This is a genomic window from Paenibacillus sp. ACRRY, assembly GCF_022346995.1.
Taxonomy (GTDB): Bacteria; Bacillota; Bacilli; order Paenibacillales; family Paenibacillaceae; genus Paenibacillus.
In genome coordinates, this window is sequence record NZ_JAKRNM010000001.1 from 692,058 (window position 1) to 922,743 (window position 230,686).

A 230,686-nucleotide genomic window follows, 5' to 3' on the forward strand; every position below is an offset into this window, starting at 1 on the left:
GGCATTCGTCCATGTTGGCAGACTCTCTCCAGCTGCCATAGGTTTGAAAATGAATCCAGATCATTTCCGTTTCCGCCTTACAGGCTGCGCTGCCGTAATGGTGTCCATCCGGCTTAAGGATCAGTGCTTCTCCTTGGTTCAGAAGCCATTCTGTCCCGTTCTCGTTAATGGCAAGCGAACCGCGTGTAACGACAATTAGATCAAAGACACCGATGTCACTGCGGCTAATGTGATATTCACCGGCTTCGTAACAGGCACGTCCGCAATCAATAAAATAGGGAATGGGCGGGGTGATGAAATGAAGGATGGGCGAGTCCAATCCGGCACCTCCGAACAGGTTGAAATATTTAAAATTCATGTTGGCATCGAGCATTTATTTTTTATGATACAGCAAGTAACATAGAAAATAAAGCGCTTACGAAGTTCAGTTTTTTACTCTGAACGGATTCAGGTTTACATCCTAATCTTCACTCTCGTGCTGGTTGTGATGATGATTCCAATGGAAATTATTATCCTGCCCCTGTATGTCTACACGAAGTAAGCTCCACGAAAGTGGAGTAACGGTTATAAGATTCGATTATCTTAACAATCGACTTAGATATTCTACTTTAGACGAAAGAATGAACGTCATTTTCGATGGATCGGTCAAAGGTATTTCGTAGAAGAAACTATACTTACCGGTTTAAGAGAAGTAAACCCCTAATGGATATGATCACATATATACAGGAGGTTATAATGACAATGATTTCGAAGAAGTGGAAGCCGCTTATGATCGCGCTGCTCCTGGCATTTTCAAGTCTGCCGCTGCAGGTTAGCGCTTTGCCTGGGGCCGCGAAGGCTGCTGTAAAGACCGGTATCTCCAATGCCAGCCTGTCGGCCAAAGTCGGCGACTTAGGTCAGATTGAGGAGCTCTATATCAACAACAATCCTACCAATAAACAGGGGAAACCAATCAATTTTGTCCTGCCTAACACTACATCGCCGCAGAATGGTACCCAGCACCAATGGATGGGGGAAATGATCTTCTCTTACCGTACGGGTGCGAACGGACAGTTCCCTGATAACAGGGACGGTTTTGTAGAAGTTGATACCAATAAAACATTGGCTGCCGGGGGATCTACACAAGTTTCGACCATTAATCCGGATAACCCCTATATGAACAAGACCGCATCAGCAGACGGCAAGAAGGTAGAAGTCAACTTTATTGGACAGAACCTAAATTCTACAGACCAGCGGGTAATGAAGGGCTTCGATGTGAAATCCGTTTTTGATATGGAGACCGATGACGGTTCAATGCTTTGGGAAATTACGGTGAAGAACAAAAGTAATCAGTATATCGAATTCGGGGATATCGGCTTACCGATGCCTTGGAACAACAAATACCAGACCTTATCCGATACCTATGATGACCGTGTGACGGTGCATAATTTTGCAGGTGCTGACAGTGGATATTCTTATGCCATCCGTACCAGTGGTGAGGGAAACTTTATGCTCTTCACTCCGGTGCCGGAAAGCGGCGCTCGAATCGAGTATGTGGATTATTGGATGCATGAAGCAGGAGAGCGACGTGCTGCAGACACCTTTAAAAACTGGACAGGAGATAGTGGCGGCTGGTATCCGGGGCTGAACGTGCTCTATATTCACTCCAAAGAAATCCAGAAAACGGGACGCGGTTACTTCACTGATGCTTCCAGCCTCGTACTGGGACCGGATGAGTCCAAGACGTATAAGTTCAAATTCTCAGCAGTCCGTGGAGGAGACAACACGCCGCAGGAAAGTGCCCAAAGCCCAAATAACAGTTCGACCTCGATGGAAGACCGTGAAGCCAATCTTCGGTCCATCCTATATAAATCTGGCATGATTGATGCCGTAGCGGTGCCGGGCTTCCAGACTGCAATCAATATGCCTGTCAAGCTAGACCTGCACTATGACGACAGTATCGTTGATGTACAATCCATCGATATTCAAAATGTGGCAGAGAATGATCCGTTTGATGAAGCGCATATTCCGGATATCAAGCCTGGGAAGAGCAGAAAGGAAATGGTTGACAATTCGCGGGCCGGACGTGGACTGCCTGACGGGAACCCTGGCTACAATGAGTCGGTTGAGTTTGTGGAGACCAAGATCGTAAATGGTGAACAGCATCACATCTATTCGCTTCAGTTTGATTCGATCGGCAATAACAGCGTGCGTATCGAATATAAGCTGAAGGACGGCAACGAATGGGTGGATAAATTCACTCAATTTGAATTCAATGTTCTAGCCGAGCTGGATGCAATCTCGGATGCCCATTCCGAATTCATGGTCCAGCAAACACAGGATAAGAATCCGGAAAGTCCGACTTATGGTAACTATTTCGACTGGTATCTTACAAGCGGCATCGATCTCAATACAAGCCATTGGGGAGATGACTGGAGCCATGATAACATCAACTTCATGACGATGAAGAACTATCTGGCTCCAAGTCCAGATGAAATTCGCTCTATCGAGACATACCTGATTGATTTCATGTGGGAACGATACATGAAGAATACTCAGGATAGCTACATCGTTGCGAACTGGCTGAAAGATTCTGGAGCGTACACCGACAAAGATAAGCCTTATACACGTACGTTCTCCGAAATCATGGAAGCTACCGGATTTTTCAACATGTACCGGATTCAGAAGGCTTATCCTAATCTGATCGAGTACCGGCAATCGCCTCAATTTTATCTGGAGAAAGCTTATAACATCTACTATAAACGCGTTTCCACCGGGGCCATCGGATTCTATGGCGAGCAGCAAATTCCGGATATGATTGAAGCACTGAAGGAAGAGGGGATGCAGACCGAGTCAGCCAATCTGCAGAAGAAGTTCGCCCTCGATAAGGGACGGAATATGACTAGAGCCACTTATCCTTACGGCTCTGAATTTGAATATGACAATACTGGCGAAGAAGGGGCTTATGCAGCAGCGAAGGCTCTGCGCACCTACTATCCAGCAGACGCACTCACAGGTGCAGCTGAGAAAAGTATGGAAATGGCCGATTGGAAAACACGTGCCATGCGCGGTATTCAGCCTACCTGGTTCCATTATTCCGTGCCCGTTTTCCGCGGCGGTGAAGGCTGGTGGAATTTCCAATATACTGCGTCTCTAGCAGGATACATTATGAATGACTGGTTAAGGTATGAGAATGATGGCAGATCGGTGGAGCAGAAGGCCATTGCACAGCAGCGAAATTATGCCGCGAAGATTTCGAACTTTAATGCCGTCAATATGGGACAGATTTCGGCTAATTCAGTTGGCAGTACCTCTTGGAGATATTCGATGTATAAAGGAGGCACAGGTACGAAGGACGTATACGATGGCGGCTCACGCGTCATGAGTAACGGCTGGAATGATTTTTCAGGCGAATCGGAAGAAGGCCTCTATGGTTCCCTTCTCAGCATCAGCTCTGATATTGTTACAGATCCGATATTTGGGCTGTTCGGTTATGGAGCGCTGGTGAGTGACGAAGGAGACAGCTACAACATTACGCCGAAAGATGGTTTCGGCAAACGGATCAATCTGATCGATGAGAAAATCTATTTGGAGCTGGAAAGCGATAAAGTAGAAAGCGCGCAAATTCAAAAAGATGGTAAGGGTTATACTCTTCAGCTCCTGAATCCATCATGGAAAGAGCATACTTCACGGATTTTGTTCGATGGAGCAGGGATGGAGAATGGATACTATACCATGAAGCTGAATGGTGCAGCTGCCGGACAGTTCTATGTTCAGAACAATGAAGGCGTTGCCATGTTTCAGATGGGTAGCGTGCAGCGTGCTGAATTGATCATTGAAAAGGCAGCCGGCGGCGAAAATGAATCTCCGCAAATTACTGTAGAGCAGGCGACACAACATCCACAGGCATTGATTCCATTTATGCTGAATGGGATTGTAACCGATGATGGCGCGCCTGAAGGGACCCTGTCACACCAATGGGAAGTGGTCAGCGCCCCGGAAGGCGGCAAGCTAACCTTTACTCATCCGAAAGCAAGCATTACACAGGCTACGGGTACCAAAGCAGGCTCATATACGGTTAAGCTTAGTGCAAGTGATGGACAACTGACTGGCTCCAGCCAAGTCATCTTCGAGCTGGCTTCACCGCCGGATAAACAGCCTCCAGCAATTGGCCAAGTGACTGCGGTTCAGGATGTTACCAATAACAGTATTGTTGTATTGTCCGGAGAGGCCATTCCTGACCCTGTGCATAGCGAGGCAGAAGAACCCCAGTTGAAGTACACTTGGGCCGTCAAGCAAAAGCCTGAAGGTTCAGCGGACATTTCCTTTGTGGATGGTGACAAAGCAGCAGCCTATGCGCGTATAAGCACGGCAGGCACCTATATGTTTACCTTTAGTGCGGCAGATGGAGATAAGAAGTCCAGCAAGGATGTAACGATAGAAATCAAGGAAGATACCGTTGACGTTTACCGGGCACTCAGCGTTGTCACTAAGAAGGATATTGAACCAGAACTTCCTAGACAAATCTATATTTTGTCAGAGGAAGGGTATCTAGAGCAGGAAATCACTTGGGATGCTATTGATCCCAGCAGCTATGCTAGTGTAGGCCAATTTGAAGCCAGAGGAACGGTCAATGGTATTGCTTTGGAGGTATGGGCTGCCGTACATGTCGTGAATACTGAGCTGCAAAATGCGGCACTGACAGCCAAGGCTTCCGCTAGCTTCTCTGGTGGCGACGGTTATCCGGAAGCGATGAATAACGGCATTGAACCTAAAAGCTCGGCAGATTTTTCACCGAACCGAGGTGCCCCCAACAGTGCATGGCATAACTGGGGTAGAGAAGGAGATCCTGCATGGGTGACGTATGAATGGGATCAGCCATTCCTGGCCTCATCCATGGATGTGTATGTATTTCAAGACAACGGCGGGAACTTCCGTCCGAAGGATATGCAGCTTATGCTTCGCGGCGAAGACGGGAAATGGTATACCCCGCGGGACATAAAGGGATTGGGCAATGAACTTAATAAATATAATACAACTACTTTTGAGCCAGCCTATATTACAGGTGTTCGTATGGACATGAAGCCTTCCGTTAATGGGAGCGGTATTCTGGAATGGAAGGTATACGGTTATACTGGAGCGGTAGATAAGACAGAACTGATCAAGGTCTATAACTATGTAAATACATTAATTGCTTCGAATCTTGCAGATCCAGGGCTTGCGCCAATCGAAGCGGCGAAGACAGAAGCGTCTGCTGTGATCAAGAATACGAATGCCACAGACGAAGAAGTTACCCTGGCGCTTGAGAAGCTACTGACGGATTTGCGTCTGCTCAGTCCGAGAGACGGCAATATGGCGTTCCTAGCAAATGCTTCTTCCAGCTATACCTCTCCTTGGGAGAGTCTGGCTGCAGTAAACGACGGTAAGAAGGATGGCAACAACATTTCGCATTGGGGTACCTGGGGGCATGAAGGCGCAGAGGAGTGGGTGCAATATGAATGGCCGCAGGGTGCATCTATCCGAAGTTCGAATCTGGTGCTGTGGTCAGATGCCGGCGGAATCAAGCCGCCTACCCAAATCGTTTATTCTTACATCCCGGCGGATAGCGCAACTGATGAATGGATAACAGCGGGAACGGTTACGGAGGGAATCAACGTGGTTGAACATACTCCAGCGGAATCCTCCAATCCGTACACGTTTGACTCGGTGCTGAATGTAAAGGCACTGCGGGTTACCCTAACCAAACAATCGCGGGCAGGCGATAACGGTGTAGGCCTATGGGAATGGGAAGTTCACCAGGCCATATCCAGTCCTGATCGTGAGGCTCCAGTTACACCGGCCGGTGTGGCACCGTCCATTCCTGATGGAGATGACGGCAAACTGATTGGTGTGACAACAGAAATGGAGTATAAGAAGGAAGGCGAAGATGAATATATTGCAATTGCAGGAATTGAGGTCACAGGTCTCACCGCCGGTAAGTATTATGTCCGGTATATGAAGACCGGTTCGCTGAGCGCCAGCCTAGATAAAGAAGTCGTTATTCCGGAAGGGCAGACACAGGAGCAGGCTGCACCAGATGCAAGTGGGTGGGTGATCTCACACGCCAATTCGGATACCGACATTAAAGGCATAATTGAGGGCTTGAATGATAGGATGGAATACCGGAAGCTGGGCGAAGAGGACTACACGCCTGTTATAGGTTCCAGTATCAACGATCTGGAGCCTGGCAGCTATCAGATCCGGTATGCAGCCACAGACAGCCTAAAGGCAAGTCCGCCGGTAACCGTGGACATTCGCAATGAAGCCAAGGCAGACAGAGAGGCACCAACAGCGGAAGGACTCGTCATTACACCGCCTACAGCGGCAGGCGGGAATGATGGCAGAATTGAAAATGTGACTGTCGATATGGAGTACCGCAAGGCGGAACAAGGTGGTTACATGCCGGTTAATGGAACCAGCATTGAAGACCTCGAGGCAGGCAGCTACGAGCTCCGGTACGCCGGAACGGATTTGAGCAATCCAAGTCCTGCTATCCTGATCGTTGTGCCTGACGGAGCCAAGCAGGAGCAAAGTCCGCCGTCCAGTGCAGAGGTCAAGGCTGTAAATGTTACTGCGGCTGGGGCCAAGGATGGTAAGATCACTGGTGTAAGTCCTGTAATGGAATATCGGCAAGTAGGAGTGGACGCTGGCAGCTGGAATGCGATCACAGGCACAGAGGTTACAGGTCTTGGCAACGGAATCTACGAAGTAAGATATAAAGAAACGGCAACTCATTATGCGAGCCAATCCCTTACTGTCGTTATCAGCAATCCAGTCATCAATCCGAAGCCTACGGAAACACCGCCGTCAACGGATGCACCTGTGTCAGTGACCACACCTTCACCGGCTCCTGAAAACATCAAAGTCGAAGGGAATTGGATTAAGATTGTGGCACCAAAGACGGATACCAAAACCGGTAAAGCTAAAGGAGCACCCATCCGGCAGGAAGACCTTAATAAGGCTCTGGAGCATGCAAAGACGAATAGCAGTAATGTTAAAACGCTCATGGTGGACATACCGAAAGCAGAGGGAGCCAATTCCTATGCGGTTGAGCTTCCAGCGGCTGCCCTAACCGCAGAGCATGCCAACATCAAGATCGAGATTAATACGGAATTTGGAGCCGTTGCAGTACCTTCTAATTTGCTGAAGTATGTATCAGGGGCCAAATATGTGGAACTGTCACTGAGCCGGCTAGATACGGTAAAGCTTCATTCAGATGTAAAATCTGTGATAGCCAGCAGACCTGTTATTGCATTCGCTGTTCAATTAGATGGAGAAGAAATGGCAACCTTGAATGCACCGGCAGAAATCAGACTGCCTTATGTACCTGATGTTGAAGAATTGGCCAATTCCAAATACCTTACAGTTTCGTACGTGGCTGCAAATAGTACATTTGTTCAGCTACTGAATGGCAAATATGACAGTGCACTACAAGCCATGGTTTTTCCAGCGGCAAACACAGGTCAGTATGCAGTTGTTTATACGAAGAAGTTCTTCAATGATGTCATCAAGGATTCATGGTACGCACCAGCGGTTGAAACAATGGCGTCCAAAGGATTCATCGACGGGACATCAGCAACAAGCTTTAGTCCCGGGCAAAAGGTCACAAGAGGTGAGTATCTAGCTTGGTTGGTAAGGACACTGGATCTCAAAGCAGAGTTCAACACCACCTTCAGTGATATGAAGCAAACAGACCTCTATTACGAGGAAATCGGAATCGCCAAAGCACTCGGGATCGCTCTGGGCACGAACGGCAGCTTCTATCCGGAAACGGAAATTGCTAGACAAGATTTGGCTGTGCTGACCATGCGGGCTTTGCGGGCAGTGGGCAAAACTGAGCAGACCCCTTCAACTGAGGATCTCAAGAGATTCACAGATGCGGCAAAGGTAGCAAAGTACGCAGTTGATGATATGTCTTCAATGGTTAAAATGGGTTTCATAAACGGGCGAAGCCATGTCATCTTGAGTCCTGGCGGAACGACAACCAGAGCAGAAGCTGCTCAGGTTCTGTATAAAATTTTCTTGCAGCTGTAATTAAAGAAACCGACCTTGGTCCTGTTATATGCAGGAACAAGGTCGGTTTCCTTTTAAGGGAATGCTTCAGCATGATGCCTTGCAAATGTTTAATATGAACGTTTTTAACTATGTGAACCTGATGATAATGTGAGCACATTAATGAAAGACCTTGTATGTTCTAAACATGATGGGAACATCATCAATAAAGGAATGCTGGAAATCTTTCGCTATAGCACTACTTTTAGCTTTCTGACAAGGCCATTGATAATAGAACAGCTTCTTTGGATAATTTTTCGTATTTATTGATCTATCTGAGTTGTAAGATTATGAAAACTCTTAATTCGCTTCTAGTTTCTCGAGGTTTCGCTTGTCAAATCCCTTTACAATCAACCATACAGACAAACTCAATTCATATATGCCAACTGGAAGAGCAATCATTCCTTTTACTGCAGAAAGAGGTTCTATCATACCGAACATTTCTAATAGACCTGCTATAAATACAAGTACAGCAGTAGTTATACCAAACAGTGCTAACGTTCTTGGAACTAAACCTGTTCTAAAAAGCAAATAGCTATAGAGTGCAGTATTGATACCCAGCATAAAATTGGGCCCTAACATCGACGTCCAGCGATGAAAAGCTTGCAGCATGTAACCGATCTCGTTAAGATTTTCTACACTTGTTAAGCTGTTTGCTTCATAATGTACACTAAGCTGTACTAAACCTAAAATACTTACCACACCTACGGCAATAAGCACAGCTTCCATGAAACGAAAGCATAGATATCCTAATGCGAGCGGTTCATTCCAACGACGAAGATAAGGGAACAACATGACCGATGTACCAACTGCAGTTAAAACGAGCATGAGATCGTTAAATACCCCAAGCAAGATCTGTGTTTTAAAACCATTTGCTACGGACAAATACCATTGTTCAGATAATACCGGCTCATATGAGATCACAGCGATGACTGAAGTGACTGCAGCTACAATATAAAAAATGCCGATTAAAATCCCATTCCTTCTGTCTTGCGTCATTACCCTACCTCCTTAAGTTACTTACTGTTTAGATTTATATTGCAGCGTTACTCCGAAAAATGGATTGGAGGTTATTATGGACCATTACGCAGTCATAGAGAGTGCTCTACTCCATATTGAAAACAATTTAGATCAGCCCTTATCATTAGAGTCTGTAGCTGATACAGTCAACATGTCGAAATATTACTTTCACAGACTATTCTCTGCGATAACAGGTTCTTCCTTAAACAATTACATCTTATCCAGAAGATTGAATGCTTCACTACAATTCATTGAATCCGATCAACTATCACTTACAGATATTTCTTACCTGCTGAACTTTGGAGCCCAATCATCATTTACTCGTGCTTTTAAACGCCAATACGGAATAGCCCCGAGCGCTCTAAGAGTACAAAACATGAGCATTCCTCAAATACCCATGCCATCAGTGGTCAGAAGACCCGTTAAAAACATCAATGGTGATATTGTCACTGACTTCACCCTAACAGACTTTGATACCATAAGGGTAACCGGCATAGCTTTTGAAGTTGATCTGGCTGATGATGATTACAAGGCAAAGATTCGCTCTCACGCTGACAAACTGTTGCACAGCATTGATAAAACAATAAGTGGTCCATGTTATGTCATCTATTCCAATTGCCAACCTAATTCAACCCGCTTTAAAGTTCTGTTTGGAATTCCGTATGACATTCAGATCAATAAACCTTTTTATTTTACTATTGACGTACCACAGCTCTTCTGTGCCAAATTCAAGTATTTTGGTGATCTCCTTGAAATAGGAGATGTCCTTAAAACTGATTACGCCAGATTTTTAAAAATTTCTAGGCAGGAAACGGAGGATTCACATATCGAGCTCATTCAAACTTTTGATGATATTCATAATTTTCAATCTGCCTTCCACATATATGCACCTATCAAAAAACTGCCGATTGATTCAGCATATTAGCCACGCCCTCCGTTCTGTTGCAATTATTATGAATGATCTCAAAATAACACGAGGGCTAAAAATACACTTTTCAAATCTTGCTGTAATCATGGGGCAGCCAGAAACGGTGGACGGAAAAATTAATTAGAGTAGAGGGCTTCACAATATAGATTGGGAAATACCGAATTGGGAAGTTTGAAGCCATGGGCGACTTGCCGTTAAGACAACGCGGAGAACCGTAGCACAAATAGAGGCAAGTTTCTTGGAAGAAACTTGGAGGAGTGTGTATTTACAGAATGCGGAACCGTAAGAGTGGGTTATTCTTTAATATAGGGCGTAATCCCTCTTGAATATAGGTTCTCTACTAACTTGAAAAATTCTTCTGACGATAAATCCTTTTGACGCTGGAGCCAAAGACGAAATAAAGAAAGGGAAGTTGTCAGGTAAAACTCAATTAAGTATGGCGTTAAGGCATGGTTTTGTGGAACGTTTAGTTCCAATTGGTTCAAAGTGATTTCTTTTTTTAAACGTTTTAAAAAACGTGCACTTCCATAATCACCCAAAAGGGCATTAAGAACCAGGAGATGTTCTCTATTGTCCAGACAAAAGAGCGTATCTTGAAACGTATGCGTCGATAGCTCTTTATTCGCCAACTCTTTTCTGATTTCGTTTAACAACTCATTTTCAACATAATCTAGCAATTCATAAATGTCAGTAAAGTATTGATAGAAGGTGCTGCGGTTATATCCTGATTTATTCGCAATTTCCTGAACTGAAATTTTCTCAATTGGTTTTTGGCTGTATAACTCACAAAAAACTTCAACAAATGTTTGTCTTGTTTTCTCCGTTATTTGGGGTTGCTTTTTCATGTTTTCCTCCTACTAGCGAATGAGAATATCATCCAACAAATCATAAAAAACTGATGGTTGATCAATGAATAATGAAAATTTATAATCACATCATACAACATGTTGTCGGATAATCAAAAAGAAATGTTAAGAAGTAGGAGTGTTTTTAATGTCAACAAAACAAGATCGAATTTTAATTTTTGGTGCAGGTGTCATCGGGTGCATGTACGCAATTAAGCTTATGGAAGCGGGTTTTGACGTTACCCTGTTTGCACGTTCTAATAAATATAAATCATTAAGAGAAAATGGCCTGCAGTATGAGGACAAAGGTACAGTTAGATCGATACAAGTGAATGTCATTGATACGCTCGAAAATGATGATATATACGATTTCATTTTCGTTACCGTTCGTTATGATCGGTCCGAATCAGCATTGTTAGCGCTAAAAGATAATCAAAGCAAAAATGTAGTTACGATGAGTAGTAATTCAATGGGATTTTCTTCGTGGCTGGATATCGTGGGGGATAGACTTTTACCAGCTTTTCCTGGCTTCGGCGGACAGATTAAGGATGGAGTATTGCATGCTCGATTTCTACCAAAGATTATAGCGGCAACAGCATTTGGAGAAATTAATGGTGCAGTGACAGAACGCATAGAAAACCTCGCAAAAATATTTAAAATAGCAAAGCTTCCTTACGTTATTAAAAAGGATATGCAGTCGTATCTAATCACACATTCCGTATCTGACATTGCCATGTTGAGCGTTTTACAATCCGAGAATAAGATAATGGACAAAAAAACAGCCAGAACCAGAAGGACGGCACGCAAAATAACGGTCACTTTAAAAGCGTATCTTAGGGCAATACAAAAAGCTGGCGTTTCAATAGATCCACCAATACTCAAAATGGTGCTTCATTTTCCAAACTTAATTTTGGATCTTTTCTTTATGACATGGCTACGAACGAATATGGTTAGGGATATGATGTTGCCGGATTATGCGAATAATGCTAACAATGAGATTGTTCTGCTGAGTAACGATTTAATGAAATTTTTAAATCAAAATGATATCAAATCGGAAATTATTAATTAAACTGACAGGAAATGATAATTCAAAAGTCGAACAAGAGCAGCTAATCAATGATCGGCTGCTTTTGTTCGACTATTGTGCTGGTAGTTAAGTTGAAATTTGCGGTTCATCTACAGGCTGTCGTCCACTTACCACAAGCATAATTACAGCAACAATGATAAGTATCAAGCAGAAGATAAATGAGTATCGGTAACCCACAATGCTGGCTACTCCACCACCAACAAGACTACCAATCAGCCTGCCGATTGTGGATGAATTCGAATAGAGTGTGGAAGCATATCCTGGCATATTAGGCAGCAGGTCCTGAATGTAGCTAATTCCAATCGCAGAAATGACGGCGACAAAAACAGCGAGCAAAACTTGTGCTGCAAGCATTTGCCACATCGCGTTCGAAATAAGGATAACGAAATAATAAGCTCCTCCGAAAATAGCCCCGCAAAACACCAAGATTCGGTTACTATACTTTGCACTAAGTAGACCGAGTACAATCATAAAAGGAATTTCCAGCGCAGCACATATACTGCTGACTAAACCGACATGGCTTGTCGTTCCCCCAAGATTGTTTGTAATAAAAAGAGCCGTGTTGATGCTGCTCATCCAATGAGCCGTATACATGAGTATCAGAATTAGAAAAGGAATTAAGATATCTCGGTTTTGAGCCAGCCGGAAACTTTTTATATTCCCTTCAGCATTACTGCTCTTCATTTCAGTGCTTGATTTGAGAAACAGGAAAACAAGCAGAGCAACGAGCAGGAAAGCTCCGATTGTACCCAAAAAAATCCCCTTAAATCCAATAGCAGCGAGTAATAGAGTGCCGATTAAAGGACCTGTAATAAAGCCGAGAGAGAAAGCAGAACGCAAGGTAGAATTAGCAAACGCACGCTCAGTAAAATGACTCTTTATCACTGCTTCTCTAGAAATAGCGAACAACTGGGGCATTCCTGGTGCACCAAGGGCAGTAAACACAGTCATGTAAATGAACAAAATCGGAAAATCTTGAATGAATAAGTATCCACTAAAGGCCAGGACATTAGAGAGAGTAGAGAAAAGATATACGCTCTTCCGATTTAAGCCGAGGTCAGAACGTCTCCCGATTAGCGTACTGATCCATATTCCTGCAATTAATGTAACGGCTAGATAAAGACCAAACATTCCAATAGATACGCCAAGCTGTTCCGTGAAATAAATAGATAAAAAGGGGGTGCTGAGCGAAATGCCCATTCCCTGTAATGCCATACACATAAAGAGTAATGCATACGAAGGAATAGAAAATAAGCTGATGAATCGATTGATCATAATGTAAAATTACTCCTCAGAATTTGTTGTTGTGTAATCACCATACATGACCTTGCTCTATCTCGTCTAATTGTACTTTACTGGTCAAAGCTTTACATTCACTTTGGGAAGCTAATAAACGCTCTATTCATGGCTGAATAGAATCAATCGTACATTTTTATTATGTACTAAATGACAACACAAACCATATAACATTCGTGCCAAATGCTTGCCTAAACCTACCATAGACTCGTGTGAGTGTACAGTAAAGTAAAGGCAGTTTCCCGGAAAAAGGAGGTTCCCTTTCCACTATCAACAGGTTGTTTTTAAGAAAATACATAGTCATTTTTAAGACAGTACATGTGGAGCATGATCCAAGGCCTCATTCTGCTGTAAACTAAGCTTGAAGCCACCAAAAATCCCTTTACAAGATAGGCGGATGAGCGTTAAAGTTAACGCAATTAAAGACAGGCGATAGATTTAAAAAAGATGAGATGAGCACCAAAGGAAGGGATGCCCATGATAAAAAAGTTGAGGTTTCAAAACAAATTGATGTTGAGTTACCTTCTTGCCTGCATCATTCCACTATTAATTGTAAGCGTATTCATTTTTAAACAATCAGCCAAAGGGCTGGAAGAATCCTCACAGGAATTTGCCTCCTTGTATACATCCCAGATCAAGTCCTCTTTGAATGAATTTATCAAGGAATATGACAAGATTACGAAGTCAGTATTAGTGGAAAACGAATTGATCTACAGACTCGGAGAAGGGTCAAGCATACCCATGAACGAGGAGGTTAATCAACGGGTCGCCGTACAGCAGCTACTCATGAGGGTGTCACTGCTCAAATCCGAAATTGGTACCGTAATGCTGATCAGTCGCGACAACAGCGTGTACCAATACACGACTACAACCAGCAGAGTTGATGAGAGCAGACTGCTGTCCCAAAATTGGTACAATCAGCTTCGCACTTCGGATCAAACCTTTTTTATTAGCGGTCTGCATGATCGTTCCTATTACGAGGATAAGGGTGCTGGAGCCGTTGTGACCGTGGGAAGAGTACTGTTTAATTCAAAAGGAGCATATGCCGGCATGCTTCTCATCGATCTCGATCCCTTTACGCTGCTTCAGCTTGAGCATGAGTTTCTGCAGGCTCGTGATAAATATGGCATTAGCGTGATTATAAGCAATGATCGTAGAGAGATTGTTTATCATTCCGAAGCTGCAAGTGGCCGAATTACTTGGGAGCAGGTGCTCCATTCCGGATTCGAGCTTACGGGAGACAGCGCAAATGAAGAGCGGATTATTCTATCGGAACACACGGCCCAAGGGGAATTATTTATCAAAACCGAGATTCCCCGCTCCAAATTGCTGCAGAAAATCAATCAGATGAAAGGCCTGACCTTGATCGTGATCACGACAAGTTGCCTGATTATTTTCCTGATCTCGCTGTGGCTCAGTTATACAATTACAAGACCCATCAAGGCACTTCGAAGAAGCATGAAGCAGGCTGAGGTAGGTCAATATCTTCCCATAGAGAAAGAACAGACCAGTGATGAAATTGGAAGTCTGGTATACAGCTATAACAAAATGATTATTACGATCAGAACGTTAATAGAAGAGGTATATGTGGCAGAAATCAAGCAGCGGCAGGCCAAGTTCCTCGCTCTTCAACATCAGATTAACCCCCATATGCTATACAATACCTTGGAATCCATTCGGATGAAGGCATTGGTAAAAGATGACGAGGATACGGCAGGGATGATTAAAATTCTGGCTCGAATGTTCCGGTTAACGCTTGGGAAAGAAGGAAGGCATCATTCGATTAAGCATGAGCTGGAGTACACAGCGAACTATCTGCAGCTTCAAAACATCCGGTTCGATGATATGTTCACATTGTCCGTCAATATGCCGGATGAGATGCTAGATTGCAGCATCATACCGTTGGTATTTCAGCCTATTGTGGAAAATAGCATCCATCATGGTTTTGCAGGCTACAGCCAGACCTTAATTATTAAAATCGAGGGGAGCTGGACGGAAAACGGAGAGATTCTGATCCGAATTTCGGACAATGGAACCGGAATGCCGCCGGAGAAATGGACGGAACTGAATTCATTGTTGGAACAGGCGGCTTCAAACCGATACAGTCTGGAAAACCAAGATGACCTTGGAGAGAACGGCCTGGGCCTGACCAATATTGCAGAACGAATTAAGCTCCATTATGGAGATTCATATTACATTAAGGTGCTATCTGGTATCGAGAATGGCACGACCATCGAAATTCGGATTCCCGGCATAGGCAAGATTAAGCATATAAGTTTCGATGCGAAAAAGGAAGGTGAGAGAAATGAAATTGATTTTGGTAGATGACGAAAAAGGGATATTGGAAGGACTCAAAAAGATGATAGATCGCTATATTCCGGAATGTGAAGTGGTCGGAACAGCTTACAATGGGCGTGAAGGCTTCGAGCTGATTCAAAAATGGCAGCCGGACATCGTTATTACCGATATTCGAATGCCGCAGGTTGGTGGACTGGAAATGATTCAAATGCTCAAAGAGGTCGACATTCAGAGCAAATTCATTTTGCTAAGCGGATATGCGGACTTTGAATATGCCCGGAAAGGCATGCAGCTTGGTGTGAATTTTTACATCAATAAGCCGGTTGAAGAACAGGAATTGCGTGACTGTGTGTGTCAGGTCATGGATACAATTCGCATAGAGCGAAGCAAAGTCCAGGAAATGGATGCATTAAAACTGGCATCATATCAACGCATCCAGGAAGATGGCTTGCGAGATATTCTGGATATGGGTAACGACCATACCGAAATTGCAGAGGAGCTGCAAAGGATCGGATGCATGCCTAAGCAGGGTACACAATTTACGTGTATCCTGATTGAAATCCGCAGTAAGGCAGATCGTCTAAAGGAGCTCGGTTTTGATCCTGTATTTAGGCAGATTGATCTGGTATTCAGACAGTACAGTAATGTGTATCGTTTTCGCTATTCAGGTGCACAAATTGCGGTGATTGTGATGCACGATGAAGCTTTGGAGAGCAGAGATATGGTTAACACGACACAGCGCCTTCATGAGGTTCTGTTCAGACAACTGAACGTCTCCAGCGTGATTGGCATCGGCAGCGTTCAGAATCGGCCTGGTGGTGTTAGCCAATCCTTTGAGGAGGCGCGAAATGCCCTCAGCTATCAAGTCATCAAGGGAGCAGAGCCCATCATTTCGTTTACCCAGATCATGAATCTGACAGGGAAAAGCGAGCTGGTTACAGAGGAGATGATCGCAGACCTGGAGGCTGCCATTGATAACATGGATGAAAGGGAAAGCGTGGATATGATCCATCGGATCTTCAGAAAAATAGAAGCTGACTCAGGTTTCAGTCCGGCAGATCTCCAGCTGCAATGCTTAAACATCCTTTTGCTGAGCATTCGGAAAGTATCTTTTCAGCAGCTTCAGCAGAACAGGTTATTAAGTCGTCAGCTGTTATCTTTGGAAGGTATTTCGCGGTTTAAGACGCTAGCGTCTCTGGAACAATGGATGGTGGAAGTCATTGGTGGAATCATTGGATTTTTGCTGGAACAACGTACTCCCAAGAAAAAGGACATGATTTCAGAGATCAAGGAATATGTCACAGACCATTATGATGAACCTATCAGCCTGGCCGAATTAGCTGCTCGCTTTTATATGAACCCATATTACCTAAGCCAATATTTCAAACAAAAGACAGGTGAAACATATTTGAATTTTTTGACCCACATACGGATCAGCAAAGCGAAGGAATTGCTTGAACAGACAGATATGAAAGTGTATGAAATCTGCCATAAGGTAGGTTATTCGGATGCGCAGCATTTTGCACGCATGTTCGAAAAATGGACTGGATTCAAACCAAGGGAATATCGGAAAAGTCTTGCAAAACAATAAAAATCAAGGGACGCCACTTCATAACGAAGTGGCATTCTTTTTCTTAAAAATCACTTGTTTTAACTTAAAAATGCCTAATTGAGTGAGGATTATTCTGGCTGTATAGTTACCTTGTAAGCGGATTCATTAGAGAATACTGGGGGGGATAAGTTGAAGGTTTTTGCGTTTCAACGAATGAAAGTGTATTGGCCACTATACGTGATGGCTATTCCGGGTATCGTTTTTCTCATTGTGTTTAAATTTGTCCCGCTGGGCGGTGCAATCATTGCGTTCAAGGATTACTCGGTATTTCAAGGGTTCGGTGACAGTCCGTGGGTAGGACTCAAACATTTTAAAACTTTAATCGAACATCCCGATTTTGCAAGGGTATTTGGAAATACGCTAATGCTCGGATTTTTGAAACTTGTGTTGGTTTTTCCGGTGCCTGTATTACTGGCTCTGATGATTAACGAGATTCGTAAATCGGCATTAAAAAAAGGAATCCAAACGGCACTGTATATCCCTCATTTTTTATCATGGGTTATCGTGGGCGGAATATTGTTCGATTTCTTTTCATTAAGCGGATTGTTCAATATCGTTATCGGATGGTTTGGTCTGGATCCTGTGCTGGCCATGCAGGAAAGTGACTATTTCAGACCCATCTATGCAATCTCGTCCATCTGGAGAGACGCCGGGTGGGGAACTGTGGTGTATATGGCAGCCATTAGCGCGATTGACCCGCAACTCTACGAATCAGCAATGATCGATGGGGCATCCAAACTAAGTCAAATTCGCCATATTACGTTCCCGCTGCTCTTACCAACCGTGCTTGTGCTTTTCCTGCTCGAAATCGGTAACTTCCTGGATCTCGGATTTGATCAGGTATTTAATATGCTCACCCCAATGACGTACAGTGTGGGAGATATTTTGGATACGTACGTGTTCCGGACCGGTATTCAGCAAGGGCAGTATAGTTTTGCGACAGCGGTCGGGTTATTTCAATCGGTCATTGGCTTTATCCTGGTGTTTGTATTTAATAAATTGTCCAAAAAAGTGTCGGATGGGGGGCTTTGGTAAAAATGGTTGAAGCGAGAGGAGAGCGAGCATTTGTTACCGGGGTTACCATTTTTCTCATCCTGTTTTCCATTGCGGCCATTATTCCGTTACTGTCCGTAATTTCCACTTCATTTAGTTCCAAAAGCGTCGTGGATATGAACCTGGTGACGCTATGGCCAAAGGAATTTACGCTAGATTCATGGAAATACATCATTGATCGTCCCGATCTGTGGAGGTCCTTCTTTCTGACAGTAGGTACGACCGTGATTGGAACGGTACTAGCTCTACTGATGACGGCCTTGTTCGCGTATCCACTGTCGAAGTCAGAGTTTCGATGGGGCGCCGTGATTATGGTATGCGTGGTGATTGCAATGATCTTCAAAGCACCGATCGTACCGTATTTCCTGACGGTCCGCAGTATTGGACTCTATGATAATCCACTGGTCCTGATCTTGCCGCATATTCTGAATCCATTTAATTTGATCATCATGAGAACCTTCTTCAAACAATTTCCGAAAGAGCTGGAGGAAGCAGCCTTTCTTGAAGGCTGTGGCTATTTCCGAATGCTGTTCCATTTCGTTCTTCCTTTGTCCAAAGCTGTAATGGCAACACTTGCCTTATTTTATGGTGTGGTACTGTGGAATCAGTTTCAGCATCCGTTATTTTTTCTGCAGGATACCAACTGGTTTCCGCTGCAGATCAAGATCAGGCAGTTTATCACCGACGATAGCGTGATGATGGCAGGCGCTGCTTCAACGGTGGACCTGAATTACAATGAACGGACATTGAGGGCAGCAACTGTCATTTTTGCGATCATTCCGATCATCATTGTGTATCCCTTCCTGCAAAAGTATTTTGTCAAAGGAGCCATGCTGGGCTCTGTGAAGGGCTGATCTCGTTTTATTAATGAACAGAAGAATCTACAAGAATAACAATGATTGAAAGGGGATTAGCTATGATTCTGAAAAAGATGGGTTTAATGATGGCTGCAGGCGTTCTGGCGATAACCACGATTACCGCCTGTAGTTCAAGCTCCACGGGTGATTCTTCCGCTTCTAGCCAGACTTCGGCCAATGAGGATGGAACAGTCGATATCGAAGTATGGGGAACGAACATCGGTTATAAACCGATTACCAAGGGCAGCCAGTTGTATGAGTTTTATAAGGAAAAGCTTGGTGTGGGTGTGATTCATCCGTATGTGGAATGGAACGGAGGCACCAACTATCTGAACCAGCTGAACCTGAAAATCGCTGCCAATGAAATGCCTGACTTGTTCATACCTCAGCAGGGCATTGAAGACAGCTTGGCTAAAAATGGTGCCATTGCCGACCTGACCGACCTGCTGCCCAAATATGCGCCAAATGTATGGGAAGCCATCCCGCAGGAGATGTGGGATGTAGTTAAGGCAAATGATCCAACAGGTCAGGGAAGAATTTACTACATTCCAGGGGTTGTGGAATACGGAAGATACGCGAGCATGATCCGGCAGGATTGGCTCGATCAACTGGGTCTGACGATGCCGAAGACTCAGGATGAATATGTTAAGGTACTCGAAGCATTTCGGGATAATGACCCTAACGGCAACGGCCAGAAGGATGAGCTTCCTACCGGGGGCAGGGAGCAGGCCCGGTGGATGGACCACTTGTTTGCCATGTACGGGGTAGCGATGTTCGAAGGCTATCCGGAATGGGATATATACGACGGAGAGCTGACTTATTCTGCAGTGACTCCGAATATGAGGGCAGCTCTGGAATTCGCGGCCAAGCTGTATAAGGAAGGGCTAATCGACAAGGAGTCCCTTCTGAACACGAAGGATAAGTGGGATGGAAAAATTCAATCTGACAAGGTAGGAAACTATTTTCACTGGGTCGAGCATGGCAATATGATTTTGGAGAACCTGGAGAAGAACACTGGCGTGAAGGCTAACTTTACCGTGCTTCCTGTACCGAAAGTCGAAGGATATCAAGGTTTCTACACAATGAAGAGATTCGCACCTCCGCAGTGGGTCATCAAGAACAACAAGGATGAGAACAAGCTGATGGCCACCCTGAAGCTGCTGAACAATATATATGACAAAAAGAACTGGAAGGATCTGTTCCTGGGCGTAGAAGGCATGCACTATGAGATGAAGGACGGCAAAGCCGTAAAGCTTCCCGATGACAAGAGCAGTCAGGAAAATCAACTTTTGAATCCATATTCGACTTTGGCGACACTTGATTTTACGATAGACCTCTTTAACAGTACGTCATCAGAAGATAGTCAATGGGCGATCGACCAGGTGACCCGTAATATGCAGGAAGCCCAGAAATACGCGAAAGTCATTGCCGGTGACGGTATGCCAGCCAGCGTGTACGACAGCTTCCCTGATATTAATAATCGAACGCTATATGTGGAATACGCCACGAAAATCATTCTGGGACAGTACCCGATTAGCAAGTTTGATGAGTTTGTAGATAAATGGAATACATCAGGCGGGGAAGAAGTGACCAAACGCGCAAGAGAGTGGTACGCCAAGGTCCAGAAATAATGAGTTAACGAAGATATTCGCCCGCATTCTGTTGAAGGCGGGCGAATTTTAATATGGATCTGACATGCAGTGTACGAATCTACGGATTGAAATAGAAGCCGGACCAGGAGGGAATCATGACAAATCGGTTAATGGAAGTGCTCAAGGGTGAGGAACATAATTATATCCTACCATTTCTGTGGCAGCATGGAGAAGAGGAGCAGGTAATCCGGGAAGAGATGGCCCGTGTGGATGAGGCAGGCATCGGTGCTGTGTGTGTTGAAGCTCGGCCGCATCCTGATTTTCTGGGACCAAAATGGTGGACAGACATGGACATTATTATGGATGAAGCCCGTAAACGCGGGATGAAGGTATGGCTGCTGGATGACGATCATTTTCCAACGGGGCATGCGGCAGGCCAAATACAGGAAGCTCCGGAAGAGCTTCACCGCTTGTTTCTAGGTGAGCGTTATATAGATACCCTGGGCCCAGCAATAGGTGCCTCTTTTTTGCTGGATACATTGCTGATGACTGGGCTTCGGCCTACGATATCGGATCGTCAACATGCAAAAGGGAAAAATCAACTGGTTTCCGCTGTTGCAGTCCGCCGGGATCCGTCCAATGGAACATTACTAAGCGACTGCGTCGACATCACTGAACATGTGCGGGACGGTATTCTGTATTGGGACATTCCCGAAGGATACTGGCGCGTATTTATAATTTCTGCCAATAAGGAGGGCGGCAGCAAGGCGCAGGAAGATTACCTGAACCCACTGGATAGAGCTTCGGTACGGATTCTGATCGATACAGTTTATGAGAAGGTTTATCAACGATATCAGGCAGATTTCGGTAAGACCTTTGCGGGTTTCTTTTCGGACGAACCTGGATTTTATAATGACCCCACCACCTTCGACTTCAATTCGAGACCTGGCAAACGAGGGGTGTCGCTTCCCTGGAGCCTTGAAATGCCGACTTTGATGGAGCAGGCCCTCGGTGAGGACTATCGTAAGGATCTTTATCTTCTCTGGGAGAATGGGGGAGAACGATCAAATACTGTGCGATACACTTATATGAATATCGTTAGCAAGCTCTACGCAGACAACTTCTGTAGCCAAATCGGGGATTGGTGCCGAGCTCGCGGAGTTGAGTATATCGGACATGTACTCGAAGACAACAATGTTCATGCTAGGCTTGGACCCGGTGCGGGACACTTCTTCCGCTCGCTCTGGGGACAGGACATGTCGGGTCTTGATGTGGTGTTATGGCAGATTGTACCCGGCTTCGACCAATTGAGTTTCCGTACCACTTCAGGAGAGACGGACAGTCTGTTCTTCCACTATGGCCTGGCGAAGCTGGCCGTATCGCTCGGACACATTGATCCGAAAAAACAAGGCCGGACCATGTGCGAATTGTACGGGGCCTACGGCTGGACGGAAGGCTTGAAGCTGATGAAGTGGCTTACCGACCATATGCTGGTGCGCGGAGTTAACTACTTCGTCCCGCATGCTTTTACACAGAAACCCTTCCTGGATCCGGATTGCCCACCGCATATGTATGCAGGCGGTAAAAATCCGCAGTATCGATACTACAAACATCTAAATCAATATATGAACCGAATTAGTCACTTAATTTCTGGTGGAAGGCACGTGGCAACTGCAGGTGTTGTTTATCACGCTGAAGCCGAGTGGTCAGGGGAAGCCATGTATTTTCAGGAGCCCGTCAGGGAGTTGATGCAGCATCAGATTGACTGCGATATTCTTCCGATCGATGTTCTTCTGGACGGAGCGAGTGTGAGGGATGGCAGACTGCATGTGCATCTGGAAGATTATGCATGCCTGATTCTGCCTAATGCGGATGCGCTTCCTGCGGCGCTTCTGCGGCGTTTAGTTCAGTTTACTGAACAGGGGCTGGCCATATATTTTATTGACGGACTGCCCACACGTTCCAGCGAAGGCATTGAAGTTGCTGGTGAGATCTCCTGTCTTGCGAGTCATAGGAACGTTAAGAAGGTAGCGCTGAACAAGGTGTCTCAGGATCTGATTAGCAATGGATATTTCGATATTCAGTTGTGTTCGCATGAACCTTATCTGCGGCATTATCACTATGTTCATCCTGATTTGGATGTATTTATGTTCTTCAATGAGAGTCCGCATGACACGATACGTACAGAGGTTGTTTTACCTGTAAAAGGCGAGATCTATGCCTATGATGCTTTTCGGAATCGCTTGAGCCACTTGACTACGTCAGACACTCATCCGAGGTCGGTGCCGCTGACGCTGTATCCTTATGAATCCATCGTTCTGCTTTATGGAGATCACTTGGGTAGTCATGTGATAGGTTCAGTAGATATAGAGTTCAACCAAACCATGGATCTACAAGCCAAGTGGACAGTGTCAACGGCGGACGCTGAACAGTATCCTCATTTTGTGGAGTGGGGCCAATTAAGGACGTTAACCAATATGAGTTCGCCCGATTATCTGCCACATTTTTCCGGAACGTTTCGTTATGAAACACAATTTGAATGGAAGGAATTCGTTAACCAAGCAATTATAGATCTGGGCGAGGTGTACGAAACGGCAGAAGTGTGGTTAAACGGTGAGCATATTGGCGTTCGGATCTGTCCACCTTATCGATTCGAAATCAATGGGGAGTTAAAGAAAGGGGAGAATAAACTAGTTATTGAAGTTACAAATACGTTGGTAAAAGATCAGCGAGATTTCTTGTCATCTTTTGCCCAACAGGAACCAAGTGGACTTATTGGACCCATTCAATTGAATAAGTCTGGAGTTTGCTAGAGATGGTCGAACGGCTGTTGCTTGGGGCTACGTATCCGTTATGAGAAAATAAATAAAGATGCAAACAGAAGAGCTGCTCTAATGATTCAGAGCAGCTTTTCATTGTGTTTTTGATGCAGCTTTCCAGAGGTGCAGTCTGCTCATCACGTTCTTCGCGGAACTCAACATTACAGCAGATTTATTGATGTCAGAATGCTTCTGATCTGTATTAGGCGGACTAATCTGTCTTATTTACTCCCCATATATCGATCAAGGTACTCATTCAACTTTTCTATATATTTTAAATATAGCTTATTGTCATTTTGCAGACCGTGCCCCGAATGAGAAAACTCGAAATAATCATGGGGAACATTATTTTCTTCCAATGCATTGATCAGATATTTAACTGTTCCGAACGGGGCGACCTTGTCGTATTTACCATAGGCAGCTAGCGTTGGTACAGTATTTTTATCAATCCACATAAACGGTGAAATATCTCTGACTGCTTCATCATAGCTTGCTTTTCCTATCATATCTGTTGTAATCGCGTTACCAGACATAACGCTGAATAAGCTTGCTGCTGCCTCTGGATTCTGATCCAAACCGTAGGTAACCCAGTCCTCTGGATAAAAGCTCGGTGGACCTACCATCTCAAACACCATTTTTACAGGAAGAGGAGAGGTGTCCGCATCACGGTAAGCATACAATAGCGCCAGAGTTCCACCTGCCGAGCCACCGGATATCGCCATTCTATCGAGATTGTAGCCTAACTTTTCCGCTTCCGCTTTTACAACGGGAATACTTTTTTTGATCTCCTGTGACATAGTGTATACACTGGCTTCGGGGTTATTTTCATTACGAAGCGTATAATTAATACCAGCGGCGACAAAACCTTTTGAAGTAAGCCATTCCAGCATATTGGCATCATCGCTTTTGTCACCAGTCGAAAAACCTCCTGCATGGAGATAGACGACAAGACCATAATTTTTCTTTGTATTGTCTGCTGGGACATAGAGATCAAATTTATTTTGCTTCTTATCGTCATAGGCGATATCAGAATATACATGCCCAACGGTGTCATTCCAATGAACCTGCATCTCTCCAGACAGTGGATTGTATGTCATTTTGATGATTGCTGAAGCCGCGAACACAAGAATAAAAACACCTACATAAATAAATCCCCACAATATTTTTTTCCTGCCTTTTCTTTCATTTTTCATAAGAAGTTACCTCCAAACAATGTACCGCCGAGCAAAAAGTTCATAAATGCCCGCACCGCAAGACGGCCCAAAACGGCAGCTACGATGATAACTAAAATCAGAATAACTATACGCTTTTGTGAAAGTGTCATCTCTTAATCTCCTTATCCATTTCTTAGGGGTGTTATCCCTTGAGTTGTTTTACATAATGTTCGGGCCTTTTCCGTCAGAGGGATTTGGTTATCAATTTCTCCTTTATCTACTGAATACATCCGTTGTATGAACTCCATAAAATAGACGTATCATTTTTTGTGTAACAAATGTATCATTGGTTAAAATCAGAATCAATGAATCAACAGAAAATGATACAGAAAGGAAAAAATGTAACGTGGAAGATAAAAGATTGAAAAACACACATGTGAAGCTTCAAATTACAAAATCACTTCTTGATTTGTTGAAATTGAAAGAACTCAAGGCGATTACAATCAGTGATCTTACCTCAACAGCACAAGTAAGTCGCGTTTCGTTTTACAGAAATTATGATGAAAAAGAAGATGTGCTGAAAGAATATCTTTATCAATTAATAGACAGTTGGTATAAGGAATATCAAGATAGTGGTGGTACATCGGAAGATGAACTTTTGGGGAGTTTGTTCGGACACTTTAGTAAAAATAGAGATTTTTATCTGCTTCTTAGCCAAAGGAAATTGTTCTATCTGCTGAAAGAAATACTCAAAGAACTATTCGGGCCAAAACCAGAATATCCAAACTTTGGTGCTTATGTAGCAGCTTATTTTTCATATGGATTGTTCGGATGGATTGAAGAATGGTTTGCTAGAGGTATGCAGGAAACTTCAGAAGAAATGACTTTACTTTTAAAAAATCGTGAGTTAAATAAGAATTAATTTCCTGTAGTTGCAGGAATTTGAATATGCATACCATAAGTGAATAATCCCATTTTCTCAATCTAGATGCTGAGAAAATGGGATTAATTCTAGGTTGAAGGAAGAATCACTTCAAAAGTTGTACCTGTGTCACCTGAGCTTGCAACCCGAATCGTCCCACCATGCAATATAACAATCTTTTGCGCTATACTTAAACCCAATCCATTGCCAGGGGAGGCGTGAGAAGGATCTCCTTGATAGAATTTATCAAATATGTGCTTTTGCTCATAGGCATCAATCCCTGGACCGTTGTTGTGAATAGATATACTAACATGTTGAATCTGCGAATTCATATCGATTGTGATCTCGGAATACGAAGGCGAATACTTAATGGCATTGTCCAGAAGATTGATCCAAACTTGACTAAGCATATCTTCATTTGCAGTAACCATAAATTCAGAAGAATCAAACTGAAAGGTTATATTTTTCACAGACCATTTCGGCTCCAACAATACAATAACCGTTCGGATGTGCTCGGTTAAGTTGAAAGTTGTTTTCTCAGTGATGATGGCTTGGCTTTCGATCTTGGATAACTGAAGCACATTTGTAGCAAGTTCTGCCAAACGTTCCGATTCATTGATGATGATATCCAAATACTCATTGCGTTCCTCATCGGATAAGTTTTTTCTTTTCAGAACTTTCGCGTACCCTCGTAAGGAAACGATCGGTGTTTTAAATTCATGCGAAAAATTATTAATAAAATCGGACCGCAGCATTTCAAGACTACCGAGTTCTTCAGCCATGTGATTAAAACTTCTGTTCAACTTTCTTAACTCTTTAGGCCCCTTAAGGTGAATACGGACGGAAAAATTCCCTTTGGCCAGCTCTTCTGAAGCATGTATAACTTTTCGAATGGGAGAGAGCGGGATTCGGCTAAATATCAACGATGCAAGGATACTGACCAGAATACTCACGGTTCCAAAATATGTAACAAGAACTAAGCCGCCTCCTGAATTAGGGTCTTCGGCTGGAGGGGAAGTGTAGAGTCCGATATACACAAAAAACACGACAATGACCAACGAAAGAAAAATGGATATGAGCAAAATAAACAACACAATGAACGTAAACATAAAAGTTAGCCCAAATCCACGTAACGATCTCTCTCTGAGAAAGTTTATTATCCTTCTACTCACTATGTTTTACCGCCTTGTAGCCAATACCTCGGATGGATATGATTTCAAATTCCGGATAATCTCCAAATCGCTTTCTTAGACGGTTGATGTGAACATTTAACGTAATATCACTTGTTTCAGAGTCCATACCCCAAATTTCATCCATTAACTGAATACGGGTAAATATCTTATCTGGGTACGACAGCAATTTGTACAATAAATAAAATTCCTTCTGCGGCAATGTCTGCACTTCATTCTCTCTTGACACCGATAATTCATCGTATTGCAGCATGATTTTTCCTATTTGAAGCTTCCGTTCATTTTGGATCTTGGCTCGCCGAAGCAAAGCCTTAATCCGAAGCAGCATTTCGTCTTCGTCTACAGGTTTGATCATATAATCGTCTGTTCCTGCCATAAAGCCTTTACGTTTGTCTGCCGGCAAATGTTTTGCACTAACCATCAGAATAGGAATATCATTTTTGCTCTCTCGGATCGTTTGAGTCAGCTCGAATCCATCCATTTGAGGCATCATGATATCAAGAACCATTAAATCAATATGCTGTTTGTCTAATAATTCTAATGCCACGGTGCCGTTCTCCGCCAAAAACACCTCGTATCCTGCAGACCCAATGATCGTTTTCATTAATTTGGCCGTATTTTTATCGTCTTCTACAACGAGAATTTGAAACATTCCCATCAATCCTTTCCGTAACTATGTAATAACTGAACTGGCATTCTATCATAATCTCCTGTTTGATGTGAACCACGAGTAAGACGCTTTTGTTTATTTTCAGTTTATATACTCATGGTAATGTAAGTCCAGCGGCGTGCAATTATCAAACTCAGGATGTGCCGGATCTATATTAGAATGATCAATTGCTTGTAAAATTAGGTTTACAAAATCATGTGCATGTTATTCTGGCCATGATTTCATGAAATAACCGTTAAATGATGGGGAGAATGGAAAGGTTAATGAGGTGAAGGTTTATGAAAATAATCAAAAGAATAGCGCTGACTGTAGTGGTTATCGTAATTGTTGTTATTGTTGGGATTTTAGCGATTTTTTCGTATCGTAATCAAAATTATTATAAGTTAGTAAAGACTGATAAACCTAGCGAAGCACAGTATACAGCACTCGGGCCATACAAGGTTTCTTATCAGGAATTTGACTCAGAAAATGAAGCCTTTAAAAAAAATGAGATTTGGTACCCATCCGAAATGAAAGAAAGTTCGTCTGAACTTCCCCTCGTTATCATGGCCAACGGTACGGGGATCACAGCTTCAAAATACAAAGCAGTTTTTAAACATCTGGCTTCATGGGGGTTCATTGTGGTTGGTAATGAGGACGAAAATTCGCGAACAGGAGCATCATCATCTGCGAGCCTTAACTTCATGCTAAGTTTGAACGAGGATAGCACTAGTGATTTTTATGGAAAGATTGATGTAGATAACATCGGAATTGGGGGACATTCACAAGGCGGCGTAGGAGCAATAAATGCGGTAACCAAGCAGGACAACGGCAGCTATTACAAAGCCATGTATACAGCTAGCACCACTTCAAGCTTTTGGGGACAGGAAAACCAATTGGGAACGGATTGGAGCTACGACGTATCAAAGATCAATATTCCCTATTTTATGGTTGCTGGTACAGGATCTTTTGATGCGGGAACTGCCGAAGACATCACGGCAACCGAAGGACAAGGTATTACTCCACTTTGGTCACTTTATAAAAATTATACGGATATTCCCGATACAGTAACCAAAGTTATGGCAAGGCGGGTCAACACGGACCACGGTGATATGCTCACCCATGCTGACGGATATATGACAGCCTGGTTTATGTATTGGCTGAAAGGTGATCCACAGGCAGGAAACGTATTCTATGGTAACGATGCAGAGTTACTTGCAAATGAGAACTGGCAAGATGTTATGAGAAGTCAATGATTCATGCTGACATACTGCTATAACCATGCGATCATTCTGATCAAGGACTGGATTCCAGTCCTTTTTTAGTGAAAAAATCTGAATTCGTAGAAATAAATCTGGTTTGCTCAAACTCCCTGTATATGGGTCTAGAAAGGTGTGGGTGGATCATTGTATGAGGAACACCCAAAACGGGGAATGAACGACTACTTGCTATAAATAATTTCTTCGGCAGGTTCACATGTATGAAGATCGTCCCTATGTATACGTTTTAGTTGAGTTTTACATGGAAAGTTCCTTATGCCAATAGGGATCTTTCTTTTTTTTCCTTTCGTTTATTTTCAGTTTATTTGAATCCGCTATAGTACTTTAAGAGCCAAGGGCAATGTATTGAATTGAATCAAATCTGGAGGAACATAGAATGAAGCTTAGATTAATGAATATTAAAAAAACGTACACGAGCGGTGAACATGTAATAGCCGTAAAAGGAGTAAGTGTGGGTTTCCGTCAAAATGAGCTGGTTTCCATACTCGGGCCCTCGGGATGTGGCAAAACTTCGCTTTTAAATATTATTGGCGGGTTGGACCAATACGAAAGCGGAGATCTATTGATTAATGGAATTCCCACAGCTAAGTATAAGGAACGGGATTGGGATGCTTATCGTAATCATTCCATAGGTTTTGTATTTCAGAGTTATAACTTAATCGGGCACCAAACGATATTGCAGAATGTCGAAATCGCAATGACACTATCTGGGGTTAAGTCGGCTGATAGGAAAAGAAGAGCCAAACAAGCGCTACGCGAGGTAGGACTCTCACAACATATGAAGAAAAAGCCAAATCAGTTGTCCGGAGGACAGATGCAGCGGGTTGCCATTGCAAGAGCACTGGTTAATAACCCGGATATTATCCTTGCGGATGAACCAACAGGTGCTCTAGATAGTCATGCCAGTGAGCAGATCATGGATATTCTAAAAGCCGTTTCCGAAACAAGACTAGTGATCATGGTCACCCATAACACCGAGCAAGCAGAAATCTATTCAGATCGCATTATCCGCATGTTAGACGGTCAGATCGTATCTGACAGTGATCCTTTACATGAAGATGATGTGTCAATGGAAGAAACAACTTCTAATACGGACAAAATAAAAATGAAGAAAACATCCATGTCCCTGCAAAGCGCAATGATGCTATCGTTTCGAAATCTGTTGACCAAAAGAGGCAGAACACTTACGACCGCTTTTGCAGGCAGTATCGGTATTATAGGCGTAGCGCTGGTTCTGGCACTTTCCAATGGTTTATCAACTTATCTGGATTCCATGCAATCGAGTACCTTAAGTGGATTACCAATCAACATCACTGCTGGCACAGTCGAAGGAACAGGAGGAAGCTCTAATCCTACAACTAACCTGACAGAATATCCAATTCAAGATTTGATATATCCTATTCCTTCCGATGCGGAGAGTCAGAAACACGTGAACAACATCACAGATTCATTTCTTAACGATATCCGCGATCTCAATACAGAGCTTCCTAACTCCGTTTCCAATGTAACGTTTAAATACGGATTACACCTGAACCTTTTGGCAAATGGACAAGACAGCGTAGTTGATTTCAACAAAGCAGGAGACTTGAGCGGGACGTCGTATTGGCAGCAACTTCCGGAAAACCAAGACCTCGTCCTATCGCAGTATGATCTAATCGGGGAAGGAAGCCGATTACCTACTCAGATGAATGAAGTGGTCTTAGTTGTTGACAAGTTTAACCGGTTGGATAATGGATTTTTCGAGAAAATGGGCATCACGGATGTGAAATCGAATTATTCAATGACTGATTTTATTGGAAAAACCGTCCTGAAGGTTATCCCAAACAATCTATTTTACACAAGGAAAAGTAATAACGTATTTGTAGCTGCCACACCAGATGAATACAGCAAATTATACAATCATTCAACGGCAATCAGTCTCCGAATAACAGGGGTTTTGCGTGCAAAAGAAGGGGCTGAGGGTGGGCTTTTAACTGAAGGGATAGCTCATACTTACGAATTAACCAAAACGCTCCTTATGGATTCTCAACAAAGCACGATTGCAAAGGTTCAGGCAAAATCGAATATTGATGTACTCAGCGGCACTCCTTTTGTAGATGAGGAGGCCCGAGACCGAGCAGAGATTTTACTAGGGGTATCTACAAAGCCAATTGGTATCGACATATTCCCTAAAGATTTTGAGGGTAAAGAACGGATCAAAGGTTATCTGGATCACTATAATGATAATAAATCAAACACAGATAAGATCATATACTCGGATTTTGCAGAGGGCATTACCTCTATTACGAAAAAACTATTAGATGGAATTACTTATGTATTAACGGGTTTTGCCGGGATCTCTTTATTTGTTTCGACAGTTATGATTGGAATTATAACGTATGTTTCTGTCATAGAGCGTACCAAAGAGATTGGACTCCTCCGCAGTGTAGGAGCTCGCAAGCGAGATATCTCAAGAGTTTTTAACGCAGAAACGATTATTATCGGTTTAGCTGCAGGTGTGTTGGGAGTTGGAATCACCTATGCGATCACGTATCCCGTTAATTTACTTATTCAGCAATACGCTGAGATTTCCAATATCGCAATTCTTAATCCCATACATGCGGTAGCTCTTATTTTGGGAAGTACGCTTCTGACCCTTATAGCCGGTGTATTTCCATCTCGAATGGCTGCAGCTAAAGATCCGGTTGAAGCATTGCGTAATGAATAGATTGAATCTGCTCCAATATGTGGGGAGGAGTGAATAATGAAATTTATAAAAATGGGTCTGTTCTTCCTCGGACTGTTGTTTCTCAGTTTTATCATTGTGAAGTGCATTCAAGTGGGGATACTCGTTCAGTATAAAAGTGTTTTTAATGCTAGAAGCTGACCCAAACATAAGGGGAGTTCATATGAGAAAAATGATTAAAATAATTGGTATTTGTATATTGGTCATCGTTCTTTTGATCGTGGGACTGAGAATTAAAAATATGTTATTCCCTTCTAAAGTGGATAGCAGTGAACTAGATATGGATAAGATTTTTGCCCAACAAGCACAGTCTCAAGAAGAACTTCCTCCTCTTAAAAATATTGAGCAGAGAGTTATTGATATAAAATACATCAGCAAGGACAATATTGTGGACACCCGCCAAATGAGGCTCTATATTCCGGAGGGGGAGCAGCCGATGCCGGTCATCTATATTCCTCACTATGAAATGACCGAGGATGCTGTGGAATTGCGCAAATATCTGGCTGAAGGATGGATGGTTGCTTCACCGACAAACTTTGATAATAAGTACAACGGGCAGCTGACGGATGATGATCTAGTTTTCAATAACGCCGCCCTATATACACTTCGTCATATGGAAGAAGTCGATCATCAAAGAATCGCCCTGGTTGGGGGCAGCGCAGGTGGATATACGACACTCATGCTTAATGCTTTGCAGATGGGGATTACTGCTTCGGTCGCAAATTCACCGATTGCTAATGTATACTTTAATTTTTACCAGTATTTTCTGGAGGGCAACAACATAAACGACAATATGGGCTGGGTTATGCTTAAAGGATTCTTTAAAATGATAACTGCCGCAGATAACGGTGAAAAAGAAATGTTGAAAGCGATGATGGATTTGCCGATTCCGTTTTTAGGTATGGTATCCGGTATGTTTGAGCCGATATTGGATAACTTTCCGGATAAAGAAGATGTCGAAAGATGGGAAGCATTCTCCCCGGTTGCACTGGCAAATCATTTTAGTAGTCCTATTGTCATTAATCATGTTACATCAGATATTTTGGTTCCAGTCGATCAAATTTCAAGACGATTCACCTATGAGGAAAACGGAAGTTCTATGCCGGAGGGATTTTCAACAAGACTGGACAGCAGCAATCCGGGAGTTCTCGGACATTCGTTGGAAGAAGAACTGCCCGCAGATCTTACTAGAACAGAGCACATTATGATTACTGATCCGGATAAAGACAGTATACTTCCGTATGACAGTAAGAAACCGTTTAATCTGAACATTTATGACGATGGAGCAACAGAGTCATACGGGAGTCACAGAGCGACTCCGGAACAGGTGTCATTGATGATATTCCGTATCTTACAGATATGTTCTCCCTCAGCTTGGCGGAAACTGAAATGTTGCTACCCCAAAAGCTGCTTCTCCTTTTGGATCGTTATCAGGGGAATAGTATCTCATTGCCTGTTCATGAAGGAATTGATGATATGGCTTATGGCTCCCTTGTCATTTATCAAGAGGAAGTCGTAGAGGAATTGTCACAATGGGCAAATAATCATTCGCTGAATGAACTGAACCATTTTATCCAGGAATTGATCGCAGATATGGATGACGAAGTGGTACAGAATCGATACATAGACACATGGGAGGAGATAAAGGTAGAATTATAAGGAACGTTAATGAATAAATGCAGCATCTTGTTAATAATTCAACAAGGTACTGCGTTTTTTATTTTATTTGCTAAGTAATAGCCCAAGAATATATTTTTTCTGTTTTTACATATGAAACTTCTTGATCTTTTAGTGAGATGAAAAATATTGGACCACAACTTCTTATCAGGTATAAGCGTAATTACCATTACACACCAGTAGAAGAGGGGATAGAAACCAAATGATTAAGGTTTTTATCATTTGGTCAGCTCACCAGGAGTGGCATAGATGGAGCAGGATACCCTTGAAGTAAGTTTTCAAGACGAGCAATTGGAGCAAGCCATAAAGCAGCTTCTAAAAAGGATGAAAATGCTCCCATTATGCAGAAAAGATATGAAATCAGTAACCTTGGTTGATAGGGGAGAGATCCTCTGCGCTAAACGTAGCACCGTTTATTGAATCGAGCCGAGCTTATGTATCCATTCGATTTGTTTCGGAACGTTTGGGTTTGAAGGTGGAATGAAACCAGAGCAAAAAAAGAGGTAACCATCAGCAAAGATAACATGACGATCCGTATGAAAGTGAACTCGAAGACAGCGAAAGTGAACGGGAAAGCAGTTCACCTTTACTTTTGAAGAAGAATAGTTCATTGGTGCCCGTACGCATTGTGTCCGAGTTGCTGGGTTCCCCCGCAGAATATTTCGCGAATCCCTAAACCGTAATAATCTTTAAACAAAAATAGAATCACTACTTACGGACAAATTCCTCCTGTAAATATTGCCGGAGGTTTTTGAATTATGATTGGTTAAATGCGAAAAAGATTGGTTTGACTGTTAATCTAATAGGGTTAAAGTATAAAAGCGAACATAAGGGGAGGCATACATGAAAAAAACAATACTCGTACTAACACTCTCATTAGTGTGTACTCTACTAATCGGTAATCCTCGGACTAGCTTCGCAGATCGTATTTCGAATCCAATCGACAATGGGAAAATCGAAAATGGGCGAATGCTGATTCCTATACGTGCTGTCTCAGAACACTTCCATTCAGAAGTGATCTGGAACCAAGATAAAGCAAGCATTACCATTACTCGCGGAGAGCGAGAACTCTTGCTGCGTGTTAATTCTCGCACTGCCTTTATTAACAACAATGCGATCAGTCTTGATATGCCTGTACGAATTGATAATAACGGGACAACGTATGTGCCAGCACGTCTTTTTGCTGAAGCCTTTGGTGGAACAGCGCTGTGGTCCCAACAAGAGCGAAAAACAACCATTACGATCGGTCTCGAACAGGTCTATATCCATACAGAACCATTAAAGCCATGGAGGATGAGTCAGGAGAGAATAAACGTTCTGAATAAGAAGATAAATGAAGCTACTGATCTCTCCAGTTATTCGCAAATTCGTGAGTATTTCAAGCCTTATTTTACGGAAAAGTTTATTAACAAGATTATTCGTAGCAAAGGAATTCAAAATAACGCCATCCTAACAAACACAGCCAGTATTAGCTATGACAGTACCACATCAGGACGAATGCACCAATCGGCTTACTTTGATACGAACTCTATCCAAATGGAGCTTATTAATCGGTATGTATTCTATACTTTCGTTGATAACCAATGGAAGGTTGATGATGTGAATGTGGGTAGGCAAATCATCGATCCATAATATGGACGGTAGCAAGGCTTTTAATTGGAGCCGTTAAACTGAATCCTTAGAGAGTATTCAAAAAGCAACCGATCTGTGTAGAACGGTTGCTTTTGTTTTGTGAAAAGAATTATTCAATGTTGACAATGTGAATCAGATCAAACAAAATATATGCTGTAGCATGTATCTTGTTTGGAGGGGTGTGAATATATGATTATGATGTGTGGCTGTTGATGAGACTAGGCATCACTCATAAAACATGCTATAGCATGTTTTCATTTTCGCTAGTTATTTCAGAAGAAAGAAGGATGTTACTATGTTTATCTTAGTTACAGCTATCCAAGTAATATTATGTGTTATTTTCCTTTTTACTGGTTCTAAAATCATTTCAGGTCAAATGGCGGATGAATTCAAACGTTTTGGGCTTCCATCATTCTTTAATATCTTGACAGGTTTGTTCGAACTTGTCGGGGCCGTGGGAATGGTTATTGGTATCTGGATTCCGGTTATAGCTCTTTGGGCAGGGTTGCTCTTGGGAGGCACCATGCTGGCAGCAGCATTTACACTAGTTGTTCTGGCAAAAGATCCATTTCAAAAAGCAATTCCAGCCATTGTATTATTTGTACTTAGTTTGAGTGTGTCTATCATCCACTTATTCTAATCGTATTCACTATGCGATGATCTCACCAGATGCATCCTCTATGATTAAGACTTTCTGGGGGCTAGGATATAAATTGGAGATGAAATCCGGAATCAGTTAACGCTATAGTTCCTATTGGCTACAGCTTCTCCTTAGTGCTTTCTTGTGATTTGTAAGACCATCGTAGATCACCTATAATGGTCATAAGAATAGGAAGAATGAGGGTAATTCCATGGACTTATATAACGTTACCGGTTTTTTAATTCATCGCACAGATGTTAAATTAACTAATTATTTCACTAAACAATTAAAGCCTTATCATGTGACTCCTGAGCAATGGAGCATTATTTGTTACTTAGATTCTGACAGAGCGTTGACGCAGAAAGAATTAGCGGAGGCCATAGATCGTGATCAGACGACGGTAGTTAGAATGATACATTCTTTAGAGCGTAAAGGAATGGTTCACCGAGTACTAAATGATCAAGACAAACGCTCTCATTATTTATATCTATCTGAGAAGGGCGCTGACGTGAAACAGCAATTATTAGTAACGGTAAAAAACGCTCATGACTATGTCACTCGAGGACTAGATACTGAGGAGTTATCGCAGTTAAAGTCTCTTTTGAATAAACTCTATTCCAATGTCCAAGAGGAATAGTGGAGAAAGGTAGCTAGAATAAATATCTTCAAATACATGCTATAGCATGTATTATTTACGCTAATGTGCTGCTGCATGAACAGTCAGTTGTCGATGAAATGTGTAGATCAGGAACAGAAGCGATAAAGTAGCATCTAATTTTAGCGAAACCAAGCAGAAGCGCACTTAATTAAGGAGTTTTCTGCTTGGTTGTTAATTAACTTGAGGTGTAACTGGTATGTTTTCCTCCTGAATTAATATGATCCTCGCCCCAACTTACTATGGATTCTATTAAAGGTACTAATTTCTCTCCTGAGGCTGTTAATGAATATTCGACTCGGGGTGGGACTTCATTGTATTGTTCTCGATGCACAATCCCATAATCAATCAGATCTTTCAAACAATTGGTTAACATGGTTCCCGTAATGCCATGAAGCTTTCTCTTCAATTCATTGTAGCGAATGGTTTTATCTTCACTAAGAATGGCTAGTATTGGCAAGTTCCATTTACCACCAATCACTTGAAACGCATAAGTAGCTGGACACAATTCATCCATTTTAAAGTTGTATTTCACCTTAAAACCTCCAATAGTTACTTATTGATACTAGGTAAGAAAAATAATAGTACTTGTTCAAAATAATGTAGGTATTATAATCATACTACACGAAGATATTCAATGGTATCACTTTGAAAAAATATTACTGAAATCGTGTGTTCACGGGATTTAAACACGAAAAGGTGGGATAAACATGAATGAAAAAAACATGATGTGTGATCTGGAAACGGGAGTATGTGGAGAGACAGGCGATGATGCCGTGCAAGAATTTATTCTAAATCCAATTGAAAAGAAGGTAACGATTTACTACGCAACAGATCCAATCTGTTCCCATTGCTGGGCACTTGAACCCGTATTGAATCGTTTTGTGGAAGAGTACGGTCACTATTTCGATCTAAACATTGTGATGGGAGGACTACTTGCTAGCTGGCAGGGTTTCTTGGATGGCGGTAATGGAATCCAAAAACCTTCTGATGTGGCGCAGCATTGGAAAGAAGTAGGTGAACACTCCCGGATGCCGATAGATGGATCATTGTGGCATACCAACCCTATTCTTTCTTCGTATCCTCCTTCCCGAGTATATAAAGTAATTCAAAGCAAAGAGGGTGGGAAAGAACATGAATTTCTAAGAAGTGCTCGTGAATCGGTGTTTGCTTTCAATCGAAATGTTGCTGAAGAAGAAATATTGGTCGATATCGTTAACCAGTTGGGTATGGATGGTAAGCAAATTGTGGAAGAGGCCAGTTTAGAATCAGCCCAGGATCTATTGGAAGAGGATTTTCAAATGGTAGCTCGTCTTGGAGTCAGAGGTTTCCCTTCCATTGTTATGGTCAATGAAGAGAATAAAGGCGTAAAAATTGTGGGAGCGCGATCTCTGGAAACCTACGTGCAAGCTCTACAGCAAATGGTCAGTGAAGATCTCCAGCCTAAAGAGCTACCTACATTAGAAAAAGCACTTCATGCAGGAGAATTACGTTTCTCCAAAGAAATTGAAATCATGTATAACATTGAAAGAGACGCTGTGCAGTCGTTTGTTGAATCTCACTTACCTGATAACTCGTATCGTGTTCATCAGATTTTAAACGAGATGTACGTTCAGCGAATATAAGAGTGAAGCTAAAACCATGGCATAAAACTGACGAGACAAAATGGGGCAAACATTCGGTTGCCGTCAATGCGTTAGAATAAAGTTAAGAAAAAATGAATGTAAGCCAATGGTTGTATGTATGAGTTGAGAAAATACGCTAAAGTCTCATAAAAAGGCACCCGCCTAAAGGCAGGTGCCATCTCTATAGTGATCAAGTATATATTACCTGCAAGGGATCTCATTTTGCGAGTTCTTGTTCCTCCAGCAGTCGTTTCAGTTTTTGGCGCTGCCGTTTTTCCTTCTGACGGCGTTCTCTGTCCTCAGCCTGCAAGGCTTTAAGTAGGGAAACACACATACCGATAAGGACAACAGCAAACGGCAGCGCGGCCACAATGGAGGCTGTCTGGAGGCCGTTTAAACCACCGCTAATCAATAATACTACCGCGATGGCGGACTGCAAGATTCCCCAGGTTAATTTTACTCTTGTACTCGGATCCAACTTGCCATCTGAAGTCAGCATGCCCAGCACAAAGGTAGCCGAATCCGCCGACGTAATAAAGAAGATCATGATCAGAAGAGTAGCAACGAATGCTGTAATCGTGCCTAGAGGCAGCTGCTCCAGCATAAGGAATAGAGCGGTTGTTGTGTCTTCTTTGACGGCCTCCGCCAGATGGGTGGCATTGAACAATTCCAACTGAAGTCCGGTTCCTCCAAAGACGGAGAACCAGATAAATCCGAAGAGGCTTGGAATAACCATGACGTAAATTACAAATTCCTTAATGGTTCTTCCTTTGGATACCCTTGCGATAAACGTGCCAACAAAAGGTGCCCACGAGATCCACCATGCCCAGTAAAATAGCGTCCAGGTTCCAATCCAGGTTTCTCTGGAGAACGGCGTCAGTCTCAAACTCATGTTAATAATATTCTGCAGGTAACTGCCCAAGGTGGTCGTGAATGTATCAAATATAAAAGAAGTCGGCCCAGTCACCAAAACAAACAACATTAATAGCACAGCTATAACGAGGTTGGTGTTGCTCAAAATCTTAATACCTTTATCCAGACCGGAGGTTGCCGAGATTAAAAACAAAACAGTTACAATGGCGATGATGACAACTTGGGACAGTGTTGAGTTGGGAATACCGAATAAGTAATTCAACCCCCCACCGATCTGAAGTGCACCCAAACCAAGCGAAGTCGCAACACCGAAGATGGTGGAAATGACGGCCAGAATATCAATGACCTTGCCAAGCCAGCCTGCAGCAAGCCGTTCACCGATCAAAGGAATAAAGGTGGAACTGATTAGCCCCTTGTAGCCTTTCCGAAACTGGAAATAAGCGAGCGCTAAGCCGATGACGGTATAGATGGCCCAGGGATGCAGCCCCCAGTGGAAAAAGGAATAACGCATTGAAAGTCTTGCGGCTTGCGTTGTTTCGGGTACCGCTCCTTCCGGTGCAGATAAATAGTGGGACAGCGGTTCAGCAACTCCCCAGAAAACCAGCCCAATACCCATACCAGCGCTAAACAGCATGGACAGCCAGGAAACCGTAGAATATTCCGGTTCATCATCGTCATCCCCCAGCCTGATACTGCCAAATCGGCTGAATGCCAGATAAAAAGCGAAGATCAGGAAGAACAGTGTCGCCAGCAAATAAAACCAGCCAAAATTCTGAATAGAGAAGTTGTAGGCTACGTTAGCTGCATTAGCCAGCTGATCTGGGGCGACAGCTCCCCATATTGCGAATAGTGCTACGATGATAATTGTGATTGTAAATACCATGAAGAGACCTCCGTTATGTAAGCTTCATCCAACTTTTCCGTAGTATTTACTAGTCCAGCATGTAATATTTCGGAAAGCCAGCTGTTGATAAAATAAAACAAACCGCCTTGTGTTGAAACACCCGACGGTTTGTATAGATTCTGCCAAAATAATATGTTATCTATAATTGCCTGTTAAACCTGAGATGATGGATCGAGAATTTCGGTTTTTAGTTATAGAGATTCTGAAGGAAGAAATGAAAGGGAGAGAAAGATGAGAAGACTCGAGTCCGGTATACCAATAGACAACGAATTATTTTTAGATATTGTCAGGTATGAACACGTAACACTAAGCGGAACGACCATAAAAAACTCGAATATTGGTTCACCCATATTTTGGAGCTGTACTCTGCATCATCTTGTATTTGACAACTGTGATCTTACAAATGCGAGATTTTTTGCCGGTAGTACGATTGAGCATTGTACATTTATTCGTTCTGACTTGCGCTCTATTGGCATTGCCAGAGGCGAAGCTGTTTTCACCAATTGCGAATTTTCTTCCTGCGATATGAGAGGCATGACCTTGGAGAATGCTACGTTTATCGACTGTATTTTTGTTAAATGTAGATTCAATGACCGGATTTTGCAAGCGGCGAATATCGTCAATTGTTCCTTTACCGGCAAGCTAGTGGATATTACATTTGAGGGAAATGGGAAACAAAAGCTAATCGCCAATTTTGAAAACTGCATCCTTGAAGGTGTTCGTTTTGTAAACTGTGACCTGACACAATGTATACCGCCAAAATCCAAAAACCATCTGTATGTTGAACAGGTATCCGCACGTGTGAAAAATGCGATGACGAAGATAGACGATGACCCTAATTTATCTGACGATGATCGAAAAGTACTTGTACGCAGTTTGCGCAAGCTTGAGCATATGGAACAATATATTTTCAACACGGTACATATGAAGAAAATGTATGGTGATGTTTTTGTTGAACGATTTTTAAGTAGTCTGGAGCTTAACAAAGCTTAAAAAACAGTTATGTGGGCCTCATTATAAGGAGTATATGACATAACGGTCCCCTCCAGGAGGTTTTTTATCTCACCAGGAGTACATGAAGGGCAGCTTCAGTACACCAAAGCTGACCTTCTCACATATTTTCATTAAATGTATTTTTTTACTTTGTATTTGTGATTTATTGATGTGTTTCATCTCGACAAGTTATACGTTATCAAATTGTTGTATTTATCAGCATGTTTTTGTTCGTCAAGTATAATTCCCCAGAGAGTATCCTTGTATATTCCATACGGAAGTCCAAACCAAATCCTTCTGTACTTTCCAACAGCTGCTAATTCACCTTCGAAAGCCCTTTGTAGTCCACTTATATAAGAGTTTATTGGAACATATTGTTCGCCACTCTCACCTGATACGTCTTGGCCCGTGAGATCTTTATACATTTGTCGAAACATCATGTTGTGTCCTCGTTCATCATTTCGTATTCCTGTAATAATTGTAGCTTGAGTTGAATTTGGAGCGAGAATGATAAGCTCATCGTAAAATAACTCATCATTTTTTTCACCTTGAACTGCTTCCCTGATTAAGTTAATGGCCTCTACCGTTGGGGTGGACCAAATAGGTGCGAAAGTGGACCTATAGTAATAAGGATATGTGTTATACATGTTAATCCCTCCGTAATTAATAATGGTCACTATATGTTCAAAAGCCCATTTAGGTTCAATTTATAAATTTTTTGATCCAGTCACTGTGTTTAGTTCAAAAAGGTGTTTTTATCCACTTTATACCTTGTATAACGTGAACTTGGAATGGAGACGGTATGAAGAAAAAGGTGGATAAGAAATGTATCGTTTGTTTATATCGTTAATCTGTCTATGTATGTTGGTTTCACCAGCGCATGCTTCCCCATCCTCTGAAGATGCAAGTTCTCTTATAAATGAACTCCGTAAAGGAGGGTATATTCTTTATGTTCGTCATGGGGAGGCGAATGTAGGAGAGGATCAACCTGGATTTAATCCGATGGATTGTTCCACCCAAAGGAACTTAAGTGTCAGAGGTAGAGATCAAGCAAATAAATATGGTGAAGCCATTCGAAAACTCAATATACCCATTACTCTTCCGGTAGAATCAGGTCCACTATGTAGAACTGTTCAAACTGCCGAAGCGGCATTCGGTACACAAAATGTAACTATTAAAGAATTTTGGTTGAATATATATGAGCTTAGCAAGAACATAGGTGCTGAAGATTCACAAAAAATACTTCAGGAATTTACCAATGATGTTGAACATGTACCACCTAATCATTCAAATAGAGTTATAATAGCTCACTCTTTTCCATCCGGTATTGGGCTAGGTAACATCCCATATATGGGGACGGTAGTAGTAAAACCGCTGGGAAATAACAGAGGATATGAGGTTATTGGAAGATTGGCCCTTGAGGATTTATTAATGCAAGCCAATATGTAGTTATCGGTAATTTTCTTTTCTTAGTGAATGGATGGTGACCTTGTGGGAAGGGAGAGCTTGGATATAGAAGTCTGGTGCCTTGCTTGTATACCGTATGAAATAGTGGTAATTATAACATTTAAAGAAAGACATATTACACAACGTTTAGCAAGAAAGGAACATCAACGTGCCAGAATGGTTAGAGGTTGTATTTCGAACGTTATCTGCCGTTACAATTCTGTTTATAATCACAAAAATTTTAGGCAAGCGTCAAATTTCTCAATTATCCTTGTTTGAGTATATAACAGGGATTACTTTAGGGAACCTGGTGGGGTATATATCATTAGACACAGATACCACTTGGTACTTAGGTTTCATCGCATTGTTTGTATGGGTAGTCGTGTCTACGGGAGCGGAATATTTAACGATGAAAAGTAAAAGGATCCGGGACATCGTGGATGGGAGATCAACGATTCTCATCGAAAATGGGACTGTAAATGAAAAAGCATTAGAGAAAGAGCGATTGACGATCGATGAATTTCTGGAGCAGCTTCGTAAGAAAGATGTGTTTCGCGTTGCCGATGTTGAGTTTGCAGTCATGGAACAGAGCGGAGATATCAGCGTCATGCTCAAAAAGGAGTATCAACCACTCACCGCAGATAGTTTAGGTTACCATATCTCATCCGAAGAAGAACCGAGAACAATCATTATGGACGGTCATATCTTATCAGATGTGTTAAAAACAGCAGAACTGAAAGAAGAATGGGTACGAAAGGAGCTCCGCAAACTTAATTTGACATTGGACCAAGTGTATATTGGTCAGATCGATAGTAAGGGAGAACTCTCCGTACAGACGGGTACAGAATCTTTCCCCAAACCTGCCAATTCAAGTCCGAAGGATCAAATTACGGAGTTAGTGAAACGACTACAGGATGATCTAATGATGCGTAAAGAGCTCGCTTCCAATGATAAGGATAGGCTTAAATATCAAGAAGCGTTAGATCAATTCAGAACGGTAATGCATGCATATCAGAATAAACAAACCTAGATGTTGTAATATAGTTTGACTTCACATCAAAATGCAAAAGCCCAAGCTTCGGCTTGGGTTTTGTTATCTGTTTTTGGAGGAAACTTGAGGTTTTGATGATGGTTTCGCGTTTAACTTCACCATTTCACTAATACTGATCGGCACTATGTTACCAGACCATTGAGGAACCATTGTTCTAATTACCTTTGCAGTCTTAAGTCCTGCATTTCCAACATGCCCGATGGTCACACATGTATCTTGTAACTCTAATCTCTTCTCAATGAGTTTCATTTGTTTGGTAATATGTTCGGTCGTATGGTTATCATCCAGAAAAATTTCATTCTCAATAAAAGGTATTTCTTTTACTGCAACAAAAAGAGGCCTCGCTCCTTACATACATCGAGAACGATGGACAAGATTTGCCGATTGGTGAACTTATTCAGAGATGAACGAGTACAATTAGGCTCCAAAAAAAAGGACCGTAAGTATTCATCTCCCATCGATGAATGATTCGGTCCTTTTATATTTATCCTGTACCTTCATACCTTTACAGCATCTTTATAAAAATATCCATTGAACGACGGTTACGGACTCCGCCTCTCTTTGTTAACGTCTTCGGAAGGCTCCGCCGCGTGCCAGAGCGAAGAAGATGAGCAGGGCAATAATCGAGCCAACAATAGCTGGAATAATATGAAATCCGCCAATCACTGGCCCTCTTGGTCCCAACAATTCTGTTCCTAACCAGGAACCGATAAAACCCGCAATAATGTTCCCAAGAACACCGCCCGGTACGTCTCGCCCAATCAAGTTGCCGCTTAACCAGCCAATAAGTCCACCAACAATAAGTACCCAGAGCAGATCCATGGATTGACACTCCTTTCTTCGGGTTTATTACAAGTTATGTTGGGGTCAGTGGAATATACCTCATCTTCCAGTTGGTGGAGGAATCTAAAGTGACTGTGCTAAGATGAGAATAAATGTTGATTCAAGCTGGACAAGGCTAGAGGGGGTGCACATTGAAGAAAATACTTGTTATTGACGATGAAGTCGCGATTAGAGATTTAATTGAGCTCGTACTGAGAAGAGAAAACTACGTCGTTCAAACGGCTGAAAACGGTAAGATAGCCCTGCAGCTTCTGGATGCTTTTGGGCCGGACCTGGTGGTGCTTGACTTGATGCTGCCTGACTGCTCCGGATATGATCTGTGCAAGGAAATCACCGGGAAACGTGCCGTTCCCGTGATCATGCTCTCTGCCAAAAATGAGGTAATCGACAAGGTGCTCGGACTAGAGCTAGGGGCGGAAGATTACATGACCAAACCCTTTGACAATCGTGAATTGCTCGCTCGAATCAAGGTGATTCTGAGAAGAAACGAGAGCAAGGAGGATTCAAGTGAAGGAACAGAAGTGAAATCTACACGCATCATTCATGAAGAGCTGACATTTGACCTGGAAAGCCGAAGGGTGCTGAAAAACGGTGTACCCGTTTCTTTAACGGCCAAAGAGTTTAAAATTCTGGAAACGTTACTCAGAAGGCCAGACAAAATCTTTACCCGGGATGAGCTGCTGCAGATCGGATGGGGATATGACTTTATGGGAGACAGTCGAAGTGTGGATATGACCATCATGCGATTACGGAAGAAGCTTGAGGATAACGCGGACGAACCGAAGTATGTCAGGACGATCTATGGATTTGGCTATCAACTTGGAGGTGGCGAGGGCTGAAGTATGCAACCCGGTTACTGCTGAATTATTTATTCTTTTCCGTGCTGTCCTTTGGCATCATCATTTTCGCGGTGAATAAAGCCATCGATTACTACAGCTTCATTACCATTGAAAAACAGATGATGGAGAAGGCGGATCTGTCCGAGTTGTCCTTCCGTGAGGTGTTGGCACAGCATAGATCATCGACAGGAGAGCCGCAGACAAAAGAAATCGTCAGACTTGCGCTGGAGAAGCTGAAAGCTTCAGGCAAGGAAGTGCGTATCTATGACAGCTCCAAGCAGCTACTAGGCTTGGCTGTGGATGGCATCATCATTAATGATGGCAAGCCTCTTATTTTCGAGAAGAATATTGAGAAAGCCCTGAGTGGCAGCTATGCCTACACCGTAACGGAAAACCATCTGCTTTATTTTGCCACGCCCATTCAGAATCAATTTTACGAAAATGCTTATGTGTATGAGTTCGTGGAGGACATTTCATACTTTTATGCAATCATGGATCAAATTCGTTACGTGCTGTTAGCGGGTGCAGGCGGATTTATTGTACTCATTACATTATCCAGTCTGTGGATTGCCCGCAACACAACCAAGCCAATTAAGCTTCTGCTTGGAGCAGTGCAAAGTTTCTCTAAACAAGAGTTTCGGAGAGTTCATCTTAACCGGAAGGATGAGCTGGGCATGCTGGCAGAAGGGCTGGATTCCATGGGGCGGCAGCTTCATGATTACATTGAGTACCAGAAACAATTTGTCTCTAACGTATCTCACGAGTTAAAAACACCCTTGGCAGCAATTCGCGGTTTCTCTCAATACCTGGTTGAAGGGGAGAGCGAGAACAAGGAACTGCAAAAAATCTATGCTCATCTGCTGCAGGAATCGGATCGGCTGACGCGCTTGATTAATGAACTCTTGCTGCTATCCCGATTCGACAAGGCTGGTTCTAACGAACTGGAAGCCCGGAAGACGGAAATGAACGAACTGATTCAGCAAGTCGCAACGAATATGAGTGCCAAGGCCAAAGATAAAGGTATCGAGATTATAGTCAGGGAGACGGAAGCGGAACCGCCGGATAAGCATCTGATGAGAGTCCACGCCAACGTAAATCCAATGCTGATGTCCCATGCAATAGCCAACCTTGTAGACAATGCCATCAAATATTCGGACAGTCCATCGCTAATCGAATTGAAGCTTACACATACGCCAAGCGAGGTAGTTATACGGATACGTGATCAAGGTATCGGCATCGCGGGCGATGAGCTGGAGAGAGTGCAGGAACGCTTTTACCGGGCGAAAAATGCAAGCACAGCGAACGGTTCAGGTCTTGGACTCTCGATTTGCAAAGAGATCGTAGAGCGATTTAATGGATATATCGATATGGAAAGTCAGATCGGGGAAGGAACGGCCGTTACGGTTGTGTTACCCCGTGCGTAAATAGTTAACGTTACAAGACTGATACAATTCTGTTATGAGACTAACAAATGCTTTTTTTATAATCACTTCATAAGAAGAAATCACACATTTATGGAGGGATCATGATGAAATTAAAAAACAAGTCTACAGCTGTTATCCTGCTTAGTATTATACTAACGATGGCACTGGCGGGCTGTCAGTCCAATGGTGCCCAGTCACCAGAAGCGGCGCAGAACGAGCAGGCCAAAGGCGAAGAAGCTTCCAATTCTACTACACCTACGTCAGAAAATTCCGAAGAACAGAGTAGTGAAGCGATTAAGGAAGGTTCGATGGAGAAGGAAGGAAATGTGGTGCTGAAGGAGCTTGCTTTTGTCTATAATGAGCACACCATTGCGATTTCCGATACAGCGAATGAAGATCAGATGGAACAGATGCTGGGTAAACCGGATAACCTGAAATCCCATACGTACACTGCCGACGATGGAACAAACATGGATACGTTAATCGGTTTTACAGAAAAGGTTTATACGTATCCTGGCCTGGAAATTAAAACAATCAGTATACCGGAGGGGAAACAAGACTCCATCTTTCATATCGAAATTACGGATCCTAAGTACGCAACAGTACGAAACATTAAAGCAGGAGACAGCCTGGATACACTCAAAAACGCCTACCCTGAGGGAAAACTGCTTGGTGATGGAGCCCCTGATGAGGAGGATGACTTCCGTTACGAGCCATCCAATTATGTGGATGTGATGTCGTTTCATATCAAGGATGTCAAGGTGGAGAGCATTCAGATCTACAGCCTTCTGGATTAATGTATAGTGATCGATGTTGGCAATCCTTTCATACGATTCACCTCTAATACCTGCCCTGGAGAGGGGCAGGTATTTTCTCGTTTAGTCTCGTAGGCATGTTAAAGCAACCATACTCACACAAAATACGTCTAAACAGTTAGGTTGGAAATTTCCGATTTTCCGAGGGGGTGATCCAAATTTGGAATAGAATGACTAAGACCTTGCTACCTTTTATATTCCTGCTCGCCACATGTTTTATGGCCGCGCCTTTAACTGTCAAAGCATGCTCTTGCGCTGAACCCCCAGGTATAGACGATCAATTAAATCGAAAAACAGCCATTTTTACGGGCAAATTATTGAGTTTGACAAAAGCAGTTGAAACAACAAGTTGGTCTTCCGCAGATCTTGTAAAAGCACAATTCGAAGTGACGATGGTTTGGAAGGGAGAACTGAATTCTCGAACAACTGTTTACACCGCATTGAGTTCTGAAAGTTGTGGATATGAAGGGTTTGAAGTGAATGAAGAATTTATCGTTTTTGCTTATGGAAAACTAGATCGACTTGAAACTGGTCTTTGTGAGGGAACTAAAAATCTCGAATCCGCACAAGAAGAACTTAAAGATTTGGGAACGGGGTATGTACCTTTGAAAACTAGCACTCAAGATAATCATCTAGAAATACATTCTGCTAACAATGAACTAAATAATCAATTCACAATCGATTTAGTTCTTGTACTTATTCTAACCTTGTTCATCTTGCTGGTGATATTTGTAAAACAGCAACGCAGATGACGTGGTTTATTCGGTTGTCATTTATTATTACAGTTGCGTGCAATATATAAATTCATTAAACTAGTTCGCTTAATAAAATCAAGAAATCATCAGGGACACATTTACAATAAGTACTTACTTTGAATAATCACTATTATATTTACACATAATTACTTGGATTTGCGAGGAAGAAGCAAATGTTCTTTGCATAATTTTATACTAGTTGTTAAAAAATAAGTAAGGACAAAAATAATGAACACGCAGGGGCTAGTTATAAATAATTGCGAATACCAGGTAAAAAACTATTAGCTTAAAGGAGTGTAAATAAACATTGAAAGCAGTTGTGATTAATCAATATGGGAGTAAAGAAGAGTTAGTTGAGCAGGAAGTGAATAAACCAAGGGCAGAAGCTAATCAAGTGGTTGTAAAACTAGAGGCAACATCGATTAATCCGATCGATTGGAAATTAAGAGAAGGTTACTTAAAACAAATGTTTGATTGGGAATTCCCTATTATCTTAGGCTGGGATGCTGCTGGAGTCATAACTGAAATTGGTTCAAACGTTTCGAAGTGGAAAGTTGGGGACCGAGTATTCAGTCGTCCTGAAACAACTCGTTTCGGTACATATGCTGAATATACAGCAGTTGATGAGCATCTACTGGCAAAACTGCCTGATTCCATCTCATATGAGGAGGCTGCGGCTGTACCTTTAGCTGGTTTAACGGCGTGGCAGGCATTGTTTACTCATGGGCATCTAAAAGAAGGTGAAACTGTACTTATTCATGCTGGTGCTGGTGGTGTAGGTATGTACGCCATTCAATTAGCTAAGTATGCTGGCGCTCATGTGGTTACAACAGCAAGTGAAAAAAACCATGAACTACTCCATTCATTAGGTGCTGATCAAGTCATTGATTACAAAAAAGAAAAATTCGAAGAGATTCTAAAAGATATAGATTTAGTATTTGACACGATGGGTGGAGAAGTAGCTGAGAATAGCTATAAGGTGCTTAAGCCTAATACCGGAAGACTGATTACCATTGTTGGTGAACCCAATCATGATACAGCTAAGTCTCACAATGTATCAGCAAAGGGGATTTGGCTACAGCCAGATGGTCATCAATTACAGAAAATTGCAGATTTGATGGAAGAGAAAAAGATTAAGTCGATTGTGGGGGCAACATTCCCGTTCAGTAGACAGGGGATTTATGATGCGCATGCTTTGAGTGAAACTCACCATGCTGTAGGTAAAATTGTAATTACATTTTAGTAAGAAGACTGGGAAAAACAATAAAAATTAAAATAGGCAGCTGTCATTTGGGCTTAAATTTTTGTAGACTTCCTCTTAGTGAGCGGAGTCTTTTTGCTGTATCCTATAGGCTTATATGTAAAATAAAACCAGAGTCTATACTTACATTGGAATCCAAATTTATTCACATTGAAGTGGATTTCTTACTTTTCATAATAGGCTGTGCCAGTTTCCCATAGGACGTTTTCGATACTATGCTTCAGTGGCTTTCCAAGCTGAAAGGCCAATCTCTTGGCTGTGATGTTCTGGAGATAAGCAGAAAAAGTCTAGGTGGTTGCTCCAAGAGCAACAAAAGACCCCTGAACATCGTTAAATGGATTGAACTAGTTGGTAAACAGTGTTACTCTGAAAGCCTGTGTTCAATAATATAATAAATATTAGTCACCATTTTGGTTAGAAAGAAAGGTAACACTATGATAAAAGTTGAAAACTTATCCTTCTCATTTCCGCAAAAAGAACTATATAACAACATTTCATTTACGTTAGAAGAGGCACAACATTGCGCTTTTATAGGAACAAGTGGCAGTGGGAAAAGTACACTGGTCGATATACTGATCGATCCGGAAAGATATTTGTTCGAGGGTAAGTTAGAGATAGATCCGGATTGCAGAATTGGATATGTCAGTCAGTTCTCGCAAGTCGACAAAACGAAAGAAATAACCGTATTCGAATATATCGGAGAAGAATTCATCAAGCTACAAGATGAGATCACAGCCCTGTATGCGGAGATGGCCACCACGTCTGATATGGATTCTCTGCTGGAGAAGGTTCAATCGGCTTTGGATGCATTCGAATCGATGGATGGGGATAATTTCGAAAACACCATTAATAAGCAGCTAAACCTGGCGAACCTCATGAAGCTCAAAGATCTTAGTATATCCGACGTAAGTGGTGGGGAATTCAAACTGATCCAAGTGATGAAGGAAATGCTTAATCGCCCAGACTTAATGATTATGGATGAACCCGATGTATTTTTGGACTTTGAAAACCTGAATTCGCTTAAAAAATTGATTAATTCCTACAAGGGAATGCTGCTGGTTGTTACGCACAACCGATATCTATTGAATCATTGTTTCAACAAAATTATCCACCTTGAAAATACGGAAATCCAAGAGTTTGACGGGCGATATATCGAGTACAACTTCTCGCTGCTTCAGACTAAGATCGAGCTGCAAGAAATCGCAGTTGCTGAAGCTGAAGAGATTGAGAGATACGATCACATCATCGACAATCTCAGAGAGATCGCCACATATAATTCGGAAGCCTCCAGAGGCAGAGCGTTAAAAGCCAGAGTCAAGTTTCAAGAGAGATTGGAAGCACGTCGAATAAAAGAGCCATTTGTCGATATTAAGCAGCCGAATATCCGTTTTGATATCGATAAGGAAATTGAAGACACCGTTGTGGTTAAAGTCAATAATTATAGCGTTTCCTTTGACGAGTTGCTTTTGGAAAATGTGAACTTCGAGATCAATTCGACAGATAAAGTAGCCCTGATCGGTCCAAATGGTACCGGGAAAACGACTTTGCTCCGTGAAATCTATAAAAACAATCAGGATTCCATTGAAATAAATGATGATGTTAATGTGGCTTATTTATCTCAGCTTCAAGGTGAAATGCTAAAAGATTCGAATACCATACTACATGATTTCATAGATGCCGGGTTTAATACGTATGATGAGATTAGATCGCATCTTACAAGTTATGGCTTTGAAGGAGAAATCCTTGATCAAAAGATTGAATCATTATCTGGTGGAGAAAAAAACATGCTCCAACTGGCTAAAGTTTCTGCCAGTCAAGCGGGCGTGTTGCTTCTTGATGAACCGACAAGCCATCTAGACACTTACTCACAAATTGCACTGGAGAAAGCCATCGAGGACTATAAAGGTGCGATTCTCATGATTTCTCATGATTTTTATTCTGTTGTAAATGGTATGGATTATGTTTTAATCATTGACGATAAAACGATTAGCAAAATGAGTATGCAAGAATTTAGACAGATGATTTATGCTAGTCATTTTAATAAAGATTATTTAGAAACTGAACAACAGAAAAAATCAATTGAAATGAAAATAGAATTGGCTTTAAAAGATACTAATTTTGAACTTGCCAAAGTATTGGTTGATGAGTTAGAAGAGTTAATTAAGTTGCTTTAGGATTGCAACTTTCTGATTGAATTGTTATAAGGGAATAAAGTAAGTTACAGCGGTTACGGTTGAACTAAATCATTCTGCGTTCTACGGTGATACATGATGAAGGTGAATAAATATGTGGCTGAAAGACACTGATGAAGAACATCAGTGTCTCTTTACCTTTCAGTCGTGTTGACGATACCTCATCAAATCCTGACTACGTTTAAGGACATCCATAATTTAAGAGTGGCTTTTGAGCGGTAGAGCCAAGCCAGTTGCCTAAACAAGCTGGAAAACCTCATGAAGAAGCTGACGTGGTCAGCATTATCAAGGTGAATGCGGATGAAAAAATATTTCTTCTAAGAAACTGCATGGAAAAGGACTTTGTTATATACATAAGATCAAAATATAATGGACGTGGGTGATTGGTCTGACAATTGCTGCAATGATCATGGAGCCAAAGGGTAAAGAGAGTTTTTATGTCCCAGTATCGACGGAAGCATTCTTCAAAAGATGCTGGGAGCCTGGAATTAAAGCTTTGGAATTAGAATTGATTTCTCTCTTTCCTGATCCTGGCGTTGATTTAGATAAAAAGCATCTTCCGAAGTTATTGAATGAACTTCATTTATTAAAGGACTGGGCTGAGACTGGACGGCATTTAAACGAAAATGATTCTGAACATCTAATCAATCGAATTAGCATTCTTCAAGAGAAAATGCATGAAGCATTTCTCGATGAGAATGTCATAATTTTTATAGGATAAACGAAATCATGAAAATAGGGGGAGATAGAACGGTTACCGCCACTTCAGCTCGTAGTTCTCTAGAAGTTGTAACTTTCTATGGTCCCATGTCACATTAGAAGCCGCTATCTCGTTCTATATGCAAACTATAGAAGGAGTAGATGCTATGAGAACATTGACTTGCGTCGTCATTGGTGCCGGGTATGCGGGAATTCATGCCGTTAAGGAAATCAGAAAATTGTTCAAGGGTCAAGTAAGTATGTATCCGCTGCGACTTGTCTTAATTGACAAAAACTCTTTCCATTTGCGGAAAGTACTCATGTTTAGACCTGCCGTTACGAATGAAGACATACGAATCCCATTGACTACGTTGTTTCCAAACGGAGTTGAAATGGTTGAGGCAACCGTCTCAAACATCATAGCGGAAGAGAAGAAGCTGCTGTATGTGGATTCTTTAGGTGCCGAGAACGAGTTGAACTACGATTTGCTCGTGGTGACCGCGGGCAGTGTAATCCGGTGTCCGGAACCTGAACAGGGTGGCACTGCACTCACCTCATTAGAAAATGCGCAAGAGATTCGAAGTTTGTGGCTTACTAATCTAAAGCAAGCCGCTTCTGAAAATAAACCAAGAGAACGTGAGCGATTAATGCATGTCGCGATTGCAGGAGCTGGTATTAGTGGTATAGAGACTGCTGCTGAGTTTGCATATTACGCTCGCAAGGATGCAAAACAACTGGGACTTGACCCCCAAGCCGTAAAAATTACTCTGTACAATGCACATCAACGTCTATTTCTAGACGGTCCTGCTAAAGTAGGAATGAAACTGGATCAATTACTTCAAGACATCGGAATTAATACCATGCATGATAAACGTGTCATTAAGGAAAAAGACGGCGTTGTATGGTTTTCAAATGGCGAAAAGCAGCCTATAGGCTTGTGCATCTGGACGCTTGGGCTGCTGCCTAATCCGATGTTATCTGCCATGGGATTGCCTGTTACCACCCAAGGGTATGTGCACGTTGATGTCAGTTACAGGGTAGCTGATATGACGGGTGTATATAGTATCGGTGACTGTGCCAGAATCGTGGACCCCATTAACGGGCATGTCGATGGCAAGACGTGCAAGGAAGCGATTCCTCAAGCGGCTCGGCTTGCCAGAATTATGCTAGCAGATCTTGAAGGACGCCAAGCGCCAGTTCATGAAAGCTATATGAAATCCTTCAGCATCGGGCTAGGTCCTGACAAAGGGTTAACCTGGGTGAACAAATGGGGTCTCGATTTCGTCGTCACAGGTAAATTAAGCTGGAAAATAAAAATGTATACTTGGGATACAGCTAGTATGTTAACGAATTGAATAAGAATGGGGACGGAGAAGAGGTGGTGACGTTGGAGGAGCTATACAGACAATATAAAAAGTTGTTGCTCACACTGGCTTACCAGATGACAGGAACATGGTCCGATGCGGAAGACGCTGTACAGGACGTTTTTATGAAAGTTTGCAATGGTAACCCGGCTGGTTTGACCGAAGAACCAAAGGCGTATTTGTGTAAAATGGTCGTCAATCGCTGCCGTGACCTCTATAAATCAGCTCGTCGGCGGAGGGAACGCTACGTCGGAGAGTGGCTCCCCGAACCCGTTCCGACTTCAGAAGACGATCCGCTCAATTTCCTAGTCCGTGATGAGCTGCTATCCTATGCAGTCTTGGTACTGCTAGAGAAGCTTTCTCCAGTAGAAAGGGCAGTGTTCGTATTACGCGAGGCACTTGGTATCGAGTATGTCGGTATTGCCAAGATCATTGGTAAAAGCGAAGTGAACTGCAGGAAGATTTTCAGTCGGGCAAAGGAAAAGATGGGTATCAGTGGGGAACAGCGGAATGTAACCGAGACGGATAGAGAGGCGTGGGTTCGCAAGTTCGTTTCCGCGCTAGAGCAAAACAACACAGAGCAGGTTATTTGTATGCTAGCCGACGATGTTGTGCTTATCTCCGATGGGGGAGGAAAGGTCCTGGCCGCTATTCGACCAATCACATACCGCGATGCCGTTGCCAAATTCCTTTTTGGTACATTCCATAAATCATCCCAACATGAGGGCGGTATTCAGTTAGAGATGAGCGAGATCAACGGTCAAATCGGACTCGTTATCCGTTTGAATGAGCAAGTTGATACGGTAGCGCTAATTCATGGCGAAGGATACTCAATTCACCACATTTATCTTATCCGAAATCCAGAAAAACTTAGATTTTTTAACTTATCTGGGGTTTATGAAAAGTAGCCAGGCACAAAATAAGCAAGAGCAATGATTCAAATTAACGACTAGGATGGAGCTGTCGGCGGATCGGCAGCTTCATTGCATTAACGTGAATTGGAAGAGAAAGCTTCTCAAATAAAAAAACAAACTTAGCGTCCATTTTGATATGGCCGAGAGGATAAAACATATTCCATTTTCGATTAGATAATTATCTTAGTGTGAGTAGTGGGACTCTTATGAGCGACTAACAGGCAAAGGATGAAGAGACCACTCTGAGGATAGCCACGAGCAATCACTTTCCTCTTTGAGTTCTACTTATCTCAATGCGGCTTTGTGTTTAATAAACTGTTATGCTCAGTAGGTATGGGGCTGTAACGCTAATATTAGTCTAATAAAAGAGATTATTAGTCATGGTATAATCAAAGCTAGAGCGTAAAAAAATGTGGAAGTAAAATCCAAAATAACGATTGCTAAATCAGTGAATGTAAGGTAAGATTCAACTATCAAATTTTATCTAAACGTTTAAACAGCTAATGAACGATGGTTCGTATGCTTAGACAGGAGTGACCTATGAGAAAAACCAGCATAAAGGACATCGCACTTAGGGCTAATGTTTCTATCGCTACTGTCTCCTATGTACTTAACGGCACACGCAATGTCCGTCCCGAAACGCGCAGAAGGGTCCAGGAGGCCATCGGAGCATTGAATTACAAACCAAACGAGATTGCTAAAAGCCTCAAACGAAACCGTACCAACACCATTGGTGTTATTACGGAGGATGTGACTGTATTTAACGCTCCGGATATTATCGATGGTATTAACGACTTCGGAGACCGTCACGACCTTCATATTCTGCTGGTTAACCTTAGGCTCGACAAACGAATCGGCCGTAATTTTCAAGACGTCGAGGCTTACCGCAAGTATGCATCCAGTGCTGTATCTGAACTGCTTGGTAAACAGGTAGATGGTATCATCTACATTGGAGTACACACTCGCGACTTGACAGGACTGATCAATGTTGAAGGTAAACCGATTATCTACACCTACGGTTATACCCAAGAAGATATTTCAATTCAGTATAATGATGAACAGGCATCTTATGAAGCGATGTCGTACTTGGTACGAATGGGACACAGTCGCATCGCCATAATTAGCGGCTTAATGGATTCAATCCCTTCAAGGCGCCGATTAAACGGTTATTACAAAGCAGTTACCGATTTTGAATTGCCGTTTGACCCTTCCATGATAAAGATGGGGGATTGGGAAAGAGATTCTGGCTACAGGTACGCTAACGAGTTACTCGATATGGACAATCCGCCGACTGCGATCCTGTCCATGAACGATGTTATGGGCGTTGGGATTCTTCAGGCCGTGAAGGAAAAGGGACTTAGCGTTCCTGATGATATTTCTGTAATTGGTTTTGACGATAGGGAATTTAGCGATTACCTAAGTCCACGTCTGACAACAATGGGATTACCGCTTCATGAGATGGGATATTTAGCGATTGAAACCCTTTACCGCCTGATTAATGGAGAAGATGTTCAAAACCTAACCATGCCGGAATGCTGCTTGATCGAGCGCGATTCTGTTCGGAAACTGGATGCTTAAAAGCTAATAGAAGCATCCAGTTTCCATACATAAAACAAACGCAGGTAGGCTTCGCAATACCATAGAGGAATTTAAGTTTCTCTTTTCAAAACAATTTAAACGTTTAACTTAATTTTGATCGATGAAAGGGTGATCTGGATGACCATTCTTAGTAATGAGAAATATAGAATCGAGTTTGGTGAACGTGGTACTGTTCAGTCATTGGTGATGAAAGATGATCCGCATGAGATGAATTGGGTAGTGGATCCTCATTATTTACGAGAGGTTGGGTTTCAAGATGGTGAGGATAAGCTCTTTGGAGAATGGAGTTTGCAGTTGAATGATAGGTTTGTTCAAAGCTCGATGTTGGAGCCAGCTATTACGAAACATAGCACACAACATGTTACCGTTGAGTTCAAAGATCTACAGGTCAAGATCTCATTTTCATATTTACTCGAAGGCGATCAACTCCGCTGGGGTATCGAACTAACCAATGAATCGGATGAGAGGGTTAAAATTCAGGGATTGCATGTCTGGTTTTCTCTCGCCTACATTATGTTTCGAACGCAAGATGTGTACCGTAACATGCAAGAATCTTGTGCCGTATTTTCACACATCGGGGGGGACTTTGCCAAATTTGCTGCTGTACGACGAAGTAACGAAGGTCCTCATCTGGGAATTTACACGCTTAGAGGAACAACATCAACCTTGGGTTCTCTTTGCCGGTATTGTAACCGATTTCTAGAGCAGGTTTCTCCTTCTTTGGACGGCTTGTTATACCATAGGATCTCTTTGGTGGAGGATGGGACCTCATTGAAAGAATTGGTACCTACCGATTGGATTTATGATGACGCTTACAAATCTCTATCGTTAAAGCCTGGGCAATCTGAAAATTGGGAGTACGGATTTTTGTCATTCCAGAACCTGGCTGACTTCTACCACCAAGGCAAGTCTCTCGGACATCCTCACTGGAGCTTTACACCCGTTGTGCCTGTAGGAGGACAATTCACAGCCTCAGTCCGTTTGCCTAGGGAACATGAAATTAAGACGTTAATGCTATACAGTGCACCTGGAAACATGAATGACATCGTTAAGCAGGATATCACAACACTACTGATTCCTTCAGGGAAGTCTATTTCACGGGACGTTGACTCTCATCAAACTAGCAATCCCATCGTTGAACAGGAGTTCATAGTAACCTTACCCGCTGACGTACCGGGAGAACGTAAACTGGAGTTGATACTCAAGGACGGACGTCGTGACATGCTGGTTTGGAATGTCCTTGAACCCGTGCATATCTTGCTTGAAAAGCGAGCAGAATGGCTGGCAGTAAATAGCTATGAAGGCAGGGAGGCAGCGGAGAGGCCTCATGCGTTCCGTCCGTTATCTAACCAAGGTGAGTCACTGGGAAAATTGGCATTTCTATTGCTGAAAAATCGGATGTCTTCACCTGTTCCCGAGCAGATTACGAAGGCGGAAGCAGCTGCGGTGCTAGATATGAAGGTGCATTGGTTCATAGATGGTGATTTGTCCAGGCCGCGACCTTTGTATGGTAACTTTTATCGTATCTACGATTTCGATTATATTGCGCACGTTTTTTATCTATTATCACAAATGGATGAAGAGCTGCTTCATCTACATTCTCCTTCCGAGTATTTGAAATGGGCCGCCGAAGTGATGTGTTTGCGACTTGATCCAGATTGTCATTCAGGTCAGCGAGAAAAGGATGAATCGCGTCTAAATGGTGTGTTTATTCTGTACATACGTGAACTACTACAAGCGTTGAAAGACAAAGAATATGCTGAATTACACAACCGACTACGACAGCTATGGGATCGCTTTGGGCGGGAAATGGAAATTGGTGTTCGGCACTACGGCGGAGCCGTTACAGAACACTTTTATGATAATGCAGGATTTGGTCCAACGTGCACAGCCTTATGTTTTCTTGGGCATGTTGACGAGGCTTCACAATATGGTCAGCTTATTTTGGCGAATATCGGATTCAGCAACGACTATAGGCTGCAGAATCCGGATCGATGGTGGGAAGCACTGTCCCCAATGATTCATTCCTTATGGGGCGGATTAGCAGCATCATCGGCACTTGTTGCATATGAACATCTCGGTGATCCGGAATATCTGGAAGCAGCTTATCGCTCTACCATGGCAATCTTTCATTGTTATGACTGGAATGTAAGATCTACCCCGCGAAGGCTGGAGCAAGGTGAAGCCGCATCGACGTATAGTGTATCTGCACCCAACTTGAACATGCCGGCGTTATCGCGTAATCGTTTTGGACAATCGGTATTCGTGGGAGCAGACGATCCACTGTTTGCCGCCTTGTTCTCCGATGTATCGGGGGATGACTGGGATATGGGTGAAGAATTAGTAGCTTATTTGCTGGGGTTTGGAACGACGACGTACCTCTATCGGGATGCAGAAGGCACTTTAAAATGTGTCAACGGATTCGTCACAGAAGAGCATGATGGTTGGACCGTGAAAAGTTATGCGGCGTATCCGTCTAGGTACGTATTCCGTGAAGAAGACTTAGAGTTCAGAGCTCCACAAGGAACTTTGCAAAAGAGCATTCGCCTGGAACATGGAAAGTTTTCCGCTTGTCTATGACCCGTCTACAAACTTGGCAGTACCATTCGTTCTAAAACAGAAAATATATAGGCTTTGGCCAAAAAACAGCAATCGTATAATTATCCGGATATGAAAAAAGACCAAGTTTTTAAGTTAAACGATTAAATTCGTTGACTTGAAATAAATAGCATTGAAAAAGGGAGGAAACAAACATGAGGTTCGGTAAGCGCAAGTTGATTCTGTCTCTCGCATTAACCTTGGCTTTCTCCACGCTAGCAGGTTGTTCCGGCAATTCGGACACTTCCGGCAATGCCAAAAATGCAGCAGCGGGCGACGGGGATACGTCCGCTGGGGGCATCACCCTTGAGTTGTTGTATTGGGGAGATGACGTACAGAAGCAACTGGTGGAATCCGCTGCAGAAAAATATACGGCGGACACCGGGGTGAAAATTAATGCACAGGTGTTGCCGGCAGACGGCACATTCGACACCTTCATCCAGACGAGGCTACAATCCGGAGAACTGCCAGACATCAGTTACATGGGGGAAGCTGACATTCAAAAGTATAATGAGATGGGCATCTTAGAGGACATTTCCGACCTGCTTGCGGATGGAAGCATTCCGGAGAAACTTCCTGCAATCACTATCCAAACACCTGAACAGAAAGTGATTGGTGTAGGCTTGTCCAACCAAATGGAACTGTTGTTCTATAGCAAATCGAAATTTGATGAGGCAGGCGTTTCATATCCACCTACCAAGGTTGAAGAAGCCTGGGATTGGGATACCTTTGTTGCCAATGCTAAGAAGCTAACCAAGGATTCGAGTGGTAAGACAGCCGCCGATGCTGGATTTGACGCTGCACTGACGGAGAACTATGGTCTAGGTTTTACAGCAGGACGTGAATTTCATCATTTCTGGGCAGCGAACGCTAATGGAGGAGGCATTGTATCCCCGGATGGAAAAGAGTTTCAATGGGATTTGCCACAAACGACAGAAGGTATTCAAAAACTGGCTGATCTTGTGAACAAAGACAAAGTTGCTTCTGCCTTTAGCTACACTTGGAGTACTGGAATAGGCTCTGCTGTGGATGCGTTAAGTGGGGGTTACGCTATGGCTGTGAGCGGATCCTGGGATTTAGCTAATATCAAAGGCAATGAGGATATTGGCGTAGGTGTGCTCCCGAAAATGGAGAAAGCAGTGACCATGAATGCTGGAGCTCCACTCGTAGTGTACAACACTTCCAAACATATCGAGGAAGCCAAAAAATTCTACGCTTATATGGTTAACCCAGAAAATAGCCTAGATCTGCTGAAAAGCGGAGCATGGCTGCCGAATCAGGCGGACTGGTATACAGATCCAGCTTTAATTGATCAATGGACTGCTGATCTGCCCGCTAGCGCAAAGGAAACCATCCTTAGCTATGCTACGACCGAGGGTGCCATTGTCCAATGGCCAGCGTATTATGTTCCTGCTTATTTAAAAATGAACACAGAATACGAAAAGTCGATTGACCAGGCATTATCCGGCCAGAAAAGTGTCAAAGAAATTTATGATGCCATTATGCCGGCAATCAAGTCGCTGTGGGAAAGCGGCAAGGTTTCCTAATCATAGGAAGGAAGTTTGAATTCGAAAAGAGAGGCTATGCTCATGAATCCAGAACGCAAAATCGGTTCGAAAACCGTTTCTGCCAGAAAAATTGCAAAAGGTGCCACCAAAGAGGCCATTGCCGGATATCTATTTGCTGCCCCAGCCATTATCGGATTTTTGGTGCTGACGATGTACCCCATGCTCGCCAGTTTATATTACAGTTTTCATAAAATTACGATTATGAGCGGCAGTCAGGTCATGGAATGGATTGGGCTAGATAACTTCAGATATATTTTCAGCAATCCGAGCTCTGAATTTAAAAAATCGATTACGGTTACGCTGGTTTATTCCTTTGTAAACGTTGCGCTCGTTATCGTGTTCTGCCTGATCGTTGCTTTGCTGCTGAACCGTAAGTTTATCGGGAGAAATTTGCTAAGAGCTATCTTCTTTCTGCCATCCGTCATACCGATGCTAGCGACAACGATAGTATGGCAGATGCTATTACAAAACCAGGCCAAAGGCGGGCTCGTCAACTGGGTTCTACTACAAATGGGCATTGCGCCATGGGATTTTCTCAACGACCCACTTCGGATTTTCTACACTTTATTTATTATGAGCTTGTGGACATGCGGCGGGACGATTGTTGTATTTATCGCTACGTTGCAGGACGTCCCAGGAGAATTGCTGGAGGCCGTAGAGATGGACGGCGGCAACGCCTGGCACAAGTTTTTGAAAGTTACTTATCCAACGATTAAACCCGTACTCTTCTTTCAGCTCATCATGTGTATGATGACGTCAATCCAGATTTACACCCAAAGTGTGGTGTTATCGAGAAACGGCGCACCTGACCGAATGACATACTTTATCAACGTTATGATCTACGACCATTCTTTTGTACAAGTGGGGATGCGAGGTTTAGCATCGGCGGAAGCTTGGATCGTATTTCTGATCACTTTGGTGATTACGGGCGTGTTGTTTTACTTTCAAGGCGCGCTCAAACGTGATGATGCTATGGGTAAACGAAAGTGGGTGAGATGATGGAAACGGTATCTGCACCGATGAAATATACGAGCATCAAGCAGTCCAAAAACCGAAGAAGAGCGATTCATTTCGGCTTGATTGTGTTATCTCTCCTGCTTGCCTTAATTTTTGCTTTTCCATTGTACTGGCTGTTACGCGGGGCAATGGTGAGTCATTCGGAAATATTGGCCAGACCACCTGTATTTTTTCCGAAGGAGCTGGGATTTGAGAATTTCAGACTAGGACTGGAACGGATTCAGTTCTGGCGGCAGCTATGGAATTCGGTCTCCATCGTTGTTCCGTATGTCATTGGCACCGTTATCACGACCAGCTTTGCAGCATACGCGTTTGCCAAATTACGTTTTCCCATGCGCGGCGCCTGGTTTGTTCTTGTTATCAGCAGTATGATGCTACCTAGTGCAGTTACATTGCTTCCACAATTTTCGTTATATACATCGCTTGGGCTTGCAGGCAAACCTGCTCTTATTATTCCAGCCTTTTTTTGCGCAGGCGGCAATGCATATTTCGTTTTTCTGCTCAGACAATTTTTTATGACAATCCCTGCTGAACTGAGTGAAGCGGCTAAAATTGACGGCGCAGGTTATTTCCGCATCTATTACCGGATCATGCTGCCTCTCATTCGCCCTGCCATGATCGTTGTTGCCCTATTCAGTTTCATCAATTGTTGGAATGAATTTTTCTATACCATGATTTATCTGAAGACCGAGGCCGATTATACCTTGCCTATGGGCTTGTACATGGTGAACGGAATGCGTATTCCAAACTATGAGCAGGTCATGGCGCTTGCACTCATCGTAACACTTCCCTGCCTGGTGTTTTTCCTGATCGGCAACAAATATTTCGTAGAAGGCATTACGTTGACGGGAATTAAAGGTTAATAAGGAGGAGACGAAGCAATGGCGACAAAGAAGAGGAAATGGGCAACAAAAATGTGGGTGGCCGCTTTGGCCACCGTCGTAACCTTGAATACAGGCATCATACCTGCATCGGCGAACTATACGACAGACTTTGTTCATGAAGGCGTAGGTACCGATTATGGTGATGCAACGTGGAAGAACAATCAGATCGTAAGCGAGCCCGTGGATTTCAGTCAGGAAACTGTCGGTCAAATGATGAAAGCGATCGAAGACTTTGATTTTGACCAATTCGCTGCAGATCATGCCGACTTACCATGGCTCGATAAGTTGCTGGTTAACGAAGGTGTCATCCCAGACGATAACAATGATGATGGCAGTGCCAACACTCTCTTCAGCCGGGGAAGCGCACTGTATATGAAAACGCAGAATAACCGGCAACTCGGTTTTGTCGGGACCGTACATTATGCGGATACCCTGAACAAGGATACGATGTACAACATTACACTTTCTACGGGTGCCGTTGTGGAAGACAAGGCTGCTCGTAAAAACTACCCTAGCCATGCTGACCAGACATACAAAAGCGGCGGGCTCGACATCAGCCAGCGCAAATTTATTACCTCCTCTAACAGTGCAGTTACGCTACTGAAGTTAAGCAATAACGGTAATGCGCCAATTACGTTAACCATGACTGTCAAATCTCCATTTGTAACCGAAGCTGAGGGAGATGAATTGATCGGCAAACGGGTGGCTGCTCCAATTATGGTTGGACGTGCTGGAGAGAAATATGTGGAAGCGATGTCCCATGTTGACGTTCATCTCAGCGGGGATGGCATGACGCCTGTTGGCAATGATTTGGTGAAAGAGATTACAGTCCCTGCAGGCACATCGATGGATGAGAAAGTGGTCATGGGGTGGTTGGCGGAAGAAATCCCAGCATCGAAAACACAGTATGCTGAATTTAAAGCAAGCAATAATGAAAAGGCTTTCAATGATCAGGTGAAGGAATATAACGAATGGTGGGCACAAAATATCCCCTACATCGATATTCCAGACGAAAATGTGAAGAAGGTTCTGTATTACCGTTGGTGGTCCAATCGCTTCAACTTGCTGGAAGCCAACATTCCCGGAAACGACTGGCAATTCCCGATGAACATGGAAGGGGTGCTGGGTTATAACAACGGCATCACAGTTAGTGTTCCCTGGGTAATGCAAGATTTGAAGTGGCTGCGAGACCCATCTTATGCTTACGGGACTTGGCTTGCCCAAGGCGAGTATTCTGAAAACGCCAATTACAAAAACAATCCGGGACGACCAAATATCTGGACATGGGACATGATGCAAAATACCTCGCAAGTCGGCTGGGAAGCGTACAAGATTTATGGTGGCGGAGAAAAGGTGTTGAAAAAATTCGCTGATTTCTCGGCGAGCGATGTGACGGGCACACTGAATCATTTCCGGGGAACCAATCCTGATTTGGTTTATTACAATCACGGACCAATTACAGGCAATGATGGTGACACGGTGTCCATGCACTGGAAAGGAAACGGAAACTATGCGCGTTTGGATGGTTCATCTACAGCATATGCAAACGCAGTAGCCACCCAGCAAATGTACGAACAACTTGGGGATGACGCAAACGCGAAGCGCATGGAAGAGGTGGCACAGCGAATTCGGACCGCGATTCTGAACAACATGTGGTACGACGAAGCGGATTTTGACGGTGACGGCGAAGTTGATACGAACGGCGAAGGCAGCTTTTTGCACAAAAAAGTCATCAACCAACAAGATGTATTCAATCCATGGCGTGACAACAATATGTTTGTGTTTAATTTCGGTGTAGTGCCGAAAGAAGGGGAGGCAGGATACGAATCCAAGTACTTGACCCAGTTATCGGATTACGGTGATCCGAACTATTACCCGATTTTCCCATTCTTTACGGCAGATCAGCACAGTATCATGAAACGTGTGGAAGCATTCCAGAATGGAGAGACAAGCGCGTTCGGAACGGACCAGTTCGCTTGGTGCAACTTTGGGAATTACATCAATACGATTCGTGCTTCCTTACGTCATTATCCAGTGGAGAATATCAACACCGACACTTACAAAACATTGTTTGACTGGGGCGCTTGGTTACATACGGTTGAACCAGGCAATACCGATCACCTGGATTCCAATGAGTTTTTCTGGCTGGAAGATTATTTCTTTGGTACGCCTTGGACACCACAAAATCCGCCAAACCCAAGTGGGAAGATGGTTCGTGCCTGGATTCACCACGATACGCTGGGCATGATGAATTATTCCGTCATGGAGGATATGGCAGGCCTTCAGCCAAGAGCGGACGATAAAATCGAGTTATGGCCACTTGATATCCAATATGACCATTTCGCCGTGGACAATGTGCGCTACCATGATGCCAATCTGTCCATTGTGTGGCAAGACCCGGCAAAGTATAGCGATACCGATCCATATTACAAGGATATCCCTGTAGGATACTCATTGTTCATCAATGGCGAACGTGTCATGACTACGGATGAAATGTCGCATATCATTTTTGATACAGCTACGGGTAAGGTAGAAAAACCGGACGGAGACGTACCAGGAGCGGTCGGAGACAACACAAACACAAACGTTATTTATGAAATTGGTCGTGCAGTTCATTTGGCTTCTGCAGACGATACTTCACTTGTAGGCAATGAAAAAGCTGTTGACATGTTCAATAAAGCAGGAGTTGATGTGGAGCATAACGGCGTAAACCTGGCAAAGGCAGCTGGTACTACGGTTGAATCCAGCTATATCCATAGCAATTCCAACGTGAACAGACTGGCAGACGGGTCTACGATTGCGTCCATTACCCATACCTCAAATACTGCGTTGTTCGGCGGATCGCCAAATCCATCTGATTCCGTTACGTTTCATTTTGATGGAGCCCAAACGGTGGATAACGTAAAAGTGTACTTCTATAATGACCGACGGCCCAACGGCTATGCAGCTCCGCAAACGTTTGGTGTGGAATACTTGGATGCGGACGGCACCACATGGAAGCCTGTAGAAGGGCAATTCCGTTATCCAAACTATGTGGCCGCTAATTACAATAATGTTGAATTCAGTGCTGTGAACACATCTGCGATCCGAGTCCATTTTACGCATGCATCGGGCTATTCAACAGGAATTAAGGAAATTCAAATCTACAATAACGACCTGAACGTTACACCTTCGGAGAATCTTGCACCCAAAGTGCAACTAGACCTGCCGGTGAACGTGGAGCAAGGAGCTCCATTGAAGTTGGCACCAGTAATTACAGATGATGGTCTGCCAAACGGACGTTTGACTTATGCATGGAATCTAATATCAGGCGATACTGGTGCAGTGCAGGCAGAGACACTGGATCAGGCGACATTGAATGTGACATTTGGCGCGGTAGGCGAATACGTCTACGAGTTGAGTGTTAGTGACGGGGAAGCAGTCACGAAGGTAGAAGTACCCATCACGGTATTTGTAGCGACGGCCGAATTGTCTAATGTCATTGCTAAGTTTGCAGACCGGGTATCGCCACAGGGCAAACTTGTCCGCAATGCAGATGACTTTACACTGGAGTCTTGGCAAGCGTTGCAAGAAGCATTAACTGAAGCCAAGGAACTTCTTGCAAGAGATGATTACTCGCTGGATGAAGTGCAGTCCATGACGAATCGAGTGCGCCTTGCTGAAGAGAGTCTTCGTTACCGCAATGCTGCTCTGTTAGCTACGCCGAGTGCATCTTATACATCAGCATGGGAATCTTTGAACTCGGTGAATGACGGGTATATTCCTTTAGTCCCTGGCAGCATCGGCAATCCGGACATCGAAACGCAATATGGAAACTGGGGATCGTCTAACCAGAGTCATTGGGTGGAGTATGCCTGGAAAACGCCTGTGACCCTGTCCGGCAGTTCAATGTACTTTTATGATGATGGAGGGGGCGTACAGGTTCCAGCCGATTACGACTTTGAATATTGGGATCAGGAGACGGGCGAGTATGTGGCGGTAAGCGGACTTAGTGAGAAGAAAATGGAAAAGGGAAAATTCAACCAAGTCACCTTTAATGAGGTCACGACCCACAAATTACGTTTAACGATGAAAAACCAAAGCAGTTCGGTATACACCGGTTTAAAAGAATGGCGTGCTATTTCGGCCAAACCGGAAGGGGAAGAACCACCTCAAACGGACCATGGTGCGATAACAGCCATTGAGCCATTATCGGTTAATACGACCATCAACATCATGCCGGAGTTGCCTTCACAAGTCACCGTGACCTATGAAGACAAAACGAAAGGGCTGGTTAACGTCGAATGGGATGAGATCCCCGAAAATAAGCTATCCATTGCAACTGATTTTGTTGTGCTTGGCAGTGTGGAAGGAACCGACCTAAGAGCAAGCCTTCGTATTTATGTCAAATATGATAAATCCCGCCTGAAAGCGGCAATTGATGCAGCATCAGATTCTTCCGTGAACGAAGAGAACTATGTTGGCACACCAGAACAATGGCAAACGTTACAAACAGCTTTGCAGTTAGCTAGTGACGTGTACAATAATGATGCTTCGACTGAAGGAGATATCGATTCAGCGTACAAAGCGTTGCTGGAAGCTTTTGAAGCCCTAGAGCCTGTAGAAGAACACAATGTAACGATTATAGGAATCAACATTCCGGGCGGTTCTGTGGATCAGTTAGCCAAGGAAATTGTTATTCCTGAAACGACAACGCTTGAGGAACTTAAAACGGGCTTAAACGTTCCCGCAAGTGTGACATTTGCGGTTTACGAATCTGATGGATTGACGTCGGCCATTGATTTGAAGACAGGATACAAAGTGACGTTAACAGGTTCTGATCAAATCACAACGAAGACGTACACTGTCCTGAAGGTTACAGAAAATCCGCCAGTGAATACAGCTGCGCTTCAAACAAAGCTGAATGAAGCACGGGCGTTGAAGCAAGAACGCTACACGGCGGCTAGCTGGCAGATCTTAGCGGAAAAGATCTCCACTGCCGAACAATTGTTGACGAGCGGATCCGCTTCACAGGCTGACATTGATGCTGCGGTTATTGCACTGGATTCTGCTATTGCGGGATTAAAACTGTTGCCGACACCTACACCGACTCCAAGCCCATCGCCATCGGCTCCAACACCAGTTCCATCACCAGCTCCTGCACCTACGAATCCAAAAGAGCTTACGCCAGTTACCGTGAGCCAAGGCAGAATCGAAGTAAAAGCAGCTGCCACCGGCAAAGATAGTAAGGTCAAAGTTCAACTTACAGAGAATGATATTAAAGCAGCGCTGGAGGATATGAAGGACGGGAAGTTAACCATTGTCATCCAAAAAGATTTGGAAATACAACAAGTCGAAGCCTTGCTTCCGTGGAAGACGCTTAGTACGACGAAGTCTTTAACCAGTGTGAAAATTGAAATGGGATCAACCGTGTTGACGATACCTCATCAATTCCTAACTACGATTAGGGACGTCACTAATCTGGGTGTGGTCTTTGAAGCCGTCGAACCAAGCCAGTTGCCAAAACAAGCTGGAAAACTTCTTGAAGCAGACTTGGTTAGCAACATCACAGTGAATGCAGATGGGAAAAGTTTTTCTTCGAAAGAACTACATGGAAAAGGTCTTAGACTAGCCATGCTTTATCAGTTGAAGGAAGGGATAAAAGGGCATCAAGTGGTTGCATTTACACTGAACGATGCCGGTATAGCCCAAGCTGTAGTCGGTGGTAAGTATGATGCATCCACTAAAATGTTTGAGTTTAACATGCAGCAAAGCGGCATGTTCGGAGTACTTGGCGTAAACGTTTCCTTCAAGGACTTGATCAATGTGAACTGGGCTGTGGAAGGCATTGAAGCCCTTGCAGCAAGAGGAGCTGTTGAGGGAACGGGATCTGGAGATTTCAATCCGGCATCTCAAGTAACCCGCGCAGAGTTCCTCAAAACGCTGATGAACTCATTCGATTTGTTGGATGAAACAACAACAACTGCATTTAGCGATATTAAAGAAGGCGCATGGTATAGCACTTCAATCGCAAGTGCTCATAAGCTGGGCATTGTTAGAGGGAAAGCAGATGGTAGCTTTGGTCCCAATGAGCCAATTACCCGCGATGAAATGGCCGTAATGATTTATCGGCTTGCAGGCAATTTGAATGTTACGTTGCCAACTGAAGGGGAAGATGATTCTGTGAAATTTGTTGATTTAGAGAATCTTTCATCGGAATCCTCGGCAGCAATAGAGGCTGTTCGTAAGGGTGGTTTAATTACAGGTATGCCGGATGGCCGCTTTGACCCGAATGGTCAGACTACACGTGCGCAAGCGGTGACAGTCATTTACCGACTGCTGACAAACCTAGAAAAGTAGAATCAGGACAACTTCAAAATCTACATGTTACAAATATAATGGTTGCCCACATATTTTTGAGGGGCAACCATTATTTATTCTATTCATTAGAGGAAAAAGGGACTTTTCGATATTGGAAACAAGAAGTGTTTTCTATCAATCTTTATTAAGCCGATCCCAGCTCGTGGTCGGCGTGTGTGTTAACTAAATCTTCATTACGGCGCTTATAGCGTTTGTCTTATTGTATGAGGCCATGGAGCCTGCCAGATCACTCCGTGCTGTGGTGTATGTTGATTCCATGAACGAATTAAAGGAAGAATTAAAAAAACAAAATACCCTTATACTAAGGGATCAGCATGGCCCTATTGGTCCAAGCATTTTTGTTCAACATCCTGATGGTAGTTTTATTGAATATGTAGAGCCGCGCAAGTGACTGTTTAACTGGTGAAAATTAAAATAAAGCTACTCCACTTGAGGAGCAAGCACTTTATGGTCCATGAAATAAGAAGTTAGAGTAAAGGCTCATCACGTAAAGCTTAATCAATCAATAGCTCTATTGGGTGGTTTTTGTGTTATTCACCGAGATGTCAGAAAGAATTGATCCTTTCTTGAACGTTTAGGGGCAAAGGCGTGACCACAATTGAAATGCTAAATGACAAAGATATAATAATTTTAAATATCAGATTCTGCCATGTTTCAAGCATATTCAAACAACAGGTTAGGAAGACTGAGGGAGCGGGTATCATTCTTGCCGCTTACTTTGTGAAATTTTTCTCTTTCTAGGTGTGAAGTAGATGAGTGATGAACACAAGGTAACGAATCTGTCTGTTGAATTTGGCTGAATCTGCTATTAGATGTAAACACGGAGAAGTCACCTTAGGCATGTGTATTATCTTGCTATTGATTGACGATTTTTGAAGGGAGGCAGTAATCAGATGGACATTGATACAGTGCTGTGGAGCAGGCTGGTGACAGGAATGACTTTGGGATTTCACGTTATTTTCGCGACGCTAGGCGTCGGTGTCCCACTAATGATTGCGATAGCCGAGTTCATCGGCATCCGCAAGAAAGATCCCCACTACATACTGATGGCCAAAAGGTGGTCTCGAGGGTTTGTCATTTCCGTAGCCGTTGGGGTTGTGACAGGCACGGCGATTTCACTGCAGCTGGCCTTAGTGTGGCCGAATTTTATGAAGCTGGCAGGGAATGTTATTGCGCTTCCACTATTTATGGAAGTGTTCGCGTTCTTTTTTGAAGCGATTTTCTTGGGCATTTATCTGTACACGTGGGACCGATTCAAAAATCCTTACAAGCATTGGTTGCTAACGATTCCCATTGTGGCAGGGGCAGGCATGTCTGCGGTATTTATTACGACGGTAAACGGATTTATGAATCAGCCTGAGGGATTCACGATGGAAGGAGGAGTATTCACCGCCGTTAACCCGGTGCAAGCGATGCTCAATACGGCAACGTTCTCCAAGGTGTTCCATGTATTAAGCTCAGCCTATTTAACAGGAGCTGCGCTGTTAGCAGGAATTGCAGCTTTTACAATCCTTCGTAAGGGTGTATCTGGATACCACAAAAAAGCACTGAATCTTATGATGGCTGTTGTTATGGTGTTTGGATTGCTCAATACATTAGCCGGAGATGTATCTGCCAAATTTTTGGCTGAGCACCAGCCGGAAAAACTGGCCGCAGCGGAATGGCATTTTGAGACCGAAAGCGGCGCGGATTTGATTCTGTTGGGTTGGCTTAATGCCGAGCATGAAATTATAGGCGCACTTCACCTGCCTAAACTTCTCAGTTTTCTGGCGTATGGTGATTTCAATGCGGAAGTAACCGGTCTAAATAAATTTCCTCTGGACGAACAACCACCACTTTTGGTGCATTATTTGTTTGACTTGATGGCAGGCATCGGATTCGCTTTGCTCGGCATTTCATTGTTGTATTTCCTGTTTGTATTTTGGAATAAGAGAAATGAGTTCAACAAGTGGTTACTTCGAGTGATTGCTCTAAGCGCGCCGCTTGCTTTTCTAGGCGTTGAATTAGGTTGGTTTTACGCCGAGCTTGGACGTCAGCCATGGATCCTAAGAGGGTATATGCGCGTGGAAGAGGCCGCTACGACCTCGCCAAGTGTGAGAATTCTATTTTTCCTTTTCCTTCTCCTGTACATCGTACTGGGCACCGTTTGCGTTTTCGTGCTTCGGCGCTTGTTCAGGAATAATCCCGTGGAAACCGAGATGGAGAAATGGAAACAGCATGCGGGCGATAAAACCACAGTAAACGGGGGACGCTCATAATGAATTACGAGTTGGTTGGAATATCGGTACTCTGGTTGTTTCTGTACGGATATTTAATTGTGGCCTCCATTGATTTCGGAGCAGGCTTCTTTGCCTTTTATGCCCGATTGACGAAGCAAGATCATCTGATTAATCGCCTGATTTCGCGTTATTTATCACCCGTATGGGAGATCACCAACGTATTTTTTGTTTTCTTTTACATTGGCATCATCGGATTCTTTCCAGATACGGCGTACTACTATGGTTCGGCACTGATTGTCCCAGGAAGCATTGCGGTCATTTTGCTTGCCATTCGTGGTTCGTTCTATGCTTTTGAAAATTATGGATCTAAAAATAACATCGTATATCTGTTTTTGTACGGAGCATCGGGTTTGCTTATTCCGGCGTCGTTGTCAGTAGCCTTGACACTGTCTGAGGGTGGCTTTATCTTGCAGCAGGGTGAGTCGGTTTCTCTGGATTACTGGGCGCTATTGACCAATCCGTTATCATGGAGCATTGTCGGTCTGGCGATTGTGTCCGTGCTGTTCATAAGTGGAGCATTTCTGGCCTTTTACGCTTCCCGGGCAGAGGATCAAGGCGCATTAAAACTGATGCGAACCTATGCACTATTCTGGAGCACGCCGACTATTATCATTGCACTTACTGCATTTATCTATTTGGGTCAACACAATGAGCGACATTTTCAAAATATGATGGATTTATGGTGGCTGCTTGCTCTCTCTGTTGCTTTCTTTATGATTGCAATGTGGCTGTTATATAGCGGGCGCCGCTATGGCTTAGCATTCATATGCATTATGCTGCAATTTTTATGCGCCTTTTTCGCTTACGGGATTGGGCAGTATCCTTATATCCTTGACCCGTATATTACGATACAGAGCAGCGTCACTTCACCATCGATGGGTTTCGCACTAGTTGTTGTGTTTATCGGCGGCATGTGTTTGTTGATTCCTTCTCTATTTCTGGTGTTCAGACTTTTCCTGTTTGACGCGGACTATGTGAAAGGAAAAAAGTAAGCTGATCAATGATTACTGTACGTGAGGTAAGATTCCTTGTAGGAGTCTTACCTAGAGGAGGGGAGTTATGTGAAAAAAGAAACAAGCTTGATCGCGCAGCAAATGTCTAGGCAACGAAAACGTCTCGTTTACCTCGTAGTTATTTCGCTTGCGCTGGGCGTAGCTATTATAAGTCAGGCCACATTGCTGGCCGAAACTGTCCAAATGATATTCGTGGAGAAAGTCTCCATTTCATCGGTTGCCGGGTTGCTCGGTGTATTGTTAGTCGTTATGGCTATACGCACACTATTATCTTATGGTAACGGCAGAATCGGATTAGTTATGGCTGCCACTGCCAAGACGAACATGAGAGCAGACGTGTTGAAGCAATTGACCCAGAATTCTATGCCTTTAGCCCTTCGCGGACAAACCGGGGAAAAGGTGAGCCTTGCGCTGGATGCTGTCGATGAGGCTGACAGTTATTTCAGTCAATACATGCCTCGTATGGTGGAAGTCGCAATGATTTCGATTCTGATTTTGATCGTTACGTTTTTCCAACATGCTAACTCTGGCTTTATCCTGTTGTTTACTGCTCCATTTATCCCCCTATTCATGATCCTGGTGGGGCTCAAAACGAAAAATAAATCCGAAGAAAAATATGCGCAACTGGCCGAGTTTTCGGGAACGTTTCTGGATTCGCTTCAAGGGCTGGTTACATTGAAAATATTTGGACGGGCTCGGCGTCAGCAGCAGGTCATTGAACGCAGCAGCCTAGGATATCGGGATGCAACCATGGGTATTTTGAGGGTTGCGTTTACGAATACGTTCATGCTGGAATCGATCGTCATGTTAAGTATTGGTATTGTTGCTCTAGAACTGGCTATTCAGTTGCTTGTTTTCAAAACGATGTCGTTCCACACAGCTTTTCTCGTATTACTGCTTGTCCCGGAGTTTTATAGTCTGTTGAAGAATATGGGAACGGCTTTTCACAGCGGGAGAACAAGTATGGGAGCGGTACGCAGGATTGAAAAGATGCTTGCGGAAACCTCAGCTAGTGAAATTACGCTGCATACAAATCCAGAAGGAAAATACTCTAGCGATGCTGACGAGCTGTTGGTACATCCAGAAGAACACTATGGCTCTCCTGCCGAACCAATTTCAATGCCACTCTCCATAGAACTTAATAATGTCCGGTTTCAGTATGGATCGAGTTCATTCGAACTTCAAGCTGAACGAATTTCGGTTGGACCAGGAGAACACATTGCCATTGTTGGAAAAAGCGGATCTGGTAAAACGACCTTGTTGAATCTCATTGCTGGTTTGTTAAAACCGACGTCGGGGCAAATCATGGTGAATGGAAAACCTCTCTCACAGCATGATGAGTCCGTATGGTTTGAACATGTTAGCTACATTACGCAGCATCCGTATATTTTTTCAGGCACCTTCGCCGAAAATATCGCGATTGCTGCTGGTCGTGACGTCACCAGGGCTGAAATCGAACAGGCCGCTGAGGAAGCAGGACTTGCGACGGTTGCCGCGCTATTGGAACATGGATTTGATACCTTCGTAGGTGAAGGGGGCCGCGGGCTGTCCGGTGGGGAAAAGCAACGTCTTGCCTTGGCACGAGCCTTTTTAAAGCGACCGGCCATTATATTGTTTGACGAGCCTACGGTGGGACTTGATTTGCACACTGAACGCGTATTACAACGTTCTATTGCGATCTTAGCCAAGACGGCAACAATGATTACGGTGGCTCACCGTTTATATACGATCCGACAGGCCGACAAGATTTTGTTTATGGATGATGGAGAGGTAGTAGCTTCAGGAAGCCATGACGAGCTATTGGAATGCTTGCCTCTGTATGCCGAAATGGTCAACGTTCAACGAAAGGAGGGGTCAGCATGAGCGAGTTAGCTATTTTGTCAAAAGCAATGATGGGAGAGCGGAAGGATATCATCTTCTCGATTTTGGGTGGATTTATTGCCGGTATAGCCGGTGTGGCCCTCTTTTCCGCGAGTGGATATATGATTTCGCAAACGGTATTTGCCCCACCGCTATATACCTTAATTGTGCTCACATCACTGGTCAAATTGCTTGGATTCCTTCGAGCGGCTAGTCGTTACGGAGAACGCTTGTACTCTCACCGAGCGACGTTTTCTATGCTTAGCCGTTTACGCACCTCTTTTTTTGCCAAGCTGGTTCCGTTAACGCCTGGGATATTAAACAAAAATAGAAGCGGGGATCTGCTTGCGCGTATCGTTGGGGATGTGGAAAGCTTACAACATTATTTTTTGCGTGTCGCTTATCCGCCTATCATCGTTGTCATGGTCTTTTTGGCCACTATACTGTTTACTGCTTCCTTTTCGTTTTGGATCGCGTGCTTGTTTGTTCTCGGGATGTTGGGAACCGCCTTGGTTGTACCAGGTATTGTACTGCTTGGACAACGGAAAATGCATGGGCGTGTTCGCGAGCAGCGAGCGCTGCTGTCCACGGAAGTAACAGAGGTGTTATATGGTTTCCGGGATTTAAAAGTTTATGGGCAATTGGCCAAGCGGGAGCAGCAGCTTCAGCAGACTTCCGCTGTGTTGGCGAGCGAACAGCAACGAGCAGCCGGACATTTGTTGCGCGGACAATCCCTACATGCATTTGTTACGTTTCTTATTTCCTGGGGTGTGCTGGTCCTTGGAGCCTATTTGATTATGGACGGGGCTCTTGCTGGGGTATTTCTGGCTATGCTGGTGATGGCCTCGTTAACCGTCTTTGAAGAAGCAGCGGCGATGGCCACACTACCTGCGTATAAGCAAGATAGTGAGCATGCAGCTAAACGATTGGCGGAAACAGTACCGCCTTCTGCTGTGCAGTCATTGCGCTCAAGCTCTACATTGTCTAATGATTATCCTGTTTCCGTGGAGCTATCTGATGTGACGTTTCAATTTGAAGGGGAATGGAGGCCAGCACTCAAGGACATCTCCCTGAACATTCCACCGGGTTCCAAAACAGCGATTGTTGGACCAAGCGGTTCTGGTAAATCGACTCTGCTCGAATTACTGCTCAAACTGCGTGCACCAACGGCTGGCGATGTGCGGTTAAACGGTGTTTCGGTCAAAGACCTGGATGAGGAGAGCGTTTGGGAAACGGCAAATGTAGTGTTGCAGCAAAGCCATTTTTTCCGGGGAACGGTCCGGGATAATCTGTTGGTCGATGGAGAAGAACATGCTGACGATACGTTATTAGACATTCTCACTAGAGTGCAGTTACCGATGATGACGTTAACGGATAAAGTGTTTGAAAAAGGAGAGAACTTATCGGACGGCGAGAAGCAGCGTTTGGCTATGGCGCGGGCCATGCTGCGCAAAGGGCGGTTATGGTTATTGGACGAACCGACGTCTTCGCTGGACTACGTGACAGAACAACGCGTCATGAAGCATCTGTACGAACAAGCGGATGGAGGTACACTTCTACTGATTTGTCATCGGCTTATCGGTTTGGAAGGAATGGACCGGATTGTGGTCATTGAGCAAGGTAGTATTGTGGAAATGGGTTCATATACGGAGTTGATGAAGAAGAAAGGATATTTTTATGAAATGAAGCAAATTGAGCTGCAAATGATTGGAGAAGCTGCAGGGTAACAAATCTGAATGGAGGTGGTGAGACATGGTCTTTAGGCATAAAAGAATTTTGCTGGTAGATGACGAAACACGAATCCGAATGCTGCTGAAAAAATATTTGGAAAATGAGGGCTTCATTGTAGAAGAGGCCGACAGTGGCGGACAAGCCATTCGAAATTGCTACTTGACCGATGGGGAATACGATCTCATGGTGCTGGATTGGTTATTGCCCGATATGAGTGGTATTGAGATCTGCAAATACGTGAAACACAATCACCTGGGTATTCCAATTATGATGCTATCTGGGCGCTCGGAAGAAAAGGACCGAATCGAAGGTTTTAAGGCAGGGGCTGATGATTACGTGGTCAAACCCTTCAGTCCGAGGGAAGTCGTATTACGTATCCGAAGTATTATGGCTCGCACCCAAGGGACGTATATTTTCGATTTCAATTCGTCCTCAAGCAACGAAATTCTGATTGCCGAGATTGTGATTCAGCCTTTAGCCAGGCGTGTTCTTGTACAACGCAACGAAGTCCACCTGACGCCAAAAGAATACGATCTGCTCTATTTTCTAGTTACGCATCAGGAAAAGGCTTTTTCACGTGAGGAATTGCTAAGGGAAGTATGGAAGTCAACCCATCACAAGATTTACGATCATCGAACGGTGGATACCCATATCAAACGATTAAGGGAGAAGCTGTCCTTCTTTGATTATCCGAAGGGCAGTGAATTCATTCAGACCTTATGGGGATACGGCTACATGTTTCGTACATTATAAGGTGGAAGCGGCTAGGCTGGCTTGAAAAAACTAAAACCTGTCTGAATTCAACAGGTAGTCAATAGATGTCCCCACAATGATTCAATACGTCATTGTGGGGATTTTCGTTCAAGAATACTGAAGGCGAGTTTATCGGTTTAAGAATGAGGCTCATGAATTGTTTACATTTAAGCAATATGGTCTCCTTGTCGAGGGACAAAAACTAGTACCGATTGCCGAGAAATCATGTTCCTATTTCGATTAGAATGGTGAAGTTATAAAAAAGAACCGAACTTAATCCGATTTTTAGTCGAATTTAAGGTCGGTTTGTTCGTTTAGCGAAGGGACACTACTAATAATGTAATAAGATAACTCAGTATTTCAAGGCGAGACATTCGTTTTAACAAATTCTTTGCTTATCCTAACTGTCAATTATGCTCTTGATATTTTTAATTGTTGCAAAGTGCATTGCTTCATGGTAAATCAGAAAACCCAGAAATTCTTCTACTTTTGTAAAGATAAGTCCTGTAGAAGACTTGTAATGAGGATTGATTTCTTCTTTCAATTTGTTTGAAAGTACCGATTCAACCCTCTCAATTTGTTCAGTTAACAAATCGATTATTTGAGACAACGTTGGGGGCTCTATATTCCAGTCAGACGGTTTAGTTCCTGGATCAAACAACTTGCTAAAATTAGCAGGATATGTGGTTTCTTCCCCAGTAAGTTGGAATGCGAACTTCTCATGAATAACATACATGTGACCTAGATTCCATTTTATATTGTTTTTCAAACCTGGCGGAATGATTTCCGAGGCAGAATCATTTATATTCCTCACATATTCAACTGCCTGACGGCGAACAAAACCCAATTGATCTGCGACAACATTGCTCATGATATTGACCTCCCATAAAGTTGCTAATGAAATCGTAAGGAAAAATCACTTGTTTTTTTGAGTGAAGAAATTCCGCTAGTTTTACTAAAAATACTTTTGTGTCAGTGACCAGTGTTGCTTTTAGAAACATAAGTTGAGACTCGTTGAGACAGATTTGCCAACGTACGTTCAAAAAAGGATTCATCATGAAGTGCTCTACTCAGAATTAATCCCCCTTGAATACTTGCGATGGTTTCCTCTGAAATTTGGTCGGCTGTCTCTTTAGAGATACCTGTTTGAACTAATGCCGCGCTTAAGGCTTCAATCCATCGTATAAAATACTGCCGAATAACTGCAGCGAATCGATCTCTTGTTTCGTCCAATGCGAATGCACCAATAAGGCATATACGCTGACCCGATTGAAAATAAGAATCGACCTCTTGCCACATACGATCAATGGCTGCCCGCGGTTCATTCTGTTCGAGCGGTTCAAAAATGTTCTTGATAAACCATTGATCAATATGAGCAAGAATTTCAGCAGCCATCTCATCTTTTCCACCCGGAAAGAAATAATATAAGCTTCCTTTAGATAGACGCGTCCGGGCAGTAATTTTACTTAAAGATGCCCCCTCATAACCTAATTCACGAAATACCTCGGTAATGAGAGGGATGACATCAGATTTTTCAAAAACAGTGCGAGTCATAGGTTTAACTCACTTAGGCTTGGGTGTTCAGCGGGGCGCGTACCGAGAGGCCAATGAAATTTTCGTTCCTCTTCCTTAATCGGCATGTCATTAATCGAAGCAAATCTGCGCTTCATCAAGCCGTCGTCAGCGAATTCCCAATTCTCGTTTCCATACGATCTGAACCAATTGCCACTATCATCATGCCATTCATATGCGAATCGAACGGCAATACGGTTATCCGTAAATGACCAAAGCTCCTTGATCAGGCGGTAGTCCAGTTCTTTGGCCCATTTTCTAGTTAGTAAAGAGACAATTTCTTGGCGGCCTGTTATAAATTCGCTCCGATTTCTCCAGTAACAATCCTCAGTATACACAAGTGAGACGCGCTGAGGGTCGCGGCTATTCCAGCTGTCTTCGGCCACACGCGTTTTTTGGATTGCTGTCTCACGAGTGAATGGGGGAGTTAAATTATTCATTACATTTTCCTCGCTTTCTATACCGTTTGCATCAGTATAAACCGATCGGTTTATAAATGCAAGTTAATATACCGAATCCTGTGTAATTGGGAACTCAGAATGCTGAGTGATCCAACTATTCCAGTTTTTTATATGTTACAAGCTCCACTACTTTTACCTTTTAATGTCCACTAAGGGAAAGCTTATGACAACAAAGGGCAGCAATCACTGAATAAAGCTATTGCCGTTGGATTTCCCCCTTAAAAATTTTCTGTATGCTAGGGGACTGAGCTTCATTTTTTTCTTGAATGATTCGATAAAATAACTTTGACTACTGAATCCTACTGATTCAGCGATCTCAGAGATGGCAAGATCTGTACATTCTAAAAGTTCAACAGCTTTTGAAACCCGAAATTCCATCAGATAATCGGATATGTTTATGTGCATCATTTTCTTGAAATAGCGACAGCATTCTCCTCGGCTCACATTACAATGTGTGGCCATATCCGTTAAGGAAAACTTCGAAGTGTAGTTCTTATGCAGGTATTCGATCATTTCCAGAATTCGAGCATTATGATATTTACGACTGCCTTCTTCTTCCTTGGACAATAGATTGTTCCATAGAATAATCCATACATCTTGAACGATCCGCTGTACATTTAATTGGAAAGCAGGGTTATTCTCAGACTCATGGTCATAGACCCACTTCATTTGCTCAAATATGGGGTGTGTCCATTTATCTTGCATGTTGAACTTATAAAAGGTTCCTTTCTTACTTAAGGCTGGCAAATAAAAGGCATGCTCAAAGAAACTACCCTTAAACCCAGTCAATAAGGCAGGTTCAAATATAAACGTGAAATATTTGACGACTTTAGCACCTTTGTTTGGCTTTAATGTGTGTAGTCGCTCAGGCAAGATTAAGAATCCATCCCCAACTTCCATCGTTTCTTCATGTTCAAGAACTTTCACATGAATACTCCCCTCTAAAACAATAGAAATTTCCACTGCCGTTTGTTTATGCCAGTTAACGAATCCACCCACATAATCACTTAAATCATCTCGGGAAAGTAAGAAGGGGAACGTTGGATTGAGTTTAATTGTGCTGTTTAGATCCTGATCAACAGGAATAATTAAATTTTTGATGAGGTTCACCACATTCCGTTAACATTCTGTTAATAAAGTGATATTTTCAATCAATAATTATATATAAAGCGCTAACAAGTATCAATAAAATTGAATTTACGTGAGGGTTTAAGAATTTTCAGAGGGAGGATTATTTATTAGGCAAGAAAATTGAAAGGGAGTTTCGCATGGATCGAAGTCAGACAGAAAAATTAACAAAGGACCCCATATCAAAGCTATTGCTAAGCTTTTGCTCTCAAACCACTCTGTCGGTTATGCTGTATAGCTTCCAATCGCTAATCAATACCTATTTCGTTGCAGTAGGCGTTGGTGCATATGCGGCAGGCGCGGTTGCACTATCTACGCCCATCATGTTAATTATCGGTTCTTTTGCAAGCACGGTTGGGGCAGGTGGTGCTTCCATCATATCCCGAGCTTTAGGCAAGAATGATCCAGAAAAAGCAGCCTCAACGGTTGGTAATACTTTGTTATTCTTCTGGATGATCTCGTCCATATTCTCGGTCCTGGGCTTGCTGTTGCTGAATCCGTTGTTAGAGCTTCTAGCGGTAGATGATGTCTTGATGCCTTATGCTAAAGGATATACACAAATCATACTGATTGGAGCTATAACAGCAACCGGTTTTTCCTCACTTATTCGGGCAGAAGGAAACATTCGATTTTCGATCATTCAATGGACGGTTTCTGCAATTGTGAACCTGATTCTAGACCCTTTGTTTATCTTCTACTTTGATATGGGAGTCGAAGGGGCTGCGATAGCTACTGTAATTTCTCAAATGGTTTCCATGGGTTTATGTATGTATTACTATTTCTTATCCAAAAGGCATGTATTTTCGATACAACGACGTCATTTTCAAGTGAAGCCACGACTCATGGGAGAGATTCTTAGTATTGGTTCTCCCGCATTACTATCTCAAATATGTAACAGTATTTTTTTAATTGCATTTAATCACAGACTTGGAGCTTTTGGTGGTCCAGAGGCAATCAGTGCTTTTGGTATCGTTAGCCGGTTGAGATCTTTTTTGTATATGCCTATTAGCGGAATTGTACAGGGCTTGCAACCGATCATTGGTTTTAATTATGCGGCTGGATTACACAAAAGGATGAGAGAAGCAACACATTTGTCCCTATTAGCTGGAGTGCTATATGGTCTGTTTATTATGCTTGTTTGTCTCCTTATACCCAAAGAATTGATTCGTATTTTTATTCATGAAGAACCCATTGTTTCAATCGGTATAACAGCTTTACAATTCATCGCTCTATCGTTTCCTTTCATGGGAGCTCTGACCATTACGGCTGCCTATTTTCAATCTACAGGAAAAGCTTTGTTTGCATTTGTTGTTCCAGTGATGAGTATCGTACTGATTGCGCTACCTACATTATATATTTTGTCTTGGTTATTCGAACTACAGGGCTTATGGTTTACCTACTTGGTTTCGGACGGAATTACGTTCTTCATGGCAATCATCTTGTTGCAGCTAATCCTGAAACGTCAGAATGGAAACACAAAGGAGAGAATATAGCATGATTAGTAACACGAAAAGTATTTTGTCACGGGAAAGGATCGAGATGCTTGTTCGAGAAAATTTTGGGAAGGAAGTTGTGGTTGAACATATTACGGAATTGACAGAAGGTTGGTTTAACGCCATATATGTCGTATCTTTTACCGGGCAAGGTGTACACGGGTTTAAAGAATTGGTTCTGAAGACAGGTGTGCAATCGTCAAAATATGTGCTTACTTATGAGCGAGATATCATGCGTGCAGAGGTGCTTGTTTATCGCCTTTTAGAAGATACAATTGTTCCCATTCCCAAAATTATTACACAAGATTTTAGCAAATCGTTAGTCGATTTTGATTATTGTTTCATGGAGAAGCTTCAGGGAAGCAACTGGATGAAATTAGAAGAACAGATCACGCCGGAAAATAAGGAGAAATTAATTGCTGAACTTGCGAGGTATACGGCTGCGATTCACAACGTTAAAGGTGATTTTTTTGGATATATAAAGGACGATAAGAAGTTTCAATTCCCGGATTGGAGCTCAGCCTTCCAGGGGATGATGATTTCATTGATTCAGGATGGGCGCGAGCAAGGGCTAGACCTTCCATACGACGCCATTATGAGTGCATTTGAACCGCTATGGGAAATTCTGAATGAGATTACGGTGCCTTCTCTTGTGAACTTCGACATGTGGAGTAAAAATATTATGCTGGCTGAAAAAGATGGGGAATACCATATTGATGCTATGATCGACCATGAGCGTGCATTTTTTGGTGACCCCTATGCCGAATTTATCTCTAGTGCAACCATCTGTGGCGATGTATTAAAAAGCCAAACCTTCATGGAGAACTACAGTTTAATATCCGGAAAACCATTTACGTTTACACGCAATGATAGGATTAGATTGTATATGTACAACCTATATTTGACCTTACTTATGGGGGTAGAAGTTTACCGTTATCGCGAGGAAGATAAGAAGCAGCGTATAGAATACTGCAATTGGAAAATTCCTAATGACCTGTTAGAATTAAAAGAATTTCTCGGGAGCTAAAATAAACTTCGCTCAAAAAAAGTGAATACAAAATCCGCAAGGTTGAGAAAAAGCACAGTGGGTGGAGTACTGTACTGCATCAATATCCGATAACAAACTTTATAAAAGTGATATCCAACAATTCGAACGATAGCTAAATAAAAGCAAGGAAGCAGCCGATGAACACCATCGGCTATTTTTGTTAAGCAAACGGGCTAACCTCTCGGGTAAAGCTGGGCGTACAACTTCAGCTTATATGAATAACCTTTGGAACAAATTCCCAAAAAGTAACTTTCTCCTTTACATAGAAATAAATGAATTACGCTTAGAAAAGAAAATGATGTAACAAGAAAACGTTCAAGTTTCGAAAGGCATATTGAATTAGTTAAACCACAGCGAACCTATTTCCAATCAATGAAAGATTTTACTCCTAACGTAGTAACATTTGTTGAAGCACATTCTGTTCAACACGACTAATCAACTGGATGAGGTTATAGTGTTAAACTAACGGGAAACGTTAGTTCAATAAAAATCTCTCCAGTCTTATTTCTACCCACGCTCCCGAGTTCTATGCTTTAATGAAACGAGCAGTAAAAACAAGAAATGTTGAAAGTGGGATTTGATGAAGCGACTAACGATTGGCCTGTTCGCCCATGTGGATGCAGGTAAAACAACATTTGCGGAACAGCTGCTGTACCATACGAACAGTATCCGGTCACGAGGGCGGGTGGATCATCAGGATGCGTTTCTGGATAGCCACGACATCGAGCGGGCAAGGGGCATTACCGTGTTCGCAGATCAGGCGGTAATAGAGTACAAAGGAGACAGCTACTATTTAATAGACACGCCAGGACATATCGATTTCTCCCCGGAGATGGAGCGAGCGATTCAGGTCATTGATTATGCCATTCTGATTGTAAGCGCAGTTGAAGGTGTCCAGGGCCATACGGAGACAGTCTGGCAGCTGCTGCGCAAGCATCGGGTGCCAACGTTTTTCTTCATCAACAAGACGGATCGGATCGGAGCGGATGCAGGCAGAACGGAGGCGGATATCCGTCAGCAGTTGACAGGTGAAGTATGTTGCATTACACAGGGTATCACTGACGGCATAATCGACGAGCCGCTGCGTGAGACTATGGCAGAGCGGGACGAAGCTTTGCTGGAAGCATTTCTGGAGGGGAAAGATGATTCTGGCTTCTGGTTGGAGGCCATGCAGAGGATGATAGCGGCGGGCCTTCTCTTTCCCTGTGCTTACGGCTCTGCGCTTCAGGACACAGGCATCATTGAATTTCTGAATCAGCTACATCTGCTGACGACAAGCACATATGACGACGATGCTTTGTTCCAGGGGCGGGTTTATAAAATTCGGCATGATGCAGGCGGAGTGAGACTCACGTTCATTAAGGCACTAGGTGGTCGGTTGAAGGTGAGAGAACAGCTTAGTTATGAAAGCGGCGGGATTCAATATGACGAAAAAATTACGCGGCTCTTCCTATTTAACGGCCTTAAATCGCAGCCCGTGGAACAAGTTGAAGCTGGCGATTTGTTTGCAGTTGCCGGATTGTCCGCCGCCGAAACCGGACAAGGCCTTGGGGCGATCACAGACAAGTTAGCCTACGATTCGGAACCGACATTACAATCGAGGGTATTATTCGACAATTCGATACATGTACAGAAGGTGCTGGGTGCTTTCCGCACACTGGAGGCAGAGGAGCCGTCTCTGAACGTCGTTTGGGATGAGAAATTACAGGAGATTTCTATCCGAGTCATGGGATTGATTCAACTGGAAGTGCTGGAGCAGCTTGTAAGAGAGCGGTTTGACTTTACTATCGCTTTTGGACAACCGGAAATCTTGTATAAGGAAACCATTAAATCGGCTGTGAAAGGGTATGGCCACTTCGAACCGCTCAGACATTATGCGGAAGTGCATCTGAAGATTGAACCGGGAGAAAGAGGCACTGGCATCACGTTCGATAGCAGATGTCATGCTGATGATCTGAATGTCAGTTATCAGAATCTGATTCGGAATCACCTCTACGAACGGGAGCATAACGGACTGCTGACCGGCATGCCTGTCACCGACGTGAACATCACGCTACTGAAAGGCCGTGCGCATAAAGAACATACCCATGGCGGCGATTTTCGTGAGGCTACCTTTCGAGCACTAAGGCAGGGTCTGGAGAAAGCGGACAACGTGCTGCTGGAGCCCTTTTACGATTTCAAAATCAAAGTCGCTATCGATGAAATGGGCAGGGTGCTATCCGATATTCAGCGTGCTTCAGGTATTTTTAATCCGCCGGAGACAGTCGGAACTCAAGCGGTGATTACGGGCAGGGTGCCCGTGTCTACTTTCATGAACTACAGTGCCGAATTTGCATCCTTTACGCATGGACGAGGCAGCATCCGCTGCGTGTTCAGCGGCTACGACCGCTGCCACAATACGGAGGAAGTCATAGAGCGGATGGGCTACCGCAAAGGGGCAGACCCACTATATACATCTACCTCCATCTTTTGCGCCAAGGGGGCGGGTTACTCGGTGCCTTGGGATGAGGCGGAAGCCAAGATGCACCTTGAATTGGAAGCTTGAATGATCTATTAGGAATAGGCCATTGCCCATGAAGTACAAGCAGGAATTCTATGTGGTTATCCAGGAGGCAGATTCCGTCCTAACGCACCAATTTCGCGAGCTGCGATGGGAGTCATGGTCGCAAGGGCACTGGATGTCCTACCGAGCAGTATGAATCCGACTAGTTTTTCTGATGAAAAGCTCATTTCTGTTTGGGCAAGGGATATTAGGTAAACAATTAGATCTATATAAAGTAAGCCAAAAGCGAGTGTACGTTATTTACGTGCAGCTCGCTTTTTACTTTGTAATTTCTCAAGAAGACAGGTAAATGTACAGTCAAGTGGTTATTCAGCTACCTACCCCGACTTAACTACCGTTAGAAGTCGGAGCTTCTTGGGAAGAACCCATACTTGACCCGGATGGTAAACATTCAAGCTCTCGTGAATGTAAGTGAATTAGATAATCACAAAAATAATAACCAGACCTATTGTTTGTTGACTATAGTCTTGCGTATTTGCTCTAGGAATCATTCATTGATTTACATAGAATAACAATTAATTGAGGGCAGTTCAGCCTTTAGGGACAGATTTAATCGCAATCATTGAAAGCGTTACCAAATGGAGAGGAGACTAAAGAAGATTGCTCTTCAGTCATTACTACAAGAAGAAGGGAAGAAGATATGAAAGCAAAAGTCACCCGAAAAAGAATACGAACCCGCTGGCGCAAGCATGATACCGAGCTCACGCTGCTCGCACTTCCGACCACGATCTGGTACATTCTGTTCAGTTTCTTGCCGATGTTCGGTGTCATTATCGCTTTTAAAGACTTCAAGATTCACGGAAACTTTCTCAGCAATGTGATAAACAGCGAATGGATTGGCTTTAAAAACTTTGAATTCCTGTTTAGTTCGAACGACGTATGGATCGTAATTCGAAACACAATCGGTTACAACATTATCTTTATTGTTCTGGGTATTGTCGTTCCCGTGTCACTTGCACTGATGGTCGGGCAGCTTCACAGCCGCAAGGCAGCTAAGGTTTATCAGACGATGATGTTTCTGCCGTATTTCCTTTCTTGGGTTGTCGTTTCCGCAGTACTTTGGGCATTTCTCAGCTATGACAAGGGGATTGCCAATCAAGTTCTGACCCATTTTAATCAAGATCCCAAAAATTGGTACATGGAACCTTCATATTGGCCTTATCTCCTTGTATTTATGAATATGTGGAAAGGTCTTGGATACGGTATGGTTGTCTATTTGGCAACAATCACCAGTATGGATTCGACCTATTACGAAGCGGCCGTCATTGATGGAGCTAGCAAGTGGCAGCAAACATGGTATATTACACTTCCCTTAATGAAATTCGTTATTGTGCTGATGTTTATCTTGTCGGTCGGAGGTATCTTCTCCACAGATTTCGGCTTGTTCTTTCAGGTGCCGCGAGATTCCAATTCTCTTTACAATGTGACCACGACGGTAGATGTGCTCGTATACAAACAGCTCAAAACCGCTACGGTTGGTATGGCGTCCGCTTCTGCCTTCATGCAATCTGTACTGGGCTGCGGAATGATCCTATTTGCAAACTGGATTGTTCGTAAAGTAGATCCAGAAAGCGCGCTGATTTAGAGAGGAGACGGGAAAATGTCAACACCAACTAGCTACGATTCCGGTCTTGATAAGTTCAACCGAGTCGGCAAAGGAACCAACATTTTTTTTCATCTGATCTTTATTATTCTGGCTTTGTTATGCGTAGTACCCATTGTCGTGGTGTTGTCCATTTCACTGTCTAGCGAGGCTTCCATTCGAGAGACTGGCTACCAACTCCTGCCATCAGCATTTTCGGCTGAATCATATAACTATATCGTCAAGCAGGGCTCCATGATTATACGTGCGCTCGGTGTCTCCGTATTCGTTACGTTAGTAGGCACGCTGATCGGTGTTCTGCTCACCACAACGATGGGCTATGCGTTGTCTCGCCCACAATTTAAGCTAAAAGGACTGCTGACGTGGATCGTATTCATCCCAATGGTTTTTAATGGGGGCCTGGTCTCTAGCTATTACATCAATTCAACGATGCTGGGATTAAGTAACACCATCTGGGCGCTGATTCTGCCTTTAGCCGTTTCCTCTTTCAATGTAATCATTTGTAAAACGTTTTTTAAAACGACCATTCCCGACGGGCTGATTGAATCGGCAGAGATCGACGGAGCAGGGCAATTCCGCATCTTCTTCACGATTGTGCTTCCAATCTCACTTCCTGTTCTAGCGACGATTGGCCTATTCCTGTGCTTCTCGTACTGGAATGATTGGTTTCAATCGATGCTGTACATTGACGACCAAGCCTTATATTCACTGCAGGCACTGCTGAACAGCCTGATGAGTAACGTTGACGCGCTGGCTAAGAACGCTTCAACAATGGGCATAAGCTATGCTGAACTTGTAGCCACCATGCCCAAAGAATCAGCCCGTATGGCTGTTGCGATCATTATCGTACTGCCTGTCGCACTGGCCTACCCCTTCTTCCAGAAATACTTTATTTCCGGTCTGACGGTGGGTGCAGTCAAGGGTTAACCCGAAATAAATCTGGATTTCCAGGTTTATCATATTTCCACGGGATCAGAGCGTGATAACTTAAGGGAGGGAATACAGAATGAGAGCACGGTTTAAAACATGGTTAAAGGCACCGCTTTTGATCGGAGCTATATCGATGGCAATTATCGGTTTGGCAGGCTGTTCCGGTACAGACAACAATAATGCGGCAAACAACACGTCGGCGGAAAACCAGGAAACGAATGCTACCGGTGAGGTGCCTACGCTGGTATGGTGGACGATCGGTGGACAAGTGCCAGCTAATTTCGACCAAGCAATCGAAAAGATAAACGAGTATACGGCCGAAAAAATTGGTGTGAAAATTGATCTCCGTGTTGCCAGCTGGGGCGATTGGGACACCAAAATCAATACAATTGTAAACTCCGGCGAAGCTTTCGACATCATGTTTACGAATAACGGAAAATACAGCCAGCAGGTCAACATGGGCGCATTTACGGATATTACTGACCTTGTGCCAAATACGGTGCCAGACCTGAACAGCTATATCCCAGAAATGGTATGGGACGGGACGAGGATCGGGGGCAAGATTTACGCTGTTCCAACATATAAGGATTCTTCTTTAACCCAGTACTGGGTGTTTGACGATGCACTCGTTCAAAAGTATAACATCGACCTAGCGGGCATCAAGACACTGCAGGATCTGGATAAGCCATTCCGAGACATCAAGGCTGGCGAAGGCAAGGGATTCTACCCGCTCTCCCTGACTCAGGGCGAAGGGATTAGCGGCTTCTTTAATGACTATGACGATATGACCTTGGGCTTTCAGCCGATCGGTGTGAAGGCCGAAGATGAGTCCCGTACAGTCGTTTCCGTTCTGGAACAATCGGATATCCAGGAGAAGCTGAAGCTCATGCATCAATGGTACAATGACGGCATCATTAATCCTGACGCGCCGACCAAAATCGAAGCTGACCCTTATCGCCCGTTCTTCAGCGCTCAAGCATTCCCTGGTGCGGAAGTGAACTGGCAAATTTCCGCAGGCATTGAGAAATACGACATGGTTCAAATTTTGGGTCCAATCTATACAACCAGCACGATCCAAGGATCCATGAACGCAATCTCCGCCAATTCGAAGTATAAGGAAGAAGCGCTTAAATATCTGGAACTGGTCAACACCGATTCTAAGCTTCGTAATATGCTTGCCTATGGTGAAGAGGGTGTTGATTTTGATTATGTAAACGACAATACGGTTGAACGGAAAACGGATTCGTGGCCGCTAGCCGCCTATACCCAAGGCACATTCTTCAACATGGCAGTTACGAAGGGAGCACCTGAAGATCAGTGGGATCAGGTCCGCAAGCTGAACGAGGCGGCGACGTCATCTTCGATACTTGGTTTTGCACTAGATATTAGTGAACTCGGTACTGAAGTAGCCAATGTAAAGGCTGTATGGAATAAATACAGTTATGAGCTGATTACTGGCGCATCGGATCCAGAGAAGCGAATACCGCAAATCATAGAAGAGTTGAAGAAAGCCGGCATGGATAAGATCATGGAAGCCGCACAAGAACAGATCAACACATATTTCAAATCGTAATCTTTGAGAAACAATAACCCGAGCGGATTCGTTGTGGCCGTTCGGGTTTTCAGATTTATAGAGACTTTGCATTCATTTCGAGCGCTTATAAGTGATTGATTTGTTCTACAAATAGCTATATGGTAAAACTATAAGTCTCAATATAATCCAACGGTTAAGGAGAGCGTTATGTTTTCCTTTTTACAAATTAAAATCTACCGTCGTAAATTTATTGCTTATACGATTTTTACGTTATTCATGGGTCTGATTTTGAGCATATTGACTTCGCTTGTTTTGCTGCAGCAGTGGTTAGAGAATGCTCAAAATCAAGCCGCAGATGCCTTCTCCAGAGTTGAAAGTATGCTTCAAAATGATTCTGATCGGATCGAAGCCTATTTGCAGCGAGTATACTCTAATAATGGTCTAGTGACAGATGTTCGCTTTTTTCTCGCTAATAGCGCGGAAGGCTATCTGACGGCAAGACTTCAGAATAGCCGTTACGATCAACCTCTTGCTTCGTTTCCAGAAGACGTGAAAGCTTTTCTTGGCAATGGTCAGGAAGATATCCTCCAGGTGAGCCTACATACCGAGGAAAGAGGTAATGTGTTGCGTTTCGCTAGTAACGGAGCCACGAGCTTCTTATTTAATCTGCCTAACACGGATGACATATTTCGAGAGACAATTCAAAGAGGGTTTGTCATCCGAAAACAGCTGCTGGACGAAAAGCAAATTTCACGCCAGCTCGGTGAATTCCGGTTTCTGGTCAGCAGTGATGTATTATTTAAAGATGTGCAAAACTATCGGTGGATTGAGACAGGAGTCGTCAGTACAGCTGGGGATGTCTACCTCTTGAACACCGGAGACGGCGCCAAACAGGAATTATTCAGAAGGGTGGCATCGAACGAACGTAGCAAAGGGTTTATGCAGTTAGGTAAGCTGGACCGCGTGTTTTATGTGACCCATTCATCGAATGCTTACGACTACCAAATGGTCAGCATTGTAGACATGTCCGTCCTTATTCAGCAAAAATCCGGCATGCTGCTTATCGTGTTCTTCATTTTCTTGGCGGCTATGGTCAGTTTTCTCCTGCTAATCGGCTACAATCTCCGTGAGGACGCAGGTTTTCTACAACGGATTATCTATTCCATCCAACGTGTAAAATCAGCCAATTTCACGCCAGTTAGTCCGACACGCTATCGGAAGAACGAGTACGGAATGATCGCTAGGGAACTCGACGATATGACACTTCAGCTTAACCAACATATACGGACGGAATATTTACTGAAACTGAAACAGCAGGAGACTGAAATGAAAGCGCTTCAAAATCAAATTAATCCTCACTTTTTGTATAACACACTTGAAATTATTAGATCTTTCGCGCTGGCAGGCCGCGCGGTCGATACAGCGGAAGCAGTGGCTACACTAGGCTCTTTATACCGTGAAATCGTGAAAAACGAAGATATCATTCTGCTGGGAAGCGAGCTGGATTTGCTGGGGAAATACCTAAAGATCATGGAATTTAAATATCCTGACAGGTTTTATTATCAAATCAATGTGGATCAGGCATTACTGTCTCTGCCTACCGTTAAGTTCTGGATGCAGCCGCTCGCGGAGAACTTTTTCGTTCACGGATTCCATTCAGACGAAGAGTTTAATTTGCTTGTTGTGAACGGCTCGGAATATGCCGACTCATATGTATTGGATATCGTAGACAACGGGAACTCGATCTCGGAAGATCGATTGGCCGATATACGCCGCAATCTGTCTATTGTGGGGGATTTTGCAGAGGAAAGCATTGGCTTGCGCAACGTGTATACACGGCTTCGTTTTTTCTATGGAGAGAGCTTTACCATGCAAATTGAAAATAACGTGGAAGCTGGTGTCAAAATCACCTTAACTATTGTGAAGGAGGCATAATGTATGTACAAGCTTCTGATCGTTGACGACGAGCCTTTAATCCTGGAAGGAATCAAGCGAACGCTGGACTGGGAAATGCATGGATTTAGTCAGATCGAGACCAGCGAAACCTATGATGATGCACTAACGAAGGCCATGGAGTTCTGGCCGGACTTGGCGATTTTTGACGTTTGCATCGGCAAGGAGCGCGGTTATAACGCCATTCACAAGCTTAATAAATTGCGGCTACCGACGACCTATATCATGATGAGTGGTTATGGCGAGTTCGAATACGCCCTGGAGGCAATTCATTGCGGGGTTAAGGATTATCTGCTCAAGCCCGTTGAGCGTGCAAAGCTTCAAGCTCTGGTTGAAAGGGTCATCGTCGAAGATTTGAATGGTACGCTGGAGAGAAGCAATTTGGACCAACGTGATATAGATCCCATATTGCAAGTACGCTATGACAGCTTGTCTAAGCTGACCAACCGCATTCTGTTAATGGTTAGAGCTGAATACGACCAAAATCTCAATCTCAAGTTGTTGGCGAATCGGTTTCGCATGAACGGCACTTATCTTGGACAGCTGTTTCTGAAGGAAACGAAGATGAAATTTTCGGAGTATCTTATGGCTTACCGGATGTTATGTGCACGAGATCGTATTCAAGCAACGAACGAGAAAATTTCGACAATTGCTCTGTCCGTCGGCTATGCCAATCTGAACTACTTTTATACGCATTTCCAAGCTTACTTCAGCAAATCGCCTTCTGATCTGCGGAGGAAGGAGTAGTGCAAAATGATACAACAATGTATCCGGAACACGTTTGTAAAGGTTGTCCTGATTACAACGTTGTTGGCGCTGCCTTTGTCTGGCTGTATCTCAAGTTTGGACACGAGTGAGAAGGCTGACGATATCGAAACGGTGAATCTGATTTACTATACGCTCGGCAATTCTGATCCGGATCTGAAGATGGTTAACGATAAAATCAACGAGGTGTTGGCTAGGAAAATTGGAGTCACCATTACATATATAAAGATTGGATGGCAGGAGTACAACGACCGGATCAATACGTTAATTTCAACGGGGACCCCTTTTGACATCGCCTTTACCACAGATTACTCAAGCTACGTTCAACGGGGGGCTTGGTTAAGACTAGACAGCTATTTATCCAGTATTGGCAAGGATATGTACGATACGATCGACCCTATATTATGGCAGGGTGTACGCATGGAAGACGGCGGCATCTACGGCGTGCCAACGAATAAGGAGCTCGCGGTTCGTATGCAGTGGATGTATCCAGAAGCGCTTGTCCAAAAGTATAGCATTGACATTACGAAGTATAACACCCTGGAGTCTCTGGAACCCCTTCTTCAAATGATCAAGGACAAAGAACCTTCCTATCAGACGATGGAGCTGGACAAAGACTCTCAAAACTTCTTCGCTATGTACGGTTACGAATATGTGCTGGACAAACCACTGCCTCTCATGGTGCGTTCCCTGGATCCAAACGCGCCGGTTATCAATATATTTGAGACTAAGGAAGCTAGAGAGGTGCTGGATACGATCCGAAGCTTTTACGTGAAGGGTTATATCAACGAGGACGCTGCCTTACGGGAGAGCCAAAATCTCAAACGTGAACAAAAAGTTTTCTGGAAATCTGCAGGAGGAGGTCCGCTTTCGGAAAACAGTTGGAGTAAGGATCGCGGCTACAAGGTCGTCTCTCATCCCGTGACGCCTGCTCTGATTACGACAGAATCTGTTCGGGGCGGGATTATGGCGGTAAACGCAAAGTCAGCGCATCCGCTTGAGAGCGTTAAATTTTTAAATCTACTCAACACAGACCCCGAGATCCGTAATTTGTTTAATTACGGTATCGAAGGTGTGCATTATACGCTGGATGAAAAGGGACAAGTGCTGCTAAAAACGTCTGAAGAAAGTGACGATCCGGTTGCGCCAGTCGGATATGAAGGTGTGCAGTATACGCAGGGAAACTGGTTCATTCTAAAAACGATTGGTGGAGAATATCCGGATCCATTGGATAAGTGGGATCAGTACCGTGCGGCCAATGCGGAATACGTCAAATCGAAGTTGCTCGGATTCACGCCGGATTTATCCGGAGTGTCTATTCAGGTCAATCTCATAAAAATGGTTTGGGAAAAGTACTATTCGAGCCTGATGACAGGCAGTGTGGATGTGGATATGGTGCTGCCCAAGTTCAACGAGGAGCTCAAGCAGGCGGGTTTGGACGATGTGCGGGTTGAAATACAAAGGCAGCTCAATGTCTGGCGTGTTGAGCACCCATGATAAGAATCAAATAAGCACGAATGATTTATCACTGCAAATAAGAAAGTATTACCGGAGCACAGTATTTAAAAGAAAAAGCAAGGAAGGGGAACATAAAAACAAACAAATCGAGCTAAGTGAACGAACATCGAGTTACTAGTCGAGGGACAAGAACATGATCCCATTGAAGTCGCTATTATAGCGGCTTTTTTGATTTAAGGAACCAAGTCTTGTCCCAAGCTGAGGCCAAGAACATTGTGTCATTTCGGATTAGTTAATTATCTAAATAGTACTATGATGGAATCATGTGGCGATATAAGTAGAATGAATTGAAACTTCGCTTGAGCGAGTTTTTTTGTATCATGAACTAGCTTTTCTGTGCAGACAATTATGAAAAATGTCGTCGGTAAAATCCAATTAATATGCCCAGTTCATCTATCGTCTGGCTGCAACGTTTGTCGTGTCAAGGGAAGATGAGTTGTACGGGAATGACGGCGTTCTTAGGAGAATAAATATTTTCCATTTGTTCACGTAACAGCTTTACGGCCGTTCGTGCCATTTCCTGTTCATCCTGCTGCACATAAGCTACGCCTGAAAGATGTGGATTATCGAAAGATAGCAAAACGATATTTGAGTGATCGTTCAGACGACTGATCGCGGCCGATGTAAGACGTGCGGTTTCTTCAGTGAGCGAGAAGGCTGCCGAAATTCCACTGTGGTCCTGCAAGAAGTCGCTAACATAGTCCAATGCTTGCTCGCCGCGTAGAATGTCGAGAGGGATGTGACACCACAAGCTCTTGTCAATCGAGATGCCTTGATCTGTGTACGCCTGCTCGAAGCCGAGCGTGCGATCCTCGACGGCTGTATTGGCATTTTCAGGTGAGATGAGCGCAATCTGCTGATGACTCTTGGATAGCAAATGGGAGACAGCCTTGTAAGCACCGCCGTAATTGTCGGAAGTAATGGTGTACGTCTCAATGTTGCGCAGATAGCGGTCGATGAACACACACGGGAATTTGTCGAGCGACAGACGCAGTAATGATTCGTTGTACTTCTCATCTTCTGTCGGAAAAACGATCAGCCCCTTCACACCGAGCTCTGTTAGTGTACGAATGACGTTTGACTCAATAGAGGAGGACTCGCGCGTGATGCTTAGGATCATGCTGAGACCGGCTTCATGCAGGAATTGTTCCGTGTAGTCAACGAGCTTCTGAATGACACGGGTCCTCATCGTCGGAATGATGAAGCCGATGAGCGGCATGGAGGACGCGCTGCATGGGGATGGCGGAGACTTGATGCTGGAAACAAGAAGACTAGAAGAGACGAATGAGCCTTTGCCTTGAACGCGTATAATTAAGCCTTCGTCAGCTAGCAGGGTTAGGGCGTTCCTGACGGTTATTTTACTTACTCTGAATTCGTCCATTAGTTCTTGCTCAGAAGGAATGCGGTCCGTTGGCCGAAGCTGCCCTGATTTAATTTTTTGAAGAATATCTTCTCGAATTTGTTTGTAGAGCGCCAGCTTTTTCAAAAAGTTGCATCTCCCCATAAACTTTATGATTTTATAATCAATTGGTTATATAAAGCATATTTCATCTATATTATAATACGGCATGTAAAGCGCTTACAATATGGTATTTGAGAAATTGTTGCGAAGGGGTCTTTTCTTTGAACGGTTAGAATTTATGTTAAGGATGGTGGTGGTGCCTAGGTAAATTGAACCCGCTTAAATTAATAGAACTAACTAGTCAGCCGACTTTTCAAATGCATAACCAAAAAAGAGAGGATGACGAACAAATGAAAAAACGCAGTACTATAATCTCCATCGTTACAGTCCTTATTATGTCACTTGTTTTTACAGCCTGTGGTGCACCTTCTGATTCAAAAACGGAAACACAGCAATTAGGCGCTAATGCCGGTGAGAATGCAACAGAATTGTCATTTTGGACCTTCGTAGATTTGCACGGTAAGCATTTGGATAAAATGCTGGGGTTATGGAACCAAGAGAACCCAGACAAACAGATTAAGTTGAATGTAACGGTCATGCCTTACGATGATATGCACAACAAGCTCTTATTGGCAGTTACAAGCGGAAAAGGTGCTCCTGATATCACGGATATCGAGCTGGGTCAATTCCCTAAATTCCTGGAAGGTGACAACGTTCCACTGGAATCTTTGAATGATGTATTTGCACCATACAAAGACGTTGTTGTTCCTTCACGTGTCGAGATTTACTCCAAAGCCGACCAGGTTTATGGCTTTGATTATCACGTAGGTGCCACGCTTGCTTTCTACAACACTGAAATTCTCGAACAAGCAGGTGTTGACTACAAAACAATCAAAACGTGGGAAGATTACAAACAAGCAGGGATCAAGGTTTATGAAAAGACTGGCAAGTACTTAGGTACTGCTGATACATCAGCTACGTGGCAAGCATCGCTTCTGCTAGCTCAGCAAAATGCTGATTTTACAGATGAAAATGGTAATCCAAAAGTGAACTCGCCTGAAATGATTAAAGCGTATGAAATGTTAGTCGATCTGCAGAAGAACAATGTTATTCATACGATCCCTGGCGGTCAACCCGACACAGAAGAAGCAAAAGGCGAATACAACAAAGGCAACTACGCAAGCGCATTAATGCCTGAATGGTACATGTCCCGCTTTGTAAACGAAATGAAGGACCTTAAAGGGAAGTATGCAATTGCTCCATTGCCTGTATTTGAAGAAGGTAATCCTCGTTCTGTTGGCTTAGGGGGTACTGGCACAGTTGTTACTAAGAATGGTAAAGACGTTCAGTTGGCCAAAGAATTTGTAGCCTTTGCCAAGCTTTCGAAAGAAGCTACGACTGAAATCTGGAATACACTTGGATTTGACCCAATCAACATGGAAGTATGGCAAGATGATGCAGTAACGAAAAACCCTGATAATGAATACGTCCAATACTTTAAAACAAATGCATTTGATACTTTGAATGAAATCAAGGACGAAATTAGAGCGATCAAGTCCGTTAAAGCTTCACCGACCATCGGCAATATCTTCAATACGGTTACCTTGAATGCTATCTTTGAGGATGGCCAAGACGTGAAGGAAGCGCTGGATGAAGCACAAGAAGCAATTGAACAGGAATTGAAATAAATATAATCAGTAAATGATTTGATTAAACCTGTCGGCAGGTATAGTGGTCGGCAGGTTTAACCATAGTCAAGGGAGATTGAGAATATGATAAAGAAATTTGTATACTCTCAAAAGGTTGCACCTTATGTTTTTGTATTGCCATTTATACTCATATTTTTGTTATTCTGGTTCTATCCGCTTGTAAATTCTTTCATAATGAGCTTTCAAGATAAGATGTTGGGACAGGATCCTAAATGGGTTGGTGAAGCGAACTATTCGAAATTACTTACAGATAAAGTGTTTTTGACGGCTATTAAAAATAGCGTTGTGTACATGATAGGAACCTTAGTGCTGTTAATTCCCTTTCCCATGTTATTCGCCGTTATGATCAACAGTAAGTTAATGCTGGGAAGAGAGTTTTTTAAATCTTCGTTCTTTCTCCCTGCATTGACATCTGTGGCAGTTGCGGGTACCATTTTCCGCCTTACATTTGGTGAAATGGAAGGTTCATTAATGAACAGTTTCCTAGGTCTATTTGGTGTAGAGCCTATTAAGTTCCTGAAAGACGGAGAATGGAGTATGGCAGCACTGTTAATCCTCGCATGTTGGAGATGGACAGGTGTTAATATGCTGTATTATCTATCCGGTTTGAAAAGCATTGACAATGAATATTATGAGGCTGCTTCAATTGATGGGGCATCTGCTTGGCAGAAGTTCAGAACGATCACAATGCCATTATTGAAGCCGACCACGGTATATGTTACGACAATTAGTGTTTATGCAGGTTTAGCCATGTTTACCGAGAGCCTGATGATGTTTAACGGTAACAATTCACCCAAAAATATTGGCTTAACCATTGTTGGATTTCTGTATAGACAAGGGATTGAGAAGAATAAGCTGGGTTACGCAGCTGCAGTTGGTATCATTCTGTTAATCATTGCTATGGTTATCAATTTAACGCAGTTGAAATTAAGTGGAATGTTCAAAAAGGAGGAGGATTAAAGTGGGCAAAAGTCAGACAAGGAATAATTTTATTTCCAGAATAGTAATTATTTGTTTGTTCATAATTCTATTCGTTATAATTATGATTCCATTCTATGCAGTGGCCCTATCTTCCTTTAAACCAGGTGAATCATTAATTAGATATGGTCTTAACCTAAATTTGGATTTTAGTATCATGAGTTTTGACAATTTCATCTATCTGTTTACTGGAGAACATGATTATTTTGTATGGTTTTGGAACAGTATGACTTTAACCATCGTTCAAGTGGTTTTAACACTTTTTGTAAGCGCATTTGTTGGATATGGTTTCGCAGCATATGATTTTAAAGGGAAGAATTTCCTCTTTATATGTGTTTTGCTTATTATGATGGTGCCTTTCGAAATACTGCTGGTTCCTTTATACAGCTTAGTTAATGATTTGGGAATGGTGAATAGCTATTCGGCAATCATTCTGCCCGGTATAGCCAATGCCGCGACAATATTTTTCTTCAGGCAATATCTACGAAGCATACCCAAAGAGATTATTCAATCTGGACGGGTTGATGGCGCAAACGAGTATGCGATTTATTTCAGACTCATTATGCCGATTATGAAGCCATCCTTTGCAGCAATGGCCATTCTGAATGGTATGAATAGCTGGAATAATCTATTATGGCCATTCATGGTGCTCGGAGATCAGAGTAAATATACACTTCCAATCGGTTTGAAAACGTTATTAACTCCTTATGGTAATAACTATGATCTATTGATCGTGGGCTCCTTCTTCTCCATCATTCCAATTTTCATACTGTTTATTGCTTTCCAGAAATATTTCATAGACGGTATGACTGCAGGTGCTGTTAAAGGGTAGTAAATATTATGATGAAGCAGGTGATAAGATGGAAATCCAACAAAGAGCATCCCACGACATTCAACCATTAATTGAGCAGAGAGCAGATCCGTTTATTTACCGACATTCGGACGGTTATTATTACTTCGTAGCATCCGTTCCGGAGTATGATCGGATTGAAATCCGTAGAGCCCAGAACCTTGAGGGGCTTGTTACATCAAGTCCTGTAGTGATCTGGAGAAAGCGTGAGACGGGTATCCTTAGTGCCAATATTTGGGCGCCTGAACTGCATTTTTTTGATGACAAATGGTATGTATATTTCGCTGCCGCACACACGACGGATACGAATGAAGGCTTGTTTGACCATCGGATGTACGTGCTAGAGAATGAAAATGCTAATCCACTCGAAGGCAGTTGGACGGAAAGAGGACAGGTTCGTACCTCGTGGGAAAGCTTCGCCCTCGATGCCACTACCTTTGAGCATAATGGCAGCCGTTATTACGTATGGGCACAAAAGGATCCGAATATCGAAGGTAACTCCAATCTATATATATCTAAAATGGCCAATCCGTGGACGCTGACTGGGCCGCAAACGATGATTTCGATGCCGGAATATGACTGGGAGATCATTGGTTATAAAGTGAACGAAGGCGCGGCATTTCTTCGCAAGGGGAATCGGGTATTCCTCTCTTATTCGGCTAGCGCCACAGATTTCAATTATTGCATGGGCCTGCTTGAAGCCGATGCGGATGCGGATTTGCTCGATGCCGCCTCATGGAGCAAGTCGCAAGCAGCGGTTCTCTCGACAGATGAGAGTATCTCTATGTATGGTCCCGGTCATAATTCCTTCACGGTGTCAGAGACGGGCGAAAAGACGCTCTTTGTGTTTCACGCAAGAACGTACAAAAACATTATAGGAGATCCGCTGTACGATCCGAATCGCCATACATTTGTGACGGAGCTTTTGTGGACGGCTGACGGCAGACCGGATTTCCGCGGCTCTGTTGCAGCACTTGCACGTTCTGTACAGTGAATGAGTGTGCCAACAAGGTTGATTGATGTTTTGATTTCGTTTATCCAACTTGCAAAAGAGAGACAGTAAGAACATCGAGGGCACCCAGTAGGGTGCCTTCGATTTCGCTCTACAGATAATGCGTCGAACCGTTCAACAAGTACTAGTAAGTTGCCTTAAAACTTGCAGCTCATTTAAAAGTACCAGTATTTAATAAATTCGGGGGAGCGGAAGTACTAGAATATCTTGAAATTTCGGTCCGGTTATCGGGCCTGACGAAATATTAGTAAGTATGAAAGCAGTCGGACCGAATTTTGCAGATATTTATAGAAGGAAAAGAAACTAGCATCTTACTGCGAATTCCCCGTTTTAAGTTATGAAGGAGCAGGAATCGTTGAAAAAACGGTAGCAATTGTCCAATGAAAATAAAGTATATTCTTAGTGCTTAAGTTAAAGATAAGTCCACTGATTAAGCAGTACATGCTACACGCGTAGGTTCTTTAATACGTGATTGGAAATAAAAATATAATAAGGACGTAACTCGCGAAGGCCCGGGAGCGTTCTTTTATTGAAATAACGGGCAGTGCTTAGACTTTTATAAATTAAAAGAGGTATTAATGGTGTTATATGTAATTATGGATTATTTGAAAAGATAATGGGGGAATCAAAATATGGAGCGTAAAATTCAACTAATGGAAACCTACATAAATATCGAATTTGAAAACTCACCCTTTTTAAAATTAGATAAAGGGTTGCAAATTCCATACTCCTCAATCAAGGGAATAACAACAGGTAGACCGATACCAAATGCTTTTAAACTATATGGTGCTTTATTAGGAGAAATGAGAAATGGTTTATTCAGATCAAATGGTGGCTATCAACTGCACTTTTTTGAAAATGAGCTTGAAACTCTTCATTTAGATTTGAATAGCTTTAAAGTTGGTATGTTCAAAATATCAAAGCTGATCATTGGTGTTGAAAATCCTGAAGAAATAAGTATAAATATTTCCGAAAGAGTGAAGTGATAATTTGTTGATGAACGGTACTATTTCTTGTCAATTACTCAATGAATTGAACTTAGAAAATGGAATGAAACAATTGAATTCCCTGAAATTTGTCCCTATGCATACGCTTATTTTTTTGGAGAACATCTCTTTTAAAGGAGGAGCATTTCTCTGATCAGATCGACAATTATCAAATGAAAATCCGCAGAGGTATTGTTATGGGGGGGCTTCCCTGGATCCTTGAAAAACTAGGTTTTCCTGATGGATCTACTACAAGTCAGATCTTTGTAAGAGCCAGTGAATTAAACTTGGAGTTGTGCAGCACGAAGTAAAGCTCTATACAACGAACCATAATGGATAGAAAATTTTATATTAACTGTGTAATAGCTTAAATAAAGTGGCATATAAATGTTTTATTGAATTTAAGACGGCTATCAAGGAATTGTACTTAAAGTAGTAAAACATTTTAGCAATTACAGGATTGAGGGAGAGTGGGTTAATGGATAGCAAACGTTTTGAAATTATTTATACTCAAGGATCCCTAGAATTCTTTAAGATTATTCGTGATAATCAGACGGGGGTTCTATATATGTTGAATCTTTCTGCTGCTGGAAGTGGATTAACCGTTTTGGTTGATCAAGAAGGGAAACCTTTAATCGATGAGAATTTTAAAAAATAGTTTATTCCAGTAGCGGAAACATGGTTAGAGAAGTCATGAACGGACGTTTTTAAATACGGGAAACGTTAGTTTAATAAGATAGATGAACAAATTCCGTGCCAAGAATATCCCCAAAATGCTAGTTGGGATTGTTCAAGGTAGGCTTTCACTTCGACAAGCGTCATTTTAAATTGGAGTTATTATGGTGTGGATACGAATTTTATTAAAAATCAGTTTCAAACAAAAAAATGTCTCTTATAGATTCATTACAAAAGCCTGATTTCTCTGTGCCTATTAAAGAGAATCAGACTTTTGTATGTAAGACTGTAAGTTCACGTGAACGGGATTAAACCGATTCTCCTTCGGAAGACAGCGCAATGGATTTCGTTTCATGAACTGTTCCATATGGATGATGAGGCGGGGCATATATTACATATAATTTAAGAGGTATATGGCCAGTATTTGTAACATTGTGCCATGTTCCAGCGGGTATCATAATGGCATAGTCTTTATAGGCCGTCACTTGAAAATCTAATCTGTCTTTTCGATCTCCCATTTGAACAAGTCCCTGACCTTCTTCAATACGTATGAATTGATCGGTTGCCGGATGTATCTCCAAACCGATATCTTCGCCAACATGAATACTCATCAGAGTCACTTGAAAATACTTACCCGTCCATAGAGCAGTTCGATACGTTTGATTATGTTTTGCTGCCTGGTCAATATTTATTACAAGAGGCCGTTGCCCATAATCCGTTAACTCTAAAGGGGAAAGGTGACTAACGTTCTGATTTCCCTTGCTCAATGGGGGGGTCACCCCATAATGGCCGTCGTTATCCCAGGTGTTGGGCATGGGATTATTCCCATGATGATCGTGACGAGATAATTTATGGAACATATTAATTCTCCTCGCAGTTGTAGTGTTTACTTATATTCTATGCAGATGCCTATATAATGGACTGCAACATTTTCGATAATGGGCGAGTGCCTACTCTTTTTGATAAATACACATCGATTGTTATGTTTAGTACTCACTTATAAACATGGAAGTTCATATTCGAGCTCCCTGATCGCTGCGGCCCTGTTGGCAACCAATTGTTTATACAGTTTAAAGGTGCAGAGTATGTGCCACTATCGTACTTGTCATCGTTTTTCTTTACTGCTTCGAAGATTGCGTTACCATGCACACTCTTTTTCAAGTATAAGATTAGAAATCAAATAGGAGAGGGAAGGCATTACGCTAACGGGAAACGATAGCTCAATAATACCAAGAAAGCAGTTGATCCCTGTGAGCGGCTGCTTTTGTGCAACTAAAGTCAGGATAGTTATATTAAAATATCCATTTGTAGATGGAGAGCGGTCAATGAACGTGATCAGGGATGAGCAAATTAACTAACGGGTAATTATGACTAACTTCCAGGGAATGTAAACATCTAAATAACGTAAGGAATGAGGAGGCAGACAATTCATGGCAGGAACGAATGTATGGGATGCGGATTGGGAGGTTAACGAAGAGCAGGCGCGGACGCTGATTGGCAGACAATTCCCTCAGCTGTCATCGAGGCAAGTAAAGCGATTGGGCTGGGGCTGGGACAATACGGTTTTTCTCATCGGGGACGAGTACGTGTTCCGGTTTCCAAGAAGAACGATTGCAGTTGGTTCGATTCGTATGGAAAGCAAGTTACTGCCGAAGCTGGAGGCATATATGACCATCCCCTATCCGAAACCGTTGTTTTATGGCGAAGCAAGTGATGAATACCCGGCACCATTTCTTGGCTATGCCTACGTGCGAGGAGATTTCCCAATCGGTTTGACGGAAGAATGCCGGGCTTTATCGGCAGAGACGTTGGCGAAATTTTTGCGAGGACCGTGTTGAGGCGGTGAATGCACTGCTACATGGTGATCTTCATTTCAAAAATATGCTTGTGAATGAGAACGGGATCGTTTCCGGCATCATTGATTGGGGCGATCTGAACGTAGGCCATCCAGCTTGCGATTTGAGCGTTGCTTATAGCTTTTTACCACCTTACGCTCGCGGCGTGTTTTTCGAAACGTACGGAGGAGCGGACGAGGAAACGAAGCTGCTAGCGCGGCTGATCGCGGTATACATCCCCATACTGATCTTAATGCAAGCGGTCGATGACAGGAATGAAACGATTGCGGTAGAGGCGAAATCCAACATCATGCGGGCGCTGTCGGATTAGGCTCATTATAACTAAGAACGCAGCTGATCCATGAAATCGGCTGCTTTTGTTAAGCTAATGGTCAGGTTAGTTGAGTGTTTTACTAAATAAAAAATGGCCACTACATTCGTATACTAGATTCTTTGTATAACTTAGAAAATTAATTTTTTCACATTGAAATACTACGCTAAACCAGATACCAGCACAGATAACAGAAGCGAATAATACGGCAATTGAATTATTTCTTAGCTTTGCATAAATTCTTTAACTAACGCGAATAATTTCTCTGAGTTAGTAAAGGAGGATCAGTATGGTTGCCGGAGAAAATTCTCAAGAGACTCAGACGGTAGATATCACATTTTCTACCAATTTAGATGCCAACATTGCTTTTATTCGTAAGGAATTGGGGTATAGCAGTGATCTGATTGTTAGAGAATTGAAAACAAATGAGCAGGCTGACTTGTATGCTTGTCTGATATACATTGATGGATTAACAGATATCCAGGATATCCATGAGAATATTTTGAAGATACTGAACTCTGAGAGTTTCTCTAAACAACGAAATTCCAACGCTGACATATTCTCTTTAGTGAAGAATTTGGTTGGCACACAAGAGATTACTCATATCAATGAAGTCTTTTCTTCCATATTTAACGGCAACACCCTCATTCTGTTGGATGGGCATAATTCCGCCATTGTATCCGATACACCAGGAGGGGATCAACGAAGCATATCTCCACCTGAAGAACAGGTGGTTCTACGGGGACCACGGGATTCTTTTACCGAAAGCTTAAATACGAATACAGCCCTGATTAGAAGGAAAATAAAAAGCAAAGACTTATGGATCAAGACTAAAACAATAGGCTCCGTTTCTCAAACGAGCACATCAATTGTTTACATAAAAGGACTGGCTGATGATCAAGTCATTCAAGAATTGGAATCAAAATTGGACAATATACAGATTAAAGGCGTGTTGGATAGCGGAATCATAGAACAATTTATTGAGGAAAATCCATTCTCTCCCTTTCCCACTATTTATAACACGGAGAGACCCGATATTATTGCAGCAGGTTTAATGGAAGGGAGAGTAGCGATAATCGTTGAGGGTTCTCCTTTTGTGTTGTTGGTTCCCGCGGTTTTTATACAATTTATTCAAGCGCCAGAGGACTATTATCAACGTACCGATTATGGCCTATTGCGGTTATTACGGATTTTCTCTTTTTTCATAGCATTAATTGGTCCATCTTTGTTTATTGCGTTGACCACTTTTCATCAAGAGATCATTCCCACTGAACTTTTCATTAGTATTACCGCAGGAAGACAAGGCGTTCCGTTTCCCACACTCATTGAAGCGATTATCATGGAAGGTACATTTGAAATTTTGCGAGAAGCTGGTCTTCGAATGCCCAAAGCCGTAGGACAGGCCGTTTCCATCGTCGGTGCGCTTGTGATAGGTCAAGCTGCCGTAGAAGCAGGGATTATCTCACCTAGCATGGTCATTGTTGTTTCGATCACCGCGATCTCCTCTTTTGTTTTACCAGCTTACAATATGGGCATATCTGTTCGGATTTTACGTTTCCCACTCATGTTGATGAGTGCTTCGTTTGGTTTATTTGGCATTTTTATAGGTATGGCTTTACTGATCATTCACCTCTGCAGTTTATATTCCTTTGGTACACCCTATTTATCACCATTGTCCCCCTTTAAGCTTGCTGATCAACGAGACACGCTCATCCGAGTTCCACTATATGGATTGCTGCTGCGCGGGGTATACAAAAAAAGAGACGAATAGGTGATGGAAATGGGAAGAAAACTCGGAATTTTGTTGATGTTAACGGCTATGGTAACCCTTATGACGGGATGCTGGGATAAGATGGAAATTAAACAACTCGTTATTGCTGTGGGTTTAGGCATTGATAAGGTTGGTAATGATTATTTAGTGTCTGTACAAGTGGTAAACCCGAATGAACTAGGGGTCAATAGCAAGGGAAGTGGAGAGGCTCCGGTGACCGTGTACAAAGGGACGGGTAAAACCGTTTTTGAAGCCATCAGGAAATTAACCAATACTACCCCGAGAAAACTGTATTTTTCACATTTACGTATTTTTGTCGTTGGGGAAGAAACTGCGCGAAGGGAAGGACTCGGCAAAATCATTGAATTTGTCTCTCGAGATCACGAATTAAGAGCCGATTTTGATATCATTGTTGCCAAAGATCTGAAGGCAACAACGGTGATAGAAAGTCTATCGGTGATTGACAAAATACCAGCACAAAACTTGTTTTCTACGCTGGAATTATCAAGTAAACAGTGGGCATCCACAAGTACAGTCAAAATTGATGATTTGATTGATGAATTAATGACCGAAGGAAGTTCTCTTGTTGTGACTGGTGTGAGATTAAAAGGGGATAAGCCCGAACTTAACAAAAAAGGAATTTTTGAAACGACGAGCCCTCCTGCCCGATTAGAGTATGATGGTCTGGCTGTTTTTAATAAAGATAAATTAATTGACTGGTTAGATAAGGATGAGAGTAAAGGATACAATTATGTGCAAAACAAAGTAAAAGGGACTGTGGGGACTATCCGTTGCCCAAACCAAAGCGGCAGACTCTCTATCGAGGTACTGGACTCCAAAAGTGATATCCATATCAGAAAAGAGAATGAAAAGCAGCATCTTGGAATTCGAATACGTGCTGAAGGAAATATAGATGAAGTTCAATGCGAGATTGATCTTATGAAACCCGGAGAAATATCCGAGCTTGAACAATTTATCGAAGAGGAGATTAAATCCTTCATTCAAAAAGCATTAAACAAAGAATATGCGATAAAAGCGGATTTGTTAGGGCTCGGCAAACGTATTCATCAGTTGAAGCCAAGCCTGTGGAAGGAATTAAAGCAAGACTGGTCCAATCATCTGCAGGAAATACCGGTTGAAATTAATGTGGATTTTAAACTACGTGAAACAGGAAAAACCAAAAATTCCTTTTTAGATAAGATGAAGGAGTGATATGGTTGATGATCAGTGTTAACGTCACGGGAATGCTCGTGCTCGTTGCCTTTTTTATTTGGGCTGGTACATATGTTCTGAGAACATCACCCAGAGAACTATTTATTTACAATGCGATTATTGTTATTGCAGGAATTATTGGTGTATTAAAACTACTCCGATGGGGCCCACCGACTCCTCTTATTTTGGTGAGTTGGATATTTCATCCGATAAGTCAGTTCGTTTCCAATTTGCAGAACATGTGAGGATTATTACGATGAAAAATGACGCAAAAGCAGACTATATTCAATTTACGATTCTAACAACTTTGTTTACAGTGGGTACTTCAATCCTCATAACCCCGAGTAGTTTGGCACAAGCTCTAAATCAGGATGCATGGTTGGTTCCCTTTTTTTCAATTATACCGGCAGTGATTTTCTTGGGTGTTTACAAGTGGCTTTTTAATCATCAACCTAACAAAACCATCGTCGAAAAAATGCAGGAGATCCTGGGTTCATGGTTTGGGACATGTCTATCTATATTATTTATCATTACAGCGTTTTTGGCGGCTGCCATGGTACTTTATGATGTAAGCAGGTTTATCAAGACTGTTTTTATGCCGGAAACTTCGGTTATATTTATTAATTCACTATTTACTCTATTGCTGGTTTACGGATTAATGTCGGGATTTAACACTCTGGTCAGAATGGTACAGATTATGTTTCCGTTTTGTGTGCTGCTGTTTGTCATGATGGTTATTGCTTTGATCCCGGAAATCAAAATTCAAAATATTCAACCCATCTTTGAGGCTCCTTTATATAAATATACGTATTCGACCCTTTCACTCGCTAGTATTGTGTATTTCCCCCTGATTTTCTTTCTCATGCTTCAACCCAAAGAGTTGCAACATCCCAAAAATAGTTTTAAATCGTTTATTGTGGGTGTTTTCATTGGCTCATTGATCAATGCATCCATTATTTTATTAAATATTTTGGTTGTAGGATCAAACGTTACATCCATTCAGGAATATCCCGCGTACCACTTAGCTCAAAAAATAGAAATTGGGGGTTTTATAACCCGGGTGGAAGTTGTGATTGCTTTAATTTGGTTGTTAACCTCTTTTGTTAAATTACTCGTATATTTCCATTCCGCCTTCCTCGGCTTCACGCAAATCTTGAACATAAAACACAAAAAATCCTTTGTTATCCCCATGGCTTTTTTGTTAATTGTGATCTCTGTAGACATTTTTCCTAACTCTATTTACGAGAACAAGTTTAATGCAACGGTTTGGATAGGCTGGATTACAACATTTGCTATCGGTCTGCCTGTTTTGCTGATTGTCATTGGCGTATTGAAAAAGCGGATTAAGGGTAAATAAGCGAATAAAAAACAAAGGAAAGCACTCATGCTATCACCAATAAAGGAACGAGGTGAGACATATGGACGTTTTTGAACATGTATACAGTCCGTTGGGAAAAATGGCTGTCCACAATTGTGGCTGCCATCCCGATCTAGTTTTTGATTGTAGCACTGACCATGAAAAGGGATTACTTTTATGATTATTTTTCAAAGTTATATACAACACAGTCAATTTCGTGTGATAATAAGCAACAATATTACGTTATATTAAATAACATTATGTTAATTAAATTCATTAAAAGAGGTGAACTTTTAATGTTGGACAAAGATAATTATAAAGAAAAAAAAGTTATTACCATTGGAACGGTTTGTGATTTGACTGGATTGTCCGCCAGAAAAATTCGATATTACGAGCAGCGAGGACTGATATTTCCCGAAAGATCAAGTACAGGAAATCGGAAGTATTCGTTTAAGGACATTGAGACGCTGATGGAGATCGCCAATCATCTAGAGGATGGATTCAGAACGTTTGAAATCAAGCAAGATCAAAAAAATAAAAATAATGTTAGATTATATAACAGACATAAGGACAACAAGAACGATTTTTTTTAAGATAACTGTAGTATCAGTTGTAATGACATCACTACATGATGACAAGCGAAGATACTGAGAAAGCAAGAAAGAGAGTACATCATTCATATGCAAGGGGGCTTTAAGATGAAAAACGTGGATTTACTTCTTACCAATGCAAATATCCTCACGTTGGACGGTGCTAATCGAGTTGCAAAGTCGGTCGCTGTAACCAAAGGAAGAATTAGCGGTATTTGGAGCCAGCCAGAACCGCCTTCAAATGCGGTAAACATGTCAGCGCAAACCAAAGTCTTGAATTTAAGGGGTGCAACGGTTATTCCGGGATTTATCGAGACGCATAATCACATTCTGGCATGTGCCTACTTAAAAGGAAACGTAGATTGCAGCAGTCCCTTGAATACCACAATTCAGGATATTTTAAATGCAATCGAAGAGAAAGCAGCTACTATGACTGCTGGAGAGTGGATACAGGGCCACAGTTACGATGATACTTCGCTGGCTGACAAACGGCACCCCACCCGTGAGGATCTGGATCAGGCCGCTCCGAATCATCCCGTTTACATTACACATATTAGCGGTCATATCGCCGTAGCCAATTCCAAGGCAATTGAGCTAGCGGGCATTGATGATGATCAGTATACAGACAATCCTCATTTTGGCAAAGATCTTGCTGGAAGATTAAACGGGGTTTTGTATGAAGCTCCAGCGATGAATGCTTTCCAAACGGTACTTCCGGTGATGGATAAGTCCACTTTTCTCGAACGACTGGGCGAAGCCGCTCGAGATTATGTCGCGCAGGGTATTACAATGACCACGGATGCAGGGGTCTGGGATCAAGAAAGTTTAACCATTATACTCGAAGCTGCGAAAACTGGCATTATGCCTATGCGATCACAGCTCATGATTATGCACTCTTTGTTAACAGAGCAGGGCCTGTTTGCAAATTACTCTGCAAGTGAGGTGGAACAGGAAATTGACAAACGTTCCAATGGAAGAGCTCGTCTGGACAGTGCTAAATTGTTTCAGGACGGTTCAATTCAGGGATTAACTGGTGCTTTACGGGATCCGTATTACTGCAACAAGGAAGAGAATGGCCAATTATTTTACGAGCAGGCTGCTCTTAACGAGATCATTTCCAGCTTGCACCAACGAGGATTTCGAGTTGCTATTCACGGTAATGGTGACCGAGCAATAGGCTCGATCCTTGAAGGTTTCGAATATGCATTACAAGCGATGCCACGATTGGACCACCGCCACCGGATTGAGCATGTACAAACGGCGGCACTAGAAGATCTGGACAAAATGGCGGAGTTGAAAGTAGCAGGCTCATTTTTCATCAATCATGTCTATTATTGGGGCCAACGCCATGAGCAGATTTTTCTGGGTCCTGAACGGGCGAAAAGAATAAGTCCATTGAAAGATGCGGTAGATCGTAACCTACTGTTCACCCTTCATTCGGATTGTCCTGTAACGCCAATCTCTCCTCTTTTTCTAATCTGGGCTGCAGTGAACCGTCAAACCAGAGAAGGCGACATATTGGGACCTGATCAAAAAATCGATGTGATGACGGCGTTGAGAGCAATGACAATCGACGGAGCCATATTGAATTTTCAGGAACAGAATTGCGGAAGTATTGAGGTTGGGAAGTATGCCGATTTTGCAGTATTGGATAAGGATCTGACCACCGTGAACCCGTTGGATATCAAAGACATAGAAGTTTTGTATACCATTATAGACGGGGTAGTTGAATATGAAAACAAGAATGTAAAGGTTTAGAAGTGACAGTACAAGTGAAACGTCTATAATAGAAGGAGGAACATGTAGTGAGCAGAGCTGGAGCGTTGAAACATACCAAAATGATCATTTTTCTTCTGTTTATTGGAAATTTGTTTTCTGCATTTGATCGGTTTGTCATCAACTTCGGGGTTGTGCAAATTTCGAATGAATTCCAGCTGAGTGCTTCAGCGAGTGGTTTGATGTTAAGTGTCTTTTTCTTGGGATATGCGCTCATGCAAATTCCTGGTGGTTGGCTTTCGGACCGATTTGGAGAAAAAGTTATTCTGTTCATTTCCATCATCGGTTTTTCGTTATTTACGGGTTTAACAGCTATAGCCTGGTCCTTTGCTTCACTCTTAGTTATCCGTTTTCTTTTTGGCATGGCAGAAGGCAGTTTCTTCCCGGCAGGTTCCAAATTGATTTCCACCAGTATTGATGAAAATAAACGTTCTCGTGCCATGTCTGTTTTCCTTTCCGCACTAACCGTAGCCGGTGTAATTGCACCGATTCTCACAACTACGATGCTTGTGCAATTTGGCTGGCGGACCATGTTTTTAATTATCGGGATATGTGGTCTGTGCATTGCCTTATTATATTGGATTTTCTTAAAACCAAGCGTCTTGAAACAGCAAGTCACGAACAATGGCGATTACCCAAAACATGGTGCACCCCAGGCCAAAGGCAATATCAAGATTTTATTAAGAACACCAATGATTTGGAGCCTGATGATCGCGTCTTTCGGCTACGGCTTTATCAGCTGGGGCACATCCTCCTGGATGCCAACGTATCTGGTGAATGAACGCGGCTTAAGTCTATCTTCACTCGGCATTCTGCAAATGATTCCGGCCGTTTCAGGTATCCTCTTCTTCCTGATTGCCGGAGCAGTTATGGATAAAGTGAAAAGTGGACAGGAGAAGTGGTTTGGTGCCTTTAGCGGTGTTGCACTTGCCGTAACCGTATATTTAATGTTTCACGCTGCATCGATCACAGGAGTCATCATATATCAATCGATTATGCCTGTATTCTCTGCCTTCCTGTCGGTCATCATCTATAGCCTTCCCATTAAGCGATTACCCGAAGAGACAAGTGGATCTGCTGTTGGATTGGTTAATATCGGCGCACAGATCGCGGGATTTGCAGCACCTGTAGGAATGGGACTGATTATTGATCTGTTTAAGGGATCATATGATGGTGCCGTCTGGTTATTAAGTGCATTTGGTATCCTTATTTTCCTGGCTTTCCTGGGTCTGCAATCCAGTAGGAAACGCTTGATCATTCCAGAGCTGGCGAAAGGAGTAAGTGAATATTGATCAATAATAAAAGTAAACTCCCTTATTATACGCAATTGAAGGAATGGATTTTGCAGCAGATCGACAATGAAATTCTGTTAAAAGGGGAGAAAATTCCTTCCGAAATGGATTTGGCTCAGCAGCATGGCATTAGTCGGCCCACCGTGCGGCAAGCCATTGGAGAACTTGTTCAGGAAGGTTATCTGATCAAGAAGAGAGGTTTGGGCACGTTCGTTTCTTCACCAATTATTACTGGAAATGCAAATGTATTTACGACATTTGCCGAGGGGATGCGTGCAAGCGGTCTGACGGATCAGGCCAAGCTGATTCATGGTCAAATAATTCAAGCATCTGACAAACTTGCGGAGGAGCTCGCAATCGCTCCAGGCAGCAATGTGTTCAAAATTGTGCGTCTTAGACTGGCCAATGATGAACCACTGGCTATTCGAACTTCGTTTATCCCTTGTCATCTGTATCCGGAATTGCTGGAGGAGGATTTGGAGGGAGTTCCTTTATATGATTTATTACAGCGTAAAGGGCATGTAGCCATGGGCTCGTCTCAATCCTTTCAGGCTGTTGGAGCATTAGCTGAAGAGGCTGAGCTTTTGCAAGTGGATACAGGAACGCCAATGATTTTGTGGAATGGTGTAGCGCATAATGAGAGAAATATGCCGATTGAGAAGTATAAAGCCTTGTATTTAGGTTCAAGGTTCCGCTTTACCATTGAGCAAGTAGGTAAAAACCAGGCTGGAACGATGCATGAGGAATTAATGCCCATCGGACCAATCCATTTTTAGTGAAAAAAGTGAGGAGCGCAGATGCTCTTCACTTTTTTTGTACACCTAAAAAAAACATGTTAGAAAATCTGACGTAATTAAACTAAAACAATTCAGTATATCTTATGATGAGTTTATCAAGCAGTTGTAAATACATCCTTACAAGTGGGAGAGATGACATGACAAGTACATTCATACAACAGGAAAAACTGGTTTCCATTAATCCATCCACCAAGCAAGTGTTAGCCGAATTTCCAATGATGAGCAAGGTCGACATTGAGGAATCCATTTCAGCAGCTACAGCAGCTCAAAAAAGTTGGTGTAAAGTACCTGCACCCGTACGAGGGGAGCTGTTGCTAAAAATAGCTCAGTTGCTTGAGGACCGGGCAGAAGATTGGGGACTGCTCGTCACCACAGAAGTGGGAAAATGTCTGCGGGATGGCATCGCTGAGATTCATCGCAGCGTTTCGTTTCTTCGTTTCTTCGCGGGAGAAGGCTACCGCATGACCGGGGAAACCATCCCTTCCAGACAAGCCGGTGTGTTCGCTTATACGAAACAACAGTCTCTGGGGACCGTTGGTGTCATCACACCATGGAATGTACCGCTGGCGATTCCGATCTGGAAAATGGCTCCGGCATTGGTTGCGGGCAATAGCATTGTGTGGAAGCCTGCACCGCAGTCGCTGATGATTTCCCAAAAATTCATGTCTTTGCTGGAAGAAGCAGGATTGCCGGAAAATGTAGTCACCATGCTAATTGCTGATGGTCCTCTCGTTAGTGAAACCTTTGCATCCCATGAACAGATCAAGGCGGTGACGTTTACGGGCTCGACGAAGACAGGGCAAACGATTCATCAGGTATTAGCGCCGAGAGGCATTCGTTTTCAGGCAGAGATGGGAGGCAAAAATCCATTTATCATTATGCCGGATGCGGATATCGAACAGGCTTGTCAGGATATTGTATCTGGTGGTTTATTGGACGCAGGACAGCGCTGCACAGCGACCAGTCGTATTTTTGTTCATGACTCCATTTATGAAACGTTCCGTGATCACATGCTTTCAACGTTGAATCAGGTCACCCTGGGTCTGCCGACAGAAGAAGCATCGATCATTGGCCCTGTAGTGGATCAACGGCAATATGATACGATTCGGTCGTATGTTGAGAAAGCAATATCAGAAGGCGCAGCTCTCATATACGGTGAGGATGAGCCGGAAGATCAATGGGCGCAAGGCGGCTTTTTCATCAAACCCAAGCTTTTTGATCATGTGACACAGGAGATGACGATCGCAAATGAAGAAATCTTTGGACCTGTATTGGCGCTGATCCAATTCTCCGATTTTGATGAATGCCTGAAGCAGTCCAATGCCATTGAATATGGATTATCATCGACGATCTATACGAAAGATATTGCCACAGCCATGAAGTATGCAGATGAGATTGAATCTGGGCTGGTGCATATTAATATGCCTTCAACGTATAGCGAACCACATATGCCATTCGGTGGGATCAAAGCAACAGGTATTGGCGGATTCCGTGAACAGGGAAGCCATGCCATCAAGTTCTTTACGGAATGGAAAACCGTCTATGTACGTACTTGATTTGAAGGAACGTATAAGGAGATGAGGAGAAATGGGCGTAGGTTTAGCGGGAATTCTCATTCTCTTCGCGGTACTTAGCGGTCTTGCCAAAGTAGGCTTTGGTTTTGGAGCTGGCATGATATTAAATCCAATACTTACGTTATTCGTTTCTTCTGCCACCGCGACAACACTGTTAGCTCCGATTTTGTGGTTTAGCAATTTTACAGGTGCAAGAGTGCACCGCGCATCAATTCAGTGGGGGCTAATTGCCAGAATGCTGCCGATGGCTCTAACAGGTACTCTCTTCGGAAGTATCATCCTGGCCTACGTAGATGACCATATTCTGAAACCAGCCATTGGTATTAGTGCAATCATGATGGGCGTCATGCTCATTGCAAGCCGTAAAAGGAAAGATCGTGCAAAAAATCGGGAAGCTACTGCTGATCTGGCAGATAATTCTCCTCTCCAAGAAAAAAGCACAAAAAAAACTGTACTTTATCAGCTGGGCGCACTCGCATCCGGATTTGTCGGCGCAGCCGCAAACTCGGGCGGACTGCCCCTGATCGTATTATTTCTGCATGATTCATCCTTCTCGAAGAAACAGTTTACGGCAAACATTGCGATGCTGCTGGCTGTTATGGATTCCATCAAAATTGTATCTTATTTGGTTCTTGGAACACTGTCCATTCAAAATCTGCTGCTGGTGCTGCTGTTTATTCCGTTTATTTATGCAGGGGGTTTTGCAGGCAAGTGGCTGAATGAAAAAATATCGGAGACATCATTTTTGATCGTCGTGCATTCCATCATTTTTATTACAGGCATTCTGTTATTGTATTAATACCAATCGAATCGGGAGTGTGTGAGACATGATTATAGGCGTACCCAAAGAAATCAAAAACAATGAAAACCGGGTAGCAATTACCCCGGCAGGCGTTTTGTCGTTTGTGAATGCGGGACATGAGGTACAGATTGAAGATGGTGCGGGGTTGGGCAGCGGCATTAGCAATGACGCATATATTCAGGCTGGTGCGACAATTGTTTCTACAGCCCAGGAAGCCTGGTCAGCGGAGATGGTTATGAAGGTGAAAGAGCCTCAACAGGAGGAATTCATTTATTTTCGTGAAAACTTGATATTATTTACGTACTTGCATCTTGCGGCTGAACCGGAATTGACTCATAAACTTATGGAAAAAAAAGTAACAGCTATCGCTTATGAAACCATTCAGCTTGGCAATGGCTCTTTGCCACTATTGACACCGATGAGTGAAGTGGCCGGCAGAATGTCTGTTCAAGTGGGCGTGCATTCCCTTGAGAAATTCCAAGGTGGAAAGGGTGTACTCATTAGTGGTGTTCCTGGAGTGAAACCAGCCAATGTGGTCATTATTGGCGGCGGCGTGGTTGGAACAAACGCAGCAAAAATGGCGGTTGGACTGGGCGCTAACGTGACGATTCTCGACGTCAATCCGGAGCGGCTCAGACAGCTCGACGATCTGTTCGAAGGGCGTGTGCAAACCGTTATATCGGATCGGTTCCACATTGCTGAGGAAGTAAAGAAAGCGGATCTGCTGATCGGTGCAGTACTGATTCCGGGTGCCAGAGCACCGCAACTTGTCACTGAAAGCATGATCAAGGAGATGGAGCCCGGCTCTGTAGTGGTCGATGTTGCCATTGATCAGGGAGGGTCCATTGAAACGGTTGACCATACAACCACCCACGATCAGCCTACTTACGTGAAGCATGGTGTAATTCATTATTCTGTGGCCAACATGCCTGGAGCTGTCGCAAGAACTGCGACCTATGCTTTGACGAATGCAACAAGTCAATACGGGCTGTTTATTGCGAATCAGGGATTTGAACAAGCCGTGTTGAACAATCCGGCGGTAGCCAAAGGGGTTAATACGTTTAAGGGCGAGGTTACATTCCATGCTGTAGCACAAGCCATGAATTTGTCATTTACGCCTCTTGAGACGATGATCACGAAAGAAGTCATAGCAGTATCTTAATTCATTCCGGGGGAGGAAATGACTTGAAAACAAAAGAAGAGACACGTACATTGATTGAGAAAGATCAGCAGCATTTATGGCATGCACTCTATAAAGACATAGAGGGAGCCAATCCTGTCATTGCGGCATCCGGCGAAGGCTCCTGGTTCACGGATATAGACGGCAATCGCTATTTCGATGGAGTCTCGGGATTATGGTGCTTAAATCTTGGGCATGGACGCAAGGAAATCGCCGATGCCGCAGCAGCGCAAATGATGAAATTGTCCTATTCGCCCTTAACCATAAGTCACGAGCCTGCCATCGAGCTTGCGGCAAAAATCAGTGAATTGTTGGGTGGGGGAGATTATAAAACCTTTTTCTCCAACAGTGGATCAGAGGCGAATGAGACCGCGTTCAAAATTGCACGTCAATACCATGCGCAAAACGGCAATCCCGGGAAATATAAATTCATCTCCAGATATCGGGCTTACCATGGCAATACGTTAGGGGCATTAAGTGCAACCGCTCAAGCCAATCGTCGGCATCGGTACGACCCTCCTGCGCCAGGATTCCTGCATGTACAGCCTCCGTATCGTTACCGGTCGCCATTCGGGGATACACCGGAGGCGGATATCATCGCTGCAAATATGCTGGAGGAAATGATCGTCTGGGAGGGAGCAGATAGCGTCGCAGGTGTCATCATGGAACCTTTCATTTCTGGTGGCGGGGTTATTATTCCATCTGACGGTTATTTGCAACGTGTCGCCGAGATTTGTGAGAAATACGATGTACTGCTCATTATGGATGAAGTGGTTTCGGGTTATGGTCGCACGGGCAAAATGTTCGGCTTTATGCATTACGAGGGCGTTCAGCCAGACATCATCACGATGGCAAAAGGGCTGACAAGCGGGTATTTGCCGCTTGGAGCAACGGCGGTGAAAGCGGAAATCTACGAGTGCTTCAAAGGCTCCGGGCATAACAATCAGTTCCGGCACGTCTCCACCTATGGTGGACACCCGGCTTCCTGTGCGGTAGCACTCAAAAACATAGAGATCATAGAACGGGAGAATATTGTTGCCAAAGTCGAATATCAGAGCCATGAAATATTAAGCGAATTGCATACACTTGTTGCTCACGCCCGAGTAGGCGATGTTCGTGGAGTAGGTTTCCTGTACGGTATTGAACTCGTTGAAGATAAAGAAACGAAAGTCCCTGCATCCGATGCCTTTGTTGGCTCAATTATTGCAGCTTGCAAGCAAAAAGGGGTTATCATCGGAAGAAACGGAGACACCATCCCGGGCTTCAGCAATGTCCTGATTATTGCTCCGCCACTCTCCTCAACAGAGGAGGACCTCACGTTTTTGGTGGAAACGGTGAAGGAAGCGTTCGGGATGTAACAGCACGAACCCCTTATAATGTTAAGGCAGCCCAATCCTTTGAACTGCACCTCCGATTGTTAAGTTGTCCAACAATTGGGGAGCAGTTCATATGTATGATTGGCTGCTTTTGTTCAACTAACGGGCAGGATAGTTGAATTGATAGGGTATAATTTCACTAGAAACTCTAGGTCTTACAAGCCAGGTGAGTCAGACGGATAGCAGCTTGTGTGGGTTTGAAGGTAATTCATTTCATTAATAGAATGTGTTACGTAACGGTGATCGTTCCATAATACATGTACATACCGCAATTGAATTGATATTTTCCAGGTTTCAAATCATTTAAAGTCACGAAGTTATCTCCCTTTTCGAGATACACATCTAATCCTAAATCGGTAGATTCAATGCTCCGTATACAAGTATAACCTGAGTGTTTTATGAAATTTATTTTTGTTGGAACACCTGCTTTTATCACTATATTTTCATGACTGAAGCCTTTAGATGTTACATCAATTGAAACAATTTGATATCCTGTATTTTCTTGAACGATACTTTGATCACTTGATTGTAAGTTTTGTGGTTGAATTGCAGTGGTTTGGTTATCGTATAACTGAAAAAACAGTAGTATCCCGATCGAAAGGGTTCCAAAACCAACCATAAGTATACCTGAAATAAATGGTAAACCAATTCCATTTTTCTTGGTTTCATGAGTTTGGTCCGTTTCTTGATTGGCCAATTGGAGAACAACGCTCAAAATAAAAATAAAAAGGATATCAATAAACAACACCATGATATAAGAAAAACTCACCATGGCCCCAAGCATTGCACCCATCAATCCACCCATGATTCCTGCAAGCATTCCATCCAAAGCAGCCATTAAACTTACAGGTTTTCCGATAAAGTATCCCACTCCCAAACCAAACAAAATGGCAATTATTGAAGGGACTTCTAAACTATATTGAAACACTATGCCAAATTGAAAACCGAGGGCAAGACTAGATATCATACCAACGGTCATAGCAATCATCATTCCAGCCATACCTGCAAGTTTCTCTTTTCGTTTGAAGGTAACGAAACCAATGTATCCAGTGAATAATACAATCATAATTATACTTATTATTGTTAAGATCACTTTTTTAACCCCCCTTAATATCTGGTGACTGAGTTCGGCCTATCTATTCAATGTAAAAAATCAATCTGAAAATATATAAAAATTTATATAGTTATGTACTACATATTGTAGTGTAATTATTGTAATTACAATAGATCAAATTTTAATAATTCAGTAATTGTTCATACATTTATGGCGAAATTGGTCTGAAAGCGAAACTCAAGTATTTGATGTGCAATGAGGATTATTCGAAGAATGTAAAGTAGCACTTATAATCCGGCCCAATAATGACCCGGTTACAAACTTAGGGCGAGGCTTTTGTTTATTTTAGTTGGCTCACAATATATTCTGCATCTGCGCCAACACCTCCAATCAGAGCCGAGCCTCTGGATGACTGCCACGGCATTCCTAGAAAAAACAACCCTTGAACATCACTTACGCCTCTTTGATGCTGGACACCGCCTTTTTCATTGAATAGCGTTTTTTCTTTGATCTAGGTGTAGTCTGTACGAAAACCGGTAGCCCATATCACATTATCAATCTGCAATTTGCTGCCATCTTCGAACTGCACATGTCGATCCTTCACTTGAACTGCCCGTGGCACAAGTTTAATTTTTTTATTGCGGATCATCTTTTTTAGGTCTTTACCAAAAATAGGGTCCGATTTCTTTTGAATAAACTTGCCCAATTTGCTTTCGGCACTGACATTCATGATCCCCAATTTTCTGAACCAAGAAAAAATGCTCGTTCCCATGACTTGCAAAGGCATGAAGTGTAATGGACGACCAACAGATAAAAAAATGTCCCGCTCCTTGGCCAATTCCACCGCAATTTGTGCTCCTGAGTTTCCGGCACCAACAACGATAACAGTTCCTTTGTTCAATTGTTTGGGATGAGCGTACGCCGAAGTATGAACCTGAAGTACGCTTTTATACAGTTGATCAGTAGCTAAAGGTATGTAAGGTGATTGAAACGGGCCTGTGGCTACAATGACATTAGTTGCTTTTAACATTCCCTTGGTTGTATACACATCGAAACTTTGCTCGGCTGATTCAAGTGAAACCACTTCGGTAGATAGCTGAATTGGTAACGTAAAGGTAGTAGCATAGTAAGTCGAAATTTCATCCTTAGTTGCGTATCCGTTCGGATCGCCTTCTAGCGGCAAGCCTGGTAGTGAACTGTAGGATCTTGGTGTAAACAACGTTAAACTATCATAGCGTTGTCTCCATGATTCTCCTATCCGATTAGATTTGTCAATTAATAAAAATCGAAGTTTTCGATTCTTCAAAAAATATGCTGCGGCAAGACCAGCCTGTCCCGCACCAATAACAATGACATCGTAAGGTTTCATTATAATCCTCTCCCTATAACCGAGTTATCTAAAATGCATGTTCGAATTCGGTGAAGACGTATATTCGCAAACAAGAATGAGGTTAATGCTGGATTTCAGCATTGACCTTTACATTAGTGAATGCTAATATGACTAACATATTAATAAATACTAATATATATTGCAATACTTTTCCGTATACGAATTCGAGTAAAGAATCGGAGTGATTGATATGTCTGAAGGTAAACATCAGGATTTCTGCTGTTCTGAAACAGGTGGATGCACTTTATCAGAAAAGGAATTGGGGACAGCGCAGAAGGATCAGCAAGATAGTTGTGTTTCAAGCCCTTCCTGTAACGATTCCGTCGAAACTAGTGTGAAGCCAAGTACACAGTTTAAGCAACAAATTCAGTTCACGATGACTTCAAAACCAGTGAAAAAAGATGATTGCTGCACGGACACGGACGAACCAAACTGCTGCAGCGCAGGGGAAGAAAATAGTAAAGCAGACTCTTGTTGTCCCAGCACTACATCATCCGTTCCCATTACATCCGTGTCCAATCCGAAAGCCAATCCAGGTCAGACGTTCCAATATTGGGTGCAGGGTATGGACTGTTCTTCTTGTGCGGAAACGATTCAAAAAAGCATCGCCCGCATGGAAGGTACAGAAGAGGTACAAGTGAATTTCAGCACGGCCAAGATGAGTGTTACTATCTCTGATCCAACCATTGGAGATCAGATTGAATCCCAAGTCAAAAAATTGGGGTATACCATTGAACCCATCGCTTCGAGGCAAACCGGTCAGACCTACGTCATTGATGGCATGGATTGTGGGGCTTGTGCAATAACCTTGGAAAAACATATGCTTAAGTTTCCCGAAGTCCGGGAAGTTAACGTTAACTTCTCCACGGGGAAGATGCGGATCGATCATGATTTAACGAATGATCAAGTGAAAGAAGAGGTATCCAAAGCGGGCTTCAAAGCTTTGTTGTCTAGCAGTAAACACAATTCATCTGAAGCGGTGGAAGAGAACCTAAAGAAGCCCATACCTGCAACATTATACTCCGGTATATTTTTGTTAATGGGATTTGTAGGATCGTATAGCCATGTATCCGAATGGATTATTACATTGCTTTATGCTGCGGCTATCATTATTGGGGGCTATAAACCTGCCCGAAGTGCCTATTATGCCGTACGCAGCGCTTCACTGGATATGAACGTTCTGATGACCGTGGCCGCTTTAGGCGCCGCACTGATTGGCGAATGGTTTGAAGGTACCACGGTTGTTTTCTTATTCTCATTAGGAAACACCCTTCAAAATAGAGCGATTGAAAAAACAAGAAAATCCATTCGAGGCCTCATGAATCTGGCTCCTCCCGAAGCATGGATCAAGCAAGGGCAACAGCTGGTACGCACGTCCGTGGAAGACATTCAGATTGGGGATGTCATCGTCATCAAACCTGGTGAAAAGATACCGTTGGATGGCGAAGTAACACGTGGTCACTCAGCAGTCAATCAGTCTCCCATTACCGGCGAATCTGTACCGGTTGATAAGGAACCAGGTCATGTTGTGTATGCAGGTACGGTAAATGAGAGTGGTTCTCTTGATGTCAAGGTCACCAAACTGGTGGAAGATACGACGATTGCGAGAATCATTCACTTAGTAGAGGAAGCCCAAGAGAAGAAAGCACCTTCTCAAGCCTTCGTCGACCGTTTTGCTAAAATTTATACCCCCATCATGTTTGCTATCGCACTGCTCATGATGTTGATTCCTCCTCTGTTTGGATGGGGCACATGGGGGGATTGGTTCTACCGTGGGCTGGAGCTGTTGGTCGTCGCCTGTCCTTGTGCGCTTGTCATCTCTACTCCGGTCGCCATCGTGTCCGCAATCGGGAATGCAGCCAAAAATGGTGTGTTGATCAAGGGAGGAACATTCCTGGAGGTTGCTGGTTCGATCAAGGCCATTGCCTTTGACAAAACGGGAACATTGACTGAGGGCAAACCTAAAGTATCTGCGGTATATACGCAACACGGGGTTTCGGAAGAAGATTTACTCCGCATTGCTTTAACGATTGAAGAGCACTCACAACATCCTATCGCATCTGCCATCGTGGAGCACGCCAAACAGCAGGAATTATCCGCACTTCAAGGTGAACGATATGGTGCACTCGTGGGTAAAGGGGCACATGCAACCATTCAAGGCATCGAATATTTCGCAGGTAATCCGAAGCTATTCCAAGACATGAGTGTATCCATGGAGCATCTGGAAGACCAGGCTTCCCAGCTTCAACAAGAAGGAAACACCTTGATTTTGGTGGGCACGACATCGGAACTTCTTGGCATGATTGCCGTGTCTGATTCCATTCGACACACCACAGTCACCACGATGCAAGCACTGAAACAGTCGGGCATTGAGCAAGTCGTCATGCTTACGGGAGACAACGAGGGTACGGCATGTAAAATTGCTAAAGAAGCGGGTCTTGATCGTTATTTTGCTGATTTGCTTCCCGAAGATAAGGTATCCGCAGTAGAACAACTTCAACAAGAAGGCAAACTCGTCGCTATGGTAGGAGACGGGATTAATGATGCTCCCGCACTGGCTACAGCCAATTTAGGCATCGCCATGGGCGGAGCGGGCACGGATACGGCCATGGAAACGGCAGATATTGTCCTGATGGCTGATAATCTGGATAAACTCCCTCATACGATGAAACTTAGTCGCAAAGCCCTTCGAATCATTAAGCAGAACATTTGGTTTTCATTGTTGGTTAAAGTTGTGGCTTTATCATTCATCTTCCCTGGCTGGTTAACCTTATGGGCTGCCGTAATGAGTGACACAGGTGCGGCGTTGCTGGTCATTTTGAACAGCATGAGATTGTTGCGCATGAAAGGTTAAGAAGGTTAAGGTCATTGAGATGAGACAAGGGGTTAATTGAATCTTCTATGTCAAAATGCTAAATTAAAGTTAGCATCATAAGCGTAAGGCTTGGGGGGATATAGTTTGAATACGACCGGTTGCGAAGTAAAAGCCAAATTTATGAGAGGATTCAGTGACAAAACGAGGTTACTGATCTTGGACTCCATACATCAGGAAGAAAAAACAGTTTCACAAATTGTAGAAGAACTCGGAGGAAACCAATCCAACATTTCGCAGCATCTCGCTTGTTTAAAAGGCTGCGGCATTATTGTAAGTAGACAGGAAGGGAAGTACATTTACTATTCCTTGAGGAATGAACAGATCAGGGGTCTTCTGCAAGTCATAGATGATGTATATGCCCAAGTAGAGAATGAAGTAGCCTCTTGTGAAAAAAATGAAGCCTTGAATTTGTAAACTGACCGACTTGTATCTATTAGCACATATAACTGTAAAAAGCCGATTCCTGTAGGAGTCAGCTTTTCATTTAATGAATCTGAAAAATAAATGTCGCGGGGCAAGAACATTGTTCCATTCAAAGTCGCTATGATAGCGGCTTTTTCTGTTTTAAGGAACCAAGTTCTTGTCCCAAGCTGAGGACAAGAACTTGGTGTCATTTCGGATTAGGATTGTATCATGATGGAGATGCTTCCAGTTGATTAAAAAGAGAAGAACAGAAGACCATATACAAATGTCGAGGGACAAGAACATATTCCCATTGAAGTCGCTATTTTAGCGGCTTTATTATTTTATCGGTACAAGTTCTTGTCCCAAGCCAAGGACAAGAACTTGTACCGATTACCGTATTGGACAAGAACATGTTCCTATTACCGATTAGGCGTGTATCTAATCGTCATCTTGTCCTTCAATTCATTAAACTAACGGGCAGGTTAGTTTTAGAGGAGTATGATAGAATCTAATTAAAAGGAAGGTGGAAATTTGATAGTTCCAGAGTTAAAGTTCACACATGTAATGTCAGAAGAATGGGTTGATCTTGAGGAATTTTACGTTTGTATAGATGCCTTTATAGGTGAAGTCGGAAGTAAAGGATCTGAGGTATTTAGATTCTATATTGTCAGCCCTAAGTGGTTATTGAAAGCACTAGAAAATTCAGATGAAATTGAACTAGGACGAGGATACTTAATAACAAGTGATTATAGTATTTCAAAAGTAGAGTATCGTATAAAAACAATTATAGGAAATTGTCAAAAAACTTCTTGGGATGATGTAATTCATGCCATTTCTCGCTATGCAATATGGGAATCTGAACAATGAAATTACAGGAAAACGAAAGTCATATTGAAGCCAAGGGAGAAAAAAAGATGAAACTTAGAGGGTCTCTTACGGAGCATGCGTATCGAGGAGAACTTAAAAGCTCAAAATACTATTTATTCAATGACCCTTCTATGCGCAGATTTCTAGATATTATTAGAACAACTTTTCCTACAATGAATACAGCTCATATTTTATTTTGGACACCAGACCAGAGTGAGGATATAATAAGCTTTCTTATTGATACTGACACAGTGATTAAGATAGAATTGGATCGTTATGATGAAGCAATTGAGCCAATAGTTGACGTTTATCCAATTAAGTCTTACTTGAAGGGACTCAGTAAAATTTATCAAATCAAAATTGCAGTGGCCATTGATTTAGCAAAGAACGATAAAAATACATACTGAGTTTTCAACTAACGGGAAACTATAGTGTAAGAACCAAAAAAGCAGTTGACTAATGTTATCGGTACTTAATATTCAATGGAAATTTTTAAGTTTGTCTGTATTGTACTTTATATAATAGCGCTAAACATGAATTTGACGCACTTTAATTTTTAATCGATTTTAATGTATGAATCCGACTCATTATACACGAATTTTTCTTGTGAAAATAACCTGTTATTTCAATTAATTCAATTAAATAGATGTGCTGATTTTTTGGAAGTTGATCACCGAAAATTCTTATCTAAATTAGTGTTTATACGAGACCGGAGTGAGCGAAATGCGTAACCGATATGAACTCGAGGATTTGTATAGCGAACAAATTCGGGCTTTTCGAATTTATCTAAAACAATCCGGATATACGGCATCAACTCAGAAAGAGTATATGAGAGAAAGTATGATCTTTTTAGACTCGTTAAATGGATCGTTACCCCAAGATGCAGGGAAATTGCACATCATGGAGTTTCTAAGTGACAAGCAGGGTTCTGTTGGTGATAAAACACGTAATCGATCTCTTTCTGCCATTCGAACATTCTATATGGCTCTGATTGATTTTGAACTTGCATCAAAAAATCCGGCTGCTGAAGTGAAAAAGTCTAAAACTGAAAAAAATAAGAAACCCATCTACCTGGAGGAAGAGGATCTATCCGAGAGCCTTAAATATATTGAGGGACGCTATAAGAACAGGAATATTGCGATATTTTTACTTATGGCCTATTGTGGACTGCGAGTAGGGGAAGTTCACAGGTTGAATCTAAAGGATTTGAAAAAAACTAGAGGAACGATTGAAGTGTTTGGGAAAGGTCGAAAGTGGAATGAGATACCTGTACCAGACGTATTACTGAACTATCTACTGGAGGTAGAAAAGGAGAGGATTTCTCCTTACAGACTTCAGGAAGAAGCATTCTTTGTATCTCAAAAAGGACGCAGACTATCCATTAGGCAGATACAGAAAATCGTCAATCTCACATTTGAAGCATTCAAGAAAGGCAATCCGAATGTTAGTGATATGAAACTTTCATGCCATAAATTAAGGCACTCTTTTGCCACCATGTTACTGAAAAATGATGTAGATATACGCGTTGTGAAGGAACTTATGGGGCATTCTTCGATTGAAACAACTATGATTTATACGCACGTTAATGATGAACAGAAGAAAAGAGCTATGGCAACCGTAAATGTTCCCTTGAACGCAATTGGCGAAACAACCCTTATGCTGGCTAGGCATAAATAGGTTGATGTCTGAATGAAATTTGCTTTGAACGCTTTGATTTTTGGTATAATGGAAGTGTATATAGAATGGAGTTGCTGTTATGGAATTGCTTGATCCGAGAGTGGATTTTGTCTTCAAACGTATCTTTGGCAGTGAAAATAATAAAGACGTATTACTCGCATTTCTGAATCGAGTCCTTACTGAAGCAGGAGATCCACCACTTACAGAGATCATCCTCATGAATCCTTACACGGACAAAGATGACCCGCTCGATAAGCAATCCATCTTTGATGTTTATGCTAAAACTTCAGAGGGAAAACTGATTGATATTGAAATGCAGCTATTTAATAAGTACGATATTGAGAAAAGAACGTTATTTTATTGGAGTAAACGCTATTCCAGTCAACTTCATGAGGGAGAGAAGTATCAGGAGTTGAAAAAATGCGTCACCATTAATATCCTGAACTATGCCTTTTTAGCCAATGATGATTACCATAGTATTTTTCATCTTCGAGAAGACCGAACAGGTTTAACCCTAATTGACGATATCGAGATACATTTTCTGGAATTACCTAAGTTAGATGACGTTATTCCGTCACAAGGTGGTCTTGAGAACTGGTTGTTGTTTCTGAAAGGTGTGGATACTACACATTGGGAGGTGCTGAAGATGAATGAACCAGGATTAGAGAAGGCCATGGATACCTTGCAATTTTTGAGCCAGGATTCCGAAGCCCGTCGCTTGTATGAAGCGCGTCAGAAATATTTGCATGATGAAGCATCAATGCTCGAAGGAGCTCGAAAAGCGGGTATCACTGAAGTGGCAAAAAATATGTTGGATTTGAATTTAGATATATCCACGATCGCCAAGGCAACTGGATTAACTGAACAGGAAATTATGCAATTGAAAAAGTAACTTTCTTTGTTTAAGTCGCTAAATTAGCGGCTTTTTTGTTTTGAAGAACCTGAGTTTGTAAGCAAGTAAATGGGAATCTATAAGTGAGTGTTAAATATACCCTTCCTCTTAAACTGAAGGGGAGAATAGTTGAATCTACAAAGGGCTTAATAACCTTTTTATTATTTATATTTTTTGTTGAAATCAACAAAAACCAACTCATTGCATTAGCTAAACCTCCCCCTTTTCAAATGTAGAATTGGACAAGCTGAAACTTGCTGCAGAGTTCAAACTCCCATTACTTATAGAAGGTGTAAGGGAGAGAGCGAAATTGACAAACCTTTTCTGAAGAATACTTCTTGTTTCAACATCCAAGAAAAAACATCACCAGTAAATAATTATCATTCATTAGCTAAACTTGAATGATAATATTATCTAATTGTTTGTCTTGTATAAATAGGATGTTATGAATCATACGGGGAACAATGTTGCTAGTGTGCGGATTTTCAGTTACAAAATCAGCTGTTCCATCATACTTCTATCCGGTCGCTTACATAAATTTGTGATCCATTTCTTGATCAGATCAAGCATGGTCATCTTGACCGTGTGTGAGTAACACGTGGGTAACTTAAGCAATAGAGTTTCATCCCTAATTAAGGAAGACGGGAGATTCTTTAAACTGATGGAGAAAATCGAAGTGCTTTATAATCCCAAAAGTAATCAACCTTCAAATCATTATGATTGGATGGTTATAGCTATTTTATTTAGATGAGTTAAAAATTTCTACGTTAGCAGTTTGTTATAATCTATTCAAAAGTTGATTTCACATTGCTATATTTAGGAGTGGGATATAAATATTTCTTTTTGGAAGCGCAAACAATAAAAAGGGAGTGTATTATTTTGTTAATGAAATACATCAAACCCGCCATGGAATGGACTGAAGCATTACCTGTTGGTAACGGAAGGCTTGGAGGTATGGTATTTGGTGGTATTGAGCAAGAACACATACAACTGAATGAAGATACCCTGTGGTCAGGATACCCAAAAGATTCTAATAATGATAAGGCTTTCGAAGTATTATTGAAAGTAAGAGAGCAAATCTCCCGTAATGAGTATCAAGAAGCATCAGAATTGTCTAAACAGATGCTGGGGCCTTATAACCAATCATATCTTCCATTAGGCGATTTGTACCTTCAGTTTGAGCATGGAGATGTGGCTAAAGATTATTCTAGAACATTGAATCTGCAAACGGGTGTCTGCACTACCTCGTATACTATAGGTGGTATACTTTATTCTCGTGAAGTGTTTGCATCTTACCCGGACCAAGCCATCATAATCCGATTGGCGGCAGGTAAAAAGAGTATGATTACATTTTCTGCAAACTTACGGAGCAAGTTACGTCATACCGTCACGGCAGTACAGGATTCCATTATTCTTACAGGACTTGCTCCGGAACATGTAGACCCTAGCTATTATGATCGAGTAGAACCAGTGTTGTATGGTGATCTTGAGAATAGTTTGGCTATGCGATTTGCTGCTTTGCTGCGAGTATTTAATGAAGGAGGATCCGCTAGAGTTGAAAACGGAACTTTGAAAGTCTCTGATGCTAATTCTGTTACTTTGGTATTTAATGCTTTAACAAGTTTTAAAGGATTTAATCAAATGCCAGGTACTGATGTGCTAGAAGTTTCAAAGCGGGTAAGTAAATTGTTGTCACCACTTTCGGAAATGCCTTTTGAAAAATTAAGGGAACGACACATCATGGATCATCAAGCATTATTTAATCGAGTAAATTTAACACTTGGTGAAAAAAACAAAGAATCGCAAATACCAATTGACGAGAGATTGAAGAAAAATGGTGCTGAAGATCTCGGTATGCTTGAACTTTTGTTTCATTATGGGCGATATTTGCTCATTGCTAGTTCCAGACCTGGTTCGCAGCCGGCAAACCTTCAAGGCATTTGGAATAACGACGTACGGCCACCGTGGAGTAGCAATTGGACTCTGAATATCAATGCACAAATGAACTACTGGCTAGCAGAAGCAGGGAATCTTTCTGATTGTCATGAGCCTTTATTTGAGTTTATAGGAAACTTGGCTCATAATGGTGCTAAAACAGCTCAGGTGCACTATGGTGCAAAAGGATGGACTGCACATCACAATGCTGATCTCTGGTGTCAGACTGCACCTGTAGGAGATTATGGACATGGAAATCCAGTGTGGGCGCTATGGCCCATGGGAGGAGTGTGGCTCTGCCGGCATCTCTGGGAGCACTATGAATTTGGATTAGACTATGAATTCTTAAGAGAGAATGCGTTTCCAATTATGAAAGAAGCTGCATTGTTTCTTTTAGATTGGTTGGTTGCAGATGATACAGGACAATTGGTGACTTCTCCTTCCACGTCTCCAGAGCATCGTTTCCGTCTTGAGGACGGTACGTTGTGCGATGTTAGTAGCGCTTCAACAATGGATCGAATGTTAATTCAGGATTTGTTTATTAATTGCTTGAAAGCAATGGAGATACTTAATATTCAAGATAACTTACGTGTAGAAATACAGCAAACTCTAGACAATTTATGGGCGCTTTCTATCGGTGCCGAGGGGAGATTACAAGAATGGAGCGTTGATTTCAAAGATGAGGATGTAAATCATCGACATGTGTCCCATCTTTATGGGATCTATCCTGGCGAATGGCTAATGGAGGATACAATGAAGACTTTCTTTGAAGCTGCTAGACGTTCTCTTGATATTCGGGGAGATGAGGGGACAGGTTGGAGTCTGGCTTGGAAAATAAATTTGTGGGCACGTTTTGGAGATGGTAATAAGATTTACTCCCTATTCCGTAATTTGTTCCATTCGGTTAGTGGGCAGGATTTAAACTATCATCGTGGAGGACTTTACCCCAATTTAATGGATGCGCATCCTCCTTTTCAGATTGACGGGAATTTCGGTTATACCGCAGGTGTCCTTGAAATGCTGTTGCAATCTCATCATCATGTTCTGAGGTTGCTCCCTGCTTTACCGGATATATGGAAAGATGGTGAAGTTAAAGGCTTACGTGCCCGAGGAGGGTTTACTGTGGATATTAAATGGAAGAAAGGTCGACTAGTAAAAGCGATTATACAAGCGGATACTGACGGCAATTGCATTGTTTATACCGGTGGTGGTGTCACTGTAACTGAAGTGAAAACTGGAATAACTATAGCTTCAGGTGTTGGACAAGTCGGTTTTAAGACAACAGCTGAGACGGCATATTACATCCATGAGAATTAAATCGGTTAACGCAAAAATATTTATCCGCTACTCTGCACTAATTACCATTCTAATCGCTGTCTTTTTAATTGCATTCAGTCTATATATGGAAAGCGTTTTGCGTAAGCAGTCGGTGCAGTCCATGAATCAAATCTCGGCTAACATCCTTGACACTGTCAACTTGGAATTGAAGAATTTGTACAGTACTGCACTGAAAATTGTCGCTTCTGAACCTGTAAGGGCCCCCTTTTTTCAAGATACAAGTGATCCAACAATTCTTTACAATGTGAGAAATAAATTAGCGAGTGCTGTATTGAGTATAAATGGACCCATTCCTAATTTTTATAAATTGTATATGTATCGAAATGACGGATTCATTTTCCAATACGGTAAAGAATTTGACGCGGTTAATGGAGATGCAAAGACACTCCTTCAACAAGATTGGGCAATTCAAACCTTAATGCAGAATGGTAAAAGGAGCATCTCTCCTCCACGTGAAGACAAGGATGAGCCAGATCAAAGTATTATCTCAGTCAATATGGCTTTTGCCGAAGTTTTCGGTGGAAAAGCAAGTAATATCATTACAGTGGAACAGAAATACGAGGTGTTTGCAAGAATCATTGAAAAAGCAGTAATGTCTAACGATCTGGAAAAGACACAGCATAAAAAGGTGTATGTAATTGATCAGAATGGACAACTGGTCTATCCCTACTCAAAGGATAAGGAAATTAATTCAGCGATGCTGGATAAAATTAATTTTTTTCATGAAGCTATAACTCAGAATCTGTCTGCTAATATACTTGAGAGCAGCGAGATTCAGCATCAACTAAACTATGACCGAACCCTTGCCGTATACTCCAGATCAAGTTTCTCTGGTTGGACAGTGCTACTCGAAGAGCCTGAAAGTTCGCTGATGGAGCCAATTGTTACTTTTAACATGAATATAATCTTATTAGGCATTTCTGCACTTGCTGTTGCGTTGGCAATGAGTTTTTTTGTATCACGAAGTCTTACTCGGCCATTGAAGCATATCAGCAAATCGATAAAAATGTTGGACTTTGACACTTTAGGTCTACCAAAAAAGTCAATTCCAATTAGCAGCATAGATGAGTTGGAGGAATTGAACCGTACATTTATTGAAATGCGTAGTAGATTAAAAGAATCCCTAGAGGAGGCGGTTTCTGCTAGGTCTCATGAAGTTGAGTCCCGGTTGCTCGCGCTTCAAGCACAAATGAATCCTCACTTTCTGTATAATTCCTTATCTGTAATCAGCATTTTGTGTGAAGAAGGTAAGAACATTGAAGCACAGATGTTTTGTAAGGGTCTGTCTAGGATGCTCCGATATGTATCTTCTAATAACTTTAGTTCTGTGGGTCTCGTCGAAGAACTACAGTATACTCGAGACTATGTACAACTGATGGGAGAACGCTACGGAGAAATGCTGAGGTGTGAGGTGAATGTTCCCCCTGAAATGGAATCTATAAAAATTCCGAAACTAGTTATACAGCCACTTGTCGAGAATGCGATAAAACATGGTGCAAGTGGTCAACCGCCTTGGGTGATCCGCATCACAGGGAAGATTTTGTCGGGAGGGTGGATGGTTACCATCTCAGACAACGGGACGGGTTTTGATCCCGGTAAGCTAGAACTGCTGAAAGAGAAATTCAGATCGTTTGATAGTGGAACGAGAATTCCAGAAATCAGCGTGGACGGTATGGGGATGCTTAACATATATATCAGACTGAGGATGTTTTATGAGACAAACATGATTTTTGACATTTCTGAAAGCGGTGAAGGTGGGGCCGCAGTCACTATCGGAGGATTTACGCAGCAGAAGGAAGGTAAATGATGAGCCAAAGGAAAAAAATCACTGTCATTGTAGCCGAAGATGAGCCGATTATTAAAAATCATATTATAACCAAAATTGAGCAAGCAGCACCTGATTTTAAAGTAATCGCAAGTTCATTTAATGGTAAGGATGCTCTTGATGCGATATTAAGACTAAATCCGGATGTTGTCTTTACCGATATTCGGATGCCTGTAATGGATGGTATGGAGCTTATCACGAATATCCGCGCTGTTATGCCTGAAATACCTATTGTCGTGCTCAGTGGTTATAATGAATTCGAATATGCAAGACAAGCAATTCGTTTGAACGTATTGGATTATTTACTTAAACCACTGGATACAGAAATGCTCCTTAGTACATTAAATCAGATCCGAAGCAAGGTCTTGTCTGCAAACACGAATCAGTTGCGGCAGGTAATTTCTTCTATGCTTCATGGAGAGAGTGACAATACGTTGTTTCCTAATGATTTAGGACATGTTGTTTTCCAAATGTTCTTGATAAATGCTGGGAATTTATGTGACCATATCACTTCGTTAAAACATTCTGCGTCGTTTAACTCACTCTGGCTCCGAATCAATTGGCAAGAGCTCATAAACCGAACAACTACTCCGATTTTGGATTGGTGGCTTATCGACGAGAAAATGCTGAATCAAAAGTTCCTTATTATTGCTTATCCTATAGGAAACAAAGAAGATATTCTTGCTACAGGAGAAACTCTTTGGCGTATACTGATTAATGTACTAGCTCCTTATACAGTATCAATATGTATGCATGCAGAAATGATTGCGAAAGATCAACTTTGGAAGGCGTCACAGGATTTAAGAATGCTGATGGAACAGGGGGTTTGCATTGGTCAGTCTCAATTTATGCTCTTTCCGGATGATCAAAGACAAACACCATCCGTAATTCCATCGCTTTCAGTACAGCAGATTAGGTCAGTGTTGGATAATCCGCGAGCGCTTCATAATCTTATTACAGAGCACCTTGTTGCTATCCAGAATGCAGCAATCCCACAAAGACAAGCAGAAGTGATGTTTGCAGAGACTATGAAAATGATTCAAAGAAATCAAGTTGTAATGTCGGCAACAAATTTTTCAAATATTGAATATGAAATAGCTGAAATGGTATGCACATCTTTAACTTTTGAAGAGGTTTGTGAGCGGCTTTGGAAAGTGATTGAAAGGAACTGCTATAAGGAATCAGGCGTTGGTAAAACTTCGCAGCTGGTTGAATCCATAAAAAATTATTTCAAAAACCATTATTCGGAGGATATTTCTCTGGAGGAAATAGCGCAGCAAATGAACTTTTCATCTGCTTATTTGACCAAAATATTCAAGAAGTATACCAGTGAGAGTCCTGTAAAGTATCTGACTAATTATCGAATGTCTGAAGCTAAACGGTTATTGATCGAGCACCCCGATCTCGATATACGAATTGTTGCCGAGATGACGGGATACTTCGATCAGCATTATTTCAGCAAGGTATTTAAAGGAGTAGTCGGTCAGACACCTTCAGAATTTCGCTTTAGCAAAACGGACTAATATAGAGAAGACTATTCAAGGAGCCGGGAAGAAACTAGCCTTTCACGGCTCCAGCAGTCATTCCGGAAATAATATATTTCTGTCCGAAAAGATAAACGATTAGAGTAGGAACCATAATGACCAGTGCGCTGGCAAAGAGAAGCTGGTCTTGTCCGTAAAAGGTTCCGGTAAATTGAAACAATAGGAGTACAACCCCCCATTTATCGGTTTGAGTTACAAAGTATAATGGGAACATGAAGTCATTCCAGCAGTTAACAAAGTTGATCACTAGTGCGGTTACCGTCACCGATTTTATGAGTGGGAATATCACTACAAAGAAACGATATAATGGACCTGCGCCATCAATGGTAGCTGCTTCATCTAAATCGACCGGAAGGTTTCGGATGAAGCCGTTGTACAGAAAAATCGTAAATGGCATGAAGTAAGCCGCATAAAGTAAGATCAACCCATGATAAGTATTAATGAAATGTAGTGCTTTCATGAACTGGAAGGTGGTCACCATATTCATCGGGGCAATCAAACCGATTAGGAATAAATTGAAAATTATAGCGTTAATGCGCGATTTTCTTCTTACAATAATGTACGAGGCCATAGCAGATAATACTGAACAGATAATAATTGAGCCGAAGCTGAAGATGAGACTATTCATAAAGGCTGGACCTATGTCGCCTGTCCGGAATACTTCAAGGTAATTTTCCCAGTGAAAAACCGAAGGTAGGCCGATCGACATTGCACTAACCTCCATGCCGTCTTTCAGCGAATTTACGAGTATAAAATAGAGTGGCAAGAATATGACGAGTGTTAGTGCCCACATCATAATTTCGATTAAAAATTTTGGTGCGTAGCGTTTGCTCATGATACATCCACCTCAAATTTTTTGAATATTGCGTTCACTATGAAGTACACTGCAGTTACGAACACAAACAGAAGCAGCCCCAGTGCGGTGGAATATCCGTAATTACCTTTGCCAAATTCATTTAGTATTGTTAGATTCAATACTTCCGATTTTCTGGCTGGACCACCATTCGAAATTACATAAATCAGATCAAATACTTTAAGACCTGCAATCATACCCAAAATCGTATTGATAACAATTGACTGGTACAAATAAGGTAACGTAATATTAAATAATTTATGATAGGATCCAGCACCGTCCATTTCGGCAGCCTCATGAATTTCTTTGGGAATGGTTTGAAGTGCAGCAAGGAAGATCGCCATAGCAAAACCGGAGGCGCGCCAGACTTCAACCGAAGAAATTGACCATATCGCTAGTTGTGGATCGGACAACCATGAATTAGTCAAGAATTCAAGTCCGATCGATTTAAGAACTTTATTCAGCAGGCCATCTGGATTGAAGATTTCCGAGAAGGTAATGCCTAGTAACACTGTTGATAGAGTGATAGGCATATAGAATATGGCACGAAGCACATTTTTCGTGCGTAGGCCTTCATTTAGTAAAAGTGCCAGGAAGAGCCCGAATACAATCTTTAGCACTGTAGTAAATACGGCAAAGATGATTGTGTTTATAAAAACTCCGCCATTGCCGGAAGATCCACTAAAAATCTCGCGGAAATTATCGAGACCGATAAATTTAATCGCATTCCCGTAAGCATTCCAATTAGTGAATGCGTAAAAAAAACTTGTTAGGTTTGGTGCCAAAAATAAGGCCAAATATAATACGAATGCAGGGATCAACAGATATTGTGGGTACATTTTGCGTATGATTTTCTGATTATTCAGTTTGTTCATGCTCTCCACCCTCACTTGCTTCGGTATTTAGCCGACATGAAGGAACACTCGTGATAATATGAATGCCCCCACATGCGACTGATCTATTTAGAAACTCTTACTCTGCCGCCGAAAATAACTTCAATCGATCGTTGTCTATGGCTTTTAGAACATCCGTGCTGGTTTTTGAATCAAGCAATAATTCTATAACATAGTTACCGACAACGGTGTTATCCCAAAACTTAATACCGGTTTCCATAATGGTGTTTACCGATCCGTTTGAGTTTGCACGTAACGATTTTTCAATTTCACCCTGCTTCTGAGGCAGATCGGTGAAGGATGGATTTAAGCCCGTAAAATCATAGAATTTTTTGAGAACATCAACTCTAGAGATATAGTTTAAGTATTCCTTGGCTGCGTCTATATTTTTACTGTTCTTGTTAACTACACGAATAAGGCTTCCATCATATACAGCCAGTGCCTGATTATCTACGAATGGTGCAGGCATCATACCGTACTTCGAAAAATCGTACGTTTCACCTTTGGCTTTGGATTGCACATCTTCGTTGGCGGGTACCATTGTCATGGCATATTTGCCACTTTCCATCGCAACCATATGCTTGTCATAGGTATTGGAAAGTGCGTCTTTGCCAAAGTACCCCTTATTGTAGGCTTCTTTGTATTGATTTAGAAATATATCAAACGTAGTCACACCTTCAAAGGTTGCTTTGTTATCGTTAAGATTTTGAAAGAGGCCAGAAGAAGCATTTTCACCTGCTGGGCCCATTAATGCGAACCAAACGCCAGAATGCCAGCTATCTTTGAGTGGCTCATACACTGGAGTGATACCATTTTGGAGTAACTTGTCGCAAAGAGCGGTGAACTCGGCGTAAGTTTTTGGAACTTGCAAATTGTATTGTTCAAAGATTTTCTTGTTGTACATTAGGCCCCAACCGGCATTTTCACCTTCTGGTCCCCAGCCGATAACTTGTTCATTATAGGTAGAATTTTTCTTTGCAGCATCGGTCATCCGTCCTACCCATTCCTCACCACTCAAATCCACAAAATTATCCTGAGGTTGGAATTGAGCTGCATTGGCTTGAGCCCAGATAATGGATAGATCAGGGCCTTCGCCAGAGGCCAACTTTGCCTTTAGTACACTGGCATACTGATCTGTAGGGATAATTTGTACATCAACTTTAATTCCGGTCTCTTTGGTGAAATCCTCAATAATCTCTTTGTCTACAGGTTTCAACCAGTCGGCCGCAGCCGAAAGACTAATGGTAACATTATTCTTGTCGGTAGTTCCTAAGTTTTCGCTACTTACTTCATCCGTGCCTTTACTTGCACAACCAGTAACAATTCCAGTAAACAGCATGAGGGCTGCCAAGGTGGACGCTGCTTTCTTTTTTCTCATCATATATTCTCCCCTCAAATTGGCTATATTGTTGCAACTGCCGACTACCTTTCTTCATAACTGATGAATCTTCCGGAATAATTTTGATTAAGCGCTTACATAGATGATAACTATCATACGGTTAATGGTAAATGTAAAAACAGGTTTCCGCCTTGTGTAAATATTTAACCTCGTCTAGGGACCTGACTGTTTTATTAATCAAACGCTTACTAAAGTTTCGAACTATGCTGTCTGTATTTGTTCGGCGTAACTCCTGTTAAGGACTTAAACATACGATAAAAGTGGGTAGGACTGTCATAACCGCAGAGCTCTGCAATTTCAGTGATTTTCTTATCAGAACCAATAAGTAACCCTTTGGCAAGAATTATTCTTTTGACATTGACATATTGAGTAAAATTCATCGTTGTCATTCGTCGAAAGACTCTTGAAAAATGTGGTGCTGTTACATTCGCTTTAGCGGCTAGCTGGGATAGCGATGCTACACGCCCTGGATGCTTGTCGATGTCATGCACTATATCCTTCATCCAATATGGACCAACTTTTAATTCAAGTACAGCACTTCGCCCACGGATGGATTGAATGTAACGATTGATTTGCAAAAAAAACTGACAACATATGAGCTTGATTGCTTCTTGGTAACCGATTTTTTTTTCGATTAGTTCGTGCTGAATTTGTTTCAAGGCATTTTCTGTAAGTGCAATCAAATATTCTGGCAACTCAATCCGATAATTTCTTTTCTTTATCGCGTAATCAAAACAAAGAAGACTTTTGTATGAATCGTCGATGGGATCCATTGAGAGTAGATTCGGTGCAAAGAAAAGAGCAGAAGAAACAATTGGATCTTCAATGTGTGGCATCGAGTGATGAATGGTATTTCCGGGGATGATAAAGAGATCACCCTGTTTTTTTTCATACCAATTATTATCAATAAAAAAAGTGCCTTTTCCTTGATGGATATAAACAAGCTCATATCGGTCATGTAGGTGATCAGGCAGCTCATTGCTTTGATGCTTCGTCAACTTATAAGTAAGTTCAAACGGAAAGAGAGGGTCTCCAAAAAAGGGCTTTCTAATCGGTTTCAAGAACATCATCCCCTATGAAATATAATATAAATGCATTTGAAAGATATCAAAATTTGTTATAAATAAGCAAGTTTAAGTAATTATTTATCCAATTTGATTGATATACAATGATCCTAGAAAAGAATATTTATTTAGGAAAATGAACGGGGTGTGTGGCATAATGCGAATTGACGCTCATCATCATTACTGGAAAATTGACCGTGGTGACTATGAATGGATTACGCCCGATTTGTCAGTACTTTATCGTAATTTCTTACCACCGGATTTTGAACCTTTATTATCAAAACATAATCTGGATGGAAGTATCATTGTACAAGCTGCTCCGACTATTGAAGAGACAGAGTTCATCCTTAAGATTGCTGAACATTCTCCTTCAGTACTCGGGGTGATTGGCTGGGTGAATTTGTTTGATCCAGATCATAGAAAACACTTTGAGCGTTTTCGACTTAACCCAAAGTTCAAAGGTATTCGAGTAATGATTCAAGATATGTACAATACAACAGATGTTCTTAATCCAGTTTTTTTGGATGCGCTTAGTAGTTATGCAGCAGAAGATATACCAGTCGATTTATTACTGGTTTCGAATCAATTGGAAACTGTATTGAAATTACTTCAACAAGTTTCTGGTTTGCGTGGTGTTATTGATCATATTGCCAAACCACAGATCAAAGATGGTAAATTAGAGCCTTGGAAGCAGTATATGAGTGAAATCTCCAAGTTTCCTGGTATTTATTGCAAACTGTCTGGAATGGTTACCGAAGCAAATCATAACAAGTGGGTCAAAGAAGATTTTGTTCCATATATCCAAACTGTGGTTGAGTTATTCGGACCTAAACGTGTGATTTTTGGAAGTGACTGGCCGGTATGTCTACTTGCAGCAGAATATTCAGAAGTTATGGATATTTTAGTAAATTCCCTACCGCAGTGTTGGGGCGCGAACGAATTCAACCAGTTATTTGGTGCTAATGCAGAGGAGTTTTACAAGTTATAGAGATAATGAAAAGCGCAATTTATATGCTTTCAGTTCAGACCTGCCAGCCTCGCTAGTAAACAAAGGTGATTGAAGAGTGAATTAAGATCTATGAAATTTCTGTGGTGAAAAAGTAATGATCAAAAGTAAAATCTCGAGGTTACTCAAAGTTCGGTAAATCCAATTACGGGATTGGATGATACCTATTTTAAGTTTTGGAGCTTCATCTTTGGGATCTGTATTCCTGATATACCGATAGACCATACACTTCTTCAAGAAGTTTTAGATATTCTGAGCTCAGTACACAACTAAACAAGAACACGGCCCCAGTGAAGTCGCTATTTTAGCGGCTTTTTTATTTATGGCTTTAGCGAGTTGAGTGTGTGAAACGCTCGAAACAAAAACACTCGCTATGCAGGTGGAGGGATTAAGGGTTTGACCACCATGACCATTCCAATACAATCGAGGTGTTCAGGCTCAACCAGCTTAGCTTACACAAAGTGGATGTGTAAATACAACATTGTGTTCACTCCGAAGCATAGAGGGAAAGAAATTTATAATCAAGTGAGAAGAAATTTAATCGAAATCTTCAAACGTTTGTGTAAGTACAAAGGAGTAGAAATTATAGGCTATGGACGGGTGGTCATAATTTTATCGGAACAAGTTCTTGTCCCGAGCCAAGGAGAAGAACTTGTTCCGATTGCCTGAATTGACAAGAAAAAGTGGGTAAAAGAATGCTCTCAATAGTAATGATTGCAGTCTAATGATTAGTTCATAAGCCACTATACTATCATCTGTAGGTTGAAAGTTTCTAAAGAAAAAATACATAGATGCATTGAAAAGTGTTTAAAAAGCGGCTTTTTTCTTTTATGAATCCCAGTTCTCGCAGTAAAGGCAAGTATATATTCTAATTGTTGTTGAGGAATTACCAAATGAACAAGGTAACTACCGGAATCGACAAATCCTATTGTATTAATTCGCTTAAACTATTAAATTAAGAACATATTTTGTTGTGTTAATCAATCTACCGTGACATGACACAATCACTATCACATATGTATTATTATTAAAAACATGACAGGAGCAAATATGATGATATCAAAAATTGAGATTGAAAAAATGTTAAATGCCGCTCTTGAAACAGGCGGTGATTTCGCTGAAATTTTCGTTGAGGATAAGACAAATGCCAGTTTGAGTATGTTAGGTGGGGTACTGGAGAAAGCTGTCTCAGGGCGTGATTTTGGAATTGGAATCCGAATATTAAAAGGAGATTTCTGTGTCTATGCCTATACGAATGATTTTGCAGAAGAGAATCTAATCAAGGTAGCCCGTTCGGCTGCTAAAGGGATTCAAGGAAAGAAACAGGATATTACTTTGAACTTGATAAAAAATGAAACCTTTGATGCTCACCATATAGAAATACCAACCTACAGCATTGGCAAAAAAGAAAAAATTGACTGGCTGAGAAGGGCACATTTCGCGGCTAAGGATTATGATCCAGTCATTGGCCAGACCCAAATGTCCTATAGCGAGACGATTCAAAATGTATTGATTGCCAATACGGAAGGCATCCATGTGGAAGATCGCAGAACTCGGAACATACTTAACTTCATGGCGATTGCAACTGCTGGAACAAGTATGGAGACCGGATATGTGAATCCGGGTTATGTAGGTGGACTAGAGCATATTCGAAATCTCGATATTGAGTCCTGTGCGAGAGAAGCTGCCAGAAGTGCAAAAACCATTTTAAACGCCGAATATGCTCCGTCCGGAAAATTTCCGGTCATCATTGACAATGCTTTTGGTGGGGTATTGTTCCACGAAGCTTGTGGACACGGACTTGAGGCGACATGTGTCGCAGATAATGCTTCCGTATTCTCAGGAAAGCTGGGAGAGTATGTTGCTTCACCTCTCGTTAGTGCCTATGATGACGGAACGATAGCCAATGCTTGGGGATCTGAAAATATTGATGATGAAGGTATGCCGAGTCAAAGGAATCTCCTCATCGAGAATGGCATACTTAAAGGTTATCTTATTGATAAAATCGGCAGTCGCAAAATGAACATGGCCCCTACCGGATCAGCAAGACGTGAATCTTACCGTTATAGTCCGACATCGAGAATGACGAATACCTTCATTGCCTCCGGCAATTCGACACCTGAAGAGATTATTTCCAACACTGAATACGGAATATTCGCCAAGTATATGGGAGGCGGGTCTGTAAACACAGCAACCGGCGAGTACAATTTTAATGTAAGTGAAGGGTACATGGTGAAAAACGGGAAACTCGCTGAGCCAATCAAGGGTGCAACGCTGATCGGAGACGGGATGAGCACGCTGAAGAATATTGATATGGTAGGTAGTAATCTAGATTATGGCGTTGGCATGTGTGGGGCAAGAAGTGGGACGATCCCCGTAACTGTAGGCCAACCAACGATTAGAGTTTCAGAACTAACTGTAGGTGGAAGATAGGAGGAGATTGGACAATGAATATATATGAATTTCAAAAAGGATTATTTGAACAAGGAAAGCAATATGGATTCAGTGATATGGAAATATTCTTTTCATCGAGCAAATCCACTTCCTTAAGTGTACAGAACGGCACGGTGAAAGACTATAACATCACGGAATCAGCGGGTCTTTCCTTCAGGGGAATCTATAAGGAGAAGATGGGTTATTCATATAGCGAAAAAATAAGCGTTGAATCTATTGATTTTCTGCTCAAAGAAGCCTTGGAGAACGCGGAAGTCATTGAAATCGATGATGAAGAGGAACTATTTGAGAGCAGTGAGCGCTATGAAGCCATTAATAATTATTCTGAGGATATAGCTCTATTGCCTGTAGAGAAGCTAATCGAGTCAGCATTCGCAATGGAGAGAACGGTATTACAAGCGGACTCTCGAATTAAACAAGTGCTCGATTGTACCGCTTCTAAAAATTTATATGAGGTAGCCATTATGAATACAAAAGGGCTGAATTGTTATTCACAAGGTTCTACGGCAAGTGCAGCGGTATATGTAATGGCGAGCGAGGGGGAGCAGACCTCAACAGGCTTTTACTACGATTTTACGCTGACAGACTTCTCCGAAATTGATGTTCATCATATTGCAGATACTGCAGCAGCTGAAGCTGTATCAAAATTAGGTGCGGAATCCTTGCCATCCGGAAGTTACCCTGTGATATTCCGTTATGACACGGCGACGAATCTGTTAGGGTCTTTGGTATCCAGCCTCTCAGGTGAAAATGTAGAAAAAGGACTGTCCAAACTGCGGGATCAGTTAAATAAAAAAGTCCTCGGCTCAAACATTAATATCATTGAGGATCCCCTTATGATTGGAGCACCTGGTGCAGCGGCCTTTGATGCAGAGGGTTACCCAACCCAAACAACATCTTTGGTTGAGGCTGGAAAAGTGTTAAGTTTCATGCATAATCGTAAATCGGCTAAAAAAGCAGGAGTCAGCTCTACCGGCAATGCTTCAAAGTACAGTTATCGCTCCACTGTGGCAGTTGGTCCTCATAATGTATATCTCAAACCGGGTGAGAGAGGTGTAGATGAAATCATCAAAGACACAGAAAAAGGTATCTTCATCATTGAACTTCAAGGTACACACTCAGGCATAAACAGTGTATCAGGTGACTTCTCATTATATGCTTCAGGCTTCCTGATAGAGGACGGCATACTTATCAAGCCAGTGAATCAAATCACGGTATCCGGAAATATTTTCGATGCTTTGAACAATGTGGATGAGATTGGGAACGATCTGGTGATTCGAGGCAGTGTTACAGCACCATCCGTGAAGGTGAGAAGCTTAGCTATAGCGGGACAATAATCAACAACGGTTTTGTGGTTGTACTAGGGGGGATTATGATGAGAAATCAAGCAAGTGTTCAACCCAATGCGCGGATGTTAATGAATACGGATGAAGATCGGAAAGTAAAGGTATGGAAGCCATTTTTTAAGCTCATTGCTACTGTAAGGCTTCCATATTGGTGGATTGCTCTGTGTTTAGTTGCAACACTCTCTCAAGGCAGTATCGCACTGCTCTACCCTCAGTATGTTCAGAAGATCTTAGCAGGTGATATCAGCCAAGGAACCATGTGGATTACGATTGCTTTATTATTTGGCATAGGCTTAACGGTGAGCTTGGTGCAGTTTGTTGCGAGTATAACAAGTGCCAAGATTTCTTTGAAATTTAGAAAATTGATTTGGGAACATCTAATCCATCTGCCTGTTCCTTATTATGACGCCAATAAGCCAAGAGAAATGATCAGCCGTACAACAGATGATACCACAAAACTAAGCGATCTTTTTGCAAGAGATTTGGGAAATGCCATTTCTTCAATATATCTCTTAATTGGAACTTTTGTCATTCTGTTTAGCTATGACTGGCGTTTGGCCTTCGTCGAAGCATTAATAATCCCACTCATCATAGTGCTGGGGATTATTAATGGTCGGCTTAGTTTTAAATGGACAAACAGAGTTCAAGCCAGTCTGGCTCAATTAACCGAGTTTTTGTCAGAACTTCTATTAAATATTCCGCTTATTAAAACATTCACAAAGGAGAACAGAGAAGACAAGCGGGGAAAAGAGTTAATTGACAAGCTGTATATTACGCGACTCATGTATGAGGTCATCACTAAAACACTACTATTGATGAATGAACTGATCAGTGTTCTACAAACCATCATTGTCATTGTGTTAGGCATCTATCTCGTCTCTAAAGATATCATCACATTACCCATATGGATTGCATTTTATCTGTATGCACAAGGACTAACCAGTACTGTAACTGTTGTCATGAGTGCCTGGACCAATCTAAAAACTTGCCAGGGAGCAGCAAGGCGAATTACAGAAATCTCTATGGAACCCACTGAGCCATACGATGCTGTCTCACAAGCCAAAGAAATAAATGGTGATCTGTTGTTTGAGAATGTAACTTTTAAATATGCCGAAAATAACATACTGACCAATGTGAGCTTTATAATTCCTCATGGGAAGGTTACAGCTATTATTGGGCCAAGTGGAGCCGGAAAATCTACCATTTTCAATCTGGTTGAGCGTTTTTATAAGCCCGATACGGGCGAGATAAAGATGGGTGATCACTCTATTGACGACTATAACCTTCAGGAGTGGAGGAAGTCGATTGGCTGCGTTTCTCAGGAAACCAAATTATTCTCGGGTACAATCCGGGACAATATCACGTATGGCATAGATCGGGAAATAAAAGAAGATGAGATCATTTGTGCTGCTCGAGCTGCTTCTGCTTGGGATTTCATTACGGCCTTCGACAATGGATTAGACACTGAAGTGGGTGAGGTTGGGTCAAAATTGTCCGGTGGGCAGAGACAGAGAATTGCAATTGCTCGCGTTATATTAAAAGATCCCGAATACGTATTACTTGATGAAGCGACATCAAACCTTGATGCTGAAGCAGGATACTTGGTCAATCAAGCTTTGAAGAAACTGTGCGTCGGCAGAACTACGATAATTATTGCGCATCAGTTAGCAACTATTGAAGCAGCGGATCAGATCATTATATTATCTGATGAGCAAGTGAGTGGTACTGGTAATCATGAGAGCTTATTGGAAAGTAACGCATTGTATAAGCGGATGATCGATATTCAACAAGGCATATAGAAACACAGAGGGGGTGACTACATGAATAACTCTGTTGTAAGGGAGCAGGGGTGGGGAAAATTCATCAAATTATTATTAAAATCCAAATTGCCTTGGAAATGGTATGTTGTGCAAGTGGTGGCTGGAATTATTATGTCGACGGCCATTGTAAAACTGCCACAATTAGCCGGACAAGTCATGCAGGGTCAAATATTTGATAAGCAGCTGGTTACTCAATTTATTGTTTTAACAGTTGTCACTACTTTGCTAAAAGCAGCTGTGAACATATATACCAGCTGGGTTAACTTGAACACGGATCGTAACCTTGAGAAGTCTATTTGGACAAAATTAATCAGAATGCCGATGAATTTCATAAATAGTCTAAATCCTTCTTCACTAACAAGTCGTGTAACAAGTGATGCTATAAGTGTTAGTCAGGCACTTAGTCAGTTCTTTGCTCTCTTTTATGTGACATATACTTTGATTTTAACTTTAATCACGGTCTATGACATGAATACGAAAATTTTTATTGCCATGTTTGCTCTTATTCCGTGGGTGTTACTTGTAACCATACTGCCTGGAAGGTTTATGTTTCGTGCTCAAAACAAAATACAATCCAGATATTCGGAATTCACCAATTTTGTCACGGAGCGATTAGCCAACTTGCGCCTGATCAAATCTGCAAGTTCTGAAAAACATGAGATACAGAAAGGCTTTGCAACAGCAGAAGACCAGTATAAGTCAGAACTGTATATGGCCAAAGTTAACTTGATTGTGCAACCCTTTATATTCTCAACACAAGGCGTTTGTATGGCCATCATACTTATTTATGGTGGTGTTCTTATTAATCAGAACGAACTGGACATAGGGCAGCTGATTACTTTGTTAATGTACTCGCAAATTATCCCAGGAATGGTCTCACAATATATATTATGCTACCAAGAGATCAAAAGAGCACAAGGAGCTACAAATAAGATTAGTGAGATTATGGAGTCTGACAGTGAGAACGTTGAAGGGAAAATATCGTTTGCGCTGCCGGACGATGATATTGTCTTCAATAAAGTGTCGTTCAGTTATGGCAGAGAGAATGTGTTATCCGACTTGAGTTTTGTCATTCCTAAGGGAAAAGTAACGGCCATTGTCGGACCCAGTGGTTCGGGTAAATCGACTATCCTGAATATACTGGAACGTTTCTATGAACCAAAATTCGGGAAAATTTCGTTTGGCAATATACCCTTGAAGGATATTCATCTGGATGAGTGGAGAAGTGCAATTGGCTATGTTCCACAGAACAGCCCGCTTCTTTCGGGGTCCATTTGGGACAACATTGTGTACGGACTTGATCGTGAAGTGAAAGAAGAAGAAGTGATTCGCGCAGCTGAACAGGCGAATATCTATGAGTACATTAAGAAGTTACCAGCAGGATTTCACACGAAAATCGGAGATTTGGGCTCCAAATTGTCTGGTGGACAGAAACAGCGTATTGCTATAGCGAGAACGATTATTACCAATCCTGATTACTTGCTACTGGATGAAGCCACCTGCAGTCTTGATCCGCAAAATGAACATGAGGTTCAGAAGGCTTTGAATAATCTAATGCAAGGAAGAACAACGGTAGTTGTAGCTCACAATATCAGAACGATCGCCAATGCGGATAATATTATCGTACTCGATCAAGGTAAAGTTAATGCGACAGGAAAACATGATCAACTCTACACCGAAAATTCGTTGTATCGTAAATACTTTGACTTACAGTTCCATTAAAAGCTTCATTCTTTTCACTTATCATTCTAACTAAGGTAAAGGAGTTTAAGGATTTGAATGTGGAGAACAGTGCTACTACTTGTATACACGGAGTTCATAAAGCCCCTAAAAAGATTGGTCCCATTGCCAGCAAGATCATTCCGGCTGTAGGATATTCATTCCCAGATTTGGATAGTGCTGTTGACACGGTTTCCGGAAAAATGAATGGGAATTTCTATGGCAGATATGGGAATCCAACAACCCAGATTTTGCAAAGCAAAATCGCAAGTTTGGAACATGGAGAAGCGTCACTTGGCGTAAGCAGTGGCATGGCAGCTATATCGAGCGCTTTATTGATTTTTCTTCAAAAGGATGATCATGTAATATGTACGAAGGATGTTTATGGAGGCAGTTATAAGTTCCTTACGAATATAGCACCTCGTTATGGCATCACGACAGATTTTGTTGATTGTACAGATATTTCTGCAGTTGAAAGATCGATCAGGCGGAACACAAAAGTGTTATATATCGAGACGCCATCCAATCCTTGCCTTACCATTCTGGATATTCGAATGTTATCCGAGCTTGCCCATTCATACGGTATAAAAGTGATTGTCGATAACACGTTTATGACGCCAATTTTGCAATGTCCATTAGACCTGGGTGCCGACATTGTTGTTCATAGTGCAACCAAATATTTAAATGGTCATGGGGATGTCATTGCTGGGTTTATCGTCGGAGATGCTGAATCCATTAATATGATGAATAAAAAAATGGTTGGTGATCTGGGACAGGTACAAAATGCGTGGGATTCATTCCTGATTGATCGAGGATTAAAAACGTTGGGTGTACGTATGAGGCAGCATTGTCAAAGCTCCCTGAAACTTGCTGAATTTCTGGAGCAGCATCCATGCATTGAAAGAGTGTATTACCCAGGACTCACTACTCATCCACAACACTTGCTCGCCAAGAAACAAATGAAAGATATGGGTGGCATTGTATCGTTTGAGGTAAAAGGAGGATATGAGGAGGCAAGAAGGTTTATCAACGCCCTGGAAATGGCAATGATTTCGTTTAGTTTGGGTGATCCCGAAACGCTCGTTCAGCATCCTGCAACGATGACCCATGCCAGTGTTCCACTAGAAGAAAAGTTAAAGTGCAATATAACGGACAGTCTGGTTCGAATGTCTATAGGATTAGAAGATACCGAAGATATAATATTGGATGTAGAACAGGCGCTTTCTAAAGTATGAGTGGTTCCTTCCTTATTAATATGCCCCGTGATGCAGATGCTGGATTTGCATCATGGGGCAGCAGCAACATTTTTAACAGTTTGTCCCTCCTGTGATCAGCCAAATCCAAAAAAAAGATGGGTTCCGTCAAACCCAAGTTAGTAATGAGTGGTTTCACTTTCTTTAATTTTCGTCTTCTTTTTTGCGACAAGTGTACACATAGACAGGAGGGAAGTTGAAGGGCACAAACTTAATATTCTCAATAACCAATTGATCAGCCAACTTTTTCTTCATAAGAAGTGTGTGTTGATATAACACTAACAAACCCCCAGGTTTTAGTGCCGCAGTGATTTGAGAAAGGATGTTCAATCTCATTTCCCTTGAAAAATTAAAAAACGGTAATCCGCAAATAATACAATCTAGCTGATGAATATGCTCTTGATGCATCTTTTTCAATAAATAGGATGCATTGGAATGGAACATGAAATCAGGATATTTCTTTTTCAGATTATTCCTCATTCCTTTGTCTCTTTCAAACAAAAACACGATTGCTGAGCTTGGTAATTTTGCTTTCATGAGATGAGTGATAGCACCTGTACCTGAACCAAGCTCGGCAATGGTTTTAACTTCAGTCCATCGTACAGACTGGATGATTTTGCTTGCCAGAAATTTTGAACTGGGTAGGATACTTCCTACTCGTTTTGGATTCTTGAGAAATGCTTGCAGAAAAAGGAGACTGTCAAATTTTTTCAATGATTTATCCTCCATCGTGTGTTCATTAAGATGTTCCAAACGATTTTTGAAAGATGAAGGCAGGAGATAAGGTGATTATCACTGGACGTTGGAAGGCAAGCTTAACTGAAACGTAAATACGTTATGAACATGTTGAAGTGTTAACGTGCCTTGATGTAACTCCGCAATATTTCTCGCAATCGAAAGACCTAGACCAGACCCCGATTGAATGCCTTCACTACTCCTTGAATAATCCACCTTATAGAAGCGATCGAACAGTTTGTCTTTTTGTTCTAATGTGAGCGGCGCTCCTTTATTTTCAACTTCAATAGTAATGTGTTCATGACATATGTTCATTCGAATGTGAATCGTACCAGGCTTAAAGGAATATTTAAGGGCATTCATAAGAAGATTATCGATGGCGCGAGCAATCTTATCGCTATCCACAATGGCCATAATGGGTGTACCGCCAATCTCTTTCTCAATATGAACACCATTCTCCTGAGCTAAAGGTTCAAATTCAAACAACAACTGGTACAAAAGTTGATTTAGATCAATTTTTCTCAGTTCCAATTGGGTGTCTACTGAGGTTAGACGCGTGTATTCAAATAAATCATCGAGCAACATCTTTAAATGCGTTGCTTTGTTATAGGTATTCTGAATGAACCTGTCATACTCTGCTTTGTCTTGAAAGGAATCTGATCTAAGAAGTTCAATATAGCCAATTATACTAGTAAGTGGTGTACGCAGGTCATGTGAGATGCCCGTGATCATATCCATCTTGGATTTCTCCAGCTCGCGCTCCTTGATCATCTGCAGCTGCAACTGTTCAGTCATGTGATTAATGTTGGAAGCAACTCGCCCCAGTTCATCTCGCCGAACTACAGGCACTCTGTAGTCCAGATTACCTTCAGATATAAATTGAAGCCCCTGCTCAAGCTGAATGATATCTTTTACCATTCGACGTGTTAATAACAGAAAGGTTATGATGAAAGTTAATATAAAAATTGGAGTAATGACATACGGAAGTGAATTACGGAACCATGCCTGCTCCCAAGCTTTGAAAACATCTATAGAGAGGAAAATGAGCATATTATTAAAGCACGCTGCAGCAATCGCACTTAAAATAACTCGGCTCAAAATGTTGATCTGTATTTTTTTCTTTCGTTTTCGATGAAAGAGATTAGATCGCTTAGTCAATTTTATAGCCCACTCCCCACACCGTTTTAATATACTGAGGTTCTCTTGGGTTCATTTCAAGCTTCTCTCTCAGATTACGAATATGAACCATTACCGTATTATCCGAGTATCCATAAGGTTCTTTCCATACGGTTTCGTAAATCCTCTCTGAGCTAAATACTTGTCCGGGATGGCTGGCAAGCAACACTAGAATGGAAAATTCCAGTGGAGTTAGTGGAATGTCATTCTCTTTTAGCTTCACGGAATGTTTACTTTTATCAATGACAAGGTCCTTAATCAGGATAAGGGAATTGAATTCTGCTTTGCCAATCAGTGTTTGACGCCGTAACTGAGCCTTAACGCGAGCCAATAATTCTAACGGGTTAAACGGTTTGACCATGTAATCGTCAGCTCCAGTAGTTAGGCCCGTAATTTTATCAATGTCCTCTTCCTTTGCTGATAGCATAATAATGGGAGTGGTTGATATTTCTCTTATTTTGAAGCAGGCTTTGATTCCGTCCATAATAGGCATCATGACATCTAGTATAACGAGCTGGACCGATGTTGTTTTGATAATATTTAATGCTTCTTCACCATTGGTTGCTTCAATGACATGGTATCCTTCGTTACGTAAATAGACATGAATGACATCACGGATATCGGGCTCATCATCCACAACGAGAATGGTACTCATAATTCAACACTCCTTTTAATACCTGTTTTAAATAAATTTTGAATCCTTATAAAGAGGATAACATCAGTGTAAACTATAGCCGAGAATGTTTAAATTCTTTCCTTTTTACGACAGACATAAACGAATGCAGGTGGAATATTTAGAGGAGTAAAGTCTATTTTTTCAATATCGAAGTGTTCGGTAAGTGATTTTTTCATCTGCAGTGAGTATTGAAATGCAATGAATAATCCTCCAGGCTTAAGTGCTTTATAGATCTGATCTACTAAGGTATTTCTCAATTCAGGTTCAAAATTAAAAAAAGGTAAACCACTAAATATAACATCTAATTGCTCAATGTTTTCTTGCTTCATTGAATCCACCAAGTGAGCAGCATTCGGAAAGCAAGTGGACTCTGGATACGTTCTCTGCAGATTATTTCTCATTGTCTCATCCATCTCAAATAACAACACTTTGGTTGAATCCTGTGCCTGGTTATAAATATAACGTGTGATAGCTCCAGTACCTGATCCCAGTTCAGCCACAGCTTTAGCCTCTAACCAAGGGGCGTGATTAACCATGATGTTGGCTAGAAAACGGGAACTGGGTATAATACTTCCTACATTCTTGGGGCTGTGAAGAAAGCTTTTCATAAATAAGATATAATCATTTGAGTTCAATTTATAGTCCTCCATAAGGTTTATTTAGGGCGAATTACTAAAATTTAATGTGATGGATCATGGTTAAGAAGGGATATCCAAAATAGGTGCCGATAGTAAAATAAGTTATGGTCCATAACAGAGCACTGGAATATGAGATAAGTGCAAACTTTCTAAAAGGTAAGCCGTTTAATCCCATTACTAATGGGAGAACATATCGTACCAGTGGGATAAATAGGCCAATACTCATTGCCCAATTGCCAGGTTTGTTCAAAATCTGTTCGGCTTTGATAAAATGTTTATTATGTTGCAATCGTAGCTTGATTTTTGGTCCGAAAAATTTCCCGGCAGAATATGCAATAGTAATAGCTGTTAAAAGCCCAGACAAAATACAGAAGTACGTTATCCAAGCACTGATTACTCCTGTGTGGCTTAATATAGCTCCGCTGATAATTGTGATTTCATTTGGAATTGGAATGCCGAAAGGACCAAGGGAGAAGGCAAAATAAAAAATAAAATATCCGTACTGATGAAGTAGTTCCAAAATGGTGTTACTGATCATCGATGTAGCTCCTCTTTTGTTGATACTGAAAGCATAATAAAAAAAACTGAGGAATTAATGAGGATTATTCTGAAGGAAATCTAAAGATTTGATCAGCAATAGCTTATGGGTCAGCATTGAATCAAAAAAAATCTTACCAACTTGTATATTGGCAAGATTTTAAGGGTTTATTCATCAATAGTGAATAAGCGGAAGTGTGATAATAATAATGTTATTATCTGAGCTTAAGGATAGTGCCCCCCGATGCAACTCGATAATATTCCTAGCTATATGAATCCCTAAGGCAGCTTTAAGATTGGTCCCACGCTGATTACTTTCTACCCCAATAAGAAGGTGATTATGATCTCTTCGAATACTAAGGCGAATAAGTCCTGGTTTAACTGCATGTTGCATAAGGTGCATTAAAATATTATGAAAAGCCAATTCTATTTTTTCTCTATCAATGCGTCCGATAATAGAAGTGAAGGGTAACTGCTTCTCAACCAAAAAACCTTGTTCAAGAGCAACCGGTATAAATTGAGATAAGCAATGATTAATAACCTGAACTATATCTGTGTCTTCAAAAACCAATTGAATATCATGGGAAGATAAGCGGGCGTATTGGAATAAATCATTAATTAACTTTCGTAACTGGACTGCTGCAGTATACGTTTCATGAATGATTTGTACATGATACTCGTCAGTTTGATATAAGTGTCTTTTTAGCATGTCAACGTTACGAACAATAGTATTTAGAGGCGTGTGCAACTCATTGATTATCTGTTCAATCCATTCCTTTTTGGCAATGTCACTTTCACGTTCATTAGCGATCTGATCTTGGATATGTTCTACCATGGAATTGATGTGAAGCGAAAATATCTCTAATTCAATGAAATTCATCGGTGGTATACGGTGGTTCAAGTCTCCATCTGAAATCGTGTCTATCGCGCTTTCTAGAGTTACAATCTCTCTAATAATAGGATGAGTCAAAATGAAAAAGAAAAGTACAAAAAAAGCAATAGATACAACAGGAACAAAATTTAAAAGTTGCAACCCATATGTCTGCAGGTTGGCTAAATGAGGTGATGCAGATATCATAAACGTCAACACAAAAGTCATGAAGCTTGCAATTAAAAAACTAAAACCAAAGCTTAGTACAATATTCGATCGAATACTATGCTTCTTTAACAACCAGGGTAAGCGATCTATCAATGTTCATATCACTCCTATCTGTTTAATTCTTTTTCCAAAGTCGAAGTGACACGTGAATACAGATTAATCAGGCTGACGAGACACCAAACGAATAAGATCAATGGTCAGTATGGGAAGTGCAATACCTGCCGGATACGCTAAATATCGTGCATGCCATTCGGGAGAGAATTTCTCTTTATATCGACGTAAACCTTCAAATCCATACCAGTATCCCCCATATCGAAATACCAGGCGTGCTAGTTTTTCTTGACGATGAGCATTCTGGTTTTCACCTACACTGGAGAGTGGGGACATCCCTAAATTAAAATAGGAATAGCCTTGTTCTTTTGCCCATTCAATCAGTCGTACAAATAATACATCCATCGTACCGTTCGGCGTATCATTTAAATGGCGCATCAGGTCAATAGAGATAACCTGATGTTGGCTATAGGATGGAGCTAGTGTCGCAAAGGCCAGTATATGGCCCTCAGCATCACGGAGTATGGTTAAGGGTGAGCGCTGAATATAAGCTTCATTGAACCAACCTAATGAGTAGGTTTTTTCCTTACGGCTGCCGAGCCACTCATCTGAAATCTGACACAACTCAGATAATAATTCTGAAGTATAGGGAGGGGAAAGTACTTCAAAAGTCTGCCCTTCACGTTCTGATTTGTTTAGGGCTGTTCGTAAATTTTGATTACATTTCCCCCTTAAAGTAAAGGTGTCTAGAGGTACCAAAGCTTCTTCGCCCAACTTAAAAAATTTGTATCCATTCTCATGATATATCGATAGATATTCAGGTGTGGCCTGATAAAATACAACCGTCAATGCATAGTGATGTGCGTAGTTCTGAAATTCTTGAATCGCAGCACCAACAAAATCCTTATTTCCCACCGGATCACCAAGTACGATTAGTTTCTGACCGACTCGTGAGTAGGGAATCAAAATCTGGTCATTTTGCGCCCAGTAAAAATTTTTGTCTCCTAGGTATAAAAGATGCGTGAGCAGATTACCGTCTTCTGCAGCGACAAATTGAGTTAGTTTCTCAAAATCTTCTTGACCAGGACGATTTCCTGGGTAGCGAGATGGACGTAATGTTAAAACGAATGCTATAACAAGCAAAGCTCCCATTAAGACACTAAGTGCTGTCAGTGCATAATTATGGGGACGTACAACCCATTGCTGCACACTTGTGGGCAGATGTTGTACGATAGCTGGATGCATATTAGAACCAACAATGTAATATGATAACGACAGGATTAGAGCCAGGAATACTCCAACGCAGATGCTTCTTCCTGAAACACGGACACTCTCTCGGTTAAAACGTGTAGGGGATATCCATAGAATGAATGCTACGGTTAATAAAATGAGAGCCTCTTCGTAGTCAAACCCTTTAGTGAACGTAAAGACAGCCCCTGCTAATAACAATACACCTGTCCATAGGTAAGCACGGCGAATTCGCAAGGATATTCCACGTGATATCGCAATAAGCATGATACCAATAATAACGGACAAATGTTCTGATAAGCGCATAATTGGTAATGATAACAGATGCTCCATGAAGCGTAATCGATCAATGAGACCCGGTGAGGCTGCAGAGATGAGCAGTAAGACACCACTAGCGAATACTAATTTGCCAAGCAACCATGCCCCTAAATCACTAAGTAATCCAAATCTGGATGGCCAACTCCAAAATCTGATCCATGTATTACGTGTAATATTCACACAGGTCAATATGATTTTGCGCCATTGTTTACGACTTGGACATAACTCAAGCCCAGCCAATACAAGACCAATAAACCAAGGAATTACAAAGTAAAACATCCGAAACAAAAACAAAATTGTTAGTGCTCGCGAGGATTCAACACCTAATGTTTGTAATCCAAGTAATGCGATTAGATCAAAGGCACCAATTCCCCCCGGAGCCATACTAATAATTCCCGCTATAGCTGCTACCACATATACACCGAAAACCGGAGCGAATGGTAGATGATATAAATCATAAAAGACGAACAGCCAAAACAATGTTCCTGCACACGCCCATTCTAAAACAGATGAACCCAGCGAAGCGATAACCACTTTCCAGGGTAATTTACCATTGCCTCCTTTATTAAACCATTTAGCGAATAGGGAGGAGCGTTGCATAAGCAAGAAGAGCGGTAAGTATAAAGCAACTCCCCACACACCGTAACGGAGCCATGAATGTTTCTCAAACACAGGTTCCACTGGCAAGATACCAATAAGTGCAAGACAACCAAGTAAGGATAGACCAACTAATAAGATCGGCGATAGAAAAAGTACAGCAGCACCCATCGTTTTCATTGGAATACCACTTTTCTTATAGAGAAATGTACGTAAACCAACACCGGTGAGACCCGCGAATCCAACCATATTGTTAAAAGTATTGGCAATCCATGCGTACCGAAATGTGGCTAGCCAGTGAATATCTAGCTTGAATTGTTTACGAATTAAAAAATCATACGTGCTCATGACTGATACAGCTACAAAAGAAGCAAAGATCAATTGAAACAATACATGTAGAGGCTTCATATGTAGTTCATAAAAAATGTTTGCTAGATTAATACTTTGGACCTCATGCCTCCCATATATAAAGATCAGGACTAGGATAGCTAAAGGGATCAGTGCTCGAATTGTTTTGGAACGAAAGCATGCACTTAGGAACTGGAACAATTTTAGGTTTTGAAGCAAGTCTTTCATTGTGTCGTCGACTCCACCTTTAAGCAAATTCAATCGGGAATATTTATAAAAATATTATTTGAGTATGTTGCCGATTGAACAAATCATAATAAAAAATACTAAGGAATTCATGGGTATAATTCTAAAGAAAATCTGAAGAAATTCCTCCAAAGTCCTTTTTTTAACGTATCAAATAGAATTGTTAGAAAACAATAAGGTCTATTCTAAAATTTTATGAAGTGGATGTTCAAGCGATCAACTCCTAAACGAATTGATCAACGTATCCGTATTAGAGATAAACTCCGAAAAACGTGATAGGTTTCCTGTCATGGGATTCTGAATATGGAGTGGAGTTTGACTCGAAAAGGAACAGAATAAGCAATGCAGCTACCGGAATTGACCGGCATCCTAGACTTGCCAAACCTTGAATGATAGCATTTACAACATGAAGCATATTTTTACTTTGGGAGGCGTTGGCAAATGGCTATCACTGAATATAATCCGGAAACGTATGATGAAATGATTAAGGAAGGTTTCACCATTGTTGATTTCTACGGAGAACGATGCGGTCCATGTGATTACTTGTCCAATGTATTGGATGAGTTGGTGTATGAACTACCATTTCTCGATATTATTAAAGTAAATACAACCGTTGAACATGAGATCGCCGAGAAACATAATATTCGTGGGGTCCCTGTGATTTATTTTTATAAGGATGGCGAATTGGTCAAAGATCATGTGGGTAGCATGGGTTTGGCTCAAATTAAAGAGCTGATCAGCGAGATTATGTATTAAAAAGTCAATACGCCGTTGAAATTTAGGTCAACCCCTAATTCCAATGGCTTATTTTTTATAATTCAATATGAAACAAAGAGTCTCCATTTAACAACATTGACAGATTGGATAGAAATGCAAAATTGAGAAGTTAGCATTATGAGAAAACATCACATAAATTGCAATTCAATTCATAATAATGAAGGAGAATGATTAAATGCTAAAGTCTACGTTAATTAAGCTAGCAAATTATAAAGATATGGAAATTACCGATGATATGCGTGGAGAACCGTTGAACGAGAATGAAATAGAGGGTTTTCTTGATAAACTTGCCAAAAGGAATGTTGTAACTACAGATGTTGAGAAGATCGAGAGTGGCGATTTTGCAGTACTGAATCTCAAAGCAGATCAGGAAAGATTCAATAGAAAAAATCTAAAATTAACGGTAGGGTTAGGGATGTTTAATTCCGAACTTGAAACTCAAGTGATTGGGATGAGCAGAGGTGAGGTTAAAACTCTTAATGTTCATGGGCATGATGTTTTGGTTGATGTACAAAGTGTACAGAGAAGGAGCCTTGCTGAAGTATCCAACGAAATTATTCTATCGCTAAATATAAAAGGCGTAACAACAGTCAGTGAATATAAGGCACACTTAATAAATAAGGATTTGAAAGAAAAAAGAACAAGTGCTATATGTCAGAACATCGTGGACTTTGTGATCAATAACAGTGAATTTGCGATTTCTGAGGAAGACATTTCGTACCTTTATCAACTACAATTGAATGCTTACGATCTTTTTTCCCGACGGGAAAACGTACCCTTGGAGGAACTGGTCAGCCAATATTATGGAAAATCCGTAGATGAGTTCAAGGAATCCTTAATGAATGGAACCCCGAATTCGATAAAATATATCCTTTTGTTCTTAGAATATAATAAAGAAGATCAGAACCTACAAAGCATTCAAGCACAATATGAAGAGCAAATAAAAGAGGACTCAGCGATGCATGGTATATCCATTGAGGAAGCGAAAAAATCACACCCTTATGATTTCTTTATAGTTAGCAGGTATAAAGGAATGGTGCTTGTTAAATGGTTTAATTATGCTGAAGAAAGAGTAAGAGAAGCGGAATTGGCTTAACAAAGTTTTACTGTCAAAGAAGTAACAGGTGCAAATAAATTAGAAGCGAAGGGATTGAAGATCATTTAAATCTCTTCGCTTTGTTGACCTGATTATGACGGACAGTAGCATGAAAATCCCTCTTATGAAAGTGACTTAACTCCGTAATTCTCTATAAATGTGATTATCTATCGTGTAATTTAATTGCATTGAAATGTGTTGTTTTATTCAAGAAAAAAATGAATCGCCCCCCCTTTTTTTATCCAATATAATTTTATTTATTGAATTGTGGTACAAAGACATGCTAAATTGAGCTTAATTTTATTTAATAATCTGTACTGTCTCCAGTGTATATTAAATCATACAATTTCTAACAAAAGGTATTTTATACCGAGTGCTCTTAATCAATACTGTAATTGACTCAATAGTCAAATTGAATGATGGAGCAGGCAAATGTTGATTATTACAGTGTATGGGGGAGGGCATTTCTTGATGAATCAACAATTGGACGTGTTGTTAGTGGATGACGAGCGAATAAGTCTGGATATTCTTCAGGCCTCTCTAAAAGTCTTTAACTATGTTAACGTGGTTGGTGAAGTTACCAATGGTAATGATGTAATCAAGTTTCTGCAACAATACGAAATTGATGTCATATTCCTTGATATTATGATGCAAGATATCAATGGATTTGAACTGGCCGAGCACATACAGTCAATATACCCGAATATGTTGTTAATATTTCTAACTGGTAATGTTGATTTTGCGTTAGGGGGATATGAGTATAGACCTGTCGATTTTCTAATAAAACCTGTGCCATTATTACGACTCGAACGGGCATTATCCAAGGTAAGGGAATTGAAATATAGTTCCAAAGAGCGAAAAGCGTCTCAGATTGGCATTCATGTCGAAGGTGGGATGGAAATTATTAATGTTCCTGATATCACATATATAGAAAAAAGCGGACGTAAAGTATATATCTGTTGTGAAGGAGGGAAAAAAATTCATTCAAGCGACTCTTTACAGAAATTGGAGTCTGTATTTTCTGAATACAATTTTTTTCGATCACATCAATCTTTTTTAGTTCCGTTAGAGCGAATCGAGAGCATTCATATCGATGAATTCAAGAGGTCCTATAGACTTAGGCTGAAAAACGTAAAAGAGATTCTTCCCCTAAGTAGGGACAAGCATAGTGAATTGAAAAAATGCCTCTCACGAAAAGGAATGAAGTTCCATTGAAAAATGAACATTTTTATATTTTCCAATTTTGTTCAATCTTTGGTCCACTCATATTAGGACTCTCCTTGATTGGGCAAAACCCAAAAAAGGTATGGAGAGAGGTATGTTTTGCAGTAGTGATCATGGCTATTATTGCCTGGGGATTGAGCAGTGTTGTCAGTTACACCCATTATCTTTTCGTTATCCTTTTACTGTGGGTTCCCTTATTAAAGAAAGTACTGAAAATATCATATGCATTCACTGTGATTGCGGTTCTGCTCACTTTCGTGTTATTCATGTTTCAGATCATGATTAGTCAAACTCTACCTCATTATAACAGTATAAATTCAACCGAGTATAAACTATACGTAAATCTGATATTAGCATTACTATCTTCTGTGCTTTCATTCATTGTACATTCGACCCAACTTACGATCTTCCCACAAAATATTGAAATGTATGCTATTGCTGAAAAAAGTCAAAAAAAGAATTTTAAATATTATTTAGTTCTTATGATGATTGTGTTAAGCATTTTATTGGTTTGGATTGGATTTCTCATTGAAAATTCAAGTATATATACTCTTTCGCACCAAGTTTATTTCGCGTCATTTACCTTTATCTTATTTATCATTTTTGTTTCTTTCATGAGACGATTGTCCATTGATGCAATGGAACGTATTGAAGCCATTCTGGATAAGCAATATCAAACAGAATTGCTCGGTTTTATGCATATTATCCGCTCGCAGCGTCATGATTTCAATTTTCACCTCCAAGCTATTTATGGCATGTTAGAGAACAAAAACTATTCGGATTGCAGTGATTATGTAAAGACGATGGTAGAGGATGCCAGTACGATGAATGATGTATTGCCTCTGAGTCATCCAGCTGTAAGTGCATTACTGAATACGTTTAGTGAAATGGCCTCGCTAAAGGGTATTAAACTGGAGTTTATGATCTATTATAATCTGGAACAAATGCCATGCACGGTGTATGAAACCAATAAGGTTATTGGAAACTTGATTCAAAATGCCATAGATGAAGTGGAGCAGCACCCCGATCGTCCATCTTGGATCAAGGTAATGATCTTAAAGCGTAGTAATAACAATGTAATTAAAGTATCCAATAGCATTCAAAATAATATGGACAGTTATAAAAACATGTTCAACCCCGGGTATTCTACGAAAGAATCGCATGAAGGAATCGGACTGACTACCGTGCAGAGAATCGTATCTAAATATAACGGAACTATATATCCTGAATTTGAAGGAGACATCATCCACTTTATTGTGAAAATACCTTTCAAGTATTAATAAATTAGAAACGATCAATGATTGTAGTCATGAGTTAAATCCATATGAATTTATTTTAAAGGAGAGGCTGCTGTTTAGTATAGCGGCTTTTTGTATTTTAGTTACATCAAGGAAGGACAAACTTTACTCGGATATGCAGGGCTCGATAGAATTGTCTAAGTTTAAGTTAATATTATTCATTCATCTATGGATAAGTCCAAAGTAGAATGAAAAATGATAACGTGAGAGACACACAGTTAGTTGAACGATGGCTTGTTGAAACCAAATATTGCAGAATAGAGGGTATAGATCATGAAACAAAAAAAAATCTGGTTCAATCGTCCTGCTGACAAATGGGAAGAAGCGTTTCCTATAGGGAATGGGACGCTTGGCGGCATGGTTTTTGGTAAGAACCACATCGAGAGGGTACAACTAAACGAAGACAGTCTGTGGTACGGTGGTCCAATGGAACGAGACAACCCTCATGCTCTTGAACATTTGGATGAGATTAGAGACCTTGTTTTCAAAGGAGAAATAAGACGGGCAGAAGAGCTCGCATCTATTGCTTTGGTCGGAGTGCCTGATGGACAGCGACACTATGAGCCTTTAGGTGATTTTTACATACAAATGGATCATGTAGAGAAAGAGTTGAGGGATTACCATAGGCATCTCGATCTTAGTCAAGGGACTGTACATGTTGGGTATGTTGCGGATCAAGTTATGTATCAGCGTGAATATTTTTCGAGTTTTCCGGACCAGGTGCTTGTGGTTCATCTGAACTCTAGTATACCTGGAAAACTATCATTCTCAACCTTGTTTGGGAGGGGGACGGTTCTCGAACCCACACCATGGTCTGATATCCTCAAACATCCCGTCGGTTTCCAAGCCTATCTGGATCGAATCGAAAGCCGGGGTTCAGATACTGTGATTATCCGCGGAAGAAGTGGTGGAGAGGGAGGCATACGATTCTGTTGCGCAATTCGAATCGTATCAGAGGAAGGACAGCTTCATTATGCAAGTGGACAACTTTCTTTGAAACACGGCACTTCAGCTACCATTTTGATTTCGGCTTGCTCAGATTTTCGAGTTCCAGTGGAACAAATGGAAGACGAATGTATCCGAAGAGTCGATTTGGCCTCAGCCAAGACGTATCATGATCTTTTGACCAATCATGTGAGCGACTATGATTCTCTGATGAATCGGGTAGAACTTAATTTGCAAGGGGAGGAAAATGATAGCCTGTATTCTGCACTCCCCACCGATCAAAGGCTGGAACGGCTGAAATCCGGGAAAGCTGATCCCGAGCTTATTAGCTTGTACTTTCAATTCGGTCGTTATCTACTTATTTCAAGTAGTCGGGTGGGTTCATTACCAGCTAATCTTCAAGGTATCTGGAATAAAGACATGCTTCCAATTTGGGACAGCAAGTATACGATCAACATTAATACCCAGATGAACTACTGGCCAGCCGAAAGTTGTAACCTTGCTGAATGTCACGTTCCGTTATTTGAATTTATAGAACGGCTACGAGTTCGAGGTCGGGAGACTGCGCAAATGATGTATGGGTGCAGAGGGTTCGTCGCTCATCATAATTCAGATATTTGGGCAGATTCTGCCCCGCAGGATGTATGTATTACTTCGACTTTTTGGACGATGGGAGGAGCATGGCTTTCATTACATTTGTGGGACCACTATGAGTACACCAGGGATATTGATTTTCTTAAAAAGGCATACAGTACAATGAAAGAGGCAGCCTTGTTTCTCTTGGACTATTTGGTGGAAGACCCCTCTGGAAACTGGGTAGTATGCCCTTCGTCCTCACCTGAAAATCGTTATACACTGCCTAATGGAGAATCCGGAGCTTTATGTTACGGTGCTTCAATGGATAGTCAGATTATCAGGGAGCTTTTTATGCGATGTATTGAAAGTACGCATATATTGCAAGAGGATCAGGAGTTTGAGGAAGAGCTACGCCACGCTTTGACGAGAATCCCAGTGCTAAAGATTGGGAAACATGGTCAGATTCAGGAGTGGAGTATCGACTATAATGAGCTGGAGCCTGGGCATAGGCATATATCCCATTTATTTGCACTCCATCCTGGAACACAAATTACGTTGGAAGCAACCCCAGATTTGGCTAAAGCAGCCCGAGTCACATTGGATAGAAGGTTGCAATATGGAGGAGGACACACTGGGTGGAGTAGGGCATGGATCTTAAACATGTGGGCCAGGTTGGAGGAACCGGAGCTTGCTTACAACAATATTATTGAACTTCTGCGTTCCTCTACACTACCGAATCTTTTTTGTGATCATCCTCCATTTCAAATTGATGGAAACCTAGGGGGAACGGCGGGGATCGCTGAAATGCTTCTCCACAGCCATGGTGGAGAAATTCGCTTGCTTCCTGCATTGCCAGCAGCTTGGTCTAAAGGGGTTGTTCGTGGCCTTAGAGCACGTGGGGGATTCGAAGTAGATATGGAGTGGAGACAAGGGCAACTTCAGCATGCAGGCATTCGGTCTGTGGAGATAGCAAAAGTCACGGTATCCTATCAGGACCAAAAAGTAGGTTTATCTTTTCCGGAACCCGAATCGTATATCTCATTAATGGAAAATGGACACCTTAAGTAAAGGCATGGCTCAACACAATATTATGCTTCTGTTCTACTGTAGTAGAATGTTAATATCTAATGTTTGTGTAGGTTTTATAGTTGTCTAAGTACACTAAATTTTATGTGTTAGCTTTTGTTTGGATGACATTAGGAGTCCTTCGTCCAATGGATATGCACCAAAAGAGATTTACTTTTTTACATATTTTCCAGGATCGATATTGCTATTAATCATCAGCTTTGTCGAGTACAAAAACTCCAAAGATTATTAGCGCCTAAGTGGCGTTATTTTCTTGCCAAAAATTTGAGATGGTAGATATGAACACCAAAACCGTTCAGATAGATCGAGTTGAACCGGTTGAGCCCTTTATTCTGGAGCATCGACAATTCAACTCTGGGATAGTCATTAACCCATCTTCATTGAAGATCGTAGGTAGCAAAAAGATTCATACGGAAACAAAAATGCGGCAGATCAGACGTAAACGTCTTGATCTGCCGCATTGGTATGCAAGCTTAACAATTTAGTTTGAGTTCAGGGGAACTTATTGGCTTACAACCTGTTTCAATTCTTCTTCATTGGCTTGTTTGACACGTTTAATAAAGAAGGAAAGGATCAATCCAAGAACAGCAATTCCGATGATAACAACATAAGCATCATTGATACCTTGGATCATGGATTCTGTAGACAACTGTTGTTGACTAAAGCCATTGGCTACACCTGTAGATAACATATCCTGTGCATGTGCTGTTGCACGGGAGGTCATGACACTTATGAGTAATGAAGTACCTACAGCGCCAGCAACTTGTCTGACCGTATTAGAGATTGCTGTGCCGTGTGCATTGAGTCTGGCTGGTAGTTGGTTGAGACCCGCAGTTTGAATCGGCATCATGAGCAATGCGATACCAATTCGACGGCCGGTTGACATTAATACCAAGTAACCATAACTCGTCGAATCCGTTAAGTCGATGAAACCAACTGACGTCACGATGGTGATCATCATCCCGATAACAGCTAACCACTTTGCACCAAACCGGTCAAACAATTTTCCACTTATAGGCATTAGTAAGCCCATGACAAGGGCACCCGGAAGGAGTAATAATCCGGAATCCAGTGCAGTGTAACCACGTGCGTTCTGGAGGTACAAAGGAAGTAACATCATGTCAGCATACATGATCATCGTAATCGCGATATTAATGATCGTAGTCAGGGAAAACATGCTGTACTTGAAAGCTCGCAAATCAAGTAGGGGAGTATCTGAAACGAGTTGGCGCCATGTGAATAAGGCAAGAGCAACGATTCCTGCAGCAATGAAGATAAGTAATTCTGCACTTGACCATCCCAGACTTCCAGCTCTGCTGAAGCCATACAGTAATGCTCCGAATCCGATGGTGGATAGTACGACACTGATGGTGTCGAACTTCGTGTTGACCCGTTCGGATACATTCTTTAGGTATACAAACGCAAAGGCAATGACAATGAGAGTTAATGGAATCATGCCGTAGAACATCGTTTGCCAAGAGTAGTTCTCCAGAATATAACCGGCGAGGGCAGGTCCAATTGCTGGTGCAAAAATGATGGCTAAGCCCATCATCCCCATCGCGCCTCCTCGTTTATCAGGAGTAAATAAAGTCAAAATAACGTGCATCAAGAGTGGCATGATTATACCGCCGCCCGCCGCCTGAATCATGCGACCTGTCAGCAATGTACCGAAATGAGTTGCAACAGCGGATACGATTGTGCCAATCAGGAAAATGAACATCGATGCTTGAAATAACTGTTTGGTTGAAAAACGTTGCATGAAGTAGGCCGTGATAGGAATAAGCACCCCATTGACTAGCAGGTAACCTGTCGTTAGCCATTGTGCTGTTGCGGCTGAAATTTTGAAATCACCCATCAACTCCGGTGTAGCGACACTCATGATGGTTTGATTCAAGGTCGCAAGAAAGGCTCCCAAAATCATGATAATCAGGATAGGGCCTTTCTTTACGGATGATAGCCTATTTTGTACTTTAGCTTGACTCAATTCTTTTCATCCTTTCAATCCACCCGTGACTAATGCTACGCCGTGTTGTATAATTTACAAGTGTATATTAAAATTATATATGGATTTGGACAGATTGCAATTGACACATTGAGTGTTGTTGTTGTTTATTGTACAAAAGTGATTAATCTGTTGTGTAAGTCGAAAATAAGCAACTATTTTTTTGAAAATTGTAATGTTAAAATTTGAAGGAGAGATGGGTGTGAAGGACGAGAAAAAATCAGCGTTAGACCCAAGAATTGTGCGAACGCGTCAGTTAATTCGAGGTGCATTTATTGAATTGATACAGGAAATGGATATTGAAAAGTTGTCAGTGAATAAAATCGCTCAACGAGCGATGATCAATCGGGTAACCTTCTACCTGCACTATCGGGATATTTCTGAAATGATGGAGAAGATGGCTGAGGAGATGATTGAGCATATTGAACGGATTGTGAATGAATATGCTCCTGAATATGAGAATAAGAGAATCGAAGAAGCTTGGCCTGTACTGGTGAAACTGCTTGAGCATTTTGCAGATAACGCTGAGTTTTATAAGGTGGTACTGGCCACGAAGCACACACCGATATTCACAGAACGACTGTTCAAATTGCTCAGTAGACTGGTCCAAGGTAAAATTAATCGGGCAGAGGCGGAAGTTGAAATAAAAGAATCTGCTAATCACAAAGAGATTGCAATATGGTTTGGTTCTTCCGCCCTGATTGGAACCATTATTACATGGCTACGCCATGATATGCCTTATTCACCCCATTTCCTTGCTAAGCGTCTTATTCTTCTAATGACCTAGTGAATCATAAACTTACAATCCACAGACGGCAAACGTTGTCAGATGTGAAGAAAATTCAGCCCTCGTCTCTTATACCTAATGGAATGAAATATAGCGCAGATCCTATCTATGTGGGATATTGAAAGGTAGAAGATGAATTACTCGGATGTCAAACGAATGTCAAACTTTTGTAAAAACAATTTGGAAAGATGTTCCTCGCTTGACTCGGGCATGACAGCATTTTATATTGGGACATGTGTACGCACTATAAAGCTAAAGGCGGACTTGTATGTGAATATAGAAGAGCGCAAAAATTTAGTCAGGGTATGTAAGATGTATTATTACGAATCGTGGACTCAAGAGAAGATTGCGGAGAAACTGGGCGTATCCAGGCCGGTCATCTCCAAAATGCTGCAGCGGGCTAAGGACGAAGGCATCATTGAAATTGTGATTCATGATGACGATCGTGAAATTTCCAATCTGGAAAAAGAGATCGAGCAAGCTTTTCATCTGAAGCAAGTTCTGGTTGTTCCGACCAAAGATTTAAACAAGGAATTGGTGTCAAGTGCGGTTGGAAGAGCAGCTGCCCAGTTTGTGCAGCGTTTGATTAAAAACGGGGATCGCGTAGGCGTTTCCTGGGGTAACACGTTGTATCAGATGGTTAGAGAATTTCCGTTAGAGAAAAAGGAAAACGTCAAAATCATTCCGCTCGTCGGCGGAACGGGGAATTATCGCAATGAAATGCACTCCAATCAGATCGCATATGAGCTATCAAAGAAAATGGGAGTCTCATGCGAGAGTTTATATGCCCCTGCTGTTGTAGAGACTGAAGAACTGCGTGAACAGATTGTGGGCATGGCTAACATTGCAGCGGTTCTGCGAGAGGCAGAACAAATTGATCTAGCACTGGTCGGCATCGGCAATCCGTTTTCGATGTCCACCATGGAACGTTCAGGATACCTCAATGAGCAAGCGTTATCTGAACTTAAAGCGATGAATGCGGTTGCAGACATTAACTCCGTGTTTATCGCACGAGACGGATCCATCGCCAAACATTCGATTAACCGCAAAGTCATTGGACTTGGACTTGAGCAGTTGAAAAAGGCAAAGACGGTTGTCGGGATGGCCTTTGGTCTGCACAAAATTGAGTGCATACTTGCTTCCTTGCACGGCAGGTACATTAATATGCTTATAACTGATGAGTCGACGGCCAGACGCATCCTGGACGGTCAACTTGTTCCAAATAGCTAATAGGATAATGATAAAAGAAGCAGAAAGTAGAATATTTATTCCGAGTAGTCTAAACAATTTCAAAGCAAGCAAAATAGGTAGCGGAACCATATATCGCTACCTATTTTGCTTTTTAGAGAAGGACAGGAATTATAGAATAGCAGCATTTCGAAGTGCTATAGCTCAAAAAACCTCCTATCCCGCCTGCAGGCGGGATAGGAGGTTTTGGCATATTAACGGAGTAAAACCTACTCTACTCCTTCTCGCAAACATGCGGCTTGATTGAAAATCACTCGAATGGACTCGTGGATAGGTGGTTTAATCCATTGACGCGGTTAAGGATTATTCGGGACTAAAAGTTAATAAATAATCCCGTTTCTTATCGTACGGTATCGGAAATAACTCGTGAGTTAGATCCGGAGGAAAAGGAATTCAGCCTAATATGATCTATTAGTCATCTAAATATTTTCAGTAGTACTTAACTAGTTGCGACTCCAAAAAAAAAGCTGTGGTTGTGAAATCAAGTGAATATAGACAAATCATTTACATTCAGCTAAGCCAAGAATTCTATGTTAACGTATCGAAAAAAAGGAGAGCTGGATAAACAGCTCTCCTTTTTCGATGCTTACTTCTTTCGGGTAGGCATCTTTATTACAAAGAATAGTATCGACAAGAAGAATAGAGCTTGCGAGACGTTGACAAATATTCTGATACCTTCGCCCGATTCTTTTAAGCCGAATAAAATATCAATTATGGATACTAAACCTGTAATTATTAGTATGATCAATGGAAGTATGTACACGTTTAGTCCCCCTTAAATATTGGTGTTTTACAGTAGGAAGAATACAATAGCTCTAGCAGCTGGATCGCTTAACCATGCCGGAATACCAACCGATTGTAATGCGTTAGAGAGGCCATCCTCTGCAGTTCCTGTGAAGTCTACCATAATATCCAATGCCTGCATGAGTACCTGGTAACTAAGATATGTTTTAAGAGTAGTTTTTGCACCAGCTGTCAATGGTAATTTGTCTACGTATACTTTAATCTGTTCATTCCAAGCACGTGACCCAACGTTTTTGAGTTTTTTGATCAATTCTTGTGCTACTTCTTTTGCTAGTTTTGTCTTCCAACCTTGTGTAGTAACATCGCCTGCAGTTGAAGTAATACCAAGCTCAGCGCCAACCGTTCTAAAGAGAGTATCGTAATCTACTTGTCTAAGTTCAAGTTCAATTCTTTTGTCTAGATTGATTTGGCCAGACGGTAATTCGATTTGTGTTCCCGAATTAGTAGAATTTCCATTCGCAACCTGAGCGCTAGCAAAAGCGGGAAGAGTAAATGAGGACAACAAGAGTGCAGATAATGATGCGATTCCCAGTTGCTTAACCTTTTTCATAGATTCATACCTCTTTTCATGGAATTTGGTTGTTACAGGAATATTATAGCATTAGAAATCTATGATTGCAAAATTTAGGTATATTACTATATAAATTTACAAAGAATTTACATAAAGGAACTATTCGCTATGAAATCAGTGACTGATTAATAATCTATTTTTGAATGAAGAATGGCACTTCGTTGGACTTTTAGGTGATATATTTGTATTCTGGAAATCGAGCGAGAATGAAACGCACGGCTGCACAATGCAGCATTAGATCTGGGCGTTCCTCTTCTCGCCTTTTCTGTTTCATTAAAGCAACGACGAGGTGTTGTGCTGTATGAAGGTAATCTCTACCTGTTGTCAAAATAAGAATTATCACAACATGGGAGAGATGCCGGAATGCAATACGAACGAGACACACTGACAATTGAAGAGGTTTTAAATACTGCGCCCGAAGTTTGGGAAGCTGTAATGGATGCATCCCACTATGATATAAAGCCGGGAGACTCGTTCTTTATTAAGGAGAACCCAAACAAAGCTTTCTTTATTGAAGGATTGGAAAAGGGTAGAGGTGTAACATATTCAGGAGGTAAGCTTATTGGAGATGACGATATTATCCCCTTATTTTCTACCGGTGCAATGATTAACATTATGGGAATTCATAACCAATTTGAAGTACGTAGTGCTGGAGTCAACTGGATAGCTTTGTTTGATGGAGAACAGGTGTACAAATCCGATGAGGAAGAACTCCTTGTTTCATTCTTATGGAAGGTACTGAAGGATCTATCTATCCAGAAAAAACTTATCTAAATATCGGATGACTTAACATGAATTAATGAGAATTTCAGAGGAAACGGTGTGTTGGTTAGTGCTGATCGAACCTCACCCGTTTTCCTGTGTTTGACCCGGATTTGGTAGCTTCAGTAAAATGGTCTTGTTCTTCCTCTAAAGTTACAAAGTACGAATGCTTTTAAAGCAAAGAGCGCAGCGTTTTTGCGGCGACCGTTTCGGGCGCATGCTTTTAGGACGTAGCACCAACATCATACATAACACATTTAAAGTCGTTCCTTCTTGGATCGGCTTTTTTTATTGGAGGAATAGCAGTGGTTAGTAGAAGACGGAAGAAGAAACTGATCCGACCGAGAGAGCAGCCGGAGAAGTGTAAAGGTTGTGTATGGGGCAGATGGGATGGAGTGAAGCAGTTCTGTAGTAGACCAAAATGTACAAAGGAGTTAAATAAGATAAGTTTCGATGATTGATAATGGGTCTTTATAACCATATTCTATTTATTTCTAGTCACTTATGACTGTTTATGATTTTAAAGGAAAATTATGTTTGATATTTTGGGAATATCATGTAACATTAATTTATACCTTCTATTTCCATAAGTGGTTAAAAAATTACATATATGTTGGAGGGAATAATTCGTGAAATATGTTAAAATTCTATCATCAATCGCATTAGCTAGTATGTTGGTAGCATCACCTGCTACAATCTTTGCTGCCGAAGGAACTAATTCTTCTAACATTGTAACTGCTCCAAGTCAAGAAGCAAATTCCATACAGCCGGTTTATAGTATGGCAGTATATCTATAAATGGTTGAGGAAGTAGAACAAGGTCTTATCACTACGGACGAACAAGCGTGGGAGAGAATGGCGGAATTAAATGCATCACTTGATTATGACATAGTTACACCTATGGCGGGATATAATAATGGAATTTTGAATAATGTGGCGGAAATGGCTGCTGCTGTAGCAGCAGTTGACCCAATTGACGCAGCAAAAGCTAAAATTAACGCAAATACGGCTATTCAATACACGGCAAGTTCTGGATACACGGGAATAGAAGATGGCAAAGCGGATGCCTATAGACACGCATTCTGGAATATTCTGATGACTAGAGATATTGGAGCATCGCAAGCCAAAGAAGTTGCTGATATTCATGAAAAGTATAATTTCTCCCATCAGCTTGCGGCTACAATGGACGATTATAATAATGCTGTGGGTAGAGGTTCATATCCTAGCAGCGGCAGTACTACAGACACCGCGCTCTCCAATATTATTAAAAGTAAAATGACTGCTGGCACTCTCGTATACATTAAAAATGGAGAATTGTCTTTTACTAATAAATAATTATGAAGAAAAAATTGATAATAACATTAGTGTTAGTTGTCACTTACTTCTTTATTGGTTGGGTAGCTGATAATATGGCTGATGTTACGGTAATGAGCACTTCAGGTCTCGCTTATATTACTGACCACCATCTCTTTTATGATGAATACACATTTTATAATGAGACCGGAATCTTAGATAATAGCAAAATCAACTTGAGATTAGAAAAATTGTTTTTGTTGGGTACAGCTATTGTCTTTATCGGATTGGAGATATTCAAAAAGTCTAAAATTAAGTAAATTAAAGCATCCTTCGGGGTGCTTTTTCTTTTGCTCTCATATGACAGAATGTGACCTGTCTAACTGGAGTGTCCGAATACAGGAATCATTCCATAGACGAGCGGAGATCAGCATCTGAGTGAGCGTATGAAAGCATCTGATGGTCACTATATCTCGGAACCAACTCAACTCAAATATCACTCTTGACCCCCGATTCTATACTGCCTGATACTGGAAGGAGTCAAAGCATATTTTGGGTAGGAGTGAAGGCATGAAGAGAAGTTTGGCTATTTTCTGGGTTGCTGTTGTGGGAGTAATATTTTTTTGGGTTGGGACGTTGGTTTTCATACCAAAGTGGTACAACAAGCCTGCATTTGGTCCAGGTACCTTTGGGGATATGTTTGGTGTTTTCTGGGACCGAAATGGTGGACAGACATGGACATTATTATGGATGAAGCCCGTAAGCGCGGGATGAAGGTATGGCTGCTGGATGACGATCATTTTCCTACGGGGCATGCGGCAGGCAAAATACAGGAAGCTCCGGAAGAGCTTCACCGCTTGTTTCTAGGTGAGCGATATATTGATAACAGTTGTAGCGATATGTCGGGGGACAAGAACATATTCCCATTGAAAGTCGCTATTTAGCGGCTTTTTTATTTTATCGGTACAAGTTCTTGTCCCAAGCCAAGGACAAGAACTTGTACCGATTGCCGAAACGGACAAGAACATGGGCCGATTACCGATTAGATAAATAACTAACTAACTGAAGTTTACATCGCTTTTATTAAGCTAACGGGAAACGTTAGTTTAATAAAAGCGCCAACCATAGTGTGAACACCTCCAATTGGTAAATGGTGTCCAACATTTGGGGTGTCAATGCTCTAAACTCGAAATATAAAATTAAATTGAATTTAATTGAAGGGGGTCAATTTAGTGGAGACTCTGCCCAAGAATTTAGTTGAAAAAAATGTGATGCTGCGTCCATAAAAAACCTCACCTCAGAGAACGGAACATTCAGAATCTACCACTCCTAACATTTACAAAAAAGAGAATATATTCTTATATAATAGATACTTGCTTGTTAATTACAAATTTCAAAGGAGATCGCTGTGTTCCTGCTTGTTTTATTTATGACTTTAAATGGGTATTCGAAAATCCTTACAGTAGGGGTCGGTATGGGGGCAACCCTTGTTGCGTTTATCATCCACTACTTTTATCCTTTAGCTCTTGAGAAGCGTATGGATCGTGTGGAATTCTTTTTACGTGGCCAGAAAAATACACCTGAAATTTATATTCAATATGTACTTGCGAATAGATTCGAGGATGAATCAAGAATGGTTATGGAGCAGATTATGAGCAAACATAAAAAGGAAAAGGCACAAGCAGTGTACAAGGCAGCTTATGGGGTTTATCGCAAGGATATGCATGATGTTCGGGAAGCCGTACCGTATATCCGATTTTCGGATTACCGTGCATATTATGAAACCATTTTACTATCGGAGGACGAGAAAAGTACTCAGGCACGAGAATGTCTCAAGTCAATTAAAAAGCGCTGGATGAGATCTGCGTTGCTCGCGGAAATAGAAATTAAAGCAGGTCATCGAGAAACGGCCATCAAGCATGCAAGGGAAGCAATTAATGCTTCGAGAGGCGTTCATCGTTATGTGTTACATAAAGAATACGAAAGAATATTACCGGAAGCAGTTGCGTCTGTGTCGTAAAACGTGAAAGCCTGTAGTCAGGCTGCTCAGGGCTGGCTTGACTACATGTGAACGAGACGATGTAAAAGGCAAGAAGGATATATGATGAACTCAAATTCAACCGTAACATCAACACTTTTAATATCAAAGAAACGGTAGTAGAGCAAATAAGCACTGATGATTTATCCATGCGAATAAGAAATTACCTTCAGAAGGCATCTCAATGCTAAACAAAGAGGAAGTAATACGACAGCTCGAACAAGTGGGTCTAAAAGAATATGGTAATGCTATTGCCAACTGGGTTTTTCCGACGGCTCAACTATTTCTGAGCCCCGTTTCCGATTCTGATATTCTTTTAGGAGGAAGTAAGGTAGGAGGTAATCCAGATCTTCCTGAAGACCTCGAATGGCTAACGTGGAAAGAATATGATATGTCTTTTATCTTGCAGATTAACTTATCTGATTGCCCTCAACAGTTGTCTCTTCCGACGAGTGGACTACTATCCTTTTTTTATGCTGTAAAACCTATGTATGCAGAGATGGGAGGTTATAATGATCCTTCTACATGCCGAGTGTTCTACTTCGATTCTGATCGTCTCGAAAAATCAGCACGAAGAAACACACCTACAAGTTTAACTGATTTAGAAAAGCTGAAGCCGAATCAGATTTTATTTGAGCATAATTTTTCAGTACCCACCGCTGAGTCAGCTTACCTCGAAAGCCTGGGACTCGGCTGGAATGGAAACATTGAGAATTTTGAGAAGTACTGGAGATTATTTTTACCGAATTGGAGTACAAAAGGATATATTAATCGACTTATGGGCCATCCGGATCCAATTCAGGGAGATATGCAAGTTAGTTGTGAGTTAACTTATGGACCGTATAAGTGGATTGAAAACAATGACCCTGAGATTCGAGGTAAAGTATTGAATTCTGCACTAAAGTGGCGATTACTTCTACAAATAGACTCGGAAGAAGAAAAGACAGGGGTGATGTGGGAGATTCTGGTAGAATTTATTATTGGATCCATGAAGATGATCTTGCGAATCTATGTTTTGAACGAGTAATTTGTGTGATGCAATGTACGTAAGGTAAAACGAAATAGTAGTGGTTATTATGAGAAGTGGAGGGAGTAGATATGGCGAATAGGATGTGTTTAGGATGTCAGCTTGCAAACAAAATGATTGATACGAACACAATTTATGAAAATGATTACGTAACTTGTATTTTGGATATTGAGCCACTAAATGAAGGGCATGTTCTCATCCTTCCGAAACAACATTACTACGAACTCGATGATTTGGACGATATAACTGCTAACGAAATTATGAAGGCATCTATCTTGCTAAAAAGGCTGATCCAAACACAATTCAATCCAGATGGAATAACCATCATTCAAAATGGGGTTGAATTTAACGATTTGTCGCATTATCATATGCATGTCTTTGATAGTAATTAAACTAGCTGGATGCAAGCTTATGATAGAGACATAAGGGGAAACGCTCAACTTACTCGGCTACATATCATTACTAAGCAAACAACTAAGTTGAATAAAATGAGGGGGGGAAGGGATTGTCTGTATGGAAAAAGCAAGTTTTAAAATATTTTGAGATCATAGGATATTTCGTTATTGGTTTCATTTTAACTGAAAATGTACTGAGATACATTTATGAGTATTTTGATATTCATTTTATGGGGAACGTATGGGTTAACTGGTTTGGGCTCTCCTATCTTTTGTTTTTTATTTGTACTATAACCTGTTCTCAAATTGTAATTAATAATAACAGTATCTTTAGAAAACGTATAAAATCAATAACCTTTTGGATTTTTTTGTTGGCTCTATTTATGCCGTCTTTATCCCTTTTGTTAAAGGTGAAAATCCATTCTAATTCAACTAACGGGAGGTTTTAATTACCCGAGCAGCTGGTTGAATCTTTAAAAAAAATTGTCCTTGAAAGGAGTTTTTCAGGGTGGAAGCAATTATGGTAACGCCACATGTCGGCATCGGTCCTTTTCAGCTAGGGATGAGTAGGGAAAAGGTGGAGCAGACCTTTCAGAATATGGACTATTGGAGAGCTGATGATGGGATACCCGTTAATCCCAGTTATATCGAGATGCTGTTTACGCGCAGTCATTTTGAATACGATTCCAACGGCAGGGTAAAATTCATTCAACTAATGAACCCACACTATCATAGTCAATTTCATATCCCTTGTTTATTTCAAGACATGGATGTCTTCACGACTAAGGCTGAGGATTTGATCAATACTCTTATGAAAAAGTATCCAATGATCGGGGATGATGATCCAAGAACGGGGTATTCCTTTGCGTTTCAAGAACTCGAGCTGTGCTTCTGGCGAGAAGGCATTATGAATGATGAAATCTTGAAAGACCCGGATTTTCTGGAAATGAGCGAAGAAAATCAAGCGCTCGAAAAGCGTTATTACTATTTTACGACCGTCTCGATCGGCGCACCAGGATATTTCGACTTCATGGATGACAACTCAAAGGAATCATAAAAATAGGGGGAAGCAAGCTGAGCGTTTGATATAAGGGAAAGAATGTTGTGTATCTATTCAATTGCGTGATCGAACTCATTTGAACGCATGTGTGAGAATATGTACGGTGCATACGAAAAGGAGGGAAGATGATTTGAATCTTAAAGATTTCCTAGTAATTAAAAGAGCAACCGATAGTTTGGGAGAAGGAGAATTAAAACCCTATCTTCAATTTATGCTGGCTAAAATCAAATTGATGAAGCAGCAAGAGGGAACAAGTGAAACCGTAGCTCACGAACTAATTGAACTATATGATGAGCTGATGAGTCTTCAAGAGAGAAGAATATTCTGGTCTCCAGTACCTACTTGTACTCACGTTCATATTGTGATTGGGGAATCCTTTGCGGGCAGCATGAAACAAGCTTTAAGAGGACTCGGTTTCGAAGAAACGCATAAGGTTATAACGTTAAAGGATAACTACGCTATTGGTCCGCTTGGCCTGAACTCAGCAGAAGGACGTATGGAACGCAGGAATTGGTTTAGCAATAACATCATCGGTGGATTTGAAGAATATGATGAATTTGAAAATGAATACAATGAGACTCTAGTCAAATTAGATCTAATACCGGAAGGAGCAGAGATCGTTGTTTGGACTAGTAGCAATGCTTGTGAGCAGATAGGCTTACGCCATGCGGTTCACTTACTTCGCAGTAAACCTAATGCTATCTCGTTATATGATGCTTGTGCAGTCTGTGAAGAACTTTACAACCTGCCTGATGCATTCATACATTACAGGTGCTCAGGAGAGATCCCATCTGAAAAGCTGCGGGAAGCAATCAGCAGGTTAGACGACAAGAAAAGATTAGACTCTGCTGATACTGCACGTCTGGAAGAAGAATGGAAGGTCATCACGGAGCAGTCAGGAACTTTACGTATTTGGAGTGAGCAAGCTGTTTTAGAAGTGCCAGCGGATTATTATGATGATTACCTGTTAGAGAAATTAGACGATCTTAAGCCTCCTGCTGGTAATCAGGGTTTCTTGAAATCAGCCCGTCTTATTGGAGAGGCCATCGGATACTGTGAGCAATATATCGGAGATGCTTATTTCGAATATCGGTTAAGGGAGCTCATCTATAAAGGAGTTCTTGAAATTAAAGGCGTACCCGCAGGGATGCGCTTTTATAGCATCAGACGCAAGCAATAATATCAATTGTTTTTAAGTTAGGAGGTATACGTATGAGTGGTCTTCATCTAATTGAGGAGATCGAGTTTGAAATAAATGAAAATTTGTCGGGGGACAAGAACATGTTCCTATTCCTGATTAGGTGTATATCTAATCGTCATTTGCCCGTTAATTAATGAGCTAACGGGCAGGTTAGTTACAAACTCCACATATTATAAAGATCTTATCTTTGATAAAGATTTAGCAACTCGCTTAACAACTTCAATCCTACCTTTAACTCTTCCATATTAGACGTGGAAGAAAGCGCGACTCTCAAATGATCAGGCTCTTTACTAAAAGAACTCAAAAAACGATTGGAGTGAAACACACGAATGCCATTATCTAAGAAATACCTTTCGGTAAGAAGGTTTTTTTTAGATTGTGGTATAGGAAGCCATCGAAAAAAACTCAGCGGATGTCCGGCTTGAGGTGAAAGTGAAAAATATTTTCTAAACAATTGGCTGCCTTCTTCAGCTAATTGTTTTTTTCTTTCGACGATCTTTTGAGCTTGTCCAGTGAGAATTAGCTCTGTGATAATCTCGACATCCAAAGAAGATGTCTTGACGTTGACGTTATATATCGCCTTAATCATCTTACTTTTAAATACTTCGTTAAATACAACGTATGCCACTCTTAGCCCTGAACAGATGGATTTGGATGTACTGCATATGTAGACAGTTTGATTTGGTAGCATTTGATACATGGGTTGGCCATAATGGTCAATAGTACCAGCTGACAAAAAGGCATGAAAGTCATCTTCAATTAGAATTAAGGCATACTTTTGGATAACATGAGCCAATTCCATTTTTCTTTTTATGGGCATCATGATGGTTGTTGGATTCGCACAAGATGGCATCAAAAATACTCCATCAATATTCATTTGTTGGCATTGTTCCTCCAAAGCGTCAGGTAGCATTCCGTGCTCATCACCGAGGATGGGGACCAACCGGATTTGGTACATTTTCGAAATTTCAATAAAGTTAGCGTAGGTGTAAACATCGACTGCAATTCGGTTACCTGGTTCGAATAAGGCAAATAAGGTAATTGCAATGGCGTTTTGTGCTCCCGAAACGATGGCCACATGCTCCGTATCGGCTTGAATCCCTAGTGTTTGCATCCAATTGAGAGCAGCCAATTTATGATGAGGAATACCGGAAGGATCATTATAATTCAATAACTGCTCCAGATAATTCTTCTCTGCAACTTGTTTGATCACTTCCGAAACCATCTCATTCGTCTGCTCATATGAAGCGACAAAACCAAGATCAATAACTTTATTTGAATTATGTTCTTTCGAGATAGTAACCGATCGAGCAGCATTGGCGCCAACAAAAGTACCGTTACCTGTAACGCCATATAAGAGTCCTTTAAGTTCGCATAATTTATAGGCACGCGTAATGGTGGTAAAATTCACATCCAGATAATCCGCTAACTCTCGTTGTGGCGGAAGTTTTGTACCAGGAGCTAAGAATCCATGATTGATATCATGCTCCAGCAATTGTGCTAGAGAACGATAAATAGGACGTCTTAATTGATTTTTGTTGGGTTTCCATGACATAGGATAGTGATCAAAAGAGTTGAACGGCATGAAGATACACCTCATAACTATATTGTAATACATACAATTATAACATTGATTGTATGTATTTCTGTTGTTAAACTGACAAAGTATTGAATGTTCAGAAGGAGATGCAGAAATGTTAAAAAATAATAATCTACTCTTGCCGGCTTTAAAAGAAGCTTTCCCACCTACGATTCCAATCCTAGCTGGCTTTATGTTTTTAGGAATCGCTTATGGTATTCTGATGAACCTTTCCGGATTCAATGTGATTTATGCTGTTCTTATGGCACTACTTATTTTTGCCGGTTCCATGGAATTTGTTGCAGTGAATTTGCTACTCAGTTCATTTAATCCACTTGGAGCCTTGCTCATGACCTTGATGGTTAACGCAAGGCATCTTTTTTATGGAATATCAATGCTTGATAAATATAAAGGTACGGGTTTTAAAAAAATATATTTGATCTTTGGATTATGCGATGAATCATTCTCAATTAACTATACAGCGGATATTCCACAAAACGTGGATAGGGGATGGTATATGTTCTTCATAACGTTCCTAAATCATAGCTATTGGGTTGTTGGTGCAGCGATAGGTGGGATTTTTGGATCACTAGTTACCCTTAACATGCAGGGACTAGACTTTGTGATGACAGCTCTATTCATTGTTATTTTCATCGAGCAATGGATGAAGGAAGGCACACATGATAGTGCATTGCTGGGTTTAGGAATATCCATTTTATGTCTTATTATCTTTGACAGTACAAACTTTATCATTCCCTCCATGATGGGGCTTCTTATTACTCTTACACTTATGCGAAAAAAAATAGAGAATAGAGGTGAATCTGCATGTCCATGACGTCTTTGGAAATCGTCATAACTATAGCAATGGTAGTACTGGGTACAATGATGACCCGGTTTATCCCATTTATTTTGTTCCCACCAGGTCGCCCCACGCCAAAATATGTACAGTACCTGGGCAAGGTCCTACCCTCAGCTGCACTGGGACTACTTGTAATCTATAGTATTAAAGATATTTCTTTTTTTTCTGAATCTTATGGTATACCCGAAATCTTATCAATTCTTATTGTCATCTTACTTCATTATTGGAAAAGAAATATGTTGCTATCCATCGCAGGCGGTACTTTACTTTATATGATCTTTGTCCAGTTTGTATTTTAAATAGAATGGAGCGCTAAAATGAGAATCAGTCCAGACTTTATTGGATCATCATCTATATCGAGGATGAAACTGTGCTTCATAGGAGCTGGTTCTGTGGCTGACGCATCAAGTTAAAATTAAAAGGCATGAGCCGGTACAATACCGAGCTCATGCCCAACAAGTTGCATAAGAACATTTGTCTAACTTTAAGGGATCATTTCACGTGATCGGTTGCTTATTTCGTCAACGTGCAGAAGCCAGTTTTTTATGAGATGACTTTCGACCGAATACGATTAACAGCATGAAATACTGAAGCTTTGATCATGCTTTCACTGCGGTTAACCAGGTCTGAGGTTTCCTTAATGGAATATCCATGAAGAATGCGTAGTTCTAAGATTTTCCGATGTTCTTTGTTGACAACATGTGAGACCAGATCCTCGACGCTTTCATCAATTTCAAGACTGAATGTGTCTAAGTGATATTGAGGTAAGTTCAAACGACTGTCGCGCTTTAGAGTACGGATTTTCCTACGCAAGTTATCCATAGCAAGGTTACGAGCGATTCGTTTGAGATAGTACAGGATCCGTTCTTCAGGAATATCAATAGAAACGCGCATCAACTTAATGAAGCAGTCCTGAGCCAGATCCTCTGCATCTTGAGCTTGCTTAATGAATTGAGCTAGATACCTTGTAATTTCTGATTTATAGTTAACATAAGCATCATGTATTTGTATGTCATTCATGTGGTACGAAGCCTCCTGGAAATACAGATTAGTTCAATGTCGGTTTTGGTTGTTTTCTGTATGATGTAAGTATACCGGGAGGTTGTATCCAAACCGTACGAATTTGTATCGGAGTTGTAACATTTACTGTTTCCCTCTGTTCAAAGATACTATTTGAGATAGAGAATATATGCAGATGAATTTTAAAGAGCAAGGAGACTACGATGAGATCATGAGATTAAGAGAGATTTTGATTGTTGAGGATGAGGAGTCCATTCGTGATATTTTATCCTATTCGTTACGCAAGGAAGGATTCCAGATGAAGGAAGCTGCTTCGGGAAAAGAGGCTCTGGAATTGCTACAAGACTCAAAGCCCGATCTAATCTTGTTAGATCTGATGTTACCCGACATGAGTGGTTTTGATGTGTGCAGACAACTATCTGTAAATTCCAAAATACCCGTTATTATGATTACGGCAAAGTCCGATATGTTGGACAAGGTCCTTGGTATGGAGCTCGGAGCGGATGATTATATTACAAAGCCTTTTGATATCCGGGAAGTGGTTGCGCGTATTCGAGCTATTTTCCGTAGGATTGATCTCATTAGTGATACGTTGGACAACCAGTCATACGAAGTTGTCCGACTCGGCAAGCACATTGAGATTCGTAAAGACGAACGTGAAGTGCGGAAGAACGGGGAACGGGCAGAACTTACGAATAAAGAATATGAATTACTATTATTTCTAGTGAATCATCACCGTAAAGTACACACGCGTTCTGAACTTCTAGACAAGGTATGGGGATTTGAATTTGCAGGAGATACCCGAACGGTGGACATACATGTACAAAGAATTCGCAAAAAGTTGGACAGTGAGGTTCAAGGGATTTCGATAATAGAAACAGTATTTGGTGTGGGGTACAAGCTAAATATTCAGGTGCTTGCATGAAGTGGACCATCCAGTTCAAATTGGTGGTTCTATTCTCGGTCATCGTATTCATTGGGTTTTCTGCTCTACTTATTTTATCCAATAAGGTAGCTCAGGATAATATGTACCGGGAAGTACATGAAGATATGGTGCAAGCAAAAAAAAATCTGGACATCGCGTTGAATCAGTATTTTCTTATCCAAAACAAGCGTATCAGCAGGGAATCACTAGAAACGCTGAATCATGAGCTAGCAGAACAGATTGGATCAGCTGCCGGTGGGAACATTACAGTTTACCGCCCGAATGCATCTCCATACGGATCGACAGAGAGCGGAAATAATGTCGTAAATCAATCGAATTTTCCTGATTTAAAGGAAGCCATGCAGTCCAATATCGCTTATACAACCGCCGCTGATAAAGGTCAGATAACCGCTAGTCTATCTTTTCCACTCCAGATAGATCAACAATTAATAGGAATTGTACAAATGCAGAAGGATTACAGTGCACTGTACAAGCGTAATGTTCGCTTTCAGAACACAATTATGCTGTTCGCAGCCGTTATCTTCGTATTTGTATTTATCGCATCCATTTTTATTTCTAGGAAAATCACACACCCTATTCGTGTACTTACAAAACGTTCTGCTGAAGTCGCTCAAGGGAGCCTGAACGCTGATATTCAAATTTCAACAAAAGATGAGATTGGTGAACTGGCTATAAGCTTTACAGTCATGATTGATCGAATACGTGAACAGATTGATGTAATTGAGCGGGAACGAGACGAAGTGGAGCAAGTTCAAGCACGGAGCAAAGTTTTTTTCGATAATGTGACACATGAATTGAAAACCCCGCTGACAACTATTCTGGGCTATGCCCAGATTTTGAGGGATAATGGTTTTACAGACGAGAAATTTTTCGACAAAGGAATAAATTATATTATTAAAGAAAGCCAGCGCCTTAATATGATGGTAGCCGATATTCTAGAAGTCTCTGTATCATCTGCGAGCATCCCTGCATATCGGTTTGAACGGGTACATGTATCCGAAATCATTCGTGAAGCTTGTGAGGATATGTCCATCAAAGCAGGAAAGTACAATATGGGCATCCACTATGAATTGGAGGAACATCTATATCTTCGGGGAGATCGGAATAAGCTGAAAGAGGTATTTCTTAACATCCTGGATAACTCAGTAAAATACAGTGCGGTAAATTCAATTATCGAAGTGCAGTCCTTCCGAGTAGACAATTTAATAAAAATTGTAATTCGAGATCAGGGGGAAGGTATCGATGCTGAAGCGCTCCAGCATGTATTTGAACCTTTTTACCAGGATAAAGGAACAAAAAGGGCTGAGAAAGGGAGCGCCGGCCTAGGATTGTCTATTGTTAAGAACACGGTTGAACGTCATGGAGGGACAGTGGAAATGCAAAGTAATACACATGAAGGCACCAAAGTAAATATCTGTCTTCCAGGAGAAATAGACACATGAAATATTTCCAATTCTGGCGAAAATATCGGGATTGGTTAATCCTATTAGGGATCATGATTGTATTTGTTGGAGGAATATTCGGTATTGGCAGCATATTCAGCATAGGAAATCTCAAGCCTCGGACGGTGGTTTTACCAAGTGAGCAGTTTGAAAGTCGTTTGGCCCCACCGCCCAGCAGTACTATTCATACTGAATCGGCTACCAAAATTCCGAACGACTTCGCAATTTATGACTTTGAAGTGGTAAACCGGAATACGATTATTATGAATCAACCAGATTCGTCTTATACGGGAATTCAACTGTCGGTAATGCAACTGGATGATAACAAAGTCAAGAAAATTGCAGGTAGTACAGATTACGGGGTCGTGATAAGCCCAGACCACAAGAAAATGATTTATTCTCAGCACCGAGCAGGTCATACGCAAAGTTCAACATATGAGTATGATATTCAAACTGGAGGTCGTCGCAAACTATTAAACGACAACTCGTATTACAAAGTTTTTGCAGGGAATGACTCTTACATCGGTCAAGATGAACTTTTGGCGAAGCAAGTGAATCTAACTACCAATGAGAGTCGAGTGATCTATACTCATGATGAATTGATGGGAATATTAACGGGAGCGACCCAGAGTTTGAGTGACAATCTTATTTTTATGGATGACTTGGAAATTAGCGAAGATCTTAAATCGGTTTACCTGCTGGTACTACTAAAAGACAAGTACACTATATATCGAGTTTCACTAGAGGGCGACCTTGAAGTGAAGAAATATGCGGCATTGGATGAAATCCAACAATTTAAGTTACTGAAAAATGGCGATATGCTCATTCTGGGAACGATGAATAACGTGCAAGGCTTATTTCGATATCACCCTGTAAACGATTCATATGACGTAATAGTGGAAGGATCTATTTGGAGTTTCGATCTGAATGCAGACGAATCTCGCATAGCGTACTTCCTTATGAAAGATAGCCAGAATCAGAATAATGAAATGCATATTGCCTATCTGAACGATGACAAACTGTCATCTGATACTGTTATTTATCGTAATATCGATAATTTTATCAAACTGAAATGGAATGAAGATGAATTGTTCTTTGTAGGAGGCTCATTAACTAAGAGTGAGCTGTATCGCTTTACTTTCAGAGTTTGGTAAGATGGTAATGTCCAGACTTCAATCCGTAATAAAAAGGCTAGTGAAAGCTAGTATAACGGATTGAAGTTTTTTGTATTTTACAAGTTGGATACAATCTCGGGCGACTTAGAAACATCTTGGCTCTACAATGAAAATAGTGTAATTGCATGAATCTATACATATTAAGTAACACGGAAAGGAAGGCATGAAAGAATGCTTCGAGTTGAACAGTTATCTCACTCTTTCCGCAATGCCCAGGGAAGTGTGCCTGTGCTTCAGGATATCAATTTGACGATTAGCGAAGGTAAGATGGTAGCTCTGCTAGGTAGTTCAGGTTCAGGGAAGTCGACTTTATTGAATCTGATGGCTGGCCTGATGAAACCAGATCAAGGTAAGATTTTTATCGCTGGACAGGATATTGTACGCTTCAGCGAAAATCGTCTTGCTGAGTTTAGGCGCAGACATATCGGCTTTATATTTCAATCCTATGAGTTGATGTCCAATCTTACGATACGAGAAAATGTAGAGCTCCCACTAGTATTTATGGGTGAAAGGCCTTCCAAGCGTAAGGCGAAAGCATTGAGATTGTTGGAGCAGGTTGGATTGGTAGAGAAAGTGAATTTATTCCCATCCCAGTTATCGGGTGGTCAACAGCAACGTGTTAGTATCGCACGCTCACTCATTACAGAACCTTCGGTTATTTTCGCGGATGAACCAACGGGGAATCTGGATACCGAAACCGAGGAAGAAATAATTGCAATCTTGCAGAGTCTGAATCGGGATATGAATACCACTTTTGTGATTGTGACACATGAAGCGGAGGTTGCTGAACAGATGCAGAGTGTGCTTACTCTGCATCGTGGTTTACTGGTTGAAGAAGCTGTAAAGGAGTTTGAGAAAAAAGGAGAGGAATTGTGAGATTACTGGATGTAATACGTATGGCATGGGGGCAGATCATTCGTAGAAAAATGGTCACGCTGCTTTGTATGATTGGTCTGTCCATCGGCTCGGCTGCGATGGTCATTGCACTTAGCGTAGGGCAGTCTGTACAAACATATAGTGAAAAAACGTTAAATGACAACTATAAGATGGATGAGATAACGATTTCTCCAAATGAAGGTATTCGTACTGGAAAGGGGAAGGGGGAACCCTCTTCGTTTGAACGGGGAGCCCTTACTATAGAAAAGATTCAGATTATCCAAAGAATTCCACATGTCATTGCCGTATCGCCAATGCTGACGCTGGATTCACTAGAAATGGTCCTTCCGGATGGTCGCAGCAGCTATGTTGAAGTTACGGGAACTGATTTAAAAACCCTAGAAGGATTTGGATACAAATATGCTCAAGGACGTGGAGGGGAAGATGGTCGCGTTGCGGTGGCAAGTTACGGGGCTACATTTGGACTTATAGATCCTAAATTGACTCAGAAATTAGTGGACCAGTTAGTTGCAGACCCTTATAACGATGAACTTATGCAGCAGTATATGGACATGTCCTCCAAGCAAGAACAATTGGTCCAGCAGAGAGTCCAGTTTAAAAATGATAATTATACTGAGCCAGGTAAAACGAAACTGAGTGGCTCTGTAACGGTAACTGGAGAATTGACGAAGCCTATCAATATGGATGAAATGAATGCTCAAAGTGAAAAAAAAGTATATCTGCCGTTGGATACGGCCCGAGCTTTACAGGATGAGCTCGGCTTACAACGTGAAGGCAGTTCTGTTCAACAACTAAATTCAGCTCTCGTTAAAGTCGAGGACAAACGCTATGTAGCCCAGGTAGAAGAACAAATCAAAAAGCTGACATTAAATACTCAGAGTAATCTATTTCAGGAGGAAGCAATGGCAGCTCAGCTATCCATGTATCAAAAAGCTGCTATAGGCATTGGTGGTTTTATTATGCTGCTGGCATCGTTGTCCATTATCGTAGCGATGATTATGTCCACGCATCAACGACGTAGACAGATTGGTGTGATGAAGGTGCTCGGTGCGAATCTGTGGCAAATTCGAATAATGTTTATTACCGAAGCCGGAATGTTAGGTTTGATAGGCGGGTTAGCCGGTTTGGGGATTGCATTCGGTGCCTTGGATGGCGTCAATAGTTTACTGGCGAGCCAAATGACAACTCAGTTAGATGGACCAATGACTGTTGTTATTCAACAATCGGCTCTACCGCTAGGCATTGTTTTTGCTGTTTTGGTTGGAGTTCTTTCGGGCATTTATCCAGCAATTAGTGCTTCTCGAACGAATGCACTGAGCGTGATTAAGTCAATGTAATTAAAACGTGTACAACGAGCGGGCAGACCCGAATTAATACACGGGGAAGGAAAATGGGAACATGAGAAAATGGATTACAATAATCATTATGGTTGTTATCCTGGCAGGATTGGGCTACTGGCTCTATGAAACGTACAAACCAAAACCAGAGGCGCCTGTCGAGATTCCACCGCCGATTACTTTTGATGTCACACAGGAAACAATAAAACAAACGATTCAAGTTAAAGGTAAATCGGTATACACCGAAGAGACAGATGTTTTCGCTCCGTTTGCTTCCAATATCAAGAAATGGCATGTGAAAAATGGAGATCAGGTGAGTAAAGGAGATGTACTCTTTACACTTGATACTTCGGTTTTACAGACGGAAATAGAGCAGCTGATGAGTGAACTGGAGAAAGCTAAATTGGATGCAGAAATTAATCAGATTAGCATAAATCAAGCGGAGATGAGCGAGTCTCTTGGAGTAACGGAGGAAGAACGTAAAAAACTCTTTGTTGAACGTGAAGGTAAACGACTGACCAATGAATTAAACGAAAAGGCATTGTCACTTAAGGAACAGGAAATCCAAAAGAAACAGGAAATGATAACCAAATCGGTTGCATATGCTGCTGCTTCGGGTATTTTCCAAATGAATGAAGAAGATCTTAAAACACGTGCAGTCACGGATGGTCAACGTATTGGTTACATTACAAATACTAGCAAATTGAAATTCATGACAATTGTTGGTGAGGAAGAAATGTTGAGGCTCAAAGTGGGAATGCCGGTGCAAGTACGAATGTCAGCCCAAAAGGAACTCAAATTTGTTGGTAAGGTAAGTAAGGTCTCCAAATTTGCTCGTAAAAACTCTGAAATGGATCTTAAACAAGCTTCCCAATTTGATGTAGTCATTGATCTTAAGCCGGATTCCAGAATGTTTGGTGGTGTGAGCCTGGAGGGGGATATTGAGATAATGCGCAAAGACAAAGCAACGGTTTTGTCTAGTCTGGCCATCATGCGTGATCAGACCACACCTTATGTTCTGCTAGACAAAGGAAATGGCTTGACAGAGCAACTACCAATTCAAACTGGATTGGAATCCGGTGACAAAACTGAAGTACTCGGTGGACTAAAACCAGGGGATGTTGTAGTTCTACCCTGATAGTTTATTCTTCAACAAGATAAAGACGGTGATCAGAAAGTGAAGCAATCGTCATGTAAGTCTACAAAATGAAAAAGCCCACTCCAGCGATGGAGGGGCTTTGTTCAGTTAAAAAAAGTCAAGATAATCTATAACTATGGAAGAATGAGTATATGTTTTAATGTCATATTGTTTACTCATTTTAGTATTAGTAGGATGTGCTGTATAAGGGTGTTAGATTCTTGAAATTTAAAAAATGAAGACGATTAACTTTGTTACCAAAGGAGATAGCACTCTCAAAATATTAGAGATGTTACTAAATTCGCATAACTCAGCTGATTTCATTTAAACTACAATTTTTCTTCAATGAACTCGTATAAGAATGGGGCACTTAAATAAAAAAGGAATAAAATGGTTAGATATTTATTCATTTCGCACACATCTTAAGAATTTATATTACTTAAATTTGAATGGAGACGCATTACTTTATTGATATTGTTTTTAATTAAGTATCGGTAAGGTCATTCTGAACAGAAACACACCATTGGTATGGTGAAGAGTTAAACTACCTTGATGTAGCTCGGCGATATTTCTTGCAATTGAAAGTCCTAGACCTGATCCAGCCTGTATGCCTTCACTAGTTCTAGAATAATCAACTTTATAGAACCGATCAAAGAGCTTGCTGACTTGCTCTTCTGCAAGAGGAGCGCCTTCATTTTCAATCTCGATGGAAGTATTCGAACCATTATTTTCCAACCGAACGTAGACTATCCCAGGTTTGACTGAGTATTTAATAGCGTTCATCATAAGGTTGTCAATTGCTCTGGCAATCTTATCGCTATCTACATAAACGCTAATGGGGTGGGGATGAATTTCTTTGACAATACGGACACCATTCTCTTGCGCAAGGGGTTCAAATTCGAATACCATTTGCTCCAGAAGCTGATCTAAGGCAATGTTTTTTCGCTTTAACTGGGTATCGTCAACAGAAGTGATTCGGGTATATTCGAATAAATCATCGAGCAACTTCCTCAAATGGATGGCTTTATTGTACGTATTTTGAATAAAGCGAGTGTACTCATCTTGATCACGATAAGATTCAGTTTTAAGAAGCTGGATGTAACCAATAATGCTTGTGAGGGGAGTCCGTAAATCATGTGATAGACCTGTAATCATTTCCATTTTAGATTGTTCAATTTTACGTTCCTTCGCAATTTGTCGTTCTAACTGTTCTGCCATTCTGTTAATATTTTTCGCGACCTTTCCAAGTTCGTCCTGTCGATCAAGTGTTACGCGATAATCAAGGTCCCCTTTTGCAATTATTTCAAGACCATGCTCAAGTTTCACTAGATCCTTTACGATCCTGCGGGTCAATATTAAGAAGATAATGATAAAGTTCACGATAAACAGAGGCGTGTTAATGTAAGGGAATAAATGAAGGTACCAATCTGTATCCATGGATTTTCCTATTTTAATTGAGACTGAGATAAATACATTGTTGATGTTTATTGAAATAAACAGAGTTATGATAATCCTAATCAGAATATTAACTTGAATGCTCTTTTCGCGCACAAGCTTGCGAACGTGCTTAATCAATTTTATAACCAACTCCCCAAACTGTTTTGATGTATTGAGGTTCCCTTGGCGTTTCTTCAAGTTTTTCACGAAGATTGCGGATGTGAACCATAACGGTATTATCAGAAAATCCATAAGGTTCTTTCCACACGCTCTCATAAATTTGCTCAGAGCTAAAGACTTGTCCAGGTCGACTCGCTAACAACATCAGTATAGCGAACTCCAGTGGTGTTAACGAAATTTCATTGCCTTTTAATTTAACGGAATGTTTATTTTTATCAATGACTAGATCTTTAATCAGAATCAGCGATGTTAATTCCTCTTTACCAATTAATGCTTGACGTCGCAACTGAGCTTTTACACGAGCAATTAATTCCAACGGGTTGAACGGCTTTACCATGTAATCATCCGCCCCAGTGGTTAAACCGATAATCTTATCAATATCCTCCTCTTTCGCTGAAAGCATAATAATTGGAGTATTTGAAATTTCTCTTATTTTCATACATGCAGCAATTCCATCCATACGTGGCATCATAACATCCAAAATAATGAGCTGAACTGAATTTAATTGAATAGCCCTCAGAGCTTCAAGACCGTCAGCTGCCTCAATGACTTGATGCCCTTCGTTACGCAAGTAAACATGGATCACATCGCGAATTTCAGGATCATCATCTACAACTAAAATTGTATTCATTTTAAATATCCTTTCTTCACACAAAATATTCTAATTATTTCTTTTTTTTCGGCAAATATATACGAATGCGGGAGGGATATTGAGAGGTACAAATTCAATCTTCTCAATAATAAAGTTATCGGAAAGTTGCTTTTTCATCTGCAGTGAGTATTGAAATGCAATAAAAAGACCTTCAGGTTTGAGTGCCTGGTAAATTTGATCTATCAGTGTATCTCTTAATGTACGCTCAAAATTAAAAAATGGCAAACCACTGAAAACACAATCTAAGTGTTGCAGGCCTTCAGCCTTCATTGAATCAACCAAAGTTGAAGCATCTGGATGACAAGTGAAATCAGGAAATTTTTTTGATAACTTGTCTCTCATAGTTGGGTTCATTTCAAATAAAAGCACCTTAGTTTTTTCATTTGCACGTTGATAAATATATTGGGTGATGGGACCTGTACCTGCACCAAGTTCTGCAACTGCAGTTGTATCTGTCCAGGATATCTGGTCAACCATTTTATTAGCCAAAAAGCGGGAACTTGGAATAATGCTTCCTACATTCTTAGGGCTTGACATAAAGCTTTTAAAAAACAATAGATTGTTTGATTTCATTTATCATTCTCCATTCTCTCGTCATCATGACCAACCTTTCGTGTTGATATAAGCATCATAACGAGAAAAACTTAGGAATTTGTAAGAATAAATCTAAAGAATATCTAAAGAAGTTCAGCAGTTAAAAATTAAAATTACAGAGATAACTGAAGTGAATAAAAGAACCACAATTATGTTTAGATAACGCTAAGGAACTGACCCCATAGATTGAGACAAATTAAAATACCTTCAAGAGAATGCAGCCATAACATAAGATATGGAGACAACCTTGAAGGTGTTTTTTTGGTTGGCAATAAGAGTAAGCAGTGATTAAATTTCTAATAAGACGAAAGTGAAACCTGGATGAGATGGCATCGTAGTGGTCAATGGAATCCTTTGGAGCAGCCAGTGGGTAAACAATATAACTTTTGTAAAGTACCTGATGCTTCGAAACTAAAGAAAGTGAAGGCAGAGAATCGTTTTTTAAGCAACAAGTTGACTTAATAAAAAAGTACAAGGCCTTGGAAATCAGGTGTCTCCCAATATCATTGTCAAATGGATCGAGTACATTCGTAAAGAGGTCAGTGTGAGCCAGGCATACGCTTGGATCGGACTTCCTCTCGCCACCTACTATCGTTGGAGAGCTGGCTATAAGAATATTGCGAAAGTCACATCGTCATCGATAAAATTCGAGAACTCTGCAACCAGCCTAAATTTCGTTATGGGTACCGAAAGATCAGGGCATTGCTTTCAGAAAGAACATCAGGTAATCACAATCAGATGGAGTGGCTACAGCGCCGTATCAAACTGAAGAAACGCAGCCTACGGGCAACCGGCAACCAGCCCACATCGTAGACATGTGTTAAACGTCAATCCCGTGCCCATGCGCCCATGCAATAACTCGAACAAACATCGTTTGGTGGAAAAATGTTATACCTGAACGGCGAGATTGTGAACTACAGTATAGCTGATAAGCAAGACGCTATAGTGATTAGGATAGATTTTATACCTCTCAGGCATATCAAGGCTGTAAAAGGAAAAAGCATTACCATGAGCATGTCCCGCTAGGGTACGCCCGCTGATAATGCCCCATTGAATGGTTTCATTCCACGCTAAAGTCTGAAACGTTCTATCTCAAATCTTTAACCAGTATAACGATGGCAATCGTCGTTAAGGTCGTTCGAGACTACAACTCAATTCGTATTCAAGCAAAACTAAACAACCAGTCGCCGGTTCATTTACGGCAACGGGTTGCTTAGACTTTGAAAGGTGTATTGATCCTGTCTCACAAACAGGGGTCAGTCCACTAAGGAAATTGTGGTTCTATTATTATTGTTCTGAAATGAAATTCATTTGACGAGTAGTTTGTAGCAAGTGATTGATTTCCTTTTTGATTTTGTCTGCCTTAGTATTAGCTTCTTGAATTAGTTTATCGTAGTCTTCGTAATTGCTCCACGAGTTCGATTTCAAGAGGGCTATGTCTTTGATAAGCAAATTCAATGAGGTTTGCAATTGTAGTAGCGTCTCTCTGATATACTCATTCTTGGAGTCTTCAATAAGTTCTCGTTCATATCTTATTTCTGTTTTTTTCACATTCTGTGAGTTTTCGATCAATGAATTCAAATTTATTGCGATTTTATCTAATTCGTAAACCCCGAATTTAGGAGCCAGTACATCTGAATCGCCTTCGGAAATGTCATGTAACGCTTTTGTCATTAATACAATCTTTTTTACAATATGTCGATTCATAATATAGCATAAGTAAACAAACATTATAGCCGCTACGCTTGGAATAATGTATGCAAAAACGTATTTAATGTTCGATTCATCGTTATATGGATAACTGATAAGATAATAAGAGAAGAAGGATGACAGAATAAGTACAATCAATGAATTGATAACAAGACTGATTGTGATTCTAAATAATAAATTATTCTTCGTAAAAAGATAATTCCTAATCTTAATAGTTATCTCTCCCTTGAATAGGGTGTTAGTGCGTTGTCATTAAAACTCATTGGCTTGATTAGACATTAAGCTGCATTTGAATTTCCAAATGAAATAGCACACTAAGACCTCTCTTCGGACATGAATATATTTTGTCGCTCTGGACAACGTGAAATCAGTTGTATCAAATCTAAGGTGAGTACAGGCAAGGATAATTTAGCAGGATATGCTAGGTACCTAGTTTGCCATTCAGGGTTAAATTTCTCTTTGTACCGACGTAAACCTTCGAATCCATACCAATGTCCACCATGTCTGAATACTAAATGGGCAATTTTTTCTTGTCGATGTGCATTTTTATTTACACCAACACTGGATAGCGGGGACATCCCCAAATTAAAGTACTCATAATCTTCTTGTTTTGCCCAAATCATCATCCGAACAAATAAAACATCCATTGTACCATTCGGAGTATTATTCAAATGACGCATCAAGTCAATTGTAATAACCTTTCTTGGATTAGTTGATGCAGCTAGTGTTGCAAAGGCTAATATTTTCCCATCACTATTACGTAATAGAGCTAATGGTGCACGTTGGATATATGTTTCACTGTACCACCCCAGTGAAAAAGACTTTTCAGCACGGCCACCCAACCAATCATCTGAAACTAGACGTAACTGGGATAATAACTCTACATCATAAGGCGGGGTCAATACTTCAAATATTAGTCCTTCCCGGTCAGATTTGTTTAATGCAGTTCTTAAATTTTGGTTTCTTTTACCGCTTAAGGAGAACATATTGAGCGGTACTAAAGCCTCTTCTCCCAATTTAAAGAATTTATAGCCATTCTCATGATAAATTGAAAGATATTCCGGGGTCGCCTGATAAAACACAACGGTTGATGCATATCGACTTGCATAGCGCTGAAACTCTTGAATGGCAGCACCAACAAGTTGTTTGTTTCCAATGGGATCTCCGAGTACAATTAATTTTCTTCTTACCCTCGAATAGGGGATCAATACCTGATCGTTTTGTGCCCAGAAAAAATACTTATCACCGAGATATAATAAGTGAGTCAAGGGATGTGTTTCTTCCTTCTTGATAAAAGGAGTCAATTTATCCATGTCCATCGTATCTGAAGGGATTTTATTGTATCGATGAGGCCGCAAGATGAACATAGACAGTACGATTACGAATCCACCCAAAAAAACGATCAGCGACATAAGCATATGTTCATTCTCAAATAAGTCCCAATACAGCAACTCTAAAGGTGATTGCCAAATGATATGTCTATGAAGAGTTAGGACTGAAATGTGATAGATAATCGATATAATAAAAGCAAGAATTATGGAAATCCAGATATAAAAAAGTGAAAATGCAGCATTTTCCCGATCGAACTGGGAGCGAATGACCCACAAAGCTCCTGCAACAATGAGTAGAAGTAAGGCCCTCCTATAACTCATACCAGTGATCGAACTAAAAATTACAGAAATTAACCATAGTGCTCCTGCCCAAATAATAGCAAGCCTGGTACGCAGAATCATACCGTGGGATATTACAATAAGTAATATACCGATCAAAATAAGCAAAGGCCTTGAGATTGCTGTTATGGGGATGAACCATAAAGGTTCAATGGGTCCAAATAGATGAAATGGTCCCGCAAGTATACCGGAAAGTAATAATATGACCCCTGAGATCAATACAACTTTTTCAAGTACCCATGCTAAGAGTTCAGTGAATAAGCCAGGACGAGAAGGCCAGTTCCAGAATCCGCTCCATCCCTTACGTATGACATTCGAATGTTTTGCTAGCTTTTCAATCATTTTTTTTCGAGGAGGTATCCATTCATATGACATTAGTAAAAGACCAATTAACCATGGAATAACGAAATAAAAGATTCGAAATAAAAACAAAATGGTAAGTGCATCTGATGATGTGACACCTAGTGTCTTAAGACCAAGTAATGCAATCAGATCGAACGTTCCAATACCTCCAGGAGCCATACTGATAACCCCAGCAATAGCAGCAACGATATAGATTCCAAATGTTGGAGCAAACGGTATATCACTCAGATAATAATAAGCGAACAACCAAAATAATGCCCCTGCACAGACCCACTCGAGCACAGATGATCCTAATGAGGCAATAACGATCTTCCAAGGAAGCTTACTTTGGCCCTTGTTAAACCATTTGGCGAAATGCGATGAACGTTGCATTAGAAAAAATAACGGTAAATAACAAGCAATGCCCCAAACGCCGATTTTAAGCCAAGCATGTTCTTTAAAGACTGGTTCAACAGGAAAAACTCCTATTAGCACAAAACAACCGAGTAAGGAGAGACCAACAAGTATGATTGGCGATAAAAAAAGTACCGCTGCCCCCATCGTTTTAATAGGAACGTTACTTTTTTTATAAAGTAATGTTCGCATGGCAACACCAGCAACTCCGGCAAAACCAATCATATTATTAAAGGAATTAGCGATCCAAGCATACTGATAGATCTTTTTCCAACCCAGATCAAGCTTAAATTGTTTTCGTATTAAAAAATCATAAGCACTCATGGCAGATACCGCAAAAAAAGAGGCTATACTCCATATAATTACAACATGACTGGGCATGGAACTTAATTCGTGTATCATGCGACCTATATTAACTTTTTGAAGTTCGTGTCTCCCGATCACAGCAATCAAGACAATCAGAGTAAGAGGGAATAGGATTTTGATGAATTTTGTTTTGTACATAACTTTAGAAAACTGAAACCATGGTATCTTTCGAAACAAATCTCTCATTATTTTAATAAAGCTCCTTTAGATAATTCCGTATAAAGTCTAATGCATCACTGCCTTGTGTGGATGAATTCAGCTATTATCAAGAAAACGAAGATAAATTGGATGAACAGATAGTATTATCTTCAATTTTGCGGCATACATAAACAAAAGCCGGTAGAAAGCTTAGGGCCACAAATTCAATTCGTTCAATATCGAATTGTTCGGAAAGTTTCTTACGCATGTGAAGCGAGTTTTGATATAGAACCAGAAAGCCACCAGGCTTTAAAGCAGTCCAAATTTGCTGGAGTATATGTTGCTTCATCTCATTTGAAAAATAAAAAAAGGGAAGCCCACAGATTATACAATCGAGCTGCTGAATATTTTCTTGGTTCATTTTTTTCTGCAGATATGAAGCGTTCGAATGATACAGAAAGTTTGGATACTTGCTTTTTAGATGATTCCTCATCCGCTTGTCTCTCTCAAATAATAGAACTTTAGTATCGATTGGTAACTTTGAACTGTAAAATTGAGTTATTGCCCCCGTACCCGCTCCTAGCTCAGCCATCAATTCGACTGATTCCCATGGAACATAACTAATAACTTTTGCCGCCAAATACTTCGAACTTGGGATTATACTTCCAACTCGTTTAGGATTCTTAAGACAACTTAGAAACATGAGCATATTATCATAAACTTGCAATGATATGACCTCCATGAATGTGGTGAAATCTAGCATTAACATACCAGGCAACAAAATTCTGTTTTATTGGTGAGAATACGAAATTTGAATGTAAATAAAAATGTTATAATAAATTGGGATATGTTTAAAAAAGATAAGATAGTAGCGTAAGAATAGTCTGACCAAAAAAAGTTCCTGCAGTAAAGAATAATAAGGTCCATAAAAGGGCAGTAGAATAAGTAATCAAAGCAAATTTCCTGTAATGTGTCCCACTAAGTCCAATGAGTAGCGGAACAAAATAGCGAACGACAGGAATAAACATTCCAATACATATTGCCATATCTCCTTTTTTCTTTAAGATATGCTCAGCTTTCTTGTAGTACTTTTTATGTTGAATACGATTTTTTAAGGGTATTCCGAATAACTTCCCAGCCAAATAAAACATGGTCATGGCAGTCAGTAGTCCCGTTAAAATACTGAAATATGTCAACCATGCATTGATTAGGCCGCTGTGACTCAATATTGCCCCAGTTATAATGGTAATCTCGTTGGGAATCGGAATTCCAAATGGACCGAGTGAAAAAGCGCAATATAAAAATAGATAACCATATTGCTGAATAAGCTCCAAGATGGTATTACTCATGGTTGTCTCCCCTCATTGATATACAAATATCATAAGAAAAAAAGCTGAGGATTTACTTATCAAATTTCTAAAGAAAATCTAAAGAATAACCTCAGAAAAAAAAGCCTATAAAAGGCTTAATATCAAGTATTGCTCTGAGTGGCATTCATATCATAAAAAAAACCCTTCTCATCTAATACTATGATTAAATCATCAATTCCACGTATCATCTGAGGCTAGTCTACTGCAATGGTAAATAAAAGTCGGAGGAAAATTAAATGGAACGTAATGAATGGTTTCTATATCAAAACGTTGAATCAAATGCCATTTCATTCTAGATGAATTTGAATATGCTATGAATTTCCCCTGAGGCCTTAGACAAGAAAAGATATCATCCAAAAAACGTTCCCTTAATGGAGCAGGAAATTTCTGTAAAGGCAGTCCGCTTATAATACAATCTACTTGTGTTAAGTGAATTGAAGTTAGATAGGATCGAAGACTTTTTATGGTTTTAAAACAGGGATATCCATAGCGTGATCGATATTCAGATGAGTGCTCCATTTTTGATTCATAGAGAACAACCTTTGTGTCTTGAAGAACGTTCTCTACAAGGGCATCAGTTATAAAACCAGCTCCTGATCCGAGCTCTATTATTGAACCAGGTAGTTCTCTGTATATTGGATCCGTAACGGTCTTTATAAGTTGTGTTGAATGTGAAACGCTATGTTTTAATGATAGTCCTTCAGAAAAATAGCGGTGAAGTAACTGGTGTTTTTTAATATGCGATAACATCATTAACCTCTTTCTAAGTTGCAGATTGTTGCTTTTTTGTTTTTTGTTTTATAAGTACTCCAGAAAGAAAGAAACATAATTCTCCAGCAACAATTCCTCCCAAAATATCTAACACTACGTGTTGTTTCACAAATACTGTTGATAAGATGATAAGTATGGAGATAACTGTAACTAACGCCCAAGCATAACGGTTAAATACTCGTGAACCTCGAAGCATTAAGTAACTGGTTAGCACGTGAATGCTTGGAAAACAATTGTAGGGTTGGTCTGTTTTATAAACAAGACTTATTAATTGAGATAATATTCCTTTTTCCGAATGAACTTCAGGACGCTGAATGCCCGTTTGAAACGAGGCAAAACAAATATATGAAATGATCAAACCACTACATAATGCGATTAAGGTCTGAAAGTAAGTCCTTCTGTTTTTAAAGGCAAGCAAAACTAGTACGCCGGTGATAAATGGATACCATAATAAATAAGGGATAACAAATATCGGCGCAAAAGGGATCAAATGATCAAAACTTGTTTCAAGGCTAAATACGCGGTCTCCCGCTTTATTAAGAATACCATAGAAAATATTAAGTACAGGTATGGCCAAAAGGCAAAGAAGGGATGCCCATACTGAAGAATAGGCTGGTTGACGAAAGTGAGACATGTAGCTCAGCTCCTAATAAATATTATTGAGCTCAGCATATTAACATTGTATAAAGAACTACAGGGGGAAATTCTAAAGAATTTCTAAAGATTTAATTTACATAACAACCTTCCAACAAAAACGGTGTCTTCACTTATAGATGATTTAAAGAGAAAAAAGATACCTGCCATTTTTGAAAAACACATAAATTTAATACACACGGACGAGTTCAAGAAGATGTGTTGCTTTGGTATCCCACTCTTTATGTAATCGTACCTTTAGGATAAAATTGTACCTTTCCTCTAATAAAAGGACAATGTAAGATCAAAGGTACCAAAATGAAAGCGTAGCCAATATAGGAGGGTCCAAATGCGTCTTCAATGGTCCAAATTTTCCCCGGTATTTCGCAACTTTCTTATTTCCTATTTAATTTTGCTAATGATACCTCAAATCGCTGGATACGTTTCCTACAGAGTATCACTTCAAGTAGCTAGAGAGGGGTCAATTGAGAGCAGCATCAAATCGTTAAATTTGGGACAAGCCATAATTGAACGTAACTTGGCACAGGTCGAAGATTTTACTAAACAGTTGGCGATAAATCCAGACTTATACAGGCTTATTGCTGATCCCAAGCCGTCAGACACAAACAATGTTTACGGGTTGGGAAGAATGCAGCGGAGCCTCGCCATGTACAGCAGCACGAATGATTATTTATCCCACTTTTTTATTCACATACCAAATTATAATGTCATCGTTACACCAACGACGGTTTACTATAGACCCGAACACTACTACGCTGCCAATTCTCTTGAAAACATGACATTCAAGGAATGGACCGAAGAGGTACTGAAAAAACCTCATTTAAACGAGATCCTCCCGCTACGAAACTATAAGCGAGAGACCCGTAACATGATTCTCGATGACGCTCCGTCTATAACTTTCCTTCAATCTCTTCCGTTGAATAGCTTTAATAAACCTCAAGCTACAATTGGTGTAGTGATCGACGAAAAACTCATGTCCAGTTTAATGGAAAACATCACACAGCAATATGGTGGTTGGACACTAGTTACTGACCGAGAGGGTCAAATTGTGTTTTCTCAAGGAATTGATAAAGCTCAGGCTAATCTGATGAATAAGACATCTTCCCCCAAGAACAATGATGTAAGGGCTACGGATGACGGACAATTGCTGATCTCAACACGTTCTGAATTCAACGGATGGACGTATGTAACCGGTATTCCAGAACACTCTGTGATGGCCAAAGCAAATCAAATAAAGCAAGTCACGTTAAGTATTACACTTGTAACGCTAGTTTCTGGGTTAATCATAGGTCTTTTCCTGGCATACCGGAATAGTGCTCCGATCCACAAGCTGTTGTCGACGTTCAGGGAGCAGGGCATAGGCTCTTATGAAAAGCGTGATAATGCATTTGATTTCTTGTCCAGCAACATCGCCAGCTTAATTAAAAACAATCACAAATTGGAGACGGCATTGCACGAGCAATTGCCGTTACTACGAGATGGGTTTATTACACGTTTATTAACGGGAGAATTTTATACGATGAGCGAGCTCGAGGCCCTATCGTCCCAGACTGGTGTTTCACTCCACAATGGACATGGGATCGTGGGGATTTTGAAATTAGATGGTTATAGTAGCCCTCATAGCGAAGAAATTGTTCATGAGTTGAGCGTAGCTAGGCTAATCATAAAGCAGACCATCATTAAAGGAAATCCCAACATGCTCGTTACGGATTGGGGTACCGACCAAGTTGCTTTCGTATACCCACTAACTGGACTTGCTTTGGAAGAGTCGGAGCAGAAATTGGAACAAGAACTGGTAGGGATGGTTGAAGTCTTATATCAGGAATACCGAGTATCAACCGCAATTGGTCTAAGTTCACCTTACCATGACTGGAATGATATTAGCCGCTCGTTCAACGAAGCCCGCCAAGCGCTGGAGTATGGTATTCATGTTGGAGCACAAACTATGGTTCGCTTCGGGGATGCCATGAAAGAGACTGCATTGTACTACTATCCTATGGAATCCGAGCAACGTCTAATCAACACACTTAAATTGGGGGAGACAGAGGAATCTTACCGTGTTTTGGACCAATTATTCAGCAGAAACTTTCAGGAAAGAGAACTATCGTATGATATGTTGCAGCAATTCGTTCTAGAGCTCAAGGGGACATTTCTTAAGGTGGCAGAGGTCATCATATTCCGCGATGAATCTTCCGTTGATACGTTTAGACATCAAGTGAGATCAATTCAGACAACCGAACGGGTGGTCCAGCTTCAAGACAAATTCAATCAACTCGTCAAAGAGATATGTACAATTGTTCAACAAAAAAAAATGGATTCGAATACTGAGATTGTTAACGAAATTATTGAATTTATACACGAGCGGCATATCGACGCAGGACTGACATTGTACCGAATCGCAGAACGAATCGGAAAACCTGAAAAATTCATATCTCAAGTGTTTAAGGAGCTTACCGGTGAAAATATTCCGGAATATGTGGAGCTTGTCCGGATCACAAAGTCAGAGAAACTTTTGCGTGAAAGTCACTTAACGATTGACGAGATAGCAGTACAATCCGGATACAATAGTGCACATTCGTTCCGCAGAGCGTTTAAACGAGTTCGTGGCGTATTACCTAGCGCATATCGGCGGTTTGTTGGGAATAAGGAACAAAACTGAATCAGGTGCACGAGAAGGTTATTCTAACTAATTCTTAAATCGTACCTTAACCAAAACATTGTACCTTTACGTAGCCAAAAGAAAAATCATATGATTACGTCCGAGTAAGCGCTAACAATAAGAAGTGATGCTTATATCGGTATCACCGCTACTTGGAGGGATGAATCTGAAAACAACAATATCAAATGTAGGAAAGGTCGAACTACAGAACAAGTCTTCTATAAGACGTACCATTTCCAAAAGTCTACGGAGGCACTGGCAGCTTTACCTGCTTATCCTTCCACCAATCGCGTACTTTGTCATTTTTAAGTATCTACCCATGGCAAACGCGGTGCTAGCTTTTAAGGACTACAATGTGATTAAAGGTATCTGGGGGAGTCCTTGGGTTGGAACGAAGCATTTTGATTTATTCTTTCAAAACCCAGCATTCTTTACCTTAATCAAAAACACCTTGTACATTTCATTCTTTCAGTTGATCGTTGGATTTCCATTACCTATTTTGTTGGCACTGGCCCTAAATGAGGTCAAAAGCGTCTGGTTTAAAAAGACGGTTCAGATGGTGACTTATGCTCCCTATTTCATCTCAACGGTTGTCATGGTTTCAATCATCATGTTATTCCTATCGCCGAGGCTTGGTATCGTTAACGGAATTGCAGGTGCTCTTGGCTTTGATGCAATCAATTTTCTAGGTGAGCCGGGTCTGTTTCGTTCCATTTATGTGTTTTCTGATGTTTGGCAGAGTATGGGCTATTCAGCGGTCATTTATCTAGCAGCACTATCTGGAATTGATCCTTCTCTATATGAAGCGGCCAAGGTCGATGGAGCCAACAGATTCCAAAAAATTTTGAACGTTGATTTGCCTGGAATCTTGCCAGCCGCAGTAATTATCCTGATCCTCAGCGTTGGAAATATCATGGCGATTGGCTTCGAAAAAATTTATTTGTTGCAGAATCCCTTAAATCTTTCAACGTCTGAAATCATCTCTACCTATGTGTACAAGATGGGATTGTTGAATGCCAATTATAGCTTTGCGACGGCTGTTGGCCTGTTTAATTCTCTTATTAATTTGATTCTACTATTAGTCGTCAATACGATTGCAAAACGTCTATCCAATACGAGTCTTTGGTAGCTTTTTTGAGAGGAGGAGGGTCATTTCATGAGCAGTTTGCAGACACATGTAAAACGCAGAAAGGATAACGGAAAGAACACAATTCGGGAGACGTTTGGCGACCGTATTTTTCTTACAGTGACGTATATCGTTTTAACCGTGGTTCTGATTGCGGTATTGTATCCGCTCATTTATATCTTGAGTTCATCCCTAAGTAGCCCAGCAGCGGTCTCTTCAGGAAAAGTATGGCTTTGGCCCGTGGATTTCACGTTGGATGGCTATAAGGCGGTACTTGGAAACGACCAAGTGATTAGCGGATACGCCAATTCGTTGTTTTATACCGTATGCGGAACGTTAATTAGTGTAACGCTGACCATCATGATTGCCTACCCGCTATCTAAAAAAACGTTTATTGGACGTAGTCCCCTAATCATGTTTATTACTTTTACCATGCTTTTCTCCGGCGGATTGATTCCGACCTATCTTGTAGTGAAGTCCATGGGGTTAATTGACACACGTTGGGCACTTCTGATTCCGAATGCCGTCTGGGTGTGGCAGGTTATTATTGCACGAACTTTTTTTCAGAATTCAATTCCAGAGGAATTGTCCGAAGCGGCAGAAATTGACGGCTGCAGCGACATCAGATTTATTTTCAGCGTCATGCTTCCGCTGGCAAAGCCCATTGTCGCTGTACTTTCACTAATGTATGCCGTGGGTCAATGGAATGCCTATTTCGATGCGTTAATTTATCTGAAATCCCAATCGCTATATCCACTACAGCTCATCCTTCGCAGCATCTTAATTTTAAATAACGGTAGTGGGACGATAGATGCAGCCGAAATGGTAAGGCAGCAGCAAATGGCAGAATTAATGAAGTTTGCATTAATCGTTGTGGCCAGTCTACCAGTTCTTGTTATCTATCCCTTCGTTCAGAGGTACTTCGTACAGGGCATGCTGATTGGCTCTGTCAAAGGTTAATAGCATTTGAATGATGGGGAGCATCAGGTTCGCTTCCCATCGGAAAAGGAGAGATCATAGTGAAAAAGTCAAGAATTATCGTATTCACCTTCATTCTTCTTCTTTGTCTTATACTTACTGGTTGCTCATCCTCAGATAGCGGAGAAGGAGAAAATAATGAGAACACATCACAAGTGACGATCGATGTTTTCGCTCATCAGAGCTCGGATATAAATCTACAAACCAACAAATTTACGAAAGCAATGGAAAAGAAGTTTGATGTCCAATTGAACTGGACTACCGTACCCTTCGATGGAGCTGCTGAAAAAAGGCAAATCTCACTCGCCTCAGGAGATTATCCTGACCTCTATATGCTCATTCCTTGGGTAGACCGCTTTTCGCAAACAGATCTACTGAAATTTGGTCAGCAAGGCGTCATTATCCCGCTTAACAAACTGATTGAGCAGTATGCACCTAACATCAAAAAAGTGTTGGATACCAATGAATACTATAGAGCCATGAATACAGCACCCGATGGTAACATATACGGATTAACTGGTTTAAATGAATGCTTTCACTGTTCCTACCCAAACAAAATGTGGATTAATACTAAATGGTTGGAACAGCTCGATCTAAAGGAGCCAGGAACCACTGAAGAATTTAAACAAATGCTGGAAGCATTTAAAACCCAAGATCCCAACGGGAATGGAAAGGCAGACGAAGTTCCACTTAGTGGATCTGTTGAGAATTTTGGTGTACGTATCGTTCCGTTTCTAATGAACGGTTTCATATACAATGATGATCGAACGTATCTCATTGTTAAAGACGGCCAAGTGGGTATTTCAGCCGACAAACCGGAATGGAGAGAAGGATTGACTTATATTCACTCCCTCTACAACGAGGGATTAATTGATCCAGGCGCGTTCACACAAAACGCCGGAACGTTTAAACAAATTGGCGATAACGCAGATCCGCAGCTGCTTGGTGCAGGGGCAGCCATGCATCCGGCTATATTCGTAAATACGGCAGAAGACTCGCCATATGGGAAGGATTATAAGGCCATACCACCGTTGAAGGGGCCGCATACCGAATACGCGTCCTATAATTATCCGATTGACCCGGGTGCAACGTTTGTTCTAACAAACAAGGCAAGTGAATCCGCTCAGATTAAAGCCATTCAACTGTTGGATTATCTGTACACACAGGAAGGCGCGATGGCTGGTTTTCTGGGAGAAGAAGGTTCAAGTTGGCGCAAGCCTCAAGAAGGAGAGGTGGCTTTAAATGAACAGGTGGAGCCCCTATATAAGACCATTCCCTTACCATCGGGAGCAGAACGGCGCAATGATAGCTGGGGATCACTGAGTCAATATAATCATCACCGTGCTTACCGTGACGCAGAGGTGCAGGGAACCAATATTTTTGCGAGCGATGGATATGAGCGTAGGCTTTATGAAGCAACTTTACCTATGGAAGGCAAAGAACCTCAAGAGATATTTCCGCATTGGGCGTTATGGGTAGATCCTTCTACTGCCGACGAGGCAAGCATGATGCAGACAAACATCAAGGATTACATTGATCAGAATGCTTTACAGTTCATTACAGGTGCGAAGAGTCTAGAGAAGGATTGGGATGACTATGTTCGTGGCCTCGAGGGTCTGAACATTAAACGTTACCTTGAAATCATGCAGGCTTCTTACGATTCTTCATCTGTTTCCAAATAATTTAATAAGACATAAGGGCGAAAGGGTGAGATTACTCTTCGTGGAGAAAACACTCTGCCGCTCTTATGTTCATTAGTGAAATAGCTACTAATGACCGCTAAGATCAAAATAAGATGCAAGCATGTAAACAGTAGCATTTTCGAATACTCTTATTGAAACACTATTCTTTTTAGAAGAGGAGTTTCCACATTGAGAATTGACGCCCATCAACACTTTTGGAAAATAGATCGCGGAGATTATGGTTGGATTACCCCAAATCTTAGCCGTTTGCATCGAGATTTTTTACCCGCTGACGTTGAGCCTATATTAAAAAAGCACGGCTTCGATGGATGTATCGTTGTTCAGGCAGCGGCGACATTGGAAGAGACAGACTACATTTTGTCACTCTCCGATCAAACGGAGTCTATTCTAGGGGTTGTTGGTTGGTTAGATCTCTCAAGCAAGGAGCATAGAAAACATTTTGCTCGTTACCGACTCCATCCGAAGTTCAAAGGAATCAGAATAATGATTCAGGATATGCCTGATCCTACTATCATCCTGGAGCCGAATTTCGTAGACGCTCTTCGTGAATATGCTGCTGAGGGTTTTCCAATAGACCTGTTATTGAAGCATGAACAAATGCAATGTGCACTGAAACTGATACAGCAAATCCCAACACTACGTGGGGTTATTGACCATCTGGCAAAGCCTCCAATTCATGAGGGTACACAGGAGCCGTGGGCTCGATATTTAGCTGAAATGTCGGAATATCCAGGGATCTATTGTAAGTTATCAGGGATGGTGACTGAAGCAGGCCAAGTATGGAGGCGGGAAAACTTTGTTCCCTATGTCCGTAAGGTTGTGGAGCTGTTTGGTCCCGAGAGAGTACTATTCGGCAGCGATTGGCCGGTGTGCCTCTTGGCGGCTGAGTATGATCAGGTTATGTTGATTCTGCTTGACGCCTTACCAGAACAATGGGGGGATATAGAGCGTCAGCGTTTATTTGGCCTGAATGCAAAGGAGTTTTATAAATTATAGTGAATGCGAGAATCAAATTAGAAAGCGCTAACAATATATAAAGGAGGACCTCCCTTGTTGATGTTTTTTAACAAACCGGCCCAAGAATGGACTGAAGCTCTTCCCATAGGAAACGGAAAGCTGGGCGGCATGGTTTTTAGTGGTATCGAGACGGAACATATACAGTTCAACGAAGATACGCTGTGGTCCGGGTATCCTCGTGAGAGCAATAACCCCGAAGCCCTACAAATGCTGGGGCCAGTAAGGGAGGCATTGTTAAGGGAGGACTACCAGCAAGCTGAACAGCTTGCCAGGAACATGCTGGGCCCTTACAACCAATCGTATCTCCCTCTTGGAGATTTACATCTGTATTTCGAGCATGGTAACTCAGCCAAGCAATACTCGCGAACGCTAGATTTGCAGAAGGGGATTTGCAGTACAAGCTATGCTATTGGCGGAGTTGGCTATACACGTGAAGTGTTTGCATCCCACCCCGATAAGGTTATTGTACTCCGCATCTCATCCGAAGAGAGCATGGTGAGCTTCCGTGCTCGACTGAGTAGTAAGCTTCGTCATAACGTCAGTGCGATAGACAATCAAATAATCTTAGAAGGCATAGCACCTGAGCATGTAGACCCGACTTATTTTGATCAGAAGCATCCCGTCATTTATGGTGATCTGAAGTCCAGTCCGGCGATGAGATTCGCGGCCTGTCTACAAGTCCACGCTGACGGAGGTTCAGTAATAGCGGTGAATAGTGAGATTGAAGTATGCGGAGCCAACACGGTCACTCTGATATTCAGTGCAACCACGAGTTTCAGAGGTTTCGACACCCTGCCCGGTATCAATGTTGACGAAGTGAAAAAGCAAACTGCTCACACAATTAAACTTGCATCGGGCACCTCGTATGAGCATCTGCGTGAGCGACATGTGAGTGACCATCGATCCTTGTTTGATCGGGTGGAGTTTAGCCTTGGAGCAGAGAGTGACTCTCGTCCAACTAATGTTAGAATCAATGAGTCAGGAGCGAGTGACAAGGGACTTCTGGAATTGTTATTTCATTACGGACGGTACTTGATGATTGCCAGCTCAAGGCCAGGATCGCAACCAGCCAACCTACAGGGTATCTGGAACAAAGAAATACGTCCACCGTGGAGCAGTAACTGGACTCTAAACATCAATGCAGAAATGAATTATTGGCCTGCAGAGATCTGTAATTTGGCATCATGTCATGAACCATTGCTCCACTTCATTGGAAACTTGGCTAAAAATGGAGCAGAGACCGCGCGAATTCATTATGATGCACGGGGATGGACAGCTCACCATAATTCAGATCTATGGTGCCAGACTTCACCGGTTGGAGCATATGGTCACGGAGATCCTGTTTGGGCGTTATGGCCAATGAGTGGAGCTTGGCTATCCAGACATCTATGGGAGCATTATGAATTTAACCAGGACAAGGAATATCTTCTTAAGGAGGCTTTCCCTCTAATGAAGGGAGCAGCGGAGTTTATATTGGATTGGCTTGTTGAGGACAACGATGGTGTTTTAATTACATCTCCGTCCACTTCGCCTGAACATCGATTCCGTTTGGACGATAATACTACATGTGGCGTCACCACTGCAGCTACGATGGATCGGATGCTAATTCAGGATCTGTTTAAGAATTGTTTAAGTGCTATTGAAGAGCTAGGGTATGAAAATATAGACTTTGCAATAGAGCTGAAAGATGTTTTAGCAAAACTATGGCCCATCTCAATTGGGAAAGAAGGGAGGTTACAAGAGTGGAAAAATGATTTTGCAGATGAGGACGTCCATCACCGCCATGTCTCACATCTATATGGAGTTTATCCGGGCGAATGGCTCATGGAACCGGGTATGGAGTCATTCTACGATTCTGCTAGACGATCATTAGATACTCGGGGTGATCAAGGTACGGGCTGGAGCTTGGCTTGGAAAATGAATTTGTGGGCTCGATTTGGAGATGGAAATCGCATCTTCTCATTAATTGATCATTTGCTACAGCCTGTAAGTGCCAATGATTTGAATTATCATCGTGGTGGTGTATACCCTAATCTATTTGATGCCCATCCTCCTTTTCAGATTGATGGGAATTTCGGGTATACAGCAGGCATTGCAGAAATGTTACTGCAATCACACAGTGGAACGATTCGTTTGCTTCCGGCCTTACCAGACCACTGGTTAGACGGAATGGTTCGAGGTTTGCGCGCCCGTGGAGGATACACAGTAGAAATCCAGTGGAAACAAGGGCGTCTTAGCCAGGCGATAATTAAAGCTGATCACACAGGAATATGTCGTGTTTATTCTGGTAAAAGCATTAACGTGACAGAGTCCAAAACTGGAAAAGTTCTTGTGACAAGTGAAGAAGGAGAGGAACTTGCTTTTCAGACTTCGAGTGGGGAAGTTTACATTGTTCGTGAGAATGAAGTCCTTAACGAGTGGAGCTGAAAGATACTTCTAAAACGAATAACCCTAAAAAGCAAACAAAGAAGCAAGATGGTTCTTATTGTCCTTTACCAAATCTCTTGAATAGAGTCTCTACGCTAGGATTCAATAGAGCTAAACACGCTAATTTCCAAATTAAATGAAGTGAGATGGGGGTAAAATGTGAAAAAAATGTCTCTCTTTTCATGATGGTATTGATGTTGTTTACATGTTTTAATTCGACTGTTATTGCTAGCGGAACCTCTTCTGATCGTTCAGACACGGAATGGTTATTCGACCTTGGTACACCAACCAGTCCAGTTGCCCAGGGTTATAAACAAGTACACAACAATACACTTTACAACTCAGAGCTTGGTTATGGTTTAGATTCCAGCACTGGAAGTCGTGATCAGGGTGGACCTGACGATTTAAGGCGTGACTTTCTACTGATGGCTAACCGAATGTTCATCCTCGATGTGCCTAACAACAACTACCTTGTTACTGTAATCTCAGGCTCTGAGGACAACAGTGACAGTACAAATTTCACCCTTGAAGATGGAACTGTAATAAGTGGAAGAACCGAAGCTGGCAAGTTTGCTGAGCATGTTGGTGTAGTTAAGGTGGAAGATGGTCAACTGAATATCTCATTTGGTTCAGCTCAGTATAGCCGGACAAATGCCATTCATGTTGTACCCATGCCGGATACGCCAATTTTGACATTGTCCAAAATAGATGTGATTCCAAAAGCTTCTGTTCATATGAAATGGGAGAATGTAAATAAGGCAACAGGTTATTATGTGTATCGCAAGAGTGAGTCGCAGAAAGCTTTTACCCGTATTGCCGAAGTAAAGGACGCCGCATATGTCGATGAAAATATTGACTACGGATATAAATATGAATATCAAATATCAGCGGTGATGAATGAGTTCGAGACAGGTCGTAGCAACACATTAAGCGTTCAGGTTCAGGACGATCAGATTACAAAACCACCCGCAGCGGCGGGGCTGAAAAGCACGGAGACTACTTCATCTTCTGTTAAATTAGAATGGCAGCCAGCAGAAGAGGCGAATCTATATTATGTCTATCGATCTCGTTTTGTTGATAAGCGGTTTGAACGTATTGGTATTACTGAGGAAACATCTTATATTGATGATACGGTCTCGACACACCAGAAATTATATTATCAAGTAAGGGCGGTTAATGGCGGTGGACTCTCGCCCGTGTCATGCACGTTAGAAGTAATGAACACGTTCAATTACGTTCGCCAGATGGAATATCTGGATCGCGGACTGATCGCTATTAAGACAGAGGACGGAGTGTACTTGGGATGGCGTATGATGGGAACCGATCCAGACGAGGTAGAGTTTGATCTGTATCGCGATGGCGAAAAAGTAAACGTTGAACCTATCCGTACCTCCACCAACTATTTGGATTCGTCAGGTACGGCAGACGCCAAATACAAACTTTATATTCGCAATGGGGTCGGCCCTGCTGGGACTGAAGAAGTCAGTGTCTGGGGAGAACAATACCTTTCAATTCCTCTGGATAAACCAGAAGATGGTGTTCTTCCGAATGGTGAAGTACATTCATACCAAGCCAATGACGCCAGCGTTGGTGATCTAGACGGTGATGGAGAGTATGAAATTGTTTTAAAATGGGAAGCCGTTGCACGTGATAGTTCTAGTTCCGGATATACAACTAATGTATATTTTGATGCTTACAAGCTGGACGGTACGAAATTGTGGAGAATTGATGCCGGTCGCAATATCCGTTCCGGAGCACACTATACACAGTTCCTTGTCTATGACTTTGATGGGGATGGAAAAGCAGAGGTGGCATTTAAAACTGCGGATGGAACCATTGATGGAACAGGGGCAGTCATCGGTGATCCTCAAGCTGATTATCGAAATTCAGCCGGCTACATCCTGGATGGCCCTGAGTATCTAACTATCTTTAATGGCGAGACGGGTCAAGCACTAGATACGGTAGATTATACTCCACCAAGAGGCACGGTAAGCGACTGGGGAGATAGCTATGGGAATCGTGTAGATCGATTCCTTGCAGGTGTAGCTTATCTGGACGGAGTGCATCCGAGTATGGTATTTACAAGAGGCTATTATACAAGATCGGTTCTGGCTGCCTATGATTTTAAAGAAGGGAAGCTGGTTCAGCGTTGGGTGTTTGACAGTAAAGACCCCGGTAACAGTAGTTACGAAGGACAAGGTAATCATAGTTTGGGAGTTGCAGATGTAGATGGCGATGGATTCGACGAAATTGCTTACGGTGCAGCAACCATTGATCATGATGGTACTGGACTGTACTCCACAGGATGGGGACATGGCGATGCGTTACATGTTTCTGATTTCGATCCCCTCAGGCCTGGCTTGGAAATTTTTAAAGTATATGAGCCTGCGGATTCGCCTCGTGGTTTTGGTGTGCATGATGCTGAAACAGGAGAATCGGTATGGGGAGTCAAGACGGGGGGAGATACAGGACGCGGGATCGCTGCAGATGTCGACCCGCGATATCCTGGTGCGGAAATGTGGGCCTCTAAAAGTTGGGATGGAACTGACGGTCTTTCTTCATTGTATTCAGTACAGGGTGAAGTGATCTCTGAAAAAAGCCCACAGTCTATTAATTTTGCAGTCTGGTGGGATGGGGATCTTCTGAGAGAACTGTTTGATCATCAGTTTAACTTTGACACAGGTTACGGATTGCCAAAAATTGATAAGTGGGATTGGGAAGCGGAACAGCTTGAGATGATCTATGCGCCCTCAGGTGTTCGCACCAACAATTATACAAAGGGTACACCTGCACTTCAGGCTGATATATTCGGTGACTGGCGAGAAGAGATTATTTTGCCATCTTTGGATAACAACTCCCTTCAAATTCATACAACGACTGACCTCACTGAATATGGTCTCTACACATTGATGCATGATCCGACATATCGTTTAGGCGTTGCGTGGCAGAATGTCGCCTATAATCAGCCTCCGCACACAGGCTTTTACCTAGGTGTAGGGATGGATACCCCACCGGAACCGAGCATCTCTTTAGTAGGTGAGCCCTCGTCACATCACAATAAGCCCATTACCGAGGCAGAAGTAAATGGCGAGTCGCATAATGGGTGGTATACATCACCTGTACAAGTAACGTTTACAATGACGAATGATAATACTGGGGCTGGGGTGACGTACTACCAAATCAATAACAGCGAGATTCGGACTGGTACACAACTATCATTAAGCAATGAAGGCACTCATGTCGTGGAGTACTGGAGTGTCGGTCAAGATGGAAGCAAGGAGTCAGTACAATCACTTACTGTACCTATTGATCTTTCGCCACCCACCATTGAAGTTCAGGGGCAGTCGCATTACACGATCGATCAACAAGTAGATGTTCGTTACACTGCAACAGATACCGGCTCAGGTGTAGCTCAGATGAACGGAGAATTACTGAATAAAGCAGCATATACACTGGAGCCCGGATTAAATGAGGTTAAGATTACCGTATCTGATCTGGCTGGATGGGAGCAAAGTGCGAGTCACAGCTTCGGAGTAACTGCAACTTTCAAAAGCTTGGGAGGACTGACGCGTACCTTTGCTGCTGGTTCAGAAGATTCTGAAGCACAGCAACTCACGGTGCAGCTTATTAGCATTCTACAGCAGGCCGAAGGGTTAGCGATGGCACATGAGGGGGAGAAAGCTCGCGAAAAGTTAAACTTGTATAGTACCGATATTGATGCAATGAAGGATGTGCTCTTTACATCTGAACAGGCAGAAGTTTTGATAAGATGGAGCAAGTGGTTGACTCATGAAACTCCACTACCCAATAGTGCTCCGGGAACACCCGTATTGTCAGATGATAACGGGTTTGACACAGGATTAAGAGATGGTGATTATATGTTATCGATGGATCTCTGGTGGGGAAATAATGGAACCTTATTCAAGTTGTACGAGAATGGGGAGCTGATTGACGAAGTATCGTTAGAGGATCAGACTCCTTCTTCACAATCAGTACAGACTAAAATCACTGAAAAACCAGATGGCACATACGTATATACTGGAGAATTAATAAACGCATTAGGGATCACCCAAAGCGCTCCATTAACCGTCACGGTAAAGGATGCCTTACCAAATGAAGCGATATTATCTAACGATAATTGGGATGGAGATGGCAGTTACAACGTGACGATGAATATGTGGTGGGGGACCAATGCAAATGAATATGAACTGTACGAAAATGGAACACTTGTGGACACACAAACTCTAACAGTACAAACACCTGATAGCCAAACTGCAGTAACAGTGATTACAGGAAGAACTCCAGGGATTTATGAATATGAAGCCATATTACGAAATGTTGCAGGAGTAAGCAGAACGGAAAAAATGAAGGTCATCGTTCAATAGTTGTAGTTGATCTTAGGATAGTATAACTATAGACAGAGAAGTCTGTTTTTAACACAGGCTTCTCTGTTCATTTTTCCAACGAGGTCTGCTTAGCATTGCTGTAAAAATAGGTGTATAAAAAAATTATTCTTGTTTTCAAGCAGAAAGTTAGAAATTGCATTTCAATTGTTCGTCAGTCGAGGGACAAAAACATGGTTCCGTTGAAGTGGCTATTTTAGCAATTTTACTATATCGGCAATTCTCTTAGCTTTGTTAGCGGCAGATCTCATTTTCGGAACTGGTGCTATTTACACTATCGGGCAGTTTATTCAAAATCAATCACGTTGATTGTTGCCCGTTAGATGAATTATGACTACTCAGAAAAACTATTGGGATGTAGGGGCAGAAAAGAGCTTATGAATTTGTTCATTAGAGGATCGAGATCAGCATGGTTATTAATGCATTGTTATATCTTTGAAAACTCAAACTACATATAACTCAAGTTAGACGCAGTAAATTTTTCTTAGAAACACAAGCTTGTTTATCAGAGAATTAACCTATCCCAAAAAGTTGTTAATAGAATTACATAAAATCCAGGAAAATCCATCAGCGCATTGAATGGAAGTTTAAAAATCAAAAGTTCTCTGACATGCTGTGCAGCGAGTTACTTCCGTTTGCGTCCTCCTGTCATGAATTGGTTTTTGGGAGAAGACAAGAAGATGGGTATTATCAATCAGAGGAACTACACATGTAAATGGTGATTACAAGTGATTTGAAAGCTGATCTTAAAAGTAACTTCAATTAATACGATATACAATGTATACTTTAACAAGCTAAGGACTACTAAGTAGAAGCTTAACATGCAATCAAATTAAACAGTTAGGAAAACTACTAGGAGGGGTAAACTTTGATTAGACAAGGGAAGGTTATTTCGTTCATAAATATGAAAGGAGGGGTTGGAAAAACAACACTAAGCATTGGTATTGCTGATTATCTTGCTAGATATGCTGATAAGAAAGTACTTATGATTGACATAGATCCTCAGTTTAACGCTACTCATTCATTATTAGATACATATATTGAAAAGAAAATTGCCCCCAAGTCTAATTCGCATGATGTAGAAATCATAGATGATATGCAAGTTGAAATTTCACTACCTTTAGAAGAGGCTGAGGATGAACTAGAGGAATCTGAAATTGAAGAGATACCGAGTTTTTACAGTCAGATACTGAAAGAAAATAAAACTATTTTCCAATTGTTCAAGCCACAATTAGATGTGACCCATAGAGTTATTTTGCCTAAAGCTGAAGAAATAATAATAAATGTAAAAGAAAATTTAGATCTAGTATGCGGTGACTTAAATCTAGTCTTAGCAAATAAGAGTAGTGATCACAGTTTATTCAAGAGGCTTAGGAACTTTATTACCATAAACAAGCTTAGAGAGGAATACGACTATATTTTAATTGATTGTCCACCTACGTTAACAATATATACAGATAGTGCATTATTAGCCTCTGATTTTTATTTAATTCCAAACAGAATTGATAGATACTCGATAATTGGCATAGATTCATTACAGAAAGCTGTAAGTAGTTTAATCGAAGACGAAATGATACCCTTAAAGTGTCTAGGCATTATATATACTATGATGAACAAAAAAATTAATTCTAAACAGAGAAAAATTAAGGATGATTTTGAATCAAAAAAATCTGTAAATACTTTAGATATTTTTGACTCAGTAAGTCATGTAGTAAATCATATACAATACGGTAATAGTGGTACCTTGCCGACAAGATATAAATCATCTTTAGAGGATATTGCTGCTATAACGGTTGAAATGATAGCGAAAATTGAAGCTATACAATAATTGTTGAGGGAGGAGGTTTTATGAACGAACTGATTATTTATAAAAATGAACTTAAAAATTCCAATCCTGCGAGATATAAAGTTATAGGGATAATATCCAGATTGATACTTTCAACGGAGTTATTCCGTAAAAATGAAGATATAATTGATTTTCTCAAGTATATTATTGAAACAGAATTCAAAGAATATGTCATAGCATCAAGAACTTTAATTGTTGCTCGAACAGTCAGGGTTATTGATGAATTATCAGAAAATGAATATCTTAACTGTAAACGAAAACTGTATAAGTATATCGACTCTAGAATTACCCAGCCTAATAAAAAGAATACTTTTGATGGATGGTTATAAAATATGAGGTATATAGGGACTGAACTCTGTAAAGAAGAAATTGATAACTTGATTTCTTATGTGGAAAATTATAATGGCAACTTTAATTATATTTCTATGGATCAAAAGACAATCGAGTTTTATAGGTTTATATCAAAACAAGTCATTTTTTTTAAATTTATACTAAAAGCTTACCCGAAAACTTATTCAATTCAAGTTATAGTTTCAGATTTTTTATCTTTAATAGTGAATGATCTGAAATTAGAAACGAGATATTATTATCTTAATCAGCGATCTATAATTGAAAATTATATGAGAATGATATTAAAAGACCAACTAAATATTACGCATATTACTAAACAATCGTTTAAAGATTTAAAGGAACAAAATCAATTAGAACTAAACGAAATAGAATACAATAGGATAATAAACGAATACAAGATAGCGTGCTCATTTATTCATGGTGGAGATTTTTTACAAGAGCATTTAGTAAGTAATTTTGAAGAATGTGTAGATAATAAAACCCAAATATCAGAAAGGAAAAGAAAAGGTAAAATTTCTCAATTTTTTGAAATGGTAAATATTCTTAATAAACTGTTTCTAATACACAACAGTGAGGAAATTGATAGTTCTTTTCATAGAAATAAAGTTACTTTAGAATATTTAATGGGTAAAAGATATATGATCAAATTTCATCAAATTAAAAATGTTGCTGCTAGGTAATCAACAATTTCTTTTACATGATGATAGTGACTAAACAACACAAAAAAACTACATGCTTATTGTGAGTGAACAAAATAATCAGCATAAAATGTTCCAAAAAAAGTAGGGTCTTATGTAAGAAAACTGATTTTTTTGAAGCGTATGGGACAACTTGCATGGTGAAATACTAGTTGCCACGATGGCACCTTAAATTATCACTCGGAGAGGGGAAGTTAAAATGAGTGAAACGAATAAAGAATGCAATAAACAAAAGCAAGTTGGTGACCAATCAAAAGTGAAAATCATGGCTCCCTCGGCAGATGGTGGTCCTGATCGAGAAGTAACCGTTGTTTACCAGCGAAAGGCGAAATATGGTATACCGTCATTCCTCAAAGTTAAATAAACGACTTTCAAGGAAAAACCAGCGCTTAAATGGTATTATCCCCTTTTAGTAGACATGAATAGAAAGACATCTGTTAAGATGAACTTAATCATGTAAACGAAGGGGATTTTTTCATGGCTAAAAAGGAAAAACATTCCTGCGGTATTCCTTGGAATTGAAATTGGAGGTAGTCCGGCCGGTCAACTAAGAACGTATGAGTATACGTGAAGTAGCGACACGTTTAGATATACAAAATAAATCTCAGGTACAAGTGTGGGCAGCCAAAGCAAAACAAGGGAATGAGTCTAGAACCTGCTACATCCAAACGGTGACGCTTTAGAACCTACTAGTAATGAGGCAGAAATCTATCTTATTAAAAAAAGTTAATTGATATTACTCCATTACTACTGCAGAATGAGAATTCCTTTGGATTGTTGATTCAGAAAAATGCTCAATTAAAGTTGTTTTCAACTTTAAAAAATGTTCCTGAATCAAGCTCATGAATTGACAATTTGCTTTATTTTTTTATCTTAAGTAGATCATTCTTGACTTAACATCATTTAGACGCTTAGAGCAACTAACAAGTCTAAGCAATGGTGTCTAGCCCATTCCTAAATGTAAAGGTTTAATCTTAGAAGCTGCCGTTTGGCAGCTTCTTTGTTTTTTCTGTATCCTCATGATGAATAAATTTTATTTGAACCGTCAATACCACTCACTATCTTAAAAAAAAGGAGTACGAACTAGTGAGCATAGATAATATAATTCATTTTGTTCAATCACCCCACTACGAGGAGATGTGTTGCTCTAGATCTAGAGTAAAAATTCTAAGACAACTAATCAGTGAATATCAGGCTTCTCTTGGATTTCAACGATTTGAGTGGACAGCGCAAAATGTCGTCGGCAAATTCGTTGCAACTAAGCAGTACATTACGGAAAACTATCAGTTTTATGAGCTACTAGATAGTCATGGTGTGCTTCCTAAGGTTATCCGAATTAAATGGAATAGGTTAAATGAGTTGGAACAGAACTCACTTCAGGAATGCCGTTTAGCTAGCAAGCCATACTTGCGATTTACTCCCAAAAGGATCGCTCAAGGACAAAATGAAGAGGTACTCAGTGGCTACAAAAATGATATGGCCAACTATGACATTTACGGCTTATTAGATAAATGGAAGCAACAAAAATGGATCTACTCTAGGCTGTTTGATCAGTGGACTGCTTTACGTGTTACTGCTCTAAAGGAGATGCTAAATAACAGCCAATCCACTATCCCTCTGTCTGCAGGAAAGATAAGTGTGGTTATTCCGGATCCGTGCGTCAATACTAATTCTGCATTTCAATGGGGAGGATCAGAACTACTCCAGCGCTGTGGAAAGATTGATATAGACCAAGTAAAGCTATTCGCAGCCAAAGGCTACTTTTCTATGACTCAGGTCCGAAAAAACGTAAAAATACTGGATGTAAGGACGAAGTACATTCTCATGACATTAACAAGTGAACGTAATATGATGGAAGGAATGATTCAACAATCTAACCGGTATTCCTGGATGAATTTACGAAGCCAACAGGGATGGGAAGTTTAAATTGAATTTGCAATAAAAAGCCGACGTCCAAAGACATCGGCTTTTTTGGTCTAGTTATCGAAAAGTTCAGATAAGAGGAGGTTAACCTTTTTTAGATCAGAAGCCTTCATTGGCCAAAGCTTCTCATTGATCTCGTTCACTAACTTCTCTTTGTCATTAATCCCTGCTTTAACATACTTACTGTAATGAAAAAGTTCGTGTACATTAACTTGGAGTGCATCAGCAATCTTTTGAAGGTTCAACAAGGTTATGTTTTTCTCTGCACGCTCAACGCCCCCAATATAGGAGAAGTGGAAGCCGGCCATTTCGCCTAATTCCTCCTGCGAATATCCTTGTTTCTTCCGTAATTCACGGACACGTTGTCCCACTAATTTTAGTACAGGTTCGTTCATTGCCACACCTCTAATTTAGTCTAAACAATGCGAAACCTTCAATACATTAATGTATATAGATTATTTTTAAAAAATGATAAGTTTATATATCAATTTGAATGGACATAAATAATAGGGGAGGTGGAGAGGATGAATGAAAAACTCAAAGCAGGTATTGAAATCGCAACGGTAACGGCAGAAGGAATTTTGTTTAACGGAAGAATGTATACCAATCGGGAAGTGATCAAAAAGAAGTGGTTTGACGTGGCTAGAGATCAAGGAGAATGGAAGATTCCTATCATTCATATCAAAGACTATTACGAAGCAATTCTGATCATCTCATTAAAATATCAAGAGATAAGTGTCGCTACTTGGGTGAGTTTAGAAAAGAGAAGCATTCAAGAAGTGGATGATTACCATGACCGATTGAATCAACTAAAGCAGCTTAAGAAGAACATTACAAAACAAATTAACTAAAATATAAAAAAAACCTTGTTCAAAGAGAACAAGACGTAGGTAATAGGTAGTGAATTTAATCGATAAGACTCGACAGGATAAGATACTTCTCTAGTGAATCCATATTACGTTGAGCCAATTGTTGTTTCATATTACGGACAGTATTCGTTGCTGTGTATTGAACTCCAAATGAATGGGTGAGCTGGCGTGCAGTAACTTCTGAGGCACCGAATTTCAAAGCGTACTTCTTAACCATAGCTTGAATCGTACGCTTTGAAATTCGTTTACCTTGTGTTTCCCCGTTAGGCTTTGCCAGGAACAACGCTCGCTCACCTGTTTGAGGAGCATAGGTGCCAGTTCTAATTTTCAAGTAATCGTACAGATAGGTTTTGGCATTATCGCCAAACAAAACTTGGTGTGTCGTTCGTACGCTAGCTTGCTGCCTTGTCACGATAACGTAGCCGTCCTGAAGGCTAATATCGGCCAAATCCAAATTGACAATATCACTGACCATGATTCCAGACTCTAAGAGCAAGGTGACGATACTGACATCACGTGCGCGATTTTGATTATGGAACCATTGAGCTTGTATATTGTTTTGCTCTATTACGCCTTCCTGTACAAATTTAACAAATTCAGGGATTTCATGGACGCGTAGTACCTTGTTCTGTAAATGACGTGCGACCTCCATATGACTTTTAGGCCTCTCCAAGGTGAATGTAGCGAAGACATTACGCTTCAAAATAGGAGTTTCGTTAAACTCAAATCTCATATGTAGGTAGGCGAATAACGAACGTATTGAATGGATCTTGCGAACCAAGGAACTATATTGCAAGTTTCTTGTCTGCGTTAAATAATCCGAAAATTGTTGCACATGTTCACGGGTTATATCGTTGAACATATCTAGCGTAAGTTCATTCTCCGCAGTAACATAGGGCCATAGATTGGGTCCAATCCAGCTAAAAAAAAGACGAAAATCTCTGGTGTACTCTAACAATGAAGAAGGAGACCGATCATGGTCTAGCTTATGTTCAATGAAACATTTTACGGCTAAAGGTAACTCGTCAATGAGCTCTGATAGCATGGCTAAATCTCGGGATTCTTGTACTTTCATATATATGGACACCATCCTTGATCTCTTTTCTGGATGTGTGCCCAAAAAACATGAGTTTAATACGTTCAAGATGAAATTTTGTGTGTTGAATTACTGTTTTGAAGATGATTTTTCAATAGTGATTCGAGAGGGGCATCTAAAACTTGTAATAAGAGATATAAGTTATACGCACTGATCACGTGCCTTCCCCTCTCAATATTGGCAAGGGAAGAACGAGCAAGATGATAATTCTGACATAACTCTTCTTGCGTTTGCTTCTTTAACTTGCGAAGATCCCGCAGTCGCTCACCTAACCACTTATAAAATTCTTCTTCTGACATATCGAATTCATCCTTTCTATCATTCTATTACTTCTTAGTATGTTCATAGAAAGGCAAATATTATACATAGATGAGTATAAAAACTTGAATTTTTGTTTATACAGGAAAACAAATCTAAAGGGGTAACTTGTGATGAGTAGAAACGAATACATGAAGTACCAGCCCATCAAGGTACTTCGAAGTAAAAAATATGGAAATAACTATTGGACCCCGCGTGGAAATAAAGTCGATAAGCGGATCGTTGAACTATATAGTGATCTGGAATACGATCATTGGCTTCTGGTTGATGCGGACCCTGAAGTTATCACATATTGTGAGCAACCATTGGAAATTTCTTACGTTTTAAATGGCCGACTTCGTACTTCTATCTTTGATATGTGGATCTTAAAAGAGGATGGGGCGGAAATTTTTGTGGAAGTCAAATATAAGATGGAACTGACATCTAAACATCCAAAACATGCGAGAACTCAACGGCAAATCGAAGCACAGCGAGAATGGTGCCGAATGAATAATAAACATTACGTTGTTCGTACAGAAGAGGATATAAGAAGAGGTCGTCACTCAATAGAAAACAGAACATCCTTATGTATGGCAGTAGTCAATAGTAAGAAGCCTATTTTCTTAAAGGAAGTGCTTTGTGTTATTCCAGGTGAAGGGATAAAGATTAAAGAAGTTGTGCGAGAACTATCTAATCTTTCTGTTGAAGCTGTACTTTTATGCCTAAAATGGCTCCTTTATGAGGGGGATATCAAAGCGAACATGGAAGATCAACTTATCGGATTTGAAATGGAGGTTTGGAGACAATGAGCAGATCGCGAATTTATGAGCAGGACGGATTAGAACCCGACCAAGCTAATCCTGAACTTTGGCCCTCAGTAGATGAGAATGTACTCAATGAAACTGCCCATACATTGTTTGTACAACGTAAAAATGCGGTCTTAATGTATTTCCGGAGGGACAGTTTAGATAGTATTCAACATACGACCGGAGTCTCGCCTCGAAACTTGAGAAGATTAGTTCAAAGATGTATTCAATATGATCTAGATGGCGTTGTTTTAGGTTTCCGTGGATTGATTCCTCAGAAAAATGTAAAAAAATATGAGTTGGATTTATTAGGTCAAAAAAGAAATAAGGATCAAAAAACCGGGGAATTCAACCGTTTTTTGGAATTGCATCCGGATATTAAAGACATGGTAGAAGATTTATATTTAGGCAGAAAAAATCGTTCCCTAGAGCCGGTTATGAAGGTGAAGCATATCCACAAGCGCTTTGTGGATCAGTGCCGTGAAAAGGGAATAACTCTCTCTGAATACCCTTTAAATACAAAATGGATGGGGTATAAGGCTCTACAACGTTACATTAAACAAATAGCTGAGCAAAATTTTAGAAAGGCTGCAGCGCGATACGGTAAAGATGCATTTCATAGAGCAAACCGAGTGGGGGAGGAAGACCAAAACCAACTCTCAAACTTATTCCCGTATCAGAAAGTTCAGTTTGACGCCCATCGAATTGACGGTTTTTTTACTGTAGATATCGATACACCAGATGGAGATCCTATGACCTTGACGCTTGAACGTTTCTGGATTCTTACCATCATTGATGTGAGTAATCGCAGCATTTTAGGATATTCTGTTTCACTGAATAGAGAGTATGGTGGAAGTGACGTAATGCACTGTGCTCGTAATGCAATTATGCCACATAAACGGCTAGAATTGACAATCCCAGGCCTGAGTTATCATCCCCCAGGTGGGTTTCCATCAGAAAAGTTTCCTGAGTTGGAGTGGGCAGTGTGGGATGTAATGTGTCTAGATAATGCGAAATCTCATTACGCTAAAATGGTGCAAGATCGACTCACAAATTTAATTGGATGCACACCAAACTTTGGTCCCGTAGCACTTCCAATGAGAAGAGGAGTGATTGAGAGATATTTTAAAACCTTAGCAGGAAGCCTGTTCCATCGGTTACCAAATACAACGGGGAGTGGTCCGGATGACCCTAGAAGAAACAATCCTGAAGAGACCGCTCTTCGTTTTAACATCACATATGAACATTTATTGCAACTCGTTGATGTAATGATTTCAAATTACAATGGCACACCACATGGAGGGATTTATCATCAAACGCCCCTTGAACTTCTTGAAAAAAGGATACAACTTAGAGGCTTATTACCAAGGCGCCTGGAAGAAGAGAAACGATCGGAGATGTTGTTTATGCAAACCCAAATTAATCGAACTGTAAGAGGCTCTCTAGTGACTGGGAGAAAACCCTACATTCAATATGAAGGTGTAGAATACCGGAGTGAAAAACTTGCGAACTCTGCCCATCTAATAAAGCAAGAGCTAATTGTACATGTGAATGTTGACGATCTGCGTCTCATAAAAGCATATCTCCCTGACGGCAGCGAATTCGGTTATTTAACAGCTAGCGGGAGGTGGTCACTCACTCCACATTCCTTGCAAACGAGACGTGCGATCAATTCATTAGTTCAGCGGAAGCTGATTCATTACACGACTTGGGACGACCCTATCTTCGTGTACACTGACTATTTATTGAGTAAAGAAAATTCCAAGAAATCAACAACGAATAGAGTTACTCAGGTGAAAGAGGTTAGCAAACACAAGCTTTCAGATGAAGCGGAAGAACAAACAAAAGCATTAGAAGAAGCAAAAGCACAACATGAATTATTAGACAAAGTTCGAGAAGAACAAATGAATAGGGAAAAGCTAAATGATATGGATAACTATGAGCGCCTATTAAAACAATTTAAAACAAAGATGTATTAAAAAAGGAGAAGATGACATTGGAAAATCACTTGATACCTGTTGGAACACATCCTATTGAAGTAGGGCATTATTTACTCCCGACCAAAGAGGTACTCCGTTTAATGGATAACCTCAAAAAGATTGTATTGAACCGATTACCAGGAATGATTGTCTATGGTCGTCCACGTCTAGGAAAGACGACTGCATTAAAATTTGCTTTGGAGAATCTGCCACATTTTATGAATGCACCCATACCAATCTTTATAGCCAACAGCAACTCATACAAGTTTCCTAACGAAGGGAGATTTTATGCAGATCTTCTCCATGACTTTGAATTTCCGTTTATAGCTAGAAGAAAAGCTGAAGAAATGCGGAATCAAATTGTCAATTTGCTAAAAGAAAGAGCGGAATTGTCTAGATTAAGAAGGGTTATCTTAATTATGGATGAGGCACATCGTCTAACAGAATCACATTTTATTTGGTTAATGGACATATACAATCAACTGGATCGTGCGAAAATCAGCATGACAGTGATTTGTGTCGGTCAAGAAGAGTTGCTCACGAGAAGAACATTCTTTCTAGGACAACGTAAGTCTCAAATCATTGGACGCTTTATGACACACGAACATCGTTTCTTCGGTATTACTTCCTTGGACGATATCAAATCTGTTCTTCGATGCTACGATTCGTCTGAAATATCTGCATATCCCGAAAACAGTGACTGGAGCTTCACTAGACATTTTTTCCCTAAAGGATATGAGAAAGGGTACCGCTTGGAAGATGATGCTGCTTTAATTTATCAACAATTTCAAGATCTTCGCAGCGAACATGGAGTCCATTCAAAACTTGAGATCCCTATGGAGTACTTTACGTATGCTGTTGAAAACGCTCTGAAAATATACGGGGCACATGGGGAACAGCTTGAATGGATCTCAGCTCAACATTGGTTAGAATCCATCAAGCTTAGTGGCTACATTGAGTCAGAAATTTATATGTCTTTAGCAGGTAGTGGTGATTAATAAATGAATATCGTGTGGAGGAAAGAATGGATCAATGAATATGAATCGCCCTGGTCTGTACTTGAAAAATTGGCTTTGGTAAACCTTACGGATCGGAACGAGATTCTACAAGTTTTTGGCAGTACTCATGTAAAGAACATTAAACATCACATTGGAGATAAGCAAAGAGAACTGTTACAGTTAAATGGTTTTCACCTCGAAAGGCTTCATCAAACACTGGATTTCAACCTACAAGAACACAATTTTAAGAATATTCAGTCGTTAGTAGCACCATTTTCTGAACTATATAGTTCGTGGGAGCATTGGTTTCATCGTGAATTGCATTGGTGTTTGAAGTGTATGGAGGGGGGGTATCATTCTTGGCTGCATCAGTTTAAACTTCTCGATGAATGCGCATTTCATGATCTCAAATTGAATAATGCTTGTCCTAACTGCAGATCAACAATACCTTTCTTGTTGTCGAATAGACAGTTAGAACATGCATTTCAGTGCAAGTGTGGATATGCCTTTGCTACTTTTCATATGTCCAGTTGGAACGAATGGAGAGGGCCTGATCGAATGAATCCTGCTGTCCTTTGTTGGGTTCAAGCAAACCAGACAAACATGAAGATATCAAATATGCATTCCAAATGGATTATTCATGCACAACATTGCAATTTAAAGCGTTTAGTTACGGATGAACCTGAAGAGATAAAAGTATTTGATACGGAAGAATCCGCGCACAGACAGGATTACTTCTCTAACCGTTTCCAAAAAGATTTACTGCAAGTTACTTCTAATGCTGTTCAACAAGTTATAGACGGATTATTTCAGAGTTCACTTAAGTCTCATCAACATTGCATAGCTCAATTGATGGAGCTTAGAAAATCGAATGAAACGATTGAATTCCCTGAAATTTGTCCCTATGCATATGCTTATGTTTTTTGGAGAAAATCTCTTTTAAAGGAGGAGCATTTCTACGGCTTTAATTCTTTAAGAACGAGCTTGATTTCTGATGTAGCGCCACTTCTAATCAGGGAGATTCTGGAGTATTTCTCTGATCAGGTCGTCAATTATCAAATGAAAATCCGTAGAAGTATTGATATGGGGGGGCTTTCCTGGATTCTTGAAAAACTGGTCTTACAGTTCTGTGAGAATTTCTTCTGTGCTTGGATGGAGACCGCAGGGAAGAGAAGTAAAGAAATTAGTGTTCCTTCTTGGAAGGAAATTGAGAATATGAGGGATCGTTCGTTTCCAGATGTCGCTTTCAAATACTACTTTGATGAGAGCAGCTCATCTAGCAGCATTGAATATTATCATTTGCAAAACAAAGAACCGTTGTTGACTAACAAATGCAATTGCCCGAATCAACATGAAACCGCTAAACAAGATATTCAATCAATGATATCGTGTACACCACAAAAAGTTGCGATGCTGAACATGAGTAATCCAAGTGATGAACATAAGATCCTCCAAAAAACAGTCGAGACATATGTGAAAAAATTGAGTTTTTGAAGCCGTTAATCTGAAAAGATTGCCGGTTTTTTTGTGTTTAACCCGGACCGGATCAATTGAGAATGAAAAGGAATAGGGGAACGTAAACGGCAATAGGTACAAGTTCTTGTCCTTTAACGGTACAAGTTTTTGTCCACCGTCAACAAAACATATTATTATTGCTAATTACTTTTCCCACCATACTACAAAGCACATGGTACATATGTACAAAATACGAGTTTTGTGAAACAGTAGTGAAAAATCAAAGCTTGATCTCAATCATTCTTTTCCCTTAGGAACTTTCTTCTTCTTTATATTGTTTCATCATATGGATTTATGTATCTTTTTGTTTTTATCACCCTCGAGAATTTTCTAATATCGTATGGATAAATGTGTGAATTACTTTTGTTTCAATAAAAATCTGATCTTACTGGATTTAATCTTTTTAATTTTCTTCCGGATCTGTATACTTGTAAAAAATTCAAGCCACACAGGATTTATTCCTGTACGGCCTAAATTCCGATCATTCCCAAACAACTTCTGTTCCTGCAATAAAATCATGAATTGCACGTTTATCTTCACGCACGGCCACCATGATCACACTAACTATAATTCCAATCCCAAAAGTAATTCCATACACAATTCCCGCTACAACGACTCGCAACAACATTGCAACAATTCCTGGTGATTCATGCGTATCGTATTTGCGAATCCGGATTCCACATATGCGTTTTCCGATTGTACGGCCACTCCAAAAAACAGGTAAAAAAATGGAATATAACGAACTTAATACATTAACGAACGGATCATTACTATCAAAGTTCCCAGTTAGTGCTCCTACTATAACTGCTAAAGGCAATCCTATAATCAATCCATCCAAAATTGCTGCACCCAGTCTGATCCAAAAACCTGCATTATACAAAATAATTCCTCCAGACAATTTAAATTATTGTGCTACCTCCTTTCTGTATGGAATTAATTAAATTTTATGTATGTATATCTGAAGATAGTATAACAGAATTTCCCATTCATATCTTATAAAGCATATTTAAATTAAATCTAACCTTTGTGAATTTTTTATCATTATTCTCATTTATATAATACTCTGATATGTTTCCTTCTCTGTATTATTCTTCTTACAAACATTCACTTATCCCCTAAATGATCGTCTCAAGCGCCTCTTCTTTTTATAATTCTATCTTCGACTATGGCACATATCAATCCGATTACAGCAAAGATCCATATGGATGTCAGTCGATTCAGATCGTATCCTACAACGAAGTATTCGGAGTACAGTTGATTGAACACCCATATCCCGCCCACGTCCCAGCTGCAAACCTCAATCAATATTCTAATCATAGTACATCTGATATGCTTCCAATACTTCGAGGACAATTGCACCTGTTAGAATCAGCGGCACAAACACTAGGCCCAATAATAAGAAACGTTTCACACCACAATCCAGTAAGTCAATCACCCCTACTATTTAAACACGATCTGTTCCATCAAAGTTACAAAATTTTGTATTTAGATGATGTCTCCTTAATTGCACAAAAAAAAGCCATATGGAATATGGCTTCATCATGAACGTTATATTATAGTCCTATACTACATATGGAACGCTTTCCAAAACGAACCCTCGGTATTTATAATGTCCCTGATTTGGGCAAAAGGAATCGTAAACGTCGGGAATCCCGCTGCGTAGGGAGCGATCTCATAGGGATTGAAATACAGATGCAGCGCGTCTGCCGTCACGAAAAATGGCTGGTTTGGGCTAATTCCTTCATAGGTATCCGGAAAAACATAAGAGTATTGAGGATCATTTTTGATCTGATCTCCTACAATCTGGCTTAATACTTTCACATAGTCACTATTCGGCTTAAACAAGTCCTTTAATTCATACAGCTGCCCGCTGACGAGATTAATAATGGCATAGATCATCGTAGGCATACCGTGTGCAGCACCAAATGGATAGTTATATCCCGTAAGCTGCAGCTGAAGCAGCTGTTGCTGATAAAATGTAATATCAAAATCCCCTGTGTAGCTGTAATCCAGCTTTTGATCCGGAGGGATGGGTTTCACTTGAGACAAGTTCCTCAATTTCAGATTAAGTGCTAGTTGTACGGCCTGGTCGGTTAATCCTTCGACCTGCGGATAATAGACCAGATAATCAGGATTGGGTTTATACTTCTCTTCACGAACACGGTAAGGTGGCTGAAGTGGAACGATCGTATTTTGCTGCCAGATGATCTGCCCGGCTCGATTGACATAAAAAAGGCGCTGATCAACGTTTGCTTTGATCAAATCCGGCGCTACGACTCCCAGTGTACCGGAACCTTCTACTCGGGGATACCCTGGTGCTGGGCGTCCGCTCAGATCAAGCAGAACCGTCTGTCTTCCATCCGATGCAAAAGCGAGCCCCCCTTTGTAGTCGCCTACATCCCGGTAAATGAACTCTGTAAGTCTCCTGCCATTAGGATCTGCAATCGCATACAATGAGCCAATGAAAGGTTGCTCCGGATCAATGGCCTGCCCCAGCGCAAAACGCTGCTCCCCTAAATCTCGGATATCATTGTAAGCCGGTTGAATGACAAATGCTCCTTGCGTGTTAATGACACCATAAATGGATTTGTAGTCCTCTGCTGTATTCACAATCGCGAGCCCACCACTGAAAGGAAGTGCTGTAGTAAATTTAGGTTCAATTCGGACCTGACCTCGTTCATCTATATATCCGTATTTTCCGGGTGTCTCCTTCTGGAAAGCGAGTAAACCGTCTCCTAGCGGTCCTACATACGCGTAAGGGTATGTCGCCAGTCGGTTTCCGTTACGATCTATGAGTGCGAACTCATTGTCTTTGATCTGAACAACGGCTTTTCCGTTACTGAAATCGTAGGCTGACACGAATTGTGCGCGGATCACCTCATTGCCAGCAGCGTCCAGGTAACCGTAACGACTGACATCTCCACCTACCTGATCTCCCGAAGGTTCATAGAAAAGCGCACGTCCGTCACTCATATTTGCGATAAAGGAATAAGCACGTTTCGTAAGCACATGGCCTTGTTCATCAATCATTTTAAAGCCTTGAGCGTCAATCACAATTGCCCGTTCTTCTTCGAATGAATTAATGGAATCATATACAGGCTGAACAACGTACTGGCCATTCAGATTAATCACACCAGCTTTGCCGTCTTTCACAACTACAGCCAGGCCATTTGGCTGAAAATCAAGTGCCTCATCGAGCACGGGCTCTAGCCGTATGCGACCCTGTGCATCCATATAGCCCCACCGGGTTCCCTGGATCGTTCTTACTGAAATGGGGAATAACCAGGTGGTTTCACGTACATGACTACCTCCCATACTTTGTTTGATCTGCTTCTCCAATTCAAGCAGCGTTTCCCGCGATGGGTAAGGCTCACTGAAACTTAACGCTTTTTGAACTGAAATCAGGGCAGCCGGCAATAACCCGGCCCGATACTGGGCGTCGGCAAGATAATACCAGTAAAAGGTGTAGTCTGGATAATGCTGAGTCAATTGTTCATAGTACTGCACAACCTTGGGAAAGTAATACATGTATACATCTGTGGCGGGTACCCACTTCCCGTTTTGCCACCGGATAATATCAACCTGGTAAGCCTCCCCGGTATCATGCGTCCAGAGGGCTATCTCCACTTTTCCGTCTCTCCCATGCTGACCTGGCATATCAATAATCTCGGCATGACTGAAATAAAGATTATCTGGTGCTACGTCCGTTAACCCTGCTTCTGTCCATTCATATACAGCAAGTTTGGACCAGATGGAACCGAGTTGCCAGCCGACAATAAGATTGTTTCTGGCCGTGGATGTTACAGGCGCAGCTGTCAGCAAGGTTGCGTTGTACCCCAATCCTTTGGTGACCGACATCTTCGTCCATTGTCCTTGCACAAATTTCAAAATCAACAAGGTTAATTCCCCATCCAGTTTATAAACCGCAACGATCTCCGGCATCCCGTCTCCGGTCAGATCGGCCGCGTAGATGGCGGGATGTTCCACAGGTTTAAGTATAGTGACGACATTAGCGCCGGCCGGAAGTTGTTGTTTTACGATTTGAGTTAACAGTGGTTCGCTCATCGACATGTCTGTTTCCTCCCTTATGACCGCATTCGCCTAATGGTATGCATCATAAACCGGGATATGACATCTAATCGAATATTACTAATGAATCGTGAGCTACATGGGGTATGGTATAACGGAGTTGGATAGACCAGGTAAGCAGACCAAATAACGCTTTCTCCACAAAAAAAGATTTGCAGAGGCACACGCTTCTGCAAATCTTTCGGATAGCTTCAGGATGTTTCCTGAATGCTTAATTGTACATATTGGGTTAAGCGGCAATAATGGTCCAGCATAAGGTCTTCGTTACCATTACCGAGAGCCAGGCTGCGTCCTTCAGCAATCAAGAGGCCTACAATTTCCTCAAGGAATGTCAGTTGAAACCGTTTGATCTCCTCAAGAAACTGTTCTAGCACGCCTACATCCTTCATGGTAAATTGGGATATTCCGCGCAGCAGCAATTCTTCTGTCCAGCTGCCAATCTGCTGCATGAACTGACTATAGTCTTCCAAGTCTACCCGTCCTTCCATAGCCTATATCCAATTTCAGGCTGATTACCCGTTGTCCTTTCAGAAAGCTGATCGGGTAGAATTTGTTCTGTTCAATTCGAACAAAAGCATAAAAGTGTTCGAGCGAGGCAGCTCCGTATCCTGACTCGAGACGCTGGATCATCATTTGCCAGTCCATGGAGTAAGGAAGCGTCAGATGAATCAGCTCCCCTTCTTCCGTTTCAATGGTAAGGATAAGTTGTTGAGTTCGTTTGTCAAAGCTGTGATCTACGATCCGGGCAACCCGAAGGATGGCAAGACGCTCCTTCGGGTTGGTAAATAGCTCAAATGTCCTTGAATCCTCTAGAAGTAGAGAAGAAACATCCTGCACGTATTTGCCCAGATTCACATCCTCCACTTTGGTTCGCGTCATAAGTTCCAGCTTCGCACCATCCCCTGAAGAGAGCCTGCGGTCGTTGTTCACTTTTACCGCTTGGAACTGTAGCTCTTCCCCCACAAATTGACGGAAGGTCACGTTGGTGAGCCAGGGCGTAAACGACCCATAATGCTCTGCATAGGAAAATGAATTATCGTCATAGTAAACAGCTCGCACATCACTGTACGTGTATATTTCCTCGTCTTCAAAACAGTAGAAAAAATACGTAATGCCCCGGTAACCGGACCTGGTTTCCCATGCATCTGCTCCTAGACCATATAGATGTAACTGCGGAACCGTGTAATATTTACTGCGGAAACTGCCAATAAGCTGACTCTGCATATAAGCAGAAGTACTTTCTTGCTCCAAGACCTGCAAAGCGAGATACAGTTTGGACACCCGTTCAAGCATGGTTTTCATGGAGAAACGAATATGTCGATTGAAGAAGAGCTGTAATTCGCCCTGAATTCCCCGTAAACTTCGTTCAACATCAGGGAGGTTACCGCTGTGCGCAGCTACAGCGAGCGTCTCCAGCTGAGACATATAGGACTGCGGCAGCCTGGCAAGCCCGGTTTTTAACAGATCGGCAAGCATGTTCCGGCATTCGCGGACCGTTTGAATGGAGAACTTGGTATCATATACTTTTCCACTCAGTACATGCTCATCGTCCACATGTTGTTGTCTGCGATATCGAAGCAAGGCTTCCAGTTTGGCCATATTTCCAGCCGATTGTTTAACCTTACACAGTGCCTTCGCCAGACTGGGTTCCTGAGTGAATGAAACTTCGATATCTTGTCTTACAAGTCGCACGGTAAGAAGCGAATCCTCCAGAATTTCGATCTGCTCGGGGTACTTTAAACGAAACCAAACCTCTTCGATCATCGAAGAGCTATAGGATTTGATTAACGTAGACAGGTCAGACTCTGTTATCCAGCGGAAACGGGACTCATCACCCGGGATTAATTCCTCTACATCCATAGCACTCGAACTGGACTTCGAATCCTTGTCAGTCGCATCAGGGGTTGGGACTGCCTCCGCCTGAATGTCTTGCCCCATAGCATCTTCATCCGTCTGATGTTCACGCTGATAATACAGGATCGAGATCAGAACATGTTTACAGATGTGATCTGACGGACAGGAGCAATCCCAGTGATCGAGTGTACTTTCCAGTGTACAGAGAGTTCCATCACTCAGCAGACAGCTCACTGATGATTCGTTCCACGTATATTGCACACTCACCCCGTTATCCATGTCTTTCAAAGACCTTTTGTATAATCCCTTATTCGCATGTCTTATGAGGTAATCTTCCGTGCACAATTTCGAAAATGTCCTGAATTTCTGTTCAAATTCACTCACGGAATCAGCGCCCCGACGCTCTTAGGATATCGTAGAGCGTCTCACTAAAGACGCGACCCGGGATCTGTCCCAGAGCAATGCTTTTGTTGTTACTGTAATAATAGTTTCGCTTGTTCTCCGGTCTGAAGAAATGAAGGGATTCCAGCGTAATATCGTCCATCCCCTCGTAATACGTGATACTGGTACCGCTGAAATGCAATTCAGCTACATATTCATCGTACTCCTTGTAAAATTCATGATACCATCCGCCGTCCATTGCCGGCCCTTTGATCCAACCGAATTTCTCCAGTGCTTTCGGGAAAGCTGTCGGTGAAAACTCCGATTCCGGAAGTCGGGAGTACTCCTCAAGCTTGATGTCTTCTTCCTCAGGCAGGTGAATTTCACGGTTAAGCTGCTCGAAAGGCTGCTTCACTTCGTAGTCTTCGAGCTGTGTTTTCCAGCCGTCCAGAGTGGATGCTTCAAGTTCAAGAGGGTGTACGAGTCCTACCTGTGTATTCAAAGGCAGTTCATATTCATCCTCATCAACAGTATTAAATGTGCCATCTTCCATATAGCGGAAGGTGCTATTCAGATGACCATCTTCATAGGTGCCCCAGATCAGACCTACAGCAAATTTTTGCATGATTACATTCTTAACAAAGAGTGCCTTCCACTCTTCAGCCGACCACAAACGCTGCTTGGACAATGATTCTTCCAGGCGCTGTGCTTGAATGCCCACCATTGTTTTGAGATCTTTCTTCAGCTGCGTAAAACGTGCTTTGGATTGTGCAGCGAGCTCTGCATCATCCTTCTGTGCCGCGGCAGGCAAGCTTTTCACCGTTTTACCCGTTTCTTCATTCAGAACGACGACCTGCAGATCCCCATTCACTTTAATTAGGAATGAACGCTCACCGTAACTAAGCCGCATCGTTCCTGACTCGTCAAAACCAAGCGAGGTCACAAGCCGGTCTTCCAACTGTTCCGGCGTAAGTCCCAAGTTGTCGGCCGCAAGCTGCAGTGCTTCTTCTGCCGCGCCTTTAACCTGCCGGTTCTTCACACTGCGTTTAATTTTATCAATGGCCATGAGAGCAGATGGTTCTTTTAGATAAGCTAGTACCTTCACAGCATCTGCCGCAATAGCTCCCCGGCTGTTTTCGGTCCATTCCTTAATTTGAGGAGTCAAAATGTTAACGATTTGCACACTGCCAAAGAGTGCAGAGATATACATCAGCCACTTCTCTTTTGCAGGGGCACCTTCCTGAATCCATAACTGAAGCAGCTCAGTCGCGAATCGCGATAACGATTTTACGTCTGCATACTCGCGCAGTTCATTCAGCCTTTCGTTCGGTGCAGATGTATGATCTACCGATTGCACCAGAATATATTGCTTGATTCGATCATCCAAAGGTTGATTGTCTTCCGAACGAATAAGAGAAGGTAAGTCCTTCAGGGATAACCAACCAAATCTAGCCAGCTTTTTGGCATCCGCCTGATCAGCAAGTGCAGCATGTGCATATTCCGGGCTTTGATCTGCGGTGTCCAGCAGAATTTGAATCAAGTTCTTCCATTCCGCCGACTTCTCTCCCTCCAGAAGCTCACGATATATCTCCTTATTATGATCCAGGCTGCGAATTGCGCTAAGCGCCATTTCTTTCACGCTTGCTTTTTTCTCTGAGCGATAGATCGTTGTGAAGAGTTTTGGATCTGGCAGACGATTGAATTCGGATAAAGCGAGACCATTGGCTTTTTTGGATGAATCCTGTAATCCGGCGCGAATCGCCTCGGCCAGTTTCTCCGTCTTGAGTTCACTTCGCTGCTCGAAGGTAATCTCCAAAATTAAGATACGTGTGTCCGTTGGGAGCTTTTTATACTGTCCCAGAGCATAGTCGAGATTTTGCTGAATGATCCGGCGATACTCATCCTGAGGCATTGCTTTGTACCTGTAATCCGTCATCCCGTTTAACGAAATCAAACTGGTTAACAGCTTATCCTGCTGAATCTCTGGATCTTGCCCATAACGCTGCAGCAGCTTCTCTCCGCTGAAAGCGTAGGAACGATACATATCCGAGACGATATCCAGCGTCCAGTCCGGAAAGGTAGCCAGAATTACAAACCGGCGCATCGCCTCTGAATCCACTGGCAGGAAGCTGATGGCAATCAGACTCTGAATGCGTTTTTTGTCCCGATTCAGATTGTTAAACAGACTGCGGCTGTTTGAGTCTTTCCAGTAATCTTCAAACGAAGTCTGACCTTCCAGATACCGTGCAATGGCAAGACCACTGCGACCACCATCGAGTGGCTCCCGGAGTACTGCAGAGACAGCTTGTTCAACCGTCCCGTCCGCATCAGGGATTTCTCTACCTTGATCTTCCAATATCTTTTGGATAACCAACTTGAGGTATGGTGTTTTGAGAATATGATAAGCTCGTATGGATTGTTCCGGATCGCTCTTAATAGCCGACTGGATCGTCTGCCATGATATCGTATACATATTCAATTCGTTATTCATGAGCTCGATCAGTTGGTATGGTTCTTCCAGGGGAAGTAGACCAGCAAGCAGCCCGTCGGCATTCTTGGCTCTGGAATCCATGCTCATCATATACATGCGCATTTCAAAAGGATAGATTTCATGCAGCTGAGTTATTGCTTCCATTAGTGCATGACCTGTTTCGCCTTTGTTTTCGAGGAACCGGTCTTTGCCCCCATGGACATTGATCAGATACAACAACGAACTGCTTATCAATATCATGGTCTGGTGGAACACATTCTGAGACAATTGTTCTTTTTTATTCAATGAAGTGTCCGGGTACAGCTCTTCAATCAAGCGATTTCGTTTTTGCTGAAGAAATTCCGGTTCCAGATCATGCATAGACCGATTAGACCGGCTCTGCATGGAGCACACAATCAGTGGCTCAATAAGCTTATGTAACGTCGGACGGAGCTGCAATGCATCATCAGCAACGACCAGTTGAAGTAACTCAGGCAGTTGGTTGCTTAGTAATTGCAGCTGCGCTGCCTGTGAGGGAACATCGTTCAGCTTGGAATACAGTTTCAAGAGAAGCAAAGCGTCGATAATTTCCCGCTCATGGTTGCCATAACCGTTGCCTTTCTTGGACTCAACAAACACCTGTACACGGCTTAGCCTGCTTTTGAGCTCATCTACAATTTCTTTTTCTCCAGCAAACTGACGTATTTTCTCCAATCGGGACAGCAGTCCACCGATCCGATCCGGGCTTTTGCTCTTTCCACTTAAGCCGTAAGCTTCAGAATCATTGCCGAGACAAATGGTGAAACCATCAGTAGCCCACGAATTCCGTCTGGAGTAATGGGATTCCAGGTGAATGACAATAGCACCTGCCCGGAAAAAAATATCTCCATCATCTTTCTTGGCAAGCTTCATGAGAGCATCAATTGTATAGTAGACATAATGGCTGGAGTTCCCCAACATTTCAGGAAACTTGTCCGTGTTTCCAAGCACATAATCAATGATTTCTTGACTCCGATCTGTTTTCAGGGAGTAATCCTTCGAGCACATCTCGGCAAACTTCTCAACTAACGCCTCAACAGCGCGATCTGTAGTAAGCATTACACATTCCTCCTTAAATTTTGAGTGAACATACCTTGTTATAAATTCATTACGTGATAATCTCGCCGATCCAGTCTGCAAGTTCGTTAGGGGTAATTGCGGCGACATGCGCTCCCATATTGGTTAGGGTTTGTGCGGCATGTTTGTTATACACGGTATCCCCATTAAAATCGAGTGCAGTGAGCACCAGCAGTTTGCAACCAGCATCCAT

General features: G+C 41.6%; 183 protein-coding genes and 4 pseudogenes (2 of these 187 only partly in view). 130 read left to right on the forward strand and 57 right to left on the reverse strand.

The features are described from left to right. Window positions 1-358, reverse strand: the 5' portion of a protein-coding gene (locus tag MH144_RS03010) for a response regulator transcription factor (protein ID WP_239297595.1). Its footprint begins 575 nt before the window's first position; the window shows 358 of its 933 coding nt (coding positions 1-358); the start codon lies at window positions 356-358; its stop codon lies off the left edge, out of view. A gap of 377 nt (window positions 359-735) precedes the next feature. Between MH144_RS03010 and MH144_RS03015 the strand changes: the two genes are divergently transcribed. Next, entirely contained in the window at window positions 736-8,052 is a 7,317-nt protein-coding gene (locus MH144_RS03015; protein WP_239297596.1) for a DUF5695 domain-containing protein, read from the forward strand. A gap of 318 nt (window positions 8,053-8,370) precedes the next feature. Here the strand turns inward: MH144_RS03015 and MH144_RS03020 are convergent, their stop codons facing one another. After that, on the reverse strand, window positions 8,371-9,069 hold the full coding sequence (locus MH144_RS03020) for a DUF4386 domain-containing protein (protein ID WP_239297597.1): 699 nt from the start codon (window positions 9,067-9,069) through the stop codon (window positions 8,371-8,373). Window positions 9,070-9,145: 76 nt separating this feature from the next. On the opposite strand from MH144_RS03020, the gene MH144_RS03025 reads away from it, so the two are divergent. Beyond that, window positions 9,146-10,015, forward strand: a complete 870-nt coding sequence (locus MH144_RS03025; protein ID WP_239297598.1) for a helix-turn-helix transcriptional regulator — start codon at window positions 9,146-9,148, stop codon at window positions 10,013-10,015. 296 nt (window positions 10,016-10,311) lie between these two features. On the opposite strand, the gene MH144_RS03030 is transcribed toward MH144_RS03025, so the two are convergent. Continuing rightward, entirely contained in the window at window positions 10,312-10,863 is a 552-nt protein-coding gene (locus tag MH144_RS03030) for a TetR/AcrR family transcriptional regulator (protein ID WP_239297599.1), read from the reverse strand. Between the two features lie 148 nt (window positions 10,864-11,011). Between MH144_RS03030 and MH144_RS03035 the strand changes: the two genes are divergently transcribed. Beyond that, complete coding sequence (locus MH144_RS03035; RefSeq protein ID WP_239297600.1) at window positions 11,012-11,932, forward strand: ketopantoate reductase family protein; 921 nt, start codon at window positions 11,012-11,014, stop codon at window positions 11,930-11,932. A gap of 84 nt (window positions 11,933-12,016) precedes the next feature. Here the strand turns inward: MH144_RS03035 and MH144_RS03040 are convergent, their stop codons facing one another. Beyond that, the gene (locus tag MH144_RS03040; RefSeq protein WP_239297601.1) at window positions 12,017-13,225 is read right to left on the reverse strand and encodes a sugar efflux transporter; all 1,209 of its coding nucleotides are present in this window, start codon (window positions 13,223-13,225) and stop codon (window positions 12,017-12,019) included. A 498-nt stretch (window positions 13,226-13,723) separates the two neighbouring features. Between MH144_RS03040 and MH144_RS03045 the strand changes: the two genes are divergently transcribed. From MH144_RS03045 to MH144_RS03070, 6 genes are all read left to right on the forward strand, one after another. Then, window positions 13,724-15,574, forward strand: coding sequence for a cache domain-containing sensor histidine kinase (locus MH144_RS03045; protein WP_239297602.1), 1,851 nt, complete (start codon window positions 13,724-13,726; stop codon window positions 15,572-15,574). Continuing rightward, window positions 15,552-17,135 carry a response regulator gene (locus MH144_RS03050; protein ID WP_239297603.1) on the forward strand — a complete coding sequence of 528 codons (1,584 nt, stop codon included), beginning with the start codon at window positions 15,552-15,554 and terminating at the stop codon, window positions 17,133-17,135. The genes MH144_RS03045 and MH144_RS03050 overlap by 23 nt, the downstream gene beginning before the upstream one ends. Before the next feature lie 174 nt (window positions 17,136-17,309). Continuing rightward, window positions 17,310-18,191, forward strand: a complete 882-nt coding sequence (locus tag MH144_RS03055; RefSeq protein ID WP_239297604.1) for an ABC transporter permease — start codon at window positions 17,310-17,312, stop codon at window positions 18,189-18,191. 2 nt (window positions 18,192-18,193) lie between these two features. Beyond that, a complete protein-coding gene (locus MH144_RS03060; protein ID WP_239297605.1) occupies window positions 18,194-19,063 on the forward strand; it encodes a carbohydrate ABC transporter permease in 870 nt (289 codons plus the stop codon). 62 nt (window positions 19,064-19,125) lie between these two features. Further along, entirely contained in the window at window positions 19,126-20,697 is a 1,572-nt protein-coding gene (locus MH144_RS03065; RefSeq protein WP_239297606.1) for a type 2 periplasmic-binding domain-containing protein, read from the forward strand. A gap of 116 nt (window positions 20,698-20,813) precedes the next feature. Further along, complete coding sequence (locus MH144_RS03070) at window positions 20,814-23,471, forward strand: glycosylhydrolase-like jelly roll fold domain-containing protein (protein WP_239297607.1); 2,658 nt, start codon at window positions 20,814-20,816, stop codon at window positions 23,469-23,471. A 227-nt stretch (window positions 23,472-23,698) separates the two neighbouring features. On the opposite strand, the gene MH144_RS03075 is transcribed toward MH144_RS03070, so the two are convergent. Both MH144_RS03075 and MH144_RS30695 read right to left on the reverse strand, forming a co-directional pair. Further along, window positions 23,699-24,670 (reverse strand): alpha/beta hydrolase, encoded by a 972-nt coding sequence (locus MH144_RS03075; RefSeq protein WP_239297608.1) that lies wholly within the window; start codon window positions 24,668-24,670, stop codon window positions 23,699-23,701. Then, on the reverse strand, window positions 24,667-24,801 hold the full coding sequence (locus tag MH144_RS30695) for a hypothetical protein (RefSeq protein WP_275439946.1): 135 nt from the start codon (window positions 24,799-24,801) through the stop codon (window positions 24,667-24,669). The genes MH144_RS03075 and MH144_RS30695 overlap by 4 nt, the downstream gene beginning before the upstream one ends. A 236-nt stretch (window positions 24,802-25,037) precedes the next feature. Between MH144_RS30695 and MH144_RS03080 the strand changes: the two genes are divergently transcribed. Further along, window positions 25,038-25,553, forward strand: coding sequence for a TetR/AcrR family transcriptional regulator (locus MH144_RS03080; RefSeq protein ID WP_239297609.1), 516 nt, complete (start codon window positions 25,038-25,040; stop codon window positions 25,551-25,553). A gap of 89 nt (window positions 25,554-25,642) precedes the next feature. On the opposite strand, the gene MH144_RS03085 is transcribed toward MH144_RS03080, so the two are convergent. Next, the gene (locus tag MH144_RS03085) at window positions 25,643-26,662 is read right to left on the reverse strand and encodes a HAMP domain-containing sensor histidine kinase (RefSeq protein WP_239297610.1); all 1,020 of its coding nucleotides are present in this window, start codon (window positions 26,660-26,662) and stop codon (window positions 25,643-25,645) included. A 55-nt stretch (window positions 26,663-26,717) separates the two neighbouring features. Further along, window positions 26,718-27,395: a response regulator transcription factor gene (locus tag MH144_RS03090; RefSeq protein WP_239297611.1), complete on the reverse strand. Its 678-nt coding sequence runs from the start codon at window positions 27,393-27,395 to the stop codon at window positions 26,718-26,720. A 296-nt stretch (window positions 27,396-27,691) separates the two neighbouring features. Between MH144_RS03090 and MH144_RS03095 the strand changes: the two genes are divergently transcribed. The 10 genes from MH144_RS03095 (at window position 27,692) to MH144_RS03135 (ending at window position 35,983) form a co-directional block, all read left to right on the forward strand. After that, window positions 27,692-28,648, forward strand: coding sequence for a poly(ethylene terephthalate) hydrolase family protein (locus tag MH144_RS03095; protein ID WP_239297612.1), 957 nt, complete (start codon window positions 27,692-27,694; stop codon window positions 28,646-28,648). A gap of 400 nt (window positions 28,649-29,048) precedes the next feature. Then, the gene (locus tag MH144_RS03100) at window positions 29,049-31,379 is read left to right on the forward strand and encodes an ABC transporter ATP-binding protein/permease (protein WP_239297613.1); all 2,331 of its coding nucleotides are present in this window, start codon (window positions 29,049-29,051) and stop codon (window positions 31,377-31,379) included. A gap of 181 nt (window positions 31,380-31,560) precedes the next feature. Beyond that, entirely contained in the window at window positions 31,561-32,916 is a 1,356-nt protein-coding gene (locus MH144_RS03105; protein WP_239297614.1) for an alpha/beta hydrolase family protein, read from the forward strand. 5 nt (window positions 32,917-32,921) lie between these two features. After that, window positions 32,922-33,056: a hypothetical protein gene (locus MH144_RS30700; RefSeq protein WP_275439947.1), complete on the forward strand. Its 135-nt coding sequence runs from the start codon at window positions 32,922-32,924 to the stop codon at window positions 33,054-33,056. Between the two features lie 267 nt (window positions 33,057-33,323). Then, entirely contained in the window at window positions 33,324-33,494 is a 171-nt protein-coding gene (locus MH144_RS03110) for a hypothetical protein (RefSeq protein WP_239299319.1), read from the forward strand. After that, window positions 33,448-33,558: a stalk domain-containing protein gene (locus MH144_RS03115; RefSeq protein ID WP_239297615.1), complete on the forward strand. Its 111-nt coding sequence runs from the start codon at window positions 33,448-33,450 to the stop codon at window positions 33,556-33,558. Before MH144_RS03110 ends, MH144_RS03115 begins: the two co-directional genes overlap by 47 nt. Before the next feature lie 52 nt (window positions 33,559-33,610). After that, the gene (locus MH144_RS03120; RefSeq protein WP_239299240.1) at window positions 33,611-33,670 is read left to right on the forward strand and encodes a hypothetical protein; all 60 of its coding nucleotides are present in this window, start codon (window positions 33,611-33,613) and stop codon (window positions 33,668-33,670) included. A 247-nt stretch (window positions 33,671-33,917) separates the two neighbouring features. Next, window positions 33,918-34,706, forward strand: coding sequence for a stalk domain-containing protein (locus MH144_RS03125; RefSeq protein ID WP_239297616.1), 789 nt, complete (start codon window positions 33,918-33,920; stop codon window positions 34,704-34,706). Between the two features lie 295 nt (window positions 34,707-35,001). Further along, the gene (locus tag MH144_RS03130) at window positions 35,002-35,346 is read left to right on the forward strand and encodes a DoxX family protein (RefSeq protein WP_239297617.1); all 345 of its coding nucleotides are present in this window, start codon (window positions 35,002-35,004) and stop codon (window positions 35,344-35,346) included. A gap of 211 nt (window positions 35,347-35,557) precedes the next feature. Beyond that, window positions 35,558-35,983: a MarR family winged helix-turn-helix transcriptional regulator gene (locus MH144_RS03135; RefSeq protein ID WP_239297618.1), complete on the forward strand. Its 426-nt coding sequence runs from the start codon at window positions 35,558-35,560 to the stop codon at window positions 35,981-35,983. A gap of 196 nt (window positions 35,984-36,179) precedes the next feature. Here the strand turns inward: MH144_RS03135 and MH144_RS03140 are convergent, their stop codons facing one another. Then, window positions 36,180-36,536: a winged helix-turn-helix transcriptional regulator gene (locus MH144_RS03140; protein WP_239297619.1), complete on the reverse strand. Its 357-nt coding sequence runs from the start codon at window positions 36,534-36,536 to the stop codon at window positions 36,180-36,182. Between the two features lie 175 nt (window positions 36,537-36,711). On the opposite strand from MH144_RS03140, the gene MH144_RS03145 reads away from it, so the two are divergent. After that, entirely contained in the window at window positions 36,712-37,626 is a 915-nt protein-coding gene (locus MH144_RS03145) for a DsbA family protein (protein WP_239297620.1), read from the forward strand. A gap of 217 nt (window positions 37,627-37,843) precedes the next feature. Here the strand turns inward: MH144_RS03145 and MH144_RS03150 are convergent, their stop codons facing one another. Beyond that, window positions 37,844-39,382: a glycine betaine uptake BCCT transporter gene (locus MH144_RS03150; protein WP_239297621.1), complete on the reverse strand. Its 1,539-nt coding sequence runs from the start codon at window positions 39,380-39,382 to the stop codon at window positions 37,844-37,846. A gap of 252 nt (window positions 39,383-39,634) precedes the next feature. On the opposite strand from MH144_RS03150, the gene MH144_RS03155 reads away from it, so the two are divergent. Continuing rightward, a complete protein-coding gene (locus MH144_RS03155; protein ID WP_239297622.1) occupies window positions 39,635-40,396 on the forward strand; it encodes a pentapeptide repeat-containing protein in 762 nt (253 codons plus the stop codon). 176 nt (window positions 40,397-40,572) lie between these two features. Here the strand turns inward: MH144_RS03155 and MH144_RS03160 are convergent, their stop codons facing one another. Next, on the reverse strand, window positions 40,573-41,043 hold the full coding sequence (locus tag MH144_RS03160; protein ID WP_239297623.1) for a ferritin-like domain-containing protein: 471 nt from the start codon (window positions 41,041-41,043) through the stop codon (window positions 40,573-40,575). Window positions 41,044-41,221: 178 nt separating this feature from the next. Between MH144_RS03160 and MH144_RS03165 the strand changes: the two genes are divergently transcribed. Then, on the forward strand, window positions 41,222-41,845 hold the full coding sequence (locus tag MH144_RS03165) for a histidine phosphatase family protein (RefSeq protein ID WP_239297624.1): 624 nt from the start codon (window positions 41,222-41,224) through the stop codon (window positions 41,843-41,845). 166 nt (window positions 41,846-42,011) lie between these two features. Beyond that, window positions 42,012-42,872: a DUF421 domain-containing protein gene (locus MH144_RS03170; RefSeq protein ID WP_239297625.1), complete on the forward strand. Its 861-nt coding sequence runs from the start codon at window positions 42,012-42,014 to the stop codon at window positions 42,870-42,872. A 63-nt stretch (window positions 42,873-42,935) separates the two neighbouring features. Here MH144_RS03170 and MH144_RS31070 read toward each other — a convergent pair whose 3' ends face one another. Together MH144_RS31070 and MH144_RS03175 are read right to left on the reverse strand one after the other, a co-directional pair. Further along, window positions 42,936-43,208 carry a divergent polysaccharide deacetylase family protein gene (locus tag MH144_RS31070; protein WP_481857336.1) on the reverse strand — a complete coding sequence of 91 codons (273 nt, stop codon included), beginning with the start codon at window positions 43,206-43,208 and terminating at the stop codon, window positions 42,936-42,938. Between the two features lie 249 nt (window positions 43,209-43,457). Continuing rightward, window positions 43,458-43,715 (reverse strand): GlsB/YeaQ/YmgE family stress response membrane protein, encoded by a 258-nt coding sequence (locus tag MH144_RS03175; protein WP_024630063.1) that lies wholly within the window; start codon window positions 43,713-43,715, stop codon window positions 43,458-43,460. A gap of 152 nt (window positions 43,716-43,867) precedes the next feature. On the opposite strand from MH144_RS03175, the gene MH144_RS03180 reads away from it, so the two are divergent. The 20 genes from MH144_RS03180 (at window position 43,868) to MH144_RS03275 (ending at window position 75,661) form a co-directional block, all read left to right on the forward strand. Then, window positions 43,868-44,575 (forward strand): response regulator transcription factor, encoded by a 708-nt coding sequence (locus MH144_RS03180; RefSeq protein WP_239297626.1) that lies wholly within the window; start codon window positions 43,868-43,870, stop codon window positions 44,573-44,575. A gap of 71 nt (window positions 44,576-44,646) precedes the next feature. Further along, window positions 44,647-45,999, forward strand: a complete 1,353-nt coding sequence (locus MH144_RS03185; protein ID WP_239297627.1) for a sensor histidine kinase — start codon at window positions 44,647-44,649, stop codon at window positions 45,997-45,999. A gap of 104 nt (window positions 46,000-46,103) precedes the next feature. Further along, window positions 46,104-46,796 carry a hypothetical protein gene (locus MH144_RS03190; RefSeq protein WP_239297628.1) on the forward strand — a complete coding sequence of 231 codons (693 nt, stop codon included), beginning with the start codon at window positions 46,104-46,106 and terminating at the stop codon, window positions 46,794-46,796. A 188-nt stretch (window positions 46,797-46,984) separates the two neighbouring features. Further along, a complete protein-coding gene (locus MH144_RS03195; protein ID WP_239297629.1) occupies window positions 46,985-47,566 on the forward strand; it encodes a hypothetical protein in 582 nt (193 codons plus the stop codon). Between the two features lie 310 nt (window positions 47,567-47,876). Continuing rightward, entirely contained in the window at window positions 47,877-48,812 is a 936-nt protein-coding gene (locus MH144_RS03200; RefSeq protein ID WP_239297630.1) for an NADP-dependent oxidoreductase, read from the forward strand. Between the two features lie 452 nt (window positions 48,813-49,264). After that, window positions 49,265-51,004 (forward strand): ABC-F family ATP-binding cassette domain-containing protein, encoded by a 1,740-nt coding sequence (locus tag MH144_RS03205; protein WP_239297631.1) that lies wholly within the window; start codon window positions 49,265-49,267, stop codon window positions 51,002-51,004. A 427-nt stretch (window positions 51,005-51,431) separates the two neighbouring features. Beyond that, window positions 51,432-51,743 carry a hypothetical protein gene (locus MH144_RS03210; RefSeq protein ID WP_239297632.1) on the forward strand — a complete coding sequence of 104 codons (312 nt, stop codon included), beginning with the start codon at window positions 51,432-51,434 and terminating at the stop codon, window positions 51,741-51,743. 145 nt (window positions 51,744-51,888) lie between these two features. After that, on the forward strand, window positions 51,889-53,076 hold the full coding sequence (locus MH144_RS03215) for an NAD(P)/FAD-dependent oxidoreductase (protein WP_239297633.1): 1,188 nt from the start codon (window positions 51,889-51,891) through the stop codon (window positions 53,074-53,076). Between the two features lie 32 nt (window positions 53,077-53,108). Further along, window positions 53,109-53,993: an RNA polymerase sigma factor SigJ gene (gene sigJ, locus MH144_RS03220; RefSeq protein WP_239297634.1), complete on the forward strand. Its 885-nt coding sequence runs from the start codon at window positions 53,109-53,111 to the stop codon at window positions 53,991-53,993. Window positions 53,994-54,539: 546 nt separating this feature from the next. Next, window positions 54,540-55,577 carry a LacI family DNA-binding transcriptional regulator gene (locus MH144_RS03225; RefSeq protein ID WP_239297635.1) on the forward strand — a complete coding sequence of 346 codons (1,038 nt, stop codon included), beginning with the start codon at window positions 54,540-54,542 and terminating at the stop codon, window positions 55,575-55,577. A 138-nt stretch (window positions 55,578-55,715) separates the two neighbouring features. Next, window positions 55,716-58,178 (forward strand): hypothetical protein, encoded by a 2,463-nt coding sequence (locus MH144_RS03230; RefSeq protein ID WP_239297636.1) that lies wholly within the window; start codon window positions 55,716-55,718, stop codon window positions 58,176-58,178. Window positions 58,179-58,351: 173 nt separating this feature from the next. Continuing rightward, entirely contained in the window at window positions 58,352-59,743 is a 1,392-nt protein-coding gene (locus tag MH144_RS03235) for an extracellular solute-binding protein (RefSeq protein ID WP_239297637.1), read from the forward strand. Between the two features lie 15 nt (window positions 59,744-59,758). Then, on the forward strand, window positions 59,759-60,763 hold the full coding sequence (locus tag MH144_RS03240) for a carbohydrate ABC transporter permease (protein WP_239297638.1): 1,005 nt from the start codon (window positions 59,759-59,761) through the stop codon (window positions 60,761-60,763). Then, the gene (locus tag MH144_RS03245) at window positions 60,763-61,644 is read left to right on the forward strand and encodes a carbohydrate ABC transporter permease (protein WP_239297639.1); all 882 of its coding nucleotides are present in this window, start codon (window positions 60,763-60,765) and stop codon (window positions 61,642-61,644) included. Before MH144_RS03240 ends, MH144_RS03245 begins: the two co-directional genes overlap by 1 nt. Before the next feature lie 18 nt (window positions 61,645-61,662). Beyond that, complete coding sequence (locus MH144_RS03250) at window positions 61,663-68,004, forward strand: S-layer homology domain-containing protein (RefSeq protein ID WP_239297640.1); 6,342 nt, start codon at window positions 61,663-61,665, stop codon at window positions 68,002-68,004. A 914-nt stretch (window positions 68,005-68,918) separates the two neighbouring features. Continuing rightward, entirely contained in the window at window positions 68,919-70,283 is a 1,365-nt protein-coding gene (locus MH144_RS03255) for a cytochrome ubiquinol oxidase subunit I (RefSeq protein WP_239297641.1), read from the forward strand. Then, on the forward strand, window positions 70,283-71,296 hold the full coding sequence (locus MH144_RS03260) for a cytochrome d ubiquinol oxidase subunit II (RefSeq protein ID WP_239297642.1): 1,014 nt from the start codon (window positions 70,283-70,285) through the stop codon (window positions 71,294-71,296). Before MH144_RS03255 ends, MH144_RS03260 begins: the two co-directional genes overlap by 1 nt. 69 nt (window positions 71,297-71,365) lie before the next feature. Next, window positions 71,366-73,180, forward strand: a complete 1,815-nt coding sequence (gene cydD, locus MH144_RS03265; RefSeq protein WP_239297643.1) for a thiol reductant ABC exporter subunit CydD — start codon at window positions 71,366-71,368, stop codon at window positions 73,178-73,180. Beyond that, window positions 73,177-74,904 carry a thiol reductant ABC exporter subunit CydC gene (gene cydC / locus MH144_RS03270; protein ID WP_239297644.1) on the forward strand — a complete coding sequence of 576 codons (1,728 nt, stop codon included), beginning with the start codon at window positions 73,177-73,179 and terminating at the stop codon, window positions 74,902-74,904. Before cydD ends, cydC begins: the two co-directional genes overlap by 4 nt. A gap of 25 nt (window positions 74,905-74,929) precedes the next feature. Then, entirely contained in the window at window positions 74,930-75,661 is a 732-nt protein-coding gene (locus MH144_RS03275; protein WP_239297645.1) for a response regulator transcription factor, read from the forward strand. A gap of 400 nt (window positions 75,662-76,061) precedes the next feature. On the opposite strand, the gene MH144_RS03280 is transcribed toward MH144_RS03275, so the two are convergent. From MH144_RS03280 to MH144_RS30935, 4 genes are all read right to left on the reverse strand, one after another. After that, window positions 76,062-76,532, reverse strand: coding sequence for a DinB family protein (locus tag MH144_RS03280; RefSeq protein ID WP_239297646.1), 471 nt, complete (start codon window positions 76,530-76,532; stop codon window positions 76,062-76,064). 101 nt (window positions 76,533-76,633) lie between these two features. Next, window positions 76,634-77,215 carry a TetR/AcrR family transcriptional regulator gene (locus tag MH144_RS03285; protein ID WP_239297647.1) on the reverse strand — a complete coding sequence of 194 codons (582 nt, stop codon included), beginning with the start codon at window positions 77,213-77,215 and terminating at the stop codon, window positions 76,634-76,636. Continuing rightward, entirely contained in the window at window positions 77,212-77,673 is a 462-nt protein-coding gene (locus MH144_RS03290; RefSeq protein ID WP_239297648.1) for a nuclear transport factor 2 family protein, read from the reverse strand. The genes MH144_RS03285 and MH144_RS03290 overlap by 4 nt, the downstream gene beginning before the upstream one ends. A gap of 204 nt (window positions 77,674-77,877) precedes the next feature. After that, window positions 77,878-78,807 (reverse strand): helix-turn-helix domain-containing protein, encoded by a 930-nt coding sequence (locus MH144_RS30935; protein WP_239297649.1) that lies wholly within the window; start codon window positions 78,805-78,807, stop codon window positions 77,878-77,880. A gap of 155 nt (window positions 78,808-78,962) precedes the next feature. Between MH144_RS30935 and MH144_RS03300 the strand changes: the two genes are divergently transcribed. The 10 genes from MH144_RS03300 (at window position 78,963) to MH144_RS03340 (ending at window position 92,208) form a co-directional block, all read left to right on the forward strand. After that, entirely contained in the window at window positions 78,963-80,315 is a 1,353-nt protein-coding gene (locus tag MH144_RS03300) for an MATE family efflux transporter (protein ID WP_239297650.1), read from the forward strand. Window position 80,316: 1 nt separating this feature from the next. Further along, window positions 80,317-81,342, forward strand: a complete 1,026-nt coding sequence (locus MH144_RS03305) for a phosphotransferase family protein (RefSeq protein WP_239297651.1) — start codon at window positions 80,317-80,319, stop codon at window positions 81,340-81,342. A gap of 601 nt (window positions 81,343-81,943) precedes the next feature. Next, the gene (locus MH144_RS03310; RefSeq protein ID WP_239297652.1) at window positions 81,944-83,908 is read left to right on the forward strand and encodes an elongation factor G; all 1,965 of its coding nucleotides are present in this window, start codon (window positions 81,944-81,946) and stop codon (window positions 83,906-83,908) included. A 21-nt stretch (window positions 83,909-83,929) separates the two neighbouring features. Then, entirely contained in the window at window positions 83,930-84,121 is a 192-nt protein-coding gene (locus MH144_RS31075) for an S-layer homology domain-containing protein (RefSeq protein ID WP_481857337.1), read from the forward strand. 445 nt (window positions 84,122-84,566) lie between these two features. Then, on the forward strand, window positions 84,567-85,511 hold the full coding sequence (locus MH144_RS03315) for an ABC transporter permease (protein ID WP_239297653.1): 945 nt from the start codon (window positions 84,567-84,569) through the stop codon (window positions 85,509-85,511). A gap of 15 nt (window positions 85,512-85,526) precedes the next feature. After that, a complete protein-coding gene (locus tag MH144_RS03320; RefSeq protein WP_239297654.1) occupies window positions 85,527-86,456 on the forward strand; it encodes a carbohydrate ABC transporter permease in 930 nt (309 codons plus the stop codon). 79 nt (window positions 86,457-86,535) lie between these two features. Further along, the gene (locus MH144_RS03325; protein WP_239297655.1) at window positions 86,536-88,032 is read left to right on the forward strand and encodes an ABC transporter substrate-binding protein; all 1,497 of its coding nucleotides are present in this window, start codon (window positions 86,536-86,538) and stop codon (window positions 88,030-88,032) included. Window positions 88,033-88,200: 168 nt separating this feature from the next. Continuing rightward, window positions 88,201-89,928 (forward strand): sensor histidine kinase, encoded by a 1,728-nt coding sequence (locus tag MH144_RS03330; protein ID WP_239297656.1) that lies wholly within the window; start codon window positions 88,201-88,203, stop codon window positions 89,926-89,928. A gap of 3 nt (window positions 89,929-89,931) precedes the next feature. Continuing rightward, the gene (locus MH144_RS03335) at window positions 89,932-90,693 is read left to right on the forward strand and encodes a response regulator transcription factor (protein WP_239297657.1); all 762 of its coding nucleotides are present in this window, start codon (window positions 89,932-89,934) and stop codon (window positions 90,691-90,693) included. Between the two features lie 6 nt (window positions 90,694-90,699). Further along, window positions 90,700-92,208, forward strand: coding sequence for an ABC transporter substrate-binding protein (locus MH144_RS03340; RefSeq protein WP_239297658.1), 1,509 nt, complete (start codon window positions 90,700-90,702; stop codon window positions 92,206-92,208). Window positions 92,209-92,650: 442 nt separating this feature from the next. Here the strand turns inward: MH144_RS03340 and MH144_RS03345 are convergent, their stop codons facing one another. After that, entirely contained in the window at window positions 92,651-93,715 is a 1,065-nt protein-coding gene (locus tag MH144_RS03345; RefSeq protein WP_239297659.1) for a GntR family transcriptional regulator, read from the reverse strand. 266 nt (window positions 93,716-93,981) lie between these two features. Between MH144_RS03345 and MH144_RS03350 the strand changes: the two genes are divergently transcribed. The 6 genes from MH144_RS03350 (at window position 93,982) to MH144_RS03380 (ending at window position 99,824) form a co-directional block, all read left to right on the forward strand. After that, complete coding sequence (locus MH144_RS03350; RefSeq protein WP_239297660.1) at window positions 93,982-95,319, forward strand: ABC transporter substrate-binding protein; 1,338 nt, start codon at window positions 93,982-93,984, stop codon at window positions 95,317-95,319. A gap of 84 nt (window positions 95,320-95,403) precedes the next feature. After that, a complete protein-coding gene (locus MH144_RS03355; RefSeq protein ID WP_239297661.1) occupies window positions 95,404-96,300 on the forward strand; it encodes a carbohydrate ABC transporter permease in 897 nt (298 codons plus the stop codon). Between the two features lie 31 nt (window positions 96,301-96,331). Then, window positions 96,332-97,150 carry a carbohydrate ABC transporter permease gene (locus MH144_RS03360; protein WP_481857338.1) on the forward strand — a complete coding sequence of 273 codons (819 nt, stop codon included), beginning with the start codon at window positions 96,332-96,334 and terminating at the stop codon, window positions 97,148-97,150. A 28-nt stretch (window positions 97,151-97,178) separates the two neighbouring features. Beyond that, window positions 97,179-98,162, forward strand: a complete 984-nt coding sequence (locus MH144_RS03365) for a glycoside hydrolase family 43 protein (RefSeq protein ID WP_239297663.1) — start codon at window positions 97,179-97,181, stop codon at window positions 98,160-98,162. 650 nt (window positions 98,163-98,812) lie between these two features. Then, window positions 98,813-99,166, forward strand: a complete 354-nt coding sequence (locus tag MH144_RS03375) for a hypothetical protein (protein ID WP_239297664.1) — start codon at window positions 98,813-98,815, stop codon at window positions 99,164-99,166. A 478-nt stretch (window positions 99,167-99,644) separates the two neighbouring features. Then, entirely contained in the window at window positions 99,645-99,824 is a 180-nt protein-coding gene (locus tag MH144_RS03380; RefSeq protein ID WP_239297665.1) for a DUF6440 family protein, read from the forward strand. Between the two features lie 325 nt (window positions 99,825-100,149). Here the strand turns inward: MH144_RS03380 and MH144_RS03385 are convergent, their stop codons facing one another. Further along, a complete protein-coding gene (locus tag MH144_RS03385) occupies window positions 100,150-100,701 on the reverse strand; it encodes a cupin domain-containing protein (RefSeq protein WP_275439948.1) in 552 nt (183 codons plus the stop codon). A 570-nt stretch (window positions 100,702-101,271) separates the two neighbouring features. Here MH144_RS03385 and MH144_RS03390 point away from each other — a divergent pair. From MH144_RS03390 to MH144_RS03445, 12 genes and pseudogenes are all read left to right on the forward strand, one after another. Beyond that, window positions 101,272-102,007: pseudogene (locus MH144_RS03390) on the forward strand (phosphotransferase). A gap of 289 nt (window positions 102,008-102,296) precedes the next feature. Further along, entirely contained in the window at window positions 102,297-103,778 is a 1,482-nt protein-coding gene (locus tag MH144_RS03395) for a spore germination protein (protein ID WP_239297666.1), read from the forward strand. A 3-nt stretch (window positions 103,779-103,781) separates the two neighbouring features. Continuing rightward, complete coding sequence (locus tag MH144_RS03400; RefSeq protein WP_239299242.1) at window positions 103,782-104,990, forward strand: Ger(x)C family spore germination protein; 1,209 nt, start codon at window positions 103,782-103,784, stop codon at window positions 104,988-104,990. A 160-nt stretch (window positions 104,991-105,150) separates the two neighbouring features. Beyond that, on the forward strand, window positions 105,151-106,347 hold the full coding sequence (locus MH144_RS03405) for a GerAB/ArcD/ProY family transporter (RefSeq protein ID WP_239297667.1): 1,197 nt from the start codon (window positions 105,151-105,153) through the stop codon (window positions 106,345-106,347). Window positions 106,348-106,643: 296 nt separating this feature from the next. Further along, the gene (locus MH144_RS03410; protein ID WP_239297668.1) at window positions 106,644-106,940 is read left to right on the forward strand and encodes a MerR family transcriptional regulator; all 297 of its coding nucleotides are present in this window, start codon (window positions 106,644-106,646) and stop codon (window positions 106,938-106,940) included. A gap of 105 nt (window positions 106,941-107,045) precedes the next feature. Continuing rightward, entirely contained in the window at window positions 107,046-108,695 is a 1,650-nt protein-coding gene (locus MH144_RS03415) for an amidohydrolase (RefSeq protein ID WP_239297669.1), read from the forward strand. 47 nt (window positions 108,696-108,742) lie between these two features. Continuing rightward, entirely contained in the window at window positions 108,743-110,005 is a 1,263-nt protein-coding gene (locus MH144_RS03420) for an MFS transporter (RefSeq protein WP_239297670.1), read from the forward strand. Then, the gene (locus tag MH144_RS03425; protein WP_239297671.1) at window positions 110,002-110,781 is read left to right on the forward strand and encodes a GntR family transcriptional regulator; all 780 of its coding nucleotides are present in this window, start codon (window positions 110,002-110,004) and stop codon (window positions 110,779-110,781) included. The genes MH144_RS03420 and MH144_RS03425 overlap by 4 nt, the downstream gene beginning before the upstream one ends. 158 nt (window positions 110,782-110,939) lie before the next feature. Continuing rightward, window positions 110,940-112,358 (forward strand): aldehyde dehydrogenase family protein, encoded by a 1,419-nt coding sequence (locus MH144_RS03430; RefSeq protein ID WP_239297672.1) that lies wholly within the window; start codon window positions 110,940-110,942, stop codon window positions 112,356-112,358. Between the two features lie 31 nt (window positions 112,359-112,389). Beyond that, complete coding sequence (locus MH144_RS03435; RefSeq protein WP_239297673.1) at window positions 112,390-113,175, forward strand: sulfite exporter TauE/SafE family protein; 786 nt, start codon at window positions 112,390-112,392, stop codon at window positions 113,173-113,175. Window positions 113,176-113,203: 28 nt separating this feature from the next. Beyond that, window positions 113,204-114,340 (forward strand): alanine dehydrogenase, encoded by a 1,137-nt coding sequence (gene ald, locus MH144_RS03440; RefSeq protein WP_239297674.1) that lies wholly within the window; start codon window positions 113,204-113,206, stop codon window positions 114,338-114,340. A gap of 23 nt (window positions 114,341-114,363) precedes the next feature. Then, entirely contained in the window at window positions 114,364-115,716 is a 1,353-nt protein-coding gene (locus tag MH144_RS03445) for an aminotransferase (RefSeq protein ID WP_239297675.1), read from the forward strand. 247 nt (window positions 115,717-115,963) lie between these two features. Here the strand turns inward: MH144_RS03445 and MH144_RS03450 are convergent, their stop codons facing one another. From MH144_RS03450 to MH144_RS30940, 3 genes and pseudogenes are all read right to left on the reverse strand, one after another. Further along, entirely contained in the window at window positions 115,964-116,800 is an 837-nt protein-coding gene (locus MH144_RS03450; protein WP_239297676.1) for a cupredoxin domain-containing protein, read from the reverse strand. Between the two features lie 328 nt (window positions 116,801-117,128). After that, window positions 117,129-118,157, reverse strand: a pseudogene (locus MH144_RS03455) (flavin-containing monooxygenase). A gap of 387 nt (window positions 118,158-118,544) precedes the next feature. Beyond that, window positions 118,545-118,697, reverse strand: coding sequence for a hypothetical protein (locus tag MH144_RS30940; protein WP_239297677.1), 153 nt, complete (start codon window positions 118,695-118,697; stop codon window positions 118,545-118,547). Here MH144_RS30940 and MH144_RS03465 point away from each other — a divergent pair. The 6 genes from MH144_RS03465 (at window position 118,690) to MH144_RS03490 (ending at window position 124,894) form a co-directional block, all read left to right on the forward strand. Beyond that, window positions 118,690-121,032, forward strand: coding sequence for a heavy metal translocating P-type ATPase (locus MH144_RS03465; protein ID WP_343226006.1), 2,343 nt, complete (start codon window positions 118,690-118,692; stop codon window positions 121,030-121,032). The two genes, MH144_RS30940 and MH144_RS03465, sit on opposite strands and share 8 nt — an antisense overlap. Window positions 121,033-121,173: 141 nt before the next feature. After that, window positions 121,174-121,467, forward strand: coding sequence for an ArsR/SmtB family transcription factor (locus tag MH144_RS03470; RefSeq protein WP_239299244.1), 294 nt, complete (start codon window positions 121,174-121,176; stop codon window positions 121,465-121,467). Window positions 121,468-122,022: 555 nt separating this feature from the next. Further along, complete coding sequence (locus MH144_RS03475; protein WP_239297678.1) at window positions 122,023-122,325, forward strand: Imm8 family immunity protein; 303 nt, start codon at window positions 122,023-122,025, stop codon at window positions 122,323-122,325. Next, complete coding sequence (locus tag MH144_RS03480; RefSeq protein WP_239297679.1) at window positions 122,322-122,732, forward strand: hypothetical protein; 411 nt, start codon at window positions 122,322-122,324, stop codon at window positions 122,730-122,732. Before MH144_RS03475 ends, MH144_RS03480 begins: the two co-directional genes overlap by 4 nt. 316 nt (window positions 122,733-123,048) lie before the next feature. Next, window positions 123,049-124,002: a tyrosine-type recombinase/integrase gene (locus tag MH144_RS03485; RefSeq protein ID WP_239297680.1), complete on the forward strand. Its 954-nt coding sequence runs from the start codon at window positions 123,049-123,051 to the stop codon at window positions 124,000-124,002. A 79-nt stretch (window positions 124,003-124,081) separates the two neighbouring features. Continuing rightward, on the forward strand, window positions 124,082-124,894 hold the full coding sequence (locus MH144_RS03490; protein WP_239297681.1) for an Rpn family recombination-promoting nuclease/putative transposase: 813 nt from the start codon (window positions 124,082-124,084) through the stop codon (window positions 124,892-124,894). 10 nt (window positions 124,895-124,904) lie between these two features. On the opposite strand, the gene MH144_RS03495 is transcribed toward MH144_RS03490, so the two are convergent. Next, window positions 124,905-125,096, reverse strand: coding sequence for a hypothetical protein (locus MH144_RS03495; RefSeq protein ID WP_239297682.1), 192 nt, complete (start codon window positions 125,094-125,096; stop codon window positions 124,905-124,907). Window positions 125,097-125,779: 683 nt separating this feature from the next. Here MH144_RS03495 and MH144_RS03500 point away from each other — a divergent pair. The 3 genes from MH144_RS03500 to MH144_RS03510 are packed head-to-tail and all read left to right on the forward strand — an operon-like array spanning window position 125,780 to window position 131,515. After that, window positions 125,780-128,146, forward strand: a complete 2,367-nt coding sequence (locus MH144_RS03500; protein ID WP_239297683.1) for a glycoside hydrolase family 95 protein — start codon at window positions 125,780-125,782, stop codon at window positions 128,144-128,146. After that, a complete protein-coding gene (locus MH144_RS03505; RefSeq protein ID WP_239297684.1) occupies window positions 128,136-129,974 on the forward strand; it encodes a cache domain-containing sensor histidine kinase in 1,839 nt (612 codons plus the stop codon). The genes MH144_RS03500 and MH144_RS03505 overlap by 11 nt, the downstream gene beginning before the upstream one ends. Continuing rightward, window positions 129,974-131,515, forward strand: coding sequence for a response regulator transcription factor (locus MH144_RS03510; RefSeq protein ID WP_239297685.1), 1,542 nt, complete (start codon window positions 129,974-129,976; stop codon window positions 131,513-131,515). The genes MH144_RS03505 and MH144_RS03510 overlap by 1 nt, the downstream gene beginning before the upstream one ends. A gap of 34 nt (window positions 131,516-131,549) precedes the next feature. On the opposite strand, the gene MH144_RS03515 is transcribed toward MH144_RS03510, so the two are convergent. The 4 genes from MH144_RS03515 to MH144_RS03530 form a co-directional block, all read right to left on the reverse strand. After that, window positions 131,550-132,371 carry a carbohydrate ABC transporter permease gene (locus MH144_RS03515; RefSeq protein ID WP_239297686.1) on the reverse strand — a complete coding sequence of 274 codons (822 nt, stop codon included), beginning with the start codon at window positions 132,369-132,371 and terminating at the stop codon, window positions 131,550-131,552. Then, the gene (locus MH144_RS03520) at window positions 132,368-133,264 is read right to left on the reverse strand and encodes a carbohydrate ABC transporter permease (protein WP_239297687.1); all 897 of its coding nucleotides are present in this window, start codon (window positions 133,262-133,264) and stop codon (window positions 132,368-132,370) included. Before MH144_RS03520 ends, MH144_RS03515 begins: the two co-directional genes overlap by 4 nt. Before the next feature lie 97 nt (window positions 133,265-133,361). Next, window positions 133,362-134,660 (reverse strand): ABC transporter substrate-binding protein, encoded by a 1,299-nt coding sequence (locus MH144_RS03525; RefSeq protein ID WP_239297688.1) that lies wholly within the window; start codon window positions 134,658-134,660, stop codon window positions 133,362-133,364. Between the two features lie 209 nt (window positions 134,661-134,869). Further along, entirely contained in the window at window positions 134,870-135,748 is an 879-nt protein-coding gene (locus MH144_RS03530) for an AraC family transcriptional regulator (RefSeq protein WP_239299245.1), read from the reverse strand. Between the two features lie 154 nt (window positions 135,749-135,902). Between MH144_RS03530 and MH144_RS03535 the strand changes: the two genes are divergently transcribed. The 7 genes and pseudogenes from MH144_RS03535 (at window position 135,903) to MH144_RS03565 (ending at window position 145,325) form a co-directional block, all read left to right on the forward strand. Further along, on the forward strand, window positions 135,903-136,733 hold the full coding sequence (locus MH144_RS03535; RefSeq protein ID WP_239297689.1) for an amidohydrolase family protein: 831 nt from the start codon (window positions 135,903-135,905) through the stop codon (window positions 136,731-136,733). Between the two features lie 423 nt (window positions 136,734-137,156). After that, window positions 137,157-137,339, forward strand: a pseudogene (locus MH144_RS03540) (transposase); the annotation flags it as partial. Window positions 137,340-137,804: 465 nt separating this feature from the next. Next, entirely contained in the window at window positions 137,805-139,184 is a 1,380-nt protein-coding gene (locus MH144_RS03545) for a TldD/PmbA family protein (RefSeq protein ID WP_239297690.1), read from the forward strand. 14 nt (window positions 139,185-139,198) lie between these two features. Then, window positions 139,199-140,542 carry a TldD/PmbA family protein gene (locus MH144_RS03550; RefSeq protein WP_239297691.1) on the forward strand — a complete coding sequence of 448 codons (1,344 nt, stop codon included), beginning with the start codon at window positions 139,199-139,201 and terminating at the stop codon, window positions 140,540-140,542. 38 nt (window positions 140,543-140,580) lie between these two features. Further along, complete coding sequence (locus tag MH144_RS03555) at window positions 140,581-142,350, forward strand: ABC transporter ATP-binding protein (RefSeq protein ID WP_239297692.1); 1,770 nt, start codon at window positions 140,581-140,583, stop codon at window positions 142,348-142,350. 21 nt (window positions 142,351-142,371) lie between these two features. Next, the gene (locus tag MH144_RS03560) at window positions 142,372-144,093 is read left to right on the forward strand and encodes an ABC transporter ATP-binding protein (RefSeq protein WP_239297693.1); all 1,722 of its coding nucleotides are present in this window, start codon (window positions 142,372-142,374) and stop codon (window positions 144,091-144,093) included. 59 nt (window positions 144,094-144,152) lie between these two features. Then, entirely contained in the window at window positions 144,153-145,325 is a 1,173-nt protein-coding gene (locus MH144_RS03565; protein ID WP_239299246.1) for a trans-sulfuration enzyme family protein, read from the forward strand. A 162-nt stretch (window positions 145,326-145,487) separates the two neighbouring features. Here MH144_RS03565 and MH144_RS03570 read toward each other — a convergent pair whose 3' ends face one another. From MH144_RS03570 to mprF (MH144_RS03600), 7 genes are all read right to left on the reverse strand, one after another. Further along, the gene (locus MH144_RS03570) at window positions 145,488-146,057 is read right to left on the reverse strand and encodes a class I SAM-dependent methyltransferase (RefSeq protein WP_239297694.1); all 570 of its coding nucleotides are present in this window, start codon (window positions 146,055-146,057) and stop codon (window positions 145,488-145,490) included. A 78-nt stretch (window positions 146,058-146,135) separates the two neighbouring features. Next, complete coding sequence (locus MH144_RS03575) at window positions 146,136-147,176, reverse strand: sensor histidine kinase (RefSeq protein WP_239297695.1); 1,041 nt, start codon at window positions 147,174-147,176, stop codon at window positions 146,136-146,138. A 52-nt stretch (window positions 147,177-147,228) separates the two neighbouring features. Next, window positions 147,229-147,909 carry a response regulator transcription factor gene (locus tag MH144_RS03580; protein WP_239297696.1) on the reverse strand — a complete coding sequence of 227 codons (681 nt, stop codon included), beginning with the start codon at window positions 147,907-147,909 and terminating at the stop codon, window positions 147,229-147,231. 89 nt (window positions 147,910-147,998) lie between these two features. Then, entirely contained in the window at window positions 147,999-148,580 is a 582-nt protein-coding gene (locus MH144_RS03585; protein WP_239297697.1) for a class I SAM-dependent methyltransferase, read from the reverse strand. 22 nt (window positions 148,581-148,602) lie between these two features. Next, window positions 148,603-149,106, reverse strand: coding sequence for a DedA family protein (locus MH144_RS03590; protein WP_239297698.1), 504 nt, complete (start codon window positions 149,104-149,106; stop codon window positions 148,603-148,605). A gap of 174 nt (window positions 149,107-149,280) precedes the next feature. Next, window positions 149,281-150,297: a sensor histidine kinase gene (locus tag MH144_RS03595; RefSeq protein WP_239297699.1), complete on the reverse strand. Its 1,017-nt coding sequence runs from the start codon at window positions 150,295-150,297 to the stop codon at window positions 149,281-149,283. Between the two features lie 63 nt (window positions 150,298-150,360). Continuing rightward, a complete protein-coding gene (gene mprF / locus MH144_RS03600) occupies window positions 150,361-152,994 on the reverse strand; it encodes a bifunctional lysylphosphatidylglycerol flippase/synthetase MprF (protein WP_239297700.1) in 2,634 nt (877 codons plus the stop codon). Between the two features lie 459 nt (window positions 152,995-153,453). Between mprF (MH144_RS03600) and MH144_RS03605 the strand changes: the two genes are divergently transcribed. The 5 genes from MH144_RS03605 to MH144_RS03625 all read left to right on the forward strand — a co-directional run bounded on the left by MH144_RS03605 (window position 153,454) and on the right by MH144_RS03625 (window position 159,996). After that, window positions 153,454-153,768 carry a thioredoxin family protein gene (locus tag MH144_RS03605; RefSeq protein WP_239297701.1) on the forward strand — a complete coding sequence of 105 codons (315 nt, stop codon included), beginning with the start codon at window positions 153,454-153,456 and terminating at the stop codon, window positions 153,766-153,768. A 196-nt stretch (window positions 153,769-153,964) separates the two neighbouring features. Then, window positions 153,965-154,885: a trigger factor gene (locus tag MH144_RS03610; RefSeq protein ID WP_239297702.1), complete on the forward strand. Its 921-nt coding sequence runs from the start codon at window positions 153,965-153,967 to the stop codon at window positions 154,883-154,885. Between the two features lie 471 nt (window positions 154,886-155,356). Then, window positions 155,357-156,100 carry a LytR/AlgR family response regulator transcription factor gene (locus MH144_RS03615; RefSeq protein WP_239297703.1) on the forward strand — a complete coding sequence of 248 codons (744 nt, stop codon included), beginning with the start codon at window positions 155,357-155,359 and terminating at the stop codon, window positions 156,098-156,100. A gap of 122 nt (window positions 156,101-156,222) precedes the next feature. Next, entirely contained in the window at window positions 156,223-157,389 is a 1,167-nt protein-coding gene (locus MH144_RS03620) for a sensor histidine kinase (protein ID WP_239297704.1), read from the forward strand. A 291-nt stretch (window positions 157,390-157,680) separates the two neighbouring features. Further along, entirely contained in the window at window positions 157,681-159,996 is a 2,316-nt protein-coding gene (locus MH144_RS03625) for a glycoside hydrolase family 95 protein (RefSeq protein WP_239297705.1), read from the forward strand. A 520-nt stretch (window positions 159,997-160,516) separates the two neighbouring features. On the opposite strand, the gene MH144_RS03630 is transcribed toward MH144_RS03625, so the two are convergent. Beyond that, window positions 160,517-161,935 carry a DHA2 family efflux MFS transporter permease subunit gene (locus MH144_RS03630; RefSeq protein WP_239299247.1) on the reverse strand — a complete coding sequence of 473 codons (1,419 nt, stop codon included), beginning with the start codon at window positions 161,933-161,935 and terminating at the stop codon, window positions 160,517-160,519. Window positions 161,936-162,218: 283 nt separating this feature from the next. Between MH144_RS03630 and MH144_RS03635 the strand changes: the two genes are divergently transcribed. Further along, a complete protein-coding gene (locus tag MH144_RS03635; protein ID WP_239297706.1) occupies window positions 162,219-162,803 on the forward strand; it encodes a TetR/AcrR family transcriptional regulator in 585 nt (194 codons plus the stop codon). 270 nt (window positions 162,804-163,073) lie between these two features. Beyond that, window positions 163,074-164,033: a sugar-binding transcriptional regulator gene (locus MH144_RS03640; protein ID WP_239297707.1), complete on the forward strand. Its 960-nt coding sequence runs from the start codon at window positions 163,074-163,076 to the stop codon at window positions 164,031-164,033. 808 nt (window positions 164,034-164,841) lie between these two features. Here MH144_RS03640 and MH144_RS03645 read toward each other — a convergent pair. After that, entirely contained in the window at window positions 164,842-165,405 is a 564-nt protein-coding gene (locus MH144_RS03645) for a hypothetical protein (protein WP_239297708.1), read from the reverse strand. Window positions 165,406-165,789: 384 nt separating this feature from the next. Here MH144_RS03645 and MH144_RS03650 point away from each other — a divergent pair, with 384 nt between their 5' ends. From MH144_RS03650 to MH144_RS03695, 10 genes and pseudogenes are all read left to right on the forward strand, one after another. Further along, window positions 165,790-166,200, forward strand: a complete 411-nt coding sequence (locus MH144_RS03650; protein ID WP_239297709.1) for a hypothetical protein — start codon at window positions 165,790-165,792, stop codon at window positions 166,198-166,200. Window positions 166,201-166,817: 617 nt separating this feature from the next. Beyond that, window positions 166,818-166,985, forward strand: coding sequence for a hypothetical protein (locus MH144_RS03655; protein WP_239297710.1), 168 nt, complete (start codon window positions 166,818-166,820; stop codon window positions 166,983-166,985). Further along, entirely contained in the window at window positions 166,986-167,522 is a 537-nt protein-coding gene (locus MH144_RS03660; RefSeq protein ID WP_239297711.1) for a DUF6973 domain-containing protein, read from the forward strand. A gap of 2 nt (window positions 167,523-167,524) precedes the next feature. Then, a complete protein-coding gene (locus MH144_RS03665) occupies window positions 167,525-167,800 on the forward strand; it encodes a hypothetical protein (protein WP_239297712.1) in 276 nt (91 codons plus the stop codon). A 414-nt stretch (window positions 167,801-168,214) separates the two neighbouring features. Next, a complete protein-coding gene (locus tag MH144_RS03670; RefSeq protein WP_239297713.1) occupies window positions 168,215-168,424 on the forward strand; it encodes a hypothetical protein in 210 nt (69 codons plus the stop codon). 464 nt (window positions 168,425-168,888) lie between these two features. Next, on the forward strand, window positions 168,889-169,500 hold the full coding sequence (locus MH144_RS03675) for a hypothetical protein (RefSeq protein WP_239297714.1): 612 nt from the start codon (window positions 168,889-168,891) through the stop codon (window positions 169,498-169,500). Between the two features lie 202 nt (window positions 169,501-169,702). Beyond that, window positions 169,703-170,568 (forward strand): annotated as a pseudogene (locus MH144_RS03680) (YwqG family protein). A 48-nt stretch (window positions 170,569-170,616) separates the two neighbouring features. Next, window positions 170,617-170,937 (forward strand): HIT family protein, encoded by a 321-nt coding sequence (locus tag MH144_RS03685; protein WP_239297715.1) that lies wholly within the window; start codon window positions 170,617-170,619, stop codon window positions 170,935-170,937. 511 nt (window positions 170,938-171,448) lie between these two features. Further along, on the forward strand, window positions 171,449-171,997 hold the full coding sequence (locus tag MH144_RS03690; protein ID WP_239297716.1) for a hypothetical protein: 549 nt from the start codon (window positions 171,449-171,451) through the stop codon (window positions 171,995-171,997). A 133-nt stretch (window positions 171,998-172,130) separates the two neighbouring features. Further along, complete coding sequence (locus MH144_RS03695; protein WP_239297717.1) at window positions 172,131-173,180, forward strand: DUF1835 domain-containing protein; 1,050 nt, start codon at window positions 172,131-172,133, stop codon at window positions 173,178-173,180. Between the two features lie 202 nt (window positions 173,181-173,382). Here the strand turns inward: MH144_RS03695 and MH144_RS03700 are convergent, their stop codons facing one another. Further along, window positions 173,383-174,786 carry an aminotransferase-like domain-containing protein gene (locus MH144_RS03700; protein ID WP_239297718.1) on the reverse strand — a complete coding sequence of 468 codons (1,404 nt, stop codon included), beginning with the start codon at window positions 174,784-174,786 and terminating at the stop codon, window positions 173,383-173,385. 109 nt (window positions 174,787-174,895) lie between these two features. On the opposite strand from MH144_RS03700, the gene azlC reads away from it, so the two are divergent. Both azlC and MH144_RS03710 read left to right on the forward strand, forming a co-directional pair. Further along, window positions 174,896-175,615 carry an azaleucine resistance protein AzlC gene (gene azlC, locus MH144_RS03705; protein WP_239297719.1) on the forward strand — a complete coding sequence of 240 codons (720 nt, stop codon included), beginning with the start codon at window positions 174,896-174,898 and terminating at the stop codon, window positions 175,613-175,615. Beyond that, on the forward strand, window positions 175,606-175,938 hold the full coding sequence (locus MH144_RS03710) for a branched-chain amino acid transporter permease (protein WP_239297720.1): 333 nt from the start codon (window positions 175,606-175,608) through the stop codon (window positions 175,936-175,938). Before azlC ends, MH144_RS03710 begins: the two co-directional genes overlap by 10 nt. Before the next feature lie 244 nt (window positions 175,939-176,182). Here MH144_RS03710 and MH144_RS03715 read toward each other — a convergent pair whose 3' ends face one another. Then, window positions 176,183-176,659 carry an RNA polymerase sigma factor gene (locus tag MH144_RS03715; protein ID WP_239297721.1) on the reverse strand — a complete coding sequence of 159 codons (477 nt, stop codon included), beginning with the start codon at window positions 176,657-176,659 and terminating at the stop codon, window positions 176,183-176,185. Between the two features lie 211 nt (window positions 176,660-176,870). Here MH144_RS03715 and MH144_RS03720 point away from each other — a divergent pair, with 211 nt between their 5' ends. The 6 genes from MH144_RS03720 to MH144_RS03745 all read left to right on the forward strand — a co-directional run bounded on the left by MH144_RS03720 (window position 176,871) and on the right by MH144_RS03745 (window position 183,594). Then, entirely contained in the window at window positions 176,871-177,584 is a 714-nt protein-coding gene (locus MH144_RS03720) for a response regulator transcription factor (protein ID WP_239299248.1), read from the forward strand. Between the two features lie 101 nt (window positions 177,585-177,685). Continuing rightward, complete coding sequence (locus MH144_RS03725; RefSeq protein ID WP_239297722.1) at window positions 177,686-179,047, forward strand: sensor histidine kinase; 1,362 nt, start codon at window positions 177,686-177,688, stop codon at window positions 179,045-179,047. Further along, window positions 179,044-180,201: a TolB-like translocation protein gene (locus tag MH144_RS03730; protein ID WP_239297723.1), complete on the forward strand. Its 1,158-nt coding sequence runs from the start codon at window positions 179,044-179,046 to the stop codon at window positions 180,199-180,201. Before MH144_RS03725 ends, MH144_RS03730 begins: the two co-directional genes overlap by 4 nt. A gap of 192 nt (window positions 180,202-180,393) precedes the next feature. Beyond that, window positions 180,394-181,098, forward strand: coding sequence for an ABC transporter ATP-binding protein (locus tag MH144_RS03735; RefSeq protein WP_239297724.1), 705 nt, complete (start codon window positions 180,394-180,396; stop codon window positions 181,096-181,098). Window positions 181,099-181,118: 20 nt separating this feature from the next. Beyond that, the gene (locus MH144_RS03740) at window positions 181,119-182,456 is read left to right on the forward strand and encodes an ABC transporter permease (RefSeq protein WP_239297725.1); all 1,338 of its coding nucleotides are present in this window, start codon (window positions 181,119-181,121) and stop codon (window positions 182,454-182,456) included. A 61-nt stretch (window positions 182,457-182,517) separates the two neighbouring features. Then, window positions 182,518-183,594, forward strand: coding sequence for an efflux RND transporter periplasmic adaptor subunit (locus tag MH144_RS03745; RefSeq protein ID WP_239297726.1), 1,077 nt, complete (start codon window positions 182,518-182,520; stop codon window positions 183,592-183,594). 480 nt (window positions 183,595-184,074) lie between these two features. Here MH144_RS03745 and MH144_RS03750 read toward each other — a convergent pair whose 3' ends face one another. From MH144_RS03750 to MH144_RS03785, 8 genes are all read right to left on the reverse strand, one after another. Further along, a complete protein-coding gene (locus MH144_RS03750) occupies window positions 184,075-185,229 on the reverse strand; it encodes a sensor histidine kinase (RefSeq protein ID WP_481857313.1) in 1,155 nt (384 codons plus the stop codon). Continuing rightward, window positions 185,162-185,842 carry a response regulator transcription factor gene (locus MH144_RS03755; protein ID WP_239297727.1) on the reverse strand — a complete coding sequence of 227 codons (681 nt, stop codon included), beginning with the start codon at window positions 185,840-185,842 and terminating at the stop codon, window positions 185,162-185,164. Before MH144_RS03755 ends, MH144_RS03750 begins: the two co-directional genes overlap by 68 nt. Before the next feature lie 30 nt (window positions 185,843-185,872). After that, on the reverse strand, window positions 185,873-186,436 hold the full coding sequence (locus MH144_RS03760) for a class I SAM-dependent methyltransferase (RefSeq protein ID WP_239297728.1): 564 nt from the start codon (window positions 186,434-186,436) through the stop codon (window positions 185,873-185,875). A gap of 1,308 nt (window positions 186,437-187,744) precedes the next feature. Beyond that, window positions 187,745-188,131 (reverse strand): hypothetical protein, encoded by a 387-nt coding sequence (locus MH144_RS03765; RefSeq protein WP_239297729.1) that lies wholly within the window; start codon window positions 188,129-188,131, stop codon window positions 187,745-187,747. Between the two features lie 350 nt (window positions 188,132-188,481). Beyond that, entirely contained in the window at window positions 188,482-191,145 is a 2,664-nt protein-coding gene (mprF, locus tag MH144_RS03770) for a bifunctional lysylphosphatidylglycerol flippase/synthetase MprF (RefSeq protein WP_239297730.1), read from the reverse strand. Between the two features lie 79 nt (window positions 191,146-191,224). Beyond that, window positions 191,225-191,737, reverse strand: coding sequence for a class I SAM-dependent methyltransferase (locus tag MH144_RS03775; RefSeq protein WP_343226007.1), 513 nt, complete (start codon window positions 191,735-191,737; stop codon window positions 191,225-191,227). Window positions 191,738-191,948: 211 nt separating this feature from the next. Continuing rightward, the gene (locus MH144_RS03780) at window positions 191,949-192,446 is read right to left on the reverse strand and encodes a DedA family protein (protein WP_239297732.1); all 498 of its coding nucleotides are present in this window, start codon (window positions 192,444-192,446) and stop codon (window positions 191,949-191,951) included. Window positions 192,447-193,230: 784 nt separating this feature from the next. After that, window positions 193,231-193,872: a phosphatase PAP2 family protein gene (locus MH144_RS03785; RefSeq protein ID WP_239297733.1), complete on the reverse strand. Its 642-nt coding sequence runs from the start codon at window positions 193,870-193,872 to the stop codon at window positions 193,231-193,233. 348 nt (window positions 193,873-194,220) lie between these two features. Here MH144_RS03785 and MH144_RS03790 point away from each other — a divergent pair, with 348 nt between their 5' ends. The 12 genes from MH144_RS03790 (at window position 194,221) to MH144_RS03845 (ending at window position 213,026) form a co-directional block, all read left to right on the forward strand. Then, entirely contained in the window at window positions 194,221-196,551 is a 2,331-nt protein-coding gene (locus tag MH144_RS03790) for a helix-turn-helix domain-containing protein (RefSeq protein ID WP_239297734.1), read from the forward strand. A 274-nt stretch (window positions 196,552-196,825) separates the two neighbouring features. Continuing rightward, on the forward strand, window positions 196,826-197,680 hold the full coding sequence (locus tag MH144_RS03795; RefSeq protein ID WP_343226043.1) for an ABC transporter permease: 855 nt from the start codon (window positions 196,826-196,828) through the stop codon (window positions 197,678-197,680). A 27-nt stretch (window positions 197,681-197,707) separates the two neighbouring features. Next, the gene (locus MH144_RS03800) at window positions 197,708-198,637 is read left to right on the forward strand and encodes a carbohydrate ABC transporter permease (RefSeq protein ID WP_239297736.1); all 930 of its coding nucleotides are present in this window, start codon (window positions 197,708-197,710) and stop codon (window positions 198,635-198,637) included. Window positions 198,638-198,879: 242 nt separating this feature from the next. Then, a complete protein-coding gene (locus MH144_RS03805) occupies window positions 198,880-200,337 on the forward strand; it encodes an ABC transporter substrate-binding protein (RefSeq protein WP_239297737.1) in 1,458 nt (485 codons plus the stop codon). A 189-nt stretch (window positions 200,338-200,526) separates the two neighbouring features. Next, window positions 200,527-201,354: an amidohydrolase family protein gene (locus tag MH144_RS03810; protein ID WP_239297738.1), complete on the forward strand. Its 828-nt coding sequence runs from the start codon at window positions 200,527-200,529 to the stop codon at window positions 201,352-201,354. Window positions 201,355-201,414: 60 nt separating this feature from the next. Then, a complete protein-coding gene (locus tag MH144_RS03815) occupies window positions 201,415-203,802 on the forward strand; it encodes a glycoside hydrolase family 95 protein (protein WP_239299250.1) in 2,388 nt (795 codons plus the stop codon). A gap of 1,217 nt (window positions 203,803-205,019) precedes the next feature. After that, window positions 205,020-208,187 (forward strand): rhamnogalacturonan lyase family protein, encoded by a 3,168-nt coding sequence (locus tag MH144_RS30715; RefSeq protein ID WP_481857339.1) that lies wholly within the window; start codon window positions 205,020-205,022, stop codon window positions 208,185-208,187. Window positions 208,188-209,073: 886 nt separating this feature from the next. After that, complete coding sequence (locus MH144_RS03825; RefSeq protein ID WP_193722437.1) at window positions 209,074-210,033, forward strand: ParA family protein; 960 nt, start codon at window positions 209,074-209,076, stop codon at window positions 210,031-210,033. A gap of 20 nt (window positions 210,034-210,053) precedes the next feature. Beyond that, window positions 210,054-210,380 (forward strand): hypothetical protein, encoded by a 327-nt coding sequence (locus MH144_RS03830; protein ID WP_193722436.1) that lies wholly within the window; start codon window positions 210,054-210,056, stop codon window positions 210,378-210,380. A 60-nt stretch (window positions 210,381-210,440) separates the two neighbouring features. Then, window positions 210,441-211,082: a hypothetical protein gene (locus tag MH144_RS03835; protein ID WP_239297739.1), complete on the forward strand. Its 642-nt coding sequence runs from the start codon at window positions 210,441-210,443 to the stop codon at window positions 211,080-211,082. Between the two features lie 217 nt (window positions 211,083-211,299). Continuing rightward, complete coding sequence (locus MH144_RS03840) at window positions 211,300-211,464, forward strand: hypothetical protein (RefSeq protein ID WP_193722434.1); 165 nt, start codon at window positions 211,300-211,302, stop codon at window positions 211,462-211,464. A gap of 722 nt (window positions 211,465-212,186) precedes the next feature. Beyond that, on the forward strand, window positions 212,187-213,026 hold the full coding sequence (locus MH144_RS03845) for a hypothetical protein (protein WP_239297740.1): 840 nt from the start codon (window positions 212,187-212,189) through the stop codon (window positions 213,024-213,026). Between the two features lie 50 nt (window positions 213,027-213,076). Here MH144_RS03845 and MH144_RS03850 read toward each other — a convergent pair whose 3' ends face one another. After that, window positions 213,077-213,418, reverse strand: a complete 342-nt coding sequence (locus MH144_RS03850; RefSeq protein WP_239297741.1) for a helix-turn-helix domain-containing protein — start codon at window positions 213,416-213,418, stop codon at window positions 213,077-213,079. A gap of 129 nt (window positions 213,419-213,547) precedes the next feature. On the opposite strand from MH144_RS03850, the gene MH144_RS03855 reads away from it, so the two are divergent. After that, window positions 213,548-213,874 (forward strand): hypothetical protein, encoded by a 327-nt coding sequence (locus tag MH144_RS03855; RefSeq protein WP_239297742.1) that lies wholly within the window; start codon window positions 213,548-213,550, stop codon window positions 213,872-213,874. 55 nt (window positions 213,875-213,929) lie between these two features. On the opposite strand, the gene MH144_RS03860 is transcribed toward MH144_RS03855, so the two are convergent. Further along, window positions 213,930-214,967, reverse strand: a complete 1,038-nt coding sequence (locus MH144_RS03860) for a tyrosine-type recombinase/integrase (protein WP_239297743.1) — start codon at window positions 214,965-214,967, stop codon at window positions 213,930-213,932. 65 nt (window positions 214,968-215,032) lie between these two features. Next, complete coding sequence (locus MH144_RS03865) at window positions 215,033-215,287, reverse strand: helix-turn-helix domain-containing protein (RefSeq protein WP_193722430.1); 255 nt, start codon at window positions 215,285-215,287, stop codon at window positions 215,033-215,035. 132 nt (window positions 215,288-215,419) lie between these two features. Here MH144_RS03865 and MH144_RS03870 point away from each other — a divergent pair, with 132 nt between their 5' ends. From MH144_RS03870 to MH144_RS03885, 4 genes are read left to right on the forward strand one after another with little or no spacing between them, the layout of a single operon-like run. Further along, the gene (locus MH144_RS03870) at window positions 215,420-216,094 is read left to right on the forward strand and encodes a TnsA endonuclease N-terminal domain-containing protein (protein WP_239297744.1); all 675 of its coding nucleotides are present in this window, start codon (window positions 215,420-215,422) and stop codon (window positions 216,092-216,094) included. Then, window positions 216,091-218,070 carry a hypothetical protein gene (locus MH144_RS03875; RefSeq protein WP_239297745.1) on the forward strand — a complete coding sequence of 660 codons (1,980 nt, stop codon included), beginning with the start codon at window positions 216,091-216,093 and terminating at the stop codon, window positions 218,068-218,070. Before MH144_RS03870 ends, MH144_RS03875 begins: the two co-directional genes overlap by 4 nt. A gap of 17 nt (window positions 218,071-218,087) precedes the next feature. After that, window positions 218,088-219,068: an AAA family ATPase gene (locus MH144_RS03880; protein WP_239297746.1), complete on the forward strand. Its 981-nt coding sequence runs from the start codon at window positions 218,088-218,090 to the stop codon at window positions 219,066-219,068. 3 nt (window positions 219,069-219,071) lie between these two features. Then, entirely contained in the window at window positions 219,072-220,562 is a 1,491-nt protein-coding gene (locus tag MH144_RS03885; protein ID WP_239297747.1) for a hypothetical protein, read from the forward strand. Between the two features lie 502 nt (window positions 220,563-221,064). Here MH144_RS03885 and MH144_RS03890 read toward each other — a convergent pair. The 8 genes from MH144_RS03890 to MH144_RS03920 all read right to left on the reverse strand — a co-directional run. Further along, window positions 221,065-221,463: an RDD family protein gene (locus tag MH144_RS03890; RefSeq protein ID WP_275439951.1), complete on the reverse strand. Its 399-nt coding sequence runs from the start codon at window positions 221,461-221,463 to the stop codon at window positions 221,065-221,067. Between the two features lie 248 nt (window positions 221,464-221,711). Next, window positions 221,712-221,900 (reverse strand): hypothetical protein, encoded by a 189-nt coding sequence (locus tag MH144_RS03895; protein ID WP_239297748.1) that lies wholly within the window; start codon window positions 221,898-221,900, stop codon window positions 221,712-221,714. After that, window positions 221,893-222,018 carry a hypothetical protein gene (locus MH144_RS30720; RefSeq protein WP_275439952.1) on the reverse strand — a complete coding sequence of 42 codons (126 nt, stop codon included), beginning with the start codon at window positions 222,016-222,018 and terminating at the stop codon, window positions 221,893-221,895. The genes MH144_RS03895 and MH144_RS30720 overlap by 8 nt, the downstream gene beginning before the upstream one ends. A 131-nt stretch (window positions 222,019-222,149) precedes the next feature. Continuing rightward, window positions 222,150-224,654, reverse strand: a complete 2,505-nt coding sequence (locus tag MH144_RS03900; RefSeq protein ID WP_239297749.1) for a WG repeat-containing protein — start codon at window positions 224,652-224,654, stop codon at window positions 222,150-222,152. A gap of 209 nt (window positions 224,655-224,863) precedes the next feature. Beyond that, the gene (locus tag MH144_RS03905; RefSeq protein WP_239297750.1) at window positions 224,864-225,142 is read right to left on the reverse strand and encodes a hypothetical protein; all 279 of its coding nucleotides are present in this window, start codon (window positions 225,140-225,142) and stop codon (window positions 224,864-224,866) included. Then, complete coding sequence (locus tag MH144_RS03910) at window positions 225,129-226,805, reverse strand: hypothetical protein (protein WP_239297751.1); 1,677 nt, start codon at window positions 226,803-226,805, stop codon at window positions 225,129-225,131. Before MH144_RS03910 ends, MH144_RS03905 begins: the two co-directional genes overlap by 14 nt. A gap of 109 nt (window positions 226,806-226,914) precedes the next feature. Beyond that, window positions 226,915-230,475: a DUF4132 domain-containing protein gene (locus MH144_RS03915; protein ID WP_239297752.1), complete on the reverse strand. Its 3,561-nt coding sequence runs from the start codon at window positions 230,473-230,475 to the stop codon at window positions 226,915-226,917. Window positions 230,476-230,524: 49 nt separating this feature from the next. Then, window positions 230,525-230,686, reverse strand: partial view of a VWA domain-containing protein gene (locus MH144_RS03920; RefSeq protein ID WP_239297753.1) — the 3' end only. The gene runs 1,029 nt beyond the window's last position; only the last 162 of its 1,191 coding nucleotides appear in the window; its start codon lies off the right edge, out of view — the gene reads right to left on this strand; its stop codon occupies window positions 230,525-230,527.

Coding starts and splice junctions, on each gene's coding strand:
- MH144_RS03015 (WP_239297596.1), top strand. CDS start 736: ATGACAATGATTTCGAAGAAGTGGAAGCCGCTTATGATCGCGCTGCTC.
- MH144_RS03020 (WP_239297597.1), bottom strand. CDS start 9,069: ATGACGCAAGACAGAAGGAATGGGATTTTAATCGGCATTTTTTATATT.
- MH144_RS03025 (WP_239297598.1), top strand. CDS start 9,146: ATGGACCATTACGCAGTCATAGAGAGTGCTCTACTCCATATTGAAAAC.
- MH144_RS03030 (WP_239297599.1), bottom strand. CDS start 10,863: ATGAAAAAGCAACCCCAAATAACGGAGAAAACAAGACAAACATTTGTT.
- MH144_RS03035 (WP_239297600.1), top strand. CDS start 11,012: ATGTCAACAAAACAAGATCGAATTTTAATTTTTGGTGCAGGTGTCATC.
- MH144_RS03040 (WP_239297601.1), bottom strand. CDS start 13,225: ATGATCAATCGATTCATCAGCTTATTTTCTATTCCTTCGTATGCATTA.
- MH144_RS03045 (WP_239297602.1), top strand. CDS start 13,724: ATGATAAAAAAGTTGAGGTTTCAAAACAAATTGATGTTGAGTTACCTT.
- MH144_RS03050 (WP_239297603.1), top strand. CDS start 15,552: ATGAAATTGATTTTGGTAGATGACGAAAAAGGGATATTGGAAGGACTC.
- MH144_RS03055 (WP_239297604.1), top strand. CDS start 17,310: ATGAAAGTGTATTGGCCACTATACGTGATGGCTATTCCGGGTATCGTT.
- MH144_RS03060 (WP_239297605.1), top strand. CDS start 18,194: ATGGTTGAAGCGAGAGGAGAGCGAGCATTTGTTACCGGGGTTACCATT.
- MH144_RS03065 (WP_239297606.1), top strand. CDS start 19,126: ATGATTCTGAAAAAGATGGGTTTAATGATGGCTGCAGGCGTTCTGGCG.
- MH144_RS03070 (WP_239297607.1), top strand. CDS start 20,814: ATGACAAATCGGTTAATGGAAGTGCTCAAGGGTGAGGAACATAATTAT.
- MH144_RS03075 (WP_239297608.1), bottom strand. CDS start 24,670: ATGAAAAATGAAAGAAAAGGCAGGAAAAAAATATTGTGGGGATTTATT.
- MH144_RS30695 (WP_275439946.1), bottom strand. CDS start 24,801: ATGACACTTTCACAAAAGCGTATAGTTATTCTGATTTTAGTTATCATC.
- MH144_RS03085 (WP_239297610.1), bottom strand. CDS start 26,662: ATGTTTACGTTCATTGTGTTGTTTATTTTGCTCATATCCATTTTTCTT.
- MH144_RS03090 (WP_239297611.1), bottom strand. CDS start 27,395: ATGTTTCAAATTCTCGTTGTAGAAGACGATAAAAATACGGCCAAATTA.
- MH144_RS03095 (WP_239297612.1), top strand. CDS start 27,692: ATGAAAATAATCAAAAGAATAGCGCTGACTGTAGTGGTTATCGTAATT.
- MH144_RS03100 (WP_239297613.1), top strand. CDS start 29,049: ATGAAGCTTAGATTAATGAATATTAAAAAAACGTACACGAGCGGTGAA.
- MH144_RS03105 (WP_239297614.1), top strand. CDS start 31,561: ATGAGAAAAATGATTAAAATAATTGGTATTTGTATATTGGTCATCGTT.
- MH144_RS03110 (WP_239299319.1), top strand. CDS start 33,324: ATGGAGCAGGATACCCTTGAAGTAAGTTTTCAAGACGAGCAATTGGAG.
- MH144_RS03125 (WP_239297616.1), top strand. CDS start 33,918: ATGAAAAAAACAATACTCGTACTAACACTCTCATTAGTGTGTACTCTA.
- MH144_RS03130 (WP_239297617.1), top strand. CDS start 35,002: ATGTTTATCTTAGTTACAGCTATCCAAGTAATATTATGTGTTATTTTC.
- MH144_RS03135 (WP_239297618.1), top strand. CDS start 35,558: ATGGACTTATATAACGTTACCGGTTTTTTAATTCATCGCACAGATGTT.
- MH144_RS03145 (WP_239297620.1), top strand. CDS start 36,712: ATGAATGAAAAAAACATGATGTGTGATCTGGAAACGGGAGTATGTGGA.
- MH144_RS03150 (WP_239297621.1), bottom strand. CDS start 39,382: ATGGTATTTACAATCACAATTATCATCGTAGCACTATTCGCAATATGG.
- MH144_RS03155 (WP_239297622.1), top strand. CDS start 39,635: ATGAGAAGACTCGAGTCCGGTATACCAATAGACAACGAATTATTTTTA.
- MH144_RS03160 (WP_239297623.1), bottom strand. CDS start 41,043: ATGTATAACACATATCCTTATTACTATAGGTCCACTTTCGCACCTATT.
- MH144_RS03165 (WP_239297624.1), top strand. CDS start 41,222: ATGTATCGTTTGTTTATATCGTTAATCTGTCTATGTATGTTGGTTTCA.
- MH144_RS03175 (WP_024630063.1), bottom strand. CDS start 43,715: ATGGATCTGCTCTGGGTACTTATTGTTGGTGGACTTATTGGCTGGTTA.
- MH144_RS03190 (WP_239297628.1), top strand. CDS start 46,104: ATGAAATTAAAAAACAAGTCTACAGCTGTTATCCTGCTTAGTATTATA.
- MH144_RS03195 (WP_239297629.1), top strand. CDS start 46,985: ATGACTAAGACCTTGCTACCTTTTATATTCCTGCTCGCCACATGTTTT.
- MH144_RS03205 (WP_239297631.1), top strand. CDS start 49,265: ATGATAAAAGTTGAAAACTTATCCTTCTCATTTCCGCAAAAAGAACTA.
- MH144_RS03210 (WP_239297632.1), top strand. CDS start 51,432: ATGGAGCCAAAGGGTAAAGAGAGTTTTTATGTCCCAGTATCGACGGAA.
- MH144_RS03215 (WP_239297633.1), top strand. CDS start 51,889: ATGAGAACATTGACTTGCGTCGTCATTGGTGCCGGGTATGCGGGAATT.
- MH144_RS03225 (WP_239297635.1), top strand. CDS start 54,540: ATGAGAAAAACCAGCATAAAGGACATCGCACTTAGGGCTAATGTTTCT.
- MH144_RS03230 (WP_239297636.1), top strand. CDS start 55,716: ATGACCATTCTTAGTAATGAGAAATATAGAATCGAGTTTGGTGAACGT.
- MH144_RS03235 (WP_239297637.1), top strand. CDS start 58,352: ATGAGGTTCGGTAAGCGCAAGTTGATTCTGTCTCTCGCATTAACCTTG.
- MH144_RS03245 (WP_239297639.1), top strand. CDS start 60,763: ATGGAAACGGTATCTGCACCGATGAAATATACGAGCATCAAGCAGTCC.
- MH144_RS03250 (WP_239297640.1), top strand. CDS start 61,663: ATGGCGACAAAGAAGAGGAAATGGGCAACAAAAATGTGGGTGGCCGCT.
- MH144_RS03255 (WP_239297641.1), top strand. CDS start 68,919: ATGGACATTGATACAGTGCTGTGGAGCAGGCTGGTGACAGGAATGACT.
- MH144_RS03260 (WP_239297642.1), top strand. CDS start 70,283: ATGAATTACGAGTTGGTTGGAATATCGGTACTCTGGTTGTTTCTGTAC.
- cydC (WP_239297644.1), top strand. CDS start 73,177: ATGAGCGAGTTAGCTATTTTGTCAAAAGCAATGATGGGAGAGCGGAAG.
- MH144_RS03275 (WP_239297645.1), top strand. CDS start 74,930: ATGGTCTTTAGGCATAAAAGAATTTTGCTGGTAGATGACGAAACACGA.
- MH144_RS03280 (WP_239297646.1), bottom strand. CDS start 76,532: ATGAGCAATGTTGTCGCAGATCAATTGGGTTTTGTTCGCCGTCAGGCA.
- MH144_RS03285 (WP_239297647.1), bottom strand. CDS start 77,215: ATGACTCGCACTGTTTTTGAAAAATCTGATGTCATCCCTCTCATTACC.
- MH144_RS03290 (WP_239297648.1), bottom strand. CDS start 77,673: ATGAATAATTTAACTCCCCCATTCACTCGTGAGACAGCAATCCAAAAA.
- MH144_RS03300 (WP_239297650.1), top strand. CDS start 78,963: ATGGATCGAAGTCAGACAGAAAAATTAACAAAGGACCCCATATCAAAG.
- MH144_RS03305 (WP_239297651.1), top strand. CDS start 80,317: ATGATTAGTAACACGAAAAGTATTTTGTCACGGGAAAGGATCGAGATG.
- MH144_RS03310 (WP_239297652.1), top strand. CDS start 81,944: ATGAAGCGACTAACGATTGGCCTGTTCGCCCATGTGGATGCAGGTAAA.
- MH144_RS03315 (WP_239297653.1), top strand. CDS start 84,567: ATGAAAGCAAAAGTCACCCGAAAAAGAATACGAACCCGCTGGCGCAAG.
- MH144_RS03320 (WP_239297654.1), top strand. CDS start 85,527: ATGTCAACACCAACTAGCTACGATTCCGGTCTTGATAAGTTCAACCGA.
- MH144_RS03325 (WP_239297655.1), top strand. CDS start 86,536: ATGAGAGCACGGTTTAAAACATGGTTAAAGGCACCGCTTTTGATCGGA.
- MH144_RS03330 (WP_239297656.1), top strand. CDS start 88,201: ATGTTTTCCTTTTTACAAATTAAAATCTACCGTCGTAAATTTATTGCT.
- MH144_RS03335 (WP_239297657.1), top strand. CDS start 89,932: ATGTACAAGCTTCTGATCGTTGACGACGAGCCTTTAATCCTGGAAGGA.
- MH144_RS03340 (WP_239297658.1), top strand. CDS start 90,700: ATGATACAACAATGTATCCGGAACACGTTTGTAAAGGTTGTCCTGATT.
- MH144_RS03350 (WP_239297660.1), top strand. CDS start 93,982: ATGAAAAAACGCAGTACTATAATCTCCATCGTTACAGTCCTTATTATG.
- MH144_RS03355 (WP_239297661.1), top strand. CDS start 95,404: ATGATAAAGAAATTTGTATACTCTCAAAAGGTTGCACCTTATGTTTTT.
- MH144_RS03365 (WP_239297663.1), top strand. CDS start 97,179: ATGGAAATCCAACAAAGAGCATCCCACGACATTCAACCATTAATTGAG.
- MH144_RS03375 (WP_239297664.1), top strand. CDS start 98,813: ATGGAGCGTAAAATTCAACTAATGGAAACCTACATAAATATCGAATTT.
- MH144_RS03380 (WP_239297665.1), top strand. CDS start 99,645: ATGGATAGCAAACGTTTTGAAATTATTTATACTCAAGGATCCCTAGAA.
- MH144_RS03385 (WP_275439948.1), bottom strand. CDS start 100,701: ATGTTCCATAAATTATCTCGTCACGATCATCATGGGAATAATCCCATG.
- MH144_RS03395 (WP_239297666.1), top strand. CDS start 102,297: ATGGTTGCCGGAGAAAATTCTCAAGAGACTCAGACGGTAGATATCACA.
- MH144_RS03400 (WP_239299242.1), top strand. CDS start 103,782: ATGGAAATGGGAAGAAAACTCGGAATTTTGTTGATGTTAACGGCTATG.
- MH144_RS03405 (WP_239297667.1), top strand. CDS start 105,151: ATGGGGCCCACCGACTCCTCTTATTTTGGTGAGTTGGATATTTCATCC.
- MH144_RS03410 (WP_239297668.1), top strand. CDS start 106,644: ATGTTGGACAAAGATAATTATAAAGAAAAAAAAGTTATTACCATTGGA.
- MH144_RS03415 (WP_239297669.1), top strand. CDS start 107,046: ATGAAAAACGTGGATTTACTTCTTACCAATGCAAATATCCTCACGTTG.
- MH144_RS03430 (WP_239297672.1), top strand. CDS start 110,940: ATGACAAGTACATTCATACAACAGGAAAAACTGGTTTCCATTAATCCA.
- MH144_RS03435 (WP_239297673.1), top strand. CDS start 112,390: ATGGGCGTAGGTTTAGCGGGAATTCTCATTCTCTTCGCGGTACTTAGC.
- ald (WP_239297674.1), top strand. CDS start 113,204: ATGATTATAGGCGTACCCAAAGAAATCAAAAACAATGAAAACCGGGTA.
- MH144_RS03450 (WP_239297676.1), bottom strand. CDS start 116,800: ATGATTGTATTATTCACTGGATACATTGGTTTCGTTACCTTCAAACGA.
- MH144_RS03470 (WP_239299244.1), top strand. CDS start 121,174: ATGAGAGGATTCAGTGACAAAACGAGGTTACTGATCTTGGACTCCATA.
- MH144_RS03475 (WP_239297678.1), top strand. CDS start 122,023: ATGTCAGAAGAATGGGTTGATCTTGAGGAATTTTACGTTTGTATAGAT.
- MH144_RS03480 (WP_239297679.1), top strand. CDS start 122,322: ATGAAATTACAGGAAAACGAAAGTCATATTGAAGCCAAGGGAGAAAAA.
- MH144_RS03485 (WP_239297680.1), top strand. CDS start 123,049: ATGCGTAACCGATATGAACTCGAGGATTTGTATAGCGAACAAATTCGG.
- MH144_RS03490 (WP_239297681.1), top strand. CDS start 124,082: ATGGAATTGCTTGATCCGAGAGTGGATTTTGTCTTCAAACGTATCTTT.
- MH144_RS03495 (WP_239297682.1), bottom strand. CDS start 125,096: ATGAGTTGGTTTTTGTTGATTTCAACAAAAAATATAAATAATAAAAAG.
- MH144_RS03500 (WP_239297683.1), top strand. CDS start 125,780: ATGAAATACATCAAACCCGCCATGGAATGGACTGAAGCATTACCTGTT.
- MH144_RS03505 (WP_239297684.1), top strand. CDS start 128,136: ATGAGAATTAAATCGGTTAACGCAAAAATATTTATCCGCTACTCTGCA.
- MH144_RS03510 (WP_239297685.1), top strand. CDS start 129,974: ATGAGCCAAAGGAAAAAAATCACTGTCATTGTAGCCGAAGATGAGCCG.
- MH144_RS03515 (WP_239297686.1), bottom strand. CDS start 132,371: ATGAGCAAACGCTACGCACCAAAATTTTTAATCGAAATTATGATGTGG.
- MH144_RS03520 (WP_239297687.1), bottom strand. CDS start 133,264: ATGAACAAACTGAATAATCAGAAAATCATACGCAAAATGTACCCACAA.
- MH144_RS03525 (WP_239297688.1), bottom strand. CDS start 134,660: ATGAGAAAAAAGAAAGCAGCGTCCACCTTGGCAGCCCTCATGCTGTTT.
- MH144_RS03530 (WP_239299245.1), bottom strand. CDS start 135,748: ATGTTCTTGAAACCGATTAGAAAGCCCTTTTTTGGAGACCCTCTCTTT.
- MH144_RS03535 (WP_239297689.1), top strand. CDS start 135,903: ATGCGAATTGACGCTCATCATCATTACTGGAAAATTGACCGTGGTGAC.
- MH144_RS03545 (WP_239297690.1), top strand. CDS start 137,805: ATGATATCAAAAATTGAGATTGAAAAAATGTTAAATGCCGCTCTTGAA.
- MH144_RS03550 (WP_239297691.1), top strand. CDS start 139,199: ATGAATATATATGAATTTCAAAAAGGATTATTTGAACAAGGAAAGCAA.
- MH144_RS03555 (WP_239297692.1), top strand. CDS start 140,581: ATGAGAAATCAAGCAAGTGTTCAACCCAATGCGCGGATGTTAATGAAT.
- MH144_RS03560 (WP_239297693.1), top strand. CDS start 142,372: ATGAATAACTCTGTTGTAAGGGAGCAGGGGTGGGGAAAATTCATCAAA.
- MH144_RS03580 (WP_239297696.1), bottom strand. CDS start 147,909: ATGAGTACCATTCTCGTTGTGGATGATGAGCCCGATATCCGTGATGTC.
- MH144_RS03585 (WP_239297697.1), bottom strand. CDS start 148,580: ATGGAGGACTATAAATTGAACTCAAATGATTATATCTTATTTATGAAA.
- MH144_RS03590 (WP_239297698.1), bottom strand. CDS start 149,106: ATGATCAGTAACACCATTTTGGAACTACTTCATCAGTACGGATATTTT.
- mprF (WP_239297700.1), bottom strand. CDS start 152,994: ATGAAAGACTTGCTTCAAAACCTAAAATTGTTCCAGTTCCTAAGTGCA.
- MH144_RS03605 (WP_239297701.1), top strand. CDS start 153,454: ATGGCTATCACTGAATATAATCCGGAAACGTATGATGAAATGATTAAG.
- MH144_RS03610 (WP_239297702.1), top strand. CDS start 153,965: ATGCTAAAGTCTACGTTAATTAAGCTAGCAAATTATAAAGATATGGAA.
- MH144_RS03615 (WP_239297703.1), top strand. CDS start 155,357: ATGAATCAACAATTGGACGTGTTGTTAGTGGATGACGAGCGAATAAGT.
- MH144_RS03620 (WP_239297704.1), top strand. CDS start 156,223: ATGGCTATTATTGCCTGGGGATTGAGCAGTGTTGTCAGTTACACCCAT.
- MH144_RS03625 (WP_239297705.1), top strand. CDS start 157,681: ATGAAACAAAAAAAAATCTGGTTCAATCGTCCTGCTGACAAATGGGAA.
- MH144_RS03630 (WP_239299247.1), bottom strand. CDS start 161,935: ATGATTTTGGGAGCCTTTCTTGCGACCTTGAATCAAACCATCATGAGT.
- MH144_RS03645 (WP_239297708.1), bottom strand. CDS start 165,405: ATGAAAAAGGTTAAGCAACTGGGAATCGCATCATTATCTGCACTCTTG.
- MH144_RS03650 (WP_239297709.1), top strand. CDS start 165,790: ATGCAATACGAACGAGACACACTGACAATTGAAGAGGTTTTAAATACT.
- MH144_RS03660 (WP_239297711.1), top strand. CDS start 166,986: ATGGTTGAGGAAGTAGAACAAGGTCTTATCACTACGGACGAACAAGCG.
- MH144_RS03665 (WP_239297712.1), top strand. CDS start 167,525: ATGAAGAAAAAATTGATAATAACATTAGTGTTAGTTGTCACTTACTTC.
- MH144_RS03670 (WP_239297713.1), top strand. CDS start 168,215: ATGGACATTATTATGGATGAAGCCCGTAAGCGCGGGATGAAGGTATGG.
- MH144_RS03685 (WP_239297715.1), top strand. CDS start 170,617: ATGGCGAATAGGATGTGTTTAGGATGTCAGCTTGCAAACAAAATGATT.
- MH144_RS03700 (WP_239297718.1), bottom strand. CDS start 174,786: ATGCCGTTCAACTCTTTTGATCACTATCCTATGTCATGGAAACCCAAC.
- azlC (WP_239297719.1), top strand. CDS start 174,896: ATGTTAAAAAATAATAATCTACTCTTGCCGGCTTTAAAAGAAGCTTTC.
- MH144_RS03710 (WP_239297720.1), top strand. CDS start 175,606: ATGTCCATGACGTCTTTGGAAATCGTCATAACTATAGCAATGGTAGTA.
- MH144_RS03715 (WP_239297721.1), bottom strand. CDS start 176,659: ATGAATGACATACAAATACATGATGCTTATGTTAACTATAAATCAGAA.
- MH144_RS03720 (WP_239299248.1), top strand. CDS start 176,871: ATGAGATTAAGAGAGATTTTGATTGTTGAGGATGAGGAGTCCATTCGT.
- MH144_RS03725 (WP_239297722.1), top strand. CDS start 177,686: ATGTACCGGGAAGTACATGAAGATATGGTGCAAGCAAAAAAAAATCTG.
- MH144_RS03730 (WP_239297723.1), top strand. CDS start 179,044: ATGAAATATTTCCAATTCTGGCGAAAATATCGGGATTGGTTAATCCTA.
- MH144_RS03735 (WP_239297724.1), top strand. CDS start 180,394: ATGCTTCGAGTTGAACAGTTATCTCACTCTTTCCGCAATGCCCAGGGA.
- MH144_RS03740 (WP_239297725.1), top strand. CDS start 181,119: ATGGCATGGGGGCAGATCATTCGTAGAAAAATGGTCACGCTGCTTTGT.
- MH144_RS03745 (WP_239297726.1), top strand. CDS start 182,518: ATGAGAAAATGGATTACAATAATCATTATGGTTGTTATCCTGGCAGGA.
- MH144_RS03755 (WP_239297727.1), bottom strand. CDS start 185,842: ATGAATACAATTTTAGTTGTAGATGATGATCCTGAAATTCGCGATGTG.
- MH144_RS03760 (WP_239297728.1), bottom strand. CDS start 186,436: ATGAAATCAAACAATCTATTGTTTTTTAAAAGCTTTATGTCAAGCCCT.
- MH144_RS03765 (WP_239297729.1), bottom strand. CDS start 188,131: ATGACAAAAGCGTTACATGACATTTCCGAAGGCGATTCAGATGTACTG.
- mprF (WP_239297730.1), bottom strand. CDS start 191,145: ATGAGAGATTTGTTTCGAAAGATACCATGGTTTCAGTTTTCTAAAGTT.
- MH144_RS03780 (WP_239297732.1), bottom strand. CDS start 192,446: ATGAGTAATACCATCTTGGAGCTTATTCAGCAATATGGTTATCTATTT.
- MH144_RS03785 (WP_239297733.1), bottom strand. CDS start 193,872: ATGTCTCACTTTCGTCAACCAGCCTATTCTTCAGTATGGGCATCCCTT.
- MH144_RS03790 (WP_239297734.1), top strand. CDS start 194,221: ATGCGTCTTCAATGGTCCAAATTTTCCCCGGTATTTCGCAACTTTCTT.
- MH144_RS03800 (WP_239297736.1), top strand. CDS start 197,708: ATGAGCAGTTTGCAGACACATGTAAAACGCAGAAAGGATAACGGAAAG.
- MH144_RS03805 (WP_239297737.1), top strand. CDS start 198,880: ATGGAAAAGAAGTTTGATGTCCAATTGAACTGGACTACCGTACCCTTC.
- MH144_RS03815 (WP_239299250.1), top strand. CDS start 201,415: ATGTTTTTTAACAAACCGGCCCAAGAATGGACTGAAGCTCTTCCCATA.
- MH144_RS30715 (WP_481857339.1), top strand. CDS start 205,020: ATGAACACGTTCAATTACGTTCGCCAGATGGAATATCTGGATCGCGGA.
- MH144_RS03830 (WP_193722436.1), top strand. CDS start 210,054: ATGAACGAACTGATTATTTATAAAAATGAACTTAAAAATTCCAATCCT.
- MH144_RS03840 (WP_193722434.1), top strand. CDS start 211,300: ATGAGTGAAACGAATAAAGAATGCAATAAACAAAAGCAAGTTGGTGAC.
- MH144_RS03850 (WP_239297741.1), bottom strand. CDS start 213,418: ATGAACGAACCTGTACTAAAATTAGTGGGACAACGTGTCCGTGAATTA.
- MH144_RS03855 (WP_239297742.1), top strand. CDS start 213,548: ATGAATGAAAAACTCAAAGCAGGTATTGAAATCGCAACGGTAACGGCA.
- MH144_RS03860 (WP_239297743.1), bottom strand. CDS start 214,967: ATGAAAGTACAAGAATCCCGAGATTTAGCCATGCTATCAGAGCTCATT.
- MH144_RS03865 (WP_193722430.1), bottom strand. CDS start 215,287: ATGTCAGAAGAAGAATTTTATAAGTGGTTAGGTGAGCGACTGCGGGAT.
- MH144_RS03870 (WP_239297744.1), top strand. CDS start 215,420: ATGAGTAGAAACGAATACATGAAGTACCAGCCCATCAAGGTACTTCGA.
- MH144_RS03875 (WP_239297745.1), top strand. CDS start 216,091: ATGAGCAGATCGCGAATTTATGAGCAGGACGGATTAGAACCCGACCAA.
- MH144_RS03885 (WP_239297747.1), top strand. CDS start 219,072: ATGAATATCGTGTGGAGGAAAGAATGGATCAATGAATATGAATCGCCC.
- MH144_RS03895 (WP_239297748.1), bottom strand. CDS start 221,900: ATGATTAGAATATTGATTGAGGTTTGCAGCTGGGACGTGGGCGGGATA.
- MH144_RS03900 (WP_239297749.1), bottom strand. CDS start 224,654: ATGTCGATGAGCGAACCACTGTTAACTCAAATCGTAAAACAACAACTT.
- MH144_RS03910 (WP_239297751.1), bottom strand. CDS start 226,805: ATGGATAACGGGGTGAGTGTGCAATATACGTGGAACGAATCATCAGTG.
- MH144_RS03915 (WP_239297752.1), bottom strand. CDS start 230,475: ATGCTTACTACAGATCGCGCTGTTGAGGCGTTAGTTGAGAAGTTTGCC.